General features: G+C 67.2%; 210 protein-coding genes and 2 riboswitches (1 of these 212 cut by a window edge). Of the genes, 128 read left to right on the top strand and 82 right to left on the bottom strand.

The window, feature by feature from the left end; translation table 11 throughout:
* The 10 genes from dxr to FB468_RS15885 form a co-directional block, all read left to right on the top strand.
* On the top strand, positions 1 to 710 hold the 3' portion of the coding sequence (gene dxr / locus FB468_RS15930) for a 1-deoxy-D-xylulose-5-phosphate reductoisomerase (protein ID WP_141888717.1). 370 nt of this gene lie to the left of the window's left edge; 710 of the gene's 1,080 nt are visible here — the last part of the coding sequence; its start codon lies off the left edge, out of view; its stop codon occupies positions 708 to 710.
* Positions 711 to 761: 51 nt separating this feature from the next.
* A riboswitch (glycine riboswitch) is annotated at positions 762 to 853 on the top strand.
* Positions 854 to 1,000: 147 nt separating this feature from the next.
* The gene (gene gcvP, locus FB468_RS15925; RefSeq protein WP_141888715.1) at positions 1,001 to 3,865 is read left to right on the top strand and encodes an aminomethyl-transferring glycine dehydrogenase; all 2,865 of its coding nucleotides are present in this window, start codon (positions 1,001 to 1,003) and stop codon (positions 3,863 to 3,865) included.
* A gap of 2 nt (positions 3,866 to 3,867) precedes the next feature.
* Entirely contained in the window at positions 3,868 to 5,022 is a 1,155-nt protein-coding gene (gene gcvT, locus FB468_RS15920) for a glycine cleavage system aminomethyltransferase GcvT (RefSeq protein ID WP_141888713.1), read from the top strand.
* 58 nt (positions 5,023 to 5,080) lie between these two features.
* A complete protein-coding gene (gcvH, locus tag FB468_RS15915) occupies positions 5,081 to 5,461 on the top strand; it encodes a glycine cleavage system protein GcvH (protein ID WP_141888711.1) in 381 nt (126 codons plus the stop codon).
* 41 nt (positions 5,462 to 5,502) lie between these two features.
* Complete coding sequence (locus FB468_RS15910; protein ID WP_141888710.1) at positions 5,503 to 6,930, top strand: L-serine ammonia-lyase; 1,428 nt, start codon at positions 5,503 to 5,505, stop codon at positions 6,928 to 6,930.
* Between the two features lie 52 nt (positions 6,931 to 6,982).
* The gene (locus tag FB468_RS15905; protein WP_141888708.1) at positions 6,983 to 8,479 is read left to right on the top strand and encodes a M50 family metallopeptidase; all 1,497 of its coding nucleotides are present in this window, start codon (positions 6,983 to 6,985) and stop codon (positions 8,477 to 8,479) included.
* A gap of 51 nt (positions 8,480 to 8,530) precedes the next feature.
* The gene (gene ispG / locus FB468_RS15900) at positions 8,531 to 9,664 is read left to right on the top strand and encodes a flavodoxin-dependent (E)-4-hydroxy-3-methylbut-2-enyl-diphosphate synthase (RefSeq protein WP_141888987.1); all 1,134 of its coding nucleotides are present in this window, start codon (positions 8,531 to 8,533) and stop codon (positions 9,662 to 9,664) included.
* A 193-nt stretch (positions 9,665 to 9,857) separates the two neighbouring features.
* Complete coding sequence (locus FB468_RS15895; RefSeq protein ID WP_246056009.1) at positions 9,858 to 10,391, top strand: PadR family transcriptional regulator; 534 nt, start codon at positions 9,858 to 9,860, stop codon at positions 10,389 to 10,391.
* On the top strand, positions 10,388 to 11,077 hold the full coding sequence (locus FB468_RS15890; RefSeq protein WP_141888706.1) for an ABC transporter ATP-binding protein: 690 nt from the start codon (positions 10,388 to 10,390) through the stop codon (positions 11,075 to 11,077). The genes FB468_RS15895 and FB468_RS15890 overlap by 4 nt, the downstream gene beginning before the upstream one ends.
* Positions 11,074 to 13,311, top strand: a complete 2,238-nt coding sequence (locus FB468_RS15885; protein ID WP_141888704.1) for an FtsX-like permease family protein — start codon at positions 11,074 to 11,076, stop codon at positions 13,309 to 13,311. Before FB468_RS15890 ends, FB468_RS15885 begins: the two co-directional genes overlap by 4 nt.
* Before the next feature lie 30 nt (positions 13,312 to 13,341).
* Here FB468_RS15885 and FB468_RS15880 read toward each other — a convergent pair whose 3' ends face one another.
* Positions 13,342 to 14,841 (bottom strand): RNB domain-containing ribonuclease, encoded by a 1,500-nt coding sequence (locus FB468_RS15880; RefSeq protein ID WP_141888702.1) that lies wholly within the window; start codon positions 14,839 to 14,841, stop codon positions 13,342 to 13,344.
* Positions 14,842 to 14,888: 47 nt separating this feature from the next.
* Here FB468_RS15880 and FB468_RS15875 point away from each other — a divergent pair, with 47 nt between their 5' ends.
* Both FB468_RS15875 and FB468_RS15870 read left to right on the top strand, forming a co-directional pair.
* Positions 14,889 to 15,950 carry an LOG family protein gene (locus tag FB468_RS15875; RefSeq protein WP_141888700.1) on the top strand — a complete coding sequence of 354 codons (1,062 nt, stop codon included), beginning with the start codon at positions 14,889 to 14,891 and terminating at the stop codon, positions 15,948 to 15,950.
* A 2-nt stretch (positions 15,951 to 15,952) separates the two neighbouring features.
* Positions 15,953 to 16,396 carry a TraR/DksA family transcriptional regulator gene (locus tag FB468_RS15870; protein ID WP_246056007.1) on the top strand — a complete coding sequence of 148 codons (444 nt, stop codon included), beginning with the start codon at positions 15,953 to 15,955 and terminating at the stop codon, positions 16,394 to 16,396.
* Between the two features lie 156 nt (positions 16,397 to 16,552).
* On the opposite strand, the gene FB468_RS15865 is transcribed toward FB468_RS15870, so the two are convergent.
* On the bottom strand, positions 16,553 to 18,952 hold the full coding sequence (locus tag FB468_RS15865; protein WP_141888699.1) for an ATP-binding cassette domain-containing protein: 2,400 nt from the start codon (positions 18,950 to 18,952) through the stop codon (positions 16,553 to 16,555).
* Between the two features lie 87 nt (positions 18,953 to 19,039).
* Between FB468_RS15865 and FB468_RS15860 the strand changes: the two genes are divergently transcribed.
* The 3 genes from FB468_RS15860 to FB468_RS15850 are packed head-to-tail and all read left to right on the top strand — an operon-like array spanning position 19,040 to position 21,250.
* Positions 19,040 to 19,441, top strand: coding sequence for a PadR family transcriptional regulator (locus FB468_RS15860; protein WP_141888697.1), 402 nt, complete (start codon positions 19,040 to 19,042; stop codon positions 19,439 to 19,441).
* Positions 19,438 to 20,334 carry an HAAS signaling domain-containing protein gene (locus tag FB468_RS15855; protein WP_141888695.1) on the top strand — a complete coding sequence of 299 codons (897 nt, stop codon included), beginning with the start codon at positions 19,438 to 19,440 and terminating at the stop codon, positions 20,332 to 20,334. Before FB468_RS15860 ends, FB468_RS15855 begins: the two co-directional genes overlap by 4 nt.
* A 37-nt stretch (positions 20,335 to 20,371) precedes the next feature.
* Positions 20,372 to 21,250, top strand: coding sequence for a CPBP family intramembrane glutamic endopeptidase (locus tag FB468_RS15850; RefSeq protein ID WP_141888693.1), 879 nt, complete (start codon positions 20,372 to 20,374; stop codon positions 21,248 to 21,250).
* 30 nt (positions 21,251 to 21,280) lie between these two features.
* On the opposite strand, the gene aroQ is transcribed toward FB468_RS15850, so the two are convergent.
* The gene (gene aroQ / locus FB468_RS15845; protein ID WP_141888692.1) at positions 21,281 to 21,718 is read right to left on the bottom strand and encodes a type II 3-dehydroquinate dehydratase; all 438 of its coding nucleotides are present in this window, start codon (positions 21,716 to 21,718) and stop codon (positions 21,281 to 21,283) included.
* 119 nt (positions 21,719 to 21,837) lie between these two features.
* Here aroQ and trmB point away from each other — a divergent pair, with 119 nt between their 5' ends.
* The 24 genes from trmB to map all read left to right on the top strand — a co-directional run bounded on the left by trmB (position 21,838) and on the right by map (position 35,353).
* Entirely contained in the window at positions 21,838 to 22,575 is a 738-nt protein-coding gene (gene trmB / locus FB468_RS15840) for a tRNA (guanosine(46)-N7)-methyltransferase TrmB (protein ID WP_141888690.1), read from the top strand.
* Positions 22,576 to 23,047: 472 nt separating this feature from the next.
* Entirely contained in the window at positions 23,048 to 23,356 is a 309-nt protein-coding gene (rpsJ, locus tag FB468_RS15835; RefSeq protein WP_010156393.1) for a 30S ribosomal protein S10, read from the top strand.
* A gap of 14 nt (positions 23,357 to 23,370) precedes the next feature.
* Complete coding sequence (gene rplC / locus FB468_RS15830; RefSeq protein WP_141888688.1) at positions 23,371 to 24,024, top strand: 50S ribosomal protein L3; 654 nt, start codon at positions 23,371 to 23,373, stop codon at positions 24,022 to 24,024.
* Positions 24,025 to 24,027: 3 nt separating this feature from the next.
* Positions 24,028 to 24,681 (top strand): 50S ribosomal protein L4, encoded by a 654-nt coding sequence (rplD, locus tag FB468_RS15825; RefSeq protein WP_141888686.1) that lies wholly within the window; start codon positions 24,028 to 24,030, stop codon positions 24,679 to 24,681.
* Positions 24,682 to 24,683: 2 nt separating this feature from the next.
* On the top strand, positions 24,684 to 24,977 hold the full coding sequence (gene rplW, locus FB468_RS15820) for a 50S ribosomal protein L23 (protein ID WP_183075415.1): 294 nt from the start codon (positions 24,684 to 24,686) through the stop codon (positions 24,975 to 24,977).
* 22 nt (positions 24,978 to 24,999) lie between these two features.
* A complete protein-coding gene (gene rplB / locus FB468_RS15815; RefSeq protein ID WP_141888684.1) occupies positions 25,000 to 25,836 on the top strand; it encodes a 50S ribosomal protein L2 in 837 nt (278 codons plus the stop codon).
* A gap of 23 nt (positions 25,837 to 25,859) precedes the next feature.
* On the top strand, positions 25,860 to 26,141 hold the full coding sequence (gene rpsS / locus FB468_RS15810; RefSeq protein WP_025133706.1) for a 30S ribosomal protein S19: 282 nt from the start codon (positions 25,860 to 25,862) through the stop codon (positions 26,139 to 26,141).
* Positions 26,142 to 26,167: 26 nt separating this feature from the next.
* A complete protein-coding gene (gene rplV / locus FB468_RS15805) occupies positions 26,168 to 26,545 on the top strand; it encodes a 50S ribosomal protein L22 (RefSeq protein WP_119281523.1) in 378 nt (125 codons plus the stop codon).
* A gap of 3 nt (positions 26,546 to 26,548) precedes the next feature.
* Positions 26,549 to 27,307, top strand: coding sequence for a 30S ribosomal protein S3 (rpsC, locus tag FB468_RS15800; protein WP_121078630.1), 759 nt, complete (start codon positions 26,549 to 26,551; stop codon positions 27,305 to 27,307).
* A gap of 3 nt (positions 27,308 to 27,310) precedes the next feature.
* The gene (gene rplP / locus FB468_RS15795) at positions 27,311 to 27,730 is read left to right on the top strand and encodes a 50S ribosomal protein L16 (protein ID WP_119281522.1); all 420 of its coding nucleotides are present in this window, start codon (positions 27,311 to 27,313) and stop codon (positions 27,728 to 27,730) included.
* The gene (rpmC, locus tag FB468_RS17600) at positions 27,730 to 28,047 is read left to right on the top strand and encodes a 50S ribosomal protein L29 (protein ID WP_119281521.1); all 318 of its coding nucleotides are present in this window, start codon (positions 27,730 to 27,732) and stop codon (positions 28,045 to 28,047) included. Before rplP ends, rpmC begins: the two co-directional genes overlap by 1 nt.
* Before the next feature lie 2 nt (positions 28,048 to 28,049).
* Positions 28,050 to 28,322, top strand: a complete 273-nt coding sequence (rpsQ, locus tag FB468_RS15785) for a 30S ribosomal protein S17 (RefSeq protein WP_119281520.1) — start codon at positions 28,050 to 28,052, stop codon at positions 28,320 to 28,322.
* 33 nt (positions 28,323 to 28,355) lie between these two features.
* The gene (gene rplN / locus FB468_RS15780) at positions 28,356 to 28,724 is read left to right on the top strand and encodes a 50S ribosomal protein L14 (RefSeq protein WP_059063306.1); all 369 of its coding nucleotides are present in this window, start codon (positions 28,356 to 28,358) and stop codon (positions 28,722 to 28,724) included.
* A gap of 4 nt (positions 28,725 to 28,728) precedes the next feature.
* Positions 28,729 to 29,091, top strand: coding sequence for a 50S ribosomal protein L24 (rplX, locus tag FB468_RS15775; protein ID WP_121078628.1), 363 nt, complete (start codon positions 28,729 to 28,731; stop codon positions 29,089 to 29,091).
* The gene (rplE, locus tag FB468_RS15770; RefSeq protein WP_121078626.1) at positions 29,091 to 29,669 is read left to right on the top strand and encodes a 50S ribosomal protein L5; all 579 of its coding nucleotides are present in this window, start codon (positions 29,091 to 29,093) and stop codon (positions 29,667 to 29,669) included. The genes rplX and rplE overlap by 1 nt, the downstream gene beginning before the upstream one ends.
* 114 nt (positions 29,670 to 29,783) lie before the next feature.
* Complete coding sequence (gene rpsH / locus FB468_RS15765) at positions 29,784 to 30,182, top strand: 30S ribosomal protein S8 (protein WP_141888682.1); 399 nt, start codon at positions 29,784 to 29,786, stop codon at positions 30,180 to 30,182.
* A 6-nt stretch (positions 30,183 to 30,188) separates the two neighbouring features.
* Positions 30,189 to 30,725 carry a 50S ribosomal protein L6 gene (rplF, locus tag FB468_RS15760; RefSeq protein WP_141888681.1) on the top strand — a complete coding sequence of 179 codons (537 nt, stop codon included), beginning with the start codon at positions 30,189 to 30,191 and terminating at the stop codon, positions 30,723 to 30,725.
* Between the two features lie 2 nt (positions 30,726 to 30,727).
* Positions 30,728 to 31,102, top strand: a complete 375-nt coding sequence (gene rplR / locus FB468_RS15755) for a 50S ribosomal protein L18 (RefSeq protein ID WP_141888679.1) — start codon at positions 30,728 to 30,730, stop codon at positions 31,100 to 31,102.
* Positions 31,099 to 31,809: a 30S ribosomal protein S5 gene (gene rpsE, locus FB468_RS15750; protein ID WP_141888677.1), complete on the top strand. Its 711-nt coding sequence runs from the start codon at positions 31,099 to 31,101 to the stop codon at positions 31,807 to 31,809. The genes rplR and rpsE overlap by 4 nt, the downstream gene beginning before the upstream one ends.
* A complete protein-coding gene (rpmD, locus tag FB468_RS15745) occupies positions 31,809 to 31,997 on the top strand; it encodes a 50S ribosomal protein L30 (RefSeq protein WP_059063319.1) in 189 nt (62 codons plus the stop codon). The genes rpsE and rpmD overlap by 1 nt, the downstream gene beginning before the upstream one ends.
* Positions 31,994 to 32,455 (top strand): 50S ribosomal protein L15, encoded by a 462-nt coding sequence (gene rplO, locus FB468_RS15740; protein WP_141888676.1) that lies wholly within the window; start codon positions 31,994 to 31,996, stop codon positions 32,453 to 32,455. Before rpmD ends, rplO begins: the two co-directional genes overlap by 4 nt.
* 152 nt (positions 32,456 to 32,607) lie before the next feature.
* Entirely contained in the window at positions 32,608 to 33,933 is a 1,326-nt protein-coding gene (gene secY, locus FB468_RS15735) for a preprotein translocase subunit SecY (protein ID WP_141888674.1), read from the top strand.
* On the top strand, positions 33,930 to 34,508 hold the full coding sequence (locus FB468_RS15730) for an adenylate kinase (RefSeq protein WP_141888672.1): 579 nt from the start codon (positions 33,930 to 33,932) through the stop codon (positions 34,506 to 34,508). Before secY ends, FB468_RS15730 begins: the two co-directional genes overlap by 4 nt.
* A gap of 2 nt (positions 34,509 to 34,510) precedes the next feature.
* Positions 34,511 to 35,353 (top strand): type I methionyl aminopeptidase, encoded by an 843-nt coding sequence (gene map / locus FB468_RS15725; RefSeq protein WP_141888670.1) that lies wholly within the window; start codon positions 34,511 to 34,513, stop codon positions 35,351 to 35,353.
* A 71-nt stretch (positions 35,354 to 35,424) separates the two neighbouring features.
* On the opposite strand, the gene FB468_RS15720 is transcribed toward map, so the two are convergent.
* Together FB468_RS15720 and FB468_RS15715 are read right to left on the bottom strand one after the other, a co-directional pair.
* Entirely contained in the window at positions 35,425 to 36,234 is an 810-nt protein-coding gene (locus tag FB468_RS15720) for a PaaX family transcriptional regulator (RefSeq protein WP_141888669.1), read from the bottom strand.
* Entirely contained in the window at positions 36,231 to 36,746 is a 516-nt protein-coding gene (locus FB468_RS15715; RefSeq protein WP_141888667.1) for a YqeB family protein, read from the bottom strand. The genes FB468_RS15720 and FB468_RS15715 overlap by 4 nt, the downstream gene beginning before the upstream one ends.
* Positions 36,747 to 36,851: 105 nt before the next feature.
* Between FB468_RS15715 and FB468_RS15710 the strand changes: the two genes are divergently transcribed.
* Positions 36,852 to 37,886: a GNAT family N-acetyltransferase gene (locus FB468_RS15710; RefSeq protein ID WP_141888666.1), complete on the top strand. Its 1,035-nt coding sequence runs from the start codon at positions 36,852 to 36,854 to the stop codon at positions 37,884 to 37,886.
* On the opposite strand, the gene FB468_RS15705 is transcribed toward FB468_RS15710, so the two are convergent.
* On the bottom strand, positions 37,876 to 38,427 hold the full coding sequence (locus FB468_RS15705) for a CGNR zinc finger domain-containing protein (RefSeq protein WP_141888664.1): 552 nt from the start codon (positions 38,425 to 38,427) through the stop codon (positions 37,876 to 37,878). The genes FB468_RS15710 and FB468_RS15705 overlap by 11 nt on opposite strands.
* Before the next feature lie 48 nt (positions 38,428 to 38,475).
* Between FB468_RS15705 and FB468_RS15700 the strand changes: the two genes are divergently transcribed.
* Complete coding sequence (locus tag FB468_RS15700; protein ID WP_141888662.1) at positions 38,476 to 39,963, top strand: FAD-dependent monooxygenase; 1,488 nt, start codon at positions 38,476 to 38,478, stop codon at positions 39,961 to 39,963.
* Here FB468_RS15700 and soxR read toward each other — a convergent pair.
* Positions 39,960 to 40,439: a redox-sensitive transcriptional activator SoxR gene (gene soxR, locus FB468_RS15695; protein ID WP_141888660.1), complete on the bottom strand. Its 480-nt coding sequence runs from the start codon at positions 40,437 to 40,439 to the stop codon at positions 39,960 to 39,962. The two genes, FB468_RS15700 and soxR, sit on opposite strands and share 4 nt — an antisense overlap.
* Positions 40,440 to 40,485: 46 nt before the next feature.
* On the opposite strand from soxR, the gene FB468_RS15690 reads away from it, so the two are divergent.
* From FB468_RS15690 to rplQ, 7 genes are all read left to right on the top strand, one after another.
* The gene (locus FB468_RS15690; protein ID WP_211359198.1) at positions 40,486 to 41,928 is read left to right on the top strand and encodes an MFS transporter; all 1,443 of its coding nucleotides are present in this window, start codon (positions 40,486 to 40,488) and stop codon (positions 41,926 to 41,928) included.
* Positions 41,929 to 42,075: 147 nt separating this feature from the next.
* Complete coding sequence (gene infA / locus FB468_RS15685) at positions 42,076 to 42,297, top strand: translation initiation factor IF-1 (protein ID WP_059063343.1); 222 nt, start codon at positions 42,076 to 42,078, stop codon at positions 42,295 to 42,297.
* Between the two features lie 80 nt (positions 42,298 to 42,377).
* Complete coding sequence (rpmJ, locus tag FB468_RS15680) at positions 42,378 to 42,494, top strand: 50S ribosomal protein L36 (RefSeq protein ID WP_005050492.1); 117 nt, start codon at positions 42,378 to 42,380, stop codon at positions 42,492 to 42,494.
* 152 nt (positions 42,495 to 42,646) lie between these two features.
* Positions 42,647 to 43,015 carry a 30S ribosomal protein S13 gene (gene rpsM, locus FB468_RS15675; protein WP_119281502.1) on the top strand — a complete coding sequence of 123 codons (369 nt, stop codon included), beginning with the start codon at positions 42,647 to 42,649 and terminating at the stop codon, positions 43,013 to 43,015.
* Positions 43,016 to 43,062: 47 nt separating this feature from the next.
* Positions 43,063 to 43,461 carry a 30S ribosomal protein S11 gene (gene rpsK / locus FB468_RS15670; RefSeq protein ID WP_042544393.1) on the top strand — a complete coding sequence of 133 codons (399 nt, stop codon included), beginning with the start codon at positions 43,063 to 43,065 and terminating at the stop codon, positions 43,459 to 43,461.
* A gap of 125 nt (positions 43,462 to 43,586) precedes the next feature.
* Entirely contained in the window at positions 43,587 to 44,573 is a 987-nt protein-coding gene (locus FB468_RS15665; RefSeq protein ID WP_042544392.1) for a DNA-directed RNA polymerase subunit alpha, read from the top strand.
* Between the two features lie 44 nt (positions 44,574 to 44,617).
* Complete coding sequence (rplQ, locus tag FB468_RS15660) at positions 44,618 to 45,127, top strand: 50S ribosomal protein L17 (RefSeq protein WP_141888658.1); 510 nt, start codon at positions 44,618 to 44,620, stop codon at positions 45,125 to 45,127.
* A gap of 160 nt (positions 45,128 to 45,287) precedes the next feature.
* Here the strand turns inward: rplQ and FB468_RS15655 are convergent, their stop codons facing one another.
* The gene (locus FB468_RS15655) at positions 45,288 to 47,204 is read right to left on the bottom strand and encodes an acyltransferase family protein (protein ID WP_246056005.1); all 1,917 of its coding nucleotides are present in this window, start codon (positions 47,202 to 47,204) and stop codon (positions 45,288 to 45,290) included.
* Positions 47,205 to 47,265: 61 nt separating this feature from the next.
* Here FB468_RS15655 and FB468_RS15650 point away from each other — a divergent pair, with 61 nt between their 5' ends.
* The 4 genes from FB468_RS15650 (at position 47,266) to glmM (ending at position 50,645) form a co-directional block, all read left to right on the top strand.
* Positions 47,266 to 48,168 (top strand): tRNA pseudouridine synthase A, encoded by a 903-nt coding sequence (locus FB468_RS15650; protein WP_141888656.1) that lies wholly within the window; start codon positions 47,266 to 47,268, stop codon positions 48,166 to 48,168.
* 149 nt (positions 48,169 to 48,317) lie between these two features.
* Positions 48,318 to 48,764 carry a 50S ribosomal protein L13 gene (rplM, locus tag FB468_RS15645; RefSeq protein WP_119281588.1) on the top strand — a complete coding sequence of 149 codons (447 nt, stop codon included), beginning with the start codon at positions 48,318 to 48,320 and terminating at the stop codon, positions 48,762 to 48,764.
* 33 nt (positions 48,765 to 48,797) lie between these two features.
* Positions 48,798 to 49,277 (top strand): 30S ribosomal protein S9, encoded by a 480-nt coding sequence (rpsI, locus tag FB468_RS15640; RefSeq protein ID WP_141888654.1) that lies wholly within the window; start codon positions 48,798 to 48,800, stop codon positions 49,275 to 49,277.
* Between the two features lie 18 nt (positions 49,278 to 49,295).
* Positions 49,296 to 50,645, top strand: a complete 1,350-nt coding sequence (gene glmM, locus FB468_RS15635) for a phosphoglucosamine mutase (RefSeq protein ID WP_141888652.1) — start codon at positions 49,296 to 49,298, stop codon at positions 50,643 to 50,645.
* A gap of 228 nt (positions 50,646 to 50,873) precedes the next feature.
* On the opposite strand, the gene FB468_RS15630 is transcribed toward glmM, so the two are convergent.
* Both FB468_RS15630 and coaA read right to left on the bottom strand, forming a co-directional pair.
* Positions 50,874 to 51,707: an endonuclease domain-containing protein gene (locus FB468_RS15630; protein WP_141888650.1), complete on the bottom strand. Its 834-nt coding sequence runs from the start codon at positions 51,705 to 51,707 to the stop codon at positions 50,874 to 50,876.
* A gap of 693 nt (positions 51,708 to 52,400) precedes the next feature.
* Positions 52,401 to 53,432, bottom strand: a complete 1,032-nt coding sequence (coaA, locus tag FB468_RS15625; RefSeq protein WP_141888649.1) for a type I pantothenate kinase — start codon at positions 53,430 to 53,432, stop codon at positions 52,401 to 52,403.
* A 31-nt stretch (positions 53,433 to 53,463) separates the two neighbouring features.
* On the opposite strand from coaA, the gene glmS reads away from it, so the two are divergent.
* From glmS to FB468_RS15585, 8 genes are all read left to right on the top strand, one after another.
* Positions 53,464 to 55,314: a glutamine--fructose-6-phosphate transaminase (isomerizing) gene (gene glmS / locus FB468_RS15620; RefSeq protein ID WP_141888647.1), complete on the top strand. Its 1,851-nt coding sequence runs from the start codon at positions 53,464 to 53,466 to the stop codon at positions 55,312 to 55,314.
* Positions 55,311 to 55,676 carry a holo-ACP synthase gene (locus tag FB468_RS15615; RefSeq protein WP_141888646.1) on the top strand — a complete coding sequence of 122 codons (366 nt, stop codon included), beginning with the start codon at positions 55,311 to 55,313 and terminating at the stop codon, positions 55,674 to 55,676. Before glmS ends, FB468_RS15615 begins: the two co-directional genes overlap by 4 nt.
* Complete coding sequence (gene alr, locus FB468_RS15610) at positions 55,673 to 56,812, top strand: alanine racemase (protein WP_141888645.1); 1,140 nt, start codon at positions 55,673 to 55,675, stop codon at positions 56,810 to 56,812. Before FB468_RS15615 ends, alr begins: the two co-directional genes overlap by 4 nt.
* Before the next feature lie 38 nt (positions 56,813 to 56,850).
* Positions 56,851 to 57,324: a tRNA (adenosine(37)-N6)-threonylcarbamoyltransferase complex ATPase subunit type 1 TsaE gene (gene tsaE, locus FB468_RS15605; protein WP_141888982.1), complete on the top strand. Its 474-nt coding sequence runs from the start codon at positions 56,851 to 56,853 to the stop codon at positions 57,322 to 57,324.
* Complete coding sequence (gene tsaB / locus FB468_RS15600) at positions 57,321 to 57,983, top strand: tRNA (adenosine(37)-N6)-threonylcarbamoyltransferase complex dimerization subunit type 1 TsaB (RefSeq protein ID WP_246056004.1); 663 nt, start codon at positions 57,321 to 57,323, stop codon at positions 57,981 to 57,983. The genes tsaE and tsaB overlap by 4 nt, the downstream gene beginning before the upstream one ends.
* Entirely contained in the window at positions 57,980 to 58,432 is a 453-nt protein-coding gene (rimI, locus tag FB468_RS15595) for a ribosomal protein S18-alanine N-acetyltransferase (protein WP_141888644.1), read from the top strand. The genes tsaB and rimI overlap by 4 nt, the downstream gene beginning before the upstream one ends.
* Positions 58,429 to 59,535, top strand: a complete 1,107-nt coding sequence (gene tsaD / locus FB468_RS15590; RefSeq protein ID WP_141888643.1) for a tRNA (adenosine(37)-N6)-threonylcarbamoyltransferase complex transferase subunit TsaD — start codon at positions 58,429 to 58,431, stop codon at positions 59,533 to 59,535. Before rimI ends, tsaD begins: the two co-directional genes overlap by 4 nt.
* Positions 59,536 to 59,607: 72 nt before the next feature.
* Entirely contained in the window at positions 59,608 to 60,318 is a 711-nt protein-coding gene (locus FB468_RS15585; RefSeq protein WP_141888642.1) for a DUF4190 domain-containing protein, read from the top strand.
* A gap of 27 nt (positions 60,319 to 60,345) precedes the next feature.
* On the opposite strand, the gene FB468_RS15580 is transcribed toward FB468_RS15585, so the two are convergent.
* Complete coding sequence (locus FB468_RS15580; RefSeq protein ID WP_246056002.1) at positions 60,346 to 61,635, bottom strand: THUMP-like domain-containing protein; 1,290 nt, start codon at positions 61,633 to 61,635, stop codon at positions 60,346 to 60,348.
* Entirely contained in the window at positions 61,635 to 62,009 is a 375-nt protein-coding gene (locus tag FB468_RS15575) for a DUF4190 domain-containing protein (RefSeq protein WP_246056000.1), read from the bottom strand. The genes FB468_RS15580 and FB468_RS15575 overlap by 1 nt, the downstream gene beginning before the upstream one ends.
* Before the next feature lie 203 nt (positions 62,010 to 62,212).
* Here FB468_RS15575 and groES point away from each other — a divergent pair, with 203 nt between their 5' ends.
* From groES to guaB, 3 genes are all read left to right on the top strand, one after another.
* Entirely contained in the window at positions 62,213 to 62,509 is a 297-nt protein-coding gene (gene groES / locus FB468_RS15570; RefSeq protein ID WP_042544383.1) for a co-chaperone GroES, read from the top strand.
* A 125-nt stretch (positions 62,510 to 62,634) separates the two neighbouring features.
* Positions 62,635 to 63,567, top strand: coding sequence for an EamA family transporter RarD (gene rarD, locus FB468_RS15565; protein WP_141888640.1), 933 nt, complete (start codon positions 62,635 to 62,637; stop codon positions 63,565 to 63,567).
* A 38-nt stretch (positions 63,568 to 63,605) separates the two neighbouring features.
* Positions 63,606 to 65,108, top strand: coding sequence for an IMP dehydrogenase (gene guaB / locus FB468_RS15560; protein WP_141888639.1), 1,503 nt, complete (start codon positions 63,606 to 63,608; stop codon positions 65,106 to 65,108).
* Between the two features lie 33 nt (positions 65,109 to 65,141).
* On the opposite strand, the gene FB468_RS15555 is transcribed toward guaB, so the two are convergent.
* Together FB468_RS15555 and FB468_RS15550 are read right to left on the bottom strand one after the other, a co-directional pair.
* Complete coding sequence (locus FB468_RS15555) at positions 65,142 to 65,525, bottom strand: ArsR/SmtB family transcription factor (RefSeq protein ID WP_141888638.1); 384 nt, start codon at positions 65,523 to 65,525, stop codon at positions 65,142 to 65,144.
* 35 nt (positions 65,526 to 65,560) lie between these two features.
* A complete protein-coding gene (locus tag FB468_RS15550; RefSeq protein ID WP_141888637.1) occupies positions 65,561 to 66,520 on the bottom strand; it encodes a cation diffusion facilitator family transporter in 960 nt (319 codons plus the stop codon).
* A gap of 131 nt (positions 66,521 to 66,651) precedes the next feature.
* On the opposite strand from FB468_RS15550, the gene FB468_RS15545 reads away from it, so the two are divergent.
* From FB468_RS15545 to FB468_RS15525, 5 genes are all read left to right on the top strand, one after another.
* Entirely contained in the window at positions 66,652 to 67,773 is a 1,122-nt protein-coding gene (locus tag FB468_RS15545; protein WP_141888635.1) for a GuaB3 family IMP dehydrogenase-related protein, read from the top strand.
* A gap of 2 nt (positions 67,774 to 67,775) precedes the next feature.
* Complete coding sequence (locus FB468_RS15540) at positions 67,776 to 68,678, top strand: SURF1 family cytochrome oxidase biogenesis protein (protein WP_246055998.1); 903 nt, start codon at positions 67,776 to 67,778, stop codon at positions 68,676 to 68,678.
* A 10-nt stretch (positions 68,679 to 68,688) separates the two neighbouring features.
* Entirely contained in the window at positions 68,689 to 69,177 is a 489-nt protein-coding gene (locus FB468_RS15535) for a DUF3817 domain-containing protein (protein ID WP_141888633.1), read from the top strand.
* On the top strand, positions 69,174 to 70,757 hold the full coding sequence (gene guaA, locus FB468_RS15530; RefSeq protein ID WP_141888631.1) for a glutamine-hydrolyzing GMP synthase: 1,584 nt from the start codon (positions 69,174 to 69,176) through the stop codon (positions 70,755 to 70,757). Before FB468_RS15535 ends, guaA begins: the two co-directional genes overlap by 4 nt.
* Before the next feature lie 174 nt (positions 70,758 to 70,931).
* On the top strand, positions 70,932 to 72,086 hold the full coding sequence (locus FB468_RS15525) for an NYN domain-containing protein (protein WP_141888978.1): 1,155 nt from the start codon (positions 70,932 to 70,934) through the stop codon (positions 72,084 to 72,086).
* Between the two features lie 13 nt (positions 72,087 to 72,099).
* On the opposite strand, the gene FB468_RS15520 is transcribed toward FB468_RS15525, so the two are convergent.
* The 3 genes from FB468_RS15520 to FB468_RS15510 form a co-directional block, all read right to left on the bottom strand.
* Positions 72,100 to 73,089 carry an aldo/keto reductase gene (locus FB468_RS15520; protein WP_141888629.1) on the bottom strand — a complete coding sequence of 330 codons (990 nt, stop codon included), beginning with the start codon at positions 73,087 to 73,089 and terminating at the stop codon, positions 72,100 to 72,102.
* On the bottom strand, positions 73,086 to 74,015 hold the full coding sequence (locus tag FB468_RS15515) for an amidohydrolase family protein (protein ID WP_141888627.1): 930 nt from the start codon (positions 74,013 to 74,015) through the stop codon (positions 73,086 to 73,088). The genes FB468_RS15520 and FB468_RS15515 overlap by 4 nt, the downstream gene beginning before the upstream one ends.
* A 199-nt stretch (positions 74,016 to 74,214) precedes the next feature.
* Positions 74,215 to 75,033, bottom strand: a complete 819-nt coding sequence (locus tag FB468_RS15510; RefSeq protein WP_141888625.1) for a Bax inhibitor-1/YccA family protein — start codon at positions 75,031 to 75,033, stop codon at positions 74,215 to 74,217.
* A 126-nt stretch (positions 75,034 to 75,159) separates the two neighbouring features.
* On the opposite strand from FB468_RS15510, the gene FB468_RS15505 reads away from it, so the two are divergent.
* The gene (locus FB468_RS15505; RefSeq protein ID WP_141888623.1) at positions 75,160 to 76,200 is read left to right on the top strand and encodes a glycerophosphodiester phosphodiesterase family protein; all 1,041 of its coding nucleotides are present in this window, start codon (positions 75,160 to 75,162) and stop codon (positions 76,198 to 76,200) included.
* A gap of 328 nt (positions 76,201 to 76,528) precedes the next feature.
* On the opposite strand, the gene FB468_RS15500 is transcribed toward FB468_RS15505, so the two are convergent.
* Positions 76,529 to 77,587 (bottom strand): asparaginase domain-containing protein, encoded by a 1,059-nt coding sequence (locus FB468_RS15500; protein ID WP_246055995.1) that lies wholly within the window; start codon positions 77,585 to 77,587, stop codon positions 76,529 to 76,531.
* Between the two features lie 118 nt (positions 77,588 to 77,705).
* Here FB468_RS15500 and FB468_RS15495 point away from each other — a divergent pair, with 118 nt between their 5' ends.
* Entirely contained in the window at positions 77,706 to 80,312 is a 2,607-nt protein-coding gene (locus FB468_RS15495) for an ATP-dependent helicase (RefSeq protein WP_141888621.1), read from the top strand.
* A gap of 88 nt (positions 80,313 to 80,400) precedes the next feature.
* Here FB468_RS15495 and FB468_RS15490 read toward each other — a convergent pair whose 3' ends face one another.
* Genes FB468_RS15490 through FB468_RS15475 form a run of 4 tightly spaced genes read right to left on the bottom strand, consistent with a single transcriptional unit; the run spans position 80,401 to position 84,707 of the window.
* Positions 80,401 to 81,633 carry an Nramp family divalent metal transporter gene (locus FB468_RS15490; protein WP_141888619.1) on the bottom strand — a complete coding sequence of 411 codons (1,233 nt, stop codon included), beginning with the start codon at positions 81,631 to 81,633 and terminating at the stop codon, positions 80,401 to 80,403.
* Positions 81,633 to 82,556 carry a Gfo/Idh/MocA family oxidoreductase gene (locus FB468_RS15485; RefSeq protein ID WP_170219796.1) on the bottom strand — a complete coding sequence of 308 codons (924 nt, stop codon included), beginning with the start codon at positions 82,554 to 82,556 and terminating at the stop codon, positions 81,633 to 81,635. The genes FB468_RS15490 and FB468_RS15485 overlap by 1 nt, the downstream gene beginning before the upstream one ends.
* 54 nt (positions 82,557 to 82,610) lie before the next feature.
* On the bottom strand, positions 82,611 to 83,675 hold the full coding sequence (locus tag FB468_RS15480) for a dihydrodipicolinate synthase family protein (RefSeq protein WP_141888615.1): 1,065 nt from the start codon (positions 83,673 to 83,675) through the stop codon (positions 82,611 to 82,613).
* Positions 83,676 to 84,707 (bottom strand): NAD-dependent epimerase/dehydratase family protein, encoded by a 1,032-nt coding sequence (locus FB468_RS15475; RefSeq protein ID WP_141888613.1) that lies wholly within the window; start codon positions 84,705 to 84,707, stop codon positions 83,676 to 83,678.
* A 241-nt stretch (positions 84,708 to 84,948) separates the two neighbouring features.
* On the opposite strand from FB468_RS15475, the gene FB468_RS15470 reads away from it, so the two are divergent.
* From FB468_RS15470 to sucD, 3 genes are all read left to right on the top strand, one after another.
* Complete coding sequence (locus tag FB468_RS15470) at positions 84,949 to 86,076, top strand: ROK family transcriptional regulator (RefSeq protein WP_246055993.1); 1,128 nt, start codon at positions 84,949 to 84,951, stop codon at positions 86,074 to 86,076.
* A 299-nt stretch (positions 86,077 to 86,375) separates the two neighbouring features.
* The gene (sucC, locus tag FB468_RS15465; protein ID WP_141888609.1) at positions 86,376 to 87,542 is read left to right on the top strand and encodes an ADP-forming succinate--CoA ligase subunit beta; all 1,167 of its coding nucleotides are present in this window, start codon (positions 86,376 to 86,378) and stop codon (positions 87,540 to 87,542) included.
* Positions 87,543 to 87,576: 34 nt separating this feature from the next.
* Positions 87,577 to 88,479, top strand: coding sequence for a succinate--CoA ligase subunit alpha (sucD, locus tag FB468_RS15460; RefSeq protein ID WP_141888607.1), 903 nt, complete (start codon positions 87,577 to 87,579; stop codon positions 88,477 to 88,479).
* Between the two features lie 234 nt (positions 88,480 to 88,713).
* Here the strand turns inward: sucD and FB468_RS15455 are convergent, their stop codons facing one another.
* The 3 genes from FB468_RS15455 to FB468_RS15445 all read right to left on the bottom strand — a co-directional run bounded on the left by FB468_RS15455 (position 88,714) and on the right by FB468_RS15445 (position 91,061).
* Positions 88,714 to 89,556 carry a MetQ/NlpA family ABC transporter substrate-binding protein gene (locus FB468_RS15455; protein WP_141888605.1) on the bottom strand — a complete coding sequence of 281 codons (843 nt, stop codon included), beginning with the start codon at positions 89,554 to 89,556 and terminating at the stop codon, positions 88,714 to 88,716.
* A 72-nt stretch (positions 89,557 to 89,628) separates the two neighbouring features.
* Positions 89,629 to 90,312, bottom strand: coding sequence for a methionine ABC transporter permease (locus FB468_RS15450; RefSeq protein WP_141888603.1), 684 nt, complete (start codon positions 90,310 to 90,312; stop codon positions 89,629 to 89,631).
* Positions 90,309 to 91,061: a methionine ABC transporter ATP-binding protein gene (locus tag FB468_RS15445; protein ID WP_141888601.1), complete on the bottom strand. Its 753-nt coding sequence runs from the start codon at positions 91,059 to 91,061 to the stop codon at positions 90,309 to 90,311. Before FB468_RS15445 ends, FB468_RS15450 begins: the two co-directional genes overlap by 4 nt.
* 142 nt (positions 91,062 to 91,203) lie before the next feature.
* Between FB468_RS15445 and FB468_RS15440 the strand changes: the two genes are divergently transcribed.
* The 7 genes from FB468_RS15440 (at position 91,204) to FB468_RS15410 (ending at position 98,995) form a co-directional block, all read left to right on the top strand.
* Positions 91,204 to 91,668, top strand: coding sequence for an OsmC family protein (locus tag FB468_RS15440; protein WP_170219795.1), 465 nt, complete (start codon positions 91,204 to 91,206; stop codon positions 91,666 to 91,668).
* Between the two features lie 88 nt (positions 91,669 to 91,756).
* Positions 91,757 to 92,815 carry a hypothetical protein gene (locus FB468_RS15435; protein WP_141888597.1) on the top strand — a complete coding sequence of 353 codons (1,059 nt, stop codon included), beginning with the start codon at positions 91,757 to 91,759 and terminating at the stop codon, positions 92,813 to 92,815.
* Positions 92,816 to 92,848: 33 nt separating this feature from the next.
* Positions 92,849 to 94,753, top strand: a complete 1,905-nt coding sequence (locus FB468_RS15430; RefSeq protein ID WP_141888595.1) for a cell division protein PerM — start codon at positions 92,849 to 92,851, stop codon at positions 94,751 to 94,753.
* 6 nt (positions 94,754 to 94,759) lie between these two features.
* A riboswitch (TPP riboswitch) is annotated at positions 94,760 to 94,869 on the top strand.
* A complete protein-coding gene (locus FB468_RS15425; RefSeq protein ID WP_141888592.1) occupies positions 94,867 to 96,000 on the top strand; it encodes a thiamine ABC transporter substrate-binding protein in 1,134 nt (377 codons plus the stop codon). It overlaps the preceding riboswitch by 3 nt.
* Before the next feature lie 33 nt (positions 96,001 to 96,033).
* Entirely contained in the window at positions 96,034 to 97,710 is a 1,677-nt protein-coding gene (locus tag FB468_RS15420) for an ABC transporter permease (protein WP_246055992.1), read from the top strand.
* Complete coding sequence (locus FB468_RS15415) at positions 97,707 to 98,411, top strand: ABC transporter ATP-binding protein (RefSeq protein ID WP_342777262.1); 705 nt, start codon at positions 97,707 to 97,709, stop codon at positions 98,409 to 98,411. The genes FB468_RS15420 and FB468_RS15415 overlap by 4 nt, the downstream gene beginning before the upstream one ends.
* Entirely contained in the window at positions 98,408 to 98,995 is a 588-nt protein-coding gene (locus FB468_RS15410; RefSeq protein ID WP_211359197.1) for a nucleoside/nucleotide kinase family protein, read from the top strand. The genes FB468_RS15415 and FB468_RS15410 overlap by 4 nt, the downstream gene beginning before the upstream one ends.
* 196 nt (positions 98,996 to 99,191) lie before the next feature.
* Here the strand turns inward: FB468_RS15410 and FB468_RS15405 are convergent, their stop codons facing one another.
* Positions 99,192 to 99,986: an SDR family NAD(P)-dependent oxidoreductase gene (locus FB468_RS15405; RefSeq protein WP_141888591.1), complete on the bottom strand. Its 795-nt coding sequence runs from the start codon at positions 99,984 to 99,986 to the stop codon at positions 99,192 to 99,194.
* Between the two features lie 81 nt (positions 99,987 to 100,067).
* On the opposite strand from FB468_RS15405, the gene purN reads away from it, so the two are divergent.
* From purN to FB468_RS15390, 3 genes are all read left to right on the top strand, one after another.
* Positions 100,068 to 100,691: a phosphoribosylglycinamide formyltransferase gene (purN, locus tag FB468_RS15400; protein ID WP_141888589.1), complete on the top strand. Its 624-nt coding sequence runs from the start codon at positions 100,068 to 100,070 to the stop codon at positions 100,689 to 100,691.
* A gap of 48 nt (positions 100,692 to 100,739) precedes the next feature.
* The gene (gene purH, locus FB468_RS15395; protein WP_141888587.1) at positions 100,740 to 102,404 is read left to right on the top strand and encodes a bifunctional phosphoribosylaminoimidazolecarboxamide formyltransferase/IMP cyclohydrolase; all 1,665 of its coding nucleotides are present in this window, start codon (positions 100,740 to 100,742) and stop codon (positions 102,402 to 102,404) included.
* Between the two features lie 104 nt (positions 102,405 to 102,508).
* Positions 102,509 to 102,859, top strand: coding sequence for a hypothetical protein (locus FB468_RS15390; protein WP_141888585.1), 351 nt, complete (start codon positions 102,509 to 102,511; stop codon positions 102,857 to 102,859).
* A 120-nt stretch (positions 102,860 to 102,979) separates the two neighbouring features.
* On the opposite strand, the gene FB468_RS15385 is transcribed toward FB468_RS15390, so the two are convergent.
* The 6 genes from FB468_RS15385 to FB468_RS15360 form a co-directional block, all read right to left on the bottom strand.
* Positions 102,980 to 103,390 (bottom strand): META domain-containing protein, encoded by a 411-nt coding sequence (locus tag FB468_RS15385; RefSeq protein ID WP_141888583.1) that lies wholly within the window; start codon positions 103,388 to 103,390, stop codon positions 102,980 to 102,982.
* Positions 103,391 to 103,418: 28 nt separating this feature from the next.
* Positions 103,419 to 104,141, bottom strand: coding sequence for a hypothetical protein (locus FB468_RS15380; RefSeq protein ID WP_141888581.1), 723 nt, complete (start codon positions 104,139 to 104,141; stop codon positions 103,419 to 103,421).
* Positions 104,138 to 104,491 carry a PadR family transcriptional regulator gene (locus FB468_RS15375; protein WP_141888579.1) on the bottom strand — a complete coding sequence of 118 codons (354 nt, stop codon included), beginning with the start codon at positions 104,489 to 104,491 and terminating at the stop codon, positions 104,138 to 104,140. The genes FB468_RS15380 and FB468_RS15375 overlap by 4 nt, the downstream gene beginning before the upstream one ends.
* Before the next feature lie 312 nt (positions 104,492 to 104,803).
* On the bottom strand, positions 104,804 to 106,327 hold the full coding sequence (locus FB468_RS15370; RefSeq protein WP_141888577.1) for an aldehyde dehydrogenase (NADP(+)): 1,524 nt from the start codon (positions 106,325 to 106,327) through the stop codon (positions 104,804 to 104,806).
* Between the two features lie 101 nt (positions 106,328 to 106,428).
* Entirely contained in the window at positions 106,429 to 107,451 is a 1,023-nt protein-coding gene (locus FB468_RS15365; RefSeq protein ID WP_141888575.1) for an agmatine deiminase family protein, read from the bottom strand.
* 37 nt (positions 107,452 to 107,488) lie between these two features.
* Positions 107,489 to 111,229: a multifunctional oxoglutarate decarboxylase/oxoglutarate dehydrogenase thiamine pyrophosphate-binding subunit/dihydrolipoyllysine-residue succinyltransferase subunit gene (locus FB468_RS15360; RefSeq protein ID WP_141888573.1), complete on the bottom strand. Its 3,741-nt coding sequence runs from the start codon at positions 111,227 to 111,229 to the stop codon at positions 107,489 to 107,491.
* A gap of 241 nt (positions 111,230 to 111,470) precedes the next feature.
* Between FB468_RS15360 and FB468_RS15355 the strand changes: the two genes are divergently transcribed.
* Entirely contained in the window at positions 111,471 to 112,814 is a 1,344-nt protein-coding gene (locus FB468_RS15355) for a hemolysin family protein (protein WP_141888571.1), read from the top strand.
* Positions 112,811 to 113,860: a hemolysin family protein gene (locus FB468_RS15350; protein ID WP_141888569.1), complete on the top strand. Its 1,050-nt coding sequence runs from the start codon at positions 112,811 to 112,813 to the stop codon at positions 113,858 to 113,860. The genes FB468_RS15355 and FB468_RS15350 overlap by 4 nt, the downstream gene beginning before the upstream one ends.
* Before the next feature lie 147 nt (positions 113,861 to 114,007).
* Here FB468_RS15350 and FB468_RS15345 read toward each other — a convergent pair whose 3' ends face one another.
* The 6 genes from FB468_RS15345 to FB468_RS15315 all read right to left on the bottom strand — a co-directional run bounded on the left by FB468_RS15345 (position 114,008) and on the right by FB468_RS15315 (position 121,610).
* Positions 114,008 to 115,267 (bottom strand): ABC transporter permease, encoded by a 1,260-nt coding sequence (locus FB468_RS15345; RefSeq protein WP_246055991.1) that lies wholly within the window; start codon positions 115,265 to 115,267, stop codon positions 114,008 to 114,010.
* A 74-nt stretch (positions 115,268 to 115,341) separates the two neighbouring features.
* Positions 115,342 to 116,007 carry an ABC transporter ATP-binding protein gene (locus FB468_RS15335; RefSeq protein ID WP_170219807.1) on the bottom strand — a complete coding sequence of 222 codons (666 nt, stop codon included), beginning with the start codon at positions 116,005 to 116,007 and terminating at the stop codon, positions 115,342 to 115,344.
* A 155-nt stretch (positions 116,008 to 116,162) separates the two neighbouring features.
* A complete protein-coding gene (locus FB468_RS15330) occupies positions 116,163 to 117,740 on the bottom strand; it encodes a peptidoglycan-binding domain-containing protein (protein WP_141888563.1) in 1,578 nt (525 codons plus the stop codon).
* 3 nt (positions 117,741 to 117,743) lie between these two features.
* Entirely contained in the window at positions 117,744 to 118,787 is a 1,044-nt protein-coding gene (locus FB468_RS15325; protein WP_141888561.1) for a hypothetical protein, read from the bottom strand.
* Positions 118,788 to 118,959: 172 nt separating this feature from the next.
* Positions 118,960 to 120,165, bottom strand: a complete 1,206-nt coding sequence (gene metX, locus FB468_RS15320; protein WP_141888559.1) for a homoserine O-acetyltransferase MetX — start codon at positions 120,163 to 120,165, stop codon at positions 118,960 to 118,962.
* Between the two features lie 125 nt (positions 120,166 to 120,290).
* A complete protein-coding gene (locus FB468_RS15315) occupies positions 120,291 to 121,610 on the bottom strand; it encodes a bifunctional o-acetylhomoserine/o-acetylserine sulfhydrylase (RefSeq protein WP_141888557.1) in 1,320 nt (439 codons plus the stop codon).
* 222 nt (positions 121,611 to 121,832) lie between these two features.
* Between FB468_RS15315 and FB468_RS15310 the strand changes: the two genes are divergently transcribed.
* Both FB468_RS15310 and FB468_RS15305 read left to right on the top strand, forming a co-directional pair.
* Complete coding sequence (locus FB468_RS15310) at positions 121,833 to 122,639, top strand: SDR family NAD(P)-dependent oxidoreductase (protein WP_141888555.1); 807 nt, start codon at positions 121,833 to 121,835, stop codon at positions 122,637 to 122,639.
* 5 nt (positions 122,640 to 122,644) lie between these two features.
* A complete protein-coding gene (locus tag FB468_RS15305; protein ID WP_141888553.1) occupies positions 122,645 to 123,499 on the top strand; it encodes a uracil-DNA glycosylase in 855 nt (284 codons plus the stop codon).
* A 174-nt stretch (positions 123,500 to 123,673) separates the two neighbouring features.
* Here the strand turns inward: FB468_RS15305 and FB468_RS15300 are convergent, their stop codons facing one another.
* Both FB468_RS15300 and FB468_RS15295 read right to left on the bottom strand, forming a co-directional pair.
* A complete protein-coding gene (locus FB468_RS15300; RefSeq protein WP_141888973.1) occupies positions 123,674 to 125,062 on the bottom strand; it encodes an amino acid permease in 1,389 nt (462 codons plus the stop codon).
* A gap of 56 nt (positions 125,063 to 125,118) precedes the next feature.
* Complete coding sequence (locus FB468_RS15295; RefSeq protein WP_141888551.1) at positions 125,119 to 126,117, bottom strand: arginase family protein; 999 nt, start codon at positions 126,115 to 126,117, stop codon at positions 125,119 to 125,121.
* Positions 126,118 to 126,241: 124 nt separating this feature from the next.
* On the opposite strand from FB468_RS15295, the gene hutH reads away from it, so the two are divergent.
* Both hutH and FB468_RS15285 read left to right on the top strand, forming a co-directional pair.
* Complete coding sequence (gene hutH, locus FB468_RS15290; RefSeq protein WP_141888549.1) at positions 126,242 to 127,825, top strand: histidine ammonia-lyase; 1,584 nt, start codon at positions 126,242 to 126,244, stop codon at positions 127,823 to 127,825.
* Positions 127,826 to 127,859: 34 nt separating this feature from the next.
* A complete protein-coding gene (locus FB468_RS15285) occupies positions 127,860 to 128,648 on the top strand; it encodes an IclR family transcriptional regulator (RefSeq protein ID WP_141888547.1) in 789 nt (262 codons plus the stop codon).
* A gap of 24 nt (positions 128,649 to 128,672) precedes the next feature.
* Here the strand turns inward: FB468_RS15285 and FB468_RS15280 are convergent, their stop codons facing one another.
* Positions 128,673 to 129,281: a TetR/AcrR family transcriptional regulator gene (locus FB468_RS15280; RefSeq protein ID WP_141888545.1), complete on the bottom strand. Its 609-nt coding sequence runs from the start codon at positions 129,279 to 129,281 to the stop codon at positions 128,673 to 128,675.
* A gap of 87 nt (positions 129,282 to 129,368) precedes the next feature.
* Here FB468_RS15280 and FB468_RS15275 point away from each other — a divergent pair, with 87 nt between their 5' ends.
* Positions 129,369 to 130,643: an MFS transporter gene (locus tag FB468_RS15275; protein ID WP_141888543.1), complete on the top strand. Its 1,275-nt coding sequence runs from the start codon at positions 129,369 to 129,371 to the stop codon at positions 130,641 to 130,643.
* On the opposite strand, the gene hutI is transcribed toward FB468_RS15275, so the two are convergent.
* From hutI to FB468_RS15260, 3 genes are all read right to left on the bottom strand, one after another.
* Positions 130,640 to 131,863 (bottom strand): imidazolonepropionase, encoded by a 1,224-nt coding sequence (gene hutI / locus FB468_RS15270; RefSeq protein ID WP_141888541.1) that lies wholly within the window; start codon positions 131,861 to 131,863, stop codon positions 130,640 to 130,642. The genes FB468_RS15275 and hutI overlap by 4 nt on opposite strands.
* A gap of 57 nt (positions 131,864 to 131,920) precedes the next feature.
* Positions 131,921 to 133,648: a urocanate hydratase gene (gene hutU / locus FB468_RS15265; protein WP_141888540.1), complete on the bottom strand. Its 1,728-nt coding sequence runs from the start codon at positions 133,646 to 133,648 to the stop codon at positions 131,921 to 131,923.
* Between the two features lie 181 nt (positions 133,649 to 133,829).
* Complete coding sequence (locus tag FB468_RS15260; protein ID WP_246055989.1) at positions 133,830 to 135,386, bottom strand: APC family permease; 1,557 nt, start codon at positions 135,384 to 135,386, stop codon at positions 133,830 to 133,832.
* Between the two features lie 255 nt (positions 135,387 to 135,641).
* Here FB468_RS15260 and FB468_RS15255 point away from each other — a divergent pair, with 255 nt between their 5' ends.
* The gene (locus FB468_RS15255; RefSeq protein WP_141888538.1) at positions 135,642 to 136,211 is read left to right on the top strand and encodes a hypothetical protein; all 570 of its coding nucleotides are present in this window, start codon (positions 135,642 to 135,644) and stop codon (positions 136,209 to 136,211) included.
* A gap of 271 nt (positions 136,212 to 136,482) precedes the next feature.
* Here the strand turns inward: FB468_RS15255 and hpaD are convergent, their stop codons facing one another.
* The 6 genes from hpaD to FB468_RS15225 all read right to left on the bottom strand — a co-directional run bounded on the left by hpaD (position 136,483) and on the right by FB468_RS15225 (position 143,540).
* A complete protein-coding gene (gene hpaD, locus FB468_RS15250; protein WP_141888536.1) occupies positions 136,483 to 137,625 on the bottom strand; it encodes a 3,4-dihydroxyphenylacetate 2,3-dioxygenase in 1,143 nt (380 codons plus the stop codon).
* Between the two features lie 65 nt (positions 137,626 to 137,690).
* Positions 137,691 to 139,187: a 5-carboxymethyl-2-hydroxymuconate semialdehyde dehydrogenase gene (gene hpaE, locus FB468_RS15245; RefSeq protein ID WP_141888534.1), complete on the bottom strand. Its 1,497-nt coding sequence runs from the start codon at positions 139,185 to 139,187 to the stop codon at positions 137,691 to 137,693.
* A gap of 50 nt (positions 139,188 to 139,237) precedes the next feature.
* Complete coding sequence (locus tag FB468_RS15240) at positions 139,238 to 139,909, bottom strand: GntR family transcriptional regulator (protein WP_141888532.1); 672 nt, start codon at positions 139,907 to 139,909, stop codon at positions 139,238 to 139,240.
* A gap of 2 nt (positions 139,910 to 139,911) precedes the next feature.
* Positions 139,912 to 141,420, bottom strand: coding sequence for a fumarylacetoacetate hydrolase family protein (locus FB468_RS15235; RefSeq protein ID WP_246056035.1), 1,509 nt, complete (start codon positions 141,418 to 141,420; stop codon positions 139,912 to 139,914).
* Between the two features lie 516 nt (positions 141,421 to 141,936).
* The gene (locus FB468_RS15230; protein ID WP_141888527.1) at positions 141,937 to 142,770 is read right to left on the bottom strand and encodes an HpcH/HpaI aldolase family protein; all 834 of its coding nucleotides are present in this window, start codon (positions 142,768 to 142,770) and stop codon (positions 141,937 to 141,939) included.
* Positions 142,755 to 143,540 carry a fumarylacetoacetate hydrolase family protein gene (locus FB468_RS15225; protein WP_141888525.1) on the bottom strand — a complete coding sequence of 262 codons (786 nt, stop codon included), beginning with the start codon at positions 143,538 to 143,540 and terminating at the stop codon, positions 142,755 to 142,757. The genes FB468_RS15230 and FB468_RS15225 overlap by 16 nt, the downstream gene beginning before the upstream one ends.
* Positions 143,541 to 143,800: 260 nt before the next feature.
* Here FB468_RS15225 and FB468_RS15220 point away from each other — a divergent pair, with 260 nt between their 5' ends.
* From FB468_RS15220 to FB468_RS15210, 3 genes are all read left to right on the top strand, one after another.
* Entirely contained in the window at positions 143,801 to 144,262 is a 462-nt protein-coding gene (locus FB468_RS15220) for a cupin domain-containing protein (RefSeq protein ID WP_141888523.1), read from the top strand.
* Positions 144,263 to 144,412: 150 nt separating this feature from the next.
* A complete protein-coding gene (locus tag FB468_RS15215) occupies positions 144,413 to 145,948 on the top strand; it encodes an ABC transporter substrate-binding protein (protein WP_141888521.1) in 1,536 nt (511 codons plus the stop codon).
* A gap of 257 nt (positions 145,949 to 146,205) precedes the next feature.
* Complete coding sequence (locus FB468_RS15210; RefSeq protein ID WP_170219794.1) at positions 146,206 to 147,735, top strand: ABC transporter substrate-binding protein; 1,530 nt, start codon at positions 146,206 to 146,208, stop codon at positions 147,733 to 147,735.
* Positions 147,736 to 147,777: 42 nt separating this feature from the next.
* Here the strand turns inward: FB468_RS15210 and FB468_RS15205 are convergent, their stop codons facing one another.
* The 3 genes from FB468_RS15205 to FB468_RS15195 are packed head-to-tail and all read right to left on the bottom strand — an operon-like array spanning position 147,778 to position 151,508.
* Complete coding sequence (locus tag FB468_RS15205) at positions 147,778 to 148,980, bottom strand: multidrug effflux MFS transporter (protein WP_141888517.1); 1,203 nt, start codon at positions 148,978 to 148,980, stop codon at positions 147,778 to 147,780.
* On the bottom strand, positions 148,973 to 150,631 hold the full coding sequence (locus tag FB468_RS15200) for an amidohydrolase (protein ID WP_141888515.1): 1,659 nt from the start codon (positions 150,629 to 150,631) through the stop codon (positions 148,973 to 148,975). Before FB468_RS15200 ends, FB468_RS15205 begins: the two co-directional genes overlap by 8 nt.
* A complete protein-coding gene (locus tag FB468_RS15195; RefSeq protein ID WP_170219793.1) occupies positions 150,621 to 151,508 on the bottom strand; it encodes a helix-turn-helix domain-containing protein in 888 nt (295 codons plus the stop codon). Before FB468_RS15195 ends, FB468_RS15200 begins: the two co-directional genes overlap by 11 nt.
* A 320-nt stretch (positions 151,509 to 151,828) precedes the next feature.
* Here FB468_RS15195 and FB468_RS15190 point away from each other — a divergent pair, with 320 nt between their 5' ends.
* The 6 genes from FB468_RS15190 (at position 151,829) to FB468_RS15165 (ending at position 158,733) form a co-directional block, all read left to right on the top strand.
* Complete coding sequence (locus FB468_RS15190) at positions 151,829 to 152,839, top strand: ABC transporter permease (protein ID WP_246055987.1); 1,011 nt, start codon at positions 151,829 to 151,831, stop codon at positions 152,837 to 152,839.
* Positions 152,840 to 152,841: 2 nt separating this feature from the next.
* Positions 152,842 to 153,720 (top strand): ABC transporter permease, encoded by an 879-nt coding sequence (locus tag FB468_RS15185; protein WP_141888511.1) that lies wholly within the window; start codon positions 152,842 to 152,844, stop codon positions 153,718 to 153,720.
* 2 nt (positions 153,721 to 153,722) lie between these two features.
* Positions 153,723 to 155,294 (top strand): ABC transporter ATP-binding protein, encoded by a 1,572-nt coding sequence (locus FB468_RS15180; RefSeq protein ID WP_141888509.1) that lies wholly within the window; start codon positions 153,723 to 153,725, stop codon positions 155,292 to 155,294.
* A gap of 181 nt (positions 155,295 to 155,475) precedes the next feature.
* Positions 155,476 to 157,479 (top strand): alpha/beta hydrolase, encoded by a 2,004-nt coding sequence (locus FB468_RS15175; protein ID WP_141888507.1) that lies wholly within the window; start codon positions 155,476 to 155,478, stop codon positions 157,477 to 157,479.
* Positions 157,460 to 158,089 (top strand): hypothetical protein, encoded by a 630-nt coding sequence (locus FB468_RS15170; RefSeq protein WP_170219792.1) that lies wholly within the window; start codon positions 157,460 to 157,462, stop codon positions 158,087 to 158,089. The genes FB468_RS15175 and FB468_RS15170 overlap by 20 nt, the downstream gene beginning before the upstream one ends.
* A 125-nt stretch (positions 158,090 to 158,214) precedes the next feature.
* A complete protein-coding gene (locus tag FB468_RS15165; protein WP_141888503.1) occupies positions 158,215 to 158,733 on the top strand; it encodes a hypothetical protein in 519 nt (172 codons plus the stop codon).
* 102 nt (positions 158,734 to 158,835) lie between these two features.
* On the opposite strand, the gene FB468_RS15160 is transcribed toward FB468_RS15165, so the two are convergent.
* Positions 158,836 to 160,005 (bottom strand): DmpA family aminopeptidase, encoded by a 1,170-nt coding sequence (locus FB468_RS15160; protein WP_141888501.1) that lies wholly within the window; start codon positions 160,003 to 160,005, stop codon positions 158,836 to 158,838.
* Entirely contained in the window at positions 160,002 to 160,400 is a 399-nt protein-coding gene (locus tag FB468_RS15155) for a nuclear transport factor 2 family protein (RefSeq protein WP_141888499.1), read from the bottom strand. The genes FB468_RS15160 and FB468_RS15155 overlap by 4 nt, the downstream gene beginning before the upstream one ends.
* A gap of 208 nt (positions 160,401 to 160,608) precedes the next feature.
* Between FB468_RS15155 and FB468_RS15150 the strand changes: the two genes are divergently transcribed.
* A complete protein-coding gene (locus FB468_RS15150) occupies positions 160,609 to 161,586 on the top strand; it encodes a GNAT family N-acetyltransferase (protein ID WP_141888498.1) in 978 nt (325 codons plus the stop codon).
* A 128-nt stretch (positions 161,587 to 161,714) separates the two neighbouring features.
* Positions 161,715 to 162,170 carry a cupin domain-containing protein gene (locus tag FB468_RS15145; protein ID WP_141888496.1) on the top strand — a complete coding sequence of 152 codons (456 nt, stop codon included), beginning with the start codon at positions 161,715 to 161,717 and terminating at the stop codon, positions 162,168 to 162,170.
* Between the two features lie 149 nt (positions 162,171 to 162,319).
* On the opposite strand, the gene FB468_RS15140 is transcribed toward FB468_RS15145, so the two are convergent.
* From FB468_RS15140 to FB468_RS15130, 3 genes are all read right to left on the bottom strand, one after another.
* On the bottom strand, positions 162,320 to 162,691 hold the full coding sequence (locus tag FB468_RS15140; protein WP_246055985.1) for a nuclear transport factor 2 family protein: 372 nt from the start codon (positions 162,689 to 162,691) through the stop codon (positions 162,320 to 162,322).
* Positions 162,692 to 162,706: 15 nt separating this feature from the next.
* Positions 162,707 to 163,198, bottom strand: coding sequence for a cupin domain-containing protein (locus FB468_RS15135; RefSeq protein WP_121077414.1), 492 nt, complete (start codon positions 163,196 to 163,198; stop codon positions 162,707 to 162,709).
* Between the two features lie 128 nt (positions 163,199 to 163,326).
* A complete protein-coding gene (locus FB468_RS15130) occupies positions 163,327 to 164,328 on the bottom strand; it encodes an AraC-like ligand-binding domain-containing protein (RefSeq protein ID WP_141888494.1) in 1,002 nt (333 codons plus the stop codon).
* A 130-nt stretch (positions 164,329 to 164,458) separates the two neighbouring features.
* Here FB468_RS15130 and FB468_RS15125 point away from each other — a divergent pair, with 130 nt between their 5' ends.
* On the top strand, positions 164,459 to 166,765 hold the full coding sequence (locus FB468_RS15125; protein ID WP_141888492.1) for a DEAD/DEAH box helicase: 2,307 nt from the start codon (positions 164,459 to 164,461) through the stop codon (positions 166,763 to 166,765).
* A gap of 87 nt (positions 166,766 to 166,852) precedes the next feature.
* Here the strand turns inward: FB468_RS15125 and FB468_RS15120 are convergent, their stop codons facing one another.
* The 7 genes from FB468_RS15120 to FB468_RS15085 all read right to left on the bottom strand — a co-directional run bounded on the left by FB468_RS15120 (position 166,853) and on the right by FB468_RS15085 (position 175,985).
* Complete coding sequence (locus FB468_RS15120; RefSeq protein WP_141888490.1) at positions 166,853 to 168,265, bottom strand: aldehyde dehydrogenase family protein; 1,413 nt, start codon at positions 168,263 to 168,265, stop codon at positions 166,853 to 166,855.
* Between the two features lie 158 nt (positions 168,266 to 168,423).
* On the bottom strand, positions 168,424 to 169,974 hold the full coding sequence (locus tag FB468_RS15115) for an ABC transporter substrate-binding protein (protein ID WP_141888488.1): 1,551 nt from the start codon (positions 169,972 to 169,974) through the stop codon (positions 168,424 to 168,426).
* A gap of 17 nt (positions 169,975 to 169,991) precedes the next feature.
* Positions 169,992 to 170,951: a cupin domain-containing protein gene (locus FB468_RS17480; RefSeq protein WP_246055984.1), complete on the bottom strand. Its 960-nt coding sequence runs from the start codon at positions 170,949 to 170,951 to the stop codon at positions 169,992 to 169,994.
* A 193-nt stretch (positions 170,952 to 171,144) separates the two neighbouring features.
* Complete coding sequence (locus FB468_RS15100; RefSeq protein ID WP_141888486.1) at positions 171,145 to 171,951, bottom strand: AraC family transcriptional regulator; 807 nt, start codon at positions 171,949 to 171,951, stop codon at positions 171,145 to 171,147.
* 29 nt (positions 171,952 to 171,980) lie between these two features.
* Positions 171,981 to 174,053 (bottom strand): primary-amine oxidase, encoded by a 2,073-nt coding sequence (locus FB468_RS15095; protein ID WP_141888484.1) that lies wholly within the window; start codon positions 174,051 to 174,053, stop codon positions 171,981 to 171,983.
* Positions 174,054 to 174,169: 116 nt separating this feature from the next.
* Positions 174,170 to 175,105 (bottom strand): AraC-like ligand-binding domain-containing protein, encoded by a 936-nt coding sequence (locus FB468_RS15090; RefSeq protein WP_141888482.1) that lies wholly within the window; start codon positions 175,103 to 175,105, stop codon positions 174,170 to 174,172.
* A 73-nt stretch (positions 175,106 to 175,178) separates the two neighbouring features.
* The gene (locus tag FB468_RS15085) at positions 175,179 to 175,985 is read right to left on the bottom strand and encodes an IclR family transcriptional regulator (protein WP_141888480.1); all 807 of its coding nucleotides are present in this window, start codon (positions 175,983 to 175,985) and stop codon (positions 175,179 to 175,181) included.
* A 109-nt stretch (positions 175,986 to 176,094) separates the two neighbouring features.
* On the opposite strand from FB468_RS15085, the gene FB468_RS15080 reads away from it, so the two are divergent.
* On the top strand, positions 176,095 to 178,278 hold the full coding sequence (locus FB468_RS15080; RefSeq protein WP_246055982.1) for a malate synthase G: 2,184 nt from the start codon (positions 176,095 to 176,097) through the stop codon (positions 178,276 to 178,278).
* Between the two features lie 262 nt (positions 178,279 to 178,540).
* Positions 178,541 to 179,908, top strand: coding sequence for an MFS transporter (locus tag FB468_RS15075; RefSeq protein WP_141888477.1), 1,368 nt, complete (start codon positions 178,541 to 178,543; stop codon positions 179,906 to 179,908).
* A gap of 235 nt (positions 179,909 to 180,143) precedes the next feature.
* Here FB468_RS15075 and FB468_RS17180 read toward each other — a convergent pair whose 3' ends face one another.
* The 3 genes from FB468_RS17180 to FB468_RS15060 form a co-directional block, all read right to left on the bottom strand.
* Entirely contained in the window at positions 180,144 to 180,515 is a 372-nt protein-coding gene (locus FB468_RS17180) for a hypothetical protein (RefSeq protein WP_170219791.1), read from the bottom strand.
* A gap of 1,165 nt (positions 180,516 to 181,680) precedes the next feature.
* The gene (locus tag FB468_RS15065) at positions 181,681 to 183,543 is read right to left on the bottom strand and encodes a thiamine pyrophosphate-binding protein (RefSeq protein ID WP_141888474.1); all 1,863 of its coding nucleotides are present in this window, start codon (positions 183,541 to 183,543) and stop codon (positions 181,681 to 181,683) included.
* 143 nt (positions 183,544 to 183,686) lie between these two features.
* Complete coding sequence (locus FB468_RS15060) at positions 183,687 to 184,391, bottom strand: IclR family transcriptional regulator (RefSeq protein WP_141888472.1); 705 nt, start codon at positions 184,389 to 184,391, stop codon at positions 183,687 to 183,689.
* A gap of 132 nt (positions 184,392 to 184,523) precedes the next feature.
* On the opposite strand from FB468_RS15060, the gene FB468_RS15055 reads away from it, so the two are divergent.
* A complete protein-coding gene (locus tag FB468_RS15055) occupies positions 184,524 to 186,431 on the top strand; it encodes an FAD-dependent monooxygenase (protein WP_141888470.1) in 1,908 nt (635 codons plus the stop codon).
* Positions 186,432 to 186,454: 23 nt separating this feature from the next.
* Here FB468_RS15055 and FB468_RS15050 read toward each other — a convergent pair whose 3' ends face one another.
* Positions 186,455 to 186,907 carry an Lrp/AsnC family transcriptional regulator gene (locus tag FB468_RS15050; protein WP_141888468.1) on the bottom strand — a complete coding sequence of 151 codons (453 nt, stop codon included), beginning with the start codon at positions 186,905 to 186,907 and terminating at the stop codon, positions 186,455 to 186,457.
* 103 nt (positions 186,908 to 187,010) lie between these two features.
* On the opposite strand from FB468_RS15050, the gene FB468_RS15045 reads away from it, so the two are divergent.
* Complete coding sequence (locus tag FB468_RS15045) at positions 187,011 to 188,093, top strand: Glu/Leu/Phe/Val dehydrogenase dimerization domain-containing protein (RefSeq protein WP_141888466.1); 1,083 nt, start codon at positions 187,011 to 187,013, stop codon at positions 188,091 to 188,093.
* 139 nt (positions 188,094 to 188,232) lie between these two features.
* Complete coding sequence (locus FB468_RS15040; RefSeq protein WP_141888464.1) at positions 188,233 to 189,135, top strand: serine hydrolase; 903 nt, start codon at positions 188,233 to 188,235, stop codon at positions 189,133 to 189,135.
* A 77-nt stretch (positions 189,136 to 189,212) separates the two neighbouring features.
* Here FB468_RS15040 and FB468_RS15035 read toward each other — a convergent pair whose 3' ends face one another.
* Positions 189,213 to 190,055, bottom strand: a complete 843-nt coding sequence (locus tag FB468_RS15035) for a M55 family metallopeptidase (RefSeq protein WP_141888462.1) — start codon at positions 190,053 to 190,055, stop codon at positions 189,213 to 189,215.
* A 211-nt stretch (positions 190,056 to 190,266) separates the two neighbouring features.
* Between FB468_RS15035 and FB468_RS15030 the strand changes: the two genes are divergently transcribed.
* From FB468_RS15030 to FB468_RS14980, 11 genes are all read left to right on the top strand, one after another.
* Complete coding sequence (locus FB468_RS15030) at positions 190,267 to 191,289, top strand: ABC transporter permease (RefSeq protein WP_141888460.1); 1,023 nt, start codon at positions 190,267 to 190,269, stop codon at positions 191,287 to 191,289.
* The gene (locus FB468_RS15025) at positions 191,286 to 193,157 is read left to right on the top strand and encodes a dipeptide/oligopeptide/nickel ABC transporter permease/ATP-binding protein (RefSeq protein ID WP_211359196.1); all 1,872 of its coding nucleotides are present in this window, start codon (positions 191,286 to 191,288) and stop codon (positions 193,155 to 193,157) included. The genes FB468_RS15030 and FB468_RS15025 overlap by 4 nt, the downstream gene beginning before the upstream one ends.
* Entirely contained in the window at positions 193,154 to 193,933 is a 780-nt protein-coding gene (locus tag FB468_RS15020) for an ABC transporter ATP-binding protein (RefSeq protein ID WP_141888458.1), read from the top strand. The genes FB468_RS15025 and FB468_RS15020 overlap by 4 nt, the downstream gene beginning before the upstream one ends.
* A 137-nt stretch (positions 193,934 to 194,070) precedes the next feature.
* On the top strand, positions 194,071 to 195,669 hold the full coding sequence (locus FB468_RS15015; RefSeq protein WP_141888456.1) for an ABC transporter substrate-binding protein: 1,599 nt from the start codon (positions 194,071 to 194,073) through the stop codon (positions 195,667 to 195,669).
* A gap of 219 nt (positions 195,670 to 195,888) precedes the next feature.
* A complete protein-coding gene (locus FB468_RS15010) occupies positions 195,889 to 197,484 on the top strand; it encodes an ABC transporter substrate-binding protein (RefSeq protein ID WP_141888455.1) in 1,596 nt (531 codons plus the stop codon).
* Between the two features lie 49 nt (positions 197,485 to 197,533).
* A complete protein-coding gene (locus FB468_RS15005; RefSeq protein WP_170219790.1) occupies positions 197,534 to 198,958 on the top strand; it encodes a serine hydrolase domain-containing protein in 1,425 nt (474 codons plus the stop codon).
* Positions 198,958 to 200,433: an amidohydrolase family protein gene (locus tag FB468_RS15000; protein WP_141888451.1), complete on the top strand. Its 1,476-nt coding sequence runs from the start codon at positions 198,958 to 198,960 to the stop codon at positions 200,431 to 200,433. Before FB468_RS15005 ends, FB468_RS15000 begins: the two co-directional genes overlap by 1 nt.
* 68 nt (positions 200,434 to 200,501) lie before the next feature.
* The gene (locus FB468_RS14995) at positions 200,502 to 201,623 is read left to right on the top strand and encodes a M20 family metallopeptidase (RefSeq protein WP_141888449.1); all 1,122 of its coding nucleotides are present in this window, start codon (positions 200,502 to 200,504) and stop codon (positions 201,621 to 201,623) included.
* On the top strand, positions 201,623 to 202,435 hold the full coding sequence (locus FB468_RS14990) for a GNAT family N-acetyltransferase (protein WP_211359195.1): 813 nt from the start codon (positions 201,623 to 201,625) through the stop codon (positions 202,433 to 202,435). The genes FB468_RS14995 and FB468_RS14990 overlap by 1 nt, the downstream gene beginning before the upstream one ends.
* Positions 202,435 to 203,535, top strand: coding sequence for an o-succinylbenzoate synthase (gene menC / locus FB468_RS14985; protein ID WP_141888447.1), 1,101 nt, complete (start codon positions 202,435 to 202,437; stop codon positions 203,533 to 203,535). The genes FB468_RS14990 and menC overlap by 1 nt, the downstream gene beginning before the upstream one ends.
* 54 nt (positions 203,536 to 203,589) lie before the next feature.
* Entirely contained in the window at positions 203,590 to 205,281 is a 1,692-nt protein-coding gene (locus FB468_RS14980) for a PucR family transcriptional regulator (protein WP_141888445.1), read from the top strand.
* Positions 205,282 to 205,357: 76 nt separating this feature from the next.
* Here the strand turns inward: FB468_RS14980 and FB468_RS14975 are convergent, their stop codons facing one another.
* The 3 genes from FB468_RS14975 to FB468_RS14965 all read right to left on the bottom strand — a co-directional run bounded on the left by FB468_RS14975 (position 205,358) and on the right by FB468_RS14965 (position 209,059).
* Positions 205,358 to 206,713 carry an NAD-dependent succinate-semialdehyde dehydrogenase gene (locus FB468_RS14975; protein ID WP_141888443.1) on the bottom strand — a complete coding sequence of 452 codons (1,356 nt, stop codon included), beginning with the start codon at positions 206,711 to 206,713 and terminating at the stop codon, positions 205,358 to 205,360.
* 129 nt (positions 206,714 to 206,842) lie between these two features.
* Complete coding sequence (locus FB468_RS14970) at positions 206,843 to 207,778, bottom strand: DUF4349 domain-containing protein (RefSeq protein ID WP_141888441.1); 936 nt, start codon at positions 207,776 to 207,778, stop codon at positions 206,843 to 206,845.
* 54 nt (positions 207,779 to 207,832) lie between these two features.
* Positions 207,833 to 209,059, bottom strand: coding sequence for an MFS transporter (locus tag FB468_RS14965; RefSeq protein ID WP_141888439.1), 1,227 nt, complete (start codon positions 209,057 to 209,059; stop codon positions 207,833 to 207,835).
* 254 nt (positions 209,060 to 209,313) lie between these two features.
* On the opposite strand from FB468_RS14965, the gene FB468_RS14960 reads away from it, so the two are divergent.
* Positions 209,314 to 209,808: a DUF7832 domain-containing protein gene (locus tag FB468_RS14960; protein ID WP_141888437.1), complete on the top strand. Its 495-nt coding sequence runs from the start codon at positions 209,314 to 209,316 to the stop codon at positions 209,806 to 209,808.
* A complete protein-coding gene (locus FB468_RS14955; protein ID WP_141888435.1) occupies positions 209,801 to 210,247 on the top strand; it encodes a hypothetical protein in 447 nt (148 codons plus the stop codon). The genes FB468_RS14960 and FB468_RS14955 overlap by 8 nt, the downstream gene beginning before the upstream one ends.
* A 32-nt stretch (positions 210,248 to 210,279) precedes the next feature.
* Here the strand turns inward: FB468_RS14955 and hrpA are convergent, their stop codons facing one another.
* The gene (gene hrpA / locus FB468_RS14950) at positions 210,280 to 214,242 is read right to left on the bottom strand and encodes an ATP-dependent RNA helicase HrpA (protein ID WP_141888433.1); all 3,963 of its coding nucleotides are present in this window, start codon (positions 214,240 to 214,242) and stop codon (positions 210,280 to 210,282) included.
* 60 nt (positions 214,243 to 214,302) lie between these two features.
* Here hrpA and FB468_RS14945 point away from each other — a divergent pair, with 60 nt between their 5' ends.
* From FB468_RS14945 to argG, 4 genes are all read left to right on the top strand, one after another.
* Positions 214,303 to 215,139: an aldo/keto reductase gene (locus FB468_RS14945; RefSeq protein ID WP_141885533.1), complete on the top strand. Its 837-nt coding sequence runs from the start codon at positions 214,303 to 214,305 to the stop codon at positions 215,137 to 215,139.
* 128 nt (positions 215,140 to 215,267) lie between these two features.
* The gene (locus tag FB468_RS14940) at positions 215,268 to 216,092 is read left to right on the top strand and encodes a serine hydrolase domain-containing protein (protein ID WP_141885534.1); all 825 of its coding nucleotides are present in this window, start codon (positions 215,268 to 215,270) and stop codon (positions 216,090 to 216,092) included.
* 61 nt (positions 216,093 to 216,153) lie between these two features.
* Entirely contained in the window at positions 216,154 to 217,191 is a 1,038-nt protein-coding gene (locus FB468_RS14935) for a malate dehydrogenase (protein ID WP_141885535.1), read from the top strand.
* 67 nt (positions 217,192 to 217,258) lie between these two features.
* Positions 217,259 to 218,680 (top strand): argininosuccinate synthase, encoded by a 1,422-nt coding sequence (argG, locus tag FB468_RS14930; protein WP_141885536.1) that lies wholly within the window; start codon positions 217,259 to 217,261, stop codon positions 218,678 to 218,680.
* A gap of 173 nt (positions 218,681 to 218,853) precedes the next feature.
* On the opposite strand, the gene FB468_RS14925 is transcribed toward argG, so the two are convergent.
* Positions 218,854 to 219,102 carry a WhiB family transcriptional regulator gene (locus tag FB468_RS14925; RefSeq protein ID WP_042543325.1) on the bottom strand — a complete coding sequence of 83 codons (249 nt, stop codon included), beginning with the start codon at positions 219,100 to 219,102 and terminating at the stop codon, positions 218,854 to 218,856.
* Positions 219,103 to 219,329: 227 nt separating this feature from the next.
* On the opposite strand from FB468_RS14925, the gene FB468_RS14920 reads away from it, so the two are divergent.
* The gene (locus tag FB468_RS14920; RefSeq protein WP_246055647.1) at positions 219,330 to 219,728 is read left to right on the top strand and encodes a hypothetical protein; all 399 of its coding nucleotides are present in this window, start codon (positions 219,330 to 219,332) and stop codon (positions 219,726 to 219,728) included.
* A gap of 114 nt (positions 219,729 to 219,842) precedes the next feature.
* Here FB468_RS14920 and bcp read toward each other — a convergent pair whose 3' ends face one another.
* From bcp to aroA, 4 genes are read right to left on the bottom strand one after another with little or no spacing between them, the layout of a single operon-like run.
* Positions 219,843 to 220,316 carry a thioredoxin-dependent thiol peroxidase gene (gene bcp / locus FB468_RS14915; RefSeq protein WP_141885538.1) on the bottom strand — a complete coding sequence of 158 codons (474 nt, stop codon included), beginning with the start codon at positions 220,314 to 220,316 and terminating at the stop codon, positions 219,843 to 219,845.
* A 42-nt stretch (positions 220,317 to 220,358) separates the two neighbouring features.
* The gene (locus FB468_RS14910) at positions 220,359 to 221,183 is read right to left on the bottom strand and encodes a hypothetical protein (RefSeq protein ID WP_141885539.1); all 825 of its coding nucleotides are present in this window, start codon (positions 221,181 to 221,183) and stop codon (positions 220,359 to 220,361) included.
* Positions 221,184 to 221,218: 35 nt separating this feature from the next.
* Complete coding sequence (gene rsgA, locus FB468_RS14905) at positions 221,219 to 222,310, bottom strand: ribosome small subunit-dependent GTPase A (protein ID WP_141885540.1); 1,092 nt, start codon at positions 222,308 to 222,310, stop codon at positions 221,219 to 221,221.
* A gap of 4 nt (positions 222,311 to 222,314) precedes the next feature.
* The gene (gene aroA / locus FB468_RS14900) at positions 222,315 to 223,844 is read right to left on the bottom strand and encodes a 3-phosphoshikimate 1-carboxyvinyltransferase (RefSeq protein WP_141888431.1); all 1,530 of its coding nucleotides are present in this window, start codon (positions 223,842 to 223,844) and stop codon (positions 222,315 to 222,317) included.
* An 88-nt stretch (positions 223,845 to 223,932) separates the two neighbouring features.
* On the opposite strand from aroA, the gene FB468_RS14895 reads away from it, so the two are divergent.
* On the top strand, positions 223,933 to 224,568 hold the full coding sequence (locus tag FB468_RS14895) for a sigma-70 family RNA polymerase sigma factor (protein WP_141885542.1): 636 nt from the start codon (positions 223,933 to 223,935) through the stop codon (positions 224,566 to 224,568).
* Positions 224,565 to 224,804 carry a zf-HC2 domain-containing protein gene (locus FB468_RS14890; RefSeq protein ID WP_141885543.1) on the top strand — a complete coding sequence of 80 codons (240 nt, stop codon included), beginning with the start codon at positions 224,565 to 224,567 and terminating at the stop codon, positions 224,802 to 224,804. The genes FB468_RS14895 and FB468_RS14890 overlap by 4 nt, the downstream gene beginning before the upstream one ends.
* Positions 224,805 to 226,175: 1,371 nt before the next feature.
* Here the strand turns inward: FB468_RS14890 and FB468_RS14885 are convergent.
* The 3 genes from FB468_RS14885 to FB468_RS17300 form a co-directional block, all read right to left on the bottom strand.
* Positions 226,176 to 226,664, bottom strand: coding sequence for a YbaK/EbsC family protein (locus FB468_RS14885; protein ID WP_141885545.1), 489 nt, complete (start codon positions 226,662 to 226,664; stop codon positions 226,176 to 226,178).
* A gap of 2 nt (positions 226,665 to 226,666) precedes the next feature.
* The gene (locus FB468_RS17305) at positions 226,667 to 226,993 is read right to left on the bottom strand and encodes an ABC transporter ATP-binding protein (RefSeq protein ID WP_211359194.1); all 327 of its coding nucleotides are present in this window, start codon (positions 226,991 to 226,993) and stop codon (positions 226,667 to 226,669) included.
* 372 nt (positions 226,994 to 227,365) lie between these two features.
* On the bottom strand, positions 227,366 to 228,160 hold a 795-nt coding region (locus tag FB468_RS17300), incomplete at its 5' end, for an ATP-binding cassette domain-containing protein (protein WP_211359193.1).

Raw genomic sequence — 228,160 nt, 5'->3', positions numbered from 1 at the left:
ACTCCGAGCACTCGGCGCTCGCGCAGGCCCTCCGCTCAGGTGCGCACGAGGAGGTGCGGAGGCTCGTGCTCACCGCGTCGGGCGGCCCGTTCCGCGGGCGCACCCGCGACGAGCTGCACGGCGTCACGCCGCAGCAGGCGCTCGCGCACCCGACGTGGGATATGGGCCGGGTCATCACCACGAACTCGGCGACGCTCGTGAACAAGGGGCTTGAGGTCATCGAGGCCCACCTGCTGTTCGACATCCCCTACGAGCAGATCGACATCGTCGTGCACCCGCAGTCGATCGTGCACTCAATGGTCGAGTTCATTGACGGCTCGACGATCGCGCAGGCGTCGCCCCCCGACATGCGGCTGCCGATCGCGCTCGGTCTCGCGTGGCCCGAGCGGCTGTCGAACATCGGGGTTCCCATCGACTGGACGAAGCCGGCGACCTGGGAGTTTGAGCCCGTCGACAACGAGGCGTTCCCCGCGCTGAACCTCGCGAAGCAGGTCGGTGCGGCGAAGGGCACGTTCCCCGCCGTGTTCAACGCGGCGAACGAGGAGGCCGTCGACGCGTTCCACGACGGGAAGATCACGTTCACTGGCATCGTTGACGCGGTGCGCGAGGTCGTCGACAGGCACGACGCGCCGAGCGAGCTCACGCTCGACACGCTCGCCGAGGCCGAGCGCTGGGCACGCGCCGAGGCGCACCGGCTCTTCGCGGCGTAGCCCGAGCCCACAGGGCAGGGTAGACTCTGCCGTAACAACTGAATACGCCGTTGAAGCATTGCGGGAGAGACCGGGTGAGCCCCGGCGCCGTAGGAGCAAACCCTCCCTGGGAAACTCTCAGGCCCCTGTACCGCAACGCCTAGGCAACTCTGAAAAGCAGCGGGTTTCCCGCTCACCGAAGGTGCAAGGGTGCAGTGGTGGTTTCACTCGCTCGAATCTCTCAGGTCACAGTACAGAGCGGGGAGGATCTTTACGTTGGTCGCGCGCGACCCCGATATTGGAGATCCTCTGTGACATCACCAGCACTGTCCGTACCCTTCGAGAACCGCCACATAGGCGTCACCTCTGACGCCGACCAGCGGGTCATGCTCGACGCCCTCGGGTTTGAGAGCCGCGCGGCCCTCGTCGACGCCGCCGTTCCCGCCGCGATCCGCAGCGCGCGCCCGCTTGATCTGCCCGACGCGCTGAGCGAGGAGGGCGTCCTCGCAGAACTCCGCGGCCTCGCATCGCAGAACGTCGTGAAGACGCAGCTCATCGGGCAGGGCTTCTACGGCACGCACACGCCGCCGGTGATTCGCCGCAACGTGCTCGAGAGCCCCTCGTGGTACACGGCGTACACGCCGTACCAGCCCGAGATCTCGCAGGGCCGCCTCGAGGCGCTGCTGAACTTCCAGACCATGGTCGCTGACCTCACGGGCTTGCCCGTCGCGAACGCGTCGATGCTCGACGAGGCGTCGTCGGCTGCAGAGGCCGTGCTGCTCATGCGCCGCGCGAACAAGGCGAAGGCAGACGCGAAGACCGTCGTCGACGCGAACCTCTTCCCGCAGACGATCGCCGTCATCACGGGCCGCGCGGAGGCGCTCGGCTTCGAGGTCGAGGTCGCAGACCTCACTCAGGGCCTGCCCGACGGCGAGATCTCGGGCATCGTGCTGCAGCAGCCCGGAAACGATGGCGCGGTCGTGGACCACGCGGCGGTGATCAAGGAGGCGAAGGATCGCGGCGCGATGGTCACCGTCGCAGCCGACCTCCTCGCGCTCACGCTCATCACCTCGCCGGGCGAGCAGGGAGCCGACATCGCGGTCGGCAACACGCAGCGCTTCGGCGTGCCGCTGTTCTTCGGGGGGCCGCACGCGGCGTTCTTCGCGGTGCGCGAGGGCCTCGAACGCTCACTCCCGGGTCGCCTCGTCGGCGTCTCGAAGGATCAGGAGGGCCGCACGGCTTACCGCCTGGCGCTCCAGACGCGTGAGCAGCACATCCGCCGCGAAAAGGCCACGAGCAACATCTGCACCGCGCAGGCGCTCCTCGCGATCACCGCGTCGATGTACGCCGTGTACCATGGCCCCGACGGGCTCAAGCGGATCGCTCAGCGCACGCACGCGCACACCCGCGCGCTCGCCGCAGCCCTCTCGGGCGTCGGCGTTGAGCTCGTGCGCGACTCGTTCTTTGACACGCTCTGGGCGCGCGTTCCCGGCGTCGCTTCGAAGATCGTCGCCGTCGCGGCTGACGCGGGGCTGAACCTCCGCCTCGTCGACGCAGACACCGTCGGCATCTCGCTCGACGAGACGACGACCGCGCAGACCGTCGCGGCCGTCGCCGAGGTCTTCAGTGCCGCGGTGCCCGCTGCCGTCGCCGCCGGAGAGTACGCCTTCCCGGCAGAGCTCACCCGCACGAGCGAGTACCTCACGCACCCGATCTTCCACGAGGTCCGCTCGGAGACACAGATGCTGCGCTACCTCCGTCGCCTCGCCGACCGCGACCTCGCGCTCGACCGCACGATGATCCCGCTCGGCTCGTGCACGATGAAGCTCAACTCGACCGCCGAGATGGAGTCAATCTCGTGGCCCGAGTTCGCCGGGATCCACCCGTACGTGCCCGCCGACCAGAGCGCCGGCTGGCGCGAGCTCATCAGCCGCCTCGAGAACTGGCTCCTCGAGATCACCGGCTACGCTGGCATCTCGCTGCAGCCGAACGCCGGCTCGCAGGGTGAGTACGCGGGCCTCCTCGCGATCCGCAGCTACCACCTCGCGAACGGCGACACTGGCCGCGACGTCTGCCTCATCCCCGAGTCCGCGCACGGCACGAACGCCGCCTCGGCGGTGCTCGCGGGCATGCGCGTTGTCATCGTGAAGAACACCCCGACTGGCGCGATCGACCTCGACGATCTCGACGCGAAGATCGAGCAGCACCAGGCGGCGCTGTCGGCGATCATGATCACGTACCCGTCGACCTACGGTGTGTACGACGCTGATGTGCGCGACGTCTGTGACCGCGTGCACGCGGCGGGCGGCCAGGTGTACATTGACGGCGCGAACATGAACGCGCTCGTCGGCCTCGGCAAGCCGGGCGAGTTCGGGGGCGACGTCTCGCACCTGAACCTGCACAAGACCTTCGCGATCCCGCACGGCGGCGGCGGCCCCGGCGTCGGCCCGGTCGCGGTTGCCGAGCACCTCAAGCCCTTCCTACCGGGCAACCCGGCGGCGGGCCTCGGCTCAGCCGGGATCCAGACGACCGACGGGATTCCCGTCGCGGCGACCCTCTTCGGCTCCGCTGGCGTCCTGCCGATCTCGTTCGCGTACGTCGCGATGATGGGCGGCGAGGGGCTCACCCGCGCGACCGAAACCGCGCTGCTCTCGGCGAACTACATCGCCGCGCGCCTGCGCGAGCACTTCCCGGTGCTGTTCACGGGCGAGACCGGGCTCGTCGCGCACGAGTGCATCCTCGACCTGCGGGAGCTCACCGCGAAGTCGGGCGTCACCGCCGAGGACGTGGCGAAGCGCCTCATCGACTTCGGCTTCCACGCGCCGACCCTCGCATTCCCGGTTCCGGGGACGCTCATGGTCGAGCCGACCGAGTCGGAGGATCTCGGGGAGATCGAGCGGTTCATCGAGGCGATGATCCAGATTCGCGCGGAGATCGACGAGGTCATCGCGGGCACCTACGCGATCGAGGCGTCGCCGCTGCGCGGCGCTCCGCACCCCGCCGCGGTCGTTGTCTCCGACAGCTGGGACCGCGCGTACACCCGCGAGCAGGCCGCGTTCCCGAGCGAGCGCCTGCGCGTCGACAAGTACTTCCCGCCCGTCTCGCGCATCGATGGTGCGTTCGGCGACCGCAACCTTGTCTGCTCTTGCCCGCCCATCGAAGCCTACGAGGACTAACCATGACTGAGAACATCACGGCACAGCCCAAGCACACCTCGCTGCACGGCGAGCACGAGAAGCTCGGCGCATCGTTCACCGATTTCGGCGGATGGGACATGCCCCTGAAGTACGGCAGCGAGCTCGCGGAGCACCGCGCTGTTCGCGAGACCGCCGGTCTCTTTGACCTGTCGCACATGGGTGAGGTCTGGGTGTCGGGCGACGACGCCGCTGCATTCCTGAACACCGCCCTCGTCGGCAACTTCGCCGTGACGGCTGTCGGCAAGGCGAAGTACTCGCTCATCGTGAACGCCGAGGGCGGCATCGTCGACGACCTCATCGTCTACCGCATCGCCGAGACGCGCTACCTCGTCGTGCCGAACGCGGGCAACGCCCCGACGGTCGCGCGCCTCCTCACCGAGCGCGCCGAGGGCTTCGCGGTCGAAGTCACCGACGCGTCTGCCGACACCGCGCTCATCGCCGTGCAGGGACCGAACTCAGAGGCGATTGTGCGCGCCGTCGTCGCAACCGACGACGAGCGCGCCGCGGTCGCGGGCCTCGCGTACTACGCGTGGACGGCGGTCACGGTCGCGGGTATTGACGTGCTGCTCGCGCGCACCGGCTACACGGGCGAGGACGGCTTCGAGCTGTACATCCCGGCCGACCGCGCGCCCGAGCTCTGGCAGCTGCTGCTCACCGCGGGCGAGAGCCACGGCCTCACCCCTTGCGGCCTCGCCTCGCGCGACTCGCTGCGCCTCGAGGCGGGCATGCCGCTCTACGGCAACGAGCTGAACGTCGACACGACACCGTTCGAGGCGAACCTCGGCGGCGTTGTCTCGTTCAAGAAGACCGAGAACTTCGTCGGGCGCGCCGCGCTCGAGGCGGCGAAGGAAGCGGGATCGCGCCGCGTGCTCGTCGGGCTGAAGGGCCTCGGACGCCGCGCGGGTCGCGGCGGCTACGCGGTCTTCACCCCGCTGTCCGAGGTCACCGACGAGGCGCCGCGCGAGATCGGCGTCATCACGAGCGGGCAGCCCAGCCCGACCCTCGGCCACCCGATCGCCCTCGCGAAGCTCGACGTGAGCTTCGCCGAGCCGGGCACGACCGTCGAGGTCGACCTGCGCGGCAAGCGTGAGCCGTTCGAGGTCGTCGCGCTCCCGTTCTACAAGCGCGGCGCGTAGTCTCGGGCAACGCACAGCACACCCCCACAGCACCCCACAGAAAGAAAACGAGAACACCATGAGCCAGGTACACGCAGGATTCCGCTACTCCGAAGAGCACGAGTGGATCGATGAGCAGAGCCCCGCAACCGTCGGCGTCAGCCAGGTCGCGGCCGACGCGCTCGGCGACGTCGTCTACATCGAGCTGCCCGAGGTTGGCAAGCAGCTCACCGCGGGCGAGGTCTGCGGCGAGATCGAGTCGACGAAGTCGGTCTCTGACCTCTACAGCCCCGTCACGGGCGAGGTCGTCGAGATCAACGACGCCGTCGTCGCTGACCCCGCGCTCGTGAACAGCGACCCGTACGGTGCGGCGTGGCTGTTCCGCGTTGCCGTCACCGCTGAGGGCCCGCTGCTCTCAGCAGAGGAGTACGCCGCCGCGAACGACGCAACCGTCGCGTAGCGCGCCCCCACCCACTCACACCCCGAAAGGCAGGCCGCAGCGTGGCGATCAGCGTATTCGATCTATTTACCGTCGGGATCGGGCCATCGAGCTCCCATACCGTCGGGCCGATGCGCGCCGGTCACGCGTTCGTGGCGGGCATCGCCGCGCGCGGCCAGCTTGACGGGGTGGCCGGGCTGCGGGTGGACCTCTTCGGTTCGCTCGCGGCCACCGGCCACGGGCACGGCACCTTCACCGCCGTGCTGCTCGGGCTCGAGGGGTTCGACCCCGAAACCGTGCTGCCGAGCGAGGTCGAGGCTGCGCTCTCCCGGATCGAAGAAACCGGCGAGCTGCGGGTCGGCGCCGAACTCGGCGATGCGGCCCTCGGGGCGGGGCCGGCGGTCGTGCCGTTCGGCGTCGCCGACATGGTGCTCCGCCCGCTGACGGTGCTCGAGACGCACACGAACGGCATGCGGTTCGCGGCGCTCGACGCCGCGGGCGAAGTGCTCGACGACCAGACCTACTACTCGGTCGGCGGCGGCTTCATCGTGCGCGACGGGGCCGAGGAGAAGATTCTCGACCGCCTCGCCGAGCAGCTCGCGGAGCAGCCATACCCGTTCACCACGGCCGCGGAGCTGCTCGTGCACAGCGAGTCGAACGGGCTGAGCATCGCTGAGGTGATGTTCCAGAACGAACTCGTGAGCCGCGACGAGGAGAGCATCTGCAGCGGCCTCGCCCACATCTGGGACGTGATGGAGGAGTGTAAGAACTCCGCCCTCACCCGCACCGGCGTGCTGCCCGGTGGGCTGAACGTGCGCCGGCGCGCGCCAGAGTGGCACCGCAAGCTGAGCGAACAGGATCCTGATCGCGACCCCGTGTTCTGGCAGGAGTGGATCAACCTTGTCGCCCTCGCCGTGAACGAGGAGAACGCGTCTGGCGGGCGCGTCGTTACCGCGCCGACGAACGGCGCGGCCGGCATCATCCCCGCGGTGCTCTTCTACGCGACGCACTACGCGCCGGGCGCCGCGACCTGGAGCGCGGAAGAGAAGCAGCGCGTCGTCGTCGACTTCCTGCTCGCCGCGGCCGCCGTCGGCGTGCTCTTCAAAGAACAGGCGTCGATCTCGGGCGCCGAGGTCGGCTGCCAGGGCGAGGTCGGTTCCGCATCGTCGATGGCGGCAGCGGGCCTCGCGCAGATCCTCGGAGGTACGCCGCAGCAGGTCGAGAACGCCGCCGAGATCGCGATGGAGCACAACCTCGGGCTCACGTGCGACCCGATCGGCGGGCTCGTGCAGATCCCGTGCATCGAGCGCAACGCGATCGCCGCATCGAAGGCGATCAACGCCGCGAAGATGGCGCTCATGGGCGACGGCGAGCACCACGTCACGCTCGACGAAGTCATCATCACGATGCGCGAGACGGGCAAGGACATGAGTGACAAGTACAAGGAGACCGCGCGCGGCGGGCTCGCCGTCAACGTCATCGAGTGCTGAGAGCTCGCCTTACTGAGGGGCGACGCACAGCCGCCGCGGGTACGCTAAACCGGTGACTACCGTTCTCCTCTACGCCCTCGGCATCCTCATCATCGTGCTGCTGCTTGGCATCTCGATCGCGCTGCACGAAATCGGGCACCTGCTCCCCGCCAAGCTCTTTGGCGTGAAGGTGACGCAGTACATGATCGGCTTCGGGCGTACCATCTGGTCGCGCAAGAAGGGCGAGACCGAGTACGGCGTGAAGATGTTGCCGCTCGGCGGCTACGTCGCGATGATCGGGATGTACCCGCCCTCAAAGCCGGGGGAGGCGCCGCGCGAGTCCACCACCGGGTTTCTGAACTCGGTCGTCGAGGACGCGCCCGTTAAGGTCGGGAAGAAGCACGGCGAGACGATCGTCGACGAGATCACGCGGGTCGGGGACGTCGGGCCGGCGGACGCCGCTAACGCCCCTGGGGATGCCGGCGCCGTCGGACACGACGACGCCGAGTACCGTCGCGGGCTCGCGGGCTGGGTCGATGAGGCGCGCGACGCGAGCGCGGAGACGATCCCGGAGGGGGAGGATCACCGGTCGTTCTACAGGCTCCCAGTCTGGAAGAAGATCATCGTGATGGCGGGCGGGCCGCTCATGAACCTGCTGCTCGCGTTCCTGTTCTTCGGTATCGTCATCTCGGGGTTTGGTGTCGCGCAATCGAGCACCACGCTCTCTCACGTGAGCGAGTGCCTCGTGCCCGCGGGCAGCACGCAGACGAGCTGCAGCACCGACGACCCGGCGGCGCCGGCTGCGGCCGCGGGTCTCAGGCCGGGCGACACGCTCGTTGCCGTCAACGGGCAGCCAATCGAGGGGTGGGAAGCGTTCCGCGCGACCGTTGCGTCGTCGCCCGGCGTCACGCTGCAGGTCGAGATTGAGCGCGACGGGAAGACTGAGACGCTCGCGCTCACACCCGAGGCGAACGAGCGCATCCTCGTCGACGCGAGCGGCAAGGCCCTGCTGAATGAAGATGGCACGCCGAAGACCGAGAGCGTCGGCATGATCGGTGCTTCGCCAGGTTCCGAAGTCGTGCAGCGGCCGATCACCGAGGTGCCGGCCTTCGTTGGCGAGAACGTCAAGAACGTTGCCGGCGTCATCTTGAACCTCCCGTCGCGCCTGGTCGACGTGTGGCAGGCGGCGTTTGGTAGCGAGGAGCGAGACCCGAACGGGCCGATGGGCGTCGTCGGCGTCGGAAGGCTCGCGGGTGAGGTCGTGAGCATGGACGAGGTGCCGTTCTCGGCTCGCGCCCAGTTCATCTTTAGCCTCGCGGGCTCTCTCAACGTGGCGCTGTTCGTGTTCAACCTTGTGCCGCTCATGCCGCTCGACGGCGGGCACATTGCCGGCGCGATCTACGAGGCGATCAAGCGTGGGTGGGCGCGGCTGCGCGGCAAGCCCGACCCGGGCCCCGTTGACACCGCGAAGATGGTGCCCATTACGTTTGTCGTCGTGATCGCCCTCGGCGCGATGAGCCTGCTGCTCATGTACGCGGATATTGTGAAGCCTGTCGCACTATTCGGCTAACGCTCGGCTGACCCCGGTAGACTCGGTTCCGTGGCAGCAGTGAATTTGGGAATGCCGAAGGTGCCGGAAGTTCTGGCTCCGAGGCGCAAGACCCGTCAAATCAAGGTCGGTTCGATCGGCGTGGGCAGCAACTCGCAGATTTCTGTGCAGTCGATGACCACGACTCCGACGACCGACATCAATGGAACGCTCCAGCAGATCGCCGAGCTCACGGCCGCTGGTTGCGACATCGTGCGCGTCGCGGTGCCGAGCCAGGACGACGCGGATGTGTTGCACATCATCGCGAAGAAGAGCCAGATTCCGGTGATCGCCGACATCCACTTCCAGCCGCGTTACATCTACGCGGCGATCGACGCGGGGTGCGCCGCGGTGCGCGTGAACCCGGGCAACATTCGCCAGTTCGACGGCAACGTCGGGCAGATTGCGAAGGCCGCGAAGGATGCGGGCGTCTCGCTCAGGATCGGCGTGAACGCCGGCTCCCTCGACCGTCGCCTGCTGCAGAAGTACGGCAAGCCCACCGCCGAGGCGCTCGTCGAGAGCGCGGTTTGGGAGGCGTCGCTTTTCGAGGAGCACGACTTCCACGACTTCAAGATTTCGGTGAAGCACAACGACCCCATCGTGATGACGAAGGCGTACCGGCAGCTCGCCGCCGCCGGTGACTGGCCGCTGCACCTCGGCGTGACCGAGGCTGGCCCCGCGTTCCAGGGCACCATCAAGAGTGCCACGGCGTTCGGCATTCTGCTCTCTGAGGGCATCGGTGACACGATTCGTGTGTCGCTGTCGGCGCCCCCCGTCGAAGAGGTCAAGGTCGGCCTGCAGATCTTGCAGTCGCTGAACCTTCGCGAGCGCAAGCTCGAGATCGTGTCGTGCCCCTCGTGCGGCCGCGCGCAGGTCGACGTCTACACGCTCGCCGAAGAGGTCACCAAGGGCCTTGAGGGTATGACGGTGCCGCTGCGCGTCGCGGTCATGGGCTGCGTCGTGAACGGCCCCGGCGAGGCACGCGAGGCCGACCTTGGCGTCGCCTCGGGTAATGGCAAGGGTCAGATCTTCGTGAAGGGCGAGGTCATCAAGACCGTGCCCGAGTCAGAGATTGTCGTCACCCTCATCGAGGAGGCGAACCGCATCGCTGACGAGATGGGGCACGAGCGCGAGTCGGGCGCCCCCGAGGTGCTCGCCGTCAAGTAGCGGCCGGCACCCGCCGCCGGCCCGGCCCCAGCGGCCCAGGTCGGCACCCGCCGCCAGAACGGCCCCAACCCCTGCGATCTGCCGATCGTATGCAGGGCTGGGGCCGTTCTTGCATTTGATCTGCAGATCTCCAGAAGAGTGATCGAACGCACGCGGCTTGCGCCACTATACACTGCGAGTATACGCTCGGTGTATGGCAACGATGGACTCTTCCCACACTCTCCTCGGGCTGCTCGGAACCGGCTCAGGGTACGGGTACGACCTGAAGCACGACTACGACAGGCACTTCGGCGCCGAGAAGCCGCTCGCCTTCGGCCAGGTCTACGCGACGCTCGCCCGCCTCATGAAGCACGGCTTCATCGCGCTGCTCGGCGACGAGGCCGGCGGCGGCCCCGACCGGAAGCGCTACGAGATCACCCCGGCCGGCCGCGCCGAACTTGAGCAGTGGCTGTTCTCCGCCGATACCCCCTCGCCGGCGCTGCAGAGCAACCTCTTTGCGAAGACGATCATCGCGCTACTGCTCGACGATGATGCGGCGCGGTTGCTCGACCTGCAGCGCGCCGAGCACCTCGCACGGATGCGCGAGCTCACGCGGCGAAAGCTCGGGGCCGACCTGGCCACCGTGCTCGTCCTCGACCACGCGCTGTTCCACATCGAGGCAGACCTCCGCTGGATCGAACTCACGTCTGCGAGGCTCGGCGAACTGCGAGCGGAGGTCGCACGATGAACCCGGTGCTCAGCGTCCGCGGCATTGAGCGGTCATTCGGCATGGACGTCGCCCTGCGCGGCGTCGACCTCGACGTTGCGCAGGGCGAGATCCTCGCGATCATGGGGCCCTCGGGCTCCGGCAAGTCGACCCTGCTCCACATCCTCGCCGGGGTGCTGACGCCAGACAGCGGCACCGCGTCGTACCGCGACCCCTCGACCAGCGAGACCGCTGAGCTCAGCGCACTTGGCGAGGCCGCCCGCGCGAAGCTGAGGCTCTCCGAGTTCGGCTTCGTCTTCCAGTTCGGTCAGCTGCTGCCCGACCTCAGCGCGGTAGACAACGTGTCGCTCCCGCTGCTGCTTGCCGGCCAGGCGAGGAAGGTAGCGCTGCGACAGGCCCGGCGGTGGCTCGAACGGCTCGGGCTTGCCGATCACGCCGAGAAGCTCCCGTCAGAGCTCTCGGGTGGGCAGGCGCAGCGCGTTGCCATTGCTCGCGCCCTCGTGACCGCCCCCAAGGTGATCTTCGCAGACGAGCCGACCGGCGCGCTCGACTCACTGTCGGCCGAGCAGGTCATGCTCACCCTCACCGAGCTCTCGCGGGCTTCGGGCACCACCGTCGTACTCGTCACCCACGACGCCCGCACCGCCGCGTACGCAGACCGCGAGATCGTCGTGCGCGACGGCAAGCTGTCGGGGCTCAGCCGATGAGGGCGCTCACGCTCGGCTGGGTGCTTGCCTCGCGCGAGCGTGGTGGCCTGAAACGCCTGGGTGGCATCGCCGCGGGTGTTGCCGTCGGCGTCGCGCTCCTGCTGCTGGTTCTCGCCGCCTATCAGGCGCTCGGCGACCGGAGCGCCCGGTCGACCTGGCCTCTCGACAGCGCGTTCAAGACCGGACAGGTCGCAGAGCTCGAGTTCGGGGACGACACCGTCTGGGTCGCACCGAGCGGGATGCTCGGCGGCGCTGGCGACTACTTCAACGGGGAAGCCATCACGCGAGTCTCGATCGCTGCGACACCCGACTCCACGGTCGCGGTGCCGGGCATTGACCGCGCCCCGAGGCCGGGGGAGTACTACGCCTCCCCGGCGCTCGCGGCCCTCATCGACGCCGCCCCGGCGGACCAGCTGGGTGACCGTTTCGGCACCCGCATCGGTACTGTCGGGCCCGAGGCCCTCCTCGGCCCAGAGACGAAGCTCGCGATTGTCGGGGAAGACGCCGCGACGGTCGAGCCGCTGCTCGGCGCGAGCCTGCACACCGAGCTCTCAGGCATACGGTTCCCGAGCCCCGCGTACGCCATGATCGCGATCGTCGGTGGTATCGCCGTGCTGTTCCCAGTCGCCGTGCTCATCTCCATCGTGACGAAGCTCGGGCAGGCCGCCCGAGCCGAGCGCTTCTCAACGATCCGGCTCATCGGAGCCTCGCCACGCCTCGTGGCCGTGCTTGCCGGGCTTGAAGCAATGATCCCAGCCCTGCTTGGAGCCATCGCTGGCATCGGCCTCTTCTTCGCGGTTCGCCCGCTCGCGGCGCTCGTCGAGATCGAGGGGTCGCGCTTCTTCCTCTCGGACCTCAGCGTTCCGGTGTGGGCGATGGTGCTCGCCGCCCTCGGCACCGCGCTGCTCGCCGGCGTCGTCGCCTTCCTCACTGCCCTCCGTGCGGGGCTCGGCCCGCTCGGCGGCAGCCGCGAGCAGCGGGAGCGTCGGCCGAGGTGGTGGTCGCTTGTGCCGCTCGCGCTTGGCGCCGCTGTGATCGCCGCGCCGGCGGTCGCCGCGTCGGGGCTCGATATCGGGGTACCGGATATCGCGATCCTTGTCGGCTTCGTCCTCATTACGGTCGGCATCGTGCTCGCCGGGCCGTGGCTCGCAGCGGTCGTGAGCGGGGCGGGCGCCGCCCGCGCCCGTAGCGCCGCGGGCGTGCTCGCGATGCGCAGGATCGCCAGGCACCCGCGCGCGACGTTCCGCTCGGTGAGCGGCCTCGTACTCGCGCTGTTCGTGGTGACCGTTTTCGCGGTCGGGACGACGACCGAGACTGCCGAGGAGGTCGCTGACGTGCCGCCCACGGAGCTCGTGCCAGTCGACGCGCTCACGGCGAGTGTGGGCATCGAGGTCGACGCGGGTCGGCAGACGGCAGGCCTCACGCGCGTGGCCGAGACGCAGGGAGTCGACAGGGTCATCAGCGTCGGCTGGTACGACGCCGAGGCCGCGGGGTCTAACGTCCCCGAGGGGGCCGACGAGGCGCTGTTCAGCGGTGGCTTTGTGATGGAAGCAGACGACGCCCGGGCGATCGGCCTCGACCCGGGCACCGCAGAGTGGCTCTGGCTCGAACAGCCCTACTTCAGCAACTTCGAGCTTGGGCGAGACATTGACACGATCGGTGTGCCGGCTGCCGCCGCCGAGACCGCAACGCCCACGCTCGTGATGGTGCTCACCGACGGACAGCCAGGGTCGCTCGAGCGCGCGCGCACCGCGATGACGACGAACGACCTCAGCCTGTCGACGCTGCCCGCGACGCGGGCGGAGAGCACGGACGCGGGCGCGACTCGGTTCGCTCGCCAGTACGTGAGCCTGGCGTGGATCGGGATCCTGATCGCCACGCTCATCTCCGTGATCTCGCTCTCCGTCTCGACGATAGCGGGCATGATCGACCGCCGCCGTCAGCTCGGCCTGCTCCGCCTGAGCGGGATGCCCGCGGCGACGCTCAGACGCATGATCGTCATTGAGACCGCGCTGCCGCTCGCGACCGTGTTCCTCATCACGATCGGGCTGGGCTTCCTCACCGCGTGGGCGGTCGTGGTCGCGCTGAGCGGTGGGGACCGGCAGGTGACGCTGCCCGACGCGAGCTACCTCGGGCTCGTCGGGGTCTGCTTGGGGCTCGCCGCCGTGGCGATCCTCGTCGTGTTCCGCTCTGTGCGGAGCGAACTGCCACTCGCCGCGACCCGGTTCGAGTAGCCCGCGGGCCGCTCCGCCTGCCGGGGCGGCTCAGACGGCGGAGAGCTCGATCGCGCCGGTCGCGACGTCTGCCCGGATTACCCGGACGCGGGCGTGGCGACCGGCGACGAGCGCGCCGCCCGGGTTTGGCATCCGGGCGGTCACGGCAGGGTCGACGATCTGCACGCGCGCGGTCTCGCCGCGGGCCTCGAGCACGACGGCGTCAAACTCCTCGCCCGCGCGGTCGCGGAGCAGCGCCGCCTCGATGCGGTCGAGCGCTTCAGAGCCGAGCCTCCCGGCGAGGGACGCTGAGGATCGCATGAGCCCCGGCACGTCGCCGAGACTCTCGCGGGCCCACGCGGGCACCTCTCGGCTGGCGCACAGGGCCTCGCAGATGGCGAGACCCCACCTGTCGACGAGACGCCGCAGCGGCGCGGTCACGTGGGCGTAGGGGGCGGCGATGGCAGCCTGCTCGGGGTGAGCGGGCGGCACGAGCACCTCGCCGTCGCGCTCGACGCCGAACGCGGCGTAATCGGCGCCGCGGAAGAGGCTCGACGCGGCGTGCAGTACGGCGGCGCCCGCCGGGGTGTCGGCCGGCACGGTGCGGAGGTACTCGCCGTACGGGATGTTTTCGGGCCAGGGGAGCCCGAGCGCCGCGACGCGCTCCCGAAACTCGGCGAGCGCGGCCACGTCGGGCGGCGACATCGTGCGGAGAATCCCGATCCCGCCGTCGAGCATGATGCGGCCCGCGGCCATCCCGGTGAGCAGGGAGAGCTGCGCGTTCCACTCTTCGACGCGGAGCGGGAAGCGGCGCTCGATCCGGTACCCGCGGTCGTCGCGGATCACCTCTTCCTCTGCCATGTTGAGGCTCGCCCCGCCGCGCTCCCGTTCGCACGCGATGCGCAGCTCGCCGAGCTCTGGGAGGAGCGCGAGCGGGCCCGTGAGTGCGCTCGCGCCCGTTGAGGCCGCATCGACTGCGGCCTGAGCCGAGACGTAGTCGAGTTTCGCGCGGGATCGGATGCGGGCGCGCTCGACGCGGGGTTCGGTCACGGCGGCGCCGTCGAGGGTCGAGCGCCCGTGGGCGTCGAGCTCGATGGTCCAGACGTAGGCGCTGCGATCGACGTCTGGGAGGAGGGAGGCGCGCCCTTCGCTGAGCTCGCGGGGATGCAGCGGCACCGAGCCGTCGGGAAGATAGAGCGTCTGGCCGCGGCGCCGGGCCTCGGCATCGAGCGCGCCGCCCGCGCTGACAAAACCTGGCACGTCTGCGATCGCGTACCTGAGGGTGAACCCGCGGCCTGCGGACTCTGGGTCACCGGTCCGTTCGATGTGAAAGGCCTGGTCGAGGTCGCGCGATTCCGCGGGGTCGAGCGTCACGAACTCGATGTGCCTGAGGTCGAGCTCGGGCTCCGGGGGAACCCTGGTTTGTGCCTCTGCGAGGGCCGGGGGCGGGAAAGCGTCGGTGATCCCGCTCGCTTCCCGAAGCGCGGTGAGTGCCGCGGCGAGCTGGCCGCCTGGCGCGTGGGGTGCGATGTGCGTCCGCCTGCTGGGCATGCTCGTAGCCTAGCGCTTTGACCCCCGCGAACTCCTAGACTGGGGGCATGACAGCCCCAGAGAACACGCACACGGACGAGGCACTCGATGAGCTGCTCAGGTCGGCGGGGGTGACCGGCCAGCGCGCGCTCGTGCGCCGCATCATCAAGACTGGCCTGGGCCTCGCGGCAGACGGCGCTTCGCGCCTCGACCTGAAGATCTCATCGGCGGCGCTCGAAGAGATGCGCCACGCGTTCGCCCTGTTTGCCCCGTACGCGGGCGTTCGCAAGGCGACGATCTTCGGCTCCGCCCGCACGAAGCCGGGGGACCTGCTCTACGCGGCAGCGCAGGAGAGCGCGCGTGAGCTGTCCGAAGACAACTGGATGGTGGTCACCGGCGCCGGCCCGGGCATCATGGAGGCCGCGGCCATCGGGGCCGGGGCGGAGCACTCGCTTGGGGTCTCCATCAGGCTGCCGTTCGAGGAAGAGCCGAACGCGTTCGTCGCGAACGACGAACGCCACGTGGCGATGAAGTACTTCTTCACGCGCAAGCTCATGCTGGTGAAAGAGTCCAGCGCGTTCATCTGCCTGCCCGGCGGGTTCGGCACGATGGATGAGACGTTCGAGCTGCTGACGCTGCAGCAGACGGGCAAGATGGTGCCCGTGCCGATCGTGCTGCTTGACCGGCCCGGCGGCACCTACTGGGAGAGTTTCAAAGGCTTCGTGGTGGACGAGCTCGAGCGCGGCGGCTACGTCACGCCGGGAGACCTCGACCGGGTACTCATCACTGATTCCGCGGCGGCGGCGGTCGAGCATGTCCACGAGTTCTGGAGCAACTACGTCGACCTGCGCTGGTTCCCCTCGCACACGCCCGGTGAGCGCGATGCGCTGCTGCTGTATGTGAAGACCGCGCCGACCGCGGAACGGCTCGCGGAGCTCAACGAACGCTTCGGGTACATGCTCGCCGCGGGCGAGATCGCCCTGACTGAGCCGTACCCGGAGGAGGGGGCTGAGCGCGCGGGCCTTGCGCGGGTTCGCCTCGTGCCTCGGCCGCATGCGATTGGTGAGCTGTACCGGCTGATCCGGGCGTTGAACGAGAAGGCTCCGGTCGACCCGTCTGCGGAGGCGTAGTCGTGGGCGCGGCTGCTGGTGCTGCTGGTGCTGACGGCGCTGCTGGTGCTGTTGGTGCTGTTGGTGCTGGCGGCGCTGGTGCTGCTGACCCGCGGCTGCTAGCGCTGCTTGAGGCGGCCCGGCTCGAGGTCGCGGGGCGCGCCAGCGAGCTTGAGCGCACGCTCGCCGAGCTCGTGCGCAGTCGCGAATCCTCGAACGATGACGACGAGCACGACCCCGAGGGCGTGACGCTCTCGTCTGAGTGGTCAAGGCTCAGCGGCCTCGCGGACGCCGCGCGTGGTGAACTCTCGGAGGTCGATGCCGCGCTCGAGCGCTGGGCGGCCGGCAGCTACGGGGTATGCGAAAGCTGTGGCGATCCCATTCCCGTGGAGCGGCTCGAGGTGCGCCCGTTCGCGACGCGCTGCGTGCCGTGCGCGAGTCGACGCCACCACCTCCCACCCAAATAATCCGGTGCACCCCTAATTCCGGGGGAAAATGACGCGCATTGGAGAAATTGAGGGACATGGGGCGCGGGGAGTCACCGCGGGGCGCCGAGCCCCGAGCCCCGAGCCCTGAGCCCCGAGCCCCGGAGCCGGGCCCGGGGAGCCCGGCGCGCCCCGTGCCTACCGCACGTACTCCGCGAGGTGCTCGCCGGTGAGGGTCGACTTCGCAGCCACCAGGGCTGCGGGCGTCCCCTCGAAGACCACGGTGCCACCGTCTTGGCCCGCCCCGGGCCCGATGTCGATGATCCAGTCGGCGTGGGCCATGACAGCCTGGTGATGTTCGATGACGACGACGCTCTTGCCCGAGTCGACGAGCCTGTCGAGCACGCCGAGCAGCTGCTCGACGTCGGCGAGGTGCAGGCCCGTCGTTGGCTCGTCGAGCACGTACACGCCCGCGTCTTCCGCCATCGCGATCGCGAGCTTCACGCGCTGGCGCTCACCGCCGGAGAGCGTGGTGAGGGGCTGGCCGAGCGTGAGGTAGCCGACCCCGACGTCGACGAGGCGTGCGAGGATCTTCGCGGCCTTCGGCACCTTCGCACTCGCGCCCGCAGGGGAGTCCCCGGACAGGAACGAGTGGGCGTCGGTGATTGACATCTCGAGCAGCTCGGCGATGTTCTTGCCGCCTTCGTCCTCGCTCCCACCGAGACGGTACTGCAGTACCTCAGCCTGGTAGCGCCGACCCTCGCACTCGTCGCACGGGGTCGCAACGCCAGCCATGACGACGAGGTCGGTGTAGATGACGCCGGCGCCCTTGCAGACCGGGCACGCGCCCTCGGAGTTCGCCGAGAACAGCGCCGGTTTCACGCCGTTCGCCTTCGCAAACGCGGTGCGGATCGGGTCGAGCACCCCCGTGTACGTGGCGGGGTTCGACCTGCGGGATCCCTTGATGGGGGACTGATCGACCGCGATGACGCCCTCCCTGCCCGATACGTAGCCGTGGATAAGCGAAGACTTGCCAGAGCCGGCAACGCCCGTGATCGCGCACAGCACGCCGAGCGGCACGTCGACATCGACGTCGCGGAGGTTGTTGCGGTTTGCCCCGCGCACTTCGATCGCGCCGGTCGCCTCGCGCACCGAATCCTTCAGGGAGGCGCGGTCGCCGAAGTGCCTGCCGGTGACGGTGTCAGAGGCCGCGAGCTCGTCGACCGTGCCCTCGAAGCAAATCTCGCCACCCGCTGCGCCAGCCGCGGGGCCGAGGTCGACGACGTGGTCGGCGATCTTGATCATCTCGGGCTTGTGCTCGACGACCAGCACAGTGTTGCCCTTGTCGCGCAGCCTGAGGAGCAGGCCGTTCATGCGCTGGATGTCGTGGGGGTGGAGCCCGATCGATGGCTCGTCGAAGATGTACGTCACGTCGGTGAGGCTCGACCCCAGGTGGCGGATCATCTTCGTGCGCTGCGACTCACCGCCCGAGAGCGTGCCGGCGGGCCGGTCGAGCGAGAGGTACCCGAGTCCGATCTCGACGAACGAGTCGAGGGTGTCGCGGAGGTTCGCGAGGAGCGGCGCCACAGACGCGTCGTCGACGCCCCGCACCCACTCTGCGAGGTCCGAGATCTGCATCATGCACGCGTCGGCAATCGAGATGCCCTTGATCTTCGATGAGCGCGCGAGCTCGGTGAGCCGGGTGCCCTCACACTCGGGGCAGGTGTCAAAGGTGATCGCCCGGTCGACGAACGCGCGGATGTGCGGCTGCATCGCCTCGCGGTCTTTCGAGAGCATCGATTTCTGAATTTTCGGGATGAGCCCCTCGTAGGTCACGTTGATGCCGTCGACCTTGATCTTCGTCGGCTCTTTGTAGAGGAGGGCGTTGAGCTGCTTCTCGGTGAAATCCTTGATCGGGGTGTCAGCGTCGAAGAAGTCGTTTCCGCCGAAGATGCGCCCGTACCAGCCATCCATCGAGTAGCCGGGGATGGTGAGGGCGCCCTCGTTGAGTGTCTTCGACGCGTCGTAGAGCGCGGTGAGGTCGAAGTCGCTCACTTTCCCGCGGCCCTCGCAGCGCGGGCACATGCCGCCAATGATGTTGAACGAGCGGCGCTCCTTCGTGGTGCGGCCGCCCTTCTCGACGGTGACCGCGCCGGCACCCGAGATCGAGGCCACGTTGAAGGAGAATGCCTTCGCGGGGCCGATGTGCGGTGTGCCGAGGCGGCTGAAAAGGATGCGCAGCATCGCGTTCGCGTCGGTCGCGGTGCCGACGGTGGAGCGCGGGTCGGCGCCCATGCGCTGCTGATCGACGAGGATCGCGGTGGTCACCCCGTCAAGTAGGTCGACGTCGGGGCGGGCAAGGGTGGGCATGAAGCCCTGCACGAACGTGGAGTACGTCTCATTGATGAGTCGCTGGGACTCAGCCGCGATCGTCGCGAAGACGAGCGAGCTCTTGCCCGAGCCGGAGACTCCGGTGAATGCCGTGAGCCGCCGCTTCGGGAGCTCGACGCTCACGTCCTTGAGGTTGTTTTCGCGGGCGCCATAGACGCGAATACGGTCGTGGGAATCAGCTGGATGGGTGGCTGCCTCAGTGCTCATACGCACAGCGTAGTCCTCCGCAATTGTGAGCACAGAAAAACTTGTTCATGCATTGCAATACTTGTTACGCAAGGTATAGTCGGTGTCATGGAATCACAGGCCGAGCGAATAGCCACAAACCTCCGCAAGGGGGTGCTCGAGTACTGCGTGCTCGCGCTGCTTTCGGGCCGCGACATGTACGGCCTCGAGCTCGCGGGCGCCCTCATGGATCGCGGCCTGAGCGCGAGCGAGGGCAGTCTCTATCCGCTGCTCGCGCGGATGCGCGAGGCGGGCGCGGTCGAGACCAGGTGGGAGCAACCCGAAGACACGGGCGGCACCCGCCCCCGGCGGTACTACGCGATCACCGCGCGGGGCCGTGAGCTGCTCGCGGTCTTTGCCACCGTGTGGGGCGGGATCGCGGGCGAGGTGGAATCGCTCATCGCCGCCGCCCAGCCGCCCGGGCAGGTGGCGGATCATCAGCCCGGTACAGACACCAAGGAGACCTCATGAATGCACAGACACACTCGAAGCAGGTCGAGACATACCTCCGGTCGCTCGGCGAAGCGCTCGGCGATGCGCCCGCGGCAATGCGGAGCGCCGCGCTTGACGACGTCCGGGCGCACGTCGCTGAGGCGCAGGACAGCGGGCGTTCGGTCGAAGAGGCGCTCGCGGGCCTCGGCGGCCCCGAAGTCTTCGCCTCGCAGTATCTCGCCGAGCTCGACCCGGCGACCACGGGGGCAGACACGAACTGGCAGCGGGCGGCCCGCGCAGCGTGGCTGTTGCAGGCCGCGGGCCTTGCGGTCGCGATCCTCACCGCGGCGTTCTCCGGGTTCCTCATGCGCGGCGGCGGCCAGGCCGCGCTCCTCTCGCTGATCCCGATCGCGATCGTCGCACTCGGGCTCGTGCTCCCGCCGCGGTACCGGCCCGCCTACGCCTGGGCGAGCGCCGCGACCGTGACGGCGTTCGCCGTTATCGTCACAGTGCTTCCCGCGGCGCTCATCTCCGTCGCCGAGTACCTGCCGCTTTTGCTCATCCTGTGGCTCGCCGCGGTCACGCCGTGGCGCCTCTCGCGTGGGATCGGGCCGCGCGAGGCGCGGACCTGGCGCTGGGTGGGCGCGGCGGTCGTCGCGCTCCCGGTCGTGTGGATGGGGATCGCGGGCTTCAACGGTACCTTCGGACTCGACTGGGCCGCGTGGGCAGTGCTCGCCGTGCTGCTCGCGGTCGCCGTGTGGTTCGGGCTCGGGAGCAGGATCGCGGCGGCGGCCGTCGCCCTCGCCGGCGCGATCCTGATGGCCGCCCCGTTCCTTGACGGCGGCTTCCTGATGCTGCTGTGGTGGTGGATCGGCGGGCTGCTCCTCGCGGCGGGGCTGCCGTCGGTCGTCGCGGGTCGCGGGCGGGGGTAGCCGCTAGGCGGCCGCGGGCAGCGGTTACGCTGGTGGCATGAGCGTGACGACACGGGGTCTGGGCGTCGGCCTTGCTGCCGCGATCTGTGTGGTGCTCGCGGCGCCAGCGTTCTTCGTCGCCGAGCTGCCCTGGCTGGGGGCCGGGCTGCTCGCGGCCGGGCTCCTGGTTGCGGTGGTGGCGGATAGGCGCGCCGGGATCCTGATCGCTCCCCGATCTTCGCCGGTGGCGGAGGCTCCCGCCGCGCCCTCGTTGACGCGCGACCTCTCGCTCATCGCGCTGGGGCTGCTCATCGTGCGCACGATTCCGCTCGCGGCCGAGCTCGACAACCTCGCGATGCTGCGGTTCACGCTCGCGCTCGGGGGCGCGGTGCTCGTGCCGTACCTTGTATCGCGGTTCGGCTACCGCGACAGGGCGACGAGCTTCCCGTGGCGTGGAGCCTCGCCCCGGCGACGCTGGGGTCGGCTGCACTGGAGTTGGCTCGCGGGCGTGCTCGTGCTCGGTTGGCTGATCTTGCCCTACTACTTCATCTCGTCGGGCGTCTACGCGAACTGGCCACGGGTGGACAGCCCTGACCTCATCGCACGATTGTTTGTCGGGGTTGGCGCCGTCGGCATCTGGGACGAGCTGTTCTTCATCTGCACGGTGTTCGCCGTGCTGCTGCGGCACTTCCCTGTGTGGCTCGCGAACGCGCTCCAGGCGGTGGTGTTTGTCTCGTTCCTGTGGGAGCTCGGGTACCGGGCCTGGGGGCCGCTCCTCACGATCCCGTTCGCGCTCGTTCAGGGGTTCATCTTCCTGCGCACGCGCTCACTCAGCTACGTGGTGACGGTGCACCTCTTGTTCGACGCCGTGGTGTTCGCTGTGCTCGTGCACGCGCACAACCCGTCGCTGTTCAACGTGTTCCCGACCGCGCCCTAGGCGCGGCTGGCGGACGAAGCCTGCGTGAGGTTAACGCGCGAGCAGGCCGGCGATGCGCCGCACCGCGAACTCGTAGCCCTGAATGCCGGCGCCGGTAATCACAAACTCTGCGAGGGGGGAGAGGAACGAGTGGTGGCGGAACTCCTCGCGTGCGAACACGTTTGAGATGTGGATCTCGGCGAACGGGAGCGGCACGCCCGCGAGCGCGTCGCGCAGCACGACAGAGGTGTGGGTCAGCCCCGCCGGGTTGATGATGATCGCAGAGCAGTCGTGTCGCGCCTCGTGGATCGCGTCGAGGAGCTCGCCCTCGTGGTTCGACTGCACCGCGCGCACGTCGATCCCGTACTCTTTCGCGACGCGGATGACGAGCCGCTCGACGTCCTTCAAGGTGTCGCTGCCGTAGATCTCGGGCTCGCGCGTGCCGAGCAGGTTAAGGTTCGGTCCGTTGACCAGCAGAATCCGCTTCATCTCAGCACGCTCCTTGTGGCTCCAATGATGTCGTTCCATCGTAGTCCCGGAGCGCGCGCTGCGGCGGATACTCTCGTGCCGCAATTGCACTCCCAGGGGCGCCCGGCTACCGTTGACGGGTGACTGACCAGCCCCGCAGAGCATTTGACCCCTCAACCTTTCGCGATAAGCCCGTGTCGTTTGTGCGACGCAGCGGCCGGATGACGCCGTCCCAGGAGCGTGCGTGGGAGGAATCGCGCGCCGACTTCCTGCTCGAGATCGCCCACGGGCCGGCGGCGACGAGCGTTGCCGAGGGCGAGAAGGGCGACCCCGCTGAGATCTTCGGCCGTGAGGCCGAGCTCATTGTCGAGGTCGGTTCGGGCCAGGGGCACCAGATTCTGTCAGCGGCGGCCGCCCGACCCGAGACCAACTTCCTCGCGATCGAGGTGTTCCGTGCTGGCCTCGCCAGGACCGTGATTCGCGCCGCCGACGCAGGGCTCACGAACCTGCGCCTAGCCGAGGTCAACGCGCCGGAGTTGCTCGAGCACTACCTGCCCGAAGGGTCGGTCTCGGAGATTTGGGTGTTCTTCCCGGACCCGTGGAAGAAGGCCAAGCACCACAAGCGCCGGCTCATCAGTGCGGACTTCGCGCGCATCGCTCACCGGGCGCTGAAGCCCGGCGGCGTGCTGCGGCTCGGCACCGACTGGCAGAACTACGCCGACCACATGCGCGTGGTCATGGACGAGGCCCCCGGGTTTGAGCGGGCGTTCGAGGGCGATTGGGCCGACCGTTATGAAGGCCGCGTGCTCACCGCGTTTGAGAACAAGGGCATTGAAAAGGGTCGCGACATCCGGGACCTGACCTACCGCAGGGTCTAGCCCAGGGGCTCTGGGGTACTGCGTGCTGGGTGCGCCGCGCAGTGCCTCTTGGATCGGCGCAGGTAATGCCTAAACACGCGAGTTTGGGCATGCCTTCTGCTGAACCCAGATGCTGTGGAGGGGGAATTTTCGGGCGCCGCGACACGCGACACGCCCGGGTTGCACGGCGTGAATCCCTGTGTCAGAATAGACAGGTTCAGTACTCCGTGCATGCGGATCACTGCCAGGCTGTGCATTACCTCTCGACTTGATCGGGGCGGTGAGGCCGCGGGCAGCGAACACAGCCTGCACGCCGAGGGGCGGCCAGACGCGAGTCCGGTCGTTTTGGTGCGTGCAGAAATTGATAGGTGAACAGAGACCCAGCACTAAGGCACTTCAGGGTGCCCGTACTGCCACGGGCGCTGGTACGCAAGACGTCCAATGCTGTCGGCCACAAGCCGAAAGTACGACGCAAGTAGAAAGTAGAGATGTCATGGCGGGACAGAAGATCCGCATTCGACTCAAGTCGTATGACCACGAGGTCATTGATAGCTCAGCGCGCAAGATCGTAGATACGGTCACCCGCGCGGGCGCAACCGTGATCGGCCCCGTGCCGCTCCCCACGGAAAAGAACGTGATCGCTGTGATCCGTTCGCCGCACAAGTACAAGGACAGCCGCGAGCACTTTGAGAAGCGCACGCACAAGCGCCTGATCGACATCGTCGATCCCACCCCGAAGGCCGTCGATTCGCTCATGCGTCTCGATCTCCCGGCCGATGTCAACATCGAGATCAAGCTCTAAGGGGGGATCCAGACATGACTGCAGTACGTAATGTGAAGGGTCTCCTGGGCACCAAGCTCGGCATGACTCAGGTATGGGACGAGGACGGCAAGGTCGTTCCCGTCACCGTCATCGAGGTGGCGCCTAACGTTGTCACCCAGATCCGTACCCCCGAGGTCGACGGCTACAGCGCCGTTCAGATCGCCGCGGGTCAGATCGACCCCCGCAAGGTGAACCAGCCCTCGGCTGGTCACTTCGAGAAGGCCGGTGTTACGCCGCGTCGCCACATCACCGAGATCCGCACCGCCGACGCTGCTGAGTACAGCCTCGGCCAGGAGCTCACCATCGAAGGCGCTTTCGAAGCCGGTCAGAAGATCGACGTCGTTGGCACCTCGAAGGGTAAGGGCTTCGCGGGCGCTATGAAGCGTCACAACTTCAAGGGCGTTTCGGCATCGCACGGTGCACACCGCAACCACCGTAAGCCTGGCTCTGTCGGTGGCGCAGCAACTCCCGGTCGCGTTTTCCGCGGCAAGAAGATGCCGGGCCGTATGGGCACCGATCGCGTGACCGTGCAGAACCTCACCGTTCAGGCGATCGACGCCGAGAAGGGCCTCATCCTGGTTAAGGGTGCAGTTCCCGGTGCGCGTGGTCGTCTCGTTTTCGTCCGCAACGCAGTGAAGGGGGCGTAGTTCATGGCTACCGCTACCAAGCTCGAGGTTTTCGACGCGAAGGGCAAGAAGGCTGGGTCGGTTGACCTTCCCGAGGCTATCTTCGGTGCCGAGACCAACGTTCCGCTGATCCACCAGGTGGTCACGGCACAGCTGGCTGCTGCCCGTCAGGGTACGCACAAGACCAAGACCCGTGGCGAGCGCTCGGGTTCCGGCGTCAAGCCGTTCAAGCAGAAGGGCACTGGCCGTGCACGCCAGGGCTCGGTCCGCATGCCGCAGCACCGCGGCGGTGGCATCGTCCACGGGCCCGTGCCCCGCGATTACTCGCAGCGCACCCCCAAGAAGATGATCGCTGCTGCACTCGTTGGCCTGCTCTCGGACCGCGCACGCGCGAACCGTCTGCACGTTGTCGAGGGCTTCGGCATCGCTGACAAGCCGAGCACGAAGACCGCACGCGAGTTCCTCGCTCAGGTCGCACCGGGCAACCGCGTGCTCGTGGTCGTAGACCGCGAAGACGTGCTCACCGTGCTCAGCGTTCAGAACCTTCCGAACGTTCACGTGCTGTTCCACGATCAGCTCAACGCCTACGACGTTGTCGTCAGTGACGATCTCGTCTTCACCAAGGCAGCTTTCGACGCTTTCGTCGACGGTCGTGCCGCTAAGGAGGACTCGAAGTGAGCATGAACAAGGCTGCGCACGACGTCATCATCCGCCCGATCGTCTCGGAGAAGAGCTACGGCCTCATCGACGCAAACGGACAGTACACCTTTGAGGTTGCTCCCACCGCGTCGAAGACCGAGATCAAGCTCGCCATCGAGTCGGTATTCGGTGTGAAGGTCGCAAAGATCAACACCCTGAACCGCAAGGGCAAGACCCGCCGCACGAAGTTTGGCCTCGGCAAGCGCAAGGACACCAAGCGCGCCATCGTCACGCTGAAGTCGGGCTCCATCGACATCTTCACGGCTGCGCTGTAGAAGGGGCGAAAAGGAACACAACATGGCAATTCGCAAGTACAAGCCGACGACCCCTGGTCGTCGCGGGTCGAGCGTTGCTGATTTCGCTGAGATCACGCGCTCCACGCCCGAGAAGTCGCTGCTGCGTCCACTCCCGAAGACGGGTGGCCGCAACAACCAGGGCCGCATCACGACTCGTCACATCGGTGGTGGCCACAAGCGCCAGTACCGCGTCATCGACTTCCGTCGCAATGACAAGGACGGCGTCAACGCCCGCGTAGCGCACATCGAGTACGACCCCAACCGCACCGCGCGCATCGCGCTGCTGCACTTTGAGGACGGCACGAAGCGTTACATCATCGCTCCGAACAAGCTCAAGCAGGGCGACATCGTCGAGTCGGGTGCCGGCTCGGATATCAAGCCCGGCAACAACTTGCCGCTGAAGAACATCCCCACGGGTACTGTTATTCACGCGATTGAGCTGAAGCCCGGTGGGGGAGCGAAGCTCGCTCGTTCCGCTGGTTCCTCGGTTCGCCTCGTGGCGAAGGATGGCCCCTACGCTCAGCTGCGTCTCCCCTCGGGCGAGATTCGCAACGTCGACGCGCGCTGCCGCGCGACCGTCGGCGAGGTTGGCAACGCCGAGCAGTCGAACATCAACTGGGGTAAGGCCGGCCGTATGCGCTGGAAGGGCGTCCGCCCGACCGTGCGTGGTGTCGTCATGAACCCGGTGGATCACCCCCACGGTGGTGGCGAAGGCCGCACCTCGGGTGGCCGTCACCCGGTTAGCCCCTGGGGCCAGAAGGAAGGCCGTACGCGCCGTCCTAACAAGGAAAGCGACAAGCTCATTGTGCGCCGCCGTAACGCTGGCAAGAAGCGCTAGTCGGCAGGTAGGAGATATAGAAGATGCCTCGTAGTCTCAAGAAGGGCCCCTTCGTCGACAACCACCTGCTGAACAAGGTGGTCGTACAGAACGAAGCTGGCACCAAGAACGTGATCAAGACCTGGTCGCGCCGCTCGATGATCATCCCCGCAATGCTGGGACACACCATCGCTGTGCACGACGGTCGGAAGCACATCCCCGTATTCGTCACCGAAACCATGGTTGGGCACAAGCTGGGCGAGTTCGCCCCGACTCGTACCTTCCGTGGCCACGTGAAGGACGACAAGAAGGGCCGTCGCCGCTAACGCGGTGACGTGAAGGAGGAAGAGAAATGGTGGAATCGATCGCACGCGTGCGTCATATCCGCATCACCCCCCAGAAGGCCCGTCGTGTCGTTGACCTGGTTCGTGGCAAGAACGCGCAGGAGGCACTCGCCATCCTGAAGTTCGCGCCCCAGGCTGCCGCAGAGCCCGTGTTCAAGCTCGTCGCTTCGGCGATCGCTAACGCACGTGTGAAGGCTGACGCTGAGAACCTGCGCCTCAACGAGGACGAGCTCGTCATCGCGCGCGCATTCGTGGATGAGGGCGCAACGCTCAAGCGTTTCCGCCCCCGTGCACAGGGTCGCGCGTTCCGTATCAACAAGCGCACCAGCCACATCACGGTCGTTCTTCAGACCGCTGATGAGCTGGCAGCTCAGAAGGGAGCCTAAGGAATGGGCCAGAAGATTCATCCCTACGGCTTCCGCCTCGGGATTACCACCGACCACGTGTCGCGCTGGTTCTCGGACTCGACGAAGAAGGGCCAGCGTTATGCTGACTATCTCGCCGAGGACATCAAGATCCGCCAGCACCTGCAGGTCCAGCTGGACCGCGCAGGCGTCTCGCGAGTCGAGATCGAGCGCACCCGCGACCGTGTCCGCGTAGACATCCACACTGCTCGCCCCGGCATCGTTATCGGTCGCCGCGGTGCTGAGGCAGAGCGGATTCGCGCTGACCTCGAGAAGCTCACCGGCAAGCAGATCCAGCTGAACATCCTCGAGGTCAAGAACCCCGAGGCTGACGCTCAGCTCGTCGCTCAGGGCATCGCCGAGCAGCTCGCTGCTCGCGTGGCGTTCCGCCGCGCAATGCGCAAGGGCCTCCAGGGCGCGCAGCGCGCTGGCGCCAAGGGCGTCCGTATCCAGGTCTCCGGCCGTCTTGGCGGCGCTGAGATGAGCCGTTCGGAGTTCTACCGTGAGGGTCGCGTGCCGCTGCACACGCTCCGCGCGAACATCGACTACGGCTTCTACGAGGCGAAGACCACCTTCGGCCGCATCGGCGTGAAGGTCTGGATCTACAAGGGCGACCTGACGAACAAGGAGCTCGCTCGTGAGCAGGCGGCTCAGAAGCCGTCTCGTGAGCGTGGCGATCGCCGCCGTGCGCCCCGTGGCGCTCAGGCTGAGGCTGCACCCGCTGCAGCAGGAGCGGAGAAGTAACCAATGCTGATTCCCCGTCGAGTCAAGTACCGCAAGCAGCATCACCCGAGCCGCAGCGGTCAGTCCAAGGGTGGCAACACTGTCACCTTCGGTGAGTTCGGTATCCAGGCGCTCAGCCCCGCTTACGTGACGAACCGTCAGATCGAGTCCGCTCGTATCGCGATGACCCGTCACATCAAGCGTGGTGGCAAGGTGTGGATCAACATCTACCCTGACCGTCCGCTGACCAAGAAGCCCGCTGAAACCCGCATGGGTTCCGGTAAGGGCTCACCCGAGTGGTGGGTTGCCAATGTCAAGCCGGGCCGCGTCCTCTTCGAGGTCGCCGGTGTCGATGAGGAGCTCGCTCGTGAGGCACTCACCCGTGCCATCCACAAGCTGCCCCTCAAGGCCCGCATTATCAAGCGCGAGGAGGGCGACGCGTAATGGCGATCGGAACCAAGGAACTGGCTGTCACCGAGCTTGACAGCTTCGAAAACGAGCGTCTCGCGGAAGAGCTGAAGAAGGCTAAGGCCGAGCTCTTCAACCTGCGTTTCCAGTCGGCCACCGGCCAGCTTGAGAACCACGGGCGCGTACGTCAGGTGAAGCGCGACATCGCTCGCATCTACACCGTGCTCCGCGAGCGCGAGCTCGGCATTCGGGTCACCCCGGCCGCTGAGCCCGCGAAGAAGGCTTCTGCCAAGAAGTCGTCCACCAAGAAGACCGAGCAGGCGCCCGCCGCCGCTGAGACGAAGGAGGCCTAAGAATGGCTGAGGTCGAGAAGGAACAGCGACCGTATCGCAAGGCGCGCCGTGGCTACGTCGTCAGCGACAAGATGGATAAGACCATTGTTGTTGAGGTCGAGGACCGCGTGAAGCACCCGCTCTACGGCAAGGTCATGCGTCGCTCATCGAAGGTGAAGGCCCACGACGAGCAGAACACCGCCGGCATCGGCGATCTCGTTCTCATCCACGAGACCCGCCCGCTCAGCGCTTCGAAGCGCTGGCGTCTGGTCGAGATCCTCGAGAAGGCGAAGTAAGCGCCCCGCGCTTACTGACTGAAGGAGTAGCAAGTGATTCAGCAGGAATCCCGACTCAAGGTTGCCGATAACACCGGCGCCAAGGAGTTGCTTACCATCCGTGTCCTCGGGGGCTCAGGGCGTCGTTACGCAGGTCTCGGCGACACCATCGTCGCGACCGTGAAGGACGCGATCCCCGGCGGCAACGTCAAGAAGGGTGAGGTCGTCAAGGCCGTCATCGTTCGTACCCGCAAGTCGACCCGTCGCGTTGACGGTTCGTACATCAGCTTCGACGAGAACGCTGCCGTGATCCTGAAGGCTGACGGGGAGCCCCGCGGCACCCGTATCTTCGGGCCGGTTGGCCGTGAGCTTCGCGACAAGAAGTTCATGAAGATCGTCTCGCTCGCACCGGAGGTGATCTAGTCCTATGGCTGCAAAGATCAAGAAGGGTGACCTCGTAGAGGTCATCTCGGGCCCGACCCAGGAGCGCGGTGGCTACCGCGGCAAGCAGGGTCGTGTTCTCGAGGTTCTCACCGAGACTGACCGCCTGGTCGTCGAAGGCGTGAACTACGTCACCAAGCACGTGCGCGTCGGCCAGTCCGACCGCGGCACGAAGGAGGGTGGCATCGAGACCGTTGAGGCTCCCATCCACGTGTCGAACGTTGCTGTCGTCGACCCCTCGACCAAGAAGCCGACTCGCGTTGGCTTCCGCGTCGAAGAGGTTGAGAAGGACGGCAAGAAGAAGACGGTTCGCGTGCGTTACGCGAAGTCGTCTGGGAAGGACCTCTAATGTCTGAAGCTGCTGTGGCGGCTGGCAAAATCCAGCCTCGCTTGAAGCAGAAGTACCGCGGCGAAATCGTCCCGGCACTCCGCGAAGAGTTCTCCTACGCAAACGTCATGCAGGTTCCCGGTCTCGTGAAGATCGTTGTGAACACTGGCGTCGGCGAGGCGGCTCGTGACAGCAAGGTGATCGAGGGCGCTATCGCTGACCTCGTGAAGATCACCGGCCAGAAGCCCAAGGTCACCTTGGCCCGTAAGTCCATCGCGCAGTTCAAGCTGCGTGAGGGACAGGCCATTGGCGCGCACGTCACTCTTCGTGGCGATCGTGCCTGGGAATTCCTTGATCGTCTCGTCAACCTCGCACTGCCCCGTATCCGCGATTTCCGCGGACTTTCGGACCAGCAGTTCGACGGTGCGGGCAACTACACGTTCGGTTTGACCGAGCAGAGTGTGTTCCACGAGATCGATCAGGATAAGATTGACCGCGTGCGTGGTTTTGACATCACCATTGTCACCACCGCAAAGACCGACGACGAGGGTCGTGCGCTGCTCAAGGCGCTCGGCTTCCCGTTCAAGGCTGACAACTAAATAGTCCAAGCGGACAGGGTGCCCGGGGCTTTCCCGGGCACCCCGTTCGCGTGTCACCCAGGTCGCGTCTCGTGTAACGAGGCGTGAAACCAGGCGAGAAAGAAAGAGTCAATCATGACGATGACTGATCCGGTAGCAGACATGCTTACCCGGTTGCGCAACGCAAATAGCGCACATCATGACGACGTTTCGCTTCCCGGCTCAAAGCTGAAGGAGCGGATCGCCGAGATCCTCAAGCGCGAGGGTTACATCAGCGACTGGAAGGTCGAGGCGGCTCGCGTCGGCACGACCCTCACCATGACGCTGAAGTACGGTCCGAACCGCGAGGCGTCGATCGAGGGCCTCAAGCGCGTCTCGAAGCCGGGCCTCCGCGTATACGCGGGCTCGACTGAGATCCCGAGCGTGCTCGGCGGACTCGGCATTGCGATCCTGTCCACCTCTTCGGGGCTCCTCACGGACCGCGAGGCCGAGCAGAAGGGCGTGGGCGGCGAAGTGCTGGCCTACGTGTGGTAAGCCGTCATGTCACGTATTGGAAAGCTTCCCATCGCCATCCCCGGCGGTGTAGATGTCAAGATCGATGGCCAGCAGGTCACGGTCAAGGGTTCGAAGGGCGAGCTCTCGCTCGTCGTCGCTGAGCCCATTCGCGTCGCTGTTGAGGACGGCCAGATTCTGGTCACCCGCCCCAACGACGAGCGCGAGTCCCGAGCGCTGCACGGCCTCAGCCGCACGCTCATCTTCAACAACATCATTGGTGTGACCGAGGGCTACGCAAAGCAGCTCGAGGTTGTTGGTACCGGCTACCGCGTGCAGCAGAAGGGCTCGGACCTCGAGCTCGCTCTCGGCTTCTCGCACCCTGTGTCGTTCACCGCTCCCGAGGGCATCACGCTCGTCGTGGAGGGTGCCAACAAGATCACCGTCAGCGGCATCTCGAAGCAGGCAGTCGGTGAAGCCGCAGCGAACATCCGCAAGCTGAAGAAGCCGGAACCCTACAAGGGCAAGGGCATTCGTTACGCTGACGAGGTTGTTCGTCGCAAGGCTGGAAAGGCTGGTAAGTAACCATGGCCGCTAACATCACCCGTGCAAAGGGTCGTTCGGCTGCGCGCGTTCGCCGCCACGCCCGTCTGCGCAAGAAGATTGTCGGCACCGAACTGCGTCCCCGTCTCTCGGTGACCCGCTCGTCGCGCCACGTATTCGTGCAGGTCATCGACGACTCAAAGGGCCACACCGTGGCTTCGGCGTCGACGATGGAAGCAGATCTCCGTGCATTCGACGGTGACAAGACCGCTAAGGCCCGCAAGGTCGGCGAGCTCGTCGCTGAGCGTGCCAAGGCTGCTGGTGTCGAGGCTGTTGTCTTCGACCGTGGCGGCAGCAAGTACGCAGGCCGTGTCGCAGCGATCGCCGATGGCGCTCGCGAGGGAGGTCTGACACTGTGAGCAATGAAACGAAGGAGCAGGAAGTGACTGCTGAGGCTCAGACAGAGGCTCCGGCCGCTGAGGCGCAGAACAGCGATCACCGCAACGAGCCCCGTGAGCAGCGTCGCGGAAGCCGCGACCGCGGCACCCGTGGCGACCGCAGCGGCGGCCGTGACCGCACCGAGAGCCAGTTCCTCGAGCGCGTCGTAACCATCAACCGTGTGTCGAAGGTCGTCAAGGGCGGCCGTCGCTTCAGCTTCACCGCGCTCGTCGTGGTTGGCGATGGCAACGGCACCGTCGGCGTTGGCTACGGGAAGGCGAAGGAAGTTCCCCTCGCAATCTCGAAGGGCGTCGAAGAGGCGAAGAAGAACTTCTTCCGCGTGCCGCGCGTCGGCAGCACGATCCCGCACCCGGTGCAGGGCGAGGCCGCAGCCGGCGTCGTTCTTCTCCGTCCGGCAGCTGCTGGTACCGGTGTTATCGCCGGTGGCCCGGTTCGCGCCGTACTCGAGTGCGCTGGCATCCACGACGTGCTGAGCAAGTCGCTCGGTTCGTCGAACACCCTGAACATCGTGCATGCGACCGTTGAGGCGCTGCGTCAGCTCGAGGAGCCCCGCTCCGTTGCAGCTCGTCGTGGTCTCGACTTCGACCGCGTCGCTCCGGCTCGCCTCGTGCGCGCTGAGGCGAAGGCCGCGGCCGACGCTGCCGCTAAGGCAAAGGCAGGTGCGTAATGGCTAAGAGCCTGAAGATTACGCAGACGAAGTCCGTGATCAGTGAGAAGCAGAACCAGCGCGATACGCTGCGCAGCCTCGGTCTCCGCAAGATCGGCCAGTCGGTCGTTCGCGAGGACACCCAGGCTAACCGCGGCTACGTCCGTGCGGTTGCTCACCTGGTCCAGGTTGAGGAGATCGACGAATGAGCGAGAACAACGAAGAGCGCGGCTCCGTGCTGAAGGCACACCACCTTCGCCCGGCCGCTGGCTCGAAGACCGCTAAGACCCGCGTTGGTCGTGGTGAGGCGTCCAAGGGTAAGACCGCTGGTCGCGGTACCAAGGGCACCAAGGCGCGCTACCAGGTCAAGGCTGGCTTCGAGGGCGGCCAGATGCCGCTGCACATGCGCACCCCGAAGCTGCGCGGGTTCAAGAACCCGTTCCGCACCGAGTACCAGGTTGTGAACGTCGCGAAGCTCGAGGAACTGTTCCCCGAGGGTGGCGAGGTCACGATCGAGGCTCTCGTCGCAAAGGGCGCTGTCCGTAAGAACCAGCCCGTCAAGGTGCTGGGCAACGGTGACCTGAAGGTCAAGCTCTCCGTACAGGTCGACAAGGTCTCCGGCTCTGCAGCCGAGAAGATCGTCGCCGCAGGCGGGGAAGTTAAGTAACATTCGAGTCCAACTCGAGTGAATGGAGGGGGTTGGGGGACCTTGGGTTCCTCAACTCCCTCCTTTTCGTTTTCCAGTACGCACCGCACGTGTAGGCTGGTCTAGTTGCTCCTCGCAGGCAGACGCCCGCGAACTATCCAGGAGGCTAAGTTTTGTTCAGCGCCATCGGACGGATCTTCCGTACCCCCGACCTCCGTCGGAAGATCGTTTTCACGCTCGGAATTGTTGCCCTGTTCCGGCTCGGTTCGTTTATCCCTACGCCGTTTGTTGACTTCAACAACGTGCAGGCATGTCTCGCATCGAACCGTGGCGAGGGCACCGCCGGGCTGTATGACATGGTCAACCTCTTCAGTGGTGGCGCGCTCCTGCAGCTCTCGATCTTCGCGCTCGGCATCATGCCGTACATCACCGCGTCGATCATCACTCAGCTTCTTCGCGTGGTTATCCCGCACTTCGAGACCCTCCATAAGGAGGGCCAGGCGGGCCAGGCGAAGCTCACCCAGTACACCCGCTACCTGACGATCGCGCTTGCAGTGCTGCAGTCGACGACGCTCATCACGGTTGCGCGCTCTGGGCAGCTTTTCGGTGGCGCCGTCAACCAGGCCTGCCAGAACCTCGTGGCGCAGGAGTGGTGGGCGATCCTCATCATGATCGTCACGATGACCGCGGGCACCGGCCTCATCATGTGGTTCGGTGAGCTCATCACCGAGCGTGGTGTCGGCAACGGCATGTCGCTGCTCATCTTCACCTCGATCGCCGCATCGTTCCCGGGTGCCCTCTGGGTCATCAAGGAGCAGCGCGGGTGGGAGATCTTCTTCTTCGTCATCCTCGTCGGCATTGTTGTCATCGGCGCGGTCGTGTTTGTCGAGCAGTCGCAGCGCCGCATCCCGGTGCAGTACGCGAAGCGCGTCGTCGGCCGCCGCACCTACGGGGGGTCGAGCACCTACATCCCGATCAAGGTGAACATGGCGGGCGTGATCCCCGTGATCTTCGCTTCCGCGATCCTGTACCTGCCGCTGCTGCTGGCCCAGTTCAACCAGCCGAAGGCTGGCGAGGAGCCCGCAGCGTGGGTCGTGTGGGTTCAGAACAATCTCGTCTACGGCGACCAGCCGCTGTACATGCTCGTGTTCTTCCTGCTCGTCATCGGCTTCACTTTCTTCTACGTGCAGATCACCTTCAACCCTGAAGAGGTCGCCGACAACATGAAGAAGTACTCGGGCTTCATCCCCGGCATTCGCGCCGGCCGCCCGACCGCCGAGTACCTGAACTACGTGCTGACCCGCATCACCAGCGCGGGTTCGCTCTACCTCGGCATTATCGCGCTGCTTCCGCTCGTGGCGCTCTCGTTCTTCGGCGCAAACCAGAACTTCCCGTTCGGTGGCGCGTCGATTCTCATTATTGTTGGCGTGGGTCTTGAGACGGTCAAGCAGATCGATGCTCAGCTCCAGCAGCGCCACTACGAAGGACTTCTCAAGTGACAGTAACCCGTCTTCTCATCATCGGCCCGCCCGGCGCAGGTAAGGGCACTCAGGCTTCAAAGATCGCGGAGGCCTACGGCGTCCCGGCGATCTCCACGGGAGACATCTTCCGCGCAAACATCAAGGGCGGTACCGAGCTTGGCCAGCGCGTGCAGGCCATCATTGAGGCCGGCGAGCTCGTTCCTGACACGCTTACGAACGAGATCGTGCAGGATCGGCTTCAGCAGGAGGACGCAGCTGGTGGGTTCCTCCTCGATGGCTACCCCCGCAACGTCGAGCAGGTTCACGCCCTCGACGGCATGATTGAGGGCGATGCGCTCGACGCAGTCGTGCTGCTCGAGGCCGACACCGACGAGGTCGTTGCGCGGCTGCTCAAGCGCGCCGAGATCGAGGGTCGCGCCGACGATACCGAAGAGGTCATCCGGCACCGGCAGGACGTCTACGCGGAGCAGACCGCACCGCTCATCGAGCTGTTCACGGAGCGGGGCATCCTCGTGAGCGTCGACGGCCTTGGCGGCATCGACGAGGTCGCCGAGCGCATTGCGGTCGCACTGAGCGCCAAGCTGGGCCGCTAGGGATGTCACGCCGCGGGTTCCTTCGCCGTTCGATCTACAAGTCTCCGGCACAGCTCCGTCTCATGATCGAGCCGGGCCTTGCCGCGGTCGACGCGCTCGCTGCGATGCGCGCGGCCGTCGGCCCCGGGGTGACGACGCTCGAACTCGATGCGATCGCCGAGGCCGCGATTCGCGCGCGCGGTGGCGAACCGAACTTCATGCTTGAGCCGGGTTACCGCCACACGATCTGCGCGAACGTAAACGCTGACGTTGTGCACGCTATCCCGACGGATCGCCCGCTTGAGCCGGGTGACGTGGTGTCGCTCGACGTCGGCGCGGTGATCGGCGGCTGGCACAGCGACGCGGCGTTCACCGCGGTGATTCCCGATCCGGCCAGGCCGGAGCTCACCGAGGCGAATGAGAAGCTCTCGCAGGTCACCGAACAGGCGATGTGGCACGGGATCGCGCGCCTCGCGCGCGCGAAGCACCTCAACGAGGTCGGAGAGGCCGTGCAGAGCTACGTGCGGAAGCACAGCGACTATGGCGTGCTCGAGGACTACATCGGCCACGGCATCGGGCGCAGTATGCACGAGGATCCGCCAGTGTTTAACGTCGCGGTGCCGAAGCGGGGCCCCGAGGTGAAACCGGGGCTCGTTGTAGCTATCGAACCGATCATCTCCGCTGGCACGATCGACACTGTCGTGCAGGACGATGACTGGACGGTCACTATCGCGGACGGCTCGATGAGCGCCCAGTGGGAGCACTCGGTCGCCGTACACGAGGGCGGTATCTGGGTGCTGACGGCTGAAGATGGGGGAGCCGCCGGGCTCGCCCAGTTCGGGATCACGCCGACCCCTATCGTCTAGCGCGAGACACTCGTTACGGCTGAGCGCCGCCACCCATTGGGTGGCGGCGCTCAGCCGTTTCAGGGGACCCGCTAACTGAACACGGGGAGTGCGCCCCACGTGTGTTCTAACGCCGCCCACTCAGCGGCGAAGGCCTCGCGAAGGCGTCGCGGTTCCCAACCTGCGGGGCGAAGCTCGCCGGGAAGCAGGGGATCGACGGCGAGTGCCCGGTCGAGCCCCTCGGCGAGCTGAAGTGCTCGCGCGGTCGAGGAAACTTCGTCGAGGCTGCCGGCCGGCAAGGTCGCGAGTACGGTCGCGAGCGGCGCATAGGCGGCTAACGTTGTCTCGGCGGGCCACAGCGTCTCGGCGATCTGCTGCGGGGTGCTGGCGCCGGGGATCGCGAGATCCACGGTCGTGCCACGCACGAGCCATCTCTCGATGGTTGTGGGTGCGACCACTCCGGCGAGTTCTTCGCCGAGCTCGTGCGGGCTGACGTACATGCCGGCGACGACGGGCGCGGCGCCAAGCCAGGTGAGCGCAGCCCTGAGCGAGTCGCGTTCCGCCCGCGAGCGCTCGGGCACCGAGAAAGCATACAGACGCCATGCCCCGTCCCATCTGGCTTCCCCCGCGTCTTGCGCGAACGCAAACTCGACGAGCGCGTTCTCGCGACGCGTGCGAGCGCGGGCGCGAGGTGTCAGCTCGATGCGCCCGGCGCGACCCCTGCCGACCTGCGTCAGTTCACCTGCGGCCTGCATTCGTCGCAGCGCGAGGCGCACTGTTTGCTCGGGAAGACCGAGCGCGAGGCCCACGTCGTACACGGCCGAGAGTTGCGCCTGGCCCGAGGCATCGAAGGAACCCTCGATGAGCGTGCGCGCGGAGACCGGGATGAGGGGAGCGGTCACTGGGTAACCTCCTTGGATGCCTGCTCGACTGACTCCCACGGATATCCGTGGCGTCGGAACGCTGCGGCGATCGCCACCCTGCCGCCCTCGACATCGTCGTGAAACAGCACCCGCCCCTCGGGGGACTCGATACGCACCTTGCCGCCCTTCGCATAGACGCCACCAACCTGGCTGCGCTCAATGATTCGAGTGTCATCGCCCTCGGTGACGCTGATCGCCCCGTCCGTAATGACGAGTGTAGCCGCCTCGTGCGTGATGAAGAACGCGAAGGCGAGGCCGACGAGGCCGAGCACCGCCGGCCGGCCGGCCACCATAAAGGGGGATTCGATCGAGCCGACGGCTTCAAGCACGTTGAAGTAGGGGATGGGCCACGACGCGGCGTTCTGTAGGAGCCACGGGAGTGCAAGGCCAAGCCCAACGCCGGCCGCGCCAAGCACCGCCCAGACGAGCACCTTCGTGCCCGCCGTCATGGTGAGGGTCGTCGCGTCACCACTCGGGTGGGTGCTGTTCATGTTGATTCCTAACTATCGTGATCTATACGATCGTATCACTGATGATTGAAATAGTCATTGGCCCCGAGCTGAGTTGCGGGGCGACGGACGTGAGGAGCAGTCAGAGTGCATTCAAGACCAGGCCCAGTAGCGACACCGGGCGAGCCGATTGTCTGGCGTGCGATGCGCCGCTCGGATGCGGGAGGGCTGCACTGGCTGCTGGCTGAGGCGGGTCAGGTTGACGACCCCGCCCACTCGGTCTCGCGACGCGAGGTTGCGCGCGGGATGCGTGCGCCGAGATTTAGCCCGAGAGTGGACGGTGTGGTCGGCGTCGCGCGGAGCGGCGCGATCGTGGCCGCGGCGTCAGCGCGCCTCGGAGCCGAGCCGGAGCGGTCCACGCTGGCGGGCGTTGAGCCCCATCGCGAGGTCGCGCTCGACGCGACGGTGCACCCGGCTTGGCGCGGGCGCGGAGTGGGGCGGCGGCTCCTCGCGTGGCAGGTGGCCCGTGGCGGCCGGCTCCTGGAGGGTGCGCGCAGCGCGTTCCCCGGCAGAGTGGTCGTCGGGGCCCGCGAGGCAAACGTGCAGACGGTCGCGCTACTGGAGGCGGCGGGCTTTCACCGTGCCCGCTCGTGGCTGACGCTCGACCGCAGCGCTGCTTGCCCGCCCCCGCACCGGGGGCTGCCCGCGGGGATGCGGCTCGAGCGGCTCCGTCTGGGGCTTTCGGAGGCGACGCGGGTTGCGCTGAATGATGCGTTTCGAGACCACTGGGGGTTCGCGCCCCTGAGTCGAACCGAGTGGCGGCGCGACAGCAGCGGTGACTTTGCGCCAAAGCTCTCGCGGCTGGTCGTGTCTGGGCGCGGCACACGGCAGAGCCCCATTCGGGTCGAGGCCTTCGCCCTGACCGAACTGCCCCGCAGGGATTGGGTTCGCACGGGTGGCCCGTTCGGCTATATCGAAACGGTTGGGGTCGTGCGAGGGAGTCGCGGGCTCGGGCTGTCCACCATCGTCGTGGCGGAGGCGCTTCGCGCGTACGGGCGGGCGGGGCTGCTGCGGGCCGAGCTCGACGTCGACGCGACGAACCCCTCTGGCGCGCTCGGCATGTACGAGCGGCTGGGGTTCCGGGAGCGGGATCGCGCGGTAACGTACGCGCTCACGCCGTAGGTGCGCCGCGCACCGCAGCCTTGCGGTGGAGCGCCACTCTGGTCCGGGTGGCGCAGGTGCTGCTGCAGAAGCGCTGCGGCGCGCGCCGTCCCTCGTCGATGAATGCGCGGTCGCAGTCGGGGGCCTCGCACAGGCCCCACGCGCATCGGCCACGCTCGGCGAGCCAGGTCGCGAGAGCGAAGGCGCCGACGCGGGCGAGCGTATCGGCCGCAGTCGAGGCGTCGGCGAGGTGGGGGCGAAGCGCCCACCTGCCGTCAGCGAGTTCGGCGAGCTCGGGCTGCGCGGAGCGCTCGGCGAGCATGTGATTGAGTGAGGCCGCGGCCTGGCGTGGGTCATGGATGGCGAAGATCTCCCGCAGCGCCCGCGCCGCCGCGGCGACCGGTTCCGGTGACGCGTCGAGCTCCCCAAGGTGCGGATCGCCGTGGGCCTTGGTGAGCGTGGGCCACGCGGAAGCGAGGTCAGGGGCATTGACTGCGTCCACGACGAAGCGGAGGCCGAGGGCTCGGCCGGGGCCGCGGATGTCGGTCTGGCGAATCTGCATACCCATAGTGTAACGTTTAAATTCGAATTTGGCGTTACGGAAGGTGATATGCAAGAGAGCAACACGCATCGCGAGGTCATCATTGTTGGAGCGGGCCCGGTCGGGTTGACGCTCGCGACGCTGCTCCGCCGCAGGGGCGTCGATGTGCTCGTCCTTGAATCGCACCCGGGGCTGTCGCGGCACCCGAAGGCCCGCGGCGTCTCCGCGAGCTCGATGGAAACATACCGCGGGCTCGGCATCGAGGGCGCGGTCAGGGCGGTGTCCCTACCCGCGGAGCACGTGCGATTCTTCCGCGGTGACTGCCTCGTTGACGAGGCCGCTGAGCTCACCTCCGGTGCTGCGGCAGCCGAGAGCGGCTCGGCAAACACGCCATCTCCCGGGGCGCTCTGCTCGCAGGATCGGCTGGAACCGGTGCTCGCGGACGCGGCGCGGGCGGCGGGGGCTGATCTGGTGTTTGGGGCGCGGGTCACGCACTTGAACGGGGGCGAGCGCGGGGTTGTGGTCACCGTTGACGACCGCGATCTCACCGCCGATTGGGTGGTCGGGTGCGACGGTTCGCGCAGCATTGTCCGAGAACAGGCAGGGATCGAGCTCGAGGGCGAGCAGGGCCTCGGAAAGTATCTCTCCGTTCGCTTCCGCGCGCCGCTCGGCGACGCCGTGCGCGGTCGCGAAGCGACCTCCTACTTCATCGCTGGCGGCAAGGGCGGCTTTCTCGCGATCGATAACGATACTGAGTGGATCTACCAGTACCCGATCACGGACGGCGCCGACTCCGACGCGCTGAGGAACGACGCGGCGCGTCTTTCTCGCCTGGTGCGCGACGCGGCGGGCATTCCGGATCTCGCGGTGGAGATCACCGACACGATGCTGTGGCGGATGGACGCGTGCGTTGCCGACGCGTTCCGTGAGGGGCGAATGCTCCTCGCGGGCGACTCTGCGCACCAGACGCCACCAACGGGCGGTCACGGGATGAACGTCGGGATCGCTGACGCGCAGACGCTCTCGTGGCAGCTGGCCGCCGTGATCAAGGGAGAAGCTGAGGCGGCACTCCTCGACGCATACACTGCGGAGCGTCGGCCCGTCGCGGCCGCGGTCGTCGAGCGGTCGCTCGGAAACGCCGGCCGGGCGTACGGAATTGAGGATGAGCTGCTGCTCGGAAGCGGGTACGCGCCGGCATCAGCCCTTCCGGAGGGAGCATATGCGCCCTCCGGGGCGCCGGGGCGGCGGCTGCCGCACGCGGAGCTCGACGCTGGCGGCTCGGTCCTCGACGCGGCGTGGGGGACCGCGCGGCTGCTCGTGGCTGGCGAGGCCGCGCCGTGGCGGGTCGCGGTGCGCTCGGCCGCGCTGCCCGTGGACCTCGAGGTTGTCTCGGTGACGAGCGGGGAGTGGGCCTCGCGGGCGTTCCTCGACCGCGCAGGCCTTGGAACCGGTGAGGCGCTCCTGGTGCGGCCCGACGGAGTGATCGCCGCGCGTGCGGACGCGGATGCGCCCGAAGGGTGGCTCAGTCGGGCCGTCTCGGCGATGCTTCGCGGCTAACGCACGGGGGTCACGTCGCCTTCGACCGCCTCCTCGAGGCGCACCGGGCCAGACCCCCGCTCGGCGAGCGCGTCGCCCGGGTTCAGTGCGTTGCAACTGTTCAGTGACAGGCAGCCGCAGCCGATGCACGCCGAGAGTTCTTGCTGGAGGGCCTCAAGGCGGCGCTTGCGCTCGTCGAGCAGGGCGGACCAGCGCGCAGAGATCCTTGTCCAGTCCCGCTTGCTCGGCATGCGATCCGTGGGCAGCGTCTCAAACACCGCGGCGACCTCGGTGAGCGGGATGCCGAGGCGCTTCGCGTAGCCGATGATCGAGAGCCGGCGGAGCGTGTGGCGGGGGTAGCGCCGCTGGTTTCCGGCGGTGCGCACCGATGTGATGAGACCCTCTTGCTCGTAAAAGCGGATAGCGGAGGTCGCGATACCTGCGCGTGCGGCGACCTCGCCAATCGTGAGGTTGTCCGTCGGCGTCTTGCGTTCCATGTCACCCCTTGACTTCAAGTTAACTTGAACTTCTAGGCTAGCCTGCGTGACTGAAAACGCAGCAAGCACGAGCCCCTCTCCACGCAGCGACCCCGGTAAAAGGGGCGACAACCGCCTCTTGTCGGGCGCCCACTTCGTGCCGGCGGCGATCCTCGCCGGTGGCACCGTGCTGTACGCCATGAACCTCTACTTCACCGCGGCACTCATGCCCTCAATCGTGGAAGACATCGGTGGGCAGCAGCTGTTTGCCTGGGTGGCAACCGGGTTTCTCATAGCCGCGGTCATCGCCTCGACGCTCGCCGCGCGCTCCATTGCGGCTCTTGGTGCCCGAGGCGCCTACCTCGTGGGGTTCTGTGGGTTCGCGCTGGGGTCCGCCGCCGCCGCACTCAGTGGCTCGATGGAGGTCTTCGTGGCGAGCCGGGTGCTGCAGGGCCTTGGTGGCGGGCTGCTCGCCGGGCTCGGATATGCGGTGATCCGATCGGCGCTCCCGCAGAAGCTCTGGCTCAAAGCCGCGGCCCTCGTGTCAGCGATGTGGGGCATTGGCGCGCTCGTCGGGCCAAGCCTGGGCGGCATGTTCGGGGAACTTGGGGCGTGGCGCGCGGCGTACGCGGTGCTCGCCGGCATCGCGATCCTGTTCGCCCTGCTCAGCGTGCGAGCGCTCCCTGGCCGCGCGGCGGCCGCGCCCGAGCCCGTGCCCTACGCCTCCCTCGCCGCGCTCGTCGCGGCGGCCGCGAGCTTGAGCGTCGCGCCCATGTTCCGCACAGCGGGGTTCGATGGCCTGGCAGTCGCGGTTGGCGTACTCCTGCTCGTGCTCTTCCTCGCCGTGGAGTCACGCGCCACCCACACGGTGCTGCCCAAGCTGGCGTTCGCGCGCGGAAACGAGCTCAAGTGGGTGTACGCGCTCGTCGCGACGCTGTGCGCTGGGGTCATGATCGAGACGTACGTGCCGCTGTTCGGCCAGCAACTCGGGGGTCTGTCGCCCGTCTGGGCGGGCTTTCTCGGCGCGGCGCTCTCGCTCGGCTGGACGGGAATGCAGCTCGTGAGCGTGAAGTTCGGCCCGAGAATCGCGAGCTCGGCGATGATTGGCGCCCCGATCCTGCTCGCGCTGTCGATGGCGACGTATGGGCTGCTGCAGGCGCCCGAGGCGGGAGGCGCGAGGATCCTCGCCTGGGCAGTCGCGCTCGTGCTCGGCGGCGTAGCGATCGGCGCCGTGTTTCCCCACCTCAGTGTGCGCGCGATGGGGGCAAGCGCCGACGCTGCAGAGGGCGAGAAAGCGGCGGCCGCGCTGAGCACCACGCAGCTCATCGCCTACGCCCTCGTCTCGGCGCTGCTCGGGGTCTTTGCGGCGGGCGGTGATGGCGACGCAGTTGTGACTGCCGAACGGATCTCCCTGGGTCTCGCCGTGATCACGGGCGTCGGTGTCGTCCCGGGCCTCATGCTGCTTCGGGCCGCTCGTCGGGGCGGTCGTAAAGTCAGTTTGAGCAACTGAGGTGCTGCGCCAGTGACCCAGGGGTAGACAGTGGCGGGAATCGGGGATATGATTACTCGTTGGTGCTTTGTGCCTGTTTTCGTGATCGCGAAAACCGGGGGGAAGCATTCGCAAGACCGGTGAATCAACACGAGCGACAGTGAGGCTATGGCGAAGAAAGACGGCGTCATCGAGATCGAGGGCCAGGTAGCTGAGGCGCTCCCGAACGCACAGTTCCGGGTAGAGCTTACAAACGGCCACAAGGTGCTCGCGCACATCTCGGGCAAAATGCGTCAGCACTACATCCGCATCCTTCCAGGGGACCGCGTGATCGTGGAGCTGACCCCGTACGATCTGACCCGCGGTCGCATCGTCTACCGTTACAAGTAGACCTGCGTTCGTCCATCGGAAAGTAACGACTCACGGCATCCCGTGAGTACGAGGACAGCGAACCCGCTAAAGGAAAAACAATGAAGGTCAACCCCAGCGTTAAGCCCATCTGCGATCACTGCAAGGTGATCCGCCGCCACGGCCGCGTCATGGTGATCTGCAAGAGCAACCCGCGTCACAAGCAGCGCCAGGGCTAACCCGGCCGCTGCAGCTCGCAGATCAAATAAATCAAAATAGAAACAGCGCATCGAAGAACCCTGAGGCTTATGCCGCAGGGAGACACCTCGGGTCGGAGGCCTGATCCCACGATGCGCACCACACCTCCACTAATCCGCAAGGAGAGCCAGACATGGCACGTATTGCAGGCGTAGACATCCCGCGCGAAAAGCGCGTAGAGATCGCGCTCACCTACATCTATGGCGTCGGCCGCACGAGCGCACTCAAGACGCTCGAGGCGACTGGCATCGACGGGAACACCCGTGTTCGCGACCTCAGCGACGACCAGCTCGTCCTGCTCCGCGACCACATTGAGGGCAACTTCAAGGTTGAGGGTGACCTCCGCCGCGAGGTCCAGGCCGACATCCGCCGCAAGGTTGAGATCGGTAGCTACCAGGGTATTCGCCACCGCCGGGGCATGCCTGTGCATGGTCAGCGCACCAAGACGAACGCTCGTACCCGCAAGGGCCCGAAGCGCACCGTCGCCGGTAAGAAGAAGTAACACCGGTTCACACCGACCATCACACATAGCTTTCAGGAGAATTCTCAATGGCTGCACCTAAGTCGGCAGCGCGCAAGCCGCGCCGCAAGGACAAGAAGAACATCGCAGTGGGCCACGCCCACATCAAGTCGACGTTCAACAACACGATCATCTCGATCACGGACACCACTGGTGCCGTGCTGACCTGGGCTTCCTCGGGTGGAGTTGGCTTCAAGGGCTCGCGTAAGTCGACCCCGTTCGCCGCTCAGCTCGCCGCAGAGTCCGTCGCCCGCAAGGCGCAGGAGCACGGCATGAAGAAGGTCGACGTCTTCGTGAAGGGCCCCGGCTCGGGCCGCGAGACCGCGATCCGCTCGCTGCAGGCCGCAGGCCTCGAGGTTGGCTCGATTAACGACGTCACCCCGCAGACCCACAACGGCTGCCGTCCGCCGAAGCGTCGCCGCGTCTGAGCCTCACTGTCGCGCCGACTCCGGTCGGCGCGACACCGGCTCTCCTCACGCGAGAACCGGTACGTTCCCAACACCCTCTTTACCGCAGAGTCATATAGCGGACTCCAGCGAAAGGAACTAACACAGTGCTCATTGCACAGCGCCCCACTCTGACCGAAGATTCAATCTCCGAGTACCGCTCGCGCTTCACGATCGAGCCCCTCGAGCCTGGCTTCGGTTACACGCTTGGAAACTCGCTCCGTCGTACCCTGCTCTCCTCGATCCCCGGAGCCGCTGTCACCAGCGTCCGCTTCGAGGGCGTCGCTCACGAGTTCACGACGATCCCCGGTGTCACTGAAGACGTCACCGAGATCATCCTGAACATCAAGGGCCTCGTTGTTTCGAGCGAGCACGACGAGCCGATCACTGCTTACCTTCGCAAGACCGGAGCAGGCGAGGTTACCGCTGCTGATATCTCGGCGCCCGCTGGCGTCGAGGTGCACAACCCCGAGCTCGTCATCGCGACGCTCGGTGACGACGCACAGTTCGAGCTCGAGCTCACGATCGAGCGCGGCCGTGGCTACGTTTCTGCAGCGCAGAACCGTAACGACGACGCAGAGGTTGGCCGTATTCCGGTTGACTCGATCTACTCGCCCGTGCTCAAGGTGACCTACCGTGTCGAGGCAACTCGTGCCGGCGAGCGCACCGACTTCGACCGCCTGGTGGTCGACGTTGAGTCGAAGCCCGCTATCAGCCCCCGCGACGCGATCGCTTCGGCTGGCTCGACCCTGGTCGAGCTCTTCGGGCTTGCACGCGAGCTGAACACTGCCGCTGAGGGCGTCGAGATCGGCCCCGCGCCGGTTGAGGTTGTCGCCGAGGGCGAGCTCTCGATTCCGATCGAGGATCTCGACCTGTCGGTCCGCAGCTACAACTGCCTCAAGCGTGAGGGCATCAACTCCGTGAGCGAACTCGTTGCGCTCTCGGAAGCCCAGCTCATGAACATTCGTAACTTCGGTCAGAAGTCCGTCTTTGAGGTGCGCGACAAGCTCGCCGAGATGGGTCTCTCGCTCAAGGACGCGGTTCCCGGTTTCGACGGAGCCAACTTCTACAGCTACGAGGACGACGTTAACTAACGATCCGGCTTCAACGCTGATCGAACACTTACAGGAGTACAACCATGCCTAAGCCCACCAAGGGCCCCCGCCTCGGAGGCGGACCCACTCACGAGCGCCTCATGCTCAACCAGATGGCTGCGCAGCTCTTCGAGCACAAGCGCATCCAGACCACTGAGACCAAGGCAAAGCGCCTGCAGCCCATCGCTGAGCGCCTCGTGACCTTCGCAAAGCGTGGAGACCTCCACGCTCGCCGTCGCGTCATGCGCCAGATCCTCGACAAGTCGGTCGTGCACGAGCTCTTCACCGAGATCGCACCGCTCGTCGAGAACCGCGAGGGTGGCTACACCCGCATCACGAAGACCGGTTTCCGCAAGGGCGACAACGCTCCCCTCGCAGTGATCGAGCTCGTTCTCGAGCCCGTTCAGCCGAAGCCGAAGGCGAAGAAGGCTGCAGCTCCCGCTGCAGAGGTCGTCGAAGAGGCTCCCGAGGCAGTCGAAGAGACCGCCGAGGTTGCTGAGGAGGCCGTTGAGGCTGCCGAGACCGAGGCTCCGGCCGAGGAGAAGGCCGAGTAAGTTTTCTTACTCGCTTCGCGCGAAAACGCCCCGTGGCTTTGGCCACGGGGCGTTTTGCGTATGCCTCGGGGAGGCGGTTGGGCAGTGCGATTGCGGGCGGCCCTGGGTGAGCCCCAGTGCTGGGGGCTGCCTGACGCTCTGGCGAACCGCCCAGGTGCGGTTAGCGGCGGCCGACGCCCCAGCCGGTCGCCTCGGCGGGGGAGAGGAGCTCGTCGAGGGCCGCCCGGATCGCACCGGCGTATACCTCGCCACCCTCCGGGCCGGGGTGGATGCCGTCTTCGGCGAGGAACTCGGGCGTGCCCGCGACACTCGCGTCCCACTTTGCGACGACGACACCGCGGTTCGCTGCCGCGAACGCGTTCAGCTCCTCGTTCACACCCGGGATCCAATCACGCTCAGCGTGCGCGTCGACGAAGACGATCGGCCGCGACCCGGCAACCTCCCGCAGCGCTGTGAGCGCTTCCGGTTCAACCGGGCCGTTGGTACCGAGGCCAACCACGATGACGCTGCGGAGCGCGCCACGAGCAGCCATATCTTGGAGGATCTCGACGCCCGCCCAGATGCCGCGCGACACAGCTGCGTCGACCTCGATGCCAGGAAATGCCTCGGTGAGCTCGGGGTAGCTTGCGAGCATGACCGAGTCGCCGACGGCAGTGATGTCGCGCCCCTCAAAAGTAGCGGCCGGCGCAGCTCCCTGCTCGGCACCGGCGGAATCAGAGCCGGGTTCCGCGTCGCCGGTAGCACCGTGATCTGAGCCCTCGGGATCCTGATCTCCCGCCGCGCTCTTGTCTGCCTCGAGCTGCTTCTGCCCGCGCAGAATTGAGTCTGCCGACGATGTGCGCTCGGGCGCGATCGCGACGGCGACCCCGGTGAGCGGGAAAGTGACGGCGAGCACGGCAGCGAGGCCGATTGAGACGCGCTTGCGCCGGGGCGTGTAGTTGCGCGGGCTGAACCAGCGAATGAGCGCGCCGCGGAGGCCAACGCGGCGTACCGGCTGCTCGACGAACCGGTACGACAGCGCCGCGAAGAGGATCGTGAGCGCGAGGGCGATCACGGGCGGGATCCAGCTGTTCCCGAACCCGGCCGACGTCGCGACGCTCACGGTGATGACGAGGAGGGGCCAGTGCCACAGGTAGATGCCGTAGGAACGCTCGCCGACCCAGCGCAGCGGCGCCACATCGAGCAGCCTGCCGACGATGGCGCCCTCACGGGTGACAGCCCAGACGACGCCGAGCGCCGCGACGGTGGCAAGCTGGAAGCCCCAGGCGAAGCTAGCTTCGCTTGCCTCCTGCAGCGCAAACGCGAGGTACCCAAGCACAGCGAAGCCGGCCACCGCGACCGACACGGAAGCGACCTGGCCTGCGCGCGACAGCGTGCGCTGGGCGCGCGCAGAGAGCAGCACGGCCATTGCGGCTCCGAGGAACAGGCCAAAGCTGTGTGAGTCTGAGCCGAAGTAGATGCGCGTCGGCTCTGCGCCCGCGTTCGCGAGTGCGGCCATCAGGAACGCGGAACCAACGCCGAGCGCGGCGAGCGGAATCGCCCAGGTGAGCCGCGACCGCAGCCGAAACACGAGCACCGCGATGAGCGGCAGTACGATGTAGAACTGCTCCTCGAGCGCGAGCGACCAGAAGTTGCGGAAGAGCTCGGGGGCGTCCCTGGCGAAGTAGTCAGAGCCGTTCGCGATGAACACCCAGTTCGAAACGAACAGGAGCGCGCCGGCGATCTGCTGGGCGACTCCGACCAGCAGATCTCTGCTCGCCGCGAGGGCGAGCGACGTGCTCACGAGTACGACGAGTGCGACCGCGGGAAGCAGCCGGCGGGCGCGCCTGCGCCAGAACGCAAGAAGGTCGATCCGGCCCGTGCCCTCGAGCTCCCGCAGGAGCAGTGAGGTGATAAGGAACCCGCTCATGACGAAGAACACGTCAACGCCGAGGAACCCGCCGGGCAACGCCTTCGGGAAGAGGTGGTACACGAGCACCATGCCCACGGCGATAGCGCGCAGCCCGTCGAGCCCGCCGAATCGGCCGCCCCGGGGGCTCACCGGTGCTCCGGTCGCGCGCAGGGGAGAAACAGACACCCGAAGATGCTACCCCGGAACCTTGAGAGTGGTGGAGTTCTGGCAAGCTTGAGGAGTGGAAATGATTCGGCTGCGCCTCGACATCGCCTACGACGGCACCGACTTCTCGGGCTGGGCGACCCAGCCCGGGCTGCGCACCGTGCAGGGCGAGATCGAGGCGGCCCTCGCCAGGTTGCTGCGGGCGCCGGAGGGCGAGCTGCGGCTCACCGTTGGCGGTCGCACGGACGCCGGGGTGCACGCGCGTGGGCAGGTCGCGCACCTCGACGTGAGCGCCGAGCAGTTCGAACGGTGGGGTGCGTCTCAGCGGCGCGGCTCTGGCTCCGGCTCTCAAACTGGCGTGGACGCCGCAGCCGGGGATGATTCCGTTCGTCTCATGGCCCGGCGCCTGAACGGTGTGCTGCACCGAGCGGCCTCCGACATTGCGATCCACAGCGTCGCGCCAGCGCCCGCGGGGTTCGACGCCCGCTTTTCGGCGCTGCGTCGCCGCTACGAGTACCGGCTGCGGCCCGAGAATGCGCGGCGCGACCCATTGACGGCGCGCTTTACAGCCGAGGTGCCGCGGGCCCTCGATCTCGGGGTGATGCAGCGCGTCTCGGAGGATCTCCTTGGTCTGCAGGACTTCACGACCTTCTGCAAGGCGCGTGAGGGGGCGACGGCTGTGCGCGAACTCCTCGCGTTCGAGTGGCGCGAAACCGAGGACGGGGCCTACGCGGCCCGCATCGAGGCCGACGCCTTCTGCCACTCCATGGTGCGCGCGCTCGTTGGCTCGGTCGTCGCCGTCGGGCACGGCCGACTCTCCTCGGGCGAGCTCGTCGAACTGCGCGACGCCCGGGAACGCACGAGCCGATTCACTGTCATGCCGGCCCACGGGCTGTCGCTCGAAGAGATCGGTTACCCGGAGGACGCGGAGCTCGCTGCCAGGGCGGAGCAGACGCGAGCGCGGCGCGATCCGCTCGATGACTGACTCATCTGTGCTAAAGTTGATCCTTGGTGCGTAAGCACCCGAATTGTTGAGCCCTCCACCGCACAGGAACTCACGTGGCGAAGCCCCGGGAGACCTCGCACGGAGTGGGATTCAAGAACTCCTCCATTTCGACAGAAAGCAGCACGACAGTGACTCGCACATACTCGCCGAAGGCAGCTGACCAGAAGCACGACTGGATCGTCATCGACGCAACAGACGTGGTTCTCGGCCGCCTCGCATCCCACGCCGCAGCTCTGCTCCGCGGCAAGCACAAGACCACCTTCGCACCGCACATGGACATGGGTGACTACGTCATCATCGTCAACGCGGACAAGGTTGTGCTGACCGGTAACAAGGCAGCGCAGAAGAAGGCTTACCGCCACTCGGGCTACCCGGGCGGCCTCCGTTCGGTGAGCTACACCGAGCTCCTCACGAAGAACCCCGAGCGCGCAGTCGAGAAGGCCATCCGTGGCATGCTCCCGAAGAACTCGCTCGGCGCAGACCTGTTCCGCAAGCTGAAGGTGTACGCGGGCCCGGAGCACCCCCACGCTGCACAGCAGCCGACCCCCTACACCTTTGGCCAGGTTGCGCAGTAAGCGCGCTAGAGACGCAAGAAGAGAGACTTTAACGTGACTGAAGAGCAGACCGTGGCCCCTGAGAGCTACACCACTGAGACCCCCGCGTCGCAGGCAACCGCTGCTGCACCGCGCCCCGCACTCACCGTTCCCGGTGCAGCTGTCGGCCGCCGCAAGCAGGCCGTCGCACGCGTTCGCCTCATCCCGGGCGAGGGCAAGATGACCGTCAACGGTCGTGAGTTCGCGGAGTACTTCCCGAACAAGCTGCACCAGCAGCTCATCACCGACCCGTTCACCGTGCTCGAGCTCGGCGGCGCATACGACCTCATCGCCACCATCGATGGCGGCGGCCCCTCGGGCCAGGCCGGTGCACTCCGCCTCGCGGTTGCACGCGCCCTCAACGAGATCGACGCTGAGCACAACCGTGCAACGCTGAAGAAGGCTGGCTTCCTGAGCCGCGACGCTCGCATCAAGGAGCGCAAGAAGGCCGGACTCAAGAAGGCCCGTAAGGCGCCTCAGTACTCGAAGCGCTAAACAGGAACGTATTCCCACATGGGACGCCTGTTTGGCACCGATGGGGTGCGGGGCTTGGCCGGGGTGGATATCACCGCCGACCTTGCCCTGCGCCTCGCGCACGCTGCGGCTCTCGTACTCGGACGTAACGCCCGAGGCGAGAGCCGTCGCGCTACCGCGATCGTTGCGCGCGATCCGCGGGTCTCAGGCGAGTTCATCTCGGCCGCCGTGTCGGCCGGTCTCGCCGCGGCTGGTGTTGACGTGCTCGACGCCGGCGTCATTCCGACGCCCGCAGCCGCGTACCTCGTAGCCGATACCGGCGCCGACTTCGGCGTTATGGTCTCGGCGTCGCACAACCCGGCCCCCGATAACGGCATCAAGTTCTTCGCCGAGGGCGGCCGCAAGCTGCCTGACGACGTCGAAGACGCCATCGAGGCGGCCATGACCCTCCCGCCCGTCGCTGTCACGGGGCACGAGGTCGGCCGGATCCGTCGCTTCGCCGACGCAGAGGATCGCTACCTCGTTCACCTGCTCGGCACGCTCGAGGGCACCAGCCTTGCGGGGCTCACGGTCGTGCTCGACTGCGCCCACGGCGCTGCTTCTGGCATCTCGCCCGACGCGTTCACCGCGGCTGGCGCGAAGATCGTCGTGATCGGCAACGAACCCGATGGCATGAACATCAATGACGGGGTCGGCTCGACTTACCTCGGCCCGCTGAAGGCCGCGGTGCTTGAGCACGGTGCTGACCTGGGCATCGCTCACGACGGCGACGCTGATCGCTGCTTGGCCGTCGACGCCTCGGGCAACGAGATTGACGGCGATCGCATCATGGCGATCCTCGCGCTCTCGATGTCGCGACGCGGCAAACTCGACAAGAACACGCTCGTGGCGACGGTCATGTCGAACCTGGGCCTGATGCTCGCGATGTCTGACAACGGCATCGACGTCATCCAGACCGGTGTTGGCGACCGCTACGTGCTTGAGGCCATCAACGAGCACGGGTATTCGTTGGGCGGTGAGCAGTCCGGGCACGTCATCATGAGCGAGTTCGCGACGACCGGCGACGGCATTCTCACCGGGCTGCACATTGCGGCCGAGATCGTGCGGTCGGGCAAGACGCTCACCGAGCTTGGCGAGTGCATGAAGGTCTACCCGCAGGTGCTCGTGAACGTGCGCGGCGTTGACCGCTCGCGCGCCACAAGCGACGAGGTGCTGCAGCAAGCGGTTCACCAGGCAGAGGAAGCCCTCGCGGGGCAGGGGCGCGTGCTGCTCCGCCCGTCGGGCACCGAGCCTGTCGTGCGCGTCATGGTTGAAGCGGCGGAGGAAGAGCAGGCGCAGCAGCTTGCGGACGACCTCGCGGCAATCGTGAAGGAACGCCTGGCGGTGTAACGCCCTAGGAGGCCGGGACGGTGCGACAGCGGTCGTGCCCTCCCGGCCTTTGTGGTTCTTTGGGACTTTGGGACTTTGGGATGTTGGGGCTTTGGGGTGCCCAGAATTCTCTTTCCGTATGCGATCTGCGTTTTCAATGCCGAAGAGCCAGCCCTCGGGCATTCCTCGTGCAGATCGCAGGTGGTGTGTCCGAGCTCGGCGCCGGCCCGGTCCCACAACTGCCGTGCCCTATGCGAGCCGAGCCGGCTGATGAAGTCCTGCTGCGACGGCGCGCATGATGAGCGCCTGAGTCTCTGGCCACGAGTGCATGATCTGCGTGTAACTCACCCGAATAACGGTGAACCCGCGAAGCTTAAGTTGCGCGTCGTGCTCGATGTCGTCCGTTCGTTGCGGGCCAACGTGATGCCCGCCATCGATCTGCACCACAAGGCGCGAACCGATGAGGAAGTCGACCCTGCGCCCGACAAGCCACGCCTGTGAAATGATCGGCAGTTTGAGCCAGCTCAGCCGCACCCGAAAGTAGCTTTCTAGCCCCGAATCGGCGAACGGGTCGGTCGCCTCAAGCACGCGCTTTGACGCTGCGGGCAGCGGTAGGTGCTCGAGCCCGGCCCTGTCCACGAGTTTCTTATTGAGCGCTGAATCCCACGTCGCTACGGCATCTTCGAATGGCTCGCACTGCGCGACCAGAACGAGCACGTTCTCGATCTCGTCGACGAGGGCAAACCTCCCTCGGGGCACGATCGGTGCGTGGTAGTGGAGCACGGAATCTGGCGGTCGCCGTTCTGACCCCGGTCGTGGCACGCCGAAGTGCTCAGCGTCCGGGTTCCTTCGTACCCAGAGGCCCAGCCGCTTCGCCTGGGTGACGCAACTCAGGGTGAGTCCCGCGGACGCGGTGGCGATGAGCTGTGGGTCGGCCGTGGGCGCCGCGAGCCAGCCCTTCTTGAATCGAATGAGCCTGCCCGCTGTGACCTCCTGCTGTACCCGGTAGCGCGTCACCCCACGGGCGATGAGCTCGGAGCTTCTGATGATGCCGTCGTGTTTCGAGAGAATGCGGTTGATCATGCCAGTCAGCCTGGGTGTTCCGCCTGGTCGGCGGGTGGCTCCAACGCAGTCTGTGCAGAATCGGGGGAGTGCTCCAATTGGAGAGAGTCTGTGGGCGAAGCAGCGGTTGATGTGGCGCAATGCTGGGCCGAGGGAGGGCACAAGCAGGCTATGTACGGGCACAAGCAGGGTGTATGCGGCGCAGAGCTGCGGCAGGCGTGTGGCGAGAGTTGGGCTGGGGCACGGTAAAGCCCCAGGCAAGGCCCAGCTGGCGCCCTGGAAAAACGCAGCAGTGCAGGGGCAGTGCCCAGCATCCGCGCAGCTGGCGCCCCGGCAGTCCGAAGCAAGGGGCCAGAACGCCAACTCGGCCCGGCTTGTCGCAGGAGGTACCTATGGGATCGGAAGTCGGTATGCACCGAGCCCGGGCCTGACGGCATTCCTAATGCAGATCCCAGAGTTATTGCGCGCGGTATCCGTCGGGGACGGCAGGCCTGAGGCGGCAGGTCGGGGACTGCAGGCCTGAGGCGGCATGCCGGGAACTGTAGACCGGAGGTGGCATGCCCAGGGCAGGCCGGGGACGGCATGACCCGGAGCAGCGCCCACGAGGTACCAATGGGAACACCAGCGGGAATGGGCAGAGCGGGGCTGCCGGGCATGCAAACTGCAGATCCCAAGGTTTGGCGCGCATAACCCCAGAGAGCCGGTGCGCCGGCCCTACAGCTTGCGGAGCAGCACCTTTTCGACCCTGTGGTCGGCCCCCTTACGGAGCACAAGCGTCGCGCGCGCCCTCGTCGGCCGAATGTTCTCAACGAGGTTGGGCTCGTTGATTGACTTCCAGATGCCGTGCGCGTACGCGCGGCTCTCGGAGTCGCTCAGCGTCGCGAACTTCCGGAAGAACGAGTTCGGGTCAGAGAACGCCCCGTCGCGCAGCCTGAAGAAGCGCTGCGTGAACCACTCTTCGATGTGGTCGGTGCGGGCGTCGACGTACACGGAGAAGTCGAACAGGTCAGAGACGGCGAGGGGGTGCTCACGGGTCGGGGGCTGCAGCACGTTGAGGCCCTCAAGGATGAGGATGTCGGGCTGGCGAACCGTCGTGTACTCGTCGGGAACGATGTCGTAGATCAGGTGGCTGTAGTGCGGGGCGCGAACCTCGGGCATGCCCGACTTCACCTGCGACACGAACCGAAGCAGGGCCCGCCTGTCGTACGACTCCGGGAAGCCCTTGCGGTGCGCGATGCCGCGCCTCTCAAGCTCGGCGTTCGGGTACAGGAAGCCGTCGGTCGTAACGAGGGTCACGTTCGGGGTCTCGGGCCAGCGGGCCAGCAGGTCGCGGAGGATGCGGGCAACGGTGGACTTACCAACGGCGACCGACCCCGCGACCCCGATCACGAAGGTGCTCTGCTTCTCGCCCTCGCGCTTGAGAAAGCTGCGAGTTCGCTGATGCATCTCGCGCGCGGCGATCGCGTACTGGTTGATGAGGCGGCTCAGCGGCCGGTAGACCTCCGAGACCTCCTCGACGTCGAGGGAGACCCCGAGACCGCGGAAGGCCTCGACCTCCTCCTCGGTAAGCGGCATGGGGGTTTCGCCTGCCAGCCTGGCCCACTCCGACCGCCCAATCTCTGCGAACGGCGAAGTGAACTCTGGCCGCACGAGCGTCTGAGTTTCGGGGCCGAGCACGAGGTTCCGGGAGCTTTCGTCGTCGCGAGCAAGATCGGTGACTGCGCCTTCGCTGTGTTTTTCGCTCATCGCACTCCATCGTGCCACTAAAATCGAGGGCATGTGTGGAATCGTAGGATATGCAGGCCCAAATGAGACCATTGAGGCCCTCCTGAACGGCCTTCGCCGACTCGAATACCGCGGATACGATTCCGCGGGCGTCGCCGTCATCGATGACACTGGCGGTATCTCCGTTCGGAAGAAGTCGGGCAAGCTCGTAAACCTTGAGAACCTGCTCGAGGCGAGCCCCGTGAAGGCCGCTGGCACCGGTATCGGGCACACTCGCTGGGCGACACACGGCGGCCCGACCGACGTGAACGCACACCCGCACCTTGGGGATGACGGGCGCCTTGCCCTGATCCACAACGGCATCGTTGAGAACTTTGCCGAGCTCCGCGACGAGGTTGTTTCGCGCGGCGCAGAGCTGAAGAGCGAGACCGACACCGAGGTCGTGGCGGCGCTGCTCGGTCTTGAGACCGCGTCGGGGAAGGACCTCGAGAGCGCGTTCCGTGACGTCGTGCAGCGCCTGCACGGCACGTTCACGCTGCTCGCGATGCATCAGAGCGAGCCCGGCAAGATTGTCGCCGCCCGTCACCACTCGCCGCTGGTCGTCGGCCTCGGCGACGGCGAGAACTTCCTCGGTTCTGATGTCGCGGCGTTCGTTTCTTCGACGCGCAGGGCAGTGGTTGTTGAAGAAGACAACATCGCGATCATCACCCCCGAGAGCGTGCGAATCACCGACTTCGCGGGCGCCGACGTGGCGTTCGAGGAGTACGAGGTTGAGTGGGACGCAGGCGCGGCAGACAAGGGCGGCTGGTCGTCGTTCATGGCGAAGGAAATCAACGAGCAGCCCGAGGCGATCGCGAACACCGTTCGCGGCCGCATCGTTGACGGCCACGTCGAGATCCCTGAGCTCTCGGCGCTCGGCGCTGACAAGCTGCAGAACATCGACCGCATCATCATCGTTGCGTGCGGTACCGCCTCGTACGCGGGCCTTGTCGGTTCGTACGCGATCGAGCAGTGGGCCCGCATCCCGGTCGAGGTGCAGCTCAGCCACGAGTTCCGCTACCGCGACCCGGTGCTCACCGAGCGCACGATGGTCATCTCGGTGAGCCAGTCGGGTGAGACGATGGACACGCTCATGGCCGTGAAGTACGCGATCGAGCACGGCGTCACCACGGTGTCTGTGTGCAACACGCAGAGCGCGACGATTCCGCGCGAGTCTGATGCGGCAGTCTACACGCACGCCGGCCCCGAGGTTGCTGTTGCGTCGACGAAGGCCTTCGTCGCCCAGATCACCGCGCTCTACCTCGTCGGCCTGCACCTTGGCCGTGCGCGGGGAACGCTCTCCGCCGCAGACGAGGCAGCGGCGATCGAGCAGTTCGAGACGCTGCCCGAGAAGATGGCCGAGGCCGTCGCAACGCACGACCAGATCGCTGAGCTGGCGCACTGGATGGCAGACACCCGATCGGTGCTCTTCCTCGGCCGTCACGCGGGCTACCCGGCCGCTCTTGAGGGTGCGCTGAAGCTCAAGGAGATCGCGTACATTCACGCGGAGGGCTTCGCCGCAGGCGAGCTGAAGCACGGCCCGATCGCGCTCATCGACCACGGCCAGCCCGTGTTCGTGCTCGTGCCGAGCCCGCGCACGTCGCCGCTCATGCACTCGAAGGTCGTATCGAACATCCAGGAGATCCGCGCCCGCGGCGCGCGCGTCATCGCGATCGTTGAGAAGGGCGACACCGCGGTGCTGCCGTTCGCTGACGAGGTCGTGCGGATCCCGCTCACCGACGCGCTGTTCGACCCGATCCTTCAGGTGGTCCCGCTCCAGTGGTTCGCCCTCGAGCTCTCGACCGCGAAGGGTCTTGACGTTGACCAGCCCCGAAACCTTGCGAAATCGGTGACAGTCGAGTGATCATCGGCATCGGGGTCGACACCGTCGACATCCAGCGCTTCGAGCAGCAGCTTGAGCGCACCCCGAAGTTGCGCGAGCGCCTGTTCAGTGCGGCCGAGGGGCAGCTAGCGATCCCCTCGCTCGCGGCGCGATTCGCAGCGAAAGAGGCGCTCATCAAGGCACTCGGCGACTCGGGCGACCTCACCTGGCCCGACATGGAGGTGCGTCGGAACGAACTCAGGGCGCCTGAGTTCGTTCCGACGCGGGGCCTCACGGCGGCGCTCGAAGCGCGGGGGGCGGATCGAATCCACCTCACGATGACCCATGACACCGGGGTCGCCACCGCGTTCGTTATTGTGGAGCACGGAGGTGGGGCCGAATGAGAACCGGATCCATGCGGGTCGCCGAGATCTCGGTGTCGGCAATTCGAGCGAACGTTGGCCGCGTGCGTGAGCTCACGGGCGGCGCGCACGTCATCGTCGTGGTGAAAGCCTGCGGGTACGGCCACGACGCCGCGATCGCGGCGAGGGCAGCCGTGGAGGGCGGCGCCACGATGATCGCGACGGCCGACCTCGAGGAGTCGCTGAAGCTGCGGGAGAGCGGCATCGACGCGCCGCTCCTCTGCTGGCTGCACGGACCCCGGGTCGATTTTGCCGCCGCGATCGAGCAGTCGATCGATATTGGAGTGTCGCACCTCAGCCAGCTTGAGGCTCTCGCGGAGGCCGCGCGCCTGACGGGCAAACGGGCGACGCTGCAGTACAAGGTCGACACTGGGCTGAGCCGAAACGGCGCAGCCCGCGAGGAGTGGGCGGCGCTGTTTGCCCGGGGTGCCGAGCTCGAACGCGAGGGAATCGTGCGGGTGCGGGGCATCTTCAGCCACCTCGCGAACGCTGGCGAAGAGGCTGACCTCGCCCAGGGCGCCCGCTTCGACGAGGCGATCGCGGCCCTCCGTGACGCGGGCTCTGAGCCCGAGATGATCCACCTCGCCGCGAGCGCCGCGACGTTCACGCGCCCCGAGCTCTACTACAACACGGTGCGCGTTGGCATGGCCGCCTACGGCCTGAGCTCGCTCGCGGGCAAGAACTCCGCGCAGCTCGGGCTCATCCCTGCGATGACGCTCCGCTCCGAGGTCGTCGCGCTGCGGGGCGTGCCCGCCGGCACCGGTGTCTCTTACGGCTTCAACCACGTCTGCGAGGTCGCGACGACGCTCGCGCTCGTGCCCGTCGGGTACGCCGACGGAATGCCGCGCGCGCTGAATGGCGCGGGCGCGTGGGTGACGATCGCGGGGGAGCGCTGCCCAATCGTCGGGCGTATCGGCATGGATCAGTTCATCGTCGACGTCGGCCCGATCGCGGGCCGCATCGACCTCGGCGCGCCCGTCGTGCTGTTCGGTGACCCAGAGCAGGGGTTCCCCTCGATCGATATCTGGGCGGGCCTCATGCGCACGATCAACTACGAGATCCTTGTTGGGATCGGGCCGCGCGTCGTGCGTTGCGCGATAGATGGGGAGGCAGCGTGAGCATCGTCGAGATCTATTCCGTCGTCGACCCCGACGCGATGCACGAGCTCGGTGTCGCGTTTGGGCGTGCGCTCGCGGCCGGAGACCTCGTCATTCTCACCGGGCCGCTCGGCGCCGGGAAGACCACGTTTACGCGCGGGATCGGGGAGGGCCTCGGCGTTCGCGGCCCCGTTCAGAGCCCAACGTTCGTGATCGCGAGGACCCACCCGTCCCTCGTCGGCGGCGCACCGCTCGTGCACGTCGACGCGTACAGGCTCGCCGACGCGTCGGAGGTTGAAGACCTCGACCTCGACTTTGACGGCTCCGTTGTTGTCGCCGAGTGGGGCGCTGGCCTCGTCGGCGTGCGCGACTCGTGGGTCGAAGTCGTCATCGAAAGGCCCGTCGGCGGCGGCGATACCGGTGCGGGTGACAACGTAGACGATTCAGCAGACTTCGCGGAGGCTCCCGTTGAGCCCCGCACACTCACGGTCACCGGGTACGGCCCGAGGTGGCAGAACGGGGTACTGGCGTGACGAGTTTCGACGTGCGCACGGTGAGCGCGCCCGAGCTTGGGGAGCGCGTGATTCTCGCGATTGACACGTCGCTCGGCACGAGCGTCGCCGTCGGAGCTGGCGGCAGCGTTGTCGAGGTGTCGAGTGACGACCCGCGCGGGCACGCCGAGGTCGTCGGCGCGCTCATTGATCGCGCGCTTTCTGAGCGAGGGATCCTGGCCGCCGCAGTCACCGACGTCGTCGCGGGCATGGGCCCTGGCCCGTTCACTGGCCTGCGCGTGGGCATCGTCGCCGCCCACGCGTTCGCGCTCGGCCGGGGGCAGTCGGTGTTGCCGCTCGTGAGCCACGATGCGGTCGCGCTCGAAACGCTTGAGGCCGGGGCGACTGCGGGCGTTCGCGTGGTGCAGGACGCGAAGAGGCGCGAGCTGTTCGTCACCGACTACGCTTCGCTTGACTGGGCCGGCTGCCCGGAGCGGGCGGCCGAGCCCGGGCTCGTCGCGCGCGAGGGCTACGAGGCCGTGCCGAACGAGGTGTGGCCCGAGCGAGTCCCCGCCGCCGCACTCGTGCGCCTGGCGGCCCGGCGGCTTGCCGCGGGGCGGGCCTTCGAGCCTGACCAGGCGCTCTACCTGCGACTGCCCGACGTCATGCAGCCGAAGGCACCGAAGCCGGTGACCCCGTGATCCTGCGCGATGCGACGCTCGGCGACCTTGACGAGATCGCCGAGCTCGAACGCACGCTGTTTCAGAGCGACGCGTGGAGCCGTGAGATGGTGCGCGACGAGCTTGCGGGCGAGCACCGACGCTACATCGTGCTGACGGACGACGGGGGAGTGCTGCGCGGGTACGCCGGCCTCCTCGTTCTCGGTTCCGACGGCGACATTCAGACGATCGCGGTCACGCCAGAGCTCCGTGGGGCCGGCCACGGGCGCGCGCTCATGAACGAGCTGCTCGACGAAGCGGCGCGGCGCGGCGCGACTCAGGTGTTCCTTGAGGTGCGCGCAGACAACCCGGCGGCTCGGGGCCTCTACGCGTCGCTCGGGTTCACGGAGATCGGCGTGCGCCCGCGCTACTACCAGCCAGAGGGCGTCGACGCGATCGTCATGCTGCTGCGGTTGAAGGAGCGACAGTGAGTGAGAGGGGCGCCGTGGGCGCGACAGAAGCAACCGGGCCGCTCGTGCTCGGCATCGAGACGAGCTGCGACGAGACCGGGATCGGGATCGTGCGCGGGCGAACGCTGCTCGCGAATGCGATCGCTTCGTCGATGGATGAGCACGCGCGCTTCGGCGGCGTGATCCCCGAGATCGCAGCGCGCGCCCACCTTGAGGCGATGACCCCAACGATCGAGCGCGCGCTCGCTGACGCGGGCGTCACGCTCGACGAGATCGACGCAATCTCCGTGACCGGCGGCCCGGGGCTCGCCGGCGCGCTCATGGTCGGAGTCTCTGCCGCGAAGGCGCTCGCCGTGTCGCTCGACAAGCCGCTGTACGCCGTGAACCACCTCGTGGGCCACGTCGGCGCCGACCTGCTGCACGGCGATGGGCTGCGGCCAGCCGTCGGAACTGTTGGCGAGCTTGAGCTACCGACCGTTGCGCTGCTCGTCTCGGGCGGCCACACCTCCCTGCTGCTCGTGCGCGACCTCGTGAGCGACGTCGAGATGCTCGGTGAGACGATCGACGACGCAGCGGGCGAGGCCTTCGATAAGGTCGCGCGGCTGCTCGGTCTGCCCTACCCGGGTGGGCCTCACATCGACAGGGTCGCAGCTGACGGAGACCCCCAGGCGATCCGCTTCCCACGCGGCCTCACCCTCCCGAAAGACATGGAGAAGCACCGCTACGACTTCTCGTTCTCGGGGCTCAAGACCTCGGTCGCTAGGTGGGTCGAGAAGCGGCAGGCAGCGGGCGACGACGTGCCCGTTGCTGACGTCGCCGCGAGTTTCCGCGAGGCCGTCGTCGATGTGCTGCTCACGAAGGCGCTCGCCGCGTGTCAGGATCTCGGGGTGCCCCGGCTGCTCCTTGGCGGCGGCGTCGTCGCGAACGCGCGGCTGCGCGAGGTCGCGGCGGAGCGGGCCGCCGCCGCTGGCGTCGAGCTGCGCGTGCCGCCGCTGTCGCTCTGCACCGACAACGGCGCGATGATCGCCTCGCTCGGGGCGCAGCTCGTTGCAGCGGGCCACGCCCCGTCGGAGCTGACCTTTGGGGCGGACTCCACTCTCCCGGTCACTGACATTCAGCTGTAGCCCAGACCGCGTGACAATGTATCGTTGTAGGTAAGGGCTATGCCCTCATCGACCAATACCGTTAGGAACGATATGTCCGACAACACGCCGAACACTGATCCCGGAGCTGCCCCGGAGCAGCCCCAGGCAACGCCCGACGTTCCCGCGTCGCCGGCAGCTACGCCGCCGGTTGATCCGTCGGTGGTGCCCCCGGTCGCGCCGCCGCTGCCTCCCGCCGCACCCCAGTTCCCGGGTGAGCCGAACGCCGCACCGCAGTTCCCCGGCCAGCAGCCGCAGGGCCAGCCGTTCCCGGGCCAGCCGGTACAGGGCCAGCCGCAGCCGACCGAGTTCCCGGCGGCGCCCGGTGCGCCGTACGTTGCCCCCGCGGCTCCCGGCTACCCCGCTCAGCAAGAGCAGGGCTTCCAGCAGGGCTATGGCGCGATGCCGCAGGCCCCCGGCTACGCTCCCGTGCCGACCGCCGTGCCGGGTAAGACGCTCGGTATCGTCGGCCTGATCGTCTCGTTCATCCTGCCGATCTCGCTCGTTGGCCTGGTGCTCAGCATCATCGGCCTCGTGCAGTCGAAGAAGGCGCAGGCAAAGAACGTGCCCGCAGTCGTCGGCATCATCATCGGCGCGCTCGGCGTGATCACCGGCATCATCCTCGCCGTCGTCTTCATCGGTCTCGCGGTCGCTGGCGCGGAGGCCGCGCAGGCCTGCCTCGACGGCGCTGACTCAGTGCAGATTTTCGGCGACACCGTTTCGTGCTCGACGATCCTCTCCGGCGCGTACGAGTACAGCTACTAAAGAGGGGCCCGCAGGGGCGACCGACGCTCAGCAGCGCTCGGCGAGCAGCGCCACGTGCCTGTTCGCCGAGCGGCTGAGGATGAGGGTGGCCGAGTGTGGCCCCTTCAACCGCATGCGAGTGCGAAGCGCGGCTGGATCAACGTCCACGCCGCGCTTTTTGATTTCTAGGCGGCCGATACCGCGTGCCGCGAGGGCTCGCTTGAGATCCTTTTCGCGGGCCGGGAGCTCCTCGATGACCCTGAACGCCTGCGCGAACGGTGTGTGCGCCGGGCGGTCAGCGGTGAGGTAGGCGATGCCCTCGCGAAGCATGCCGGCACCGAGCTCTTTGGCGAGCAGCCCGATCAGCCGCGCCCGGATCACGGCGCCGTCGGGCTCGAAGAGGTACTCGCCGAGCTCACGGGCCTCTGCATCGGGGGCGTCGGTCGCGGCTCGCAGCTCGTGCACCGTCGGCGCGGCCAGTGGGCCGTCGTCGTGGCTCACGAGCGTCGCCGACCGGCCCACGCCGGCGCGGGCCGCCTCACCGAACCAGAGCCCCATCTCGACGACTTGACCGTCGACCGAGACCCACTGGGCCTCGGCGTCGGATGGAATCAGCTCGCGGTCGAGCCCCGGGCCGAGCTTCACGCCACCAGCGACGGCACTTCGGGCCGCACGGAACGCGAAGTCGAGCGTTGGCGAGTAGTCGTCGGACGACGCCAGGCGGCGGGTGTCGCGGTGGCCCGCGGTGCGTCGCGCCGGGTCGAGGAACACGGCGTCTGCGTCGCCGGCGCCAACCACGGTCGCGTCACCCACGAGTACGTCGAACTCCGGCGAGCCGCCAGCGGCCGCGAGGCCGCGCGCTTCGACGGCGAGGTTGTGCTCGGCGAAGCGCGCGGTGAGCGGGTCGAGCTCGACCGCGCGGACGCGTTTGCCGGCGCGCAGGAAGGCGAGCGACTCGGCGCCCAAACCGCAGCCGAGGTCGGCGACAGCCTTGCACGACGCGAAGCGGGCCGCGTGCAGCTCGGCAACGTGGGCACGGGAGGCCTGCTCGAGGCCCGCCTGCGTGAACAGCATGTCTGGTGCGTTCGCGCCGAACTTGGGGGCGGCGCGATCGCGCAGCCCCGCGACGGTGAGCGCCGCCGCAAGGAGTTCGGGGTCAGCGCCGTCTTTGCGAAGGCGCTGGTTCACGAGGTCGGGGGCATCGCCGGCGGCTCTGAGCGCTGCGATCCGCCCGAGCAGGTCATGGCCGTCGGGTGTCGTGAGCCCGTCCCAGCCGGGGGACGACGAAACCGGCCCCGGGTGCATCACCCGGGGCCGGTCGCTCGGTTCAGCGCTCACTAGTAGGTGTAGCTCCCGCTCGCGGCGGCGCCGATGACCATGACGATAAAGCCGATGTAGGTCACGAAGAACAGCACACCGAGGGCGATGGCGCAGTACCCGTAGATGACGGCCGTGAGCGCAAGCCCGCGCCCCGCGTCGCCCGTGCGCTTGATCTGGTTCAGGCCGAGGTGCCCAAAGATGATGCCCGCGATGGGCACGATGAACGTGAGGATGACGGAGACGAGCGCGTACGTGTTCGTGTCCTTCACCGTCGTGCGAACGGTCTGCTGCACTGGGTAAGCGTATTGCTCAGGGGCTGCGTACTGCGCGGCCGCCGCGTCGTGGCTGCCCGGGGTGTATGGATTCGGGTCGGAAGGCTGGGTGGTGCTCATGGCGCTCCAAGTCATTCAATAGTGTGACCTCAGTGTACCTACCGCTCCTCGGGGGTGCACGGGCGCGTGTTCGCTGTGCGCGATTCGGTCGCCGAACCGTTGGCACTCACCTTGCATGAGTGCCAACAGGGGCCATAGAATCTCGTACAAGAGGCACCCCCTTTCGGGGTGCGTAACCCAACAGCTTTGGAAAGAGGTCAACCGTGTCGGTCGCCATCAAGCCGCTCGAGGATCGTATCGTCATCCAGCAGGTCGAGGCAGAGCAGACCACTGCTTCCGGTCTCGTCATCCCTGACAGCGCGAAGGAAAAGCCCCAGGAGGGCAAGGTTGTTGCAGTGGGCCCCGGCCGCGTCTCGGACAACGGCACCCGCATCCCCGTCGACGTAAACGTCGGCGACATCGTCATCTACTCGAAGTTCGGTGGCACCGAGATCAAGGCCGCCGGCGAAGAGTACCTCGTGCTCTCGAGCCGAGACATCCTCGCGGTCATCGAGCGCTAAGCGCGTTCTCGCTTTCGGGCCGGGGCTCACCGTTCAGGTGGGCCCCGGCCTTTTGCTGTCCAGGGGCGGGGGAGCGGAGGGCCGCGCGGTGCCCACGCCGCCCTCCGACGCCGTAGACTGTCAAGGTGAAGGACACTCGTGCTGGCTTAGGGTATGGAATCGGTGCGTATCTCATTTGGGGAGCTTTCCCGCTCTTCTTCACGCTGATTGCCGTTGTCAATCCGTTCGAGGTTGTGTCTTGGCGCGTCGTCACGACGCTCATCGTCTGCGCGGTGATCGCCACCGTGACGAGGCGCTGGGGGCTCATCGCAAACGTGCTGAAGCAGCCGAAGACGTTCGGGCTGTTCGCCCTGTCGTCGGTCTTGCTCTACGCGAACTGGCAGATCTTCGTCATCGGCGTCATCAGCGGCCACGTACTCGAGACCGCGCTCGGCTACTTCATCAACCCGCTGTTCACGATCCTGTTCGGTGTGATCTTTTGGCGCGAGAAGCTGTCGCGATTGCAGTGGATCGCGGTGCTCATCGCGGGCGCTGGCGTGCTGTACTCGGCGATCTCGTACGGCAAGGTGCCCTGGATCGCGCTCGGCCTCGCGCTCTCATTTGGGCTGTACGGCGTCGTGCACCAGCGCATTGAAGACGTTGACGGGGTGACCGGGCTCACCGTTGAGACCCTGGTATCTGTGCCGATCGGCCTCGTCCAGCTCGCCATTGTTGGCTCGGTCGCGGGCCTCACGGCCTTCTCGCACGGCGGTGGAATCACCGCGCTCGTGCTCGTGAGCGGGCTGCTCACGGCGATCCCGTTGATCCTCTTCGGCGAGGCCGCGCGCAGGCTCCCACTCACCTACGTCGGCTTCCTGCAGTTCCTCACCCCAGTGCTCGGGTTCCTGTTCGGATACTTCATCATGCACGAGGACCTGCCTGTCGAGCGCTGGGTCGGCTTCATTGCCGTCTGGATCGCCCTGATGTTCCTCATCGCCGACATGATCTTGAGGCTGCGGCGTTCGCCAAGCGCGGACCTCGCCCATCAGCCTCACACAGGCCCCATTCCCTTAGACTAGATAGTCTTCGACGACGCCACGAGCATTAAAGAGGTTGTATGGAACAGCGTGACCCCTTCGCGTTCACAGGACTCACCTACGACGACGTGCTGCTGCTGCCCGCGCACACGGATGTCATCCCGAGCGAGGCGGATACCTCGACGCAGCTCACGAGGCGCGTGCGACTTGCGATGCCGCTCATTTCGGCCGCAATGGACACCGTGACTGAGACGCGCATGGCGGTTGCCATGGCCCGCAACGGCGGCCTCGGCATCCTGCACCGAAACCTGTCAATTCAGGATCAGGCGGAGATGGTCGACCGCGTGAAGCGGTCGGAAGCCGGCATGATCACGAACCCGCTGACGACGACTGTCGATGCGACGGTCGCTGAGGTCGACGCGATCTGCGGCGAGTACCGGGTGTCGGGCCTGCCCGTCGTCGACTCCGCCGGGATCCTGCTCGGAATTATCACGAACCGCGACATGCGCTTCATCGATCCCAAGGACCGCGCGAACGTTCGCGTGTCTGAGGCGATGACCCGCATGCCGCTCATCACGGCTCCCGCCGGGATCTCCAAGGACGAGGCTGCCGAGCTGTTCAAGCAGCACAAGATCGAGAAGCTGCCGCTCGTCGACGGTGAGGGACGCCTCACCGGGCTCATCACCGTGAAGGACTTCGACAAGGAAGAGCAGTACCCGCTCGCGACGAAAGATGACGCCGGTCGGCTGCGCGTCGGTGCCGCTGTCGGGTTCTTCGGTGACGCGTGGAAGCGCGCTGGCTCGCTCCTCGAGGCAGGCGTCGACGTGCTCGTTGTTGACACCGCCAACGGCGATTCGAAGGGCGTGCTCGACATCATCGCGAAGATCAAGGGCGACCCGGCGTTCGCTGGCGTCGACGTGATCGGCGGCAACGTGGCGACCTACAACGGCGCGAAGGCGATCGTTGACGCTGGCGCTGACGCTGTGAAGGTCGGCGTTGGGCCGGGCTCGATCTGCACGACCCGCGTGATCGCAGGCGTCGGTGTGCCCCAGGTGACCGCGGTCTACGAGGCGGCGAAGGCGGCGACGCCCGCAGGGGTGCCCGTGATCGCTGACGGTGGCCTGCAGTACTCGGGCGACATCGCAAAGGCACTCGTTGCTGGCGCGTCGTCGGTCATGATGGGTTCGCTGCTCGCGGGCACCGATGAGAGCCCGGGCGACCTCGTCTTCGTCGGCGGCAAGCAGTACAAGACCTACCGCGGCATGGGCTCGCTCGGCGCGCTCCAGACCCGTGGAGAGCGCACCTCGTACTCGAAGGACCGCTACTTCCAGGCAGACGTCCCGAGCGACGAGAAGCTCATCCCCGAGGGCATCGAGGGCCAGGTGCCGTACCGCGGCCCCGTCGGCGCCGTCGCGCACCAGATGGTCGGCGGCCTGCGCCAGTCGATGTTCTACGTTGGCGCGCGCTCCGTGACCGAGCTGAAGGAGCGCGGCCAGTTCGTGCGCATCACCTCGGCCGGGCTCAAGGAGAGCCACCCGCACGACATCCAGATGGTCGTCGAGGCACCGAACTACCGCAAGTAGGGGAGCCCAGCGGCGCGAGGGGTCGCGGAGGAATCAGTTCGATTCTGCCGCGGCCCCTTTGCCGTGCACGGGGCAGAGCGCGACGTGGTCGCCCGTGAGCGCGAGCAGTTGCTCGGCCGCGGCAAACAGCTGCGTGACGGCCTCGCCATGCAGTAGCGAGTACACCGAGGCCCTGCCCTGGGGGCGCGAGGTAACGAGCCCGGCGTCCTTGAGCTTCGCGAGGTGCTTCGAGACGGTGCTCTGGGAGAGCCCGAGGTGCTCTGTGAGGTCGACGACACGGTGCTCGCCGAGCTGCAGGTGCTGGAGAATGACGAGTCGCGACGGGTCGCTGAAGCTGTGGAAGAGGCAGGTCGCTGGTGCGAGCGCCTCGAGCTCGCTCGCTCGATCCCCGTCAGCCGTTCCCGCTTCGTTCGTCATGCATCGATGATACTGCCCGCCGTGCGAGGGCCCGATCACGCGGACTGCCGGGAGGAAGCGAGCTCGCGGTGCATGAGCCCCTCGTGCTCGATGTGAGCTCGCTCCTCGAACTGGAACGTGCAGTGCTCGATCCCATACTGCTCCCGCATCGTGGTAGTGAGTTCATCGAGCAAGCGCGAGTGGCCACCCGCGGTCTCGGTCGTGGGAGAGGGCACGACGTGCGCCGACATGACGGAGACGCCACTCGTCAGGCCCCAGACGTGCAGGCTGTGCACCTCATCGACACCATCGGTGTCGGTGATGCTCGCGCGGACCTCATCGAGGTCGATGCCCTGCGGCACCCCCTGCATGATGAGGTTGATGGCCTGCTTCAGCAGCATGAACGCGCGCGGCAGGATGATGACGCCGATCGCGGCGGCAGCGATCGCGTCGCCCCGGTTCCAACCGAGCGTCACGTTGAGAATGCCCGACACGATGATCGCGGCAGCGCCGATCCCGTCACTCATCACCTCGAGGAATGCCGCCTTCACGTTCAGGCTCTCCTTCGCGCCGCGGCTGAGGATCACGAGCGAGGTCGCGGCGCCAATGAGGCCGACGACCGCGAACGCGATGACGCCACCGCCCGCGACGTCGCCCGGGTTGAACCAGCGCTCGACCGCTTCGAACAGGATGTACCCGCCGAGCCCAAAGAGCAGCAGGCAGTTGATGAGCACGGCGACGATCTCGGCGCGCATTAGCCCGTAGCTGCGCTTCGCGGTCGCCGCGCGCGTCGCGAAGAACGTCGCGATGAGGGCGATGAGGATCCCGCTCGCGTCGACAGCCATGTGCATCGCCTCGGCCGCGAGGGCGAGGCTGTTCGTCACGAGTGACCCGATGACTTGGGCGACGATGATCGCCGCGTAGATCGCGAGCACCACAAAGAGCCGCTTTCGGTGGCTTCCCGTTGCTGTCTGCAGGTTTCCCGCGCCGTGATCGTGGTTGTGGCCCATGCCCATTTCGCTGTCCTCTCGATACCATGATTCATCGCTTAATGGTGATGATAGCTGATGTGGGCGATATTGTCGCCCCGGGCGACAAGGAGGGGCGTCTCAGGATGGAGCGCTCGCGCACCAGATAGACTGTCTGGGTGAGCAACGAGATCGAGATTGGTCGCGGAAAGCGCGCCCGCCGTGTCTATACATTCGACGAGATCGGCATTGTGCCAACGCGGCGTACCCGCGACCCAGAGCTCGTCTCCACCTCCTGGACGATTGACGCGTTCCAGTTCGACATTCCGGTCATGGGCGCGCCGATGGACTCGGTGATGTCACCGGCCACCGCGATCCAGCTCGGCCAGCTCGGCGGCCTGGGTGTCCTGAACCTTGAGGGCCTCTGGACGCGGCACGAGAACCCCGAGCCGCTGCTCGAGGAAATCGCGCGCATCGACGACGAGGTTGCGGCAGTGAAGCGGATGCGCGAGCTCTACGCTGCGCCGATCAAGCCAGAGCTGATTCGTGACCGCCTCGCCGAGATTCGCGACGCAGGCGTGACCGTGGCGGGCGCGCTCTCGCCGCACCGCACCGCGGAGTTCACCGACACGGTCGTGAAGGCCGGCGTCGATCTCTTCGTCATCCGCGGCAACACTGTCTCGGCCGAGCACGTCTCGGTGAAGGGGCGCGAGCCGCTCAACCTCAAGCAGTTCATCTACGAACTTGACGTCCCCGTCATTGTCGGCGGCGCTGCGACCTACCAGTCGGCGCTGCACCTCATGCGCACCGGCGCCGCGGGCGTCCTCGTCGGTTTCGGTGGGGGAGCGTCGTCGACGACGCGCGTGACGCTCGGAATCCGCGCACCAATGGCAAGCGCGATTGCCGACGTCGCGGGGGCTCGCACCAACTACCTCGACGAATCGGGCGGGCGCTACGTGCACGTCATCGCGGATGGCGGCCTCGGGACCTCGGGCGACCTCGTAAAGGCGATCGCGTGCGGCGCCGACGCGGTGATGCTCGGTGCGGCCCTCGCGCGCGCAACCGATGCTCCGGGCCGCGGCTGGCATTGGGGCCAGGAGGCACACCACGACGACCTGCCCCGCGGTCGCCGCGTCGCGGTCGAGCCGCTCGCGCCGCTCGCGGAGATCATGAACGGCCCCGCGAATATCGCCGATGGCAGCGCCAACCTGCTCGGCGCACTGCGCCGCGCTATGGCGACGACAGGCTACTCCGACGTGAAGGAGTTCCAGCGGGTCGACATCGTTCACGCTGAGCGCTAGCAATGGCATCGCGGACGCCCGAGTATCTCGGGGAGCCGACACTCGGGCAGGTCATGCGGCGGCCCCAGTGGATCGCGGCGCTCGTGCTTGCAATGGTCGTCGCTGCCGTGTTCGCGTGGCTCGGCCAGTGGCAGATGGGTAATGCGATCCGCGACAACGTCGACGACCTCACGGCCACGGAGACCGTGCGCCCGATTGACGACCTCACGGAGCCGATGGCAGGCATCCCCGAGATCGCGGCCGGCGCTGTGGTGTCAGTTGAGGGTGCGTTCGCGCCGGGCGACTTCGCCGTCGTGAGCGACCGCATGAACCGGGGCCCCGATGAGTCGGCCGCGCGCACTCAGGGCGCCTGGGTCGTCGGTCACCTCGTGCGTAGCGAGCAAGACAATGCGAGCCTCGCGGTAGCTGTCGGCTGGGCCCCGAGCGACGCCGAGGCGCGGGCTGCGGCTGATCGGCTCAACGGCCTTCCCGCCGACACCGTGCGCGCGCTCGAGGGGCGCTACCTGCCGGCCGAGGCTCCGGAGATGCCAAGGCCCGACGTCGACCCGCACTCGATGCGCACGATGGTGCCTGCGTTCCTTGTGAACGAGTGGGCCACCACGCCGGCTGGCCCGATCTACGGCGGCTACCTCGTGCTGCACGACGCGGGCGACGCCCCCGACCTCGCGGGCGTCGGCCTGACCCCGATCGACTCCGTCGCGCCGAGCGCTCCCGAGAAGGTGAGCTGGCTCAACGTGTTCTACGCGATCGAGTGGGTCGTGTTCGCCGGTGTCGCGCTGTTCCTCTGGTACCGGCTCGCGCGCGACGCCTGGGAGAAGGAACACGAAATTCTCCTGCTGACCGCTGCGGCTCAGGCCGAGGAAGTCGCCGCCGCCGGTGAAACCGGCACCACACCTAAACCATAGAATGGAAGTCATGCAACTCCAGCCCAAGCCCGAGGACTACCCCCGCATTCGCCGTTCGCTGCGCGTGTACAAGGTCACCTCGGTCATCACCGGGATCATGCTCCTGCTGCTCTGCGCGGTGATGGTCATGAAGTACGCCTTCAAGGTCGAGTTGTTCCTGTTCACTCCGAACGGCTTCGCCGAGTTCCTCCCGACGATCCCGAAGGGCCAGGAAGCTGAGTTTGTGCGCGAGGGCTTCGACCTCTTCAAAGCGATCCTGATCGCGCACGGCTGGTTCTACGTCGTGTACCTCATTGCGAACTTCATGCTCTGGAGCCCGATGCGGTGGAACTTCGGCAAGTTCCTGCTGCTCGCGCTCGGCGGCGTGATCCCGTTCCTCTCATTCATCCTCGAAGGGCGCATCGCCCGCGAGGTTACGCAGTTTTTGGATGCGAAGGAGGCGGCTCTCGCCGACTCCGCCGCACCCGCTGACCCAGATCGCCAGGAAGGCAAAGCATGACAGAAGTAGCGCACGACGGGCACCGGCCCGTTCTCGTCGTCGATTTCGGTGCGCAGTACGCGCAGCTGATCGCCAGGCGTGTACGCGAGGCCGGGGTGTACTCCGAGCTCGTTCCGCACACCATCAGCGCAGACGAGGTCCGCGCGAAGAACCCCGCAGGCATTGTGCTCTCGGGCGGCCCATCGTCGGTGTACGAGGAGGGGGCGCCGGCATTTGACGACGCGATCTTTGACCTCGGCATCCCGGCGCTCGGCATCTGCTACGGCTTCCAGGTCATGGCGCGCGCTCTTGGCGGCACCGTTGGCAACACGGGGGACCGCGAGTACGGCGCAACCGAGGCCCAGGTGCTTGGTGGCGGCGGCGCGATCCTCGCGGGCCAGCCTGAGAACCAGAACGTCTGGATGAGCCACGGCGATGCCGTGCAGCAGGCGCCCGAGGGGTTCGACGTGCTCGCAAGCACCTCGGTTACCCCGGTCGCGGCCTTCGGCTCGCCCGAGCGCAAGATGTACGGCGTGCAGTGGCACCCCGAGGTGAAGCACTCCGAGCATGGCCAGCGCATTCTCGAGAACTTCCTGCACACCGTCGCCGGTATCCCGGCCGACTGGAACGCAGGCAATGTGATCGCTGAGCAGATTGAGGCGATTCGCGCGCAGGTCGGCAACGCTCGGGTGATCTCGGCGCTCTCGGGCGGCGTGGACTCGGCGGTTTCGACGGCGCTTGTGCACGAGGCGATCGGCGACCAGCTCACCGCGGTCTTCGTTGATCATGGGCTGCTGCGCAAGGGTGAGCGCGAGCAGGTCGAGCGCGACTACGTGGCGTCGACCGGCGTGCGGCTCATCACCGTCGACGCGGCCGACATCTTCCTTGGGCACCTCGCGGGGGTCACCGACCCCGAGGAGAAGCGCAAGATCATCGGCCGCGAGTTCATTCGCGCGTTCGAGAAGGTGCAGCTTGACCTCGTGGCCGAGGCGAAGGCCGAGGGCGAGCCCATCAAGTTCCTCGTGCAGGGCACGCTCTACCCCGACGTGGTTGAGTCGGGCGGCGGCGCAGGCACCGCAAACATCAAGAGCCACCACAACGTTGGCGGGCTGCCCGAGGACCTCGACTTCGAGCTCATCGAGCCGCTGCGTGCGCTCTTCAAGGATGAGGTTCGGGCGATCGGGCGCGAGCTCGGCCTGCCTGAGGCGATCGTTGGCCGACAGCCGTTCCCCGGCCCCGGCCTCGGCATCCGTATCGTTGGCGAGGTGACTCGCGAGCGTCTCGATATCCTCCGCGAAGCAGACGCGATTGCGCGCGCTGAGCTCACCGCCGCCGGCCTCGACGATTCGATCTGGCAGTGCCCCGTCGTGCTGCTCGCCGACGTCCGCTCGGTCGGCGTCCAGGGCGATGGCCGCACCTACGGCCACCCGATCGTGCTGCGCCCCGTGTCGAGCGAAGACGCGATGACCGCCGACTGGACTCGCGTCCCGTACGACGTGCTCGCGCGCATCTCGAACAAGATCACGAACCAGGTGCCCGACGTGAACCGCGTTGTGCTCGACGTGACGTCGAAGCCGCCGGGGACCATCGAGTGGGAGTAATCCCGGGCCTCACGCAAACGCCCTGAGATCTGCGATGTGAATGCCGGGTGCACGTAGCACCCGGCATTCTTTTTGTTGTTTGCATTGGGTGGGACTGGGGTAAGTCCTGGAGGCTGTCTCGTAGATGTGCTGCGAATACGCGCGAGAACCTGCGACACTGGGTGTGTGCTTGATATGCAGAACGGTCGCGTAGCGGTCTACCTCGACTTCGATAACATCGTGCTCTCGTGGTACGACCGCGTGCACGGGAGAAACTCGTTCTCGCGCGACAGGCAGCGGATCGCCGAGGGTGACCGCGATCCCGAGATCACTGCGCGGCTCGAAGCCGCCGTCGTCGACGTCGGCGCGATCATCGACTATGCGTCATCGTTCGGCACGCTGGTGCTGACGCGCGCGTACGCCGATTGGTCGGCGCCGATGAACGCGGAGTACCGTTCGCAGCTCGTCGCGCGTGCTGTGGACCTCGTGCAGCTTTTCCCCGCGGCGGCCTACGCGAAGAACGGCGCTGACATCCGTCTCGCCGTCGATGCCGTCGAAGACATGTTCAGGCTCGAAGACCTCACCCACGTGATCATCGTCGCTGGCGACTCCGACTACGTGCCGCTCGCGCAACGCTGCAAGCGACTCGGCCGGTACGTTGTTGGTGTGGGCGTCGCGGGCTCGACCGCGAAGTCTCTTGCCGCTGCGTGCGACGAGTTCACGAGCTACGACTCACTCCCCGGCGTGCAGCCTCCCCGTCAGCGAGGCGAAGACGACAAACCGAAACGCGGCCGCGGCGGTTCGAAGCGCGGGGGATCAGGGCGCTCCGAGGACCAGGCCGCCGATGAGCCCGTTCGGGCTGAGGCTGAAACCGAGGCCGGAACCTCGGGCGCGGCTTCTGGAGAGGGCGCCGACGCGAAGTCCCCCGAACCGGGGCGCTCGGGAAGCCGCCGTGCCCAGTCGAACAAACAAGACCAGCAGGGCCAACAAACGCAGCAGACTGAGCAGACGCAGCCGGATAGCAAGGCCGCCTCTGGCGCTCACACGTCGTTTGCCGAAGACCACGACGATGACGCGCTCGATTCAGAGTTTGAGAGTGAGGAGGAGCGCGACATCGCCGTCACTGGCCTGCTCATCCGCGCGCTCTGGCTGAGCCAGGACACTGACGACTCGGGCTGGCTCTACAGCTCGGCGGTGAAGCAGCAGATGCGCCGGATGGACCCGTCGTTCAACGAGAAGGCGCTCGGGTTCCGCTCGTTCTCCGACTTCCTCCGCTCGCGCTCCGACGTTGTGGAGCTCGAAGAGAGTGGTCACGAACGCCTCGTGCGGCTCGCGGACCAGTCGAGCTAGCGCCGAGGGCGTGCTAGCCAAACGCGCGCTCGTCGATGAGCCCACTCGACACGAGGTCTTGCCAGAGCGCGTCAGGAACGGCGGTCTCGTACCGCGCGGACGTGTCGGGGATATGCGTTGAACGCGACGCACCGACGACGACCGAGGCAACGCCCGGTTGCCGGAGCGCGAATGCCAGCGCAGCGTCTGGCAGCGTGACGCCGTAGCGTTCGCAGACGTCAGCGAGCGCGTTCGTGCGAGCAACAAGCTCGGCAGGCGCGTCCGCGTAGTTGTACTGCGCGTCGGAGGCCGGGCGAGGCGTCGCGAGTAGACCAGAGTTGTAGACGCCTGCCACCACGACCGAGGCGTCTGCCGCCCGCGCCGCGGGGAAGAGGTCGGAGAGCGAACCCTGCTCGAGTAGTGTGAACCGCCCGGCAACCATCACAACGTCTGCGTCCCCCTCGGTGATGAAGCGTGCGAGCATCGCTGACTGGTTCATGCCAGCGCCGAAGCTCGTGAGCGTCCCCTCCTCTCGGAGTCGTTGGAGGGCGGGGACGGCGCCTGAGATCGCCTCCTCCCAATGCTCGTCGGGGTCGTGGATGAACGCGATGTCGATGCGGTCAAGGCCGAGACGTTCGAGGCTCTCCTCGATCGAGGCGAACGTGCCTGAGGCGCTGTAATCGAGGGCGCGTCGCTTCGTCGCAGGAACCGCGAACCCCTCGGTGTCATCCCCGATGCCGCCGGGATTTGGACGAATGAGGCGGCCGACTTTTGTGGACACCACGTACTCGTCTCGCGGGTAGCGACGCAGCGCGGCACCGAGGCGTTCCTCGGAGAGCCCAAGGCCGTAGTGCGGGGCAGTATCAAAGAACCGGATCCCCGCGGACCACGCCGCATCGACGATCTCGTCGACGGTCGAATCAGGCATTGCTCGGTACAGGTTGCCGAACTGGGCTCCACCGAGACCGAGCTCGGTGAGCCCCAGGCCGGTGCGGGTTCTCCTGCGAGGGATGGCGGTGTTCATGAGATCCTTTGCGTGCTGGTGCGGCCTGGGTCCGCGAGCGGGGGTGGAGTGGCTGTTGGCTGTGAGCTGCCAACAGTGGCTGCGAGTCCGCGGTACCAGACGCTAGCCGTGCCAGCCCAGATCGCTGCCTGCTCGCCCACGCTGAGCGGCGCGACGACCTGCTCGACGATTGAAACGGTGGCCCCGTGGCCGCCGCCGAGCACACTGACCGGCCAATCGCTGCCAAACATCATGCGCTTCGGGCCGAACGCCTCAAGCGCAACGTCCGCGTATGGTGCGAGGCGAGCCGTGGTCATCTTTAGCGCGTCGAACGTGAGGAACCCCGAGAGTTTGCACGCGACGTGCTCGTGGCCGGTAAATGCGGCGATGTCGACCGCCCACGTCCGAAAGTCCACCTCCCGCATGGTTGGTTTCGCGAGGTGATTGATGACCATCCGCGTCCCTGCGTTCGCGGATGCGAGGCGCTCAGCGGCACCCAGATTCGCAGGGGTGAGGAGGAGGTCAAGGGCAAGGCCGCGCTCGGTGAGGGCGCTTGCAAGGGCATGGACCGGTGGGGAATCGAGGTAATTCGGATCGGGGCTGTACTCGGCGGCGACGCGCACCCCGGCGAGGCGCTCGCCACCTGGCCCCGCCAAGAGGGCGTCAAGTTGCTCGCCGGCTGGGCGCGGGTCGGTGTCGATATCGACCCAGCCGACGACGGCCGCGAGTCGGGGATCCTTGGCGGCGAGGGCAAGTACCTCAGGCGTCTCCGCAGGGTCGGGAACAGTCTGGACGAAGACGCCATGCGTGACGCCTGACGGCTCTGCCGCGGCCGCCCAGTCATGCAATGCGTAGGGGCCTCCGATGGCCACCTGGGTGGCTTCATCCATCCACCCCTGTGGGCGCACGGACTGATCCCACAGATGGTGGTGTGCGTCGATTCTCATCGTTGATCCTCCATGCGGGTGTGCTCGCTCTAGGTGCCGCTGTGTCCACAATATCGTGTATCGAATCAGGGTATCGTGCAGGATTCTGCGCGGCGGGATAGTCCGCTCGCTGGGAGAACAACGAGGAGAAACAGAACGGTGGCCCGGAGTAGAACTCCGGGCCACCGAATGCAGCGGGTTGCGAGGCCCGACTGGCGAGCTAATCGCGGAAGATCGCGATGATGCGCAGGATCTCGAGGTACAGCCACACGAGCGTGACCGTGAGGCCGAAGGCGGCCGACCAGCCCCACTTCTCGGGGACGCGGTTCTGCACGCCGTTTTGAACGAGCTCGAAGTCCATCACGAGCGAGTACGCCGCGAGCAAGACAGCGAGGCCACCAATAATGAGGCCGAGGGTGCCGCCGCGCAGACCCCACGGGTCAGTGTTCAGGCCGGTGATCATGACGACGAAGTTCACAAGCGAGAACACGAGGTAGCCTGCCATTGCGATCAGAACGATCTTGGTGAGGCGGGGGCTGGTGCGCACCTTGCCGCTGCGGAAGAGTAGCAGAGTCACACCGAACACGGCGAGCGTGCCGATAACGGCCTGTGAAACGATGCCCGGGAGGCGCGCCTCGAAGGTGCCGGAGATGGCGCCAAGGAAGAGGCCCTGGGCTGCGGCGTAGAGCACGATGAGCGGAACGCTCGGCTCCTTCTTGAACGAGTTCACGAGCCCGAGCACGAGACCGGCGATTGCGCCCGGAATCATCAGCTGCGGAATCATCCAGCCAACCGCGCCAAGCGCGAGGACAATGACGAACAGCAGCACCGTCTTCGAGATTGTGTTCTCGTAGGTCATCGGGCGATCCGACGGCGTGATGACGGGCGGCTGGCCCGGGTTCACTGCCGAATCGAGCGGGGCGTCAACGCCGGGCCGATTCGTAGAGGCGGCCGGCTGATCGTAGATACGGTGCAGTTCCTCCGCAGTGAGGGTCTTGCCGTTCAATGCGGGGTTGTTGCTGAGGGCAGGATTGCTCATGCGCTGGGACCTTTCGAAGCGTGTTCGGGCAATGTTTCCAGTGTATAGATTCCGGCCAACAGCAGGCTGAGACTGTGCACTGTGTTCGCTCACGGCGGTGAGGAGCGAGGCTCTAGGCTTGTACGCATGGCAGAAATCGTGGCGCAGCCACTCGTGATCGGGCACCGCGGCGCCCCGGGGTACCGTCCTGAGCACACCGAGTCGTCGTACCGGCTCGCGTGTGAACTGGGTGCAGACGCCGTCGAGCCCGACGTTGTGGTGACCCGTGACGGCGTGCTGGTGGTGCGCCACGAGAACGAGATCTCTGGGACGACTGACGTTGCCTCGCGCAAGGAGTTCAAAGCCCGGCGCACAACGAAGACCGTCGACGGCGTGCGAATGACGGGCTGGTTCACCGAAGACTTCACCTGGGCAGAACTCAAGACACTGCGGTGCGTCGAGCGCTTGAAGCGCATCCGCTCGGACAACCGCGCGTACGATGGGCAGGAGCCGATGCTGCGCCTGCGCGATGTCTTCAAGATCATTGACGAAGAGAGCACACGCGGGGGCCGGGAGCTTTCCGTTGTGCTCGAGGTGAAGCACGCCGAGTACTTCCGCTCGATCGGTGTTGACATCGCCGCCCTGATTCAGGACGAGCTGGGTCTCACGGGCTGGGCGAACAGACCCGAGCGCCTGATTATCGAGTGCTTTGAACTGGGCGTGCTGACGAGGCTTCGGCAGGCCGGGGTTCGCGCGTCGTATGTGTTTCTCGCCGAGCAGCTCGGGGCTCCCGCTGACGAGGTCGCTCATGCCGACCTGCGGGGTGGGAAAGCGAACAGCTACGAGTGGTACCGCAGCAACGATGGGCTCGACTTCCTCCGGTCGCGCGTCGACGGCATCAGCGTCGACAAGGGCAGCCTCATCCGTACGAACGCGATTGGGCTCGCGGCGGGGCCGGCTGACCTTGTCGACCGTGCGCACGAGCGCGGGCTGCGCGTGTTCACCTGGACGCTGCGCCCGGAGAACCGGTACCTGAACCTGAGGTTCCACTCCTCGCTCAGCGGCGCGGAGTGGGGCGACTGGCAGTCTGAGTTCTCGCTCATCCTGTCGTCGGGAGTTGACGGCATCTTTGTTGACCACCCCGACCTCGGTGTCGCGGCCAGGGAAGCTGAGCCGCGCCGCGCATAGGGGCCGCGCCACAGGCCCACCGCCGGCGCACCGTCAGCTCGTCCGCCGCCCAACGCACCTCCCACACCGCCGCCACCCAGCGCACTGCCGCCCAACGCACCTCCCGCACCCCAAACACCTCATTTTTTCGAGTGCACATCCTTTGTTGAGCAAAAAGGGCACGCACTGGCGCATTTGAGGTGGTGGCGGTGGTGGCGGTGGTGGCGGTGGTGGCAGTGGTGGTGGTGGTGGTGGCAGTGGTAATTGTGGTGGTGGGTTGAAACGGTGGTGGTGGAAGTGATTGTGGTGGTGGCGACGGTCTCGGCGCGGAAGGGCCAGGCGCTATTGGCTAGGCGGAGGCATCCTCACGCCCGGCGGCGCGCGTTGACGTCGCCCGCCTCGACGGCTCCGAGCATTCCCCAATGAGGTTCATCGGAGTAAGGTGCGCGATCTCTTCGGCGCTGAAACCCCTGTCGAGCAAGTACCCGAGCTTCGCGATTGCCGCCTCAACCGTGAGGTCAGCCCCCGCGATTACCCCAGCCGCAGCCATCTGGCGCCCGACGGCGTAGCGGTCGGTGTCGACGCTGCCAAGCGCGCACTGTGTGATGGCGACGACGGGCATCTGCTCGCTGATGGTGCGCAGGGCATCGCGCATTCCGGGCTTCGTCATAGGCGCATTGCCCGCGCCGTAGCACTCGAGCACCATGGCCGCGGCACCGGTCGATGCCAGCGCGAGGAGGTCGACGGCGGCAACACCCGGGGTGAACCGAACTGAGACCACGCGCGCGTGATCCGCTCGCACGAGCGCCGCGTCCTCAGGGCTCCCCGGCAGGCCGCGCGGCCCGACACCGAGGTCGCGCTCTGCGCGGAACGCCGAGAGTGCCTCCGCGTCCGACTTCGTCGCTCGCACCGCGGGGAGGATCTTGCCGCCGAACGCAATCGCGACGGGCGCTGTCGGGCTTGCCTGCGTGACCGCGCGGATCGCGAGTTGCAGGTTGTCGAACGCGTCGGTCGGGCGTGCCCCATGGGCGAACTGGCTCCCGGTGACGACGACGGGAACGCCGAGCCCCGAGAGCTCGAACGCGAGCCGCGACGCCGTGTACGCAAGCGTGTCTGTGCCGTGCGTGACGACTACACCGCTCGCGCGCATCGCCCCCACGCGCGCCTTGAGCGCACGCGCGATCTTGGGTGCGGTCTCCTCGTCAGCGTTCGCGCTGTCAATGGCGGGTTGCAGCTGGTTCACGCGAGCGCGATACCCGTAGCGCGAGGCCACGCGGTCTGCGCGCTCTTCGAGAATCTCGAGGAAAGCGGGATCGGGTTCGAGACCGTTTCCGACATCGTGCATCCCGATGGTGCCGCCTGTGGCGAAGATGAGGATCGTTGGCAGCTCGGGCGGTGTCTTGCGCATCCTCCCATTGTCTCGCATTGCTCGCGCCTGTGCGCGCGGCGTGCGGAGCGCGGTCACGGGAGGATCGAGGTGAGCTCACACGCGCAACGTCTGAGGCCCCGCCTACACTAGAGACACGATGAGTGAGTTCGAGCTTCTTGACCCCGGCGCAGGGCTTCCCAGCGCGCAGCCTTCGGATGGCGTTGATCCGCTGCTTGACGGATTGAACCCCGAGCAGCGGCGCGCGGTTGTCGCTCGCGGCCCCGCCCTGCTGATTGTCGCGGGCGCCGGGTCGGGAAAGACCCGCGTGCTGACGCATCGCATCGCCCATCTCATTCGGGAGAAGGAAGCGTGGCCGAGTCAGATCCTTGCGATCACGTTCACGAACAAAGCCGCGGCGGAGATGCGTGAGCGTCTCGGCGGGCTGCTCGGCACGGGTGTCGAGGGGATGTGGGTGTCGACGTTCCACTCGGCGTGCGTGCGCATCCTGCGCCGCGAGGCCGAGCGCTTCGGGTATGTCTCAGGCTTCACGATCTACGACTCTGCGGACTCGCGGGCCCTTCTCAAGCGAATCATCAAAGACCTCGACGCAGATACCTACGGCTTCACGCCGGCGAACACGAGCGCCAAGATCTCGAAGCTGAAGAACGAGCTCACTGACGCGTCAGACTACGCCTCGACGATGAACGCGTCTGACCCGCGCGAACGCATCTTCACGGAGATCTTCACCTCCTACGAGCAAGAACTGAAGCGCGCGAACGCGTTCGACTTCGACGACCTCATCGGGCAGACGGTGCAGCTGTTCCGCGCGCATCCCGACGTCGCCGCGATCTACAAGCGCAGGTTCCGCCACATCCTCGTCGACGAGTACCAAGATACGAACCACGCGCAGTACTCGCTGATCCGCGAGCTCACGAAGAGCGTCGAGCCCGAGCAACTCGCGACGCTCGTGCCGCCTGTGCGAGAGCGCGAGCTCGACGGGCTCGGCCGTATCCCAGGCGCGAGTCTCACTGTTGTCGGTGATTCCGACCAGTCCATCTACGCGTTCCGCGGGGCCGACATTCGCAACATCGTCGAGTTTGAGCGCGACTTCTCGAGCGCCGAGGTCGTGAAGCTCGAGCAGAACTACCGCTCGACGCAGAACATCCTGAGCGCGGCGAATGCCGTGATCGGTAATAACTTCGACCGCCAAGACAAGAAGCTGTGGACGGCGGAGGGCGACGGTGACAAGATCGTCGGGTTTACCGGCTACTCGCAGCACGACGAAGCGCGCTTCGTTGCCGAGGAAATCGAAGATCTGCACCGCGACGGTATGGCCTACGGCGACATCGCCGTCTTCTACCGCACGAACTCGCAGACCCGAGCGCTTGAGGAGCTGCTCATCCGCTCAGCGATCCCGTACCGGGTGCTCGGCGGCACGAAGTTCTACGACCGCGCCGAGATCAAGGACGCGATGGCGTACCTCACGACTATCGCGAACCCGTTCGACCCGATCTCATGGTCGCGCATGCTCGGCACCCCGAAGCGCGGCGTCGGGCCCATGGCTGAGGCGCACCTCGCGAACTTCCAAGAGGCCGAGGGCGTCTCGTTCCATCAGGCGATGGAGCGGGCAGAAGAGATCCCTGCCCTCGGCCCGAAGATCCGCACGACGGTAGTCGAGCTCGCCGACATGCTGGCGCGAGCCACCGCGATGGCGCTTGGCGGTGGCGTAACCGACGTGCTACCCCCAGTTGAGGAAGAAGCTGACGCGGAGGCCGCTGAGGCCTCGCAAAAGAAGCCCGCGCCCGTCGCAGACGTGCTGAAGCTCGTCCTCGACTCGACCGAGATGATCGAGAAGCTGCGCGCGAAGCGCGACCCGCAAGACGACGCGCGAGCCGAGAACCTCGAGGAACTCCTCGCGGTTGCGCGAGAGTTCGACGCGCAGCAGCCCGGCGCTGGCCTCCTCGCGTTCCTCACCGAGGTATCGCTCGTCGCCGCGGCAGACGACCTCGACGACCAGAGCGGCACGGTGTCGCTCATGACGCTGCACACCGCGAAGGGCCTCGAGTACCCCGCCGTCTTCATCACCGGCGTTGAAGAGGGGCTCATCCCGCACCAGATGTCGGTCGACGAACTCGGCGGCATCAACGAGGAGCGCAGGCTGATGTACGTCGGGATCACGCGGGCCCGGCAGAAGCTGTACATCACGCTCGCGTCGACGCGAGCGACCTTCGGTGACGTCGCCGTCGCGATGCCATCACGGTTCCTCCAGGAGATCCCAGAAGCACTCATCGAATGGCGCCAGTCACCGGGCGAGGTGACCGGCCGTGGCGGCACGGCGTCGCGCGCGCTCAACGCTGGCCGGGCGCCTGGCGCAGGCGGATCCTCAGGGGCCTCGTGGGCTCGCAACCGGGATTCGCAGGTGTCTTTCGGCTCGGGTGGCGGGAGCGGCTCGGCCGCGGTCGCCGAGCCGGCGAGCGGCAACATGCAGTCCTCGCTCGATAAGTGGCGCGAGCGCAAGCGGCTCGCGAAGGAAGCGCAGGCCGCCGGCGGCGGCTTCCCGAACACGATCGTCGGGAGCATCCGCGATAACGGAGACCTCGAGCTTGCGATGGGGGATCGGGTGCGCCACGACGAGTACGGTGAGGGGCGCGTGAATGCAGTCACGGGGGCCGGAACGAAGCGCGTCGCGCACGTCACGTTCGATAGCGTTGGCGAACGCAAGTTGCTCGTGAAGCTCGCACCGATCGAGAAGCTCTCGGAGTAACCGAAGCTGCAAAAACCGACGATGCCCGGTCAGGGCTGGGTCTCAGCAAAGACCCGCCCCGACCGGGCATCGCGCGTACTGTTTGGCGTCAGCCAGCGAGCTTGACGACGTAGCTGCCCGCGAGGAACAGCAGGAACGCGAGCCCGAAGAGCGCGAGCACCAGCTGCGGCGTCTTGATGCGCAGCGCGCCGCGGTCGCGGTGCCTGCCAAGGAACACCATGACGGCGCCGATGAGGGGCACGACGATGATCGTCACGGCCTGCGCCGTGATGATGAGCTGGATCGGAATGCCGCCGAACACCGTCGCGATGACGCCGCCGAGCACGATGACGAGGGAGATGCACGCTTTGACGGGCGCCGACGCAAGCCCGCCACCGTCGATCTTGAAGACGCCCGCGAGCATCGAGCCGCCGATCGTTGAGTTGCCAAGCAGTGACGAGAACGCCGCAGCCCACAGCCCGATTGCGAAGAGCCACACCGCCCACGAGCCGATCGGCTCGAGGATCTGGGCGAGCGCTGCGGGGGAGTTCGCCTCGATACCGGCGGGGTTGAGCGTCGCAGCGGCGGCGATCATGATGACGGTCGACAGTGAACCGAGGATGAGGGTGCCAAGCACAGCGTCGCGGCGGGCGAGCTTGAAGTCGCCGCTCGTCCAGCCCTTCTCCCGGACAAGCTGGATTTGGTAGAGCGCACCGACGATCGAGAACGTTGTCGCCGCGAGACCGACGATGAGCGGAATCGACCCCTCAGGGATCGACGGGACCAGGCCGCCGACGACTGCTCCGAGATCAGGCTTGCTCACGACCGCTGTCGTGATCATCGCGACGAGGAGCACGATGATCACGACGACCATGAGCTTCTCAAGGGCGGGGTAAAACTTCGGAATCCACACGAAGATGAGGCCGATGACGGTGAAGAGCACGGCGAAGAGCCGGGGGTCGCCGCCGAACAAGAGCTGGCCCGCGGCGCCCGTGCCCGCCGAGTTGCCCGCCTGGAACGAGGTCACCACGAGGAACGAACCGAGCCCGACGATAACCGCAACGATGCCGGTCAGGCGGTGGGCGACGGTGCCGAGGATGCTCTTGTCTGTTGTGAGGCCAATGCGCACGCCGATGTTCACGAAGCAGAGCATGAGGATTGTGGCGATCACGGGAACCCAGATGAGTTCGTAGCCGAATGAAGCGCCCATCGCGCTCGCGGTGGCGATGGATCCCGGCCCGAAGACGAGCGCCGCCGTAATGAATGCCGGACCGATGGAGCCGAAGAACCCGCGTTTGGGTGAGGCCCCCTGTGTCGGGGGTGTGGCGAGAGTGGAGGTCATCACTGACTCATTTCTGTGTGGTGTGTTCCGCGCAGCGCCTGTGCTGCGCGGATGGTGTTCGTGGCGACAGCTCGTGCTGATTCCCACGGCGCTGTCGCGCGACCGCCCCGGGTGTTTTCAAGCAGGGCCGCCGCGAGCTCCGCGAACCCAAGTGAATCGTGCGGGTGCGGAAACTCGAGGCTTACCGACAGTGTCCCGGTCGAGGTGAAGACGTCGAGGGCGTAGCGCTCTGGGCCCGGTGTCCCTGTGACAGTCATTCCGAACTGCACCTCGCGCCGGCCCGGCACGGCGACGGTTCCAGCAAGCTGGGCCGTCTCCTCCGACGCGCTGCGCGAGCTCGGAGAACGGTGCGTCCACCCTGAGACTTCACCTGTGAGCTCGGCGCCCGGGAGCACGGCTCCCAGCATCTCCCACGCATGGACGCCAGCCGTGACAAGCGTGCCGCCGCCGCGTGCCGGATCGTCCTGCCACGCCCTGTCGGGCGCAAGGAACATCTCGATGTCGTGCTGGGCGAGCACGCGCACGCCCCACACCTCGCTGTCCGCGACCCGCGCCGCGAGGGCGCGGAGCTCAGGCGCAAACCTGAGCACCGAGGACGTGCCGACCCGATCCTGATCGACGGCGATCGCCGCCTCCCACGCCGCCAGCTGCGCCGCCGTGCCCGCAACAACCTTGTTCGCAAAGACAACCGCGTTCGTCGCTGCGAGGAGTTCGCTCACGAACGGGGCGGTCTCGTGCGGGCGCGCGGTGAGGATCACGAGGTCAGGCTGGGCGTCAGCGAGCGCCGCCAGGGTGGGCGCGACCTCGCAGCCGAAGCGCTCTGCGAACGCGGTCGCGAGCGCACCGTCGGAGTCGTAGACGCCCACAAACTCGACGGGGGAGCCCGCGTCGCGTAGCCGTGCGAGATTGCTCGCGTCGCTCACCGGGTGTGAGTGCGCAAGTCCTGCGAAGGCAATCCGGATCGGGGACATGGTGCGCTACCGCAGCCAGGTTTCCAGGTGCTCGGCGATGAAGACGTCGTCACCGAGATCGGGATACGCGAGTCGCACACGGCGGATTTCATCGGCCTGGCGAGGAGACAAACCCTCAGTAGGGTCGAGGCACCAGACGCCCTCGAAGAGACCCTGCTGGCGGAGCACCTCGTGCACGCCAGCGATAACGCCCGCAAAGTCGTTGGCCGGGTCGAACACCGCCTGGTTGAAGTCGACCATGTCCGCGCTCGCGCGGTTGAGCGCGGCGAGTGCGTCGAGGTCGCCATCGGCTGCACGGTGCGCCTGTTCGAGGAGGGCGACCGCCGCGCGCGTACCAACGGCCCACTGGCCGAGCAGGCCGCCGACGAAGCGGAGCGTGGCGGGCCCGTCGGGGGTCGAGACGTGGAACTCGGACTGCAAATCGGACACGATCGCGTCGTCGTTGCCCGTGTAGAGGGCAATCTCGTGCGCGCGGCCGGATTCGGCGACGCCGCGGACGAGTTCGAGGGTGCGGTACCTATCGAATGGCGCGGCCTTCACCGCAACCACGGCGGGGATCGCGGCGAACTCCCGCCAGAAGTTGCGGGAGAGTGTCGGACCGCCAATCGCGGTCTGCAGGTAGAAGCCGACGAGGGGAAGCACCTCGCCGATGGCGCGTGCGCGCTCAAGCAAGGACTGCTCGGTCGCCCCTTCGACCCGCGGGCTCACGAGCACGGCGTCGTAGCCGAGGTCGCGCGCGAGTGTGGCCTCAGAGACCGCCTGGGCGGTGTCGCCGGTGACACCGGCGATGCGCAGTACGCTGTCGTCGCCGTGCGCCGCGATTTCCTCGGCGGCGAGCCGCAGCACGGGCTCGAAGAGGTTGTGCTCTGGATCCCGAATCTCGAACTGCGTCGTGTGCACGCCGACTGCGAGCCCGCCGGCGCCTGCTGCGAGATAGTAGCGAGTGAGCGCGCGCTGGCGCCGCTCGTCAAGCGTCCGCTCGGCGGTGAGCGCGAGCGGATGCGCCGGGATGACAGCGCCCCGGTTGAGGGCTTCTCGTGCGGCGGGGCGAAGGAAGGGCGCCGTGGACATCTAGAACTTCCCGTCTCGGACGGCCCACTTGGTGGGCTTTGCGGTCATCGGCAGGTTGGCCTCGATCCACTGCGCCTGCCACTCGATGAGTGTCTGCGCTGAGACCGACGGGTAGCCGAAGAGCGCCATGCAGCGACTCGAGTCGTTGAGGAGCGCCGTCGGCTGGGGCTCTCCAACGATCGTGACAGCGCGCCCGAGTAGGCCGCCAAAGCGCTGCGCCACGGCCTCAACCGACAGCGTCTCGGGGCCCGTGAGGTTGATGGTAAACACGTCCGTGGATGCGTGGGTGAGGCTCCGCAGCACGACCTCGTTCGCGTAGCCCTGCCAGACAACGTTGACGTTCGCGGTGTCGACGGACACGGGCTCACCCGCGTGCACGGCCGAGCCGATATCCGCGAGCACGCCGTAGCGGAGGTCAACCGCGTAGTTCAGGCGAACGATCGAGACACGGGTGCCGCGTTCCTGCGCGGCGAACTCGAAGACCCGCTCGCGGCCGAGGCACGACTGCGCGTACTCGCCGATCGGCGCCGGTGCGACGTCCTCTGAGGCGCCCCCGGACGAGGCGGGGACGAACGGGTACACGTTGCCCGTCGAGAGTGCGGCGATGGCGCTGTTCCTGTAGCGGCGGGCGATGCGGTCGGGCAGAGCGGCGTTCACCTCCCACGCCCACGAGGGGCTTGTCGCGGCACCGAACTTCGCGCCGACCATGAAGACAACGTTCGGGGCGTCGGGGAGGGCGTCGAGGCTGTCATTCTCGACGAGGTCGAACGGGATCACCTCGACGCCCGCCTGCGCGAGTCGTTCGCGGACGCTCGCCTCACCGAATCGCGAGACCGCGTAGACGGTGTCGTGCTCGCGGCCGGCCGCGTTCAGGGCGTTGCGTGCGAGGACGGCGAGCGTCGGCCCCATCTTGCCGCCGGCGCCGAGGATCACGAGGTCGCCCGCGCCCTTTGCGAAGTCTTCGACGAGGCCGGCGCTCGGAGCGACGAGTCGCGCCTCAAGCTCGGCTTCGGATGTAAAACCCTGTGACATTCTCGATCCTCCATTGGTTCGTTCACGAGCGATTCGCTTGAGAGAAATTAAACACTACAGTGTGATAATTCGCAATCTGCGTGATTTGGACTAGGTAATCCAAGGGAATGTCTCGCTTCGAATGTGTTACAGCAGTGACAAAAGCCCCGAAATCTGCCTTGTTCGTGTAAGAACTTGGCTAGGATGAGGCCACCGCGCTGCGCCCCGCAGTGAGGAAGCGGCGATGCTTGGAGGTGCGATCGTGGAAGATGCCGTTTCGCAACCAATCGCTACCCGAGTTGCCATGCGCCTGCGCGACCACGGGCCTGATTCGGTCAATGGGCTCGCCGCAGCCCTGGAGCTCTCGCGAACCTCGGTCGAAAACGTGCTCGGGTCGCTGACGGCTGCGGGTGCCCTGACCCGCACGACAGCGAGCGGTGCGGGCGTAGGGCGCCCCTCCCGCTGGTATGGATTCGTAGCCGACAGTGGGTACGTTGCGGGGGTCGACGTAGGCAACGCGACAACACGCGTGGTGATCTCGGACCTGGCCGGTGAAGTGCTGGCGGACCACGTTGGCCCGGGCGTTGGGGGCTTCCCCGACGGGGTATCCAAGCTCGACAGTGTGACGCAGCAGATTCGCGAGGCCTTCGAACGCCCCGGACTTCCCATCGGGAAGCTTCGCGCGGTTGGGCTTTCGCTGCCGGGAATCGTGAACGAGACGGGCAGCGTGCTTGCGTCGGTGGTCATCCCAGAGTGGACGGGCGTGGACATCGGCGGGCGACTGCGTGAGGTTCTTGGCGTGGAAGTGGCGGTCGATAACGGTGTGAGGCTTGCGGCGGTTGCTGAGCACCACCTCGGCGCAGCCCAGCTCGTGAGTGACGTGCTCTACCTGTCGGTTGGCAACCGTGTTGCGATGGGCTTAATCATTGATGGGAAGCCTCGCCGCGGGGCACACGACGCTGCGGGGGACATCGGCCGCCTCGCTGTCCCCGGGGTTGATCCAACGACCGGGCAGCTGGGTTGGGCGCGCGCGGGGAGCGCGGCTGAGCTGTTTCAACTGGTTCGAGACGGCGACGCGGCCGCGGCCCGCGAACTTACGGGGTTCATTGACCAGCTCGCTCGCTCCCTCGCCACGCTCATCATGGCCGTGGATCCGGGAAAGGTCGTTATCGGTGGCGGGCTCTCCCGCGCCCGCGAAGCATTCATGGAGCCGCTCAGCGCCGCGGTCGGCGGGCAGATCCGGTTGCCGTTTGAAGTTCCTGTCGTCGCTGCCCGCCTCGGTGATGAGGCCGCCGCGCACGGGGCTCTCGTGCTTGCGTTTGGGCGCAAGGCGAAGGAGATCTACGGCATTGGGGGAATGAGCGTTCCGCGAATCTCCCCGCTCGTGTAGTTGCCTCAGTTTGTAAGCGGTTCGCGGGGAGCCGGGCCGTGTCGCGCAAAGTCTGCGATTTCCCGGGGTGTAAGGGTGCCGATTCGCTCGGATCGCTTGACGCGGGCCCCAGAATCTGCGGGTTTAGTTGCCGCGAGCGGGGTCTGCGCAAGGCGCCGCGTCGGGCCGCGCGCGCACCTGGGTACCGAGGCGGGAACTAGTGACATAGCGGTGTTAGACTGGCAAACGGTCGACATTTCTCTCGACATCGAGACATTTTTGCCTCGGGTAACCAAACATCCCAAGCAGAAGGACAGTACGTGGATCTGTACGAGTACCAGGCACGCGATCTTTTCGAACGATACGGGGTGCCGGTGCTCCCCGGCATCGTCGCTGACACCCCCGAGGAGGTGCGTGCAGCAGCCGAGAAGCTTGGTGGCGTCGTCGTCGTCAAGGCTCAGGTGAAGGTCGGCGGTCGCGGCAAGGCAGGCGGCGTGAAGGTCGCAAAGAACCCCGACGAGGCGTTCGAGGCTGCACAGGCCATCCTCGGCCTCGACATCAAGGGCCACACCGTCAACCGCGTCATGGTTGCCGCTGGCGCTGACATCAAGGAGGAGTTCTACTTCTCCGTGCTGCTCGACCGAGCAAACCGCTCCTACCTGTCGCTGTGCAGCGTCGAGGGTGGCATGGAGATTGAGGTGCTCGCAGTCGAGAAGCCCGAGGCTCTCGCGCGCATCGAGATCGATCCGATCGCAGGCATCGACGCAGCCAAGGCTGAGGAGATCGCACGCGCGGCGAAGTTCCCGGAGGAGCTCGTCGGTAAGGTCGTGCCCGTATTCCAGAAGCTTTACGAGGTGTACGTTGGCGAAGACGCAACGCTCGTCGAGGTGAACCCCCTCGTGCTCACGGGTGAGGGCGACATCGTCGCGCTCGACGGCAAGGTCTCGCTCGACGAGAACGCTGATTTCCGTCAGCCGGGCCACGTCGAGCTCGAGGACAAGAGCGCAGAGGATCCGCTGGAGGCGAAGGCCAAGGCGCAGGACCTCAACTACGTGAAGCTCGACGGCGAGGTCGGTGTCATCGGAAACGGTGCAGGCCTTGTGATGTCGACCCTCGACGTCGTCGCATACGCGGGCGAGAACCACGGCAACGTGAAGCCCGCCAACTTCCTGGACATCGGCGGCGGCGCATCGGCTGAGGTCATGGCCGCTGGCCTCGACGTCATCCTTGGTGACCCGCAGGTGAAGTCGGTCTTCGTGAACGTCTTCGGCGGCATCACCGCGTGTGACGCCGTCGCAAACGGCATCGTCGGCGCACTCGAGAAGCTCGGCGACGCGGCAAACAAGCCCCTCGTTGTGCGCCTCGACGGCAACAACGTCGAGGAGGGCCGTCGCATTCTCAACGAGGCGAACCACCCGCTCGTGACCCAGGCCGCCACGATGGACGAGGGCGCCGACAAGGCCGCCGAGCTCGCCAACGCACGCTGAACCGCCCCCTGGAACTAGAAGGAATTACAGAACTATGTCGATCTTCCTGAACAAGGATTCAAAGGTCATCGTCCAGGGCATCACCGGCGGCGAAGGCACCAAGCACACCGCGCGCATGCTCGCGGCCGGCACCCAGGTCGTTGGCGGTGTGAACGCCCGCAAGGCCGGCACCACCGTGTCGCACGTGGACGCCAACGGCAATGCCGTCGAGCTCCCCGTGTTCGCTTCGGTCGCAGAGGCGATGGAGGCAACCGGTGCTGACGTGTCGGTCGCGTTCGTTCCGCCGGCCTTCACGAAGGACGCTGCGATTGAGGCTATCGACGCGAGCATAGGCCTCCTCGTTATCATCACCGAGGGCGTGCCCGTAAAGGACTCGGCTGAGCTCTGGGCTCACGCTAAGGCCACCGGCGGCAAGACCCGCATCATCGGCCCGAACTGCCCCGGCATCATCACCCCGGGCGAGGCTCTCGCAGGCATCACGCCTGCGACGATCACCGGCAAGGGCCCGATCGGCCTCGTGTCGAAGTCGGGTACCCTCACCTACCAGATGATGTACGAGCTCCGTGACCTCGGGTTCTCGACCGCGATCGGTATCGGCGGTGACCCCATCATCGGCACCACGCACATCGATGCGCTCGAGGCGTTCGAGAACGACCCCGAGACCAAGGCGATCGTGATGATCGGCGAGATCGGCGGCGACGCTGAGGAGCGCGCGGCTGAGTACATCAAGGCGAACGTGACGAAGCCGGTCGTCGGCTACGTTGCCGGCTTCACCGCGCCCGAGGGCAAGACGATGGGCCACGCTGGCGCAATCGTCTCGGGCTCGGCTGGTACCGCGCAGGCAAAGAAGGAGGCCCTTGAGGCCGCAGGCGTGAAGGTTGGCAAGACCCCGACCGAGACCGCTGAGCTGCTGCGCGCTGCGTTCGCACAGCTGTAAACGCGCAGCGTTTACAGGCGAACCAGCGCCGACGGCCACTGCGTCGGGCGTTCGCACAGCTGTAAACGCGCAGCGCACTACGCACAGGACCCCGTCGGTACATGCCGGCGGGGTCCTTTGTGTACTCGCGCTCAACCTCGCAGTCGCCGCAAAACACATCATCCTCGCTCCAGCACATGCTTTTGGGGCGAAATAGCGTGTGCCGAAGCGAGGATGGTGTGGTTGAGGTACAGCCTAGAACGCCGCGGGAACCTCGTACTTCTCAAGCACCGCGCGCACTTCGTCGCTGTGGAACGCCTTAGCGAGGGCTTTCACCTCGGGGGAGTCCTGGTTGTCAGCGCGGCTGACGAGAGACACCGCAAACTGTGGATCCTGCTCCACGGCGATCGCGTCGTCGCCTGGGACGAGGCCGAGCTGACGCGCGAACGTGCCGTGCAGGAACACGCCATCGGCCTCAGGGTATGCCGCGTTCAGCTGCATGAGGTCGACCTCAGTGAACTTCAGCTTCTTCGGGTTCTCCGTGACATCGGCGACGGTCACATCCCACTTGTCGACCTTGGGGTCGAGCTTGATGAGGCCTGCGTCTGCGTACATCTGGAGCGCCCGCGCCTGGTTCGAGAGGTCCTGCGGCACGACGATGTGACCGTTCTCCGGGATGTCAGCCATGCTGTCGTGCTTGCTCGAGTAGGTGCCGACGACGGTGAGATAGACAGGCTCGACCGCGACGAGTGAGGCGTTGTTGCCAGCGTTGAACTCCTCCATGAACGGCGGATGCTGAACGAAGTTCGCGTCAAGCTCTCCGGCAGCGAGCATCGTGTTGGGCTGCACGTAGTCGGCGACCTCGACGAGCTCGATCGTGTAGGGCGCCTCAATCGCCTCGGCCGCGGCCAACACAACGTCTGGCATCGGGGTGGTCGTGGCAGCGACCTTGAGCACCCGCGGTTCTGCGGGCGCAGCCCCGCCATCGCCCGAGTCAACCGTCGGGCCGCTCGCGCAGCCCGCGAGGGCGAGCGCGCCTGCGGCGAGGGCAGCCGCGGCGGCCACCCGAATCGTACGGGTCTTGTGGGAGCGGATCATGATGTGCATCCTTCCTGATGCTGATGAAACTGATGAAGCCTGAATCTGGGGGGGAAACTGATACCGCCGCGCCTAACGCTTGTCGAGCGCGCGTGACACCCTGTGGCCGAGGGCCTGGAGTAGCACGACGCAGGTGACGATGAGCAGGATGGTGAGGTACATGAGGGTGAAGTCGTAGCGCTGGTAGCCGTACCGCATAGCGAAGTCCCCGATACCGCCACCGCCGACGACGCCAAGCACCGTCGAGTACGACACGAAGCTCACCGTCGCCGAGGTGAGCGCGTAGACGAGGCCCGACCGGCCGTCGACGAGCAGGAAGCGGAAGACGGTTTGCGGCACCGTCGCGCCCATCGCGGCCGCCGCCTGCCACAGGCCACTCGGCAGCTCGAGGAGGATCTGCTCGGTCAGTCTGGCGTAGATCGCGACGGCGACGAAGGCGAGCGGGAACGTGGCCGCGACGGTGCCGAAACTTGTGCCGAACACGAGCCGAGTGAGCGGGATCATAAACACAACGAACAGCAGGAACGGGAACGATCGCACGACGGTCACGTAGAGGTCGGCGACGAGCCAGACCTTGTGGTTCTCCAGCAGACCACCGGCGCGGGTGAGCGTGATCGTGACCCCGAGCGGCAACCCGATGAGCACCGCGAACACGATCGAGGCGAGCACCATGTACCCCGTCTCGGCCATCGCCGTCGCGATCTCGGCGCCGTGCTCGCCGAACACGCGGCCGAGTTCCGAAATGATCGCGTTCATGCCGTGAGCTCCGCGCGCACGTGCTCGAGGTAGCTGTCGCCACGAGCGGCAGCGGCCGCGGACACGGGGAGGATCTCGCGAAGCCTGCCCGCCTCGAACACCGCCGCGGTGTCGCAGATCGCCTTCACTGCGTCGAGTTCGTGGGTCACGAGCACGATGCTCGTGCCGAACTCGTCGCGGGTGTCGCGCAGGAGCCCGAGTATCTCGCCGGTCGTGTGGGTGTCGAGCGCCGAGGTCGGCTCGTCGCACAGCAGCAGCGTCGGGCTTGTCACGAGCGCGCGGGCGATCGCGACGCGCTGCTTCTCCCCGCCGGAGAGCTGCGCTGGAAAGTGAGCCATGCGGTCTGACAGGCCAACAAACTCGGCGAGCTCGTCCACGCGCCGGTGGTTGCTCTCGCGCTGCAACTTGAGCGGGAGCGTGATGTTCTGGCGAACCGTGAGGTTTGCGACGAGATTGAACGACTGGAAGACGACACCGATGCGCCGCCTCGTCTGGTTCAGCTCGCGCTTCGTGAGCGTCGCGAGGTTTACGCCGTCGAAGAGCACGGTGCCGCGCGTCGGGTGGTCGAGCCCGTTCATGTGGCGAAGCAGCGTCGACTTGCCGGCGCCGCTCTCGCCCACAACGCCGAACACTGACTCGCGCGGTACGTGGAACGTGACGTCCTCGAGTGCGGTGACGGCGCGGTCGCCGTCGGCAAACGTGCGGGTGACGCCCTGGAACTGGATCGCGGGGAGCTGCGAGTGAATCATCGCGTGAGCATTCGTGCTGGTCTGGCCTTCGAAGGGGGACGCGGTGGCAGGGAGGTCGCGGCCGTGGCGTCGTCAAACGTTATTCTTGGATCCCGTCTAACATATGGGTAAGGTGGTGAAAACGCAACCGAAGGAGCCCGCTGTGTCACTCACGCCAGCGCAGACCCAGGCCAACACCAGCCCGGCGCTATTTACGGCAGTCGCCCACAATCTCACCGGCGCGACCGGCGAGAGCTGGATCGACGGCGGGCTCGCCGTGCGCGTCGTCTCCCCGCTGGGCGGTCAGCCCTCCCGCTCGCCTGCGGGGTCAGGGGCGGCCCCGACGAACCCCGAAGAACTGCTCGCCCTGTCGTGGGCGACCTGCCTGAACGCCGCGGCTCGCGTCGTTGCGGGGCCCGGCGTGGAAGTGGCAGCCCGGGTGAAAATCTCGCTGCATGAGCGCGCGGGCGACGGCTACGAGTTTGCCGGTCACGCCGTGCTGACGTTTGAGGGCAAATCGGGCGGCGAGGCCGACAGGCTCGCCGCTGCCGCGCACGCCCGCTGCCCGGTGTCGCGCATGCTCGCCGGCGGCTCGACGGTGACGGTCACCGCCGCACACGGCGAGTAGCCGCCCGGCAGGGGACAACAGAGGCCTGCCGCGGTCACACGGCGCAACACACCGGCGGGAACTGCGCCTCGTCGGCGATACTTGACCTATGAGCGAGCAGCACACGGTCCAGGGAGCCCACCTCGTGGGAAGCATCAACTTCGACGACGCGGAGACGACGTTCAGGGTCGCCGCCGAGCACCTCGGGCCGTTGCTCAAGCGCATCCCCGACGGTGAGGTGGGGGAGCGGTTCCACTGGATCCTGTTCCAGGCCGACAGGCTCGGGGAAGCCGACGGCATCGAGCGCGTTGGGGACACGCCGATCCCGCTACGCATGCTTGATATCCGGCCGGTGAAGCTCGCCGAGGGCGTGACCGCGGATGAGGTCCAGCTACCACCGCTCGGGTACGCGGCTGCGGCCCTCGAATCGTGGGCAACATTCTCTGAGCTCAAGGCCGCGGGGGTCATCCCAGCTGAGACCCGCTTCCAGGTCTCGCTCCCGACGCCGCTCGGCGTCGTCGCGAGCCTCGTAGCCGCGAGCGACCGCGAGGCGTTCGAGCCGCTTTACGAACGCGCGCTCGCCGCAGAGCTCGCCGAGATCCTGCGCACGATCCCGCACGGTGAGCTTGCGGTGCAGTGGGACGCCGCGCTTGAGTTCGCGATCCTTGAGGGACTCACCGGGTTCACGGGCGAACGGTACGAGTGGTTCTCCGACCCGTGGGCGGGCACCGCCGAGCGGCTCGCCCGCCAGATCGACAGGGTTCCCACTGACGTCGAGGTCGGCGTTCACCTCTGCTACGGCGACGTCGCCGAGAAGCACTTCGTCGAGCCACGCGATGCAGAGCACCTCACCCGCTTCGCAAACGCGGTGCTTGAGCGGAGCGCGCGCGGACTCACCTGGCTCCACCTGCCCGTGCCTATCGAGCGCGACGACGCCGAATACTTCGCTCCGCTCGCGGCGCTGAGCCTGCCCGCGACGAGCGAGCTCTACCTCGGGCTCGTACACCGCGAGGACGGGGCAGAGGGGGCGGGCCGGCGCATTGCTGCGGCCGCGGGCGTCCTTGAGCGCGACTTCGGCGTGGCGACCGAGTGCGGCTTCGGGCGCGCCCCCGAAGGCACAACCGTCCCGCTGTTCGAAGCGCACCGCGCGGTGGCCGCAAGCTGGTAACCCGCGCGTCATCGCCGGGTAGACTTTCGGACGATGAGAGCAATACTGACCGGGATCGTCGCGACGATTGAGGCCATCGCGGTCGCGCTGGCGTCGTTGGTCGCGGTCGCAGCCTATGCGTTCCTCGTCTGGTGGCTCGCGTTTGGCCTCGCGGCTGAACCCTCGGCGGTGTTTGGCGGCGCGGGGGCCGCGTGGCTGCTCGCCCACTTTTCGCCACTCGCGGTGGGTCTCTCGGCCGAGGTCATGCAGGTGCTCGGCTTCGCGCCAGAGCCGCTGCAGTTCGCGATCTCGCTCGCGCCGCTCGGGATCACGGCCGTCACGGCCGCCTTCGCTGGTCGCGCCGGGTGGCGCTCAGCCGCGCGCGGTGGGGCTGGCGCCGCGGGCGTGCTCGGAGGCGCGATCGGGTTCGGGGCCGTTGCCGCGATCCTGCACGCCGTGATCGCCCACTCGGGCGACGTGACCGTCGCCGTCGGGTGGGCGGCGTCGGCCGGCGCGGCCGCCCTCGTGTGGGCGGTTCCCTCGGGCGTCGCGTACACCGTGCGCGCCGCGCGCGACGAGCACGGGTGGTGGCTCGCGGCCGTCGGCGCCGTCGAGACCTGGCTCGGACGAATCGGGATTAAGGGCCCCGCGGCGTTCCCGCACCGCGCGGGCCAGGCCTTCCGACTCGCAGCGATGTTGCTTGCTGCCTACGTCGGCCTCGCGGCCCTCGGACTGGCCCTAGCGCTACTCACGCGATTCGCGCTCGTGATTGCGGCGTCAGAGGCGCTGCAGCTCGACCTGTGGGGCACTGTGCTCATGTTTGTACTGCAGGTCGCGCTCTTCCCGGTCTTCGTGATTTGGAGCGGGGCGTGGCTCACGGGCTCAGGCTTCGCGGTGGGAGTCGGCAGCTCGGCGTCGCCGTTCGGGCAACTGCTGGGACCCATGCCGGGCATCCCCGTGCTCGCCGCGATTCCTGACGGCTGGGGGAGCGTCGCGGTGATCGCTCCGTTGCTGCTCGTGCTCGCTGGCCTCGCTATCGGCATCGCGCTCGGAGAGACCGCCCGCCGCCAGTCGCTCGCGGTGGTCGCATCCCAGGTCGTCGCCGCGGCCGTAGTCTCGGGGGGAGCCATCGCGCTGCTCAACTGGGCCGCCCGTGGATCTCTCGGCCCAGGCAGGCTCGCCGAGGTCGGGCCGAACGTCTGGGCTGCCGCGGGTCTCGCAGCCCTGGAACTCGGCGCTGGCGCCATGCTCGGAGCCCTCGCGGCTCGCGCTGACCTCGCCCGGCGGGTCATGGATGGGCCAGCCGAGGTGAAAGCGCGACTGGGGCTCGGCGACGAGCGCCACGAAGTGGCACCCGAGAGCGTGCCCGCTGACGCGGCCGGCGCCGCGGCAGCGCCCGCGTCTGTGGCCGGTGGGTCGGGGGCCGGTTCGTCTGTGGCCGTTGGGCCCGGGGCCGTTGGGCCAGACAAGATCGGCGAGACCGGTGAGCATCTTGCACCGGTGTCGCCCCTCGTGCCGCGCTCGTGGCAGGCTGCCGGGTCGGCGGACGACAGTGACGATCAGCTCACCGAACCCCTCGAGTTCGATGTTGAGGCCGGCCTCGATACTGACTTTGATGCCGACGCGACGGCTGAGCAGCCCGACTTCGCCGCAACGGCGTCGGCAGTGGAGGCGGCGGCGGCCGCGGCTGCGGCGGTGCGCGAGGCCGAACTCTTCGACCAGCACGAGGCGGGCAGAGCCCCAAACAGCACCACAGACAGCACCACTGAGCAGGGCGAATCTGACGCGGGCGGCACGTCCGCCGGTGCTGACAGCCTCGGTGCTGACAGCCTCGGTGCCGACAGCCTCGACCCCGACGCGCTCGTCGAAGCGTACTCGTGGGACGCGGTCGACCTCACGGAGGCACCGAAAGACGAGGGGAAACGGGCCGGCTGGCGCTGGCCGGGCCGAAAAGGCTAGGCTAGGGGAGCAATCCACGGGAGTCCCGACGCGCGGGGCTGAGAGGGAGCACGCGTGCTCCGACCGTTCAACCTGATCTGGTTCATGCCAGCGGAGGAAGGACTCTTCTCGTTATGCGTACTCTCACGCACTCAACCTCGCACGCCCGCTCACTCTCTCGGGCCCTCGGCCTGCTTGCGCTCCCGCTCGCCGGCGCGCTCGCCCTTATCGGTTGCGCCGGCGGCGACCCGGAAGGCGGCGGCGCTAGCACCGGCGGTGACGCGGGGAAGGTCTCGCTCGTCGTCCACGACAGCTTCGTCGACGGGAAGGAGTTCGCGAAGGCCGCGAGCGCCGCGACCGGATACGACGTCGAGGTCGTCACCGCGGGCGATGGCGGCGAGCTCGCAAACAAGCTCGTGCTGACCAAGGGCGCACCCATCGCCGATGCGTTCTTCGGCATCGACAACACCTTCGCATCGCGGCTCATGGAGAACGACGTTGTCGAGTCGCTGCCCGCCGACATCCTGCCCGCGCGGGGCGCGGCGATCGTCGCCGAGCTCGACGGCCAGAAGGCTGAGTCTGCGGAGGTGCCGCTCGCTCCGATCGATATGGGCGCAACGTGCGTGAACATCGACACGGCCTGGTTCGAGAAAGCGGGGCTCGCGGAGCCCGCGACGTTCGAGGACCTCGCCGACCCTAGGTACAAGGATCTCGCCGTGCTGCTCGACCCGACGGCGTCGAGTACGGGCGCATCGTTCATGATCGCGACGATCGCCGCATTCGGCGAAGACGGCTTCGTTGACTACTGGAAGAGCCTCGAAGGGAACGGCGCGCGCGTCGTGCAGGGGTGGACCGAGGCGTACAACACCGAGTTCAGCGGCGTCAGTGAGACGGGCACGAGGCCCATCGTGGTCTCGTACTCGACGTCGCCAGCCTTCACCGTGAACGAGGACGAGACCGCCTCGAACACCCGCGCGCTGCTCGACACCTGCTCGCAGCAGGTCGAGTACGCGGGCGTGCTGAAGGGGAGCGCGAACCCCGAGGGCGCACGCGCGGTCGTTGAGTACCTGCTCTCGGAGGAGTTCCAGTCGGGCATCGCCGACAACATGTACATGTACCCGATCGACGAGGCTGTCGAGCTGCCGTCGAGCTGGGCGAAGTTCGCACCGCTGCCCGCTGCGGGCCAGTCGCACGACCTCACGTCGAAGGAGATCCAGGCTGGCCTCGACGGCTGGCTTCGCACCCTCGGCGACGCGGTCGGCCTCTAGCCGGCACGCGATTCGAACGAGGGGAGAGCCGCCGTGCGCGCACTGATCCGGCGCCCGCTTGGGGCGCTCGGTTGGACGCTCGCGGCGGCGATCCCGCTCTGCTTCGTTGGACTGTTCTTCCTATGGCCGGTCGCGGCGCTCGTCGCAACCGGCCTGACGGACGGTGCTGCGCTTGACCTCGGCGGTATCCCCGAGGTGCTCGGCCTCGACCGCAGCTGGCGCGTACTCGGCAACACGCTGACGCAGGCGAGCCTCGCGACGGCGCTGGCGATCCTGCTCGGCGTTCCCGCCGCCTACGTGCTCTACCGGCTCGAGTTCCGCGGCCGCGGTGTGCTCCGCGCGATTCTGACGGTGCCGTTCGTGCTCCCCGCCGTTGTCGTTGGCGTCGCGTTCACCGCGCTCTACGGGCCGGGCGGTGCCCTCCACTGGCTCGGGCTTGACCGCTCACTCACGGTCGTGGTGCTCGCGCTCGCGTTCTTCAACGTGACCGTCGTCGCCCGCACCGTCGGCGGGTACTGGGCGCAGCTCGACACTCGCCAGGGGCAGGCGGCGCGCACCCTCGGTGGGGGGCCGGTGCGGGTGTTCATGACGGTCACGCTCCCCGCGCTCGGCCCAGCGCTCGCGTCAGCGGCGGCGCTCGTGTTTCTCTTCTGTGCGACGTCGTTCGGCGTCGTGCTGATACTCGGCGGGCGCGAGTTCGCGAACATCGAAACCGAGATCTACCGGCTCACGGTGCAGTTCCTCGACCTGCGGTCGGCGGCCGTGCTGTCGCTCGTGCAGTTTGCCATCGTTACTCTCGCGCTCGGCGTCTCGGCGATCCTGCGCGGGCACAGCGAGCGACCGAACGAGGCACGCAGCGAGGTGCGGCCACCCCGCCGGAGCGACGCGCCGGTCATTGCGGTGTTCGGGGCGACGGTGCTGCTGCTTCACGTCCTCCCGATCGGGGCACTCGTGCGCCGCTCGCTCGCGGGGCCCGGCGGCGTCGGGTTCTCGCTCGAGAACTATCGCGCGCTCGTCGACCCGCCGCCATCGTCGCCGCTGCACGGCTCCGTCTTTGACTCCGCCGCGCTGTCGCTCGGCATCGCCTGTATCGCGACGCTTATTGCGGTCACGCTCGGCATGGTCGTCGCGCTCGTCGTCTCGCGCAGGCCGCGGTCGCGCGCACTCTCGCGGGGGATCGCGGTCTACGACGCGGCGATCATGCTGCCGCTCGGCATTTCGGCGGTCACGCTCGGCTTCGGGCTGCTGCTGACGATGCATCGGCCGTTCGGTATCGGGTTCGACCTGCGCACATCGGTCGTGCTCATCCCGATTGCGCAGGCGCTCGTCGCACTGCCGCTCGTGGTGCGGACACTGACGCCGGTGCTGCGCGCGATCGACCCGCGCACGCGGGAGGCCGCGACGATGCTGGGCGCTTCACCGCTTCGTGTGCTCGGCACGATCGACCTCGCCCTGCTCGGGCGGTCTGCGGGGCTCGCGCTCGGGTTCGCGTTTGCGGTGTCGCTCGGGGAATTCGGTGCGACGGCCTTCCTCGTGCGGCCCGATGCGCAGACGCTACCGGTGGCGATCGCGGCGCTCGTGGCGAACCCAGACCCGGCGAGCTACGGTGCCGCGCTTGCCGCCTCCGTCGTACTCGGTGCGCTCGCGGCTGGGATTATGGTCTTTGCTGAACGCTGGCGTGTTGACGCCGGAGTAGGAGGAAGCTGGTGAGCGCACACAGCGGAGTGGAAGCCGGGGCCGGGGCCGGTGCGTGGGCTGGGGCCGGCGCCGGGCTTGTCGTTGACGGAGCGAGCGTCGCGTACCGGCGGGACGAGCCGATCGTGCGAGACGCGAACTTCGCGGTCGGTCGCGGCGAGGTCGTCGCGCTCCTCGGGCCCTCGGGGTGCGGCAAGTCGACGCTGCTGCGGGCGATCGCCGGGCTTGAGCCCCTGTCGTCTGGAACCGTGCGCTGGGCCGGCGAGGACCTCGCCGGGGTGCCGCCGCACAAGCGCGAGTTTGGGCTCGTGTTTCAAGACGGGCAGCTGTTCTCGCACCGCAGCGTCTCCGAGAACATCGCGTATGGGCTCCGCGTCAAGCGCTGGGCGAGGGCGCAGCGCGACGCCCGCGTCGAAGAGCTGCTGGCCCTCGTCGGCCTGCCGGGCTTCGGCTCCCGCGCCGTCACCGAACTGTCGGGTGGCCAGCGCCAGCGGGTCGCCCTCGCCCGGGCGCTCGCGCCGAGCCCGCGCCTGCTGCTGCTCGACGAGCCGCTGTCGGCGCTCGACCGCGAGCTGCGCGAACGGCTCGCGCTCGACCTCGCATCGCTCCTGCGCGAGACCGGCACCACGGCTATCCTCGTCACCCACGACGAGGGCGAGGCAGCCACGATCGCCGACCGCGTGCTGCGGATGCGCGAGGGGCGGGTCGCCGAGTGAGCGCGCCAGTATCGCCCGAAGCGCTCGCGGGGCGGCTGGAAGCGAGGATCCGGCATCTCGCGGTTGGCGCGCAGGCGACGGCAGGGTGGCCGCGGGTGCTGTTCATTGACGGCAGATCAGGATCCGGGAAGACCTCGCTCGCCGAAACCCTCGCAACCGCCCGTGTAGCCGGGGGAGCGGAGCGCCCCAGAATCGTTGGCATGGACGAGATCTACCCCGGTTGGGACGGCCTCGCCGCGGGGAGCGCGATGGTCCCGGAACTGCTGCGCACTGGACGCTACCGGCGCTACGACTGGTACTCGGAGAGCTTCACGCCCGAGGTGACCCTCGAGCCGGGAGGATCCCTGATCGTCGAGGGGTGCGGCTCGGTGAGCGGCGAGGCCCTCGCCGTGGCTCGCGCCCTGGGCAGCGTTTACACGCTGTGGGTCGAATGCCCCGACGAGCTTCGCCGAGAGCGCGCGCTCGCACGCGATGGCGAGACCTTCATCCCGCACTGGGAACGGTGGGCGGCGCAGGAGGTCACGCACTTCGCCCGCACCCGGCCGCTCGCGCGGGCGAATGAGGTCGTGCACGTGGGGCGGTAAGAGCGCCTGGCTGGCTGCTTGGCTGGCTGGCTGCCTCCGGCGCCCTGCCGGCTTCGCCGCCACGGTCTGGGAACGGCATTCCCTATGCCAAACTTCGCCCGGTCGGGCATACGAAGCGCTGAAGACAGACGCTGTGACGGTGGTGCGGCCGTGACGGTGGTGGCAGGGCAGCGCTGGCTGTGACGGCATGCCGAGGCTAGTGCACCGAGAACCCGCCGTCGACCGCGAGCGACTGGCCGGTGACATAGGAGGCGGCGGGGCTCGCGAGGAACACCGCGGCCCCTGCGAAGTCCTCTGGCAGCCCGTTGCGACCGACCAGCGTGCGGGCTGCCAGCGCGGCGACCATCGCGGGGTCAGAGCTGAGCCGGGTGTTGAGCGGCGTCTGTACGAACCCGGGGATGAGCGCGTTCGCGGTTACGCCCGAAGCCGACCATGCCTCAGCCTGAGAGCGGGCGAGCCCTTCGACGGCGGCCTTCGAGACGCCGTAGGCGCCGCTCGACGCGAACGGCCGGTGCGCCTGCTGTGAGCTGATGTGGATGAGCCGGCCGTAGCCGCGCTCGACCATTCCGGGGGCGAGGCGCTGCCCGAGGACGAACGGCGCCTCGAGGTTCACCGACATCGTCGTATCCCATTCCGTTTCCGTCAGATCAGCGAGGGGCGGGCGGATGTTCACGCCCGCCGAGTTCACGACGATGTCGACCCGGCCGGGCCCCGCGGTGAGGTCGAGTAGCGCGTCGGCGAGCTCGTGCGCTCCGGTTCGGGTCGCGAGGTCTGCGCGCACCCACGAAGCGCTCCCGCCGGCCGCGGCCACGGCGGTGCTCGCGGTGATCTCCTCTGCGGCCTGCTCAAGCTCGCCGATCGTGCGCGCCGCAATGACGACGTGCGCGCCAGCGCCGGCGAGCGCTTCAGCAATCGCACGGCCAATGCCTGAGCTGCCGCCAGTGACGAGTGCGGTGCGGCCGGAGAGCCCGAAGAGGTCCTGAAGAAGCATGTGGGAAGCATACCGCCGAACCCCCTGCGCGCAGGGCCCGATGGCGCGTCCGCACACCGGCACAGCGAGTAGACTGGGCTGGTGTTGAAACTCGCGGTTCTCATCTCCGGTGGCGGTAGCAATCTCAAAGCACTCATTGAGGCAACGAGCGACCCCGAGTTTCCCGCAGAAATCGTCTGTGTCGGAGCCGACACCGCCGCTGCGGGCCTCGCGTATGCGGAGGCTGCCGGGATCCCGAGCTTTGTTGTCCGCCCAGCCGACCACGCGAACCGCGCTGAGTGGGGGGCCGCACTCGCGGCCGGGATCCAGAACCACGGCGCCGACCTCGTCGTGAGCGCTGGCCTGATGCGTATTCTGCCCGCCGGGTTCGTAAGCGAGTTCTCGCCGCGGCTCATTAATACCCACCCCGCTTTGCTGCCGCTCTTTCCGGGCGCCCACGCGGTGCGCGACGCGCTCGCCGCGGGCGCAACCGAGACCGGCGTGACCGTCCACATCATCGACGAGGGCGTTGACACCGGGCCGGTGCTCAGGCAGGCCGTTGTGGCCGTTCGAGCGGGCGAGGCGGAGGCCGACCTGCACGAGCGCATCAAGCAGGAGGAGCGCCCGCTGCTTGTGCGCACCGTCCGAGAGATCGCCGACGGCACGCTCGACCTCGCTGCGGTCGCCGGTGCTGCTGCTGGCGCCGCTGCCGCTGATCTCGCCTAGTACCCCCAGATTTTTCAAACCCCACACCGCACGAATTCAAGGAGCCCCATGGCAGTCCAGAGCCACGACCCGAGCCTGTACGAGCATCGCGACCTCATCGAGGTGAAGCGCGCGCTCATCTCCGTGAGCGACAAGACTAAGCTGCTTGACCTTGCCGCTGCGCTCGCCGCGGCCGGCGTCGAGCTCGTGTCGACCGGCTCGACCGCCGCAACGATTCGCGAGGCCGGCCACGCGGTGACCGACGTCTCCGAGGTGACCGGGTTCGCCGAGGCGCTCGATGGCCGCGTGAAGACGCTGCACCCCGCCGTGCACTCGGGCCTGCTTGCCGACCTGCGCCTCGCTGATCACCGCGCGCAGCTCGAAGAGCTCGGCTTCGCCCCGTTCGAGCTCGTCGTCGTGAACCTGTACCCGTTCGAGCAGACCGTCGCGGCTGGCAAGCCCGCCGCCGACATCGTCGAGAACGTCGACATCGGTGGCCCCGCGATGGTTCGCGCGACCGCGAAGAACCACGCAAACGCGGCGATCGTCGTCTCGCCCGGCCGCTACGACGAGGTCATCGCTGCCGTGCAGGCGGGTGGCACGACCCTCGAGCTGCGCCGCTCGCTCGCAACCGAGGCATTTGTGCACACCGCGCAGTATGACGGTGCCGTCGCGAACTGGTTCCTCGATCAGCAGGACGCGGGCTGGGAAGACGCCCCCGTCGCGGCCGAGGCCGAGGTTTCTGACGAGGACGAGGTTGCCGCGATCTTCGCCACGAGCGAGGGCTACGTCGGGTACGAGGTCTTCGGGCTGCGCGAGTCGGTGCTGCGCTACGGCGAGAACAGCCACCAGCGCGCGGCACTGTTCAGCGAGAACGAGGGCGTCGGCATCGCGCAGGCGACTCAGCTGCACGGCAAGGAGATGTCGTACAACAACTACGTCGACGCAGACGCGGCCCTCCGCGCCGCGTTTGACCACGAGCGCCCAGCCGTCGCGATCATCAAGCACGCGAACCCCTGCGGTGTCGCCGTGGCGCCCGAGGGCGCTGCCGATCCGATCGCCGCGGCACACGAGTTCGCACACGCCTGCGACCCCGTCTCGGCCTTCGGCGGCGTGATCGCTGCCAACCGCGTCGTCACCGAGGGCATGGCGAAAACGGTCTCCGAGATCTTCACCGAGGTCATCATTGCGCCGGGCTTCGAGCCCGAGGCCCTCGCGATCCTTGCCCAGAAGAAGAACGTGCGCCTGCTCGTGCTACCCGAGGGATACACGCAGAACCCCGTTGAGCTCAAGCAGGTTTCGGGCGGCTTCCTCATCCAGGACGCTGACCGCCACTTCGCGCCCGCCGCTGAGTGGACGCTCGCCGCTGGCGAGGCCGCTGACGCAGAGACGCTCGCCGAGCTAGAGTTTGCCTGGCGCGCGAGCCGCGCGGTGAAGTCGAACGGCATCCTGCTCACGAACGGCGGCGCCTCGGTCGGCGTCGGCATGGGCCAGGTCAACCGCGTTGACTCCTGCCGCCTCGCCGTCTCGCGGGCGGGTGAGCGTGCCGCCGGTTCGGTCGCAGCGTCCGACGCGTTCTTCCCCTTTGCAGACGGCCTGCAGGTCCTGCTTGACGCTGGCGTGCGCGCGGTTGTGCAGCCCGGCGGATCCGTTCGCGACGAAGAGGTCATCGCCGCGGCGCAGGCCGCCGGTGTGACCATGTACTTCACGGGCGAGCGGCACTTCTTCCACTAGGCCCGAGGCTGGCGGGGCCCCGCGCCCGCGCCCGGCCAGCCCCAGACGTTCCGGCCGAATGGCCGACACCCACACACATCCGCATATTTGAGGGAGGAAACACCATGGAGATCATCCGCAACATCCTGCTGATCCTGCACATCGTCGGCTTCGCCGGTGTCGCTGGCGCTTCGATCGCCCAGCTGTCGAAGGTGAAGGAAGGCGCCGCGAAGATCTCGGGCGGCATCCTGCACAGCTCATGGCTCATGCTCGCGACGGGCCTCGGCCTCGTCGGCATGATGTACGCCATGGGCGGCCAGCCCGACAACATGAAGATCGGCGTGAAGACGCTCGTGCTCGTCGCGATCATCGTGCTCGCGCTTGTCTTCAAAAAGAAGGAAAACGTCTCGGGCGGCGTGCTCGGCGCCATCATGGGGCTGTCAGTACTGAACGTGGCGCTCGCGGTCGCCTGGTAACCGGCGCCTCGTGGGGCGCGGCTTCTGTGCGGCGCTTCTGAGTGACGCTTTCGCGCTACAAAGCAAGCGGCGGGGTGAGGACTTGATCCTTACCCCGCCGCTTTGCTGTTTGTGCGCGAGCTACTTCGGCGCCGTGAACTCGGTCTTCTTCAGCGAGCCGATCTTCTTGCCGTCTTCGTCGTTGAAGGTGATCTTGTCACCCTCGACAACCGCGGTCGACGCGCCGCTCAGCCAGGTGTCGACGCCCTCACAGAACATCATGGTCGAGGCGAGCGGGCCGAACGTGACCTTGCCCTTTTCTTCCGTCCACGAGCCGTTGACGATGTTGCACCCGTCGGTGCCGAACGCTTTGCCGTCTGCGGTGAAAGTCATTGCGGGCTCACCCTGCGCGTCGAGGGTGCCCCAACTGGTGTCGCCGACAGACGCCGACCCTGAGCACGCGGTGAGAACCAGCGCCGCAGCGCCGAGCAGGGCAGCAGCGGCGGTGCCGCGAAGGGTCCGGGAGCGGGGTGCGGTGCGTGTGTTGATCATACGCTCAGCGTAACCTATTGAATTCCAATCAAGGCCGGGAATCGGCTGTGGGGAGTGGTCGATTTCGAAGACGAAGGCCAAGCCACAGCGCGGTGAGCGGAACGACCACGACGAACATGATGAACGCGCTCGACCACAGTAGGTCGTAGCCCGCGGGCAACAGGGGGTTCGCCGCCGCTCCGGGCGCGGCGCTCGCGGAACTCTGGCCCGGCAAGGTAGCCACCCACAGTACGCCAAGCAGGATCGCCGAGACCGCTAGCGGCCCAGCAATCGCGAGCGCCTTCTCGCTCGTGCGCCAGAGCTTAGTTGTGCCGACGAGGGCGCACCCGATGATCCACCCGACGACCGGGAGGAGGATCCCGCCGACGCCGAAGACGACCGCGGCAGCGGTTGCGTAGCCTCGGGTCTCGGTGAGTGGGCGCGGGGTTGGGTCGGGCTGCGCGGGGGCTGCTGGTACTGGGGGTAGCTGAGTCGCAGGGGAGGCAGTTCGATGATCCTGCCCCTCGTGCCCAGCCTCCGCGGCCGCGCGGGCGACGTCGGCGGGTGCGCCGAGTGCCGCGATGCGGGCACGGAGCTGTTCGCCTTCCAGCCCGACGAGTTCTTCGGTGATGCCTGCCCGGAGTTCGGTCGCGAGCCTGTGAGGCAGCTCGCCGATCGCCTCGTCAAGCGCTGCGAGGTACGACGTGCGGATGTGCTGGGACTCGGCGTGACCGGGTTCGGTCGACGCGCTGTTGCTTTCGTTACTGGTCATGAGGCGAGGCCCTTCTCGAGAATCTCCGTGACATTGCGTGTGAACGGCCCCCACTGCGACCGGAATGCTGCGAGGTGGGCCTCGCCCTCGTCGGTGAGGCGGTAGTACTTGCGAGTTGGGCCGGCGCTTGTGCCCGGTGCGTCATTCTCCTGTTGCTCGAAAGTGACGATCAAGCCGCGGTCTCGAAGCCTCCCGAGCAGGGGATAGAGCGTACCGATGCTCGCGATGAGGCCTCGGTCTGTGAGCGCCGACGCAAGTTCCCAGCCGTACATGGGCTTTGCGGCGAGAAGCCCCAGTGCGCAGAACTCGACGACACCACGACGGAGCTGTGTAGTGACGTCATCTAGCATGTGTGACAAGATAGCATGCGCCGCAAGATAGCGTCAATGGGGAGGAGTGGAGTGTACGGGCGCTCACTGCCCGAAACGCCCCAATTATTCTGGTTGCTCTCAAATACCCCGGGAAGTTGGGGTGCAATCGATCATTTGAGAGACAAGGGCTGAGGTAGAGGCTGGAGGAAGGGACTGGGGTGCGAGAAACAGGCGGAACGCGCCCAGAAACGCCTGTGCGGCCCATCCCCGAAAGGATGAGCCGCACAGAAGGACGCGCAAGCGCCGCAAGCGCTGCAAGCGCCACGCTCAGCGCGCCGCGCGCCACGACGCTTAGCCGCGGTACTGGCTGCCCCAGTCGCCCGACTGGCCCGCGGGCGAGATAGCCTGCGGCAGGCCGAGCGGGTTCTCGTCGCGCAGCGCCTCAGGGAGGAACGCTGCGGGGGTGTTCTGGAACGCGACGGGGCGCAGGAAGCGCTTGATCGCCGAGGTGCCGACCGAGGTGCTCGCGTCGTTGCTCGTCGCGGGCCACGGCCCACCGTGCTGCTGCGCCGGGGTCACGGCAACGCCGGTCGACCAGCCGTTGAAGAGCACGCGGCCGACCTGCTTTGCGAGCGCGGTGACGAGCGCACGCAGCTCGGTGGCGTTTGCGGTCGTGCCCGTCGCCTCGTCAGCGCTGATGTGGATCGTGCCCGAGAGGTTGCCCTCGTAGAACTCGGGCATGAGCGCAGCGAGGTCGGTGCCTTCGGGAGTCTCCACGAGGATCGTGAGCGGGCCGAATGCCTCCTCAACGAGACCCTGGTGGCCGGCTCGGAAGTCCTCGAGCGATACCGAGACGACGGTGGGCGAAGCCCAGCCGTGGCCCGCGTCGTCGAAGCGCACGCCGCCGGGGATAACAGCGGTGACGCCGGGCGTCGCAAGGATCGTGTCGCGGCGCTCGTTGAAGCTCTGAGCGATGCGAGGGTCGAGCAGGCGGTGCTCGACGACCTCGCCAGCCGCGGCAGCAACAGCGGCCGGCAGAGCGGAGCCAGCGGGGACGAAGATGAAGCCGGGCTTCGTGCAGAGCTGGCCGGCGGAGCCTGCGACGCTCGTGAGCAGGCCCGAGGCGATCTCGTCGGCGCGCTCAGCGATCGCGGCAGCGGTGACGAACACCGGGTTCACAGAGCCGAGCTCACCGTAGAAGGGGATCGGGGTGGGGCGGGCCGCGGCGATGTCGGTGAGGAGCCGGCCGATGCCGATCGAGCCGGTGAAGGATCCTGCCTTGATGCGGGGGTCCTTGAGCACAGCGACGCCGGCCTCGCGGCCGTGGATGAGGTTGAACACACCCTCGGGGGCGCCCACCGAGCGGAGCGCCTCGCGCGCAACCTCAGCGGTCGCATCGGACAGCTCGGGGTGGCCCGAGTGTGCCTTCACGATGACAGGGCAGCCCGCAGCAAGGATCGATGCCGTGTCGCCGCCGAGCACGGAGAACGCGAACGGGAAGTTCGAGGCCGAGAAGTTGATGATCGGGCCGAGCGGCACGTGAGTGCGGCGGATGTCGGGGCGCGGGCCGAGCACGAACTCGGGGTCGGCGTAGTCGATGCGGGCATCGAGGTACGAGCCGTCCATGACGGTCTCCGAGAACAAGCGGAGCTGCACCGCGGTGCGGGTGACTTCGCCGTTCAGGCGCGCCTCGGTGAGGCCGGTCTCGCGCATCGCGATCTCGACGAGGCGCGGCTTCGCAGCCTCGAGCGCGTCGCCGAGGGCGACGAGCACGCGGGCGCGCTCGGCCGGGGTGAGTGCCGCGTACGCGGGGGCCGCTGCGGCCGCTCCGGCGACAACGGCTTCGAGCTCGGGGGTGAGAGTGCTCTCGGTCATCTATCGTTCCTTAGGGTGAGGGAGCGTGACGCGCGCGTCGGTGCGCGCCAGCAATCGTCATGTGACATTGTACAGGCTTTGGGTGGGGGCGCACCCCGGAGCTACAGCGCGGGCTGCTGCTGCGTGATGCAGTGGATTCCGCCGCCGCGCGCGAAGAGCGGGCGCGCGTCGATCCCGACAACCTCACGGCCCGGGTAGACGTCGCGAAGCACACCGAGCGCCAGATCGTCGGCCGGGTCGCCGAACGCGCACGCGAGCACGCCGCCGTTCAAGACGAGGTGGTTGATATAGCTGTAGTCGACGAAGCCCTCGTCGTCCCGAAGCGTCTCGGGCGCAGGAAGGTCGATGATGTCGAACTGATCGGAGCGGTCGTCGCGGTACCGCTCCACGACCTCCCGGTTCGCGCGGGCGATTACGTGGTCGGGGTGCGACTCCGCGTCCTGGCGGTGCATGAGCAGCACGTCGGGCGTGGTGAAGGCCGCGAGGATGTCCGCGTGGCCACGGGTGCCGAACGTGTCGTGATCGCGGGTGAGGCCGCGAGGAAGCCAGATGGCGCGGTCGGTGCCGATTGTGCGCGCGAGCTCGGCCTCGACCTGCTCCTTCGTCCAACCCGGGTTGCGACCCGGGTCGAGCTGCACGGTCTCCGTGAGCACGACGCGGCCGGTGCCGTCGACCTGGATCCCGCCGCCCTCGTTCGTCATCTCCGAGTCGATGAGCGTCGCGCCCGCCGCTTCGGCGATGATCCGCCCGATGTGCTGATCCTTATCCCACTCGGCCCAGTCCTGCCCGCCCCAGCCATTAAACCGGTAGTTCACGGCGCCGAGCGAACCGTCGTCGCCGATCACAAAGCTCGGCCCGATGTCGCGCATCCACGCGTCATTCAGGGGTGCGACGAGGCGATCGATCTGGCCCGAAAGGTATCGGGAAGCGATCGCCTCGTCGCCGGGGTTCACGACCACGGTGACCGCCTCGAACTCGCTCGCGGCGTTCGCGACGGCGGCCCAGGTCGTGCGCGCCGACTCGACCTCCGCCTCGGTGTCGCCGAGCGTGTAGCCCGAGGTCGGCCACGCGAGCCAAATGCGCTCCTGCGCGTGGCCCTCGATAGGCATACGCCATGTGGTCATCGGTGATCCCCCTGTGTGTCCTGCAGAACGCTTGAACTCAGTCGAACTTCAGAGCCTGCGTGAGCAGCTCTTCTTGCTCGACAGCGTGCACCTTCGCCGACCCGGTCGACGGAGCCGCCGAGGCCGCACGCGACACAACGCGAATCCTGTCGTTCGCGAGGTGCTTCGCGAGTACGAGCGAGATGAAGGGCCAGGCGCCCTGGTTCTCGGGCTCGTCCTGTACCCACACCAGCTCGGCGTTCGGGTAGGTCGCGATGATGCGCGTGAGGTCGATGACCGGCATCGGGTAGTACTGCTCGACGCGCACGATCGCAACGCGCGGGTCGGGCGACTTCGCGAGGGCGCCCTCGAGGTCGTAGTAGACCTTGCCCGAGGTGAGGATCAGGCGCTGAACGCTGTTGCGATCCTGCACGTTCGGGTCGTCGATCACCGGCTTGAAGTTGCCCGACGTGAAGTCCTCGACGTTCGAGGTCGCGCCGCGGAGGCGCAGCATCGACTTCGGCGTGAAGACGATGAGCGGCTTGCGCGGGCGGGCGTAGGCCTGGCGGCGGAGCAGGTGGAAGTAGTTCGCGGGCGTCGACGGACGCGCGACGATCATGTTGTCTTCCGCGCACAGCTGCAGGAAACGCTCGATGCGTGCCGACGAGTGGTCGGGGCCCTGACCTTCGTAGCCGTGGGGGAGCAGCATGACGACCGACGACTGCTGGCCCCACTTCTGCTCGGCCGCGGCGACGTACTCGTCGATGACCGCCTGCGCGGTGTTCACGAAGTCGCCGAACTGCGCCTCCCAGAGCACGAGGGCGTCCTCGCGCTGCAGCGAGTAGCCATACTCGAACGCGAGCGCTGCGTACTCGGAGAGCAGCGAGTCATAGATCCAGAAGCGGGCCTGATCCTCGGAGAGGTTCAGGAGCGGGATCCACTCTTGGCCGTTCGCGCGGTCGTGGAAGACCGCGTGGCGCTGCGTGAAGGTGCCGCGGCGCGCATCCTGGCCCGCGAAGCGCACGGGCGTGCCCTCCATGAGCAGCGAGCCGAGGGCGAGTAGCTCGCCGAAGCCCCAGTCGATCTCGCCTGAGCGGGTCATCTCGACGCGCTTCGCGAGCAGTTGTTGCAGCTTGCGGTGCACGGTGAAGCCCTCGGGTACGTTGCCGTGCGCGTCGCCGATGCGGTGGATCACCTCGGTCGAGACCGCGGTATCGAGCACCTCGCCAGTCAACTGGCCCGGCTCCTCGCGCTCGGCGATGCCGGACTGGTCGATGACGGGGATCGAGCCTGTCTGCGCTGCGTGGGTCTCCATGAACGCCTGCTCGAGGCGGTTCTGGAAGTCCTGCTTCGCGGTCTCGTACTGCTCCTGCGTGATGTCGCCGCGGCCGACGAGGCCCTCGGTGTACAGGCGCCTCGTCGAGCGCTTCGCCTCGATGAGGTCCGTCATCAGCGGCTGCGTCATCGAGGGGTCGTCGCCCTCGTTGTGGCCGCGACGGCGGTAGCAGATGAGGTCGATAATGACGTCCTTGTGGAACTTCTGGCGGAACTCGTAGGCGAGCTGCGCGACGCGCACGACCGACTCGGGGTCGTCGCCGTTCACGTGGAAGATCGGGGACTGGATGACCTTGCCAACGTCAGACGAGTAGACGCCGGTGCGCGAGTCCATCGGCAGCGTCGTAAACCCGACCTGGTTGTTGATGATCACGTGGATCGTGCCGCCCGTGCGGTATCCGCGCAGCTGCGACATCTGCAACGTCTCGTAGACGACGCCCTGGCCGGCCATTGCAGCGTCACCGTGGATGAGCAGCGGCAGGGTGGTGAACGAGCCGATCGGCTTGAGATCCTGCTTCGCGCGGACGATGCCCTCGAGCACGCCGTTCACGGTCTCAAGGTGCGACGGGTTCGCGGCGAGGTGGATCGGAACCTGGGTGCCGTTCGGGGCCGTGAAGACGCCGGAGGTGCCGAGGTGGTACTTGACGTCGCCCGAGCCGGTCTTCTTCGCGGTTCCCTCGAACTCGCGGAAGATCTGGCCGTACGTCTTGCCCGCGATGTTCGAGAGCACATTCAGGCGGCCACGGTGGGCCATGCCGATGTCGACCGAGTCGACCCCGTCCTCCGCGGCGTCGATGAGCATCGCGTCGAGCAGCGGGATGACCGACTCGCCGCCCTCGAGGCTGAAGCGCTTCTGGCCGACGTACTTGGTCTGCAGGAAGGTCTCGAAGGCCTCGGCCTCGTTGAGCTTCTCGAGGATGCGCAGCTGCTCCTCGCTCGTCGGCTTCGCGTACGTAACCTCGAGTTGGTCGCGCAGCCAGATCCGCTCCTCGGGATCTTGGATGTGCATGTACTCGACGCCGATCTTGCGGCAGTAGGTATCGCGGAGCACGCCGAGGATGTCACGCAGCTTCATCGTCGGCTTGCCGCCGATGCCGCCCGTCACGAACTCGCGGTCGAGGTCCCAGAACGTGAGGCCGTGGCTCTCGATCTCAAGGTCGGGGTGCGTGCGCTGCACGTACTCGAGCGGATCGACGTCGGCCATGAGGTGGCCGCGCACGCGGAACGCGTTGATGAGCTCCTGCACGCGCGCCGACTTTCCGATCGCGCCGGAAACATCGACGTGGATGTCCTTTGCCCACTGGATCGGCTTGTACGGGATACGCAGCGCGGCGAAGACGTCCTCGTAGAAGTTGTGGCCGCCCGCGAGGAGCTCGTGAACGTACTTCAGGAACTCGCCTGAGCCGGCACCCTGGATGACGCGGTGGTCGTAGGTGCTCGTGAGCGTGATGGTCTTCGAGATGCCGAGGTTCGAGAGGACCTCTTCGGAGGCGCCCTGGAACTCGGCGGGGTACTCGAGCGCGCCGGCGCCAATGATCGAGCCCTGCCCGTTCATGAGGCGCGGGACGGAGTGCACGGTGCCGATGCCGCCCGGGTTCGTGAGCGAGATCGTGGTGCCCTGGAAGTCGTTCGCGGTGAGCTTGTTGTCGCGCGAGCGCTTCACGAGGTCTTCGTAGGCCGCGAGGTACTCGTTGAAGTCGAGCGTCTCGGCGTACTTGATCGCGGGGACCATCAGCGAGCGGCTGCCGTCAGCCTTCTGCACGTCGACGGCGATGCCGAGACCGACGTGGGCGGGGACGACAACACCGGGCTTGCCGTCAACCTCGGTATAGAAGACGTTCTGCGCGGGGTGGGCCTTGAGCGCCTGGATCAGGGCCCAGCCGATGAGGTGCGTGAACGAGACCTTGCCGCCGCGGCTGCGGCGCAGGTGGCTGTTGATGACGATGCGGTTGTCAATGAGCAGCTTCGCGGGGACCGTGCGCACGCTCGTCGCGGTCGGAACGGTGAGGCTCGCGTCCATGTTCTTCGACAGAGTGCGCGCCATGCCCTTGAAGACCGAGAACTCGTCGGTCGCGGTGTCGTCGGTCGCGGCCTGCGGCGCGACGGGTGTCTTGCGGGGCGCGTCGGCGGGGATCGGGGCAGTGCGGGGCGCGACGTTGGTCGTGCGTGCCGGCTGCGTCGGGGCGCCGGTTGCCGGTGCTGCGTGCGCTGCCGCTGCGGGGGGAGCCGTCGCAGCCGCTGGCGGCGGTGCCGTGGGCGCTGCCGCTGCGGGAGCCGCGGGCGCTGACTGAGACTGAACTGCTGACTGAGTGGCTGCAAACTTCTCGAGAGTCGGCCACCAAGCCGGATCTACCGAGTTCTTGTCGACGACGTACTGTTTGTACATCTCATCGACAAGCCAAGCGTTCGCACCAAAATCTTCTGCGGAACCATCCTGTGAGGTGGTTTCCGAGCGCTCTGCCAAAGCGACTTCCTCTCCCGTGAGTAATGTTGACTCGTGCAATAGAGCCGCCGTGTCCGGCGGAGCGAGCCGGGATTACCGTTCGCCATTGCACACTGCATAAGCCTACGCCGTTCCCGCTCCAAAAACGCCAATCTCGCTGATAAAGTGGAGCAATCATGGAAGCGGACCCCCGAAGACCCTCAGACCCTCCGAGTATCAGCCGCGCGATCGCGCGGACATTGCATAGGAATTCGGTTCTCGTATGAGCGAGTGGCTGCAGCTGGCGCTTGGAATTCTGCTCACGTTCGGCACGGGTGTGTTCGTCGCGGCGGAGTTCTCGCTCGTCGCGCTCGACAGGCAAGACCTCGAGCGCCGGCGCGAGGGCGGGGAGCGGGGCCTCGACGGCGTCATCCGCGGGCTCGCTCACACCTCGACGCACCTGTCGAGCGCGCAGCTCGGCATCACCCTGACGACGCTGCTCGCGGGCTACCTGCTTGAGCCGGTGATCAGCGGCGCGCTCGCCGGGCCGCTCCAAGCGATCGGTCTTCCCGCTGACCTGCTCAGCGTCGTGACGGTGCCAGTCGCCGTCGCGATCGCGACGATCTTCTCGATGATCGTGGGTGAGCTCGTGCCGAAAAACTTCGCGATCTCGAAGCCGCTGCCGACGGCGAAGCTCGTCATGCCGCTGCAGGCCGGGTTCACCGCCGTGTTCAAGCCCGCGGTGAAGGTGCTGAACGGCAGCGCGAACGGGATCCTGCGCTGGATCGGGATCGAGCCGAAGGAGGAACTGTCTGGCGCCCGCTCGGCGCAGGAGCTCTCGTCGCTCGTGCGCCACTCTGCGAGCGCGGGGCTGCTGGAGGCCGACACCGCGACGCTGCTCGATCGCACCCTCCATTTCGCGGAACTCACCGCCGCCGACGTGATGACGCCGCGGCTGCGCATGGAGAGCATCCAGCGCCTCGAGCCCGCGCAAGCGGTGCTCGAGCTGTCGGGCCGCACGGGATTCTCGCGCTTTCCGGTGATCGATGAGGATCGCGATGACGTCGTCGGAGTGGTCCATGTCAAGCAGGCCGTCGCCGTACCGCGCAACAAGCGCTCCGAGGTGCCGGTCGCGGCGCTCGCGGAGGAGTCGCTGCGCGTGCCCGAGACGCTCCGCGTCGACCAGCTGCTTGAGCAGCTGCGCGCGTCGGGCTACCAGCTCGCGATTGTCGTCGACGAGTACGGCGGCACCGCCGGCCTCGTGACGCTCGAAGACCTCGTCGAGGAGATCATCGGCGAGGTCTCAGACGAGCATGACCGCACGGCTGCCGGCGTCGTCGGCACCGCGATCGAGATGACGTTCCCCGCAGATCTTCGGCCCGACGAGCTGCGTGAGCAGACCGGCATCGAGGTCCCAGAGGCTGACGACTACGACACCGTCGCGGGCTACGTGCTGCTGCAGCTCGGCACGATCCCTGAGGTCGGCGACGAGGTGCAGCTGCCCGATGGCGCGACCCTCCGGGTTGAGCGCATGGACGGTCGGCGCATCTCGCGGCTCCGGTTCTTCGCGGCGCCTGAGCCCGAAGCGGTCGAACACGGTGAAACAGGGGAGGGGGCGCACTCATGAGTGACTGGCTTGGAATCATGTGGCTCGTGCTGCTGCTCGCGGCGAACGCGTTCTTTGTTGCCGCCGAGTTCGCGGTGATCTCCGCGCGCCGCTCGCAGATCGAACCGCGCGCGGAGGCTGGCTCGAAGCGCGCGAAAACCGCCCTGTTCGCGATGGAGCACGCGACGCTCATGCTCGCGACCTGCCAGCTCGGTATCACCGTGTGCTCGCTCGTGATCCTGAACGTCTCCGAACCCGCGATCCACCACCTACTCGCTGGGCCGCTCGAATGGACCGGCATGAGCGTGCAGGTCGCGAGCGTCACCGCGTTCGCGCTGACGCTGCTGCTCGTCACGTACCTTCACGTCGTGTTCGGCGAGATGGTGCCGAAGAACGCCGCGTTCACGCTGCCCGATCGCGCGGTGCTGCTGCTCGCGCCGCCGCTCGTCTGGATCTCGCGCGTGCTGCGCCCGATCATCACCGGGCTCAACGCGATCGCGAACGGCGTGCTGCGCATGTTCGGCGTCGAGCCGAAGTCGGAGACGACGAGCACGTTCACGCTTGAGGAGGTCGCGAGCATCGTCGATCATTCCCGCCGCGAGGGCGTGCTTGAAGACCGCAGCGGCGCGCTGACTGCCGCCTTCGAGTTCACGTCGAAGCGTGCGGGCGACGTACTCGTGCCCCTTGACAGGCTCGTCGTGCTCCCGCCAGGGTCGACGCCGGCGGACGTCGAGGCCGCGGTCGCGCGCCACGGTTTCTCGCGCTATCCGATCGTGGACGACGCGGGCGCGCTCGTTGGCTACGCGCACATCAAGGATCTCGTGCGCATTGGCGAGCGCTGGATCGACGAACCGATCCCGCCGAAGCGGGTGCGCGAGATGGTCACGATGCGCGTCGACTCTGACCTCGAAGACGTGCTGTCGCACATGCAGCGGCGCGGCATCCACATGGCGCGCATCGTCGACTCGGAGGGCACCGAGCTCGGCGCGGTCTTCCTCGAAGACGTCATCGAGGAGCTCGTCGGCGAGATTCAAGACGCGACGAGGCGGCAGCGCTACGAGAGCTAGCGGAAGGTCTTCCCGCGAGTTCTCCCTCTCCACGCAACAGCCCCTTCCCTGCAAGACCGGTAGAGCCTGACCGCCGGAAACGGTCCGTCTTGCGGGGAAGGGGCTATGCGGTGGGCTGCGCCGGTGCGCGGTGGGTCGTGGCGTAGGCTACGCGTCGCGCAGCGCGTCGACGGGCTCGATTCGCGCGGCCTTCAACGCGGGGTAGCTGCCGGCCGCGAGACCGACGAGTGCGCCCACAGCGACACCGAGGGGCGCCGCCCAGGGAGCGAGCACTGGGGTCCACTGTTGCACCAGGCAGACCCCGATGAGCGCGAAGAGCCCGACGACAACACCCATGAGGCCGCCGAGTACGCCGGTGGTGACCGACTCGATCATGAACTGGCCCGCGATGTCACGCGTGCGCGCGCCGAGCGCTCGGCGGAGGCCGATCTCGCCGCGTCGCTCGGTCACCGACATGAGGGTGACGCTCGCGATGCCGATGCCGCCGCCGATGAGCGCGACGATGCCGATCGCGAGGAACAGCACGTTCACGTCGGCCTCGACGCCCTCTCGGAGCGCGTTCGCACTCGACGGCGCCGAGACCTTGTACGCGTCAGGTGCGTTCGGGTCGAGCGCGATCGGCGCCTGCCTGGCGACGACCTCTCCGGCCCCGACGGCGATGCGGATGTCGAGACTGTTGACGGTGGAGAGCGCGAGCTCGCCGCGCGCGGTGTTGACGGGCACAATGACGGAGTCGAGAAGCGTGTTGCGGGTGCCGACCTTGTCGAGGATCCCGATGACCGTGTACGCCCGCTCCTCGATGAAGATCGCGGGCTGCCCGGTCACGCGGTTCACTCCGAGGCGCTCGGCAGCGTTCTTGCCGAGCACGACGACCCGGTCACCGCGCTCGTCGTGACCAGCATCGAAGAAGCGGCCCGCGCCTATATGACCGGCAACGGTCTCGAGGAGCTCGGGGGAGGCCGCGACGACGGGAGGGGCAGCTTTTGACGCTGCCGAGGGGTCGTTCACCTGCACCGTCGTCACATTCTTGACGCTGTCGAGCTTGGCGTAGAGGGCCGCGTGTTCGACGCCGGCGAGGCCCGCCACTCTGTCGACGGCGTCCCATGGGAGGCGTGCGGTTGCGCGCTCTTTGCCCCCGGCGGCCTTCGCCTTGCCCGGCTCAACCGTCACTCGGGTCGCTGAGAGCGCGTCGAACTGCTGGGCGATCTGGCCGCCAGCGGTCTGCGCAAACCCGATCGTTGCTACGAGTGAAGCGATACCGAGCACGGTCCCCGCAAGAGTGATGAGGAGACGCGATGGCCGGGCGCCGACACCCTCGAGCGACTCGCGGATGAGGTCGCTGCGCGAGATCGTCGGGGCGGCGCTCGCGGCCTTGTCAGTATTCGACGCCTTTGAACGCTTCGACAACTTCGACAACTTTGACGGCTTTGACGGCTTTGACGAGTCGTTCCGGCGAAACCGCCAGGTTCGGGGGTCGAGTTTCACGCGATCACCGTCAGCTCTCCGTCGTTGATGCGCACGCGGCGGCCGGCAGCCTGAGCAACGGCCTCGTCGTGTGTGATCATCACGATCGTGAGGCCGTCGGCGGAGAGCTCGTCGAAGAGCCCCATGATCGCCTTCGAGTTCGCGCGGTCGAGGTTGCCCGTCGGCTCATCGGCGAGGAGTAGCCGGGGTGACGTGCAGACCGCTCGAGCGATCGCGACGCGCTGGCGCTCGCCGCCCGAGAGCGTGTTCGGTGTGAAGTCGATGCGGTGCGCGAGCCCAACGCGCTCAAGAGCCCGGCGAGCGAGCGGCTCGCGCTCCTCCCGCGAGAGGCCTGCGTACGTGCCAGCCAGCATGACGTTCTCGAGCACTGTGCGCGTCGGCATGAGATGAAACGACTGGAAGACAAAGCCGATGGCGCGTGCCCGCAGGCTCGCCCTCTCGTCCTCGCTCAACTCAGCGACGTCGATGCCCTCGAAGAGGAAAGTGCCGGTGCTCGGGCGGTCGAGCAGCCCGAGCGTATTGAGCATGGTCGACTTACCCGAACCCGATGGGCCGATGATCGCGAGGTAGTCGCCGCGGTCGACGGTCAGGTCGATGCCGCGCAGCGCGTTCACTGGCGGGGGACCAGGGAAGAACCGGGTGACACCCGAGAGCTGAGCGATGGGCCCCGAGTAGAGGGGGTCGCCGAAGCCGCGGCCAGAGGGCGCTTCCTCTGGCCCGGCCTCAGTTTCCTCCTCGTCCGTGGCGTCCGCTGCGCGGGTACCCTCCGCGTCGTCCTCAAGGCCGGTGTGGTCCCTGAAGAGCTCGTCGACCGCACTCACCTGCCGACCACGACCTTCGCACCCGCGGCGATACGCTCATCATCGCTCGTGATCTCGACGAAGCCGTCGGCCGCGAGGCCCGCTTCGACAGTGATCGTCTCGGTCTCGGCGTTGTGCCCGTCGCGCATGTTGACCAGCAGCTCGACGCGATCCTCACCACCAGAACCCGCTGACAGTGCGGCGATCGGCACTGCGATGACCTCACCGTCGGTCGACGCGACGGGGATGCGGAGGCGAACGTTCGTGCCGCGCAGCGCGTCGATCTGTTCGCCCGATAGGTCAACGGGCTCAAGTTCGACTGTGTAGCGAGCGGCGCCGGCGTCGCCGCCACCGCTGCCACCGCCGCTGCCACCGCCGCTGCCTCCGCCACCTTCGCCGCCCTCCGACCCGCCTGACTTGGGTGCCTTCACAGCCTTCACCTTCGCGGTGAGCGCGGTGCCGTCAGGCGCCGCAAACTCGGCCACGAGTCCCTCAGAGAGCAGGTCAGCGTCTTGCTTCGACACGGTACCGCTGATCGACAGTGTCGCGCCCGAGACGCTCATGGGCGAGCCCGAGAGCACGTCGCCGCGCTTCACGGTGACCTCGTCGACGCGTCGGGGGAGCCCGGCGAGGAAAAGCGCCTCACCTGCGGGGAGCGTCGGCAGCACGGCAGCCTGCGCCTCACCGAGGGACTCTTGCGCGTCGTTCACGCCCTCCCACGCTGCGTTCACCGCGGCCTGCTCACTCGTCGTGTTCGGAGCCTTCGCTTCGCGCGCCTGGTCGAGCGCGGCCTGAGCCTGCGCTGCGGCCACGTTTGCATCGCGAAGTGCGCGCTCTGCGCTCTTGAGCTGGTCACGTGAAGCCTCGCCCCCGGTCGCCGCCGAGTATCCGAGCTGTTCGTAGAGCGCGCCGAGGCCCGCCGCAGTGTCCCAGTCAAAGGTGTCGGTGTTGAGGTCGCCGCTCGCGTAGCCGAGCGCGGAAAGCGCCTGCTTGAGCTGCGTGACGTCGGGGCCGCGCATGCCAATGCTCAGGCTGCGGTAGGCGGGAAGCTCGCCGGGCAGCACGATGACGGGACGGCCAGCGACCTCAAGCGCGACGTTACCCGCGTTGAAGACAGCTCCAACCGCGGGCACCTGGCCCGTAACGACGGCCTTCGATTCGCCGCCAGCGGCGTCGATCGCGACGGCGACGGAGTCAGCGTAGGCGACCTCGCCGCGCAGCACAACGGTGTTCTCAATCACGCGGTTCTCGATCGGCGCGGTGATCGGGCCGGGTTTCGGTGCGTCCGTGCGTGCGGCGAGTGTCGCCGGGGAAACGATGAACTGCATGACGAGCACGCCAAGGAGCAGCGAGGCAACCGCGACCGCCGCGATGAGCCCGATGAGACGCTTGCCCGTCCACGGCTGCTTGGTCTTCGGCTTCTTCGCGTCGGAGTCAGAGCCAGCATCCGCTCCGGCGTCGGCTTCCGCAGTGTCGGCCCGAACAGTGTCTCCCTCGTCGCCCAGATCAAGGGGCGTTGTTGCCTCAGCATCGGTGCCTTCGGGCAGCCCTGATTCGGAGGCGTCGCCTCCCTGGCGACGCCTCTTGAATACCACGGGTTACTTCCCCTCAGTCTTTGCGCCGGCCTTCGTCTGGTACTTGGCAAGCATCGCGTCGAGCTGCGCCTTATTTTCGTCGACGAAATTCTGCTCGATCTCGTGCATGACCTTGATCTGCTTCTCGTCGTAGCCGATCTTCTTCTTGCAGTCGTAATCGGCAACCGCGAGCTCGATCTCGCGCTTCTTCAGCGCGTCGAGCTCCTTCTTCGAAGGCTCCTTCGGTTCCTCGCCTTCGACGTACTCGCCACCACCGCCGTAAAGTTCGTTGCTTGCTTCCATGATCGACATCTGGGCGTCGTTGACCGTGGTGAAGTCAGGGTAGCCCGAGTCTGCCATGCAGCTCGCCCAGTCGCTGTCGAGCTTCGCCATCTCTTCGTTGTTCTCGGTGTTCCAGATGTCTTGCATCGCGGTGAAGAGGTCTGCGAACTCGGGGTCTTCGTAAGCCGCCTGGGTGCCACCCTGCTTCTGGCCGACCTCGTGGCGGGCAGCGCCCTGGCAGCCCTCCTGCGTCCAGTCGCTCGTGTAGCTGCCGCCTTCTTCCATCTCGGCCATCTGCTCTTCGGTCGGGCCTGCGCCGTACAGCGTCTCGTAGAATGCGTTCTGCTCAGACTCGGAGAGGGTGGCCAGGTAATCACCGTTCGGGTCGACGTACTCCTGCGTGTCTTCCTCGGCGCTCGTCATGCCCGGGCTGTCCATGAAGCCGTAGCCGTACTGCTCAGCGAACTCCTTCGAGCCCCACTGCGGGCCGTCCTCGTCGTCGCTCGACATGATCGAACCATAGTTCTGGGTATCGGGCTTGTACTCGAAGCCCTCCTTCTGCATGCAGACCGCGACGAGCTCTTCAATCTCACGCTGCTGCTCCTGGAAGATCTCGTCGGTGATCTCGCCGCCGCCGTCGATAGCCGCAAAGTACTTGGAGAGCGGGCCGTCTTCGTACGACGGGGCCTTGTCGTCGGCCTTGCCAGAGCAGCCGGAAAGCGTGAGCACGGCCGCGGCTGCCATAGCGACGACGGGGAGGAGCGCCTTGTGAGCTCTGCTGGGCATGAAAACCTCATTCAGTTGTAGAACGGTGCCAGGATGAATTTGAAAGTTAGCACACAAAGCAACAGCCCCAGGCGCTTATGAGGGCTTTTTCAGGTTGTCGTGACCAAGCCGATGCAGAGGCGTTCTGTGATGCGGCCAAAGGCATCGCGAAGGCACGGCTTGCTGCCAGAAACTACAGTGCGAGCAGGCGTGTGAGCTGCGCCCCAACCATCTCGAATTCGATGAGGAACGAGTCGTGCCCGTACGGCGAATCGATACGAGTTGCGGCAGTGCCGTCGAGGCTTCCTGGCGAGTGGCGGGCGATCTCGTCTTGGCCATCGATCGTGAACAGCCTGTCGCTCGGAATGCCGAGCACGAGCAGCGGCAGATCGAGCGTCTGCAGCGCAGCTCGCACGCCGCCGCGGCCACGGCCAACGTCGTGCGAGTTCATGGCCTGCACGAGCGTGACGTAGCTGTTCGCGTCAAACCGGCGCGTGAACTTGTTGCCGTGGAAATCGAGGTACGACTCAACGGCGAACCTGCCGCCGCCACCGAGCGGGCTCACGGCCGACTGCCACGACCTCCCGAAGCGCTCGTCGAGCTCGGTATTGCTGCGGTAGTTCAAGAGCGCGAGCCGGCGCGCGGTCGCGAGGCCGTGGTGCGGGCCGATGCCGTCGGGGGCGTCGTAGTAGTCGCCGCCGTGGTACGACGGGTCGGAGCGGATCGCCTCGAGCTGCACGAGGTTCAACCCGATCTGGTCTGCGGTCGTGACCGGGGGAGCCGCGATCACCGCGAGGCGGGCAGTGCGATCGCGGTGCATGATGCCCCACTCGAGGGCGTGCATGCCCCCCATCGAGCCTCCGATGACCGCCGCGAAGCGGCCGATCCCGAGCTCGTCTGCGAAGCGGGCGACCGCGCTCACCTGATCCCTGATCGTGAGGAAAGGGAACCGCGCACCCCACTCGCGGTGATCCTGCGCGAGCGAACCCGGGCCCGTCGTGCCCTGGCAGCCGCCGAGCACGTTGGGCGCGATGATGCAATAGGTATCGGTGTCGAGCGGGCGGCCCGGGCCGACGATCTCGCTCCACCAGCCGTCGGTCGGGTGGCCAGCGGTCGCGGAACCCACGAGGTGGCTGTCACCCGTCAGCGCGTGAAAGACGAGGATCGCGTTGTCGCGTGCCTCATTCAGCTCACCAAACGTCTCGTACGCGATGCGCACGTGGGGCAGTTCTTCGCCGGCCTCCGTGGTGAGCGTTCCGATGGGCATGAACTGGCGGTTCCCAACGGGGTCGCCGTCGCGCCAGCCACCCGAGATCGGGGGTCGTCCCATGAGAGCGCGCAGCTGGGCGTCGGTGATGAAATCGGTCGGGAACGAGTCCTCGGGGGTCTGCCAATCCATAACTCCCTATTGTGGCCTGCTTCCGCTCGTCGCGCGCGATTGTTACGCGGGCAACGCTCACAACGTAAAGCGCCGCCTGCCCGGAACCCCGGAGCAGGCGGCGCTTCACACCACCACGAGCCGAACTATGCGGCGGCCGCGACGACCTCGCGCGCTGCCGCGAAGCCGACCTCAAGGTCAGCCTTGATGTCGTCGATGTGCTCGAGCCCGACCGAGAGGCGCACGAGGCCGGGGGTCACGCCGCCCGACAGCTGCTGCTCGGGCGTGAGCTGCGAGTGCGTCGTCGAGGCGGGGTGGATGACGAGCGAGCGCACGTCGCCAATGTTTGCGACGTGGCTGAACAGCTGCAGGCTGTTGACGAAGGCCTTGCCAGCCTCAACGCCGCCCTTGAGCTCGAACGAGAGCACAGCCCCGACACCCTTCGGGGCGTAGACGTTCGCCGCAGCGTAGCTCGGGTCGGTGGGGAGGCCTGCGTAGTACACCGAGGCGACATCGCTGTGCGAGTCGAGCCATTCGGCGACGTTCTGGGCGTTCTGCGTGTGGCGCTCCATGCGCAGCGAGAGGGTCTCGACGCCCTGCAGCAGCTGCCAGGCGCTCTGCGGCGCGATCGCCGAGCCGAGGTCGCGAAGCAGCTGCACGCGCGCCTTGATGACGAACGCAATCGCGTCGCCAACCGCGCCGGTGTAGCTCACGCCGTTGTAAGAGGGGTCGGGCTCGGTGAGGCCCGGGAACTTGTCGACGTTCTCCGACCAGGCGAACGAGCCGCCGTCGACAATTGCGCCGCCGAGGGTCGTTCCGTGGCCGCCGAGGAACTTCGTGACCGAGTGCAGCACCACGTCGGCGCCGTGCTCGAGCGGGCGGATGAGGAAGGGGCTCGCGACGGTGTTGTCGACGATGAGCGGGAGGTGGTTCTCGTGGGCGACGTCCGCGACGGCGCGGATGTCGAGAATCTTCGTGCGGGGGTTCGCGATCGACTCGGCGAAGAACAGCTTGGTGTTCGGGCGCACGGCGCGCTGCCACTCGGCGGGATCATCCTGATCCTCAACGAACGTGACCTCGATGCCGAGCTTCGCGAGCGAGTACTTGAACAGGTTGTAGGTGCCGCCGTAGATCGCTGCCGACGAGACGATGTGGTCGCCCGCGTTCGCGATGTTCAGCACGGCGAAGGTCGAGGCTGCCTGGCCGCTCGAAAGGAGCAGCGCGGCGGTGCCACCCTCGAGCGCAGCAATGCGGTCCTCGGCGACTGCCTGCGTCGGGTTCGTGATGCGCGTGTAGATCGGGCCGAACTCGGCGAGCGCGAAGCGGTTTGCCGCCTGCTCGGTGCTGTCGAAGACGAACGCGGTGGTCTGGTGGATGGGCAGTGCGCGCGAACCCGTCGTTGGGTCGGGCTCCTGGCCTGCGTGAATCTGCTTGGTTTCAAAACCCCATGCGGTCTTGTCAGTCATTGTGTGCTCCCCAGAGTTTGGTGTGGTGTTGTATCGAGAGTATGGAAGGCGGGGCCCTTCGCGCAATCGGGGGCGACACGAACCGTAATGTTGCGCGTTAGGCTCGACGTAGAACGGGGGCGAGGGCGCCAACCGATGAACACACAGACCCTGGTCAATACAGACCCTGGTCAACACACCCTGGTCAACACAGGTCCAGGCGACGAGACGGAGAGAACAGCGATGGTGCAGCGAGTAGTCGTAACGGGAGCGAGCTCAGGCATTGGCGCGGCAACCGTGCGCCGATTCACGGAACTCGGGTACGAGACGGTCGCCGTCGCGCGCCGGGAAGACCGCCTCCGAGCGCTCGCCGCCGAGACCGGGGCGTACGTCATCCAGTGCGACGTCACCGACGAAGCCGCCGTTGCGCGGATGGCCGCGGAAGTGCGCGCCACTGGCGGCGCCTCGGGTCTCGTGAACAACGCGGGCGGCGCGCTCGGCACCGAGTCGGTCGAGACGGCGCTCAACGACGACTGGCGGCGCATGTTCGAGGTCAACGTCATCGGGCTGCGAAACGTGACTGCTGCGCTCCTGCCGGTGCTGCGCGAGGCGATCACGTCTGCGGCATCGGCTGAGTCGGGCGCCGGGGTCGACGCCGGTCACGGCTGGGCGTCGATCATGAACCTCACTTCGACCGCAGGGCTCGCCTCGTACCCCGGGGGCGGAGGGTACAACGCTGCGAAGTACGCGGCGCACGCGGTGACCGAGGTGCTGCGGCTTGAGCTCGCTGGCGAGCCGATCCGCGTCATGGAGATCGCTCCCGGGCTCGTGCACACCGAGGAGTTCACCCTGAACCGGCTGCGCGGTGACGCGGCAGCGGCCTCGGCCCCCTACGAGAACGTGACGCCGCTCACCGCCGAAGACGTCGCCCGTGTGCTCGTCGGCGCGTTCGAGCAGCCGCCCCACGTGAACCAAGACCTCATCGTGCTGCGCCCCGTCGCGCAGTCGAGCGTCTTCCACGTGCACCGCGGCCCGCTCGCCGCGAAGTAGCCGCCGTGATCCCGACCTCGCTCAGCGAACTGGTCTCTTCGGGGCGAGTCGCCGCCGATTGGGGCGACGCGCTCGCCGCAGCTGACACGGGCGGCACGCTCGACGCGACGCTTGCTCAGCTCGCGTCGTTTCTCGCGGACGAAGAGGCGGCGGGCGCGCAGGTGCTGCCGTCGGCTGATCACGTGTTTCGGGCGTTCGCGCGGCCGCTCGCGGAGGTGCGGGTGCTCATTGTCGGACAGGATCCATACCCCACCCCCGGCCACGCCGTCGGGCTGTCGTTCTCGACGGCCCGCGACGTGCGGCCTCTGCCACGCAGCCTCAAGAACATCTTCCGGGAGCTTGAGGAGGACCTGGGGTCGGTCGGTGCGCCCGGGTCTAGTGGCGGAGCGCCCGGGCCTGGCGGCGAAGCCCTGCCCGAGGCGTCGTCCACCTCGTGGGCGGAGGATTTCTGGGCGGTGCCCGCGGGCTCGGCGGGCTCGGCGGGCTCGCCCGGCCACGCCGCGGTCGGACAGCACGGCGACCTTTCGGCCTGGGCCGACGCCGGGGTGCTGCTGCTCAACCGCGTGCTGACGGTGCGCGCCGGTGACGCTGGCTCGCACCGCCGTAAGGGCTGGGAACACGTGACTGAGCTCGCGATCCGGGCGCTCGTCGCCAGGGGCGGCCCGCTGGTCGCAATCCTCTGGGGCGCAGACGCCCGTGGCCTCGCACCGCTGCTCGGGGATACCCCGATCGTTGAGAGCGCGCACCCGTCGCCGCTCTCGGCCTCGCGTGGGTTCTTCGGGTCACGACCGTTCAGCCGCACGAATGAGCTGCTCGAGGCGCAGGGGGCCTCTCCGATTGACTGGGGCGCCTTGAACTGAGCGGTTTGTGCCGGGGCGCCCCGCCCAGTGCAACTTTCTCTTCGGTTTGACGTAGTTGGGGTGCCGTGAACTACGTCAAACCGGAGAGAAAGTTTGTGGGAGACCAGAGCTGAGCCTAGGCACGAACCCAGGCCCAGGCCCAGACCCAACCACGGCCCCAGACTCAACCCCGGCCTACCGCACGCGCCGGCGCTTGGGCCGAGCGGGCTCCACCTGCACCTCGATAGCGCCGGTCTCGTCGACGAGCTCGTACCGCCGTTTGCCCGCGTCTTTCACGAAGAACCGATAGCTCAGCGCGAGCAGCACAACCCACACAGCCCCGACAAAGATCGCGGGCCGCGAGTCGGGCACGAGACCGATCATCACGATGACGAACAGGATGAACGCGATCGCCGCGTACGAAGCGCCCGGCCAGAGCGGCACCGGGAACTCGCTCGGCAGCCGAGACTCGCGGGCAATCTCGCGCTTCATGCGCACGTGCGCGATGAGGATCATGAGCCACACCAGCACCGTCGCAAACGTAGCAAGCGCCGCGATGAAGAAGAAGATTTGGTCGGGGAATATCGCGTTGAGCACGACACCGAGGAGGAGGGCTGCAACCATCGTCACAACCGTGAGCCAGGGCACCCCACTCTTGGTGAGTTTCATGAACTGCTTGGGTGCCTGGCCCTGCTCTGCAAGTCCACGCAGCATGCGCCCCGCCCCGAAAATGTCTGCGTTGATCGCCGACAGCGCCGCGGTGATGACGACGACGTTGAGAACGTGCGCGGCGCCCGAGAGCCCCAGCGACTCGAAGATTGACACGAACGGGCTCGACTTCCCGTCGATCGTGGTCCAGGGCTGCAGGCTCATGATGACGCCGAGGGTGAGCACGTAGAACAGCAGGATGCGCATGGGCACCGAGTTGATCGCCTGCGGAATGACCTTCTTCGGGTTCTGCGCCTCGCCGGCGGTGATGCCGATGACCTCGATGCCGCCGAACGCGAACATGACGACGGTGAACGAGGCGAGGAGGCCCCAGAGCCCGTTCGGCATGAAGCCGCCGTGCGATACGAGGTTGTGGATCCCGGCCGCGCCCTCGCTCTGGTTTCCGAGCCCGAAGACGATGATGGCGATGCCGCCGACGATCATGAGCACGATCGCCGTAATCTTGATGAGCGAGAACCAAAACTCGAGTTCGCCGAAGACCTTCACGCTGATGAGGTTGATTGCCGCGATGAAGAAGACGACGGCGAGCACCCAGATCCAGCGCTCAACGTCGGGGAACCAGAACCCCATGTACAGCCCGAACGCGGTGACGTCAGCGAGGGCGACGACAAACATTTCGAACGTGTACGTCCAGCCCGCGAGGAACCCTGCGAATGGGCCGATGTAGCGCGACGCGTACTGGGCGAACGAGCCCGAGACCGGGTGCCGCACGGCCATCTCGCCGAGTGCGCGCATCACCATGAACACGGCGGCGCCGCCGATGATGTACGCGAGCAGCACGGCCGGGCCAGCGGCCTGGATCGCGCCGGCGGAGCCCATAAACAGGCCGGTGCCGATCGCCGAACCGAGCGCCATCCAACGGATGTGGCGGGAGGTCAGCCCCCGCTTGAGTGCTTCCGGGGCGGCCACGGTTACGCCCTCCCGAGTCGCGCCGCGAGCCCCGCCGCCGCCTCGAGTATGCAGAGTGCGGCGAGGCGCACGGTGCGCCCGTCGGGGGTATCGGCGGTCGCGTCGACCTCGGCAATGTCGATGCCCTTGACCCGCGGGTCTGCCGCGAACACTCGCGCGAAGGCCCGCAGCTCGTGGGCCTGGATGCCGCCCGGGATTGAGGCAGGGCAGCCCGGGGCGACCGACCGGTCGCAGACGTCGACGTCGAGGTCGACGTGAATCGGCCCGCCGCCCGCCCCGGCGACCTCGAGCGCCTCCGCGGCGATCTCGGCGAGGGGGCGCGAGAACAGCTCGTCGCGGTGGATCACGGTGATGCCCCACGCCTTCGCCCGCTCGCGGTAGGCGCGGGAGTTTGCGAAGTCGGCGATGCCGATCTGCACGATCCGGCGGGGGTCGAGCCCCGCCTCGACGAGCGTGCGCACGGGGGAGCCGTTCGACCTGCCATCACGCAGGTCGTGGTGGGCGTCGAGCGTGATGAGCCCGGCCGAGCCGAGCGCGTCGCCCGCGACCCCGAGCGCGGCGGGCACCGTCAGGGCGTTGTCGCCGCCCAGGGCCACGATGAGCTCGGAGCGCGCGGCGAGCTCGCGTACGGCAGCCGCCGCCGCGACCTCCCCGGCCTCGGTGTCTGGATCAGCGACGTCCCCCGCGTCGCGAATCGTGAGTGCCTCCCCAAGCACAGTCTCGATCTCCTCGCCGCGTGACCCCGGCGTGCCCGCGGCGACGATGTGGTCTGAGTAGCGGCGGAGGGCCTCGCGCACCGCGGCCGGCGTCAGGTGAGCGTTCGTTGGCGACAGTGAGGTGCGTGACGTCGGAATGCCGATCAGCCCCAGGTCAATGCGGGTGCCAACGGCAGCGTCAGTGCCACCGCCAGTGCCGGCGTCGGGCGTGGGCCAGGCGCCGGCGCGCGGCCAATTCGGGTCGTGGGGGAGCGGGCGAGCGTCGTTGCTAGTTGGGGTGGTCATATTGGCAAGCTAGCAACGGAGTCGCGGGTCGCGGCATGCCACGCCGACGCCTTAGTCCGGTACCCCGGACACGAGGTGGCGCGCGATGTGCCACTTCGGCGGCCGAATGCGGTGTGATCGAACCATGACACAGAACTCACGCACCATCACTCTCGGGGACGCCCCGCTCAGCCGCGCCGACGTTGTCGCGGTCGCACGAGACGATGCGTCGATCCTGATATCGCCCGACGCGCTCGCCCGGGTGGCCGAGAGCCGCGCCGTGATCGAAACGCTCGCAGACGACACACGCCCGCACTACGGCGTCTCGACAGGCTTTGGCGCGCTCGCGAAGGTACAGATCCCTGTCGAGAAGCGGCAGCAGCTGCAGCGCAGCCTGATTCGCTCGCACGCCGCCGGCACGGGCGCCGAGGTCGAGCGCGAGGTCGTGCGCGCCCTCATGCTGCTGCGCCTGCAGACGCTCACGACGGGCCGGACGGGGGTGCGGCCAGTCGTCGTAGAGACGTACGCCGCGATCCTGAACGCGGGCATCACGCCCGTCGTCCACGAGTACGGTTCGCTCGGCTGCTCGGGCGACCTGAGCCCGCTCGCGCACTGCGCGCTCACGCTCATGGGCGAGGGCAATGTGCGCGTTGGTACTGCCGCGGATGAGGATCCGCACGCGCCGACCATCCCCGCCGCCGAAGCGCTCGCGGCCGCTGGCATCGAGCCCCTCGTGCTCGCCGAGAAGGAGGGACTCGCCCTCATCAACGGCACCGACGGCATGCTCGGCATGCTCTGCCTCGCGCTCCACGACCTTGACGGGCTGTTCGCTGTCGCCGACATCGCCGCAGCCGCGAGCATTGAGGCGCTGACCGGCACCGACGCCGTGTTCCAGCCCGAGCTGCACGCGCTCAGGCCGCACCCGGGCCAGGCGGCATCGGCCGCGAACATGGCCGCCGTGCTCGCCGACTCGCGCCTCGTGCAGCGCCCGAAGGAGGGCGAGTTCAGCCGGGTGCAAGACGCCTACTCGCTGCGCTGCGCGCCCCAGGTGCACGGGGCTGCCCGCGACACCGCTGGCCACGCGGATCGGATCGCAGCCGTCGAGCTTGCCTCCGCCGTCGACAACCCGGTCGTGCTGCCCGACGGCCGCGTCGAATCGAACGGTAACTTCCACGGCGCTCCCGTCGCATACGTGCTCGACTTCCTTGCGATCGCGGTCGCGGACCTCGCGTCGATCAGCGAGCGCCGCACGGACAGGTTCCTCGACGTCGCGCGCAACCACGGCCTCCCGCCGTTCCTCGCCGCAGACGCGGGCCTCGACTCGGGTCTCATGATTGCGCAGTACACGGCGGCGGGTATCGTCTCCGAGCTCAAGCGGCTCGCGGCGCCCGCGTCGGTTGACTCGATCCCGTCGTCGGCGATGCAGGAGGACCACGTCTCGATGGGCTGGGCGGCCGCCCGCAAGCTGCGGCGGTCGATCGACGGGCTCGCCCGCGTGCTCTCGATCGAGCTGCTAACGTCGACGCGTGCGCTCGACTTCCGCGCCGCGGAGGGGGCGGGCACACCTGCTCCGGCGACGGCCGCAATCCACGCGCTCTTCCGCACCGAGATTCCCGCGCCCGACACCGACACGTTCCTCTCGCCGACGATCGACGCGGCCCACGGGTTCGTCTCGAGTGGCGCGGTGCTCGACGCGGCGGAGTCCGCGCTCGGGCGGAACTTCGGGTAGCTCTTCTGGAGCGCGCGCCCGATAGGCTGCACCCATGACAGAGCCGAAGGTGCCCGCGGCAGACCAAACGCTGCGCATCCTGACGCTGCTCGCGCGCTCGCGCGGCCCCGTGCCCGCGAGCATCATCGCGACGCAGCTCGGCCTCCCGCGCTCGACCGCCTACCAGCTGCTCGCGACGCTGCAGGAGCACGGTTACGTCATGCACCTCGCCGAGGAAAAGCGCTACGGGCTCGGGATCGCGGCGGTCGAGCTCAGCTCAGCCTACGAGCGGCAGGAGCCCATCGCGCGCCTCGGCAGGCCGCTGCTCGCCGCACTCGTCGACCGGGTGCGCGTGAGCGGCCACCTCGCGGTGCCGAGCGGCCGCGACGTGCTGTACGTCATCGAGGAGCGCGCGCAGGGTGCCCCGTCGCTCGTGACCGACGTTGACGTGCGCCTGCCGATGCACCTCACCGCGAGCGGGCGCGCGATCCTCGCGAAGCTGCCCCGTGCGCAGGTGCGTGCGCTGTACCCGAACGCGCAGTCGTTCGCGCACCGCCTCGCGGGCCCCGACGGGGTGAACCGCTACTCGCGGCTCCGTGCCGTGCTCGACGACACGACCACGCGGGGCTTCGCGCTCGAGCGGGGCTCGGTCACCGAGGGGCTCTCGTCTGTCGCTTCGCCCGTGCTTGACCATCGAGGGTGGCCGATCGCGGCCGTTGCCGTGACGTTCAGCGATGAAGAGCACGGCGAGGGGGAGTTCGCCACTCTCGCGAGCGACGTCCGCGAGGTCGCGAACGCGCTGTCGGCGCGCATCCACGGCCGCGCGACGCCCGAGAGCTCCTAGCCCAGCCTCGCGGGCTGGCTACATCTAGCGCCCGGCCTCGCGTTCGGTGGCGAAAGCGCGCCAGCCGTCGTTCAGGATGCGGAAGGAAGCCTTGAGCATCGCCGCAGGATCGTCGTCATTGTTTGCCAGCAGTTGAATCTGTAGAACGAAACGTGCGTACGCCCGAACCTCGGCGCTCGGTTCGGAGAGGCCCATGTCTTCAGCGATGGCCGCCGCGAGAGCGTGCTCGTGCCTGGTCCACATGCGCGCGGCGTAGTCAGCGAGTGCGGGCGTGCGGTCGAGCAGTGCGAGGAACTCGCGGGTGCTGTCTCCATGCTCGGCGCGGTCAGCGAGCATTCCGTGCAGGTAGTACTCGTACAGGGCGTCGGTGATCGAGACACCTGTCGGCCTGTCTCGAACAGTTGAGACGAGCCCGTCGCGGTGCTCCTCGTCCTCGTCGAAGACGAGCGCCTCTTTCCGGGGGAAATGCGCGAACACCGTGGTCGGAGAGACGTCCGCGCGGTCGGCGATCTCGCGAATGCTCACGTTGTCGAACCCGCGCTCGAGGAACATGAGCGTTGCGGTATCGGAGATCGCCTTGCGCGTCGCCGCCTTCTTGCGCTCGCGGCGCCCGAGTGTCGGTTGCTCAGCCATGCCCCGATCCTACCGCCTTCCGCGCCATTGGTGGTATTGATTCAAAACTGGCTTGACTTCGAAACTGGTATGAGTACACTTTTGCGCATGGTTAACTCATCCGCGGTGTCCACGCAGGCGCCAGCAACCAGGCGTCGAGCCTGGCTCACCCTCATCTCCATCACCATGCTCAACGTCATCGGTATGACGGTGGTGCTCCCCGTGCTGCCCTTCGTCGTGCAGCGCTACGTCGACACCCCCGCTCACCTCGCCGTCTGGGTTGGCGTGCTCGAATCGGTGAACGCGCTGTGCGCCTTTCTCGTCGCGCCCCTCTTCGGTGGGCTGTCTGACAGGTTTGGCCGCCGCCCGGTAATCATCGTCGCGACGCTCGGCGCAGCGGTCGGATTCGCGACGTTCGGCATCGGCGGCTCGATCTGGGTGCTCCTTGCCGGCCGCGTCATCCAGGGCATTACCGCGGGGGACATGCCGGCGCTGTTCGCCTACGCCGCCGACATCACGCCGCCCGCGGAGCGGGCGAAGCGCTTCGGACTGCTCGGCGCGCTGAACGGCGTCGGCTTCATGATCGGGCCGGCCCTCGGCGGGCTGCTCGCCGCGATCCACATCGATCTGCCCGTGTTCGTGACCGCTGGGATCGCACTCGTCGTCGCGATCATCAGTTTCTTCGCGCTCCCCGAAAGTCTCGCCCCTGAGAAGCGCACGCGGCGCCTGAAGCTTGAGGGGCTCCACCCTGTCGCCGTGTTCAAGGGAGCGTTCGGCCGGCCCGAGCTGCGCGGCCTGCTCGTCGCCCTCGTCTTCGTCGCGCTCCCGTTCGGGATGTTCGTGAACAACTTCAGCGTGCTCGCGCTCGACCAGGTGCAGTGGACCGCCACGGCGATCGGGCTGCTCACCGCAGCGATTGGCATTCTCGACATCGTGCTGCAGGGCGTGCTCATGCAGGCGCTCCTGCCCAGGCTCGGTGAACGCGGCATCATCGTCGCCGGGCTCATCGCCCAGGCGGTCGGGCTCGCGGCACTCGCTATAGTCGGGTCGGTGTTTGCGGAGCCGTGGATCCTGATCGTCGGGACGCTACTCATCGGCGGCGGCCAGGGCCCCGCGACCGCGGCGATGGACGGTGTGCTGTCGCAGCAGGTCGGCGAGCACGAACAGGGGTGGATCGCCGGGGTGATGCAGTCGCTGAACACCGGCGTGAACGTCATCGCGCCGCTCATTGCCGGGGTGCTCTACGCGAGCGTCTCCCACGCGGCGCCGTACGCTCTCGGGTTCTTGCTCATGGTGGGCGCGATTGTCGTCGTGGGGCGCACGCGGTTCACGAGCCTCGCGAAGCGCGAGCGGGGAGCGGTAGAGACTGCCGCTCGTTCCTAGACCGCGCGAACGCCAGCCTTCCACACGCCGTGTGTGAGGCGCATGCCTGGCCGGTACGCGAGGTGCGTGGCCGACGGGGCGTCGAGCAGTTGCACGTCGGCGCGCGCGCCGGGGGCGATCACGCCGACGCGGCCCTGTTCCTCGCCGCGCGGATCGATCCAGCCGTCCTCGTGCATGCCGAGCGCGACCGCACCGCCAAGCGTCGCGGCCCGCACGGCCTCCTGGATCGAGAGCCCCATCTGCAGCACCGCGGTCGCGACGCAGAAGCCCATCGAGCTCGTGTACGAGGTACCCGGGTTGCAGTTCGATGCGATCGCGACCACGGCGCCGGCTTCCAGGAGCCGTTTCGCCGGGGCGAGCGGCATGCGCGTCGAGAGATCGCACGCGGGAAGCACCGTCGCGACGGTGCCGCGCGCGCTATTCGCCCAAGATCCAGCGAGCGCCTCGACGTCGGCGTCGTCGAGGAAGCCGAGGTGGTCGACGCTCAGCGCACCGTGGGCGACCGCGAGTTGGGTGCCGGGCCCGGGGCCGAGCTGGTTCCCGTGCACGCGGGTCGCGAGGCCAGCCGCGGTCGCCGCGGTGAGGATGCGCTCGGTCGCGGCCCCGTCGAACGCCCCGGTCTCGCAGAACACGTCGACCGCGCTGACGAGGGGAGCGACGGCCGCGAGCATTGGCCCGGTGACGAGGTCGAGGTACTCTGCCGGGTCAGACCCAGCCGGCACCAGATGCGCGCCGAGGAATGTGACGGCGTCGACCTGGCTCGCGGCGACGCGGGCGGAGCGCACCTCGTCCTCGACGGTCAGCCCGTAGCCGGTCTTCGTCTCCATCGTGGTCGTGCCATCGCGGAGCGCCTCGCCGACGAGCCGGCCGAGGTTCGCCCCGAGCTCGGCGTCGGAAGCGGCACGCGTTGCGTTCACGGTCACGTTGATGCCGCCGGCGGCATATCCCTCACCGGCCATGCGTGCCTCGAACTCGGCCGTGCGGTCGCCCGCGAACACCATGTGGGTGTGCGAATCGACCCAGCCCGGGAGCACCGCGCGGCCGACGGCGTCGACGCGCTCGTCCGCGGCGGGGGCCTCCGCCGCCGGGCCAACCCACGCGATCCTGTCGCCGTCGATCACTACGGCTGCGTCGCTCAGGCGCCCCCCGATCCCGGCGCCGATCGCGGGGTCGTTCGTGGTGAGCTCGCCGATGTTGTCGATGAGGATCGCGTGGGTCATGTGCTCAGTCTCCCAGGAGGTGTCGTCTGTGTCGTTCGCTTCGCGGGCCCGCCGCGATTACCAGGCGGTCTCGGTGTTGCGGATCGTCGGCTCGAGCGGCACCCGCACCCCGCGCTCCTTCGCGACCTCGTCTGCGCGCTGGTAGCCGGCATCGACGTGGCGGATGACGCCCATCCCGGGGTCGTTCGTGAGCAGCCGCTCGAGCTTCTCGGCAGCAAGCTCGGTGCCGTCGGCGACCGAGACCTGGCCCGTGTGGATCGAGCGGCCGATGCCGACGCCGCCACCGTGGTGGATCGACACCCAGGTCGCACCCGAGGACGTCGCGGTGAGGGCGTTGAGCAGCGGCCAGTCGGCGATCGCGTCAGAGCCGTCGGCCATCGCCTCGGTCTCGCGATACGGCGACGCGACCGACCCCGAGTCAAGGTGGTCGCGGCCAATGACGATCGGCGCCTTCAACTTCCCCTCGGCGACGAGCCTGTTGAAGAGCAGGCCGGCCTGGTGGCGCTCGCCGTACCCGAGCCAGCAGATGCGGGCGGGGAGGCCCTCAAACTCCACCCGCTCGGCGGCCGCGTCGAGCCACTTGTGCAGGTGGGTGTTCTCGGGAAACAGCTCCTTGAGCGCCTCATCGGTCACGCGGATGTCCTCGGGGTCGCCCGACAGCGCGGCCCAGCGGAACGGGCCGAGACCCTCGCAGAAGAGCGGCCGGATGTAGGCGGGAACGAAGCCCGGGAATTCGAACGCGCGGTCATAGCCGCCCTTGCGGGCCTCATCGTGGATCGAGTTGCCGTAGTCGAAGACCTCTGCCCCGGCGTCCTGGAACTCGACCATCGCCCTGACGTGCGCTGCCATCGCTGCCTGGGCGTCGCGAGTGAACTGCTCAGGATCCTGATCGGCGCGCGCGAGCCGCTCCTCGACCGCGTAGCCAACCGGCAGGTAGGAGAGCGGGTCATGGGCGCTCGTCTGATCGGTGACGAGATCGATCGTGACCTCGCCGGCCTGGTGGCGACGGAGGATCTCGGGGAAGACCTCGGCGGCGTTGCCGACGAGCCCGACCGACCAGCCGCGGCGCTCCTCCTTCGCCCGCTGCACCTTCGCGAGTGCTTCGTCGAGATCGGTGACGACCTCGTCGAGGTAGCGCTTGCCGGCGCGGCGGTCGAGGCGGGTCTTGTCGACGTCGACGATGAGGCACGCGCCGTCGTTGAGCGTCACGGCGAGCGGCTGCGCGCCGCCCATGCCGCCGCAGCCGCCGGTGAGCGTGATGGTGCCCGCGAGGGATCCCTTGCCCCCAATAGGGGCGATGCGGCCCTGGCCCTGGAGCTTTCGCCCCGCCGCCGCGAACGTTTCGTAGGTGCCCTGGAGGATGCCCTGCGTGCCGATGTAGATCCACGAGCCCGCCGTCATTTGGCCGTACATCATGAGGCCCTCGGCCTCGAGCTTTCTGAACTCGGGCCACGTCGCCCAGTCGCCGACGAGGTTGGAGTTCGCGAGCAGCACGCGCGGCGCCCACTTGTTCGTGCGGAAGACGCCGACGGGCTTGCCCGACTGCACGAGGAGGGTCTCGTCTTCCTCAAGGTCGCGGAGCGTGTCGACGATCGCGTCGAACGCCTCCCAGCTGCGGGCCGCGCGGCCGGTTCCGCCGTAGACGACGAGGTCGTCGGGTCGCTCGGCAACCTCGGGGTCGAGGTTGTTCATGAGCATGCGAAGCGGGGCCTCGGTCTGCCAGCTCTTCGCTGAGATCTCGGTGCCGCGTGGTGCGCGGACGGGGCGTGCGCCGGGGAGAGCCATCGTTGGTTCCTTTCAAACGGTCTGGATCAAGCCGATGACTCCATCTCACCGCGCCGGGAGGCCACAAACAACGTCGCGCCGAGCGCCCCTGTCCGGAATCCCGGACGAGGGCGCTCGGCGCGTGGAGCCGGCTCGTGTGCCGTGTTCGTGGCGGCTGCGTGGCTGGCCGTTGCTGGCGTGGCTAGAGCTCAGATGCCCCGACGACGTCGACCACCTCGGTGCCGTATGCGCCGGGCTCGGTGCCGCGACCGATGCGGGCGTAGACCTCCGGGCGCCGGGCCTTCAGCACCAGCCCCCAAATGACGCCGACGAGCCCGGCGAGCGCCACGATGATCGGGAGCACGTAGGTTTCGGCGGTCGGGGCCTCCTGCCCGAGCTGGAGGTGGAAGTTCGCGATCACCATGACGAACACCCACGCGAGCAACAGGCCCGAGACGAGGGGCGCGATGAGCGTGGTCCAGAGGCCGAGCCCTCGCCGGTCGCGCGCAAAGAACCCGATCACTGCCGCGGCGACGACCGCCATGAGCATGACGAGCCCCATCGCGCCGGTGTTCGTGAGCCAGGTGAACATAGTGAGCACCGGGAAGAGGAACCCCTGCTCGCCGAGGGCGGCCTCGCCGCCGGTCGCCCCGGCGATCGCGAAACCAGCGGTGACAAGGAGCGCAATGACCGTCTGGGAGACGGAGCCGGCCCACGGTGCGCCGGTCTTGCCGGTGTGCGCGAACCATCGGGGGAGCACGCCCTCGCGCCCGAGTGAGAAGAAGTACCGAGCGACGGCGTTGTGGAACGACTGCAGGGCCGCGAACAGGCTCGTGAGGAAGAGGATGTTCATGATGTCGACGAAGATGACGCTCACGTGCTCAGACATGAACACGAACATGAGGTCTGGGCCGAACTCCCGTGACGCCCCGACGATGTTCGACGGACCGACGCCGACGGAGAACGCCCAGGCGCTGAACGCGTAGAAGACGCCGATGATTGCGACCGCGGCATAGGTCGCGTGCGGTACGGTTCGCTTCGGGTCTTTCGCCTCCTCGCCGTAGATCGCCCCGCTCTCAAAGCCCATGAAAGCGGCGACGCCGAACACCAGCACGATGCCGAGTGACGGGCCGAACAGCTCGCCGGGGTTCAGCGTCGTCGTAGTGACGCCCTCGGGGGCCGCGGCGAATGAAAAGATGTCGAAGACGATGACCACGAGAAACTCGAGCGCGACGAGAACGCCGAGCACCTTCGCTGAGACATCGATCTTGTTCACTCCGAGGATGCCGACGGCGACGATGCCAACGATGATCCAGACCCACCAGGGTGAAGCGAACCCGAGCTTCGCCTCGAGGAACATCGAGAGCTGAAACCCGAAGAGCCCGAAGAGGCCAACCTGCATCGCGTTGTAAGCGACGAGCGCGATGAGCGATGCCCCGACGCCCGCGGCCCGACCGAGCCCGCGAGAGATGTAGGCGTAGAACGCGCCGGCGTTCGTGATGTGGCGCCCCATGGCCGTGTAACCGACGGCGAACACGGTGAGGATGACCGCGATGAGCAGGAACCCGAGGGGAACGCCGAGCGAGCCTGTGACTGCGAACGACGTGGTGACGCCGCCGGCGACCACGGTGAGCGGTGCCGACGCGGCGATGATCATAAGGGTGATCGCGGGAACGCCGAGCGTTCGGCGGCTGAGCCCGGGATCGTGCGCGGGATGCCCGTCTTGCCCGTGCTGCGCGAGTTGTGTTGCTTCGCTCATGTGCCTGAGTCCTCTCGTGGCGTCGTTGCCGGTGCGCTTCCCGGGGACCCGGGAGGCGCTTCGAACCGAGTCTAAGAAGGCGCACAGCGCGGAGAAAGTGCCCGGCTGTGTCCGCAGCGCACGGCCCATGTCTCCGAGTGCAGACCTCGCTGATTCGGCGCCTGTGGGCCTGCAACCGGCGCACGGCGCATGTCGCTTGGCGCACACCTCTCCTGCGCAGCGCCATGTCAATGGTGCCCTTCGTAGGGTTGAGGCATGCTCGCAGCGACGGTGATGCCAGTGGTGATGATCACCTCGGCCGCGCTCTGCCTGCTGTGCGGCGCGCGGTCACGAAACCCGTTGCAGCTTGTGGCGGCGTGCGTGATGTTCGCAGCCATGCTCGACCACGCGGTGACCGGGCTGGTGCCACCCGTGCTGTGGGCCGCGTTGCTTATGGGCGCCGGCCTGGGTGTTGGGCTCTCGCTGCGCTTATCTGATGGCCGCGCAACTTCCCGCGGCGGTGCGGGTGTTTCCGGCGCAGCGCCCGCAGCACTGGGGGAGCCGTGTCATGGGCACGGGATCCTGACCGCGCTGTCGTACCCCGCGATGGGAGCGCTGCTGCTCGTCAGCGCTGCCCCTCCGGCGCAGACTTCCGCGACGTCGCTGGTTGTCGAAGAGCTGCACCAGCACGGTGGGGTTCCGTCGCCCGGATTGCTGACCGTGGCCGTCGTGGTGCTGGCCTTAGGCCTTGCGTGCGTGGCGCTCGCCGCAGTCAGGGGAGGGCAGCGGCTCGCGGCCACTGATGCCGGCGCGATGTCGCTCATGCTTGGGACGATGCTCGCCTAGTTGTGCTCGCCCGGCCAACCCGGCCCGGCCTGCTCGGCCCGGCCTGCCCGGCCGACCGTACGCGACCCACCCGGCCGACACCACGCGACCCACCCACCCACCCCAAATTCTCGAATCAGCCTCAAATACCCCGGGAGTTTGATGGTGAAACGAAAAATTGGGTTGGAGGGGATGGTGGGACGCGTGGGGCGGGGATCGCCGGAAGGCACCGCCGCGGAACGCCGGAGGGGCCGGAGCGCATGCGCGCCCCAGCCCCTCCGCTGTAACCGGTCTACAGGGTGTTGCCGAGCTTGAAGCCCTTCTCACCCTCGTCGTCGCGGGTGTACGAGAACCCGTCGGCGCCGATCGTCACAGCCATCTCCGACGCGTCGGTGCGCGCGACGACGGGCTGCGGGTTGCCGTCGAGATCGAGCACGAGCGACGCATCCGTGTACCACGACGGCACGACGGGGTTGCCCCACCAGTCGCGGCGCTGGTTGTCGTGCACGTCCCATGTGACGACGGGGTTATCGGGGTCACCCGTGTAGTAATCCTGGGTGTAGATCTCGACCCGGTGCCCGTCGGGGTCGAGGATGTACAGGTAGAACGCATTCGAGACGCCGTGGCGGCCGGGGCCGCGCTCGATCCTGTCCGACATGCGCAGCGCGCCGAGCTTGTCGCAGATCGCGAGGATGTTGTGCTTCTCGTGCGTGGAGAACGCGACGTGGTGCATGCGGGGGCCGTCGCCGCCCGTTGCCGCGGTGTCGTGCACGGTCGGCTTGCGGCGCAGCCACGCGGCGTAGACGGTGCCCTCCTCATCCTGGATGTCCTCGGTGACGCGGAACCCGAGATCCTGGTAGTGGCGCACGGCTCGGGGCACATCGGGGGTGACCTGGTTGAAGTGGTCGAGGCGCACGAGCGCGCCCGGCGTGTAGAGGTCGTAGCGCCAGGCGAGCCGCTCGACGTGCTCGACGTCGTAGAAGAACTCGTACGGGAAACCGAGCGGGTCTTCGACGCGCACCGAATCACCGATGCCCTTCGTGAAGCCCTCGGAGCGGCGCTCGACGCGGCAGCCGAGCTCGGTGTAAAACGCGACGGCCTTGTCGAGATCCTCGGGTGTGCGGACTCGGTACGAGAACGCGGCGACGGCAGCGACGGGACCCTTGCGGAGCACGAGGTTGTGGTGGATGAACTCCTCGAGCGAGCGCAGGTAGATCGCGTTCTCGTCTTCCTCGGTGACTGTGAGGCCGAGCACGTCGACGTAGAACTCGCGCGACTTTGCGAGGTCGGTGACGACGAGCTCCATGTAAGCGCAGCGCAGGATATCGGGGGCGGGAACCGACGGAGTCTTGACCGGGTTGTCGGTCTGGATGGGGGCTTCCTTAGTGACGTAGAAACCGGAGGAGGTCTTTTCGCGACCCTTGAGTTCAGACATGACGTTGTCCTTCCTGGGTAGTGGTGGCGCGCCAGCTAAGGCGCGCCACCTGAATCAAACTGGGGTTACTTGCCTGCGCCGAACTTCGGCGAGTGCGCCTCGTTGAGCGTGATGTGCACTGCCTGCTGGTCGGTGTAGAAATCGATCGAGCGGTACCCGCCCTCGTGGCCAAGACCCGAAGCCTTCACGCCGCCGAACGGGGTGCGCAGGTCGCGCACGTTGTTTGAGTTCAGCCACACCATGCCGGCCTCGACCGACTGCGAGAAATTGTGTGCGCGCTTGAGGTCGGAGGTCCAGATGTATGCCGCGAGACCGTATTTCGTGTTGTTCGCGAGCTCGAGCGCCTCCTCGTCAGTGTCGAACGGGGTGATGGCGACGACCGGGCCGAAGATTTCCTCCTGGAAGATGCGCGCGTCGGGCTTCACGTCAGCGAACACGGTGGGGGAGACGAAGTTGCCGACAGGGAACTCGTCGGGACGACCGCCGCCGGCGACGAGTCGGCCCTCGGTCTTACCGATCTCGACGTAGCTCATGACCTTCTCGTAGTGCTCGGGGTGCACGAGCGCGCCGACCTCGGTCGCGGGGTCGGAGGGAAGGCCGACGACAACGTTCTTCGCCCGCTCGGCATAGCGCTCGACGAACTCGTCGTAGATCGAACGCTCGACGAGGATGCGGCTGCCGGCGGTGCAGCGCTCGCCGTTCAGGCTAAAGACGCCGAACACCGTCGCGTCGAGCGCCGACTCGAGGTCAGCGTCAGCGAAGACGACGGCCGGGCTCTTGCCACCGAGCTCCATCGAGAGGCCCTTGAGGTAGGGGGCCGAGTTCGCGAAGATAAGCGAGCCCGTGCTCGACTCGCCGGTGAACGAGATAAGCGGCACCTCGGGGTGCTTCACGAGCGCGTCGCCGGCCTCTTCACCCATGCCGTTGACGAGGTTGAAGACGCCATCGGGCACGCCTGCCTCGCGGAAGATCTCGCCCCAGAGCGACGCCGACAGCGGCGTGAACTCGGCCGGCTTCAGCACCACGGTGTTGCCGGTCGCGAGCGCCGGGCCGAGCTTCCACGACTCGAGCATGAACGGGGTGTTCCACGGCGTGATGAGGCCCGCGACGCCGATCGGCTTGCGGTTCACGTAGTTGATCTGGCGGCCGGGCACCTTGAACGTGTCGTCGTGCTGGGCCACGATGAGGTCTGCGAAGAACCTGAAGTTCTCGGCCGCGCGGCGCGCCTGGCCCTTCGCCTGGGTGATCGGCAGACCCGAGTCAAAGCTCTCGAGCTCCGCGAGCTGCGCGTCGCGCGACTCGACGATGTCGGCGACCTTGTGCAGGATCCGCGAGCGCTCACGCGGCAGCATCTTCGGCCACGGGCCCTCCGTGAACGCGCGGCGTGCGGCCGCGACGGCGAGGTCGATGTCGGCCTTCTGGCCGGCCGCGGCCTGAATGTAGGTCTCGTTCGATACGGGATCGAGAACGTCGAACTCCTCGCCGCCGACCGAGTCGACGAACTTGCCGTCGATGAAGTGGCGGATCTTGTCGGGGAGCCCTGCGGGCTTTGTGTGAGTCATGCTGTCGCCTCCGTGTTGGGGTATTGGAAACTTGGAAATGGGTGAGTGTGTTACGCGGCCGAGACCGGGTGCTTGAGCTCTTCGGAGTGCGCGAGCACCGCGTCGAGTGTGGCGGTGCGGTGCGCGCGGGCCGCGAGCTCAATGTCGAGCGGGGTCGCGCCCTGCTCGATGAGCTGCAGGATGCGCTCGTGCTCCTCGACCGACTCGCTCGCACGACCGGGCACGAAACTGAACGACGAGTTGCGCAGCACCTTCATGCGGTTCCAGCCCCGGTGCACGAGGTCGAGAATGTGCGGGTTTGGGCACGTCTCGAACAGCACCGCGTGAAACTCGAGGTTGAGCTCGGTGAACCGCGTGGGGTCGAACGCTTCAAGAGACTCACGCATCGTCTCGTTGACGGCGCGCGCACGGGTGATTTGATCCTTCGTGATGAACGGCGCTGCCAGGCCCGTCGCCGAGCCCTCCACGAGCGCGAGCGTCTGCATCGTGTGCAGGTACTCGGTCTCCTTCACGAGCGACACCTGGGCGCCGACGTTGCGCTCGAACGTAACGAGCTGCTCTGCCTCGAGGCGGCGAATCGCCTCGCGCACGGGCACGACCGACATGTCGAGTTCGGCCGCGATCGGGGCGAGTACGAGCCGGTAGCCGGGCATGTACTCGCCGGCGTCGATCCGGCCCCGGATGAGGCGATACGCGCGCTCGGACTTCGATTCGGTGCTCACGGCTAGCCCCTGCCAGTTTCGGCGACGTAGCGGGCGCGCCACTCGGCGTTCATCGGGAACAGCCCGTCGACGGCGTGCCCCTCGGCGACGCGGTCGGCAACCCAACCGTCCTCGAGCTCCTGGGCGGCGGCCTCGGCCGCAACCTCCGCGAGCAGGAAGGGCGGGATCACGATGACCCCGTCGCGGTCGCCCATGATGATGTCGCCTGGCTGTACGGCGGCCCCACCGCACGCGATCGTCACATCGGTCTCCCACGGAACGTGGCGGCGACCGAGCACGCTCGGGTGCGCGCCCTGTGAAAACACCGGAATGTCGAACTCTTGCACTGCCGCGAAGTCGCGCACCCCGCCGTCGGTGACGACGCCGGCCGCGCCGCGAACCTGCGCGCGGAGCGCCAAGACGTCGCCGACGGTGCCGGTTGACGGGACGCCGCGCGCCTCAACGACGAGCACCTCACCCTCATTCACGGTGTCGAAGGCGCGCTTCTGCGCGTTGAAGCCGCCCGCATGCTCCTTGAAGAGGTCAGGGCGGAAGGGAATGAAGCGGAGCGTCTTTGCCGTGCCGAGGATCGCATCGCCCTCGTGGTTCGGGTAGACGCCGTCGATGAAGATCTCGGTGTAGCCGCGCTTGCGGAGCGCCGCCGAGACCGTCGCGACGGCGACTCCGCTGAGCAGCTCGCGGATCTCGGGCGTGAGGGGGCTCGCAGGTGCCGTGGAGCCGGTGGTGGCTGCGTCGCTCGCGCCGGCGTCGGGTGCGTCGAGCGGGGTCGCGCGGCCGGCTGCGACCGCCGCTGCGTGCTCTTCCTCGCTGCCCCACGCCTCGATCCGCTGGAGGTCGTTCACGGCGGGACGGTTGCCGAAGTCGCCGAAATCGGTCTCGCCCTGGGTGACCGTCGTCACAAGGCGACCGGTGGTCGGCGCGCCCGGCACGTTCGGCGCGTCGACCTCGACCTCCACGACGTCGCCGGGGAGTAGCACTGAGGAGCCCGCGGGCGTGCCCGTCAGGATCACGTCACCCGGCTCAAGCGTCATATGCTGCGAGAGGTCTGCGACGAGCTGGCCGAAGGGAAACTTCAGGGTGTCGCTCGTGTCATCCTGCACAAGTTCGCCGTTGACCCAGGTACGTACTCGCCAGTCGCCCTCACCGATGCCCTCGGTCGGGATCGTGACCGGGCCGATCGGTGTGTAGCCATCGCCGCCCTTGTTGCGCACGTTCGACCCCTTGTCTGCCGAGCGCAGATCGTAGAGTCCGAGATCGTTCGCGGCGGTGACCTGCGAGACGTACTGCCACCCGTCTTCGGGGGAGACCCAGCGGGCCGTCTCGCCGATGACGAGTGCGATCTCACCCTCAAACGCGAGCAGCTCGGTGCCGGCGGGGCGCTCGACAGTGCCGCCGGTGGGGGCGAGCGACGAGGCCGGCTTGAAGAAGTAGGAGGGGAACTCGGGCGTGCGACCACGCTGCGCGATGCGCGAGGGATAGTTCAGGTGGACGGCGATGATCTTGCCGGGCATGTCGATTCCGAACTCGTTGTCGATCTCGTCCTCGAACTCAGTGTCGAGTTCCTGGTCGAGTTCCTGGTCGAGCGCGGCTTCGTTTCCGAGCGCGGCTTCGTTTCCGAGCGTCATGACTACCTCGTCTCTTCTTTGTATTTCATATCGTATATGATCTGGTGGCTGTTGGGAAGGGGTGTTGGGAAGGGGCATTTGGGTGCTGGCTGGCTGGCTGGCTTGTGCTTGATTGGGCTGCGGCTTGGCGACGACTCCACCCCAGTTTTTCCTTTGGCCCTCAAATCTCGCCAAGATTTGAGGGCCAAAGGAAAATTTGAGGGGGTGGCGTGGGGCGGGCACCGCTCGGGGCTTGGGGTGGCCCGGAGTGTTGGCGCCCTCACCCCGCCGAAGAGTGGCTTCCTGTAAACCAGGCCCTAACACTGGGGGGAAAGGGAAGTCTTGCCAGAGCGGGTCTGTCTGGTGGGTTGAGGGGGCCAGGCCAGGGCGGGCGGGGCCGGCCAGGTCGGGCCAGCGTCAGAGCTAGTAACTGGCGCGAGGCGCGGCGGCGCCACCCGAAGAAGCACCCTCGGACCCTGGTGGAATGAACTGGTCAACGAGCGCCTCGGTGGCGCGTGCCAGCAGCGCGACGTCGGCGCCCACCGCGACGAAGTTTGCCCCGGCCTCGATGTAGCGCTCCGCCTGCTCGGGCACGAACGCGTTCACGCCGACTGGTTTCCCTGCTGCCCGCGCCGCCGAAATCACGTGGAGCACCGCATCAACGACCGCCGGATGTGACTGCTGCCCCAGGAAGCCCATCGATGCCGCGAGGTCAGCGGGCCCGACGAACACCGCGTCGACGCCGTCGACCGCGACAATGCGCTGCACGTCGCTCACGGCTGCGACCGACTCGATCTGCACGGTCACACTCACGAGGTCGTTCGCCCTGGTGAGGTAGTTCTCGACCCGGTTCCACCGTGCCGAGCGTGCGAGCGCCGACCCGACCCCGCGCGTGCCTTCGGGTGCGTAGCGCGTCGCCCGTACGACCTCCTCGGCCTGCTCGGCCGAGTCGACCATCGGGATGAGCAGGTTTTGCGCGCCGAGGTCGAGGAACTGCTTGATCGTTACGGTGTCGCCGTATGGCGGTCGGACTACGATCGTCGCGGGGTACGGGGCCATCGCGTGCAGCTGCGCGAGCAGTGACTCGAGCCCGTTTGGGGAGTGCTCGGCGTCGAGGAGCACCCAGTCGGTGCCGCTGCCCGCGACGATCTCGGCGTTCACGGCGCTGCCTGCGGTTGCCCACAGGCCGATCAGTGCACGATCCGTCTCCGCGAGGCGGTCGCGAAGCGTCGGCGGAAGTTCTAGATGAATCGGCACGTTACTGACCCCAATCCGTTGTAATCTGCGTGCACGGTGTCGCCGCGTTCGACCCACATGGGCTTTGTGAACGACCCCGCAAGGATGATCTCGCCGGCGTCGAGCGATTGCCCGTGCTGCGCGAGCTTGTTTGCGAGCCAGGCGACGCCGAGCGCGGGATGCCCGAGCACGGCGCCGGCGACGCCCGAATCCTCAATGGTCTCGTTGCGGTACAGGAGTGCCGGCACCCAGGTGAGGTCAACATCGTCGACCTTCACTGGGCGACCGCCCACGACCATCGCCCCCATCGCGGCGTTATCCGAGATGGTGTCGACGATCGTGCGGCCCTCGAGCTCCAAGTGTGAGTTCAGCACCTCAAGTGCCGGGACGACGTAGGCGGTCGCGTCGAGCACGTCGAACAGCGACACGTTCGGGCCGGTAAGTGGCTTCGACAAGACGAAGGCAAGCTCGACCTCGATACGAACGTTCGAGAAGCGATCGAACTCAAGCGTCGCGCCAGACTCGAAGACCATGTCGTCGTGGATGACCCCGTAGTCGGGCTCAGTAATGCCCGTCGCGACCTGCATGACCTTCGACGTGAGGCCGATCTTGTGGCCAACGAGGCGGGCCCCCGCGGCGATGCGGCGATCGGACCACTCCTTTTGGATCGCGTACGAGTCCTCGATCACCATGTCTGGGTAGCGGGAGGTGAGCCGGGGGAGCACCGCGCGATCGCGGTCAGCCTGTACGAGCTCATCGGCGATGGATGCGATTTGAGAGGGGTCGAGCACAGGGGCCTCCGCTTCTTCGGGGTGTCGTGTGGTGGGCAGCGGCCGGTGCTGTGCTGCGCGCCGGAGCTGTCACAGTCAAGATCGTATACGATCCGGCTGGGTGTCCGCCAGGGCCAACCTGACGGGTAGGAGAACGGCCGCTCGACCCGGCGGAAAGTACCACGATGCCCGCGAGGAGTGCCTCGCCCATGGCGCGGAGTAGGGCGAGACTGGCCTCGCGGCCGCCCAAGGCCGCCGAAGCGAACCGAAGGAGAAAGACCATGACGAGCCAGTTTGAGCACCTGTTTGTTCGGGATCTCGTTGATTGCCGTGACGACATGATCAACGAGGCGGAGGCTGCGGGCCGGCCGCTGCCGAAGAACTTGAGTCGGCCCTGGGCGCTCATGAGAAGCGACGATGTTCCCGAGGCTAAGGCATACATCACGATGAGCTGGGTGCACCCGACGGAGGAAGAAACGTTCTGGGTGCACGAACACGAGCACGACTACGACGAGGTGCTGGTGTTCACCGGCAACAACCCCGACGATCCGAGAGATCTCGGGGCGGAGGTCTACCTCGACATCGAGGGGGAGCGGCACATCATTACGACCTCCGGCTCCGTGTACATTCCCGCCGGGCTGAAGCACTGTCCGCTGGGTTTTAACCGCGTCGACCGGCCCTTCCGCTTCCTTGCAATCGCCCTGAGCGGCGACGGCCACTACCTGCCCGAGGAGAAACGGTAGGGTTGTCATTCCCTGCACGGGAGTTGATTCGGGCGGAACATTGCCGTGCCATCGCTTGATCGAAGCCGAAGTGCTGTTCACCATGAGAACTGCACATCTCCGACATAGGCATCGGGATGTTCGGAGAAAGTGTCAAGGAGGACATTGCACATGACAATTCGAATCAACCCCCGTAAGGGCGTGCGGGCCGCGGCGCTCGCGGCCGTCGCGCTCTCGCTCGTGCTCACGAGCTGCTCCCCACCGGCCGCCTCAAGCGGCTCCGGTGGGGACTCGCTCACGATCGGCATGGTCGGCAGCACGGGCGATACGCAGGATCCGTACCAGTTCCAGGGATCGACCTCGAGCTCGGCCCTGTTCAGGCAGGTGTTTGAGGGCCTCGCGCAGCGCGCGAGCGACGGCTCCGTCAAGCTCGCGCTCGCCGAATCGATCGAGCCGAACGACACGAACGATGTCTGGACGATCACCCTCCGGGATGGCGTCAAGCTGCACAACGGCGAGAAGTTCATCGCCGAGGACGTCGCTGAGAGCCTGCGCTGGATGATTGACCCCGAGAACGCGTTCACCTACGCGACGCAGCTCGACTGGCTCACGAGCGCTGACCAGATCGAGGTCGTGGACGATCTGACCGTGAAGCTCAACCTCGCCGAGCCATTCGGTCTGGTGCCGGAGATGCTCGCCATGGAGCGCATCAACATGCGCAGCATCCGGAATGGTGCAACGCAGGAGAAGCCTGAGGGGACCGGGCCGTTCGTGCTCGACTCTTTCACGCCCGGCCAGGAGGCGAAGCTCACCCGGTTCGAGGACTACTGGGGCGAGAAACCAAACATCGAGCACCTCAAAATCTCGTACTTCACCGAGCAGAATGCGGTGACGAACGCTATCAGGGGCGGCCAGATCGACGTCGCGCAGGGCATCCCGTTCCCTGAGATGCCGGCGCTTGAAGTCGATCCAAATCTTGAGTTGCTCGTGAGCGACACCGCGGCCTACCCGATCATCGCGATGAACGCGTCGAACGCGCCCTTCGACGACGTGAAGGTGCGCCAGGCGCTGCGCATGTCCGTCGATAGAGAGCGGATCGTGTCGAACGCATTCGGTGGGTACGCCTCGGTCGCGAATGATTTCGTCGGCAAGAACACGTCGTGCGCGCCGCCTTCGGTGCCGCAGCGGAAGCAGGACATCGCGGGCGCGAAGGCGCTCGTCGCGGAGGCTGGCGCTGAGGGGGCCTCGGTCGAACTCGTCACTGACGGTGCGTTCCCCGGCATGATGGAGATGGCGCAGCTCATCGCAGACGACGCCGCGAAGGCTGGGCTGAACATTTCGGTTCGCAAGCTCGACGTCGCAACGTTCCTGGACCGCTGGCTTGAGTGGCCGTTCTTCATCAGCTTCACGTCAAGCCCGTATGAGACGACCGCGAAGGCGCACTACCTGCCCGGCGGGTCGGAGAACGGCACCGCGTTCGACGACGCCGAATACGCCGAGCTTGCAGACAAGCTCTACCAGGCGACGGACGCTGGCGAGCAGTGCAAGCTCATCGAGCAGATGCAGACGATCGAGTACGAGCGCGGCGGCTACCTTATCCCTGTCTACGGCCAGCAGATCACGGTGCACCGTTCGAACGTGAAGGGCCTGGAGCCTGACCTGTACGGCCGCTCGGCCTACGTCGTCACCGGCGTGACCGTCGAATAGTCATCGGAGGTACCGGGAAACTGCCACGGGGCGGGCCGGGGAGCGTACGCTTCCCGGCTCGCCCCTGTTGCACCAGTTGTCGGGGGCGGAGGCGCTGTTGCCATTGCGTGCACGAAGCGCCCGAGGGCATTGAGTCCGACGACGGCCCCGGCGAGACTTGGGCTTCACTTGATTGAGAAGATGCGATCGGCCGTGTGGTCTTGCAGAGTCACTTCGGGATGGCCGGCCGGTCGCGTGAGCAGCACGTGGAGGTCCCCATGAGTCAACGAAGAACTGTCAAGATTGCCGCGATCGCGCTTGCGGCGGCACTTGGAGCGAGTCTCGCTGCGTGCGCCCCACCCGGAGGTGGAGACGGCGGCGACCCGGCCGGAGCGCTCCGCATCGGGATGGTGGGCAGCAGCATCGATGAGGTCCAACCCTACGCCCAGCACAGTTCGTTCTCGAATAACGCTGTCTACGCGCAGGTCCATGAGGGGCTCACCGCGCTCGACAACGAGGGGGCGGTCGTCTACAAGCTTGCCGAGTCGATGACGCCGAACGAGGCGCTCGATGTCTGGACAGTGAGGCTCCGCGACGGGGTACGCACACACAACGGCGAGCAGTTCACCGCGCACGACGCGGCCGAGAGCATCGGCTGGATGGTGGACGAGGCAAACGGCTGGTCGATTGCCTCGCAGCTCGATTTCATCGACCCCGACGGTATTGCGGTCGTCGACGACCTCACGCTCGAGCTGTCACTGCGGGAGCCGTACGGCCCCCTCCCCGAGGCATTCTCGATGACACGTCTCGTGATGCGCAGCCTGAAGGGCAACGCCACGTTCGACGCGCCTGCCGGAACAGGGCCGTTCCGTATCGAGTCGTTCACGGCGGGGCAGCAGGCGAAGCTCACCCGGTTCGACGACTACTGGGGCGACCCCGCAACCGTCGAGAACCTCACGTTCTCGTTCTTCCAAGAGCAAGACGCGGTGACGAACGCCATCAGGGGCGGTCAGATCGACATCGCGCAGGGCATTCCGTTCCCCGAGATGCCGAGCATCGAGAGAGAAGCGGGCCTGAAGATCCTCGTGAGCGACACCGCGACGTACCCGCTCATGACCGTGCGGCTCGACGCCTCGCCCACGGACGACGCGCGAGTGCGCGAGGCGATGCGGCTCGTGGTGGATCGCGAACGGATCGTCGAGAACGCGTTTGGCGGCTACGCGACGATCGGAAACGACTTCATCTCGAAGAACTCGGCTTGCCCAGACCCGCAGCTGCCGCAGCGTGAGCAAGACCTTGAGCGTGCGGCTGAGTTGCTCGCTGAAGCTGGTGCAGCCGAACTTAAGCTCGAGCTCGCAACCGATGCCGCGTTCCCCGGGATGGTGGAAATGGCGCAGCTGTACGCGGAGGATGCGGCGAAGGTCGGCATCGGCGTGAGCGTGAAGAAGCTCGACGTCGGAACGTTTCTCAACCAGTGGCTCGAGTGGCCGTTCTTCATCGGGTTCACGTCGACCCCGTACCTCGTCTCGGCGACCGGGCACTTCTCGCCGGGTGGGTCCGAGAACGGCTCGCACATGGACGACCCGGAGTACAACGAGATCGCGGCCAAGCTCTATGCCACGGCAGACCCGGAGGCCCAGTGTGACTACATCTCGCAGTTGCGCACGATCGAGTACGAACGCGGCGGGTACATCATCCCGGTGTACGGGCAAGACATCACCGTGCACAGTGATCGCGTCTCGGGGCTGCGAACCGACCTCTACGGGCGGTCGGCGTACACGCTCGACGGCGTCACCATCGATCAATAAATAGGCGCAATATGCGCAATAGGCGGGGCGAGGCGGGGCGCACTACTTCCCGCGCAGCGCCGTCATACCGAGCACGAGTACGGCTGCGCTCGCCGCAGCCATCGTCACCCCGAGTGTGAGCGTCGTGAGCCCGCCGGCAGAAACCAGTGGGCTCACGATCGGCCCGACGGTGAGCGACGCCATGCCGATGAGCGCTGCAGCCGACCCCGCTCTGTCACCGTGCGCATCCAGCGCGATCGTGTTCTGGTTGGGGAGTGTGAAGCCCGTCGACATGAGGTAGATTCCGAGCCCTGCGACGAAGGGGCCGAGGCCCCATCCCAGCAGCGCACTGAGTGCCGCGAGCGCGCTGCCGATGCACGCGATCCCGATGCCCGCCCGGTACAGCTCGAGGGGTGAGAACCTGCCGACGAGCACCCGGTTCGTCTGGGAACCCACGACATTGCACAGCGAGCCGAGCGCGAACATGACGCCGAAGAGCTGCGGCGAGACGCCGAAGCCATTCTGCAGCACAAAGCTCGACATCGACAGGTACGAGAAGAACGCGATCCCTGAGATCGCCGAAATTGCGAGCACGACCCGATACGGGCCGGGGCCGAGTAGCACGCGTGCGTCCGCGAACAGCGATCGCCCGCCGCCTGCGCTGCGCGCGCCCATCGGAAGCGACTCCGGAAGCCAGAGCGCAGCCGCCGCGAAAAGTACGGCGCCGAGCCCGCCGAGCACGAGGAAGAAGCCCCGCCAGTCCATGACCGCCGTGAGCTGGCCTCCGAGCACGGGCGCGACAATCGGCGCGGTAGCGCCGACGAGCGCGAGCCAGGAGAGCATCTTTGAGAGTTCTGCCCCAGAGAACAGGTCGCGTGCGATCGCAAGCGTGACAACCATGCCAGCCGCGCCGCCGATGCCCTGAAACGTCCGGAAGAGCAGCAGCCACTCGGCAGAGGGGGCGAGCGCGCACCCCGCAGAGAATACGGTGAACGCGGCGACGCCAACGAGAAGCGGCAGCCGCCTTCCGAAGCGGTCGCTGAGCGGGCCAGCGATGAGCTGCCCGACGCCCAGCCCGAGCATGCAGACCGACATCGTCAGCTGGGCCAGGGCGTCGCTCGTGTCGAGCGTCGCGGCGAGTTCAGGGAGGGCCGGCATGTACAGATCCATCGAGAGCGGGCCAAACGCCTCAAGCAGACCCAGGAGCAGGATCAGGCCGGGGCCGGTACGCGCTGCGGGAGCTAGGCGCTTGCGGCGGCTAGTCATTCACCCGGTGGACGACGCGCCCCTCAAACCAGGTCTCGAGCACCCGCGTATCGACGAGCGTGTGTGGGTCGCGGTCGAACGGACTCGCATCGAGCAGGATCAGGTCGGCCGAGTATCCCTCGGCGATCCTGCCCGTGACTCCGCCGAGGCCCATCGCTTCGGCGCCGTTTGCGGTGCAGATGCGAAGCGCCTCGCCGACGGAGAGCGCCTGTTCGGGCCACAGTGTTCCGGGCGCCTGGCGAAACGGGTCGGCCCGCGTGACAAGCCCGTGGATACCCACCCACGGGTTCGGAGTCGGGCTGACCGGCCAGTCCGAGCCCATCGCGAGCAGCGCTCCCTGTTCGAGCAGGTCGCGGGTCGGCTGCACGCGTGAGGCTACCTCGGCGGGAAGCACCTGCGTGAGCGCGGTCGGGATCACACCGGGAAACCACACGAAGGGCGACATATCTGCCGTGACGTCAAGCTCGGCGAGCCGTGGAATGTCGCTCTCGGCAAGGATCTGGCCGTGCGCGATGTGCACCCGCGTGGTGTGGTCGCCTGAGCTACGCAGGCGCTCCACCGTGTCGAGCACGGCTCGGGCGGAGGCGTCTCCAGCGCAGTGCACTTTCACCCCGAGCCCCTGCCCGGCGACGCTCTCGACGAGCGCCCCGAACTCCGCTTGCGGTATCAAAAGCGCTCCCGCGAAGTCGTGACCGTGCTCGTCGTCGGGGAGGTACGGCTCGAGGAATGCCGCCGTGCGCGCGGGCGGCACGCCGTCAAGGAACACCTTGACGAAGTCGGGGCGGTGGTGCCGGGAACGGTACGGCTCTGCGAGGTCGATGAGGGCTTGCCCGACGGGCGAGAAGCCGAAGATGTCGTCGTTCATCGTGATTGACGAGACGACCCAGGCGTTGAGCTCGTCGGAGTCGTCGAGTTGCTTCAGCGCGGCGAGGATGTCCCGTGACGCGGCCGCGTCCTGAAACGTTGTCACGCCAAAACTGTTCAGCACGGCGACGCCGTGCTTTGCCGACGCGCGGTGCTGCGTCTCGCTGAAACCGCCTTGCGCGGCGAGCGCGTGTTCGACGAGCAGCCCGGCGCGTTCGAGCAGCACGCCCGTTGGGCGCTGGGTCTCGCGGTCACGAAGCACCCCGGTGTCAGCCGAAGCATCGGCGGAGCCGGACGCATTGTCGATCCCGGCACGGCGCAGCGCTTCGCTTGAAGCCCACCGGTTGTGCCTGCTGTCTTCGATGAGCACAACCGGGCGCCCCTGAGCGGCCTCGTCTAAGAGCGCGAGTGATTCGAGCGAGTTGAGTTCGGCGAGGAGGTTCGTGCCCCAGGGCCCACCGGTGATCCAGCCGCCCTCCGGGGTGTTCGCGGCGTGCGCGGCAACGGCCATGAGTATCTCGTCGCGTGAGGCGCCGACGGGCAGTGAGAGTTCAAAGAGCTCAGCGCGGCCGGCGATCGCGTGGTGGTTGTGGACATCGACGAGGCCTGGCATCACGAACGCCCCCCGCATGTCGCGGCGCTGAGTGTGCGGGCCGACGAGGTGTTCGAGACTCTCTTCACTGACCGCCGTGATAAGGCCACCCGCGATCGCTATCGACACGGGCGAGGGGAGGAGCTCGTGCCCGTCGAACAGCGTCGCTCGTTCGAACAGTACATCAGCTTGCATGGCGTTCCTTTCGGGGGCGGGCAGCGGCGTCGGTGCCGAGCCCGCGGTATTCGGTTGGTGTTGAGCCGACCTCTCGGCGGAAGAAGCGGGAGAAGTATGAGGGCTCGCTGAACCCGAGCTTGCTTGAGATCTGGGCGGCGCTGAGGTCGCTCCCGCTGAGCAGCCGCTGCGCCTCGCGCGCGATGGCGGTGCGGAGGATGCGCCCCGGGGTTGACCCGGTGTCGGCGACGACCTGTTCGGCCAGGTATCCCGCGGTCACGCTGAGACGGGCCGCGCAGCTCGCGACGGTGAGCCGGGCGTCTGGGCTGCGGAGTACGCATCGCATGAAATCGCGGGTCAGCGCAGAGTGGGAGCCGAGCGTCTGGTGCTCGACCGAGGCGTCGGCGCATTCGTGCAGTAGGGCAGCGAGGATGTACGCCCCGGTTTCGGGCGACGGCGCGTCCTCGATGGCGGCGAAAAGGCGGCGAATCCGGGCGAGGGCGGGCGCTGGCGGGGCGATTGGCGCGGCGCCGAGCAGCAGCAGTTCGCGGATTCGGTCGGGGAGCAGACCGAGCGGGTCGAGCGCGTCTTCTGAGAAGAGGATCGCGAGGCAGCGAAGCCCCGGGTCAGCCTGCCAGTGGTGCACCTGGCCGGGGGCGAGCAGGTGGAGCTCGCCCGCCCTGATCGGCACACTCGCAAAGTCGACCTGGTGGGTGCCCGTGCCGCGCTCGACGAGCACGAGTTGGGTGAACGCGTGGCGGTGCGGCGAGCCGATCGCGACGTCTGCCGTAATCGGCTCGACGATGATGACTGGGGTGCCGGCCGGCCCGTTGCGCGGCGCGATGTCGTGCACGGGGAACACGGGGGTCGCTACTGACAGTGAGCGGTTCGCTGACATTGGAACCTCCTTGCTGTCGGGTCGGCGTTGAACTGGGCTACGTCTAGCTTTGTGGCTGCGCGCCCCAGTGGGTTGTCGCCGAGTGAAGGCTGTTTGACTCGCCGGGCAAGAACGGGGCGTGCCCATTGTGGTCGCGGCCCCGCTGGCGAACGATGAGTACTGATCGGGCACCTGTCTGATTCGGGGCGACGCAAGGACGCGGCGCTCTCGGTAACCCAATACGACCGACGTATCCCACCCGCAGGTAATCGGAGCCGAGCGACGGGCACGGCCCAAGAATCGCTAGAGTCCGACGTGACGGGTGGAAGGAGCCGACGAGAATGACTGAGATGATTGCACTCTCCGCGGAGCGGGGAGGGGATCGTACCCGACAACGGCGGGTGCGACTATTCAAGAAGTGGGGAGGGAAAGCGCTGCAGGGTGTCATCACGCTGCTGCTCGTCTCGATCCTGATCTTCTTTGCCACGCAGGCGATGCCGGGCGACGTCGCCCGCGTGATCCTGGGCGTGAACGCGACGCCTGAGCGGCTCGAAATCGTTCGCGAGCAGCTGGGCCTCAACCTGCCGGTGTGGCAGCAATATGTGAACTGGCTCACCGGGATCCTGCGCGGCGATTGGGGCGTCTCCCTCACAAACGGCGTGCCCGTCGCCGACACCCTCGCGATCCGCCTCCGCAACTCGCTCACGCTCGGCGCGCTCGCGCTCGTGATCATGATGCCGATCTCGCTCGTCGTCGGCATCATCGCGGCGCAGCGCAAGGACAAGGTGTTCGACAAACTCTTTATGGGGACGTCGATGGTCGTGAACGCAGTCCCCGAGTTCGTGCTCGGCACCGTGCTCATTGCGCTGTTTGGCACAACGGTGTTTCGCATCTTCCCGCCCGTCGCGCTGATCCCGCCCGCCGATATGCCGTGGTGGCATCCGCTCGCGATCGTGCTGCCCGTCGCGACGCTCGTGATCGGTGGGGTCGCATACCTCTCAAGGCTGGTGCGCGTCTCGTTCATCGACGTCATGAGTAGCGAGTACATTCAGACGGCGCAGCTCAAAGGGCTGAGCACGAGGCGCATCCTGTACCGGCACGCGCTGCCGAACGCGCTCGCGCCGATCATCCCGGCGGCCTCGCTCGTGGCCGCGTTTCTTATCGGCGGCACCGTCGTCGTCGAGTACCTCTTCTCGTACCCGGGCATCGGGCTCACACTCGTCGAGTCTGTCGGCAACCGCGACCTCCCGCTCATCCAGGCCGTCGTGCTCATCATCGCCTCGGCGTACTTCGTCTTCAACTTCATCGCTGACCTGTTCTCTGACGCCGGGTCGGCGGGGCGGAAGGAATAGCCATGACACACCAGCATGAACCCGAGATCGCCAGTGACGAGGCTGCACGACCGAAGTCCCGTGTGCTCACGCGGTTCCTCGCATCGAAGCAGGTGCGGTGGGGCCTGATCCTCGTCGTGGTGACCGCTGCGCTCGCCGTGTTCGGCCGTTTCCTTGCGCCGCACGCGCCGACCGAGCCGATCACGACCCCATACGCCGCCCCCGGCGGCGGCCTCTTGCTCGGCTCCGATCAACTCGGCCGCGACGTCCTGTCACGCGTGCTGTCGGGAGGCATCCACCTCGCGTGGATGGCGCCCCTCGCCGCGGTGCTCTCCGTGGCTATTGGGGCGGTGATCGGAATGGTCGCGGCGTACTACCGCGGCTGGACCGACACGATCCTCATGCGAATTATGGACGTGCTGCTCGCGTTCCCGGGCATCCTGATGGCTCTGATGTTCGTGTCGGTACTCGGCCCGAGCCCCGCGCTGCTGGTGCTGCTCGTCGTGCTCGCCCTGATTCCCGGCGTCGCCCGCGTCATTCGTGGCGCGGCGCAGCCGATCTGCCGGCGCGAGTTCGTGCTGTGGGCGCAGTCGGTCGGCATCCCCGGCCGCAAGCTCATCGTGCGGGAGATTCTGCCGAACATCACGTCACCACTGCTCGTCGAGTTCGGTGTGCGTCTCATGTGGGCTGTCGGCATCCTCGCGTCCATCAGCTTTATTGGGTACGGGATCCAGCCCCCGACGCCCGACTGGGGCCTGATGGTGAGTGAGAACCGAACGGGGCTTGCAACCCAGCCGTGGGCGGTGCTGGCGCCGATCGTCATGATCGTGCTCTTCACCGTCGGTGGAAATCTGATCGCTGAGGGTGGCGCGCGCGTCATCGCTCGCACCGAGGGGAAGTAGTCATGGCGGCAATCACAGTTACTGACCTCGAGGTCGTGCTCGAATCGACGGGCGCCCCGATCATCGAGCAGGTGTCGCTCTCGCTCGAACCAGGCGAGGTCATGGGCATCGTCGGCGAGTCTGGCTCGGGCAAGAGCACGCTCTCGCTCGCGCTGCTTGGGTATGCTCGCCCCGGCGCACGCATCAGCCAGGGCTCCGTCGTGATCGAGGGCACTGACATCCTCGCCCTCGACGCCGCGGGGCTGCGCGCTGCGCGCCGCGGGCTCGTGAGCTACGTCGCCCAAGACCCCGCGACCGCACTGAACCCCTCGATGCGGCTCTCAACCCAGCTGCTTGAGGCAGTTGACGCGCCGCGCGATGAAGCGCTCGCGAAGGTTCGCGAGGTACTCGACGCCGTCGGGCTGCCGAACGACGACGCGTTCATCAGGCGCCGCGCAAGCGAGCTATCTGGCGGGCAGCAGCAGCGCATCGCGATCGCCATGGCCGTGATCGCCCAGCCCCGCCTCATCGTGCTCGACGAACCAACGACGGGCCTCGACGTGTCAACGCAAATGCGTGTCCTCGAACTGGTGAAGCGGTTGTGCGCGGAGTACGAGATCGCCTCGATCTATGTCACGCACGACCTCGCCGTCGTCGCTGAGGTCGCCGACTCGACCATCGTGATGAAAGACGGGCACATTGTGGAGACGGGCAGGGCGCGCAATGTGCTGCTCGAACCTACGCACCCGTACTCGCAGCAGCTCATCGCGGCGACCCCCTCTACGAAGGTGCGTTCGCCGTGGGAGGGCGATGAACTCGCTGCGGCGCCGGATGCTGAGCAGCCGCTCCTGCGGGTCTCGGGCCTCACGGCGGCTTACGGGCACACGCAAGTGTTGCACGGCATCGACCTGACGGTGCGGGCCGGTGAGTGCCTCGCGATCGTCGGCGAATCAGGATCGGGCAAGAGCACATTCTCGCGGTGCCTCATCGGACTGCACGACAACTGGGAGGGGGAGGCCGCTCTCGGGGGCCGGCAGCTCGCGAAGTCGGCAGCGAAGCGCAGCCACGCCGACCGGCAGGCCGCGCAGTACATCTTCCAGAACCCATACGGGTCGCTGAACCCACGCCACACCGTCGAAGCGATCTTGCGCACACCGCTTGAGCTGTTTCACGGCGCGGGCGGCGCGGAGGCAAGGCGCCAGATCGCCGAGGCGCTTGACAGGGTCGAGCTGCCGCGTCGCATGGCCCAGATGTACCCCGCCGAACTCTCGGGTGGGCAGCGGCAGCGGGTCGCAATCGCGCGGGCGCTGCTCGCCTCACCCGAGCTGCTGATCTGCGACGAGGTGACCTCGGCGCTCGACGTGCTCGTGCAATCCGCGGTGCTCGACCTGTTGAGAGGGCTGCTGAAGGACGGCCTTGGAATGATCTTCGTCACCCACAACCTCGCCGTGGTGCGCAACATCGCGCACCGGGTGGCGGTGCTGAACCGTGGCGAGATCGTCGAGTACGGCGAGGTAGACGCGGTGCTCGACCACCCAGCCGACCCGTACACGCAGGGGCTGCTCGCGAACACGCTGGATCTGCCTGTGGGGTGAGGGGTACGGCGCTCCGCGGAGTAAGCGGGCCCGCGACCATCAAAATGAACATCCGATTTGCGTAGTGACGGGCGTTCGCCGTATCGTCGTAGAAGTTGGGGGTGCCGGTATCGGCGCCCCCATTTTCTGTTCTCGCGCATGCATTGCGGTTCGTGCGTGCCTGATTGAAGGGCGTGTGGTCGTGCCGATTGAATTCGATGATGCTGTTGCTGACAAGCTCGTCAAGGTGCTCGAGGCCGGAGATGACGTGCTGCGTGGTCAGAGCCAGTTTCGAAGCGGTGCTGCCGAGCGTGCGTCGGAAGGGTTCGAAGGAAACTACGGGGTGCTCTTTAAGGTTGCTGTCGGCACTGAAAAGCAAGATCGTGTAAAACTTGCCCGCGTACTATACGACCTCGCCCAGGAGATCAAAGAGGCAAAGTTGAAAGCGCAGGAGGAACGTGCCCGGCTGGAAGAGCTAGCCTCCTGGCGGGTTCGCGAGGCCGAGCGGGAGCAGCGGCGCCAGACTGACGCGTTTGGTGACAGCTTCACGGCTGGCGTTGACTCGTTCTTTGACCCGCGTCCGTCGGAGGTGCCGGTCGCTGCGCCCAGCGTTTCGGCGTCGTTCTCCGCGCAGCAGCGACTTCGGACGGCTGCGCGTGGAAGGCCGGGGAAGTCCTCCGCAGACCCGGTGAAATTGCGTTCGTTCGTGTCGCAGGGCGGCGCGAGCAATATCGATCTTGACACGGAGTTGTCATCGGTGCGGAACGCGTGGAGCGCGTTTACTGGTTCGTGTGGGTGGGTGCGAGTCGGGTCAACGAGCTTTGTCGCCGGGTTCCAACAGCTCTTGAACGAAAACCGGCTTGACGTCGACTGGATTGACGGGGTCGCTGCCGCGTTCGAGGCAGCCGGCGGGGGATCGCTGTCGAATACAGCGCTTGACCTCTCGGCGACCGCGGTGAACCCGCTGAGCGATGAGGCGCTGTTGGAAGCACTGTCGACGCTTTCTGCGGAGGAAATCGAGTTGCTTTTCGGGGCGTTCCCGGTGTTGCAGCGGCGGCTGGAATTCATGGACCCGGTTGCGATCTATGAGTGGTGGCAGGGGATGAACCCGCTGGAGGGCGCGGAAGGCCCGTTCTCGGATCAGCAGACACTGTTGCTTGAGGGGTTTGCGGTGCTGTTTGGCAACTTGGAGGGGCTGCCGTACGGGGCGCGCGACTATGCGAACCGGGCCGCCCTTGATGCGGCGCTTGAGGAAGTCAAGGCCGAGATCGCGCGCCTTGAAGCGCTCGGGGAGAAAACGACGGTGCTCGAGACGCAGCTCGCAGCTCTTGAGAACATCAAACTAGCCGCAAAAGCGAACACAAAGGACGCACCGCGGTTCCTGATCTCGTTGACTCAGGACCAGCCACCGCTCGCGGCGGTCTCAATCGGGGACCTCGACAAGGCCACGAGTGTCGCGTACGCGATCCCCGGGATGGGAACTGACACGACAGGGATGACAGGTTGGACGAACGCCGCTCAAAATCTCTACTCGATGCTCCCCGAAGGGAGCGCGGTGGTGGCGTGGATCGGGTACGAAACCCCGCCCATGCCCTCGTTAGGCGACCCCGATTTTGGGGTGCTTGACTCGAAACGCGCGATTGCCGGAGGAAATAACTTGGCTGCGGCCCTGCGCGGACTGGCTGCGGTCCGGGGCGGGTCGATGCCGCAACTCGATATTGTTGCCCACTCGTACGGCACCACGACTGCCGCGGTCGCGCTTACGCAGCCGGGGGTGAACGTGAAGAACTTCATCACGCTCGGCTCAGCCGGGCTGCCTGACAGTATTACCAAAGCGTCGCAGCTCAACGCCGAAAAGGTGTACTCCGGTCACGCGAGAGACAGACTGATGATAGACCCGGATAGTGGCGACCAGTGGGCGTGGATCGGGCGTGATTTCAGCTCCGACCATAAAGTCGACCCGATGCACCCCGCCTTTGGTGGGCGACCATTTGGGGTGGATACCGGGGGCGATGCTGGTGACCCGGTTGTCGGACATGACCCGCTTATCAAGAATGGCGGCGGCTACTTCAGCCAGGATACCGAGTCGCTCCGAAACGTCGTGAGAGCTATCAAGGGCGAGACAGCTGACATCACGGAGTACGTTCCCCTGGGCCCTACTCAGATGCAGGAAGCGCAGATGGGACTTGGGCAACATGGTTGGTAAGAAAGTCGCCCGCCGCATCTTTACGGCGGGCGCGGCTGGCGTGTTGCTGCTGTATTTGTCAGGGTGCGACACGAAACCGGAGGAGCCTGAATTGACCGCGAGGGAAGGCCGTGACAAGGCCGTTCAACTGGTAGAAGATACGTCGAAGGAAATTGATGTAACGGGTTGGTGGGCGCGGGGACCGGCGTACGCAGGGCCTTGTGAGGGCGACCCTGATAGCTCCAGCCAGTATTCCTACGCCTACTGGGCGCCAGAAGGGGAAAACCCTCACGCGGATGCGGAGAAGATCGCCGAGTACTGGGAGTCCCTCGGTATGAGTGTGTATATCGAAGGCGCGGAGAAGGCACATCCGGGAGTGTTCGCTGCCGGTGGGCCCGTGCTGCGGGCGAGTTTTGATACCGGAGCAGCCGAACGTTCGTACCGTATCGGGGCGATTGCACCGTGTTCACCGGGGGCCTACCACCTGTTTAATGAAGAGGATGATGCTGCGCGCGAGCTGGGTGAACTGCTGCCCGGTGACGACGTGATGGTGCCTGAGGCTGAGGTCGGCGAAAAGTTCGAGGAGCACCGCCGCATTGCCGAAGAAGCCGACAGGGCGAAAGACAAATAGCCTCCATGTCTGAGTTGGGCAGCACAGTCGGTCGAAGCGCGGCCAGCCGGTTCTTGGCGGCGGCTGTTGCTGGACTGCTGCTTCTCTCGCTATCAGGGTGCAGCACGAAACCGGAGGAACCTGAGATGACTGCAAGGGAAGGCCGCGACAAGGTCGTGCAACTGGTACAAGACTCGGTAAAGCAGCTCGACGTGACGGGCTGGTGGGCGCGCGGAACAGCGTACGCGGCGCCGTGTGAGAGCGATCCGAATAATGCGAGCCAGTATTCGTATGACTATTGGGCGCCACAAGGCAGCGATCATCGAGGTGACGCGCAGAAAATTGCCGCGTACTGGGAATCCCTTGGCATGTCGGTGTATGTGACGGGCGAGGACACGGATTGGCCTGTTGTGTATGGCTCGGGCGGGCCAGTGTTTCGGGCTGATTTTGATACGAGCGCGGCGGAGCGTTCGTATCGGTTGGGGGCGACCGCCCCGTGCTCGCCCGGCGACAACGTTGACTTTATCCGTGAAGATGATGCCGCGCGGGGGCGGGGTGAATTGCTGCCCGGCGACGATGTGATGGTGCCTGAGTCTGAGATCGGGGAGAAATTCGATGAACACCTGCGTATCGCCGAGGAAGCCGATAAGGCTCGGGGAAAGTAGTTCCGGCCGACGCGCGGCGAACGTGGCCGTGGCCCCCGTGGTCACCTGACATCAGGGCTCACTGGCAACAGCGCCCCTCCTCGCCTCGTGCAACCGCGTGAGCTACTGCGACAGCAGGCTGAGAAGCTGGTCGTGCGGGAGACCGTACCTCGTCGCACCGTTGATTCCGACCATCGTGTCTGACGCGAGCATCGCGTTCACGATCGCCTCCTCCGTAGCTTCGATCGCCGCGTAGAACAGCGGGTCGATGCGGTCATTGCTCAGCGCTGTGACCGGGAAGCTCACGGGAGCCTTGCCCTCCGAGAACCCGGCCGGGATGTCGCCGCTGCCCGTCGCAAAGCACAGCGTCAGGTCGCCACTGCCGTTTTCCCCCGCGCCGCCAAGCCGCCCGATCCCGAACGTGGCGCGCTGCGCGAGCCGCGCGCACTGGTGGGGGAGCAGCGGTGCGTCGGTGGCCAAGATGACGATGATGGATCCGCTGCCCTCCGGCAACTGGGTCGTGAACCGCGCGTCCGGCACTTCGGCACCGCCCGTCTCAGCGTCGCTCGGAAGCGTGATGCGCGGACCGATCAGCGTGCCGTTGACCGTGAAGCGGTCTCGGCGGCCGTGGTTCGCTTGCACGAGCACGCCGACGGTGAAGCCACCATCGACGTCGGCGATCACGCGCGACGCAGTGCCGATGCCACCCTTGAAGCCGTGCGCGATCATGCCGGTTCCGCTGCCAACGGAGCCCTCAGCGACGTGGCCGTCGTGCGCGCTCGCGATGGCGGCCTCGACGTGTTCGGGCCGTACGTGAAAACCGTTCAAATCGTTGAGCGCGCCGTCCCAGGTTTCGGCGACGACGGGAAGCGACCAGTAATCCTCACCCGCGGGTCTCGTGGTGCCCTCGTGTGCGACGAGCGCGTCGCGCACGACACCGACGCTGTGCGTATTTGTGAGGCCGATATACGAGGTGAGCAGGCCTGACTCCCTGACCCATTCGAGCCCGGTCATCTCGCCATTGCCGTTCAGGCGGTGCGGGGCGGCGAAGACCGGGCGCTTCCACGGCTCCTCCGTCGGGATCACGACGGTCACGCCCGTTCTGACCGGCCCTTCGCCGCGCACGAGTTCGCCGTCGCCTGAAATGAGCGTCGTGTGACCGACTCGTACCCCGGCGACGTCGGTGATCGCGTTGCGCGGCCCGCTCGGCAGCGTGCCGATATCAATGCCGAGGTCACGGGCCTTTCGTTCAGACGGCGTGCCCGCGAACTGTTTTTCGGTGCTGTGTGTCATTTGCTTCCCTGCTCTGCTGCGCGTGCTACGAGCAGCGTATCGGTGACCTGTTCGAACCCGGTGATTAAGGCCCCGGTAAAACGCCAGATGTGAACGGCGCGGGCCTCAAGCGCACGGCTGGTGGCTCGGTGAGTGCCGACGTACCTGCCAAGCGCGATCACGGTCTCGCCGCTCTCGAAAAGCTCGTCAGGGACCATTCCAAAGCCTTCCCACTCAGCCGCAATGCGAGCGAACACCTGCTCCGCGATCTCCGAGGGGCCGCGGTAGGTGCCTGCCAGCGGAAACCCCGCCGCTTCGACCCATTCGATGTCGGGCGCAAAGTCAGCCATCATCCCGGCAAGGTCTCCGCGTGCACCTGCCGCGTAGTGAGCTGCCACCTGGGTTGTGCGAGTCACGTCTGTCTCCTTTCAAAGCCGTGAGCCTGTGTTCTCAGTCTGGGAGAGCAAAGCCTCGAGCTCAAGCAGGTGTGCAGGGCTCGGCAATGGCAGTACCGGCAATGACAATCCTCGACCTGCGGGCAGCGGATACGCTCGGGATCTGGACGAGCTGTCGCGTACCTTCTAGGGGCTCAGCTTCGCAGTACTGAACGGAGACCGATTGAACATGACTGCAAAGAACATAGACCTGGAGCTGCTGCTCGCGCGGATGTCCGACCGCGAACGCGAGATCGACCCGCAGCTGCCCGTGCGGTCGCTCAACCCGGGCGATGCGGTCGTTCGCCGTGCCGGATCGGGGAACACGGATCACGCGCTCGCCGTCTCCCGCGAGACGGTGCTCACCGCGAGCGATCCCGACGCGATTTGGGGGCCGCTCGTGACCTCTTCTCTCGAGCTCCGATGGGACGGTGATGAAGCAGCAGCGGGAACACTGCTGCGCGAGTGGGTCGCGGACACGGCGCCACGCCTCGGGGAAGACGGTGACTGGGAGACCTGCCTATCAGTGAGGGTGCCAAGCCGCGACTCTGGGCTCGTGCGGCCGCTCCTCTCGCAGGGCTTTGCCTGCGTCGATGTCACCGGCATCCGCGTGGGTGCGCGCGGCGTCGCCGAGTCGGAGGCGGAGGCCCGGCTCAGGGCGGGCGGCGTGACGCTGCGCCTGGCGACGCCAGCCGACGCCCCGCTCCTCGGGGTGCTCGACTCCGAGCTGCTCGCCCACGACGCCCAGCACGGCGGTCTCGCTGACAGGCCGGGCGCGGCCGCGATTCTCCAGGTCGGGATCGAGGTCAGGATCGCGATCGACCCCGAGTGGACGTGGGTCATCGAACAGCGAGGCGAGGCCGTCGGCTACCTCAGCATCGAGCTGAATCGCGAGCGTCATCTGCAGGCGTGTGCGCAGGGCGGTGGAGTCGCGTTCATCCAGGCGATGTACCTCCGCCCTACCGTGCGCGGAGGGGGCATCGGTGAGGCCGTCGTGGAGTTCGCCCACGCCCGCATCGAGGCGGAGGGCTTCGACCGGATCTTGCTCGGGTACGCCTCGCAGAACCCGCGGTCGGGACCCTTCTGGTGCCGCATGGGCTACCGCCCCCTGTGGAGCGGGTGGCAGCGCAGGCCCGGCCGACCCGCGGGCACCACCGTTACCCGGTAGCCTCCTTAGCGTGCACGCCTGTTGACCCACTGAGCAGCGTGCCCGCCGAAGCCTTGGCCGTGCTCTGGCGGCCCCGTAACGTCGAAAGTGGTGGCATCGGAGTGGATGCCACAGACGAAAGGAACAGTATGTCGACTGAGTACCAGCGCCTCTTCGTGAGCGATATGCCCGTCATCAAGACCGGCGAGATGAGCAACGAGGGCGAAGCCGCGGGCCTCGTGCAGCCCGAGAACCTGGGGGAGGGGTTCTGGCTCATGCACCCGGACGTAGTGCCGGAGAGCAAGATCAACATGAGCCACATCTGGGTGCACGAGACGACGGAGCCCGTGCACTGGGTGAACCCGCACGTGCACGACTACGACGAGATCCTGATCTGGACGGGATCGAACCCCGAAGACCCGCGCGATCTCGGTGCCGAGATCTACATGGAGATCGACGGCGAGCGCCACATCATCACGACCTCGGGCAGCGTCTACATTCCCGCGGGAACCGTGCACTGCCCCCTCGGGTTCAACCGCGTTGATCGCCCGTTCCGGTTCAGCGCGCTGTCGCTGAACCCCACGTACCAGAGCCACAAAGACTAGCCAGCTCCGGCCCTGAGAAGCCCGGCCCACCGAGAGGTGTGCCGGGCTTCTGCGTGTGCTGCCACACCCGAAAGGTAGAGCGCACGCCAGAAGGGTCCGAGACCCGTGCGGACCTCGAACCCTTTAGCGCTGGTTGCGTCGTTACGTCGCTACGTCGTCGTGAACACCTTGCTCGTGATTCGCCAGACTCCCTCGATCAGAACGAGACCGAACTGGTTACGGAAGTTCGCGCCGAGATACGCCTGCTCTTCGAGCACGGCGCTCGCGATGCCCCCGTGCACCTCGACGCTGTGAATCTCGTAGCGGTACTGGGGGTCCTCCGGCGGTGCCGTCGCGACGACCTCGTCCGCGAACGACGGCCCCGACTGCGTGACGTAGGTGGAGCCAAGGTAGCCCCACATGACTGCGTCGTCGCTGAACGCGCGCTTCACAGTTTCTGGGTCGTTCGCGCGTACCCCGGCAACGTAGAGCTCGATGGCCTCGCGGACGGCCGCCTCGGGTGAGTGCTGTTCCATCGTCATTGTCCGTTCCCGCGGCTAGAGCTTGCCGTCGGCCTTGAGCTGATCGATGAGGCCGGCGTTCTCGTCAGAGCCATAGCTTCCGTTCAACGACAGGGCGCTGAAGTTGAACGGCCTGGTGACCTTGGTGAAGCCGAGCGGGCAGTGTCGAACGCCAGCGGGAATGTAGACGCTGCCGGAGGTGGTGACGGTGTGGCGAACCCCTTCGATGTCGAAGTACAGCTCTGCGCCGAGGTCAGTCGGGTTGTCGGGGTCGGTGCCCGTCCAGGTGAGGATCTCGTCGTAGTCGTGCTCGTGCTCATTTACCCAGTGCTGAGGCTCGTCGGTCTCAAAGATCCAGATGTGACTCATGTGGATCTTGCTCTCGGGCACGTCTTCTGCCCGGACGAGGCCGAGCGCCTCGCCGGTGTTCGTTGGCGTGGGCAGGCCCGCGGCGTCACCCTCGTTGGTGAAGTCTTCGCCGATGTTGGGCATGTGGGTGACAAAGAGGCCGTCGTACTTGTTCGTCATTGTTCCTCCGGAGGTGGCTTGTAGTGATGCGCGGTGTCGCCTGAGCGCCACCGATCTCCAGGCTATGAAGCTTGTGGGGTCGCGGCGATGCACCCAGCCCGGTCGTGCTGGGACATTTCCCGGGCTGCCTACGACAGGCGGCTTGCGCGCACCTCAGTGGGGGTCGAATCGAAGTGCGCGCGGAAGACGCGGCTGAAGTGTGCAGCGTCGATGAAGCCGTAGCGCGACGCGATCGCGGACACTGGGCGGTCGGCAAAGATCGGGTTCATGAGGTCTTGCCGGCAACGCTCGAGTCGCTGTGTGCGGATGTAGCCCGACACGGTGGTGCCTTGCGTCTTAAAGAGTCCATGGAGGTGGCGCGTCGAGATGTGGTGCGCGGCGGCGATCTGGCTCGGGTCGAGGTCAGGGGAGCTGAGGTGGGCGTCAATGTACTCGCGAATCTTGCGCAGCAGCACCTGGTGCGGGTCTTGCTCAAGCCGCTCTGTGCCGAGAGCGAGGGTCAAGAGCGTCTCAACGAGGTCTACCGAAGTTCGCGCGATGCGCATGTTCACCTCGTGGAACGCGCGGTGAAGCGCCCCGGGAACCTGCAGCAGGAACTGGGAGGCAAGAGCACCGGCGCGCGAGTCAGCGGGCAGCCTGGTCGCGGTCACCTCGCCAATGAGCTCTTGCGGCAGCGCGAGCATGTCTTTGGGGAGCAGAATGACGAAGTTCTTGGAGTCGTTCTCAAAGTTCAACGAGAACGGCTGCCCCGTGTCGTAGATGGTGATGTCGCCCTCTTGCATAACAAGTTCGCGCCCGCCCTGCACGAGTAATGCCGAGCCCTGCACCATGATGCCAAGCATGTAGTGGTCGCCGCCCTGGTTCGCGAGTGTCGGCGTGCGCTCGACCTCGTGCGCGGAAGCGTAGAGCTCCGTGAACCCGAGCCGGTCAACAGCGGCCGTGCGGAGGTATCCCCGGAAGTTGTGCTGTTGGCCGCTGTTGATCGCGAGGGGCACGAAGGCCGACGATGCCACTTCCGTGAACGAATCGAAATTCATGAGTGGCGGGCGCATGCTTGAGTCTTGAAGGGGCTGAACTGCAGCGCTCATCGTCACCGAATCCTCTTTGAAGGTGAAGCCAATCTCGCTCATGAATCGAGCTTGGGTATAAGGATACCGTCAGGAGCGCGCCTTCCGCGTCTCCGGCTGTCACGGAGGCATAACGAGTGCGACCGCGCGATGATGTTCCCTTGCATATACCAAGGGGGTGTAGACTGATACGATGCCCTCTTCCGAGAACACCGCGCCCGAGTCCGCAGACGAAACCATCGCTGCCGAGACCGCTCCGGCTGACGCGCAGACCGAGTCGCCAGAAGCCGCTCCCGCGAACGCCCCCGAAACTTCCTCCGCTCCCGCAACCGACGCTCCGGCAGCCGACGCTCCCGCAAAGAGCGCCGACGCAACCGACACTGAGACCGAGCGAGTGACCTTCGCAGACCTCGGCCTCGCGCCGAAGGTGCTCGAAGCGATCACCGCCGTCGGCTACGAGACCCCGTCCGCCATTCAGGCGGCGACGATCCCGACCCTCCTGTCGGGGCGCGACGTCGTCGGCCTCGCCCAGACCGGCACCGGCAAGACCGCGGCGTTCGCGCTGCCGATCCTGTCGCGCATCGAGCCCGGCCAGGGCGTGCCGCAGGCCCTCGTGCTCGCTCCGACCCGTGAGCTCGCCCTCCAGGTGTGCGAGGCCTTCGAGAGCTTCGCGTCGAAGCTGCCCGAGGTGCACCTGCTTCCCGTTTACGGTGGCCAGGCATACGGCCAGCAGCTCTCGGCTCTGCGCCGCGGCGTTGACATCGTCGTGGGCACCCCGGGCCGCATCATGGACCACCTGAAGCGGGGCTCGCTCGACCTCACCCAGATCAAGTACCTCGTGCTTGACGAGGCCGACGAGATGCTCAAGATGGGCTTTGCTGAGGACGTCGAGACTATCCTCGCTGACACGCCGAAGGAGAAGCAGGTCGCGCTGTTCTCGGCCACGATGCCGAACCAGATTCGCCGCATCTCGCAGCAGTACCTCAACGACCCGCGTGAGGTGAAGATCGCGGGCAAGACGCAGACCTCCTCGAACATCACGCAGCGCTACATCGTCGTCTCGTACATGCAGAAGGTTGACGCGCTCACCCGCATTCTTGAGGTCGAAGACTTCGACGGCCTCATCGTCTTCACCCGCACCCGCGGTGACTCCGAGCAGGTCGCCGAGAAGCTCCGCGCGCGCGGCTACTCGGCCGCTGCGATCAACGGCGACGTGCCGCAGAACGTGCGCGAACGCACCGTGCAGTCGCTGAAGGACGGGCGCCTCGACATCCTCGTCGCAACCGACGTCGCCGCGCGCGGCCTCGACGTTGAGCGGATCAGCCACGTCGTGAACTTCGACCTGCCGATCGACACTGAGTCGTACGTGCACCGCATCGGCCGCACGGGCCGCGCCGGCCGCTCGGGCGACGCGATCAGCTTCGTCACGCCGCGCGAGCGCCGCATGCTCACCTCGATCGAGAAGGCAACGAAGCAGACGCTCACGCAGATGCAGCTGCCCCGTGTCGAAGAGGTCAACGCGACCCGCCTCACCCGCTTTGACGACGCGATCACCGCGGCGCTCGGCGAGACGAGTCGCATCGAGCGCTTCCGCGACATCATCGACCACTACGTGCGTCACCACGATGTGCCCGAGGCCGACGTCGCGGCCGCGCTCGCGGTAGTCTCGCAGGGCAAGACGAAGCTGCTGCTCGATGAGTCCGACGATCAGAAGTTCGCTCGCGACCGCCAGCAGGCAGCGCGCTTCCTTGAGGACGGTCAGCGCGATCGGGATCGCGGCGACCGCGGTGGTCGCGACGACCGCGGTGGTCGGTTCGACCGCGAGAAGCGTGAGCCGCGTGCGCAGCGCGACGACCTACAGATGTACCGCATCGAGGTTGGCCGCCGCCAGAAGATTCAGCCCGGCCAGATCATCGGCGCGATCGCAAACGAGGGTGGCCTCACCCGCGACGACTTCGGCCGCATCCAGGTGCGCGACGACTTCTCGCTCGTTGAGCTCCCGAAGAAGCTGTCGGCCGAGACGGTGGCCGCGCTTGCAGACACCCGCATCAGCGGCAAGCTCATTGAGCTTCGCGAGGATTCAGGCCCCGGCCCGCGCGGCAAGGGCTGGGAGGATCGCGGTGACCGCGGCGGCCGTGGCGGTTACGACCGCGGTGGAGACCGCGGCGGCTACCGCGGACGTGACGACCGTGGCGGCGATCGCGGTGGGTACCGCGGGCGCGATGACCGTGGGGACCGTGGCGGATACGGCAACGACCGCGGAGATCGTGGCGGCTACCGCGGCGGCAACGACCGTGGGTACGGCAGCGACCGCGGCGACCGCGGCGGCAACGACCGCGGGTATGGCGGCGATCGCGGTGGGTACCGCGGGCGCGATGACCGTGGTGATCGCGGGGGAGACCGCGGCGGCCGCGGGGGCTACGGCGGAGACCGTGGCGGCTACGGCGGCAACGACCGCGGCAACGACCGCTCAGACGGCAAGCGCAAGCCGCGCTGGTAACTAGCGCACACGAGGAGGCCCTCCCGAGACGAATGTCTCGGGAGGGCCTCCTCGTGTGTGAACTGCTCCGTGCGGCAGCCTCGCCGGTTAGCCGCTGATCACGTGCGGCTCGGCGACGGCCTTCAGCCCGAGCACGCCGAACTCCCGACCGTAGCCTGACTGCTTCGCGCCGCCGAACGGGATCATCGGGTGCAGGCCACCGTGCGAGTTGATCCAGGTCGTGCCTGCCTCGAGCCGGGCCGCGACCTCGAGCGCTTTGGCGCGATCCGACGACCACACCGACGAGCCGAGGCCGACCTCGAGCTCGTTGGCGAGCGCGACTGCCTCGTCGAGGTCGGAGTACCGGATGATGGGCAGGGCCGGGCCGAACTGCTCCTCGAGCACGAGCTCCTGGTGCGCGTCGATGTCGGCGATGAGCGTCGCCGGGTAGAAGTTGCCGACGGCCTCGCGGTCGGGGTTTCCGCCGAGGACGACGCGTGCTCCCGAGGCCTTCGCTGACTCGACGAGCCTGTCGACGATGTCGAACTGCGCCCGGTTCTGTAGCGGCCCGAGCACGTTCTGCTCGTCGAGCCCAACACCCATTGGCACGGCCGCAGCCACCGCCGCGAGCTCCTCAACGACGGCGTCGTACACCGAGTCGTGCACGTACAAGCGCTTGAGCGCCGCACACGTCTGGCCGGTGTTGATGAACGCGCCCCAAAACAGATCTTCAGCGATCGCCTTCGGATCCACATCTGGGAGCACGATCCCCGCGTCGTTCCCACCCAACTCAAGCGTGAGTCGCGTGACGTTCGGCGCCGAGGCCTCGATGATGCGCTTGCCGACCGGGGTCGAGCCGGTAAACATGATCTTGCCGATCTTCGGGCTGCGCGTGAGCGCGTCACCGACCGTGCGGCCCGGGCCCGGAACGATGTTCAGCACGCCCTCCGGGAGCACCGTGTTCATCACGTGCACGAGCGCGAGCACCGAGAGCGTTGTCGTCTCCGCAGGCTTGATCACGACGGTGTTGCCCATGCGCAGTGAGGGGGCGATCTGCCAGATCGAGATCATCATCGGCCAGTTCCAGGGTGAGATTGCGCCGACCACACCGATTGGACGGTAATGCATTTCGGCGTAGCCCGACTCGTCGTCCACGACGACCTCGACGGGGAGCGGGGTGTCGGCGGCGGCGCGCGTCCACGCGACAGACCCTCCGACCTCAAACCTCGCATTCGGGCCGTTCAGCGGCTTGCCCTGCTCGCGGGAAAGAAGCTCGGCGAGCGGCTCAGCGTGCGCCTCAATTGCGTCGGCCGCGCGGTTCAGGTAGTCGCTCCGCGCCTCGTGACCGAGCGCGGCCCACGCACGCTGGGCCGCCTCGGCCCGGTCAATGGCCACGTCGAGCGCGGCAACATCGCTGACGGGTGCCTGGCCGATGACGGCGTCGGTCGCAGGATCGCGAACCTCACGGCTCTCGCCGCTCTTCGCGGTCACGGCGGCGAGTAGCTCTTCGTAGCTCAACATGTATCTCTCCACTTCGAGGAATCGTGCCTGGTGTTGTTCAGGATAGGTCGCGGGCGGTCTCGCGGTCTTGTCGGCGAGGGCTGGGGGGTTGCCTGAGAGCGAACGGTTCGCCCCAGCGGCCTCGCAGGCTCAGCCTGCGAGGCCGCAGTCTGCACGGGTCAGCCCGCGAGACTCACGCCGCCGAACTGGTACGCGGCGCGCCCGTACAGGTCCTCCTGAAGCCCGACAACGCGGTCGCGGTAGGCCGTGACAACCTGCGAGTAGGTCGGCACGATGTCCCCGCCGCGCTCGTGCTCGATCGCCTGCAGCTCGGCAACATACCCACACTGCTCGTCGGGGTCCGTCGACGCGTACAGCTTCTCTGCGATGGCGTTGTACTCGGCGTCATCAAAGTTGGTCGCGTTCTCCTCGCCGCCGGGCAGGAAGTGGTTGGTCGCGGTGACGAGGTACGGGTTCGACGTGAACCCGATGAGGAAGGGCCACTCGCGCCACCGGTTGAGGAACGTCGCGACGTCGAGCTTTCGCACCTCGATCGTGACCCCCGCCTCCGCGGCCTGCTGCGCGATGAGCTGCCCGGTCTCCATCATTCCGGGGAATGCGGCGTCGGTCACGAGCTCCACCGATAGGTCTTGCGCGCCCGCCTCAGCGAGCAGCTGCTTCGCACGCTCCAGATCCTGCGTCCGCTGCGGTACTTCCGGTGGCGCGCAAGCGGTGTTGTTGCCGATGAAGTCGTTCGCCACGGTCGCGTAGCCACCGTAAGCGTTGTCTCTGATCTGCTCACGGTCAACGATGAGTCGCATCGCCTCGCGCACCCGGGGGTCATTGAACGGTTCGATCGCGGTGTTCATTTCGACGAGCAGGTAGCTCGCGCTGTCGCTCGCGAGCACGGTGATGCCATCCTCGGCGCCAAGCGTCTCGACGTCGGTGAACGGCACTGAATACGCGACGTCGATCTGGCCGCCACGCAACGCGTTCGTGATCGCCGGCTGTTCCTGGAAGAACTGCACCGTGAGCCGCTCGAACTTTGGCTGAGCGCCCCAGTAATCGCCGAACCGGGTGAGCGTCGCCTGCTGCCCGGCCGTGAACGCGTCGAGCATGAACGGTCCGGTGCCGACGGGCTCGTCGACCGACGCACCTCGAACGCTACGCATCGCCATCCGGTCGTCGGCGAACGCGTCGGGGACGGGCCCGTAGGGCTCGTTGAGCGTCATCTCGACGGTGTAGTCGTCGACCCGCTTGAGCCCGTCAGGGTCGATGAAGCTGAGCTGAGTCGAGGGCGCGAACGCGTTCTCGGGGTCGAGCATGTAGCGCAGGCTGTCGATCACGTCGTCCGCGACGAACTCGTCGCCGTTGTGCAGCTTCACGCCCTCTCGCAGGTGCACGGTCCAGACATCGTGCGCATCGTTTGGGGTCATGGACTCCGCGAGCGCGTACTGCACGGCGCCCTCGGCGTCGAAACGCGTGAGCCCGTCGTAGAGCTGATGGTAGATCGCCTGAGACGAGACGGAGTTCTGCGTCGAGTACGGTTGCTGCTCATCCTTGGTGTTACCCACCATTCCGAGCGTGAGCGTGTCAGCCGCGGCACTGCCTGAGGTTGGCGGCGCGCACGCAGCGAGAGAACCCGCAAGGGCGACAGCCGCGACTGACGCGAGCGCGGCCGCCACCCGGCGCCGGCGGGCGGGGGAAACGGGATAGCGTGTGGGAGACATGCCGAGCACCTTCCCCGTTAGCCGACCGCTGCAGCGCGCTCAGCCGCAGAGAGGTAGTGACCGTCGCCCGAGAGCGCGATCGCCATGAATCGAAACGGCCTGTCGACGCGGGCGAATCCCAGCGGGCAGTGCTTTGTGCCAGCCGGAATGTACACGGACCCCGAGGTCGTGACCGAGTGGCGCTCGCCCCCGATTTCGAAGGTGACCTCAGCGCCGAGGTCGTGCGGCGCATCGGGGTCTGACCCCGTCCACACGAGCACCTCGTCGTAGTCGTGCACATGCTCGTCAACCCAGTGCTGCGGCTCATCGGTTGGATACACCCAGCTCATCGTGATGTACGCCTGCGCCTCGGGAACGTCGGCGGCTCGCACGATCGCCCAGGGATCGCTGAGATTCGCGGGGCGTTCACCGCCTGCCGCTTCGCCCTCGTTCACCATGTCTGTGGCGCAGTCGCGCAGCTCGCGAGTGAACAGGCGTTCGTACGGCGGCGCGGCGGGCGCGAGCTTTTCAGCAAGGGCGGGGGCGTCATCCTCGGAGGAGTAGCCAGCGTTCAGCGACAGGGCGCTGAAGTTGAACGGGCGCTCGATGCTGGTGAATCCGAGCGGGCAGTGCTTCGTTCCCGCGGGAATGTAGACGGAGCCTGAGGTCGTAACCGAGTGCCGCACGCCCTCGATCTCGAAGTACAGCTCGGCGCCGAGGTCTTCGGGGTTGTCGGGGTCTGCTCCCGTCCAGATGAGGATCTCGTCGTAGTCGTGCTCGTGCTCGTCGACCCAGTGCTGGGGCTCGGCGATCGGGCGGATCCACGTGTGGCTCATGTGGATGGAGCTCTCAGGTACGTCGGCGGGCCGCATGAGCCCGAGCGGCTCGTCGACGTTTGTCGGGTTGGGGAGCCCCGCGGGGTCTCCCTCATAGATGAAATCTGCGGCGCAGCTGCGCATGTTGCGCACGAAGAGGTGCTCGGTGCGATTCTGTGACATTGTGGCTTCTCCTTTGAAGTTTGGGTGCGCGTGGGCGCGCTCCCGAGCCTAGGAAGAGCGGGTATGGTTCTCCAGCCACTCGCTGCGGTGAGGCTGACACTTTTGGCGGCGAGTGTCGGTCACAGGGCGGTGCTGATTAGGCCACGCCGCCGTGATCCTGCGACGAATGCGGGATCTGCCGGTACTCGCTTGGCTAGCACCCGACCTCGCGGCGAAAGAACCGTGCAAAGTACGAAGCCGCGCTGAACCCGAGGGTCTCAGCGATCTGCGAGACGGTGAGCTCGGTACCTGAGAGCTGCCTCTGGGCTTCACGCGCGAGGGCCACGCGAAGCAGCTGTCCCGGGGAAGTTCCTACCTCACGCGCGAGGTGCTCGGCGAGATAGCCCGGGGTCACGGCAAGCGCCGCCGCGCACGCCGCCACGGTGCGGTCCGCGCGCGGCTCGTGCATTGCGAGCCGCATGAATTCGTGCGCGAGTGGTGAGGAGCCGCCGCTGGCCCCAGCGGGGAAGTCGCGGAGCGCATGCGTGCACTCCCAGAGCAGCGCGAGGACGAGGTGGCGGCCAGACTCGATGCTGCCGGCCTCACCAAGCGCTCGGAGCAGGGTGCGGATGCGGCCGCGGGCTGGTGGGCTCGTAGGGATCGACGCGGCGCCGAAGAGGAGCAACTCGCGGATGGGGTCAGGGAGCGGGCCTGCCCGGTCGAGTTCGCGCTCGGAAAACATCGCCGCGGTTGCCTCAAGCCCCGAGAGGTCAGCCCACGCGTGGACCTGGCCGGGGGCGAGCACGTGTATGTCGCCGGGGGAGAGAGCGCTGCGCGTGAAATCAGCGAGGATAGCCCCGCTGCCGGCCTCAACGAACACGACCTGGGTGAACGAGTGTCTGTGGGGCACTCCGTGGGAGGTTGCGTCAGTGACCCGCTCGACGGTGAGCAGCTCGCCGCGCGTGGCCCCGGCGTTGGTGTCGATCCCGTGCACCGGGATCGCTACCGAGGGGCCACGCACGTCGTCAGCTCCGTAGCCTGAGGCCCGCGCTACGCTCCAGGCTTTCCGCAGGCGCACGCAGAACCGCCGCAGCGGCAGCTCTCACCGGCGCAGCAGCCGCAGCCACCGCCCGCGCAGCATCCACCGGCAGCTCCGGCGCGCGCGTCTTCCGGCAGGTTCATCGCCGGGTTCTGGTCGAGGAAGCCGTGGGGCTTGAACCAGAAGCCCGAGTAGTCGACCGGCATGATCGGCCAGTCTTCGGTGCGGGGGATGTGGGTTGGGCCGAACGAGTGCCAGAGCACGAGGTCTTCGCCGTCGAGCGAGCGGTCGGCCGCTGTCCACGCGGGCAGGCCAGCGCCTGGCTCGTGCGCGTTCGGGTAGAAGCCGGCCGGGTAGAGCTCGTCGGGGTCGTACTGGGTGCCCCAGAGGTGCTTCGTCGCGAACGCCGCGCGCCCGTGCACGGTGGCCTCGGGCTGCGCCGCGAGCAGCATCTTGCCCTCAGGGATGAGCCAGTACGCCGTCGGCTTGCCGACGTAGTTCGTGCGGTGTGCAGAGCGCACTTCCCACACGCGAGACTTGAGCCCGTTCGCGATGCGCTGCGCCTCAAGCTCGCTGGTGAGCTGCGTGTTCGTCCAGGTGAACGCGTTGCCGTACGGGTTGTCGGGGCCCGTCGGAATGCCCGCGGCCTCGATCTCGTGGAGCGTGTTGTCCTCGCCGTCGATTGCGACGTCGATGCGCGCACAGAAGATGTGCTGGTGCACGGGGGTGAAGATGCCCGGCGCAATCTCGGGGCCGTGCGGGTTCTCGCTGCCCGGGATGCCGGCGCCGGCGAACACGATCCCGGTCGCCTTGGCCTCCATCTGGATCGAACCGTCGAGGTAGAAGTACCAGAAGAACCCGTAGTCGTAGTTGCCGATCGTCGTGAAGTAGCTCACCACGAGCCGGCGGCTGCGACGGGTCTCAGCGTTGCCCGCGAGGTCGGTGTGCTTCCAGAGAATGCCGTAGTCTTCCTCATGCATGCACACGGCCTGCGGAATGACGACCGGGTTGCCGTGGTCGTCGGGCACGAACGCGTCGAAGTAGTGGATCACGCCGAGGCAGTCGCAGCCGAGCGCGAGTGAGTTCGCGTTCTTGCCGAGCAGGTACTCGCCGGCGTCGAAGTAGCTGATCCAGTGGCGGCTCACCGACGTGTCCCCGTACGGCACGACCATCTCGGGTACGCTCGCGCGGGTCGCGACCGAGCGATCCTCATCGCCGTCGCGCCATGTGACCTGGTTGAGTACGAGGCCTTCCTGCTGGTTGAAGCCGACACGGAACTTCCAGTTCTCCCACTGCACCAGGCTGCCGTCGACGGAGAACGATGGGCCCTCGGGCTGGGTGATCTCGATCGGCTTGAGCGAGGTGCGCACAGGGCCCTGCACGTCGAGCGTGTAGTTGCCGTGCTGCTCGGGGACGGGCACGTCGCCCTCGTCGTCGAGCCTGAAGACGCGTCGCTCGGTGAGGTCAACGTGCGCGACGAGCCCCTCGATCGGGTGCGCCCACGGGCTGTCGTTCTCCGAGAACCGAAGGTAGGTGTGTGAGCGGACGATGCGCTTGCCGACCTCGTCCTCGCGGCCGAAGAAACCCGGCGCGAGCGGCGAGCAGAACGCGAGCTCAATGTGTTCCTCGAGCCCGCGGCGGCGCATCGCCGCCTGCCACTCGGGGGAGGCCTTCACAATGTCGGCGGCGTCGTCGTACTCCTCGAACAGGTACTGCGGTTGCCCGTACGGGGCTTCGCCGTTCGGGATGACGTTGAGCGAGTCGACCTCACCGCGCGTCACCGACACGATCGCTTCCGACGCGACGCCCGTCGAGCGGTCGAGCAGCGTCACCCGGATCCTGCGATCCATCGCGTCGCCGGCGCGCCACGCGGCGAGCGCGTCTTTCGCCGGATCCAGCGGGAGCATCCGGGGAACCCGCGTGTGCTCCGAGAAATGGCCGGCCTCCACGAGGATCGCGCGCGCCGCGGCAATCTCGTCGCCGGTGAGCGGGTCGAGCGGGTGCCGAACGTCGGTCGGCGTCGTGATCCGCTTGCCGTGCGTGTGCGTGACATCCGGGGCGTGTGAGCCTGGAACGTGCGTCATTGAAACCGTCCTTGTCGCCGTTGATGGAGTGAACCATCCTCAGTATGGCAAGCGCGTGATCGGCGGGCTTGCACGTGGGCGCAGCCCGATTGACGGGCGGTGATCGAAGCCGGCGGCTATGCGCCGCGGAACTCGCGGGGCGAGACGCCGTGCGCGGCTTTGAACACGCGGCTGAAGTGCGCGGCGTCGCTGAAGCCCCACTTCGTCGCGATTGCGGCGACGGTGCGGTCAGACAGCGCGGGGTCGCGGAGGTCGGCGCGTGAGCGCTCGAGCCTGCGCTCCTTGATCCAGCTCGACACCGTGGTGTCGGCGCTGCGGAACAGCACGTGCAGGTGGCGCTTGGAGATGTAGTGCGCGGCGGCGATCGACCCGGGCGACAGCTCGGGGGAGCCGAGGTGTTCGTCGATGTAGCCGCAAATGCGCTGGAGCAGGAGCTGATGCGGATCTCGCTGTTCGGGCGACGCGTCGAGTACATCGGCGAAGAGGGTGCCGAGCAGGTCGAGGCTCGTGTGAGCGAGCTTCGCGCGAACGCCCTCGCTGAGCGGGGCGAGCTGCGCTGGGAACTGCGCCAGGTAAGTCGAGACGATGGGCACGAGCCCCGGGTGCTCTTCAGAGAGGGGCGCCGCGATGAGCTGGTCGGTCAGCGACGCAGGCAACTCGAGTCGATCTTTCGGGAACATCACGATGAGTGTCTTGAACGCGTTGTCGAACTCAAGCGTGTACGGCCGAGAGGTGTCGTAGATGGCGAGGTCGCCCGGGCCGATGACGAGCTCGCGCCCGCCCTGCAAGAGGTGACCGCTGCCCGAGAGCATCAGGCTCACCTTGTAGAACCCTGAGCCACCGTCGGCGATGCCGGCCTCGGTCCGCTCAACGATGTGCGGGTGCGCCGCGATTTCGGTAAAGGCGATGCCGTCGGTGTCGAGCGACTCCATGCTCGCGCTGAAGGGCGCGCCGCGGCGCTCTCGCTCCCTCGTGACCTCCAGTGGCACGAACGAGCTCGAGACCATGCCCCGGAAAGCGCCGAGGCTTTCCATGACGGTCAGCCCACTCATGGGGCACAGACTACCCCGAAAACCTCGAAAGCCAATTCGAGTGGCTGCTTCGGTTGCGGGCCGTGGGATCCTGCTACGCCGCCGCTCCGGCCCCCGCGAGGCGTGCCGCGACGTCACGGAGCGCCTCCACGACGCGGCGCGCCATCTCGTCGGTGATGCGGGCGGCCGGCCCCGACACGGAGAGCGCGGCGGGCGGCGTCGAGCCCGGAACGGCTACGGCGATGCACCGGACGCCGACCTCGCGCTCGCCGTCATCGAGTGCATATCCGCGGCCCCGCGTGTCGCGCAGTTCGCGGAGCAGCTCGGCCTCGGTCGTGAGCGTCGTTGCGGTGTACCGGGGCAGCCCGGTCTCCCTGACGATCGCACGGACGCGGGTGTCGCTCAGGGTTGCGAGCATCGCCTTCCCCGCACCGGCCGCATGCGGCAGCACCCGGCGGCCAACCTCCGTGAACATGCGCATCTGGTGCCGTGACGGTTGCTGGGCGACGTAGACCGCGTTCGTGCCATCGAGCACGACGAGGTTCGCCGTCTCTTGCGACAGCTCCTCGAGCTCTCGGAGGAGCGGTTGGGCCCGCGCGGCCAGCTGCGGGGCCGCTCGGTTGCCCAGCCCGATGAGCCCGGGCCCGAGGCCGTACTCGCGCGCCGCCGTCTGCCGCGCGTAGCCGAGGCCCTGCATGGTTTTCAGCAGGCGGTGCGCGGTGGGCTGGGCGAGCCCCGTGCGCTCAGCGAGCGCCTGGAGCGACAGAGGGTCGCCCGCGTCGGCGAGAGCTTCGAGGAGGGCGAAGGCCCGCGCGACCGACTGCACCTGGCCCTCGGGTGGGCGCTCGCGCCCCGCCTCTGGGCCGTCGGACTCGAGGTGTGTGTCGCGCGAGTTCGTCATGAATTCCATAATACGGAATCAATATTCCAAAACAAGCCCTTCGCCTCTATGGTTGAGCACGAGGGCTTCGCGCCCCGCGCCAACGCCGCCTACCCGAGGAGACAACCAAGTGATCCCCACCGAAACCCGCGCAGGGCTTTCAGTCGCCACGCCGATCGTCGAGTTCGCCAAGGAGGCGCTTGCCGCGGATCGCGCGGTCGGGGGAGGCGTCACAGATGACGCGTTCTGGGACGGCGTCGCCGCGATCCTCGCCGACCTCACCCCTGAGAACGAGGCGCTGCTCGCTCGCCGTGACGACCTCCAGGCCCAGATCGATGCGTACCACGCAGAGCGCCCCGGCCAGCCGGACCTCGCGGAGTACCGGGCCTTCCTCTCTGGCATCGGGTACCTCGAGGGCGAGCCCGCACAGGTCGCCGTTGCGACGGAGAACGTCGACCCCGAGATCGCCAGGCTCGCGGGCCCGCAGCTCGTGGTGCCGCTGCTGAACGCGCGCTTCGCGCTCAACGCGGTGAACGCCCGCTGGGGTTCGCTGTACGACGCGCTCTACGGCACCGATGCGATCTCGCGAGAGGGTGAGCTCGCGCCAGGTGCGGGTTACAACCCGGCCCGCGGCGCCGCGGTCATCGCCGAGGGGCGCCGGTTCCTCGACGCGCACGTCGCGCTCGAACAGGGATCCCACACCACCGCAACAGGCTACGCCGTCATCGATGGCGCGCTCGTGGTCTCGACGTCCGAGGGCGGCACGACCGGGCTCGCGGACCCCGCGGCGTTCGTCGGCTACCGGGGTGAAGCGGCTGCGCCCGAGCGGGTGCTACTCAGCCACAACGGGCTCCATGTCGACATCGTCATCGACAGGTCTGGCACGAACGGCAAGACCGACTCGGCGGGTATCGACGACATCGAGCTCGAGTCGGCGCTCACGACGATCATGGACCTCGAAGACTCGGTCGCTGCCGTTGACGCCGACGACAAGGCGCTCGGCTACCGCAACTGGCGCGGCCTCATGGACGGCACCCTCGCCGAACAGGTGTCGAAGGGCGGGAAGACCTTCACCCGCACCGCGAACCCCGACCGCGAGTACACCGCGCCGAACGGTGAGGTGCTCGTGCTGCCCGGCCGCTCGCTGCTGTTCGTGCGCAACGTCGGCCACCTCATGCGCACGCCGGCCGTGCGCGACGCGAACGGGGCCGAGGTCTTCGAGGGCATCCTCGACGCGGTCATGACGGCGGTCGGCTCGCTCGTCGAGCTGCGCGGGCCCGCGGCGGGGCGCAACTCGCGCGCCGGATCGATGTACATCGTGAAGCCCAAGATGCACGGCTCGGCCGAGGTTGCGTTCGCCGCGAAGCTGTTCGGCAGGGTCGAGGAGCTGCTGGGCCTGCCTGCGAACACTCTGAAGATCGGCATCATGGACGAGGAGCGACGCACCTCGGCGAACCTCGCCGCGTGCATCGCGGCCGCGAGCGAGCGGGTCGTGTTCATCAACACCGGCTTCCTCGACCGCACGGGTGACGAGATCCACACCTCGATGCGCGCGGGCGCGATGCTCCCGAAGGGCGCGATCCGCGAGGAGCCGTGGCTGCCGACCTACGAGGCGCGAAACGTCGCGATCGGCGTCGACTGTGGCCTCGACGGCCGCGCCCAGATCGGCAAGGGCATGTGGGCGATGCCCGACCTCATGGCCGCGATGCTCGAGCAGAAGATCGGGCACGTGCGCGCCGGTGCTTCGACGGCGTGGGTGCCGTCGCCCACCGCGGCCACGCTGCACGCGCTCCACTACCACCAGCAGGACGCGTTCGTCGCGCGCCGCGGGCTGCCCGCACTCGCGGCTGACAGCCTCGACGCGCTCCTCACGATTCCGCTCGCCCCCGAGGGGGCGCTCACGCCGGAGGTCGTTGCGACCGAAGTTGAGAACAACGTCCAGTCGATCCTCGGCTACGTCGTGCGCTGGATCGACCAGGGCGTCGGATGCTCGAAGGTGCCCGATATCCACGACGTCGGTCTCATGGAGGATCGCGCGACGCTGCGAATCTCCAGCCAACTGCTCGCGAACTGGCTGCTGCACGGGGTCATCACCGAGGGCGAGATCGATGCGGCGCTCGAGAAGTGCGCGGTGATCGTCGACAGGCAAAACGCGGCCGACGCGACCTACGAGCCCCTCGCGGGTGGCGCCGGAACGGCGTTCGAGGCCGCCCGCCGACTCATCCTTGAGGGCACGACGCAGCCGAACGGCTACACCGAGCCGCTGCTGCACGCGCTGCGGCTGCGCAAGAAGGCTGAGCTCGCCGGGGCGTAGTCGCACCCGGAGAAATTCAGCCACCCTGCGGTGCCTGGCCCCGTACCCCCGTTCGAGGGGTGCGGGGCCAGGTTTTTGGTGCGGGGAATGGTGGGGTTGCGCGGGTGGCCCCGGTATTTCCTCGGGGCTTTCTTGCACAGACCCAAGAATGAGCGGTCTGCGATGCGGCACAATCGCCGAGAATCCTGTAGGGTGAACCCCGAGCTGTGGTGTTCAATTACCGCACACGCTGTTCACTAAACGACAAAGGAGTCTCCTGGGTATGTCCTCCCCAACTGCTGCGCCCAGATCGCAGCGCGAACTGCGACGGGTCGCCGCCGCTACGGTTATCGGCACCACCATCGAGTGGTACGACTTCTTCCTCTACGCGAGCGCCGCGGGCCTCGTCTTCGCCGAGCTGTTCTTCAAGCCCGCGGGGCCCCAGTTCGCGACGATCCTCTCCTTCGCCACCGTTGGCGTGAGCTTCCTCTTCCGCCCGCTCGGCGCGTTCCTCGCGGGGCACTACGGCGACAAGATCGGCCGCAAGGCGATGCTCGTGGTCACGCTCATTCTCATGGGTGTCGCGACGACGCTGATCGGTGTCTTGCCTACGTACGCGCAGGCGGGCATGCTCGCGCCGGTGCTGCTCGTGCTGCTGCGCGTACTGCAGGGGCTCTCGACGGGCGGCGAGTGGGGCGGCGCCGTGCTCATGGCTGTTGAGCACTCGCCCGCGGGCAAGCGTGGGCGAATGGGGGCGTTCCCGCAGATCGGCGTTCCGATCGGCCTGCTGCTCGCGTCGGGCGTGCTCGCGCTCATGACCGGCGTCATCTCACCAGGCGACGCGTTCCTTGAGTGGGGCTGGCGCGTGCCGTTCCTGCTGAGCTTCGTGCTGATCGTCGTCGGCATTGTCGTTCGCCGCTCGGTCGAAGAGAGCCCCGTCTTCACGGAGATCTCGGAGCGCAAGGAGCAGAGCAAGGTTCCCGTCGTCGAGCTCTTTAAGAAGCACTGGCTGCTCGTACTGCTCGCCGCGCTCACCTTCGCGGGCAACAACGCCGCGGGCTACATGACCACCGGCGGATACATCCAGAACTACGCGACGACCCCGATCGATGAGGGCGGCCACGTCGGTATGAACCGCACCCACGTGCTGCTCGCAGTCGCCGCCGCGTCGGTTGTGTGGCTCATCATGACGTTTGCGGCGGGCGTGATCTCCGACAAGATCGGCCGGAAGAAGACCTACATCGCGGGCTGGATCGCGTTCCTCGCGGTCATCTTCATCCTCTTCCCGCTCGTCAACACGGGCAACGTGTGGCTGCTGTTCCTCGGCCTGTCGCTGTTCGCTATCGGCAACGGGCTCACGTACGGGCCGCAGGCGGCGTACTTCACGGAGCTCTTCCCGGCCTCGATTCGGTTCTCGGGTGTCTCGATCACGTACGCGATCGGCGCGATCTTGGGCGGCGCATTCGCCCCGATGATCTCGTCGGCGCTCGTTGCAGCGACCGGCACGGCAACTTCGGTGGCGTTCTACATCGCGGGCGTGATGGTGATCGCGTTCATCGCAACGCTGCTGCTGCGCGACCGCACGGACATTCCGCTCGGCCCGGAGCACGAAGAGCTGCAGCAGCAGGGCCACTTCATCTGGGAGAAGTAGCCCGGGCTCCCACTTCTCGCACGCTCGTTCCCCGCGGAACTGTTCTGCCCCTTCATGAGGGCGTGGGCCGGCCCGCGGGGAACGTGGCGTTTGAAGCCGTGTCTGTGATTGCTGCACCCCGGCCCGACTTGGTCCAGCCTGGCTTCGCTTGACCGCTGCCCCGAAGCACATGAACTTCTTCGGCGCACACGCTAATTCCGCGTATTTCGATGTGTTCTTGAGAGAAAGATGTGCCCTACGGTACGCGTGTCAGTGTCGCGGCGACGTTGGGGTCTGGGCGCCTTGCAAGGTTTCCGGGGGATGCGACTCCCAGAACGCGGAGATACGCGGTGAACGCCGCGAGCGTGCGGACCTCTTCGACGCCCCACCGAATCAAGCGTAGCCCCGTCTTCCCAGTGATCCAATCTGCTCGGCGCTTCTCTTCGTAGACAATCTCCTCGGCTGACTTCCCGCCTCGGAGGCGAGCGTCGGTGTACTTCGACCGACCGTCACACTCACCCCATAGGCCAAGGCTTGGAATGTAGAAGTCAAGGAAGAACGTCCCGCCATGCGGGCCCTTGACTGGTACCTGGAGATCGACGTCGAGACCCAACTGGGCGAATCTCATGCGGCTGATGGATTCCAAAGGGGAGTCTGCGCGCGGATCAGCGAGTTGGACCATTGCCCGAACGGCAGACGAGCCCGGCCGGGACTCAAACACTGCCGCCTGGGCCAGCATTCTTGCCCGCCACCCCGAGAGCGCCACCGGATCGGTCTGCCGGCCGACACGTGCAACGAGTCGCAAATGCGCATCGGCTGCGACGAGGGCAACCCCAAACGCATCTGAACGGGCAAGATCTGAGAGCGTGCGCTCGGGCGAGGTCGCGAGAATTCTGGGTTCGTCAGCGCGGCCAGTCATCTGGAGGGTCTCGTCGTCCAGCAGCTCTGCATTGAATCGCTTGACGACCCGGGACGAACTCGCGCGCCGGCTTGCGCCAACGGTGACACTTGTACGAAGCGGATTGCTCGCAAACCCTGCAATCCAGGGTGCCCACACGGGCCAGCGGTGCAGGGTCGCTGCGCTCCGATGGGAGAAAACTGGTGGAAACTTTGGTGAGGGCGTTAGCGAGAGTGCCGGTTGGGCCGATGGCGTTGCAGATCGTGTCGGAAGCGCATCTGTTGCACGCGCTGCTGCCCGGATTGCGAAAAGGTGCTTCTCCTCGGGCAATGCCGCTCGCCAACGCGTCCCATCAACGTAATACCCTCGACGGATCCGAGTGAGCCTCTGCTCGGTGACCGCGCGGGCGATGTGGGCGTGGTTGAGCCCTTGCCGAAGCAAGTCATCGGTGTGCAGTAACTCGTTGTTGGTCTGCGTCAAGCTGGTCTGCGAAGGCATGCCTCCAGCCTCGCAAGCGAGATTGGAGCGGAAACCGAGACAGGCACGACTGTGGAGAACGGTTCCAAATGGCGAAGCGCATTGCGCCTGTGGGCGACGCTTCATGCCAGGCCATGCCATGCCATGCCATGCCATGCCAGGCCAGGCCAGGCCAGGCCATGCCGTGGCTTGGCTGGCCCGCGCCCGAACCAGGGTCCAGTGTCTGGAATTCGCGGAGGTCGCCCGCCTTCGGCCACATGTCTTTCGTGTGATCACATCTTCTTTGGGCGAAATAGGGTGTGGGCTCCCGAGAATAATGTGCTGGGCGCGGAGAAGTGTCGAAAGGCGCCCGCCGAGCGCGTGGAACCCGACCAACCCGACCAACCCGGCTAGCCCACTGACCAACCGCGACCCAGGACTACTCGGCCGGGACGTCGAGCCCGTTCACGCGCTGCACCTCACGCTGGTAGTCAGCGATGACCGAGCCCGAGACGCGGCAGTCGAGCAGAATGGTGCCCTCAGCCCCGGCGGCCGTCCACTCGCCAAGGGATTCAAGGTCAGCAAGTGAGCGCACAATGACGCCGCGAGCCCCGAGCGCCGACGCGACCCCCGCAAAGTCGACCGTCGGAATCATCATCGGAGCCTTGTCGAGGCCCATCTCGCCGTAGAGGTGAACCTCGGCGCTGTAGGCGCTGTCGTTCCACACGACGATCACCTGGCTGCGCGCCGTGCGAATAGCCGACTCGAGGTCAGCGAGCGCCATGAGGCCCCCGCCGTCGCCCGTGGTGAGCACAACCGTCGACTCCGGAGCGGCCGCGGCGACGCCCGGCACGGTGCAGAAGCCGAGCCCGATGGTCTGGTACGCGGTGCCGACCATGATCATGCGCTCCGGCGAGGCGATCGGCCAGAACATGTTCGCCCAGGCGATGAAGTGCCCGCCGTCGCTCGTCACGTGGCGGTCTTCCGGCAGCAGCTCCCCAATGCGCGCGGCGACGCCCCGCGGGTCGAGGAGGCCGTCTGCGCAGAACTCGCTCGCGCCGGCGAATCGGGATCGGAGAGTGCCACCAGCCTCAAGCCCTGCAACAGTGTCACGCCAGCCCTGGCCGCGGGCCTCCCCGGAGTCGGCCAGCGCGGCGGCGAGCGCGCGCAGCGTCTCGACCGCGCCGCCCTGCAGCAGCTGGTGCGTGACGGGGTGGACTGTCTTTGGCGGGCTCACCTGCTCGGTGTCGACGCGGAGCACGGTCGTGCCCTCGCCGAACAGCTCCCCGAATCGCATGGTGAACTGATTGAGGCTCGCGCCGACGACGAGCGCGACGTCAGCCTGTTGCACTACGGCCATTGCCTCGGGCTGCCCGAAGCCGCCCGTGACGCCAAGGTCGTACTGGGCTTCAGGGAAGATCCCTCTCGCGAGCGCCGTTGTCGCGGTGAGTGCGCCGAGCTGGGTGGCGAGCGCGCCGAGTTCGGCGGACGCCCCGGCAAGGTGGGCGCCGTGGCCCGCGATGATGATCGGTCGCTTCGCGCGGCTGAGCGCTTCGGCGGCTGCCTCGACGCGGTGGGGCGCGGGGACCGTGGAGGTTGACACGATTGCGCCCGGCATCATCGCGGTTGGAGCGGGGGGAGCGACGGGCTGAGGATCAGCGGCGGCTACCGAGACCGAGAGCTCCGCGAGCACCGCGGGGTCGCTCAGGTCGATCTCTGCGGCAGGAACCCCAGGGGCCGCGGCCGCACGAGCGGGTCCCGCGGCACCCGACGCGGGCTCCTGCGGAACCACGGCGGCGTTCACCAGGTCATACGGGAGCCCGAGCACCACGGGGCGTCGCATGCGCAGTGCGTACGCTGCTGCCCGGTCGACGGTGTCTGAGACGCCTGCAACGCCAAGGGTGAAGAGGCGAACGCCTACGGCGGCGCTCAGCATTTCCTCGTCCACGTCCCAGGGGCGCGGGCCGCTCGACGGGGCATCGCCCACGACGACAAGCATTGGGGTGCGTGCCTGCGCGGCCTCGGCGAGCGCGGTCAGCGTGTTGGTGAAGCCGGCGCCGTACGTCGTGGTCGCGATCGCGAGCTTGCCGCTCACGCGCGTGTAGGCGTCGGCGGCTGCGACGGTCGCCGCCTCGTGTCGCACCGCCGTGTAGCTCACCCCGGCAGTGCCGAGGTTATCGATGAGGTGTGCGTTGCCGTTGCCCATGAGCCCGAAGCTCTGGCCGGCGTGGCGCGCGAGCGCCTGCGCGGTGGCGGCGGCGAGCGAAACGGGGGTCGACAAAACTGGTTGCGAGAGCGACATCTGCGAATCCTTCGTTGGATCGAGCGGTGAATGGTGACCGTGTATGTCTCGCGAGTGCTCGCAGCAGCGCCCCTTTTTCGGGTGCCTTACCCGGCCTGGCCGGGTGGACAATCTGTAGTGTAGCGGATCGGCGTGATGCCGGCTCACCGGTAGCTTGCGAGCACCTCTCGCACCGCGCGGTGCAGGCGCGCGGCGACCTCGTCGACGGACTCGGGGAGGCGGAAATGGACGATCGCGATCGCGGCCGGGGGCTCGCCGGGGATGCGCAGCGGGACGGCGATTGAGGTCACGCCATCGATGACCTCGCTCTCGCTGAGCGCGTATCCGAGCTCGCGGGCCTCAAGCGCTGCGGCGCTCACCTCGGGGGTGCCAAGGATCGCCTCCCGCTCGGCGGGCGACAGTGTTGATTCGATCGCGTGGCCCGGGGCGCCGCGATCCCACGGGTGACGAACGCCCGGGTTGCGGGCGATGCTCGCGTCGACGTTGCCCGGTTCGACCGATGCGAGGGTGACGATGTCGCCCGCGTCGAGCACGGTGAGAAACGCGGTCATGCCGAGGTCGTGCGCGAGCTCCGTGAGCACGGGGGCCGCGGCGGTAGTCAGGTGCGGTGCGACGCCGTGGGCAAGGGCGGCGATCCGCGGGCCCAAGCGAATAAGGCCGGCGTCGTCCCGGATCGCGAACCTGTGCTCCTCAAGCGTGCGCAGGAGCCGGTACGTGTTCGAGCGGTGTACGCCGAGCTCTTCGGAGAGCCGTGCGATGGAGATCGGGGAGCGCGCCTCGGCGAGGATCTCGAGCGCTCGCAGGCCGCGTGCGAGCGTCTGCGAGCCGGCGGGCTGTGTCGTGGCCAATGGCTCTCCTCGGTTGTTGTCGGTCGGTGTTGTGCGATGTGCCCCGCACCCATACACTGGTGTGCAGTATTCGAATTTAGTGTTCAACTATCGAACACACGGCTCTCGGGCACAATGAAGTGAGGTTCACGCATGCAGTTCCACCATCATGGCTATGTTTCCACGGATCCTCGCGTGCTGCCAGCCGACGGCGTGGGGCTGAACCGCCCCGACGAGCTGCCCGACGAAGTTGACGTCTTGATCGTCGGCTCGGGCCCCGCCGGAATCGTCGCGGCCGCGCAGCTCGCCCAGTTCCCGAACGTCGTCACCCGTGTCGTCGAGCGCCGCGACTCGCGCCTTGTGCTCGGCCAGGCCGACGGGATCCAGGCTCGCAGCGTTGAGACGTTCCAGGCCTTTGGGTTCGCCCGCCAGATCATTGACGAGGCCTACCAGATCACCGAGACGAACTTCTGGACGCCCGACCCCGAGAACCCCGCGCACATCGTACGCAGCTCGGTCACCGACGATGACCCGGCGGGCATCAGCGAGTTCCCGCACCTCATCGTGAATCAGGCCCGCGTGATCGACTATTTCGCCGAGTATGCGCGCAGGGCGCCCGCACGCGGTGACGTCGATTACGGCTACGAGTTCGAAGGGCTCGAAGTTGGCTCGGGGGAGTACCCCGTCGCGGTCACGCTTCGCGAGGTCACCGGCCAGAGTGGCGCAGGTATTAACGCCGATGCCTCGTCTGACGCCGCGCGCGGCAAGACGCGCGTCGTGCGGGCGAAGTACGTGATCGGTGCAGACGGGGCCAGCTCCCGCGTGCGCCGGTCGATCGGCGGGTCGCTTTCGGGGTCGACGTCGATGCATGCCTGGGGCGTCATGGACGTGCTCGCCGTGACCGACTTCCCTGACATTCGCAAGAAGTGCATCATCCACTCCGAGGCCGGAAGCATCTTGCATATTCCGCGCGAGGGGAACCACCTGTGCCGGATCTACGTCGATCTCGGCGAGGTCGCCGAGGGTGACGACCGCCGGGTCCGGGACACGCCGCTCGAGGACGTGATCGCCAAAGCGAACGCGATCCTCAGCCCCTACACGATCGACGTTCGCGACGTTCCGTGGCACAGCGTGTACGAGGTGGGCCACCGGCTCACCGACCGCTTCGACGACGCCGAGACGTCGCCCGACGGCAAAGGCCGCGTGTTCCTGATGGGCGACGCCTGCCATACGCACAGCGCGAAGGCGGGCCAGGGCATGAACGTCTCGATGCAGGACGGCTGGAACCTGGGTTGGAAGCTCGGCTATGTTCTTGACGGGCGCAGCCCCGAGTCGCTGCTCGGGACCTACTCGGAGGAGCGCCGCGTGACCGCAAAGAACCTCATCGACTTTGACCGCGAGTGGTCGACGCTCATGGCAAAGAAGCCCGAGGAGTTCGACTCGCCCTCGCAGCTTGAGGAGTTCTATGTGCAGACCGCCGAGTTCCCCGCGGGCTTCATGACGGAGTACACCGACTCGATGCTCACGAGTGGCCTCGAGTACCAGGCGCTCGCCGCGGGCTTCCCGATCGGCAAGCGGTTCAAGTCAGTCATGACGACTCGCGTTGCGGATGCCGTGCCCGTGCACCTCGGCCACCACCACCGTGCTGACGGGCGCTACCGCGTGTACGCGTTCGCCGACCGGTCGGGCGAGCGGCTCGGGCGCTGGGCCGACTGGATGCTTGGGAACGAGGCGTCACCGATCAAGCGGTTCACTCCCGCGGGCGCAGACCTCGACTCGATCTTCGACGTGAAGGCCGTGCTGCAGCAGCCGCACCGCGAAGTTCGCCTCGAGCAGCAGTCGAAGCTCTTCCTGCCTGCATCGGGCCCGCTTGGCATGACCGACTACGAGAAGATCTACGCGGCGAACGCTGACGAAGACATCTTCGAGCTGCGCGACGTCAGTCGCGACGGCGCGGTCGTCGTTGTGAGGCCCGACCAGTATGTCGCCGCGGTGCTCCCGCTCGACGCACCGGAGGCGCTTGGCGAGTTCCTGGCGGGGGCTTTCCTCGACCGCAACTGACGAAGGCGCCACGTCCCGCGCCGCTACAGCAGCTGGTGCTGGCGCCTAGCGATCAGCCCGCGGAGCATGATGGCGGTCGACGTGCGGATGACGCCGCGGCACTTCATGATCTCTTGCGTGACGCGGTAGACGTCGTCGGCGTCGCGGGCGACGATCTCGATCGCGAGGTCGCTCGGGCCAGAGACGGCGAAGCACTCGGTGATCTCAGGGATGAGCTCGAGGTCGGCAATCATGCCCTCGAGCTCTTCCTGATTTGCCTCGGCCGTGATGCGGGCGCGCAACGGCCAGCCGAGGGCCGGCGGGTCGAGGCGTAGCGAGTTTGCTCTGAGGGCGCCCGAGGTCTGCAGCTTGTCGAGCCGGGTGTGCACCGTGCCGCGCGCGAGCCCGAGCCGGTACGCGATGGCCTGCACGGTGGCCCGCGGCTCGGCGTCGAGGACCGTGAGGATCCGGCGGTCGGTGGCGTCAAGGACATGCATACTGTTCAAGGTAGTCCCACCCGGATGTGAATGCATCGATCAAAACGATCAATAACTCGGGCGCCACTTGTCGGATTCGCTAGTGCTCGATTGAATTCTCTGCATGACTAGTGCTTCTACCCTGGCCCAGCCCGCTCTCGCCGATGAGAACGTCGCCGGTTCGTTTCCGTTCCTCGACCACGAGAAGGTCAACATTTCGACGGGGGCCCGTTCGGGGCTCACGATTATCGTCGCCGTGCACAGCACCAAGCTCGGCCCCGCGCTCGGCGGGTGCCGCGTGTGGAGCTACAGCGGCTGGGGCGAGGCGCTCGCCGACGCGCTGCGCCTGTCGCGGGGCATGACCTCGAAGAACGCGCTCGCTGGCCTCCAGCTCGGCGGAGGCAAGTCAGTTATCGTGCTTGAGCCGGGCCAGCAGCTTACGGGCGAACTGCGACGGAACGCGTTCCTCGACCTCGGCGACGCCGTCGAGGCGCTCGGCGGCGCATACCTCACCGCCGAAGACGTCGGCACGACCGCGGCCGACATGGCCGTCGTCTCCGAGCTCACCGAGCACGCCGTCGGCCTGCCAGCCGACCAGGGTGGCCTCGGTGACCCGGGTGCCTACACGGCGCGCGGCGTCTACTCCGCGCTCCGCGAGACGCTCCGCCGCACACACGGCAGCACCGACCCCAAGGGGCGCAAGATCACGATCGTGGGTCTTGGCCACGTAGGATCCGCGCTCGCCGAGCGCCTCGCCGCCGAGGGCGCCGTGCTCACCCTGTCGGACATCAACGACGCGAAGCAGGAGCTCGCTCGTGAGCTCGGCGCCGACTGGGTCGCGCCCGCCGAAGCTCACCGCGTTCCCGCGGACGTCTTCATGCCCGCGGGCGTCGGCGGCATGCTCTCGCCGCAGGTGATCGACGAGCTCGAGGTCGCCGCGGTCGTCGGCCCTGCCAACAACCAGCTCGCGCAGGCGACCGGCGCGGAACAGCTCGCCTCGCGCGGGATACTCTACGCCCCCGACTACCTCGTCAACGCCGGCGGCGTGCTCTACCTCGGTGCCGAGGGCGACACGATCGACGAGCGCATCGCGCGCATCGACGCGATCGGCGACACGCTCTCGCGCGTCTTCGACGAGGCCGAAGCTCGCGGCATCACCACAGTGGTCGCCGCAGACAACCTCGTGAACGAGCTGCTCGGAAAGTAGCGCTCTCACACGGGATTCCGCAACGCACCCGCCTGGCCACAAGCCGGACGGGTGCGTTGTTCTGTGGGACGAACCGGGGTGGGTGCTCTCGTCTGTGCTCACAACGTCGCGCGTCGCAGCTGCCACTAGTCTGCTCAGTATGAGCACGAAACTTATCGATGAAGATACCCTCACCGCCCAGATCGCCAAGGTCGCCGAAGACGCGGGGGTGTTCGCGTTCGCGCACGCCCGTGACATTGACACAGGTCGAGAGGTCGGCTTCCGCTCTGACGACCCCACCGTGACGGCCTCGGTCTTCAAAGTTCCCGTGCTCGTCGAGTACGTGCGCCAGGTGGCCGCGGGAGAGCTTGACCCCGCGCAGCGCATCGAGGTATCGCCGTCGGAGGCAACCATGGGCCCCACGGGCCTGAGCGTGTTCTCGGACGTCGCCGACTGGTCGCTGCGCGACATCGCGACCTCGATGATCACGGTGAGCGACAACGCGGCGACCGACATCGTCACCGGGCTTGTCACTGTGGATCGCGTCAACTCGACGATGCGTGAGCTCGGGCTGCCAGGCACGCAGCTCACCGGTGACTGCTCGGTGATTTTCGACGACATCGCGAAGGATCTCGCGGCGGCCGGCATCGGCACCATCGACGGCATGGCGAGCGTGGACTACGACACCGCCGCGACCTTCACCGCCGCGACCCCTGAAAAGACCAACCGCACGACGCCGCGCGAGGCGACGTCGCTTCTGCAGCAGATCTGGACGGACGCCGCGGCGACGCCCGAGGCGTGCGCCGAGGCGCGCCGCATCCTCGGTATGCAGGTGTGGCCGCACCGCCTGAGCGCCGGCTTCCCGCGTGACGACGTGAAGATCAGCGGCAAGACCGGCACGATCGGCATGGTGCGCAACGAGATCGGTGTGGTCGAGTTCCCGGGTGGCAAGCGCCACGCGATCGCCGTCTTCCTGCGCGGCAAGACGCTGCAGTCGCGCAACCCTGCGGCAGACCGCGCGATCGGTGACATCGCGCGCCTGCTCTCCGACGCACTCGGCTAGCTCGAGTTCTCAGCCGCCTGGCGAGAACACAAGAGCCCGGGCCCCGCTAAGGGCCCGGGCTCTTGCGCGTGTGCTGGTTAGCGGTTGATGAGCGGCAGCATGCCGCGCAGCGACGCGGCGGCGAACTGGTAGCACGCGGTGATGAAGTTCACGGCCTCGCGCGGCGAGCGCGCGGTGAGCTTGATCGTGCGGATCGCGGTGCGCTCTGCCGTCGGGATCATCTGCGCGAGTTCCGCGGAGGGGATGTTCGGCATATCGATCTCCACCTCGATGATCTCGGGGGTGGGGGCGACGGTGAGTGACGAGGCGTTCTCCACGGCGCGCTTCGCCGCGTCGTGGATGAGGCGGCGCGACTCGGTGGGGGAGACGGAGTCAGCCGCGTTGTAGCCGTGCGAGTCTTTCACGGTCACCGTCGCAATGCCGGGGAGGGAGGCCGCGATGTCGGCGCAGATCACGTCGTCGCCGGTGAGGAGCGCGACGGGTACGCCGACCGCGGCCGCCTGCAGCGCGTTTACGTCGGCCTCGGAGACCGAGGTGCCGTTGACGCGCACCTCGGCGAAGAGCGATGAGTAGGTGTGCGCCATGACCCCGGGCCCTCCTGCGGCCGCGTGGTAGCCGATGAAGAGCGCGACGTCGTGGTCTTTGTCGATGCCCTCGGCCATACAGTCAAGCTTGGGGCTGCCGAACACGACGCGGGCGCGCTGGTCGAGGTCCTCGTGAATGAGGTTGTCCATCGTGCCGTGGCTGTCGTTGATGGTCACCTCGGTCGCGCCGCCCGCGAATGCTCCCTCGATGGCCGCGTTCGCCTCGCCGGTCATGAGCTGCTGTGCGCGCGGGTAGCCGTGGCCGCCTCGGACAACCTGGTCCATCGTGGCGATGCCGGCGACACCCTCCATATCGATCGAAATGTATACGCGCATTACTTACCTTTCCAGGGGATGTGAAGCGGCGGCGTCGCACCGTCGCGAAGCGTAAGGCCTCCAATCTCGAAGCCTATGAGGTATCCAGAAGCCGATGTTGGTAGGCAGAACAGTTTTTGGGTTCGTTGCTTGGCGCGTCCGACAATGCGACACGATTCCCTTCTCCGCAATACTGAACAGAGCAGCTACGACCCAACGGCGAGGAGAGCGCATGCCAGCAATTTCTGCGAGTCCAATAACGGACACTGAGACACCCAAACCGCAGAAGCGGGAGTCGTTCTTGGCCCGCAAGCCCTGGGCAGCGTACCTGCTCCGCCGCGGCGGCTACTTCGTTGTCTCGATGTTCGTGCTCATCACGGTCACGTTCTTGCTGATGCAGCTCATCCCCGGCGACCCCGCGCGCGTGTCGGCCGGCGAGAACGCCTCGCCCGAAGCCGTCGAAGCGCGTCGCGTCGAGCTCGGCCTCGACCGGCCGGTCATCGTCCAGTACTTCTCGTTCTGGAAGGGGCTCTTCACGGGCGACCTCGGTGAGTCGATCAGCTCGCGCATGCCGGTGATCGACGTCATCATGCAGCGCGCTCCTGCGACGCTTGAGATCGCGTGGTCGGCCGTCGCGATCGCGCTCTTCGTCGCGGTTTGCCTCGGCCTGACATTTGGTGCGCTCACGCACGGCGAACGTCGCCCCGGCGTCGACGCCGGCTTCAACTCGGTGACCGCGGTGCTCGCGCTCATCCCCGAGTTCCTCGCCGGGATCCTGCTCGTCTACTTCTTCGCGGTGACGCTCGACCTGCTGCCGGTCGCGGGAAGGGAGGATTTCACGTCGTATATCCTGCCGGTCACGGCGCTGGCCTTCGGGCCGGCCGCGGGCCTCACCCGCATCGTGCGGGCCGAGACGCTCACCGTGCTGCAGCAGGACTACGTTCGCACCGCCCGAGCGCGGCGCATGTCGCCGGTGCGCCTGTACCGCAAGCACGTGCTTCCGAACCTGCTCACGTCGACGCTGACGATCTCGGGCATGGCGCTCGGCGGCATGATCGCGGGAACCGTCATCGTCGAGGGTATTTTCGCGTGGCCCGGCCTCGGCGGCGTCATCGTCCAGTCGATCCAGGGCAAGGACTACCCGCTCGTTCAGGCGATCATCATCTTCTACGGGGCAGTGGTGCTGCTCATCAACCTCGTTATCGACGTCCTGCTGATCCTGCTGGATCCCCGTACCGCATTGGATAAATCATGACAATGACACAGCGCTTGCTCGCAGTACTGCGCACGCCGCTCGGCATCGCCTCAATGGTGACCCTCGGCGCCCTCCTGTTCCTCGCGATCTTCGCCCCCATCATCTGGGGCGAGCAGGCCGCGGTCACGAACGCGAGCCAGATCTCGCAGCCGCCGAGCGCCGAGCACGTGTTCGGCACCGACGGCAGCGGCCGCGACATTCTGCTGCGCACGCTCGTTGCGACGCGCCTGTCGATCGTGATGGCGCTCACCGCCACCATCATCGGTATCGTCTGCGGCGTCGTGCTCGGCCTCATGCCGCTCGTACTCGGCGGTCGCGCAGGCCGGTGGCTCGTCGCAGGTATCAACATCGGTGTTGCGTTCCCGGGCCTGCTGCTCGCGATCGCCTTCTCCGTGATCCTTGGACAGAGCGCGATGGCGGCGAGCTTCGCGATTGCGATCGCGATGATGCCGAACTACGGGCGCCTCGTGCACAACCTCGCCGCGTCGGTGTGGGGGCGCGACTACGTCTCCGCCGCGCTCGTGCTCGGCGTGCCGAAGCGCCAGATCGTGTTCAGGCACGTGCTGCCGAACATCCGCGACCCGCTGCTCGTGAACGCCACGCTCACCGCGGGCGGCACCCTGCTCGCGTTCGCTGGCCTCTCGTTCCTCGGTCTCGGCGTTCAAGTGCCGCAGTACGACTGGGGCCGCATGCTCAACGAGGGCATCAGCCGCATCTTCGTCACCCCGACCCTGGCGCTCGTGCCCGGCATGGCGATCATCCTCGCAGGCATGACCTTCGTGCTCCTGGGCGAGGTGCTCAATCGCACGCTCCGCACCGGTGTGCAGCGCAACCTCTCGTCGCGCCTGCTCAAGAAGCTCAAGCTGTCTCGCGCTGAGAACGCTGCCGAGGTGAAGCGCCGGGGCGAGAACATTGCGACCGACGCGTCGAGCGACACGGTGCTCTCTGTTCGTGGCCTGAAGGTGTTCGCGCCGCAGGGCGGAACGTCGCTTCGCCCGCTCGTCGATGGCGTCTCGTTCGACGTCGGTCGCGGCGAGATCGTCGGTGTCGTCGGCGAATCGGGATCGGGGAAGAGCCTCACGCTCATGTCGATCGCCGGGCTGCTCGAAGCACCGCTGCACGTTACGTCGCGCTCGGCGAGTTTCGACGGGGAAGACCTCGTGCTCAGCGAAGAGGGGCACCCCAGGTCGCTCGACCACCACTTCGGCACCAAGCTCGCGATGGTGTTCCAAGACCCGATGTCGTCGCTGAACCCGGCGCTTCACGTCGGTACCCAGGTCGCTGAGAGCGGGCTGCTGCACCTCGACATGAGCAAGGCCGAGGCGAAGGACGCGGCGATCGAGCGGTTGAACGCCGTGAAGATTCCCGACGCCGAGCGCCGCTACTCGCAGTACCCGCACGAGTACTCGGGCGGCATGCGCCAGCGCGCGATGATTGCCGCGGGGCTTATGGGCAAGCCGTCGCTGATTCTCGCCGACGAGCCGACCACCGCGCTCGACGTCACCGTGCAAGCAGGCATCCTCAAGCTGCTCAAGCAGATCAATGAGGAGGACGGTACGGCGATCATGTTCGTCTCGCACGACATCGCCGTGGTGACCTCGCTCTGCACGCGCGTGCTCGTGATGTACCGGGGTCGGATCGTGGAAGACATCAGTTCCGAGGAGCTGCGGAACGGCAACGCCGCTCACCCCTACACGCAGGCGCTCATGGCAACCGTTCCGACGATGGAGAGTCCGCGAGGCGAGGCGATGGCGTCGATCCCCGACGACGCTGACTTCTCGGGCACCTCGCCCATCGGTGTCATCGAGGCCGTCATGCCGCCAACCGGCGCGGTGCGCCTGATCGACTTTGAAGGAGCCCTGAAGTGAGCAACCAACTCGTATTCGACTCGGTGAGCATCACCTACGGCCACGGCATTTCCTCGTTCAAAGCGGTGAACGACGTGAGCCTCGAGCTGCGAGCGGGCGAGGTGCTCGGCCTCGTCGGTGAGTCTGGCTCGGGCAAGTCGACCCTCGCCCGCGCCGCGGTCGGCCTCGCCGAACCGTCTGACGGTCGGGTCGTGCTTGAGGGGAGCGAGATCTCGCACGCACGCGGCAAGATGCTGCGGGAGCGGCGGCGGGTGCAGATGATCTTCCAAGACCCGCAGTCGTGCTTCAACCCCCGACGCACGATTGGGCAGTCGCTCGATGAGGCCCTCGTCGCGGCGCACAAGCGTGACGGCTCGGCGATCCCCGCGGTACGCGCTCGCAAAGACGAAATCTCGAACCTGCTGCGAGCCGTGGCTCTCCCAGCTGACACCGCGCAGCGGATGCCCACGCAGCTCTCCGGCGGCCAGAGGCAGCGCGTCGCTGTGGCGCGAGCGATCGCGGCGAAGCCCGCCGTGATCCTCGCCGACGAGATTACCTCGGCGCTCGACGTCTCCGTGCAGGGCTCGGTGCTCAACCTGCTTAAGCAGCTGCAGCGCGACCTCGGCTTCTCGATGCTGTTCATCAGCCACAACCTCGCCGTCGTCCGGCTCGTGTGCGACCGCGTTGCGGTGATGCGCCAGGGCAGCCTCGTTGAGGTGGGGGAGACGCTCGACGTCATGCACGAGCCGCAGCACGACTACACCCGCGAGCTCATCGCCGCGGTACCCACGCTGTAACGACCGATTCATCCATTCCGACTCACCCATCCAGCTCAGGGTGGTGACCCGGGCGAGCACATGTGCGCAGCACACCGAAGTGTCGCGCACGCTCGCCCGAAGGGGTTGCCCTGGGCATCAACACGAAGGAACACACTATGAAGGCGTACACAATTGTTGGCCTCGCGGCCGTGGGGGCGCTGGCGCTGTCAGCGTGCACGGGCGGCGGCGGTGGCGGAACCGGCACCGGCCCCGAGAGCGGTGGAGAGCCCGTCATCGACGGCACGCTGAACTACGCGATTGCGCGTGACCCCGGGATGCTCTTCAGCCCGCTGAACGCGAGCGGCACGCTCGGCTCGGTGAGCCAGTGGGCATACGAGTCGCTCATCTACTTCGACGCGGACGGCCAGCCGCAGGGGTGGCTCGCGACAGACTGGGAGCAGACGCCGACGTCCCTGCACTTCGAAGTGCGCGATGACGCGGTCTGCGCCGACGGCACGAAGCTCACGGCGGAGACCATCGCGAACAACTTCCGCTGGATCGCCGACCCGGCGAACAACTCGACCGCGATCAACCTCGTCGTGCCCTCGACCGCGAAGATCGAGAACGACGACAAGAGCGTCACTATCACGACGGTCGAACCCGACCCGTTCATGATCACCGCTATCGGCTCGCAGGCGATCTACTGCCAGGCCGCGCTCGACGACCCGCAGTCGGTTTCGACCGCGAGCAACGGCACCGGCATGTTCAACGTCACCGAGGTCGTCACGGGCGATCACCTCACGCTTGAGCGCCGCGACGACTACAGCTGGGCCCCCGAGGGCGCCGCCATCGGCACGACCCCCGGTGTACCGAAGACCGTCGTGCTGAAGATCATCGAGAATGAGAGCACGCGCGCGAACCTGCTGCTCTCGGGCGAGCTCAACGTCGGCACGATCACCGGCCCCGACGGCGACCGGCTCGAGGGCAAGGTTGACGTGCTCAACTCGGGCATGCTGCTCACTGGCGGCTTCCTGTACAGCCAGGCCGAGGGGCGTCCGACCGCAGACAAGAACGTGCGCATCGCGCTCACGAAGGCGCTCGACCTTGACGAGCTTATGCAGGTGAGCACGGCGGGCAAGGGTGAGCGCGCTCAGCGCCTTGCAACAGTTGACCCGCAGGTCTGCCAGTACGACGCCGTCGGCCCGAACCTGCCGAAGACCGACGTCGCGGGCGCTGAGAAGCTGCTCGATGAGGCCGGTTGGGTGAAGGGCGCCGACGGGAAGCGCTCGAAGGATGGGCAGCCGCTCGTGCTCGAGTTTGCGTGGCAGTCGAAGGGCGCCGAGATTGCGTCAACCGCCGAGATGATGGCTGACCAGTGGGCAGAGATCGGCGTGGGCGTGAACCACGATGGCTCCGAGTACGGCGCGTTCATCGAGAAGATCAGCACCCCCGGTGCCGCCTCGAAGATCGACGTGATGTGGCTTAACGCGAACTACCCGGTTCCGAGCGCCCTGATGGTGTATTTCACGGGTGAGACCCCGCCGAAGGGCAACAACTTCGCCGCGCTCAAGAACCCGAAGTTCGATGAGCTCGTGAAGAAGGCGAACAACAGCACCGGCGCCGAGGGGTGCAAGGCCTGGGAAGCAGCCGAGGGCGAAATGTACGCGTCGGCCGACTATGTGCCGTTCGCGATGATGTCGCACCCCACCTTCGCGCAGGGCATTAGCGAGTACGGCATCGAGAAGTTCGCGCCGAGCACGATTCTCGTCAAGTAACTGAGCGAGCGATGGGGCGTCGCCGGGCGGAGTCCGGTGGCGCCCCATTGCTACACCTCTCCGGGCGCGCATGCCCGCCCAGGCCCGAATCGCGGGTCACACCACACGAACTGTTCAGGGGAACAGCTTGGGTGTGCAAATTTGTAACCCACACCGAAGTGCTCGGGTGCGCACTCCCGAGATGATGGAATCCTGAGCCTCAACACGAAGGAACACACTATGAAGGCGTACAAGATGCTTGGCCTCGCGGCCGTTGGGGCGCTCGCGCTCTCCGGCTGCACCGGCGGCGGCGCTGGCACCGGCACTGGCAGCGCGGGCGGCGGCGAACCCGTCATCGACGGCACGCTGAACTTCGGGCTCACCCGTGACCCGGGCATGCTCTTCACCTCGCTCAACCCGAGCGCGGTGCTCGGCTCGGTCACCCCGTGGGCCTACGAGTCGCTCGTGTACTTCGACACCGAGGGCACCGCCCAGGGCTGGCTCGCGACGGAGTGGGAAGAGACGCCGACGTCGCTGCACTTCGAGGTCCGCGACGACGCTGTGTGCTCGGACGGCACGAAGCTCACCGCCGAGACGATCGCGAACAACTTCCGGTGGATCGCCGACCCGGCGAACAACTCGACCGCAATCAACCTGGTTGTGCCCTCTGACGCAAAGATCGAGAACGACGACAAGAGCGTCACGATCACGACGACCGAGCCCGACCCCTTCCGCATCACTGCGATCGGCACGATGCCGATCTACTGCCAGGCCGCGCTCGACGACCCGAAGACCATCGCGACGTCCACGAACGGCACCGGCCTCTACAAGATGACCGACGCCGTCACGGGCGACCACTACACGCTCGAGCGCCGCGACGACTACACGTGGGGCCCCAAGGGGGCACCGACTGGCGCGACGCCCGGTGTGCCGAAGACCGTGGTCATCAGCATCGTTGAGAACGAGAGCACCCGCGCCAACCTGCTCCTGTCGAAGGAACTGAACCTCGCGACCGTCTCGGGCCCCGACGCTGACCGCCTCGAGGGCCAGGTTGACGTCTACGCGACCGGCAAGCTGCTGAGCGGCGGCATCCTCTACAGCCAGGCCGAGGGCAAGCCCACCGCCGACCGCGACGTGCGCATCGCGCTGACGAAGGCGCTGAACCTCGACGAGCTCATGCAGGTGAGCTCCGCTGGCAAGGGCGAGCGCGCCCAGCGCCTCGCCGTCGCGAACCCGCAGGTCTGCCAGTACGACGCGGCGGGCCCGAACCTTCCGAAAACAGACGTCGCCGCAGCCGAAAAGATGCTCGACAAAGCCGGCTGGAAGAAGGGCGCCGACGGCAAGCGCACGAAGGATGGGCAGCCGCTCGTGCTCGAGTTCGCGTGGCAGTCGAAGGGCGCTGAGACCGCGGCGACCGCCGAGATGATGGCCGACCAGTGGGGCGCGATCGGTGTCGGCGTGAACCACCACGGCGCTGATTACGGCGCGTTCATCGAAGAGATCAGCAAGCCCGGCGCGGCCTCGGTGATCGACACCATCATGCTCTCCGCAAACTTCCCCGTGCCGAGCGCTCTGATGGTGTATTTCACGGGTGAGACCCCGCCGAAGGGCAACAACTTCGCTGCGCTCAACAACCCGAAGTTCGATGAGCTCGTCGCCGAGGCGAACCAGCACACCGGCGCGGAGGCCTGCGCCGCCTGGGAAACCGCGGAGGCCGAGATGTACCAGTCGGCCGACTACGTTCCGTTTGCGATGACCTCGGGCAAGAGCTTCTCGCAGGGTGTTGAGGCGTCGGGCATCGACGAGTTCTACACCGCGATGATCCTCGTCAAGTAGCACCAGCACAGAACAGAACTGCACACCACACCAGAACTAGGAGTCAATGATGACGAACACTCTGAGCCCACTTGCTTTCGACACCGCGCGTTGGGAGCAGTTTCTCGGTGAGACCGCGAGGAGGCACCACGTTCCCGGCATCGTCGCGGGCGTGCTGCGCATCGACGGTGAGACCGGGGTCGAGCAGCGCTTCGTCGCGAGTACCGGCCTGGCGAACAACCGCACCGGCGTCGAGACGACCCGCGATACGCTCTGCCAGATCGGCTCCGTCACGAAGATCATCACCGCGACGATGATCATGCAGCTGCGCGAGGAAGGCAAGCTCGAGCTTGAGACGCTCGTCTCAGAGCTGCTCCCGGACACCCCGCTCTCGACGCAGGACGACGGCACGAAGATCACTATCCGCCACCTGCTCTCGCACACGTCTGGCATCAACGGCGACGTCTTCACCGACACCGGCCGCGGCGATGACTGCATCGAGAAGTACGTTGCCCTGCTGAAGGACGCCGAGCCGCTCTTCACCCCCGGGAACGGCTGGTCGTACTGCAATTCGGGCTGGGTCGTGCTCGGCCGCATCATCGAGCTCATCGATGGCCGCACCTGGGACGCGTCGGTGCAGGCGCGCATCAGCCAGCGCCTCGACCTCCACCAGTTCTTGACGCTGCCCGAGCAGATCATGAGCCACCGATACCAGCACGGTCACACCCGCGACACTGGCGCGAATGATTGGGTCCCCGCACCGACGACCGCCCTCCCGCGCTCCGTTGGCCCCGCCGGCATCATCAACAGCAGCGTCGACGACCTGCTCGATTTCGGCCGCTCGTTCTTGCGCGGCGGTCTCGGGGTGGCCGGCACGAACGTGCTGAGCCCGGAGTCGGTTGAACTCATGGCGCAGGTCCAGGCAGACCTGGGCGACGCCGACGCGCTGTCGCCCCAGTGGGGCCTCGGCTGGATCCTTGATGAGTGGGAGGGCCACCGGCTCTTCTGGCACGGCGGCACGACGGTCGGCAACAAGGCCTGGTTTCAGGTGCTCCCAGACGACGGCGTTGTCATCGTCGTGTTCTGCAACGGCGGCATCGCGAACCGAGCAGGCGCCGACATTGTCGACGCCTTCGCGCGCGAGTTTGTCGGGGTGACGACGGGCGCAGGCACAGGCCCCTCGGGGCCCGCGACTGAGGCTGTCGTCAAGGACGAATGGCTTGGCACCTACGGCGACTTCATCACCTCGGTCGAGGTATACAAGACTGAAGAGGGCCAGGTGAAGGCGAAGCTCACGCAGGGACTCGACCCGAGCTCGGTCACCTCAACGGTCTTCGATGTCCTGCCGACCGCGAAGCCGAACCGGTTCGTCTCGCGCCCCGACGCGCTCTCCACCTGGTCGCAACTCACGTTCACGACCGTTGATGGCCAGCCGTGCCTGTACGCTGACATTCGCTGCCTCCGCAAGCGCGACGCCGTCGAAGTGGCGGCCTGATGAACCGCGTGCTGTTGCGCGGCGGGCGCGTGGTCGATCCGGGAACCGGAACCGACCGCGTCGCCGACGTGCTCATCGAGAACGGCAAGATCGCCGCAATCGGCCTCGAACTTCAGGTCGAGGGCGCCGATGAGCTCGACGTGGCAGGCAAGATCGTCGGCCCCGGCTTCGTCGACCTGCACAGCCACGTGAACTCGATCGCGGGTCAGCGGCTCCAAGCCCGCGACGGCGTGACAACGGCGCTCGAACTTGAGGCGGGGCTGCTGCCCGTCGAACTCGCCTACGAGAAGGCGATGCGGGAGGGGCGCCCCATCAACTTCGGGTTCTCCGCTTCCTGGGGCATGGCCCGCGCGGAGGTGCTTTCCGGCCGTTCTGCGAACGCCGATTTCGCCGAGGGCCTCTCGATCCTCGGCGACCCGGCGTGGCAGGCCGACTCGACGCCCGCGCAACTGCGGGCGTGGCTCGGCCGCCTGGAGAGTGAGCTCGCGGACGGGGCGCTCGGGATCGGGATCCTGCAGGGCTACGCCCCGCGCACCGACCCGGCAGAGTACCTCGCCGTGAACGAGCTCGCTGCGCGCGTAGGCGTGCCGACGTTCACTCACGTCCGCGAGATCACCGAGGCCGACCCGACGACGCCCATGGACGGCACCGAGGAGGCCGCTCGGGCCGCCATGGAGTTCGGCGGCCAGGTGCACCACTGCCACGTGAACAGTACCTCGCGCAGGCACATCGACCGCACGCTTGGCGTGATCGAGCGGGCGAAGACTGGCGGGGCCGCGATGACCGTCGAGACGTACCCATACGGGGCCGGGAGCACGGGCATCGGCGCGGCATTCCTCGCCCCCGAGCGCCTCAGTGTGTGGGGGATCACCCCGGCGAACATCGTGATCGTTGCGACGGGGGAGCGCATCCGCGACGCAGACCACCTGCGCCACATGCGCAAGATTGACCCCGGCGCCGCGTGCATCGTCGAGTTCCTCGACGATGAAGATCCGGCCGACAGGGCGCTGCTCGAGCGCGCACTCGCGTTCCCCGACGGCATCGTGGCCTCAGACGCGATGCAGGTCAACTGGCCAGACGGCAGCGTCGATACGCGCGAGTGGCCGCTGCCCGAGGGCGGCACCACGCACCCGCGCACCTCCGGTACGTTCGCGCGGTCGCTGCGCATGATGGTGCGCGAGCAGCGGGCGTGGAGCTGGCTTGAGGCGTTCAGGCGCTGCAGCTACCTGCCCGCGCGCGTCATGGACTCGACGACCCCCGCGTTCGCGCAGAAGGGCCACCTCGCCATCGGGGCCGACGCCGACCTGGTCGTGATCGATGCCGAGCGCGTCACCGATCAGGCGACCTACCTCGCGAGCACGCGGCCCTCGATCGGCATCGAGCACGTGCTCGTCGCCGGCGAGTTCGTCGTGCGCGACGAAGACATCGTCGTCGACGCCTACCCCGGGCGCGGGCTTCGCGGCCAACTCCGGTAAACCTCCACCCCCACACGCTTGCCCCGGGCGACCACGAGCCGCACGGAACAGAAGAAAGGTCCATCGATATGACACCGCACCCGGTGCGCCTCGATGACATCGTCGAGACGATCCACACGCTCGTCGAATGCGAGTCCCCATCAGACAACCACGACGCGGTCGCCGCGTCTGCCGCGCTCGTTGCCGAGCTCGGGGGTGAGCTGCTCGGCACCGCACCCGAGCGGATCCTCATCGACGGCGTGAGCCACCTGAAGTGGAGCTTCGGCGAGACGACGCGGGTGCTGCTCGTCGCGCATCACGACACGGTGTGGCCGCTCGGCACCCTCGCACGGCTGCCCTTCACGAACGCCGAGGGCGTGCTCACCGGCCCCGGCTGCTTCGATATGAAGACCGGCCTCGCCATGGCGCTGCACGCTGTCGCAGCGCTCGACGACCGCGATGGCGTGACCATCCTCGTCACGGGCGACGAGGAGCTCGGGTCGCCGAGCTCTCGCGCCCTCATCGAGGAGACCTCGAGGGGCGCGGACGCCGCGCTCGTGCTTGAGGCGTCGGCCGACGGCGGGGCGCTGAAGATTGAGCGAAAGGGCGTCTCGCTCTACGAGCTCGTCGTCTACGGTGTCGCGTCTCACGCGGGCCTCGAACCCGAGAAGGGCGTGAACGCCTCGCTCGAGCTCGCGCATCAGCTCATCGCTGTCGCGGGCCTCGGGAACCCAGAACTCGGCACGACCGTGACGCCGACGGTCGCGACGTCGGGCACGACGAGCAACACGGTGCCGGCGCGGGCCTCATTCAAGGTCGACGTGCGCGCACGCACGTTCGCCGAGCAGGATCGGGTGCACGAGGCGATGCTCGCTCTCCGCCCGGTGCTGGGGGGCGCGCAGCTCGAGGTCATCGGTGGGCCGAACCGACCCCCGTTTGAGAGCGCCTCAGCGGCGGAGCTGTTTGACCGCGCACAGGCCATCGCCTCGCGCCTCGGGCTCGACCCGCTCGAGGGCGTCGCGGTTGGCGGGGCGAGCGACGGCAACTTCACCGCGGGCATCGGCGTGCCAACGCTCGACGGTCTCGGCGCCGTTGGCGGTGGCGCTCACGCCGAGAGTGAGCACGTGCTCATCGCCGAGATCGAACCGAGAACCCTGCTGCTGACCGAGCTCGTCGCGAGCCTCCTCAACGACCCGAAAGCCGGTGCATGATGGCTGAAGAACGCATCACCCCACACATGCGGCAGCAGGCGCACGCCGATGCCGAGCGCGCGGCCGCCCTCACCGGCGTGACCGTTCGTGAGATGAGCGGCAGCGAAGAGGAAGCCCAGGTGATTGACCTGCTCGCCCTCATCTGGGGCCGCACCGCCGACAACCCCGTCGTGCCCAAAGAGATCATGCGGGTGCTCGGAAAGACCGGTAACTACATTGCGGGCGCATTCCTCGACGGCGAGCTCGTCGGCGCGGCGCTCGGGCTGCACTCGAGCCCGGAGCGCTCGACCCTGCACAGCCACATCACGGGTGTGGTGCCAGGGCTGGTCGGGAAGTCGGTCGGCTACGGCATAAAGCTGCACCAGCGGGCCTGGGCGCTCGACCGCGGCATCGAGGCGATTGAGTGGACGTACGATCCGCTCGTCTCGCGCAACGCGAACTTCAACTTCAACAAGCTCGGCGCCGTACCGGTCGAGTATCTCGAGAATTTTTACGGGCTCATGGCCGACACGATCAACGCGGGCGACCTGAGTGACAGACTGCTCGTGCGCTGGCACCTGCTCGACGACAGCGTCTCGCGGCTCGCAGGCGGTGACCGCTCGGCTGCCGCCCCGGCCGAGGGGTTCGCGGTCGCGATCCCTGACGACATCGAGGGGCTCCGCGTCAGCGATCCCGACGGCGCCCGGGAGTGGCGCGGCCTGATCCGCGAGCAGCTCACCTCCCACCTGAACAGCGGCGCCCGCATCGTTGGATTCCAGCGCGGCACCGGCTACATCTTGCAACACGCATCAACCGAAGGAGAACAAGACTGATGAAGATCGAAGGCTTTGAGCTGCGCCGCGTTGGGCTGCCCCTCGTATCGCCGTTCCGCACGTCGTTCAGCACGCAGACCGCGCGCGACATCCTGCTCGTCAAGGCCGTCACCGACGAGGCCGAGGGCTGGGGCGAGTGCGTCACCCTCGGTGACCCGCTGTACTCGCCCGAGTACACTGACGGCGCTGCCGACATTATGAAGCGCTACTTCATCGAGGCCATCGCGAACGTCACCGACGCGAACGGGGTCGGCCAAGCGCTGCACAAGTTTAAGGGACACCCGATGGCGAAGGCCGCGCTCGAGACCGCTGTGCTCGACGCCGAGCTGCGCGCAGAGGGCCGCTCGTTCGGCCGCGAGCTCGGCTCCGCGCGTGACGTCGTGCCCTGCGGTGTTTCGGTCGGCATCATGGACTCGATCCCTGAGCTGCTCGACGCCGTCGGCAGCTACATCGACGAGGGCTACGTGCGCATCAAGCTGAAGATCGAGCCGGGCTGGGACATTGAGGCGGTGCGCGCAGTGCGCGAGCGCTTCGGCGACGAGATCCAGCTGCAGGTCGACGCGAACACCGCGTACACCCTGCGCGACGCCCGGCACCTCGCGAAGCTCGACGACTTCGACCTGCTGCTCATCGAGCAGCCGCTTGAGGAGGAAGACATCGTCGGTCACGCCGACCTTGCGAAGATGCTCAAGACCCCGATCTGCCTCGACGAGTCGGTGACCTCGGCTCAGACCGCGTCGGCGGCGATCCGCCTCGGCGCGACGAGCATCATCAACATCAAGCCGGGCCGCGTCGGGGGCTACCTCGAGGCGCGACGCATCCACGACATCGCCGTGGCCGCTGGCGTTCCGGTGTGGTGCGGCGGCATGCTCGAGTCGGGCATCGGCCGCGCGGCGAACATCGCTCTCGCGTCGCTTCCCGGCTTCACGCTTCCCGGCGACGTGTCGTCGAGCAACCGCTTCTACAAGACCGACATCACCGAGCCCTGGGTCATGGAGAACGGCCACCTCACCGTGCCGACTGGCCCCGGTCTCGGCGTCGCGCCGATCCCCGAGCTGCTCGAGGAGTTCACCACCAGCGTCGAGTGGATCGCGGTCTAGCCGTGCGGGCGCCGCTCACGCCGGAAGACGGGTGCTAGCGATATGCTTCCCTTCATGAGCGACCGGCAAGAACCACGATTTACCCGGTTCAGCCTCGGCCGGGTGTTGGACGACCTCGGGCTTACCCTGCTCGAGGTCGCCCACGGCCGCATCGACGACCAGCAAGACGTTGGCGGTGTCGTGATCTATGACCCCGTCGATGAGCCGGTCTACCCGCGCCACGCGGTCGTGCTCGGCGTCGGCGTCCATGGCAGTGCGGCGCTGGCTGAGGTGCTCGAGGGGCTCGCGAGCCACTCGGCCGCGGCCGTTGTCGTTCGTTCGCCGGTCGAGATCACTGAGGAAGTGCAGCGCGCGGCCGATGAGCACGGCATCGTCGTGCTCGGGCTGGCGCGCGGCGCAACGTGGACGCAGCTTGCCGCGCTGCTGCGCTCGCTGCTTGCGGAAGACGACGTGGGGGACACTCACGTCGACTCGCTCGGCGGCATCCCGTCGGGTGACCTCTTCGCGGTCGCGAACGCGATCTCGTCGCTGCTTGACGCGCCCGTGACGATTGAGGATAGGTCGTCGCGCGTGCTCGCGTTCTCGGGCAGGCAGGAGGAAGCGGATCCGGCGCGTGCCGAGACAATCATCGGTCGGCGCGTGCCCGAGCGGTACCGTCACCAGCTCACCCAGCAGGGTGTGTTCCGCGAGCTCTATCGCAGCGAGGATCCCGTCGTTATCTCGCGCATTGAAGCCGAGGCCGACATGTCGACGCAGCGCGTCGCGATCGGCGTGCGCGCGGGCGACGAGGTGCTCGGCTCAATCTGGGCGGCGATGGACGGGCCGCTGACCGAGGAGCGCCGGATCACGCTGCGCGACGCGGCGAAGCTCGTCGCCCTGCACCTGCTCCGCGTGCGCGCGGGCGCAGACGTGCAGCGGCGGCTGCGCGCCGAGCTCTTGAGCACGGCGCTTGAGGGCGGGCACGGCGCGAGCGAGGCGCTCGCGCGCCTGAACCTTTCGGGCCAACCCGTGTGCGTCGTCGCGGCGGTGCTCACCGACACGGAGCAGGGCGGCGATCAGGCGCTGATGGCCGACCGCGAGCGCTTTGCAGACGCGCTCGCCGTGCATCTGTCGGCGATGCGCCCGGGCTCCGCGGTCGCGCTGCTCGGCGACACGGCGTACGGGATCCTGCCTGAGCCGAACGACCCGACCGGCGACCACGCGGTGCGCACGATGGAAGACTTCCTCGACAGGGTCGGCAGTCGCATGTCTGCCGTCATCGCTGTCGGGCCGCCGGCCGAGGACATCGGCGGTATTGCGCGGTCGCGGTCGTCGGCGAGGCGCGTGCTCAGGGCGCTCCTGGAGCCCGCAGCTGGCCAGGCCGTGGCCCAGCAGCCAGAGACCGAGCCCAGGCCGCGGAAGCGCCAGGGGCTCGCGCGGTCTCGCGTCGCCAGACTCAGCGACGTGCACGCCTCAGTGCTCATGCTCGAGCTGCGAGACCTCATGGTGGTGCGCGGCGACGAGTTTACGGGCCCGGTGTCGAGGCTCATGGAGCACGACGCGAAGCAGAAGGGGCACCTCGTCGACACCCTGCGGGCCTGGTTCGACCATTTCGGCGACGTCGCGAAGGCTGCGGACATGCTGTTCGTGCACCCGAATACGTTTAGGTACCGGCTGCGTCGCGCCGTCGAGATCAGCGGTATCGATCTCGAGAACGCCGACGACAGGTTCGAAGCGATGCTGCAGCTGCGGCTGCTCGAACGGTAGCACACGAGCCACCGTAAAGCACTGAGGGGGTGCGGATCCGATCGGATCCGCACCCCCTCAGTGCTTTGGCAAGCGCTTAGCCCGCGTAGCGGAAGAGCTTCTTGTTCGCGAACTCGAGCATGCCGACCTTGCCGAGCTCACGCCCGTAGCCCGACTTCTTCACGCCGCCGAAGGGCACGTCAGCGCCCTCGAGGCCGGCGCCGCCGATGAAGACCATGCCGACGTCGAGCTGGTTACCAACCTGCTCGGCGCGATCGAGATCGTCGCAGATGATGACGGAGCCGAGGCCGTAGGGCGAGGAGTTGGCGAGCTGGATCGCCTCTTCGTCGCTCGATACCTTGTACAGCTGCGCGACGGGGCCGAAGAGCTCCTGGCTGTACACGTCCATCGCCGGGGTGATGTTCGTGATGATCGACGGGGTGTAGACGTTACCCTCGGGGGTGTTGTTGCCCACGACAACGTCTGCGCCCTGGTCGATCGCGCCCTGAACCTGCGCGGTGAGCGTCTTGGTCGCGGCGTCAGACGACATCGGGCCGAAGTCGCCGTCGCCGTACGACTGGCCAGCAATAGCGGCCTGGAACTTCTCCGAGAACTCGTCGAAGTACTTGTCCATGACCACGATGCGCTTCGAACCGTTGCATGCCTGGCCGGTGTTCTCCATGCGGCCGCCGACAGCGTGCTCGACAGCGTGGTCGAGGTTCGCCGAGTCGAGCACGAGGAAGACGTCCGAGCCGCCGAGCTCAAGCACGCACTTCTTCAGCGCGCGGCCCGCCTGCTCAGCGACGATCGCGCCTGCGCGCTCCGAACCGGTGAGCGAGACGCCCTGCACGCGGTCGTCAGCGATGATGTCGCTGATCTGGTCGTGCGTCGCGAAGATGTTGACGTAGGCGCCCTTCGGGAAGCCAGCGTCGAGGAAGAGCTGCTCGAGCGCGAGTGCGGACTCGGGGCACTGCGCTGCGTGCTTCAGCACGATGGTGTTGCCAAGGATCAGGTTCGGCACGGCGAAGCGCGCGACCTGGTAGTACGGGTAGTTCCACGGCATGATGCCGAGGATCACGCCGGTGCCCTGGAAGCGGAAGAAGGTCTTCAGACCGTCCTCAACCTCAAGGTGCTCGTCGGCGAGCCACTTCTCAGCGTTGTCGGCGAACGCAGCGGTGATCGCGCCCGAGAACTCAGCCTCGCCGATCGACTGATCGAGCGGCTTGCCCATCTCGCGGTTGATGATCGCGCCGAGTTCTTCCTTGCGCTCGTCGAAGAGCTCTGCCGCGCGCTTGGCGAGTGCCGCACGCTCGGCGACGGTGGTCTTGCGCGACCACTCCTGGTAGGTCTGCTGCGTCGAAGCGAGCGCCGCTTCGATATCAGCAGCTGTCGCGTCCGGGTACTCTGCGAGCTTCTCGCCCGTAGCCGGGTTAATGACGGCGAAGGTGCCCATAGTTGACTCACTCCTTAGTGACTTCGTCGGTGACTGGTTCAGGCTAGTCTTTCACACCTGGGTGCGGAGCACTAGCGCCCCACGCGCTGCTTATTAGGTAAGGAACGGGCGTGTGCTACGCGTGATTCACTAGGGAGCGTCGGGCTCTGCGACTGATTCCGTCGAATCCGCGCTCAGTGGTTTCTCAGCGGGCGGGGTCGCTCGGGCGCGTCGTCGTCTGCGGATTGGGATGATGATCGCGAGGGCAATGAGCGCCGCAAGCACGAGCCAGGGGAGCGCGAACCCGAGGGCGATGAACGCCCCGACGAAGAATGTGCCGATCGAGGCGAAGCCCGCCTGCAGCGCATCCCAGAACGTACGGGGGCCGCCGCCGGGTAGCGCGCTCGCTTCGCCGAATGACACCCAGATGCTCGCTTCGGTGACCTGGCCCTCAACCGACTCGAGCTGCGCCCGCAGCCCATCGAGTTCTTGCTGGCGCGCGGAGAGCGCAGTCTCCGCTTCGATGAGCTCGCTCGTTGTCGCCGACTGTCCCATGAGCTGGGTGAGCCGATCGACCGACGCCTCGAGCGCGGCTACGCGCGCCTTCAGATCAACGTGCATCTCGGTGATGTCGTCGGATGAGCGCTGCTCGGAGGTGATGTTGCCGAGCTTCCCCAGCTCAGCGATCGCGTCGTCGAGCTTCGCCGTCGGCACGTTGATGCCGATGTCACCCGCGAACACTGCGCCGCCTTCGCCCGTGAGCGTCTGCGCCGTGACGGAGCCGCCGAGCCGCTCGGCGAGGGCGCCAATCTCCTGGGCCGCGGTGCGGGCTGACTTCACGGTCATCGTGACGTTCGCGGTGCGCACGATCGAACGCACCGCGCTCGCTTGCGAGGCCTCGGCACCGAGGCGGGTGAGGTCGCCGCTGTCAGCGAGCGACCCATCCGCCACGGCGGAAGACCCTCCGCCATCTGGTTGGAGCGGAACTGGCCCCACCGCGACTTCGGGGGAGGCCGTTGAGCACCCGGCGAGGCCGAGTGCGAGGAGCGCGGCCGCGAGGCTCGCGGCAAATCGCTTGCTTGTCATGCGCTAAAGATAGCGCTACCCCGGGCCCGCGCGGAAGCTGCTCACGCGCGAATGTTACGGAAGCGGAAGCGTGATGGTGCCAGTCTCGGGCGGCTGCTCGATGTCTCGGTCCTTGAGGTCGGGCACCCATTTCGTGGTGCACGCGGCGATGATGCCTGCGATGAGGATCAGGGCGGTCGACACGATGATCGCGCCCTCAGCCCCCATCGCGTCGATAGCGACGCCAGCGATCGCCGAGCCCGTCGCGACGCCGACGAGCTGGCCGGTGCCGATCCACCCGAATGCCTCTGCGGTCTCGGAGAACTTAATCGTCGAACCGATCATGCTCGAGATGCCCGCGAACGTCGGCGCGGTTCCGAGCCCGCCGATGAACAGCACGATCGAAAGCCACCAGATGTTCAGGCTCACGAGGCAGGCTGCGGTGCCGAGGAGGACGATCCCGATCCTAATCGCGAGCGACCAGGGGCGCAGCGGGCGGTGCCCAATGATGAGGCCGCCCACGAGCGAGCCGCCGGCGAACACGGCGAGCACGATGCCCGACTCGATGCTCGAGTGGCCGCCCTCCGTGGCGGGCGCGAACGCGCGCACGACGCCGGCCTCAATCGCGGCGAACGACGCGACGAAGAAGAAACCGATGACCGTCGCAATGATGACGGTGGGGCGCTTGAGTACCGCGCCGAGACTCGCCTTCGACGGCGGGATCTTCACGACACCGACGGGGCGGCTCATGATGAACCAGGCGCCGCCGCACAGCATGAACGCTGCTGCGACCGACAGGCCTACCGCGGTGCCAAACTGTGCTGCGACGAACACGGCGATGACCGGGCCAAGCACCCAGATGAGCTCTTGTGCCGCCGCATCGAGCGAGAACAGCGCGGAGATCTGCTTGCCCGGAACGAGCCGCGGGTAGAGCGTGCGCACCGCGGGCGTGATCGGCGGCGTGGTGAGCCCGATCGAGAACGAGATCAGCGCGGTGACCGCGAGCGGCAGGTGCACGAACGCGATGAGCACGATGAAGCCGCTGCAGAGCACCGAGGTGATCCAGAGCACTCGGCGCATCCCGAAGCGGCCCATAAGGCGGCTCGAGAGCGGCCCCGAGATCGCCTGGCCGATGCTCTGCGTGGCAAGCACGATGCCGGCAGCGGTGTACTCGCCGAACTGCTCCTGCATGTGCAACAGCACAATGATGGACAGCATCCCAAACGGGAACCTCGCCGTGAGCTGCGAGAAAAGAATACGAAAAACGCCCTCATTACGTGCGAGCTCACGATAAATGCCCATCAGGCGATTCTAGTGCTCAAGGCCTTCGCAATTCGAGCAGGTTCGCCGTTTTGGCACGGTGAATATTTGGGGGCATCGAGAGACCGTCTGGGATGGTTGAGCGCCCGCTGGCGGTTGCCCTGCGCAGACTCGTGCGCGTGGCGCTGCGGGGGATCTGCTTGGCACGGGCAGCGCGCACAGAATTCACCGAATGCTCGCCCTCCGTTCACTCGGGTGTGGCCATCGCTGAGCAGCATGGAGTGTGAGGAGGGCACGTGGCGAAGCTTGACGACGTGAAGTGGCACACCGGGGGCGACTTCCCGGCCGACGTGCCGGCCTCGGCCGGCGCGACCCATATGGGCATGTTTCTTGCGTGGGCGGCGCAGGCGGGGCTGCTGGCCACCGAGCACGAGGTCGGCCTGGGTGACACCGTCACCGCGCTTCGCGCGCGAACCATCACGCCGGGCACCGCGATCCGCACCGCGTGTGACGGTGTGCTCTCGGGCGAGCTCTTCAGCCAGCGCGGCGGCCGGTTCGCCGAGGCCTACTACGACGCCGACGAGGGCTCCTACCTCGACGACTACGCCGACGAGTTCTGGGACACGGGCGAGACGATCTACCACGTGCCAGACAGCTGGGTGAGCTACGACCGCATCGCGGCACGCGTGAGCGAGCGCTACGAGGTATGGCTCGCGGCCAAGGGTCGGGCGCGGGGCTTGGAGCGGGCGCGGGGCCTGGGGCATGGCCATGAGAGCGGGGCTGATGACTAGGCGAACGCGCGACCTCCTCAGGTGGGGCGCGCTCGTCGTGCTCGGCTGTGCGACTGCCTTGGCTTTCGTTGCCACGGCGACGGCCGAGCACCCGTGGTCGTCTCCCGCGCCGGTGTTCGTGCCCGTGTTCGGCGGGCTTGTCGTCGCTGCGATCTGGAAATTCACCGGCAGCAGCCACCTCGACTGGGAGTTTCGCGGCGCGCCGCGTGCATCTGGCGAGCTCGTCGAGATCGCGGCGACCGACGTCAGCGAGGCCGGGTCGGCTGCCGCCGATCTCACGATCGACGTGGTCACGCCCGAAGCGACGTTTCGCGCTGTGACTCGCACCCGCATCAATCTCGGTGACATGCCCAGGTTCGTGCCGGGCGTCGCGGTCGAGGTCGCCTACCTGGCAGATCGGCGGGTGCGCTTCATCCGTCTCCTCGTTCCCGCGCGGTAGGCGCGGTAGGCGCGGTAAGCGCGCGGGGCACGCTACCCGGCGAGCGCCTTCTGGATGCGCGTGAGCGAGACCGCCTCGGCCGCACGCAGCTGCTGCGCGAACAGGCTGACCCGAAACTCCTCAATGAGCCAGCGTGCGCGCTCGAGGTGCGGGGGCGGGTCCGCGGGCAGCGGGATCTTCCCACCTGCCTCGTCGAAGAGCACGAGCGCGCGGTCGACGTCGTTCTGCCACGCTCGGTCGCGGCCGGGGTTCGTGGGCAGCGCCTGCATGCGCAGCTTCAGCGCTTCGAGGTAGACGGGAACGCGCTCGAGCTGGGTCGCGCCTGTCCGCGACACAAAGCCGTCGAACACGAGACCGTCGAGCTGCTTTGCGGCGTCGGCGACCTGACCGAGCACCTGCAGCGACTTCACCTGGTCGATCGCCTTCTTCGCGAGCCTCGCACAGTCGAGCACCTTTGCGGTGAGCGCGATTGTGCCGTAGATCTCGTCGATGAGGCTGCGTGCGTAGTCGTTCGCGATCGCCTCGAAGTCGGCCGCGCGCCAGACGAGCCCGTCGGGTGCGTGACGCTGAATCACCCGGTCGGCAACGGCGAGTGACACGTCGGCGATCGCGGTGTCGAGCGAGCGGTACGGGCCTGCCCCGAGTAGCAGCTTCTCCTGGTTCGAGAGATGGTCGCGCACGTAGCTCGCGGGTGATGGGCTCGACAGCACGACGAGGCGGCGAATTCCGCGCCGCGACGCGCGCCGTTGCTCGGCCTCGTCGGCGACGAGCCCGAGGTCGACGCTCGTGCGCCGATCCACGATCGCCGGGTAGGCGCGAACGACGCCAGCGCTGCCCGAGCGGCCTTTCGCGTAGCTCGAATCCACGTGCTTGGGGAGGTCGCCGAAATCCCACGTCGTCGCGCCGGTGCGCTCGAGCTCGCTCTTCGGGAGCGCTGCCTGCGCAACCCTGGCGACGCCCTTTGTCGCCTGCTCCCTGTGCTTTGACTGGAGCTCGGCGAGATCCTTGCCAGCTCCTACCGTGCGGCCGCGCGCGTCGATGATGCGGAAGGTTGGCGTGAGGTGCGCCGGGAGCCGCGAAGGGTCGAAATCGCTCGGCTGCACCTGCTGGCTCGTGCGGCGCCTGATCTCGTCGGCGAGCAGCTGCGTGAGCGACACGTCGGAGCCACCCGCGCCGAGGCCACCCGCAGCGGCACCGTCAAGCTTCGGGCCAACCGCGCTGAGCAGCGTGCGTGCCCAGTCCGCAGCGGGCACGACATGCTTGCGGATCGCCTTCGGCAGCGTCTTGATGAGCGCTGTGACGAGTTCCTCACGCATGCCGGGCACGAGCTTCTCGAAGTCGCCCTGCGCAAGACGCGGCAGGAGGGGGAGCGGCACGTTGACGGTCACGCCATCGTCGTCGCTCGTCGGGTCGAACCGGTACCTGAGCTTCAGCGACTGGTCACCGTGTTGCCACTGGCGGGGGTACTCGGTTTCATCGACCTCGGCCGACTCTTCCTCGACAAGGTCTTCGCGTTTGAGGTGCAGGTACTGCGGGTCTTCCGACCGCTTTGTCTTCCACCAGCCCTCGAAGTCGCGGGTGCTCGCAACATCCTTCGGAATGCGGGCGTCGTAAAACTCGAACACCGCTTCGTCGCCGTCGAGAATGTCGCGGCGGCGAGTACGCTCTTCGAGCTGCACGAGCTCGCGCCGGAGCTGGTGATTCGCGCGATCGAATGCCTGGGGTGAATCCCAGTCGCCATCGACGAGCGCGTGTCTGATGAACAGCTCGCGCGCCTCAACTGGGTCGAAGCGAGAGAGCTGCACGCGACGGCCGGTCACGATGGGCACGCCGTACAGTGTGACGCGCTCGGTCGCGACGGCCGCGCCCTGCTTGCGCTCCCAGCGGGGCTCAGAAAGCTGCCGCTTCGCGAGGGACCCCGCGAGCTCCTCGGCCCACTCTGGCTCGACCTGAGCGTTCGAGCGAGCGAAGAGGCGACTCGTCTCGACGAGCTCGACGCTCATCACGACCTCCGGCGGTTTCTTCGCGAGCACCGAGCCCGGATAGAGCACGAACCGGGTGCCGCGCGAGCCGAGATACTCTTGCGCCGGCTTGCGTTTCACCGCGCCGGGCACCTCGCGACCGCGGCCCGGGGCGCTCCTATCCTGCCGGTCATCGCGCACGCCGAGCTGGGAGAGGAGGCCAGCAAGCACCGACCGGTGGATGAGCTCCGCTGACCCGCCGGTCACCTCGCGCACCTGCCCCTTGATGCCCGCTGCCCGCGAGAGCTGCCTGACGAGGTCCATCCACTCACGCACCCGCAAGAAGTTCAAGAACTCCTTTTTGCAGAGTCTGCGGAACGCGCTCGACGAGAGCTCCGCCTGCTGCTTCTGCAGGTGGTTCCAGAGGTTCAGCAGGGTCATGAGGTCGCCGAGCGGGTCACTGAACCGGGCGTGGAACTGGTCGGCCTGCGCGCGCTCAGCGACGGGCCGCTCGCGCACGTCTTGGATCGTGAGCCCCGCGACAATCGCGAGCACCTCGGGAACGACCTCGTGCCTGCGCGCCTCGATGACCATACGCGCGAACCGAGGCTCGATCGGCAGGCGGGCGAGCTCGCGGCCCGTCTTCGTGATCGCGTGGGTCGCACCGTCAGAAGCCGGCGCGTCTGCGCCGCGCTTCGCGCGTCCTCGCCCAGCGGGCCGCACCGCCCCGAGCTCTTCGAGCAGGCCGAGGCCGTCGCGGATACCGCGCTGGTCCGGGGGAGTGAGGAACGGGAAGCCCGCGATGTCGCCCAACCCGAGCGACAGCATCTGCAGGATGACGCTGGCAAGGCCGGTGCGCCGAATCTCCGGCTCCGTGAACGCGGGGCGCGACTCGAAGTCTTCCTCGCTGTAAAGCCGGATCGCGATGCCGTTGCTCGTGCGCCCCGACCGGCCGGAACGCTGGTTCGCGCTCGCCTGAGAGATCGCCTCGATCGGGAGCCGCTGTACCTTTGACCGCGACGAGTAGCGCGAGATGCGCGCCGTGCCGGCATCGATGACGTACTTGATTCCCGGGACGGTGAGCGAGGTCTCGGCGACGTTCGTCGCGAGCACGATCCGGCGCGCGCCCGAATCCTGCCGACGCTCGAACACCCGATGCTGCTCGGCCGCCGAGAGCCTGCCGTAGAGGGGGAGGATCTCGGTGCGGTTCGCAGGCCCGCCGCGACCCGCGCGCCCCTGCAGCGCGTCGGCCGCGTCGCGGATCTCCGCTTCGCCCGAGAGGAACACGAGTACGTCGCCGCGTGACTCGCGCCCGAGCTCGTCGACGGCCTCGCCGATCGCCTCGAACACGTCGCGCTCAATCTTGCGGGTCTTCGCCTGCTTCGTTTTCGGGTCGATGACCTCGCGCTCTTCGATGAGTGGCCGGTACCGAATCTCGACGGGGTAGGTGCGGCCCGACACCTCAATGATCGGGGCGGGCTCGCCCGTGCGGTGGTCGGCGAAGTGCTTCGCGAACGATTCGGGATCGATCGTCGCCGACGTAATGATCACCTTCAGGTCGGGGCGGCGGGGCAACAGCGTGCGCAAATATCCGAGCAGGAAGTCGATGTTCAGCGAACGCTCGTGCGCCTCGTCGATGATGATCGTGTCGTACGCCTTGAGATCGCGGTCGCGGTGGATCGCGTTCAGCAGAATGCCGTCGGTCATCAGCCGGATCTTCGTGTCCTTCGACGCCTGATCAGTGAACCGCACCTGGTAGCCCACGAGTCCGCCCAGCTCGGTGCCGGTCTCCTCGGCGATGCGCTCGGCGATTGTGCGGGCGGCGATCCTGCGCGGCTGCGTGTGCGCGATCCGCTCGCGGCCGAGCGCGAGCGCGATCTTCGGGAGCTGCGTGGTCTTTCCCGACCCCGTCTCGCCCGCGACGATGACGACCTGGTGGTCGGAGATCGCCTGCTGGATTTCGTCTCGCATCTGCGAGACCGGGAGGTCCTCGGGGAACTCGATGCGGGGGGCGTGGCTTTCGGGGTTCGACATAACAGGATCCATTATCGCGCGAGTCATAGACTGGCACCCATTCGACTTCAAGGAGAGACTGTGGCTGCACTCGATATCCCGAACATCACCCTGCACGACGGCACCGAGATTCCCCAGCTCGGGCTGGGCGTCTTCAAGGTCGACCCAGGCGAAGCGGAGCGCGTTGTCGCCGACGCGCTCGCCGCAGGCTACCGTCACATCGATACCGCCGCGATCTACCGGAACGAGGCCGAGGTGGGGGCTGCGATCGCCGCGAGCGGCATCCCGCGCGACGAGCTGTTCGTGACCACGAAGCTTTGGAACAGCGACCAGACCCGCGGCGAGGAGGCCTTCGCCGAGAGCCTCGAGAAGCTCGGGCTTGACCGCGTTGACCTCTACCTCGTGCACTGGCCGCAGCCGATGTTTGGCGAGGCGCTCACCGCGTGGAAGTCGCTGCTGAAGATCCACGAGTCGGGGCGCGCGGCCTCGATCGGTGTCTCGAACTTCGAGATCTCTGACCTTGAGGAGATCATCTCGGAGACCGGCGTCGTGCCGACCGTGAACCAGATCGAGCTGCACCCGCTGCACCAGCGCCGCGAACTCGTTGAGTACTGCGAGTCCAAGGGCATCCGCATTGAGGCCTGGGGGCCGCTCGCGCAGGGCAAGTCAGACCTGTTCGAGCGCCCGGCAATCGCTGACGCCGCTGCCGCGCACTCGAAGACCCCGGCTCAGGTGATCCTCCGCTGGCACGCGCAGCAGGGGCGCATCGTGTTCCCCAAGACCGTGCGCGCCGAGCGCATGGTGGAGAACGCACAGATCTTCGACTTCGAACTCTCGGACGCCGAGATGGCCGCGATTGACGCCCTCGACGAGCAGAAGAACTTCGGGTCGAACCCGCACGAGATGGACGCCCGGTAGGAGGGCACCTGCCACCTGGCCCTTCACCCCAGCTTTGTCTCGGTTTTGACGTACTTGGAGGGGTGTGAACTACGTCAATCCGTAGACAAAGTTGCGGGGCTCTCGGGCCGACGGAGTAGCGTGGAGTTATGGAGAGTCTGAGCCTCATCGATACCTGGCCCGTCGACAACGCTGCCGTTGCCGTCATCGCGAAAGACGGAACGGTTGTGGGTTCTCGAGGGGACCAAGAGAGGCAGTTCGCCCTCGCCTCGGTGACGAAGCTGTTGAGCGCCAGCGCGATCCTGCTCGCGATCGAGGAGGGGGCGCTCGAACTCGACGACCCGGCGGGCCCCGAAGGTTCCACGATTCGGCACCTACTCGCGCACGCCTCGGGGCTCGACTTCTCGGAAGACACCGTGCGAAGCCGCCCCGGCCAGCGACGCATCTACTCAAACCTCGGCATCGACGTGCTCGCTGAGACTTTTACGGAGCGCGCCGAGATGCCGTTCGCGGAATACCTGCGGGAGGGGCTGCTCGAGCCCCTCGGCATGCACTCCACGAAGCTCACGGGCAGCCCCGCCGCTGGCGGGGTCTCGACCGCCGCCGACCTGTCGCGCTTTGCCGCGGAACTGCAGAATCCGAGCATTCTGCACCCTGAGACGATCGCGCAGGCGACCCAGGTCGTGTTCCCCGGGATCGACGGCGTGCTGCCTGGCTACGGCCGCCAGCGCCCGAACGACTGGGGCCTTGGCTTTGAGATCAAGGATTCGAAGGCACCGCACTGGACGGGTAGCACGAATAGCCCGCAGACGTTTGGCCACTTCGGCCAGGCGGGCACGTTCCTGTGGGTCGATCCCGTCGCGGGGCTCGCGTGCGTCGGCCTCGCTGACCGCAACTTCGGCGAGTGGTCGGCTGAGGTCTGGCCGCCGTTCTCAGACGCGGTGCTCGCGGAATACGCACGCCTCAACGCATAAAGCCACCAGAGAGCGCCACCAAAATTTCACCACTGACAGCAGCGCAGCGAACGGAGCCAAGATGACCTCATCAACAGTGGGCGGTGCAGGCAGCCCCGCACCCATCACCGTCACGATCTCGGGGGCGGGCGGCCAGATCGGGTACGCGGCGATGTTCCGAATCGCGTCGGGGGCCATGTTCGGCCCCGACCAACCCGTCGCGCTTCGGCTGCTCGAAATCCCGCAGGGCGTGAAGGGCGCCGAGGGCGCGGCCCTCGAACTCACCGACTGTGCCTTCCCGCTGCTCGCGAGCGTCGACATTGCCACGGCGCCCGAGCGGGGTTTCGACGGGGCAAACGTCGCCCTGCTTGTCGGCTCGCGCCCCCGCACGGCTGGAATGGAACGCGCCGACCTCCTCGCAGCGAACGGTGCGATCTTCGGCCCGCAGGGGCGTGCGATCAACGATCACGCGGCGGAAGACGTCAGGGTGCTCGTCGTCGGCAACCCCGCGAACACTAACGCGCTGATCGCACAACGGAATGCGCCTGACGTGCCCGCCGACCGCTTCACCGCGCTCACGCGGCTCGACCACAACCGTGCGGTCGGCCTGCTCGCCGAGCGCGCGGGCGCCGCGGTCGCAGACATCTCCGGGGTGACGATCTGGGGCAACCACTCGACAACACAGTACCCAGACCTCAGCCACGCAACGGTGGCGGGGCGTCCAGCGCTCGACGTCGTCGGGGCAGAGTGGGGCCGCGGCGCCTACGCAGACCGGGTCGCGAAGCGCGGGGCCGAAATCATTGAGGTGCGCGGCGGCTCGTCCGTAGCATCGGCGGCGAACGCGGCTATCGACCACGTCCGCGATTGGGTGCTCGGCACGGGCAACGCGGCTGCGACGTCCGGCGCCCCGGCGCCGTGGACCTCGGTCTCGCTCCCGTCAACGGGCGCCTACGGGATTCCAGAGGACCTCATCGCCTCGGTTCCGGCGCGCTCGATCAACGGACAGTGGCAAGTCGTCGAGGGGCTCAGCGTCGACGAATTCTCGCGAGCGCGGATCGACGCCTCCGTCGCCGAGCTGGCCGCCGAGCGCGATCAAGTGGCGGCGCTCGGTCTCATCTGACAGCCACCCGGGCCCACCCGCTCCGGAAGCGTCCACCCGGTACGTCAAGCACCCGTAAGATAGAAGCATGTCCAAAGTTCTTTCTTCCCTTCCTGTAGGCGAGCGCGTTGGTATCGCGTTCTCCGGTGGTCTCGACACCTCATGCGCCGTTGCATGGATGCGCGAAAACGGTGCGATTCCCTGCACCTATACCGCAGACATTGGCCAGTACGACGAGCCAGACCTCGACGGTGTCGCGGCCCGCGCGAAGGAGTACGGCGCAGAGATCGCGCGTCACGTCGACGCGAAGCGCGCTCTCGTCGAGGAAGGCTTCGTGGCGCTGCAGACTGGCGCGTTCAACGTTCGCTCGGGCGGCAAGACCTACTTCAACACGACCCCCGTCGGCCGCGCAGTGACGGGCACACTGCTCGTCCGCGCGATGAAGGAAGACGGCGTCGACATCTGGGGCGACGGCTCGACCTACAAGGGCAACGACATCGAGCGTTTCTACCGCTACGGTCTCATGGCGAACCCGTCGCTGCGCATCTACAAGCCGTGGCTCGACAGCCAGTTCGTTGAAGAGCTCGGCGGCCGCCACGAGATGAGCGAGTGGCTCGTCGCGCACGGCTACCCGTACCGCGACTCGGCCGAGAAGGCGTACTCGACCGACGCCAACATCTGGGGCGCAAGCCACGAGGCGAAGCATCTCGAGTTCCTCGACAACGGGCTCGACATCGTGACCCCCATCATGGGCGTCGCTGCATGGCGCGAAGACGTTGAGGTCGTCACCGAGGAGGTCTCGGTTCGGTTCGAGGCAGGTCGCCCCGTCGCGATCAACGGCGTCGAGTACGACGATCCCGTAGCGCTCGTGTATGAAGCAAACGCGATCGGTGGCCGCCACGGCCTCGGTATCTCCGACCAGATCGAGAACCGCATCATCGAGGCGAAGTCGCGCGGCATCTACGAGGCACCGGGCATGGCCCTGCTGCACATCACGTACGAACGCCTCGTCAACGCGATCCACAACGAGAACACCCTCGCTTCGTACCACAACGACGGCCGCAAGCTCGGTCGCCTCATGTACGAGGGCCGCTGGCTCGACCCCGAGTCACTCATGCTCCGCGAGGCGCTGCAGCGCTGGGTTGGCTCGGCAGTCACGGGCGAGGTCACGCTGCGCCTTCGCCGTGGCGACGACTACACGATTCTCAACACCGAGGGCCCGAACCTCAGCTACCACCCCGAGAAGCTCTCGATGGAGCGCACCGTGGGTGCAGCCTTCGGCCCTGAGGACCGCATCGGTCAGCTCACCATGCGTAACCTCGACATTGCTGACTCGCGTCAGCGCCTCGAGCAGTACGCGGCGATGGGCCTCGTCGGGGGCGCGACTGCTGAGCTCGTCGGCAAGCTTGAGGCTGGCGGTGCAGACGAGATCGCGACCGCTGTCGGCGGCATCGACGAGAACGGTGACGAGCTCGGCCTCGCGGCTGCGTTCGACTCCGGCACCGACTAACGGCAGGCTGCCGATTCGGCAGCGGACTACGGACGAACGGCTGTGGGCCGCGCCTGACTTCGGTCGGACGCGGCCCACAGCCGTATCCGGGGCGACCCCGCACAACGCAGCGAGTCCCGGTGCCCTTTCAGGAACCGGGACTCGCTTGCGGCCGCGTGAGCGGCGGGAGACGCTTAGGAAGCGCGGCGGGCGCGTGCTGCGCGACGCTTGAGAGCGCGGCGCTCGTCCTCGCTGAGGCCGCCCCAGACACCGGAATCCTGGCCGGTGTCCATTGCGTACTGGAGGCACATTTCCGTCACTGGGCAGCGGGCGCAGACGGCCTTGGCTCGCTCAATCTGATCCACTGCCGGCCCGGTGTTTCCAACCGGAAAGAACAGCTCGGGATCTACGGTCAGGCACGCAGCCTGTTCACGCCAATCCATACTTACCTCCTCTGCGTCGCACGTGCGATGCTCAATCTGTACACGCGCTAATCAGCAAAGACCAGGTAGCCTAAGAGAGATCGCGCGTTGCCTTTTGTCAACGTGACTGAGAATGCTCACACCGGCGTGCGCGAAACTCTTGATGAATATATGGTTCCACGGAATTGAACGAAAGACAATAGGCTTTTTGCTGTTGTTTCAGGAAACGAATAGGTATGGTGACGAATATGCGCTCACGCTCCGCCTGGGTTGTGCTCGCAGCAGCACTCGCCGTCGAGTTGGTGCTGGGTCTCGCGCTCGTCGTGACCATGATTCCGACGTTTCCGGCGGCCGGGCCAGAACGTGAAGCGCTCGCCCCGCTCTGGATCAGCTTGCTGCTCAGCGTTATTATTTCGTGTGTGTGGGTCGCGATCACCCTTCTCGGATCGTTGCGGCGACAGGGGAGTTGGGTGCGCGGTTCGGCCGTGACCATCCACGTGCTCATGTTCGCCGCCGCCCTCGGGGTGTTCCAAGGCATCCTCGGGACGCCCGCGATCGGCGCGCTGCTCCTTGTTCTCGCGGTCGCCGGATTCGCGGCTGCGATCCTCGTCGGAAAGCCCGCACAGGGCGCGCCGCAGCCCAGCTAGCCCTCGCACAGCCCGCTCTTCGGGCTTCGGACGGCGGCGCAACAGTTCATCCCGCCGGGCCCAGAGGCGCAGCGGGATGAACGCTTGGTGGAGGAACGGTTGCCGGTCGCGCCGCTAGACGCCCACCATCTTCAGCACGCGAGCGACGTGACCGGTTGCCTTGATGTTGTAGAGCGCGCGCTCAACCTTGCCCTCTTCGTCAATGACGAAGGTCGAACGGATCACGCCCTCGACGATTCGCCCGTAGCTGTTCTTCTCGCCGAACGTGCCGTACGCGCGGTGCACCGCGGTATCGGGGTCGCTGAGCAGCGGGTACTCGAGGCCATCGCGCTCGGCGAAGCGCTTCAGCTTGTCGACCGCGTCGCGCGAAACGCCGATAACGCTGTAGCCTGCCGCTGCGAGCGGGGCCGTGGACTCCTGAAACTCGCAGGCTTCAGTCGTGCACGCGGGCGTCATCGCCTGGGGGTAAAAGAAGATGACGAGCTTCGAGCCACGGAACTCGCTGAGGCTTCGTTCGGTGCCATCTTGGTCGAGCAGCGTGAAGTCGGGGGCGGGCATACCTGGCTCAAGGATCACACGTTCAGTCATGCACCCCAGCCTAGCGGCGACCAGGGACAAGGGGCACGGGCTCTACCTGAGACCCGGCTGCCCGGAGTCGCTGGCAGGCGGCTGCTGGCCGTACGGCGCCTGCTGCCCGTGTGGCGGCTGCTGCCCGTATGGCGGCTGCTGCCCGTATGGCGACGGCTGCGCGAACTGCTGCGGCTGCGCGAACTGCTGCGGCACCGCGAACTGCTGCGGCACCGCGAACTGCGCGAGGTACTGGTGCTCGCGCGAGAGGTTGCCCTGCTGGAACGCCCAGAGCGCAGACACTCCGGCGGCCCCGAACCCCCGCTCCACGCGGCGCACGCTCATCGCCTGCGTGAGGCCGACGAGCGGCGTGAGGATGACACAGACGACGAAGAGTCCGAGCATCGGAAACCCGTTGAGCGAACCCGAGGTGATCGCGTACGGGCTCGCGAGCGGGGAGATGAGGATGAGGATCAGGCCAAAGCTCGGCACGATGATCCCGAGCCACAGCAGGGCGCTGAAGTAACTACCGGAACGAACGAAGTCCTTGACCATCCGGCGGACGATAACGCCGCTGGTGACGACGCCGCCGACGATGCAGAGCCAGCCGATGAACGCGAGCATGAGTGATGGGCCCGCGAGGCCGGCCCATGCGCCGAGTCCCAGGCCGTAGACCCCGAGCAGGAATAGCCCGAGTACTGGGAACACGACGCTCAAGAGCGGCTGCGTGAACGCCACGAGCGACTGGTAGCCCCGAGCGAGGTCGGGCAACGGCTTAGGCACGACCTGCGGGGGATAGCCCGGCGCAGCGGGCGCATGCCCAGGCGCCTGGGCATGCGGCGGCGCGTAGCGCGGGGTCGGGGGCTGCTGAGGCTGCTCGTCAGTCATGGCCCCAGTTTACGCGGAGCGCGTGAGAACCCGGGCTACTTCAGTAGGCGGCGGAGCGACTCGACCCGCCTCGCGCCGAGTGCGTCGAGTCGGCCGTCAGCGATCGCGAGGTCGAGCTCGCAGTCCGGCGCCTCGTCGGTGTGAGTGCAGCCGCGCGGGCAAGCGTCGAGGAGTGGGATCAGGTCGGTGAACCCGCGCAGAATGCCATCGCTTGTCACATGGCCCAGCCCAAAGGAGCGCACGCCGGGGGTATCGATGACCCAGCCGGTGTCGCCCCCGGCGGCCCCCGGGGTAGGCGCGCTGAGTGCGACGGACGAGGATGAGGTGTGGCGGCCGCGGCCCGTGACCTCGTTCACGTGGCCCGTCGCGCGGTCGGCCTCCGGGACGAGCGCGTTGATGAGCGTCGACTTTCCGACGCCAGAGTGGCCGACAAACACCGTGGTCTTGCCGGCAAGCGTCTCCCGGATCTGCGAGAGCACGCCCTCCGTCGAGTCGTCCTCCCACGCGCCGGGGGCCGAACGAAAGACCGGGACCTCGAGCGCGGCGAAGTTCTCGAGGAACGGTTCTGGGTCTGCGAGGTCGATCTTGGTCAGGCAGATGAGGGGCTGGATCCCGGCGTCGTACGCCGCGACGAGGTACCTGTCGACGAGACGTACGCGCGGCTCGGGGTTCGCGGCGGCGACAACGATGAGCATCTGCTCGGCGTTGGCGACCATGATGCGCTCGACGCGGTCGCTGTCGTCGGCGCTGCGCCGAAGCACCGTCGCGCGATCCTCAACCGAGACGATGCGCGCAAGCGACCCCTCCGTCCCTGACACGTCGCCGACGAGCTGCACCCGGTCGCCGATGACGATCGCCGTTTTCCGCAGCTCGCGGGCGCGCGCGGCGACGACGACGCGTTCGGGGAGCGCCTTCGGCCCGCCCTTTACCGCCGGGGTCGCGGGCACGAGCGCGGTGTAGCGGCCGCGGTCGACCGCGGTCACCATGCCGATGACGGCGTCGGAGTGCTCGGGACGGCGCTTCGTCCGGGGCCGGTTGGCCTTCGGGTTTGGGCGCGCCCGCACCTCGTGGTCCGCGTACTCGCCGTAGGGGGCGTCGTCATCGTCGTCGACGTTGAACCAGCTCACGCGGTCAGATCCCTTCGAGGAAGCCGCGCGCGATGCGCCCGAGGCCGCCGGCGATCTGGGCGCCCGAAACGGCGCCCTCGGCGGCGATGTCGAGCCCGAAGCCGAGCGGGTCGCGGTCGGTGTCGCTGTCAGCGCCGAGCAAGCCGTGCCAGAGCTCAGGGAACTCGGGGAGGGTCTTCGACGTCGATGCGATGTCGTCGATCAGCACCCCGGGGACGAGGAGGCCGATGAGCGCTCCCGTCGTCGCAATGCGATGGTCAGCGTACGCGCGCCACGGCCCGCCGTGCAGCTCCGCGGGGTGGATCGCGATGCCGTCCTCGAGCTCCTCAGCTCGGCCGCCGAGCCCGTTGATCTCCGCGACGAGCGCAGCGATGCGGTCGGTCTCGTGGTGGCGAGTGTGGCCGATGCCGGTGATCGTGCTCGGCTCGCCAGGCGAGCCATCGGGGCGGGGCAGCGCCGCGAGCGCCGCGAGGCCGACGAGGGTGGGCGAGAGTTCGCCGGCGTCGGGCATGTGGATGTTCACGCCGCGGAGCGCGCCCGTTCCCGTGACCGTGAGCGCGCCGTGTTCGAGCACGGCGATACCGCCGAACTCGGGGAGAAGGTCGCGCAGTTTGTCGCCCACCTGCGTCGTCTCGGCTGGCCAGTGCGGGATGGTCACGGTTCCCCCGACCGCGAGCGCCGCCGCGAGGAACGGGGCGGCGTTCGAGAGGTCGGGCTCAATCGTGATGTCGCGAGCACCGATCGGGCCGGGCTTCACTCGCCACTCACCGGTCGCGGGGGAGTCAGCCTCGACGCCGCGGGCACGCAGCGCCTCAAGCGTCATCTCGATGTGCGGCACGCTCGGCAGCCGCTCGCCGGTGTGGACGACGTGCACGCCCTGCTCAAAGCGGGGGGCCGAGAGCAGCAGCGCTGACACGAACTGGCTCGACAGCGAAGCGTCGACCTCGACGCGACCACCGCGAAGCCCGCCACCGCCGTGCACGGTGAAGGGCAGCGCGCCCCGGCCATCGTCTGAGATGTCAGCGCCGAGCGCTCGCAGCGCGTCGAGCACCGGGCGCATGGGGGCGCTTGCGGGCGTAGGGGTCACCATCGAACGAGACCGGCCCGAGGGCGAGCGCCGCGACCGCCGGCACGAACGCATCACGGTGCCAGCGAGACCGCAATCGATGCTCGTGGAGCCCGTGAGCTCGGCGGCGGGGGTGACCCGGAGGTCGGGGCCGTAGGGGTTCTTGCCCGGCAATGGGTCGATCGACGTGCCGAGGAGGCGCAGCGCCTCAACCATGAGGTCGGTGTCGCGCGAGTGCAGCGGAACGCGGAGCGTGCCGGGCTCATCCGCGAGCGCGGAGAGGATCAGCTCGCGCCCCGTCAATGACTTCGAGCCGGGGAGCGGCACGTACGCGTTGAGCGCGGCGCGGTCACCCGCGGAGTCAGTGTCGGCTGCCGGGGCAGCCCAAGCTTCGACGACGTCGTCGGGAATATCGCCCGAGCTCTTGCCGTCGTCTTCGTTTCCGCGGTTCAATTTTGCTGCCAGCATCAGTCTGAGCTTACCGGGCTTCGCACCGAGAGCGTAGGGAAGTCGCCAGATGACGGGATTCATAGCGAGGGGTGGTTAGGATCGAAGAGTGAAGAGCCACGAACAGGACGACGAGTCCGCGACCCTCAAGGCCCGCTTCGCCGACGAGGCGTTGCCGCTGCTTGACCAGCTGTTTGGCGCCGCGATGAAGATGACACGCAACCCGCAGGATGCGCAGGATCTCGTGCAGGAGACCTTTCTGAAGGCCTACCAGGCGTTTGCCTCGTTCCAAGAGGGCACGAACCTGAAGGCCTGGCTGTACCGTATCATGACGAACAGCTACATCAACACATACCGCAAGAAGCAGCGCCAGCCCTTCCTGGGGGCGGTCGAGGAGCTTGAGGACTGGCAGCTGGGAGGCGCCGAGTCGACGACCGCGATGGCATCGCAGTCGGCGGAGGCTGAAGCGATCGATCGCACGCCCGATTCGGTCGTGACGAGCGCGCTGAATGACCTGGCCGAAGATTTCCGGATGGCCGTCTACCTCGCCGACGTTGAGGGCTTCAGCTACCAGGAGATCGCAGACATTCAGGAGGTGCCGATCGGCACCGTCATGAGTCGCCTCCACCGTGGACGGGCGAAGCTCAGGCAGGTGCTTGGGGAATACGCGCGCGAGCAGGGCGTTGGACTAGACAGAGCCGAACAGGCGACCAAAACACCGACAACGAAGGGAGCCGCGCGATGAGCGACTGCGGATGCGACAAAGCCAAAGCCAACATTTATGAGTTGCTGCGCGGTGAGCTGTGCGCTGAGGAATCGGCCCCGATCCGGGAGCACCTCGAGCACTGTGCCGACTGCCAGAACGAGCAGAGCGTCTGCGCGCGCCTCACCTCAGCCGTACGCCGTGCCTGCGAAGAAGAACGCGACGGCGCTGCGCCAGCAGACCTGCGAGACGCGATTCTCCGAGGCCTCACCGTCTAGCTTTACCGGGCCAGGCCATCCTCGGGGGTGGTCGGGTCCCGAACCTCACTCGTTCGGACGCTGTCGCGGCGGCGAGCTCGTTCCACAACTCCACATCCTCACTGGTTGGGAGGACGTCAAGAATGTTCTTCCAGACGAGCCAGGATGGCATCAGGGTTAGCGCGAACTGTTGCCGCGTGAAGACGCCGCCCTGTTGGAACGGGACGATCACTCCGGATGGCGTGTCTAGCCACGCTAGGGTTGTGCTCGCGCAGTTCCTGCCTTCCCTGGCTCCGGAGACATCAGCCGTCCAGCCGGGGGCAAGCCGGAGCTCCCATGGGAATTCCGCTTCCCTGACGAAGACCTCGTCGCCGCCCAAACTATGCGTAGCGCTGTTCGGCATCAGTCTCCCTTCGGACGCACGTCTCCCGTACCTCGCGCTACGCCTCGCCTCCGGGCCTTTTGCCGCTTGCGCGCGCGGCGTCGCCCGCGTCGCTCCTGGTCGTGCGCGCGAATCCACTTCGGAACGCAGAATGGCGGAGCCGGGACGCCCGCGTAGACCAGGAGTACGAGTGCGCCAAGTGCGAGGCATGCGAGAACGGGGAGCGCGGCGACGCGAGTGACTAGTGGATTTGGGACTCCCACATTCTCGGCGAAGCGCATCAACAAGATCACCGAGAGTCCCATAAGGAAACCAGGCACCCCGTACATCAGCGTAGAACGCAAGTACCCTTGGTGCCAGGTTGAAGAAGATGGAGTGAGTAACCATCTCACCCAGAAGCCAAGCGCCGCGAGCGAGAGAAGCCCGCCGAATAGAGTCCACAGGATCATCAGGTACCGAACAACCCTCCGAAGAATATACCGGCCGATTGCGGGCCAACGGCTATACCCGCACCGATCTTAGTTGCAGCGTCAGCGACGCCTTGGGTCGCCTTTCCGGCAACGTCCTTGATCTGATCACCCAGCCATTGGCCCGGCGGTAGTCCCGGCAAATCCGCCGATCAAACCTCCGACCACTGTTCCCACGCCGGGGATCGCCGCTTCAACGGTGCAGAGTTCAGTGGAAGGGCGTGCGTGACGGCCGGAAAAGCCCTCGCACGCGTGCGAGGCGAGCTGGGATCGAGACCAACCCTGAACGCGGAGCGTGGACGCGGCGCGCTCAGCGGCTTTCACGAGGCCGTCGGCAGCCTCGGGACTGAACTGAACCATACGCACATCATTTCAGGGGGCAATCATGTTTGCAACAGTTGACGTGAATTGTGTTGTCGAAAGCGGTCTGACCTGTGGCGCGGGGTCCAACGTGTGAGTGTTCAAAGAGACACACGCACGCACCCATCAAACGCACCGGCCCCGGGGCCGCATTAGCCTCCGAGGCCTCACCGTCTAGCCCGGTTACTCCTCGTCGTGCCAGCCGGTGCAGACGTCGACCCATCCGAGCGCGTCGCTGAGCTCCTCAAGCTCGGCGATCGTCAGCTCGACGGCTGAGTTCGCGCTGCCCGCGGCCGGGAACACTGTCGCGAAGCGCCTGAGCGATGCGTCGAGGTAGACGCGTGCCTCGTCGGGGTTCGCAAACGGGCACACGCCGCCGACGGGGTGGCCGGTGAGCCGCTCAACGTCGTCGAACTTCAGCATGCTCGGCTTCGCGCGGAACTCGCGTTTGAACATGCCGCCGTTGACCTTCGCGTCGCCCGCAGCGACGACGAGGATTGCGCCGGGCTCGTCGGTCGTGCTTGCAAACGCGAGCGTCTTCGCGATGCGCGCTGGCTCGGTGCCGGCCTGTTTCGCGGCGAGCTCGACCGTCGCGCTCGACTCGGCGAACTCGAGAATGCTTCCGTTCCAGCCCTGCGCCAGCAGGTGGGTGCGCACGGTGTCGATGCTCATGTCTATCCTTCGCTCGGTGGGGCGCTGGCCTCGCCGCGCCAGGTGGTGTCGGGGAGCCGCAGCCGCGAGGCGACGAGCTCCCGTGTGTACGGGTGCGTTGGGGCTTCGAGAAGCTCGGCGGTCGGCCCGTCCTCGACGATCTTGCCGCCCTGCATGACCACCGTGCGCTCAGCGAGCTGCGGCACGATGCCGAGGTCGTGCGTGATCGTCACGAGGGTGAGCCCGAACTCTTCCCGCAGCTCGGCGAGGAGGCCGAGCACGCGCGCCCGCACGAGCACGTCGAGCGCACTCACCGGTTCGTCGCCGACGAGCAGCTCGGTCCCGTGCACAATCGCTCGGGCGACGGCGATGCGCTGCCGCTGCCGCCGGAAAACGCATCGGGGTAGCGGGTCGCGGCGCTCGCAGGCAGGCCGACGAGCTCCAGCACGGCGCGCACCATCGCGCCGTGGTCGCCGGCGACCCCTGCGCCCTCGAGCGACTCGGAGACCGACTGTTCGATGGTGCGCCGCGGGTTGAACGACGAGTACGGGTCTTGGAGACGAGGCCGGTGCGGCGGCGCAGCCAGCCCAGGTCGCCAGAACGTGCGTCGACCTCGCGGCCCGCGAAGCGGATGGTGCCGGTGGTCGGCTTGCTCAGGCCGAGGAGCTGCCTGATGAGTGTTGGTCTTGCCCGATCCTGATTCCCCGACGATTGCGACGCTCTCAGCCGCGCTCGATCGTGAGCGAGGCGCCGTCGAGGGCGCGTACGACCTGGCCGCGCTCGAAGAGCTTGCGTGCCGGGGTGCGAAACTCCTTCGAGACGTCAGTGAGCTCGACGAGCGGGTGGCCTGCCTCGCGGGCGCGCTGCTCCGCGTCCGGGAGGTTTAACTGCCCGGTCCAAGGGGTACTGCCCGTCCAAGTGGCGGCCGGCGTCTGGTCGTTCATGCGGCTTCCCCTCCTGCCGCTGCGATGAGCGCCTGGGTGACCTCGTGGGTGGGGCGCTCGAGAATCTCTCGCACGCTGCCCTGCTCGACGATCTGCCCGTCGGCGAAACACGAGCACGCGCTCGGCGACCTGATTCACGACAGCGATGTCGTGCGTGATGCAGACGAGGGAGCACTCGTCGCGGTCGGTGATTTCGGTAAACAGCTCGAGGATGCCGCGCTGCACGGTCACGTCGAGCGCGGTCGTCGGTTCGTCAGCGAGCAGCAGGCCAGGCGACGCCGAGATCGCCGCGGCGATCGCCGCTCGCTGCCGCTGGCCGCCCGACACCTCGTGCGGGTAGGCGCGAACGATACGTTCAGGATCGCGGAGCCCGACCTGCCGCGCAAGCCTGAGCGCCGCCTCGCGCCGCTGAGCGCGACCGAGGTGGTAGTGGATCGCGAGCGCCTCCGTCATTTGGGTTCCGAGCCGACGGAACGGGCTCAGCGCTGTCTTCGGCTCCTGGAAGACCATGCCAATGCGGTCGCCGCGAATCGCCGCGAGCTCGCGGTCGCTCAGCCCGAGCAGCTCGCGCCC

This window comes from Leucobacter komagatae, assembly GCF_006716085.1.
Classification (GTDB): domain Bacteria; phylum Actinomycetota; class Actinomycetes; order Actinomycetales; family Microbacteriaceae; genus Leucobacter; species Leucobacter komagatae.
The sequence above is the reverse complement of the archived record's forward strand: the minus strand, read 5'-3'. Positions and strand labels throughout refer to the sequence as shown.

Coding starts and splice junctions, on each gene's coding strand:
- gcvT (WP_141888713.1), top strand. CDS start 3,868: ATGACTGAGAACATCACGGCACAGCCCAAGCACACCTCGCTGCACGGC.
- gcvH (WP_141888711.1), top strand. CDS start 5,081: ATGAGCCAGGTACACGCAGGATTCCGCTACTCCGAAGAGCACGAGTGG.
- ispG (WP_141888987.1), top strand. CDS start 8,531: ATGCCGAAGGTGCCGGAAGTTCTGGCTCCGAGGCGCAAGACCCGTCAA.
- FB468_RS15895 (WP_246056009.1), top strand. CDS start 9,858: ATGGCAACGATGGACTCTTCCCACACTCTCCTCGGGCTGCTCGGAACC.
- FB468_RS15890 (WP_141888706.1), top strand. CDS start 10,388: ATGAACCCGGTGCTCAGCGTCCGCGGCATTGAGCGGTCATTCGGCATG.
- FB468_RS15885 (WP_141888704.1), top strand. CDS start 11,074: ATGAGGGCGCTCACGCTCGGCTGGGTGCTTGCCTCGCGCGAGCGTGGT.
- FB468_RS15880 (WP_141888702.1), bottom strand. CDS start 14,841: ATGCCCAGCAGGCGGACGCACATCGCACCCCACGCGCCAGGCGGCCAG.
- FB468_RS15875 (WP_141888700.1), top strand. CDS start 14,889: ATGACAGCCCCAGAGAACACGCACACGGACGAGGCACTCGATGAGCTG.
- FB468_RS15865 (WP_141888699.1), bottom strand. CDS start 18,952: ATGAGCACTGAGGCAGCCACCCATCCAGCTGATTCCCACGACCGTATT.
- FB468_RS15860 (WP_141888697.1), top strand. CDS start 19,040: ATGGAATCACAGGCCGAGCGAATAGCCACAAACCTCCGCAAGGGGGTG.
- FB468_RS15855 (WP_141888695.1), top strand. CDS start 19,438: ATGAATGCACAGACACACTCGAAGCAGGTCGAGACATACCTCCGGTCG.
- FB468_RS15850 (WP_141888693.1), top strand. CDS start 20,372: ATGAGCGTGACGACACGGGGTCTGGGCGTCGGCCTTGCTGCCGCGATC.
- aroQ (WP_141888692.1), bottom strand. CDS start 21,718: ATGAAGCGGATTCTGCTGGTCAACGGACCGAACCTTAACCTGCTCGGC.
- rpsJ (WP_010156393.1), top strand. CDS start 23,048: ATGGCGGGACAGAAGATCCGCATTCGACTCAAGTCGTATGACCACGAG.
- rplC (WP_141888688.1), top strand. CDS start 23,371: ATGACTGCAGTACGTAATGTGAAGGGTCTCCTGGGCACCAAGCTCGGC.
- rplD (WP_141888686.1), top strand. CDS start 24,028: ATGGCTACCGCTACCAAGCTCGAGGTTTTCGACGCGAAGGGCAAGAAG.
- rplW (WP_183075415.1), top strand. CDS start 24,684: ATGAACAAGGCTGCGCACGACGTCATCATCCGCCCGATCGTCTCGGAG.
- rplB (WP_141888684.1), top strand. CDS start 25,000: ATGGCAATTCGCAAGTACAAGCCGACGACCCCTGGTCGTCGCGGGTCG.
- rpsS (WP_025133706.1), top strand. CDS start 25,860: ATGCCTCGTAGTCTCAAGAAGGGCCCCTTCGTCGACAACCACCTGCTG.
- rplV (WP_119281523.1), top strand. CDS start 26,168: ATGGTGGAATCGATCGCACGCGTGCGTCATATCCGCATCACCCCCCAG.
- rpsC (WP_121078630.1), top strand. CDS start 26,549: ATGGGCCAGAAGATTCATCCCTACGGCTTCCGCCTCGGGATTACCACC.
- rplP (WP_119281522.1), top strand. CDS start 27,311: ATGCTGATTCCCCGTCGAGTCAAGTACCGCAAGCAGCATCACCCGAGC.
- rpmC (WP_119281521.1), top strand. CDS start 27,730: ATGGCGATCGGAACCAAGGAACTGGCTGTCACCGAGCTTGACAGCTTC.
- rpsQ (WP_119281520.1), top strand. CDS start 28,050: ATGGCTGAGGTCGAGAAGGAACAGCGACCGTATCGCAAGGCGCGCCGT.
- rplX (WP_121078628.1), top strand. CDS start 28,729: ATGGCTGCAAAGATCAAGAAGGGTGACCTCGTAGAGGTCATCTCGGGC.
- rplE (WP_121078626.1), top strand. CDS start 29,091: ATGTCTGAAGCTGCTGTGGCGGCTGGCAAAATCCAGCCTCGCTTGAAG.
- rpsH (WP_141888682.1), top strand. CDS start 29,784: ATGACGATGACTGATCCGGTAGCAGACATGCTTACCCGGTTGCGCAAC.
- rplF (WP_141888681.1), top strand. CDS start 30,189: ATGTCACGTATTGGAAAGCTTCCCATCGCCATCCCCGGCGGTGTAGAT.
- rplR (WP_141888679.1), top strand. CDS start 30,728: ATGGCCGCTAACATCACCCGTGCAAAGGGTCGTTCGGCTGCGCGCGTT.
- rpmD (WP_059063319.1), top strand. CDS start 31,809: ATGGCTAAGAGCCTGAAGATTACGCAGACGAAGTCCGTGATCAGTGAG.
- rplO (WP_141888676.1), top strand. CDS start 31,994: ATGAGCGAGAACAACGAAGAGCGCGGCTCCGTGCTGAAGGCACACCAC.
- map (WP_141888670.1), top strand. CDS start 34,511: ATGTCACGCCGCGGGTTCCTTCGCCGTTCGATCTACAAGTCTCCGGCA.
- FB468_RS15715 (WP_141888667.1), bottom strand. CDS start 36,746: ATGAACAGCACCCACCCGAGTGGTGACGCGACGACCCTCACCATGACG.
- FB468_RS15705 (WP_141888664.1), bottom strand. CDS start 38,427: ATGCAGATTCGCCAGACCGACATCCGCGGCCCCGGCCGAGCCCTCGGC.
- FB468_RS15700 (WP_141888662.1), top strand. CDS start 38,476: ATGCAAGAGAGCAACACGCATCGCGAGGTCATCATTGTTGGAGCGGGC.
- soxR (WP_141888660.1), bottom strand. CDS start 40,439: ATGGAACGCAAGACGCCGACGGACAACCTCACGATTGGCGAGGTCGCC.
- infA (WP_059063343.1), top strand. CDS start 42,076: ATGGCGAAGAAAGACGGCGTCATCGAGATCGAGGGCCAGGTAGCTGAG.
- rpmJ (WP_005050492.1), top strand. CDS start 42,378: ATGAAGGTCAACCCCAGCGTTAAGCCCATCTGCGATCACTGCAAGGTG.
- rpsM (WP_119281502.1), top strand. CDS start 42,647: ATGGCACGTATTGCAGGCGTAGACATCCCGCGCGAAAAGCGCGTAGAG.
- rpsK (WP_042544393.1), top strand. CDS start 43,063: ATGGCTGCACCTAAGTCGGCAGCGCGCAAGCCGCGCCGCAAGGACAAG.
- rplQ (WP_141888658.1), top strand. CDS start 44,618: ATGCCTAAGCCCACCAAGGGCCCCCGCCTCGGAGGCGGACCCACTCAC.
- FB468_RS15650 (WP_141888656.1), top strand. CDS start 47,266: ATGATTCGGCTGCGCCTCGACATCGCCTACGACGGCACCGACTTCTCG.
- glmM (WP_141888652.1), top strand. CDS start 49,296: ATGGGACGCCTGTTTGGCACCGATGGGGTGCGGGGCTTGGCCGGGGTG.
- FB468_RS15630 (WP_141888650.1), bottom strand. CDS start 51,707: ATGATCAACCGCATTCTCTCGAAACACGACGGCATCATCAGAAGCTCC.
- coaA (WP_141888649.1), bottom strand. CDS start 53,432: ATGAGCGAAAAACACAGCGAAGGCGCAGTCACCGATCTTGCTCGCGAC.
- glmS (WP_141888647.1), top strand. CDS start 53,464: ATGTGTGGAATCGTAGGATATGCAGGCCCAAATGAGACCATTGAGGCC.
- alr (WP_141888645.1), top strand. CDS start 55,673: ATGAGAACCGGATCCATGCGGGTCGCCGAGATCTCGGTGTCGGCAATT.
- tsaE (WP_141888982.1), top strand. CDS start 56,851: ATGCACGAGCTCGGTGTCGCGTTTGGGCGTGCGCTCGCGGCCGGAGAC.
- FB468_RS15585 (WP_141888642.1), top strand. CDS start 59,608: ATGTCCGACAACACGCCGAACACTGATCCCGGAGCTGCCCCGGAGCAG.
- FB468_RS15575 (WP_246056000.1), bottom strand. CDS start 62,009: ATGAGCACCACCCAGCCTTCCGACCCGAATCCATACACCCCGGGCAGC.
- guaB (WP_141888639.1), top strand. CDS start 63,606: ATGGAACAGCGTGACCCCTTCGCGTTCACAGGACTCACCTACGACGAC.
- FB468_RS15555 (WP_141888638.1), bottom strand. CDS start 65,525: ATGACGAACGAAGCGGGAACGGCTGACGGGGATCGAGCGAGCGAGCTC.
- FB468_RS15550 (WP_141888637.1), bottom strand. CDS start 66,520: ATGGGCATGGGCCACAACCACGATCACGGCGCGGGAAACCTGCAGACA.
- FB468_RS15540 (WP_246055998.1), top strand. CDS start 67,776: ATGGCATCGCGGACGCCCGAGTATCTCGGGGAGCCGACACTCGGGCAG.
- FB468_RS15535 (WP_141888633.1), top strand. CDS start 68,689: ATGCAACTCCAGCCCAAGCCCGAGGACTACCCCCGCATTCGCCGTTCG.
- guaA (WP_141888631.1), top strand. CDS start 69,174: ATGACAGAAGTAGCGCACGACGGGCACCGGCCCGTTCTCGTCGTCGAT.
- FB468_RS15525 (WP_141888978.1), top strand. CDS start 70,932: ATGCAGAACGGTCGCGTAGCGGTCTACCTCGACTTCGATAACATCGTG.
- FB468_RS15520 (WP_141888629.1), bottom strand. CDS start 73,089: ATGAACACCGCCATCCCTCGCAGGAGAACCCGCACCGGCCTGGGGCTC.
- FB468_RS15515 (WP_141888627.1), bottom strand. CDS start 74,015: ATGAGAATCGACGCACACCACCATCTGTGGGATCAGTCCGTGCGCCCA.
- FB468_RS15510 (WP_141888625.1), bottom strand. CDS start 75,033: ATGAGCAATCCTGCCCTCAGCAACAACCCCGCATTGAACGGCAAGACC.
- FB468_RS15505 (WP_141888623.1), top strand. CDS start 75,160: ATGGCAGAAATCGTGGCGCAGCCACTCGTGATCGGGCACCGCGGCGCC.
- FB468_RS15500 (WP_246055995.1), bottom strand. CDS start 77,587: ATGCGCAAGACACCGCCCGAGCTGCCAACGATCCTCATCTTCGCCACA.
- FB468_RS15495 (WP_141888621.1), top strand. CDS start 77,706: ATGAGTGAGTTCGAGCTTCTTGACCCCGGCGCAGGGCTTCCCAGCGCG.
- FB468_RS15490 (WP_141888619.1), bottom strand. CDS start 81,633: ATGACCTCCACTCTCGCCACACCCCCGACACAGGGGGCCTCACCCAAA.
- FB468_RS15480 (WP_141888615.1), bottom strand. CDS start 83,675: ATGTCCACGGCGCCCTTCCTTCGCCCCGCCGCACGAGAAGCCCTCAAC.
- FB468_RS15475 (WP_141888613.1), bottom strand. CDS start 84,707: ATGTCACAGGGTTTTACATCCGAAGCCGAGCTTGAGGCGCGACTCGTC.
- sucD (WP_141888607.1), top strand. CDS start 87,577: ATGTCGATCTTCCTGAACAAGGATTCAAAGGTCATCGTCCAGGGCATC.
- FB468_RS15455 (WP_141888605.1), bottom strand. CDS start 89,556: ATGATCCGCTCCCACAAGACCCGTACGATTCGGGTGGCCGCCGCGGCT.
- FB468_RS15450 (WP_141888603.1), bottom strand. CDS start 90,312: ATGAACGCGATCATTTCGGAACTCGGCCGCGTGTTCGGCGAGCACGGC.
- FB468_RS15445 (WP_141888601.1), bottom strand. CDS start 91,061: ATGATTCACTCGCAGCTCCCCGCGATCCAGTTCCAGGGCGTCACCCGC.
- FB468_RS15435 (WP_141888597.1), top strand. CDS start 91,757: ATGAGCGAGCAGCACACGGTCCAGGGAGCCCACCTCGTGGGAAGCATC.
- FB468_RS15430 (WP_141888595.1), top strand. CDS start 92,849: ATGAGAGCAATACTGACCGGGATCGTCGCGACGATTGAGGCCATCGCG.
- FB468_RS15425 (WP_141888592.1), top strand. CDS start 94,867: ATGCGTACTCTCACGCACTCAACCTCGCACGCCCGCTCACTCTCTCGG.
- FB468_RS15405 (WP_141888591.1), bottom strand. CDS start 99,986: ATGCTTCTTCAGGACCTCTTCGGGCTCTCCGGCCGCACCGCACTCGTC.
- purH (WP_141888587.1), top strand. CDS start 100,740: ATGGCAGTCCAGAGCCACGACCCGAGCCTGTACGAGCATCGCGACCTC.
- FB468_RS15390 (WP_141888585.1), top strand. CDS start 102,509: ATGGAGATCATCCGCAACATCCTGCTGATCCTGCACATCGTCGGCTTC.
- FB468_RS15385 (WP_141888583.1), bottom strand. CDS start 103,390: ATGATCAACACACGCACCGCACCCCGCTCCCGGACCCTTCGCGGCACC.
- FB468_RS15380 (WP_141888581.1), bottom strand. CDS start 104,141: ATGACCAGTAACGAAAGCAACAGCGCGTCGACCGAACCCGGTCACGCC.
- FB468_RS15375 (WP_141888579.1), bottom strand. CDS start 104,491: ATGCTAGATGACGTCACTACACAGCTCCGTCGTGGTGTCGTCGAGTTC.
- FB468_RS15370 (WP_141888577.1), bottom strand. CDS start 106,327: ATGACCGAGAGCACTCTCACCCCCGAGCTCGAAGCCGTTGTCGCCGGA.
- FB468_RS15365 (WP_141888575.1), bottom strand. CDS start 107,451: ATGACCACATGGCGTATGCCTATCGAGGGCCACGCGCAGGAGCGCATT.
- FB468_RS15355 (WP_141888571.1), top strand. CDS start 111,471: ATGAGCGAGTGGCTGCAGCTGGCGCTTGGAATTCTGCTCACGTTCGGC.
- FB468_RS15350 (WP_141888569.1), top strand. CDS start 112,811: ATGAGTGACTGGCTTGGAATCATGTGGCTCGTGCTGCTGCTCGCGGCG.
- FB468_RS15325 (WP_141888561.1), bottom strand. CDS start 118,787: ATGCCCAGCAGAGCTCACAAGGCGCTCCTCCCCGTCGTCGCTATGGCA.
- metX (WP_141888559.1), bottom strand. CDS start 120,165: ATGGATTGGCAGACCCCCGAGGACTCGTTCCCGACCGATTTCATCACC.
- FB468_RS15315 (WP_141888557.1), bottom strand. CDS start 121,610: ATGACTGACAAGACCGCATGGGGTTTTGAAACCAAGCAGATTCACGCA.
- FB468_RS15310 (WP_141888555.1), top strand. CDS start 121,833: ATGGTGCAGCGAGTAGTCGTAACGGGAGCGAGCTCAGGCATTGGCGCG.
- FB468_RS15300 (WP_141888973.1), bottom strand. CDS start 125,062: ATGGCGCTCGGTTCGGCGATCGGCACCGGCCTGTTTATGGGCTCCGCC.
- FB468_RS15295 (WP_141888551.1), bottom strand. CDS start 126,117: ATGACCACCCCAACTAGCAACGACGCTCGCCCGCTCCCCCACGACCCG.
- hutH (WP_141888549.1), top strand. CDS start 126,242: ATGACACAGAACTCACGCACCATCACTCTCGGGGACGCCCCGCTCAGC.
- FB468_RS15285 (WP_141888547.1), top strand. CDS start 127,860: ATGACAGAGCCGAAGGTGCCCGCGGCAGACCAAACGCTGCGCATCCTG.
- FB468_RS15280 (WP_141888545.1), bottom strand. CDS start 129,281: ATGGCTGAGCAACCGACACTCGGGCGCCGCGAGCGCAAGAAGGCGGCG.
- FB468_RS15275 (WP_141888543.1), top strand. CDS start 129,369: ATGGTTAACTCATCCGCGGTGTCCACGCAGGCGCCAGCAACCAGGCGT.
- hutI (WP_141888541.1), bottom strand. CDS start 131,863: ATGACCCACGCGATCCTCATCGACAACATCGGCGAGCTCACCACGAAC.
- hutU (WP_141888540.1), bottom strand. CDS start 133,648: ATGGCTCTCCCCGGCGCACGCCCCGTCCGCGCACCACGCGGCACCGAG.
- FB468_RS15260 (WP_246055989.1), bottom strand. CDS start 135,386: ATGAGCGAAGCAACACAACTCGCGCAGCACGGGCAAGACGGGCATCCC.
- FB468_RS15255 (WP_141888538.1), top strand. CDS start 135,642: ATGCTCGCAGCGACGGTGATGCCAGTGGTGATGATCACCTCGGCCGCG.
- hpaD (WP_141888536.1), bottom strand. CDS start 137,625: ATGTCTGAACTCAAGGGTCGCGAAAAGACCTCCTCCGGTTTCTACGTC.
- hpaE (WP_141888534.1), bottom strand. CDS start 139,187: ATGACTCACACAAAGCCCGCAGGGCTCCCCGACAAGATCCGCCACTTC.
- FB468_RS15235 (WP_246056035.1), bottom strand. CDS start 141,420: ATGCCCGGCAAGATCATCGCCGTCCACCTGAACTATCCCTCGCGCATC.
- FB468_RS15220 (WP_141888523.1), top strand. CDS start 143,801: ATGACGAGCCAGTTTGAGCACCTGTTTGTTCGGGATCTCGTTGATTGC.
- FB468_RS15215 (WP_141888521.1), top strand. CDS start 144,413: ATGACAATTCGAATCAACCCCCGTAAGGGCGTGCGGGCCGCGGCGCTC.
- FB468_RS15210 (WP_170219794.1), top strand. CDS start 146,206: ATGAGTCAACGAAGAACTGTCAAGATTGCCGCGATCGCGCTTGCGGCG.
- FB468_RS15205 (WP_141888517.1), bottom strand. CDS start 148,980: ATGACTAGCCGCCGCAAGCGCCTAGCTCCCGCAGCGCGTACCGGCCCC.
- FB468_RS15200 (WP_141888515.1), bottom strand. CDS start 150,631: ATGCAAGCTGATGTACTGTTCGAACGAGCGACGCTGTTCGACGGGCAC.
- FB468_RS15195 (WP_170219793.1), bottom strand. CDS start 151,508: ATGTCAGCGAACCGCTCACTGTCAGTAGCGACCCCCGTGTTCCCCGTG.
- FB468_RS15190 (WP_246055987.1), top strand. CDS start 151,829: ATGACTGAGATGATTGCACTCTCCGCGGAGCGGGGAGGGGATCGTACC.
- FB468_RS15185 (WP_141888511.1), top strand. CDS start 152,842: ATGACACACCAGCATGAACCCGAGATCGCCAGTGACGAGGCTGCACGA.
- FB468_RS15180 (WP_141888509.1), top strand. CDS start 153,723: ATGGCGGCAATCACAGTTACTGACCTCGAGGTCGTGCTCGAATCGACG.
- FB468_RS15165 (WP_141888503.1), top strand. CDS start 158,215: ATGACTGCAAGGGAAGGCCGCGACAAGGTCGTGCAACTGGTACAAGAC.
- FB468_RS15160 (WP_141888501.1), bottom strand. CDS start 160,005: ATGACACACAGCACCGAAAAACAGTTCGCGGGCACGCCGTCTGAACGA.
- FB468_RS15150 (WP_141888498.1), top strand. CDS start 160,609: ATGACTGCAAAGAACATAGACCTGGAGCTGCTGCTCGCGCGGATGTCC.
- FB468_RS15145 (WP_141888496.1), top strand. CDS start 161,715: ATGTCGACTGAGTACCAGCGCCTCTTCGTGAGCGATATGCCCGTCATC.
- FB468_RS15140 (WP_246055985.1), bottom strand. CDS start 162,691: ATGACGATGGAACAGCACTCACCCGAGGCGGCCGTCCGCGAGGCCATC.
- FB468_RS15135 (WP_121077414.1), bottom strand. CDS start 163,198: ATGACGAACAAGTACGACGGCCTCTTTGTCACCCACATGCCCAACATC.
- FB468_RS15130 (WP_141888494.1), bottom strand. CDS start 164,328: ATGAGCGAGATTGGCTTCACCTTCAAAGAGGATTCGGTGACGATGAGC.
- FB468_RS15125 (WP_141888492.1), top strand. CDS start 164,459: ATGCCCTCTTCCGAGAACACCGCGCCCGAGTCCGCAGACGAAACCATC.
- FB468_RS15120 (WP_141888490.1), bottom strand. CDS start 168,265: ATGTTGAGCTACGAAGAGCTACTCGCCGCCGTGACCGCGAAGAGCGGC.
- FB468_RS15115 (WP_141888488.1), bottom strand. CDS start 169,974: ATGTCTCCCACACGCTATCCCGTTTCCCCCGCCCGCCGGCGCCGGGTG.
- FB468_RS17480 (WP_246055984.1), bottom strand. CDS start 170,951: ATGTCACAGAATCGCACCGAGCACCTCTTCGTGCGCAACATGCGCAGC.
- FB468_RS15095 (WP_141888484.1), bottom strand. CDS start 174,053: ATGACGCACGTTCCAGGCTCACACGCCCCGGATGTCACGCACACGCAC.
- FB468_RS15090 (WP_141888482.1), bottom strand. CDS start 175,105: ATGAGTGGGCTGACCGTCATGGAAAGCCTCGGCGCTTTCCGGGGCATG.
- FB468_RS15085 (WP_141888480.1), bottom strand. CDS start 175,985: ATGACGAACTCGCGCGACACACACCTCGAGTCCGACGGCCCAGAGGCG.
- FB468_RS15075 (WP_141888477.1), top strand. CDS start 178,541: ATGTCCTCCCCAACTGCTGCGCCCAGATCGCAGCGCGAACTGCGACGG.
- FB468_RS17180 (WP_170219791.1), bottom strand. CDS start 180,515: ATGAGATTCGCCCAGTTGGGTCTCGACGTCGATCTCCAGGTACCAGTC.
- FB468_RS15065 (WP_141888474.1), bottom strand. CDS start 183,543: ATGTCGCTCTCGCAACCAGTTTTGTCGACCCCCGTTTCGCTCGCCGCC.
- FB468_RS15055 (WP_141888470.1), top strand. CDS start 184,524: ATGCAGTTCCACCATCATGGCTATGTTTCCACGGATCCTCGCGTGCTG.
- FB468_RS15050 (WP_141888468.1), bottom strand. CDS start 186,907: ATGCATGTCCTTGACGCCACCGACCGCCGGATCCTCACGGTCCTCGAC.
- FB468_RS15045 (WP_141888466.1), top strand. CDS start 187,011: ATGACTAGTGCTTCTACCCTGGCCCAGCCCGCTCTCGCCGATGAGAAC.
- FB468_RS15040 (WP_141888464.1), top strand. CDS start 188,233: ATGAGCACGAAACTTATCGATGAAGATACCCTCACCGCCCAGATCGCC.
- FB468_RS15035 (WP_141888462.1), bottom strand. CDS start 190,055: ATGCGCGTATACATTTCGATCGATATGGAGGGTGTCGCCGGCATCGCC.
- FB468_RS15030 (WP_141888460.1), top strand. CDS start 190,267: ATGCCAGCAATTTCTGCGAGTCCAATAACGGACACTGAGACACCCAAA.
- FB468_RS15025 (WP_211359196.1), top strand. CDS start 191,286: ATGACAATGACACAGCGCTTGCTCGCAGTACTGCGCACGCCGCTCGGC.
- FB468_RS15015 (WP_141888456.1), top strand. CDS start 194,071: ATGAAGGCGTACACAATTGTTGGCCTCGCGGCCGTGGGGGCGCTGGCG.
- FB468_RS15010 (WP_141888455.1), top strand. CDS start 195,889: ATGAAGGCGTACAAGATGCTTGGCCTCGCGGCCGTTGGGGCGCTCGCG.
- FB468_RS15005 (WP_170219790.1), top strand. CDS start 197,534: ATGACGAACACTCTGAGCCCACTTGCTTTCGACACCGCGCGTTGGGAG.
- FB468_RS15000 (WP_141888451.1), top strand. CDS start 198,958: ATGAACCGCGTGCTGTTGCGCGGCGGGCGCGTGGTCGATCCGGGAACC.
- FB468_RS14995 (WP_141888449.1), top strand. CDS start 200,502: ATGACACCGCACCCGGTGCGCCTCGATGACATCGTCGAGACGATCCAC.
- FB468_RS14990 (WP_211359195.1), top strand. CDS start 201,623: ATGGCTGAAGAACGCATCACCCCACACATGCGGCAGCAGGCGCACGCC.
- menC (WP_141888447.1), top strand. CDS start 202,435: ATGAAGATCGAAGGCTTTGAGCTGCGCCGCGTTGGGCTGCCCCTCGTA.
- FB468_RS14980 (WP_141888445.1), top strand. CDS start 203,590: ATGAGCGACCGGCAAGAACCACGATTTACCCGGTTCAGCCTCGGCCGG.
- FB468_RS14975 (WP_141888443.1), bottom strand. CDS start 206,713: ATGGGCACCTTCGCCGTCATTAACCCGGCTACGGGCGAGAAGCTCGCA.
- FB468_RS14970 (WP_141888441.1), bottom strand. CDS start 207,778: ATGACAAGCAAGCGATTTGCCGCGAGCCTCGCGGCCGCGCTCCTCGCA.
- FB468_RS14965 (WP_141888439.1), bottom strand. CDS start 209,059: ATGGGCATTTATCGTGAGCTCGCACGTAATGAGGGCGTTTTTCGTATT.
- FB468_RS14955 (WP_141888435.1), top strand. CDS start 209,801: ATGACTAGGCGAACGCGCGACCTCCTCAGGTGGGGCGCGCTCGTCGTG.
- hrpA (WP_141888433.1), bottom strand. CDS start 214,242: ATGTCGAACCCCGAAAGCCACGCCCCCCGCATCGAGTTCCCCGAGGAC.
- FB468_RS14940 (WP_141885534.1), top strand. CDS start 215,268: ATGGAGAGTCTGAGCCTCATCGATACCTGGCCCGTCGACAACGCTGCC.
- FB468_RS14935 (WP_141885535.1), top strand. CDS start 216,154: ATGACCTCATCAACAGTGGGCGGTGCAGGCAGCCCCGCACCCATCACC.
- argG (WP_141885536.1), top strand. CDS start 217,259: ATGTCCAAAGTTCTTTCTTCCCTTCCTGTAGGCGAGCGCGTTGGTATC.
- FB468_RS14925 (WP_042543325.1), bottom strand. CDS start 219,102: ATGGATTGGCGTGAACAGGCTGCGTGCCTGACCGTAGATCCCGAGCTG.
- FB468_RS14920 (WP_246055647.1), top strand. CDS start 219,330: ATGCGCTCACGCTCCGCCTGGGTTGTGCTCGCAGCAGCACTCGCCGTC.
- bcp (WP_141885538.1), bottom strand. CDS start 220,316: ATGACTGAACGTGTGATCCTTGAGCCAGGTATGCCCGCCCCCGACTTC.
- FB468_RS14910 (WP_141885539.1), bottom strand. CDS start 221,183: ATGACTGACGAGCAGCCTCAGCAGCCCCCGACCCCGCGCTACGCGCCG.
- aroA (WP_141888431.1), bottom strand. CDS start 223,844: ATGCTGGCAGCAAAATTGAACCGCGGAAACGAAGACGACGGCAAGAGC.
- FB468_RS14890 (WP_141885543.1), top strand. CDS start 224,565: ATGAGCGACTGCGGATGCGACAAAGCCAAAGCCAACATTTATGAGTTG.
- FB468_RS14885 (WP_141885545.1), bottom strand. CDS start 226,664: ATGAGCATCGACACCGTGCGCACCCACCTGCTGGCGCAGGGCTGGAAC.